General features: G+C 71.5%; 219 protein-coding genes, 1 pseudogene and 1 riboswitch (2 of these 221 only partly in view). Of the genes and pseudogenes, 158 read left to right on the top strand and 62 right to left on the bottom strand.

Going from position 1 to position 227,803, the window contains the following annotated elements; genetic code table 11:
- From MJ604_RS03820 to MJ604_RS03835, 4 genes are all read left to right on the top strand, one after another.
- Window positions 1–143: the end of an ATP-dependent Clp protease proteolytic subunit gene (locus MJ604_RS03820; protein ID WP_243057379.1), read on the top strand. It extends 445 nt beyond the left edge of the window; 143 of the gene's 588 nt are visible here — the last part of the coding sequence; the start codon falls outside the window, past its left edge; its stop codon occupies window positions 141–143.
- A gap of 32 nt (window positions 144–175) precedes the next feature.
- The gene (locus MJ604_RS03825) at window positions 176–784 is read left to right on the top strand and encodes an ATP-dependent Clp protease proteolytic subunit (RefSeq protein WP_243057380.1); all 609 of its coding nucleotides are present in this window, start codon (window positions 176–178) and stop codon (window positions 782–784) included.
- A gap of 135 nt (window positions 785–919) precedes the next feature.
- Window positions 920–2,203, top strand: a complete 1,284-nt coding sequence (gene clpX, locus MJ604_RS03830) for an ATP-dependent Clp protease ATP-binding subunit ClpX (RefSeq protein WP_243056967.1) — start codon at window positions 920–922, stop codon at window positions 2,201–2,203.
- A gap of 145 nt (window positions 2,204–2,348) precedes the next feature.
- Entirely contained in the window at window positions 2,349–3,224 is an 876-nt protein-coding gene (locus MJ604_RS03835) for a hypothetical protein (RefSeq protein ID WP_243056968.1), read from the top strand.
- 57 nt (window positions 3,225–3,281) lie between these two features.
- Here the strand turns inward: MJ604_RS03835 and valS are convergent, their stop codons facing one another.
- Window positions 3,282–5,897, bottom strand: coding sequence for a valine--tRNA ligase (gene valS / locus MJ604_RS03840; RefSeq protein ID WP_243056969.1), 2,616 nt, complete (start codon window positions 5,895–5,897; stop codon window positions 3,282–3,284).
- 77 nt (window positions 5,898–5,974) lie between these two features.
- On the opposite strand from valS, the gene MJ604_RS03845 reads away from it, so the two are divergent.
- Window positions 5,975–6,847: a GNAT family N-acetyltransferase gene (locus tag MJ604_RS03845; protein WP_243056970.1), complete on the top strand. Its 873-nt coding sequence runs from the start codon at window positions 5,975–5,977 to the stop codon at window positions 6,845–6,847.
- Here the strand turns inward: MJ604_RS03845 and MJ604_RS03850 are convergent.
- From MJ604_RS03850 to MJ604_RS03860, 3 genes are read right to left on the bottom strand one after another with little or no spacing between them, the layout of a single operon-like run.
- Entirely contained in the window at window positions 6,837–7,832 is a 996-nt protein-coding gene (locus MJ604_RS03850; RefSeq protein WP_243056971.1) for a hypothetical protein, read from the bottom strand. The genes MJ604_RS03845 and MJ604_RS03850 overlap by 11 nt on opposite strands.
- Entirely contained in the window at window positions 7,829–8,356 is a 528-nt protein-coding gene (locus MJ604_RS03855) for a SigE family RNA polymerase sigma factor (RefSeq protein WP_243056972.1), read from the bottom strand. Before MJ604_RS03855 ends, MJ604_RS03850 begins: the two co-directional genes overlap by 4 nt.
- Before the next feature lie 48 nt (window positions 8,357–8,404).
- The gene (locus MJ604_RS03860) at window positions 8,405–9,508 is read right to left on the bottom strand and encodes an NAD(P)-dependent alcohol dehydrogenase (protein WP_243056973.1); all 1,104 of its coding nucleotides are present in this window, start codon (window positions 9,506–9,508) and stop codon (window positions 8,405–8,407) included.
- Window positions 9,509–9,573: 65 nt separating this feature from the next.
- On the opposite strand from MJ604_RS03860, the gene MJ604_RS03865 reads away from it, so the two are divergent.
- On the top strand, window positions 9,574–10,947 hold the full coding sequence (locus tag MJ604_RS03865) for a folylpolyglutamate synthase/dihydrofolate synthase family protein (protein WP_243056974.1): 1,374 nt from the start codon (window positions 9,574–9,576) through the stop codon (window positions 10,945–10,947).
- Entirely contained in the window at window positions 10,944–11,357 is a 414-nt protein-coding gene (locus MJ604_RS03870; protein WP_243056975.1) for a DUF4233 domain-containing protein, read from the top strand. The genes MJ604_RS03865 and MJ604_RS03870 overlap by 4 nt, the downstream gene beginning before the upstream one ends.
- Here MJ604_RS03870 and MJ604_RS03875 read toward each other — a convergent pair.
- Complete coding sequence (locus MJ604_RS03875; RefSeq protein WP_243056976.1) at window positions 11,346–12,671, bottom strand: PLP-dependent aminotransferase family protein; 1,326 nt, start codon at window positions 12,669–12,671, stop codon at window positions 11,346–11,348. The genes MJ604_RS03870 and MJ604_RS03875 overlap by 12 nt on opposite strands.
- A 69-nt stretch (window positions 12,672–12,740) precedes the next feature.
- Here MJ604_RS03875 and MJ604_RS03880 point away from each other — a divergent pair, with 69 nt between their 5' ends.
- From MJ604_RS03880 to rodA, 7 genes are all read left to right on the top strand, one after another.
- Complete coding sequence (locus MJ604_RS03880; RefSeq protein ID WP_243056977.1) at window positions 12,741–13,424, top strand: pyridoxamine 5'-phosphate oxidase family protein; 684 nt, start codon at window positions 12,741–12,743, stop codon at window positions 13,422–13,424.
- 9 nt (window positions 13,425–13,433) lie between these two features.
- A complete protein-coding gene (ndk, locus tag MJ604_RS03885) occupies window positions 13,434–13,853 on the top strand; it encodes a nucleoside-diphosphate kinase (RefSeq protein ID WP_243056978.1) in 420 nt (139 codons plus the stop codon).
- A gap of 150 nt (window positions 13,854–14,003) precedes the next feature.
- Window positions 14,004–15,035, top strand: coding sequence for a rod shape-determining protein (locus tag MJ604_RS03890; RefSeq protein WP_243056979.1), 1,032 nt, complete (start codon window positions 14,004–14,006; stop codon window positions 15,033–15,035).
- Window positions 15,032–15,934 (top strand): rod shape-determining protein MreC, encoded by a 903-nt coding sequence (mreC, locus tag MJ604_RS03895; RefSeq protein ID WP_243056980.1) that lies wholly within the window; start codon window positions 15,032–15,034, stop codon window positions 15,932–15,934. The genes MJ604_RS03890 and mreC overlap by 4 nt, the downstream gene beginning before the upstream one ends.
- Complete coding sequence (gene mreD / locus MJ604_RS03900; protein WP_243056981.1) at window positions 15,931–16,434, top strand: rod shape-determining protein MreD; 504 nt, start codon at window positions 15,931–15,933, stop codon at window positions 16,432–16,434. The genes mreC and mreD overlap by 4 nt, the downstream gene beginning before the upstream one ends.
- Window positions 16,434–18,533: a penicillin-binding protein 2 gene (mrdA, locus tag MJ604_RS03905; protein WP_243056982.1), complete on the top strand. Its 2,100-nt coding sequence runs from the start codon at window positions 16,434–16,436 to the stop codon at window positions 18,531–18,533. The genes mreD and mrdA overlap by 1 nt, the downstream gene beginning before the upstream one ends.
- A 1-nt stretch (window position 18,534) precedes the next feature.
- Entirely contained in the window at window positions 18,535–19,698 is a 1,164-nt protein-coding gene (gene rodA / locus MJ604_RS03910) for a rod shape-determining protein RodA (RefSeq protein ID WP_243056983.1), read from the top strand.
- A gap of 31 nt (window positions 19,699–19,729) precedes the next feature.
- Here the strand turns inward: rodA and MJ604_RS03915 are convergent, their stop codons facing one another.
- On the bottom strand, window positions 19,730–20,851 hold the full coding sequence (locus MJ604_RS03915) for a calcium:proton antiporter (protein ID WP_243056984.1): 1,122 nt from the start codon (window positions 20,849–20,851) through the stop codon (window positions 19,730–19,732).
- Between the two features lie 91 nt (window positions 20,852–20,942).
- On the opposite strand from MJ604_RS03915, the gene MJ604_RS03920 reads away from it, so the two are divergent.
- The 8 genes from MJ604_RS03920 (at window position 20,943) to MJ604_RS03955 (ending at window position 28,427) form a co-directional block, all read left to right on the top strand.
- Window positions 20,943–22,550, top strand: a complete 1,608-nt coding sequence (locus MJ604_RS03920; RefSeq protein ID WP_243056985.1) for an MDR family MFS transporter — start codon at window positions 20,943–20,945, stop codon at window positions 22,548–22,550.
- Between the two features lie 181 nt (window positions 22,551–22,731).
- Window positions 22,732–22,890 (top strand): hypothetical protein, encoded by a 159-nt coding sequence (locus tag MJ604_RS03925; protein ID WP_243056986.1) that lies wholly within the window; start codon window positions 22,732–22,734, stop codon window positions 22,888–22,890.
- An 86-nt stretch (window positions 22,891–22,976) separates the two neighbouring features.
- On the top strand, window positions 22,977–24,932 hold the full coding sequence (locus MJ604_RS03930; RefSeq protein ID WP_243056987.1) for a TIGR03960 family B12-binding radical SAM protein: 1,956 nt from the start codon (window positions 22,977–22,979) through the stop codon (window positions 24,930–24,932).
- A 149-nt stretch (window positions 24,933–25,081) separates the two neighbouring features.
- Entirely contained in the window at window positions 25,082–25,597 is a 516-nt protein-coding gene (locus MJ604_RS03935) for a hypothetical protein (protein WP_243056988.1), read from the top strand.
- 13 nt (window positions 25,598–25,610) lie between these two features.
- Window positions 25,611–26,171, top strand: coding sequence for a hypothetical protein (locus MJ604_RS03940; RefSeq protein ID WP_243056989.1), 561 nt, complete (start codon window positions 25,611–25,613; stop codon window positions 26,169–26,171).
- A 41-nt stretch (window positions 26,172–26,212) separates the two neighbouring features.
- Window positions 26,213–26,782: a signal peptidase I gene (locus MJ604_RS03945; protein ID WP_243056990.1), complete on the top strand. Its 570-nt coding sequence runs from the start codon at window positions 26,213–26,215 to the stop codon at window positions 26,780–26,782.
- Window positions 26,779–27,849: a cellulose binding domain-containing protein gene (locus tag MJ604_RS03950; RefSeq protein ID WP_243056991.1), complete on the top strand. Its 1,071-nt coding sequence runs from the start codon at window positions 26,779–26,781 to the stop codon at window positions 27,847–27,849. Before MJ604_RS03945 ends, MJ604_RS03950 begins: the two co-directional genes overlap by 4 nt.
- A complete protein-coding gene (locus MJ604_RS03955; RefSeq protein WP_243056992.1) occupies window positions 27,846–28,427 on the top strand; it encodes a hypothetical protein in 582 nt (193 codons plus the stop codon). The genes MJ604_RS03950 and MJ604_RS03955 overlap by 4 nt, the downstream gene beginning before the upstream one ends.
- Here the strand turns inward: MJ604_RS03955 and MJ604_RS03960 are convergent.
- Window positions 28,387–29,622: a CynX/NimT family MFS transporter gene (locus MJ604_RS03960; protein WP_374458331.1), complete on the bottom strand. Its 1,236-nt coding sequence runs from the start codon at window positions 29,620–29,622 to the stop codon at window positions 28,387–28,389. The two genes, MJ604_RS03955 and MJ604_RS03960, sit on opposite strands and share 41 nt — an antisense overlap.
- 43 nt (window positions 29,623–29,665) lie before the next feature.
- Here MJ604_RS03960 and MJ604_RS03965 point away from each other — a divergent pair, with 43 nt between their 5' ends.
- From MJ604_RS03965 to MJ604_RS04030, 14 genes are all read left to right on the top strand, one after another.
- Window positions 29,666–30,847, top strand: a complete 1,182-nt coding sequence (locus MJ604_RS03965; RefSeq protein ID WP_243056994.1) for a winged helix DNA-binding domain-containing protein — start codon at window positions 29,666–29,668, stop codon at window positions 30,845–30,847.
- Window positions 30,848–30,872: 25 nt separating this feature from the next.
- Window positions 30,873–31,592 carry a TIGR03936 family radical SAM-associated protein gene (locus MJ604_RS03970; RefSeq protein ID WP_243056995.1) on the top strand — a complete coding sequence of 240 codons (720 nt, stop codon included), beginning with the start codon at window positions 30,873–30,875 and terminating at the stop codon, window positions 31,590–31,592.
- A gap of 304 nt (window positions 31,593–31,896) precedes the next feature.
- Window positions 31,897–34,878: an Rne/Rng family ribonuclease gene (locus MJ604_RS03975; RefSeq protein ID WP_243056996.1), complete on the top strand. Its 2,982-nt coding sequence runs from the start codon at window positions 31,897–31,899 to the stop codon at window positions 34,876–34,878.
- A 186-nt stretch (window positions 34,879–35,064) separates the two neighbouring features.
- Window positions 35,065–35,373 carry a 50S ribosomal protein L21 gene (gene rplU / locus MJ604_RS03980; RefSeq protein ID WP_243056997.1) on the top strand — a complete coding sequence of 103 codons (309 nt, stop codon included), beginning with the start codon at window positions 35,065–35,067 and terminating at the stop codon, window positions 35,371–35,373.
- 41 nt (window positions 35,374–35,414) lie between these two features.
- The gene (gene rpmA, locus MJ604_RS03985) at window positions 35,415–35,669 is read left to right on the top strand and encodes a 50S ribosomal protein L27 (protein WP_243056998.1); all 255 of its coding nucleotides are present in this window, start codon (window positions 35,415–35,417) and stop codon (window positions 35,667–35,669) included.
- 81 nt (window positions 35,670–35,750) lie between these two features.
- Window positions 35,751–37,286: a GTPase ObgE gene (gene obgE, locus MJ604_RS03990; protein WP_243056999.1), complete on the top strand. Its 1,536-nt coding sequence runs from the start codon at window positions 35,751–35,753 to the stop codon at window positions 37,284–37,286.
- A 73-nt stretch (window positions 37,287–37,359) separates the two neighbouring features.
- Complete coding sequence (gene proB, locus MJ604_RS03995; RefSeq protein ID WP_243057000.1) at window positions 37,360–38,442, top strand: glutamate 5-kinase; 1,083 nt, start codon at window positions 37,360–37,362, stop codon at window positions 38,440–38,442.
- Between the two features lie 300 nt (window positions 38,443–38,742).
- Entirely contained in the window at window positions 38,743–39,780 is a 1,038-nt protein-coding gene (locus tag MJ604_RS04000; RefSeq protein ID WP_243057001.1) for an isopenicillin N synthase family oxygenase, read from the top strand.
- Between the two features lie 10 nt (window positions 39,781–39,790).
- Window positions 39,791–40,762, top strand: coding sequence for an endonuclease/exonuclease/phosphatase family protein (locus MJ604_RS04005; RefSeq protein WP_243057002.1), 972 nt, complete (start codon window positions 39,791–39,793; stop codon window positions 40,760–40,762).
- A 106-nt stretch (window positions 40,763–40,868) separates the two neighbouring features.
- Window positions 40,869–41,447, top strand: a complete 579-nt coding sequence (locus MJ604_RS04010; RefSeq protein ID WP_243057003.1) for a DUF6801 domain-containing protein — start codon at window positions 40,869–40,871, stop codon at window positions 41,445–41,447.
- 101 nt (window positions 41,448–41,548) lie between these two features.
- A complete protein-coding gene (locus MJ604_RS04015) occupies window positions 41,549–42,715 on the top strand; it encodes a cysteine desulfurase family protein (RefSeq protein WP_243057004.1) in 1,167 nt (388 codons plus the stop codon).
- Complete coding sequence (gene mnmA, locus MJ604_RS04020) at window positions 42,712–43,791, top strand: tRNA 2-thiouridine(34) synthase MnmA (RefSeq protein WP_243057005.1); 1,080 nt, start codon at window positions 42,712–42,714, stop codon at window positions 43,789–43,791. The genes MJ604_RS04015 and mnmA overlap by 4 nt, the downstream gene beginning before the upstream one ends.
- Entirely contained in the window at window positions 43,788–44,759 is a 972-nt protein-coding gene (locus tag MJ604_RS04025; RefSeq protein ID WP_243057006.1) for a methionine synthase, read from the top strand. Before mnmA ends, MJ604_RS04025 begins: the two co-directional genes overlap by 4 nt.
- 32 nt (window positions 44,760–44,791) lie before the next feature.
- Window positions 44,792–45,331, top strand: coding sequence for a type 1 glutamine amidotransferase domain-containing protein (locus MJ604_RS04030; RefSeq protein WP_243057007.1), 540 nt, complete (start codon window positions 44,792–44,794; stop codon window positions 45,329–45,331).
- 63 nt (window positions 45,332–45,394) lie between these two features.
- Here the strand turns inward: MJ604_RS04030 and MJ604_RS04035 are convergent, their stop codons facing one another.
- On the bottom strand, window positions 45,395–46,963 hold the full coding sequence (locus MJ604_RS04035; protein WP_243057008.1) for an MFS transporter: 1,569 nt from the start codon (window positions 46,961–46,963) through the stop codon (window positions 45,395–45,397).
- 20 nt (window positions 46,964–46,983) lie between these two features.
- Window positions 46,984–47,577, bottom strand: coding sequence for a TetR/AcrR family transcriptional regulator (locus tag MJ604_RS04040; protein ID WP_243057009.1), 594 nt, complete (start codon window positions 47,575–47,577; stop codon window positions 46,984–46,986).
- Window positions 47,578–47,775: 198 nt separating this feature from the next.
- On the opposite strand from MJ604_RS04040, the gene ligA reads away from it, so the two are divergent.
- Window positions 47,776–49,851: an NAD-dependent DNA ligase LigA gene (gene ligA / locus MJ604_RS04045; protein ID WP_243057010.1), complete on the top strand. Its 2,076-nt coding sequence runs from the start codon at window positions 47,776–47,778 to the stop codon at window positions 49,849–49,851.
- Here ligA and MJ604_RS04050 read toward each other — a convergent pair.
- The 5 genes from MJ604_RS04050 to MJ604_RS04070 are packed head-to-tail and all read right to left on the bottom strand — an operon-like array spanning window position 49,835 to window position 53,684.
- Entirely contained in the window at window positions 49,835–50,920 is a 1,086-nt protein-coding gene (locus MJ604_RS04050; RefSeq protein ID WP_243057011.1) for a hypothetical protein, read from the bottom strand. The two genes, ligA and MJ604_RS04050, sit on opposite strands and share 17 nt — an antisense overlap.
- Window positions 50,913–51,431 (bottom strand): SigE family RNA polymerase sigma factor, encoded by a 519-nt coding sequence (locus MJ604_RS04055; protein ID WP_243057012.1) that lies wholly within the window; start codon window positions 51,429–51,431, stop codon window positions 50,913–50,915. Before MJ604_RS04055 ends, MJ604_RS04050 begins: the two co-directional genes overlap by 8 nt.
- A gap of 55 nt (window positions 51,432–51,486) precedes the next feature.
- Window positions 51,487–52,596 (bottom strand): hypothetical protein, encoded by a 1,110-nt coding sequence (locus tag MJ604_RS04060; RefSeq protein WP_243057013.1) that lies wholly within the window; start codon window positions 52,594–52,596, stop codon window positions 51,487–51,489.
- Window positions 52,589–53,119, bottom strand: a complete 531-nt coding sequence (locus MJ604_RS04065) for a SigE family RNA polymerase sigma factor (protein ID WP_243057014.1) — start codon at window positions 53,117–53,119, stop codon at window positions 52,589–52,591. Before MJ604_RS04065 ends, MJ604_RS04060 begins: the two co-directional genes overlap by 8 nt.
- A 58-nt stretch (window positions 53,120–53,177) precedes the next feature.
- Window positions 53,178–53,684: a DinB family protein gene (locus MJ604_RS04070; protein WP_243057015.1), complete on the bottom strand. Its 507-nt coding sequence runs from the start codon at window positions 53,682–53,684 to the stop codon at window positions 53,178–53,180.
- Window positions 53,685–53,743: 59 nt separating this feature from the next.
- On the opposite strand from MJ604_RS04070, the gene gatC reads away from it, so the two are divergent.
- The 8 genes from gatC (at window position 53,744) to MJ604_RS04110 (ending at window position 63,229) form a co-directional block, all read left to right on the top strand.
- Complete coding sequence (gene gatC, locus MJ604_RS04075) at window positions 53,744–54,088, top strand: Asp-tRNA(Asn)/Glu-tRNA(Gln) amidotransferase subunit GatC (RefSeq protein WP_243057016.1); 345 nt, start codon at window positions 53,744–53,746, stop codon at window positions 54,086–54,088.
- A complete protein-coding gene (gene gatA, locus MJ604_RS04080; RefSeq protein ID WP_243057017.1) occupies window positions 54,088–55,596 on the top strand; it encodes an Asp-tRNA(Asn)/Glu-tRNA(Gln) amidotransferase subunit GatA in 1,509 nt (502 codons plus the stop codon). Before gatC ends, gatA begins: the two co-directional genes overlap by 1 nt.
- Window positions 55,593–57,086, top strand: a complete 1,494-nt coding sequence (gatB, locus tag MJ604_RS04085) for an Asp-tRNA(Asn)/Glu-tRNA(Gln) amidotransferase subunit GatB (protein ID WP_243057018.1) — start codon at window positions 55,593–55,595, stop codon at window positions 57,084–57,086. The genes gatA and gatB overlap by 4 nt, the downstream gene beginning before the upstream one ends.
- Before the next feature lie 33 nt (window positions 57,087–57,119).
- A riboswitch (cobalamin riboswitch) is annotated at window positions 57,120–57,254 on the top strand.
- Window positions 57,255–57,291: 37 nt separating this feature from the next.
- On the top strand, window positions 57,292–58,902 hold the full coding sequence (locus MJ604_RS04090) for a hypothetical protein (protein WP_243057019.1): 1,611 nt from the start codon (window positions 57,292–57,294) through the stop codon (window positions 58,900–58,902).
- 1 nt (window position 58,903) lies between these two features.
- Window positions 58,904–59,746 (top strand): hypothetical protein, encoded by an 843-nt coding sequence (locus tag MJ604_RS04095; protein ID WP_243057020.1) that lies wholly within the window; start codon window positions 58,904–58,906, stop codon window positions 59,744–59,746.
- Entirely contained in the window at window positions 59,743–60,825 is a 1,083-nt protein-coding gene (locus MJ604_RS04100; protein WP_243057021.1) for an energy-coupling factor transporter transmembrane component T, read from the top strand. Before MJ604_RS04095 ends, MJ604_RS04100 begins: the two co-directional genes overlap by 4 nt.
- Window positions 60,822–62,393, top strand: a complete 1,572-nt coding sequence (locus MJ604_RS04105) for an ABC transporter ATP-binding protein (RefSeq protein ID WP_243057022.1) — start codon at window positions 60,822–60,824, stop codon at window positions 62,391–62,393. The genes MJ604_RS04100 and MJ604_RS04105 overlap by 4 nt, the downstream gene beginning before the upstream one ends.
- 38 nt (window positions 62,394–62,431) lie before the next feature.
- Window positions 62,432–63,229 (top strand): ECF transporter S component, encoded by a 798-nt coding sequence (locus tag MJ604_RS04110; protein ID WP_243057023.1) that lies wholly within the window; start codon window positions 62,432–62,434, stop codon window positions 63,227–63,229.
- Here the strand turns inward: MJ604_RS04110 and MJ604_RS04115 are convergent.
- From MJ604_RS04115 to MJ604_RS04125, 3 genes are all read right to left on the bottom strand, one after another.
- Window positions 63,216–64,385 carry a sorbosone dehydrogenase family protein gene (locus MJ604_RS04115; RefSeq protein WP_243057024.1) on the bottom strand — a complete coding sequence of 390 codons (1,170 nt, stop codon included), beginning with the start codon at window positions 64,383–64,385 and terminating at the stop codon, window positions 63,216–63,218. The genes MJ604_RS04110 and MJ604_RS04115 overlap by 14 nt on opposite strands.
- A gap of 75 nt (window positions 64,386–64,460) precedes the next feature.
- The gene (locus MJ604_RS04120; protein ID WP_243057025.1) at window positions 64,461–64,691 is read right to left on the bottom strand and encodes a hypothetical protein; all 231 of its coding nucleotides are present in this window, start codon (window positions 64,689–64,691) and stop codon (window positions 64,461–64,463) included.
- A 105-nt stretch (window positions 64,692–64,796) separates the two neighbouring features.
- On the bottom strand, window positions 64,797–65,672 hold the full coding sequence (locus MJ604_RS04125; RefSeq protein WP_243057026.1) for a DMT family transporter: 876 nt from the start codon (window positions 65,670–65,672) through the stop codon (window positions 64,797–64,799).
- A 47-nt stretch (window positions 65,673–65,719) separates the two neighbouring features.
- Here MJ604_RS04125 and MJ604_RS04130 point away from each other — a divergent pair, with 47 nt between their 5' ends.
- Window positions 65,720–66,811: an exo-alpha-sialidase gene (locus tag MJ604_RS04130; protein WP_243057027.1), complete on the top strand. Its 1,092-nt coding sequence runs from the start codon at window positions 65,720–65,722 to the stop codon at window positions 66,809–66,811.
- Window positions 66,808–67,263 carry an SRPBCC family protein gene (locus tag MJ604_RS04135; RefSeq protein ID WP_243057028.1) on the top strand — a complete coding sequence of 152 codons (456 nt, stop codon included), beginning with the start codon at window positions 66,808–66,810 and terminating at the stop codon, window positions 67,261–67,263. Before MJ604_RS04130 ends, MJ604_RS04135 begins: the two co-directional genes overlap by 4 nt.
- Here the strand turns inward: MJ604_RS04135 and MJ604_RS04140 are convergent.
- The gene (locus tag MJ604_RS04140) at window positions 67,260–69,785 is read right to left on the bottom strand and encodes a glycoside hydrolase family 65 protein (RefSeq protein WP_243057381.1); all 2,526 of its coding nucleotides are present in this window, start codon (window positions 69,783–69,785) and stop codon (window positions 67,260–67,262) included. The genes MJ604_RS04135 and MJ604_RS04140 overlap by 4 nt on opposite strands.
- Window positions 69,786–69,811: 26 nt before the next feature.
- The gene (locus MJ604_RS04145; RefSeq protein WP_243057382.1) at window positions 69,812–70,525 is read right to left on the bottom strand and encodes an HAD family phosphatase; all 714 of its coding nucleotides are present in this window, start codon (window positions 70,523–70,525) and stop codon (window positions 69,812–69,814) included.
- Between the two features lie 512 nt (window positions 70,526–71,037).
- Between MJ604_RS04145 and MJ604_RS04150 the strand changes: the two genes are divergently transcribed.
- Window positions 71,038–72,210 carry an HNH endonuclease signature motif containing protein gene (locus tag MJ604_RS04150; RefSeq protein ID WP_243057029.1) on the top strand — a complete coding sequence of 391 codons (1,173 nt, stop codon included), beginning with the start codon at window positions 71,038–71,040 and terminating at the stop codon, window positions 72,208–72,210.
- Window positions 72,211–72,415: 205 nt separating this feature from the next.
- Here the strand turns inward: MJ604_RS04150 and MJ604_RS04155 are convergent, their stop codons facing one another.
- Window positions 72,416–73,087: a bifunctional 2-polyprenyl-6-hydroxyphenol methylase/3-demethylubiquinol 3-O-methyltransferase UbiG gene (locus MJ604_RS04155; protein WP_243057030.1), complete on the bottom strand. Its 672-nt coding sequence runs from the start codon at window positions 73,085–73,087 to the stop codon at window positions 72,416–72,418.
- Window positions 73,084–74,931 carry a dihydroxy-acid dehydratase gene (gene ilvD / locus MJ604_RS04160; protein ID WP_243057031.1) on the bottom strand — a complete coding sequence of 616 codons (1,848 nt, stop codon included), beginning with the start codon at window positions 74,929–74,931 and terminating at the stop codon, window positions 73,084–73,086. The genes MJ604_RS04155 and ilvD (MJ604_RS04160) overlap by 4 nt, the downstream gene beginning before the upstream one ends.
- Window positions 74,932–74,976: 45 nt before the next feature.
- Here ilvD (MJ604_RS04160) and ilvD (MJ604_RS04165) point away from each other — a divergent pair, with 45 nt between their 5' ends.
- On the top strand, window positions 74,977–76,653 hold the full coding sequence (ilvD, locus tag MJ604_RS04165) for a dihydroxy-acid dehydratase (protein ID WP_243057032.1): 1,677 nt from the start codon (window positions 74,977–74,979) through the stop codon (window positions 76,651–76,653).
- Window position 76,654: 1 nt separating this feature from the next.
- On the opposite strand, the gene MJ604_RS04170 is transcribed toward ilvD (MJ604_RS04165), so the two are convergent.
- A complete protein-coding gene (locus MJ604_RS04170) occupies window positions 76,655–77,545 on the bottom strand; it encodes an aldose 1-epimerase family protein (RefSeq protein WP_243057033.1) in 891 nt (296 codons plus the stop codon).
- Between the two features lie 25 nt (window positions 77,546–77,570).
- Here MJ604_RS04170 and xylB point away from each other — a divergent pair, with 25 nt between their 5' ends.
- The 7 genes from xylB to MJ604_RS04205 all read left to right on the top strand — a co-directional run bounded on the left by xylB (window position 77,571) and on the right by MJ604_RS04205 (window position 88,512).
- Window positions 77,571–78,983, top strand: a complete 1,413-nt coding sequence (gene xylB / locus MJ604_RS04175; protein ID WP_243057034.1) for a xylulokinase — start codon at window positions 77,571–77,573, stop codon at window positions 78,981–78,983.
- An 80-nt stretch (window positions 78,984–79,063) separates the two neighbouring features.
- The gene (locus tag MJ604_RS04180) at window positions 79,064–85,396 is read left to right on the top strand and encodes a cadherin domain-containing protein (protein WP_243057035.1); all 6,333 of its coding nucleotides are present in this window, start codon (window positions 79,064–79,066) and stop codon (window positions 85,394–85,396) included.
- Window positions 85,397–85,403: 7 nt separating this feature from the next.
- The gene (locus tag MJ604_RS04185) at window positions 85,404–85,904 is read left to right on the top strand and encodes a phage tail protein (RefSeq protein WP_243057036.1); all 501 of its coding nucleotides are present in this window, start codon (window positions 85,404–85,406) and stop codon (window positions 85,902–85,904) included.
- A 9-nt stretch (window positions 85,905–85,913) separates the two neighbouring features.
- Complete coding sequence (locus MJ604_RS04190) at window positions 85,914–86,423, top strand: phage tail protein (protein WP_243057037.1); 510 nt, start codon at window positions 85,914–85,916, stop codon at window positions 86,421–86,423.
- A gap of 10 nt (window positions 86,424–86,433) precedes the next feature.
- Entirely contained in the window at window positions 86,434–86,958 is a 525-nt protein-coding gene (locus MJ604_RS04195) for a phage tail protein (RefSeq protein ID WP_243057038.1), read from the top strand.
- Complete coding sequence (locus tag MJ604_RS04200; RefSeq protein WP_243057039.1) at window positions 86,955–87,425, top strand: GNAT family N-acetyltransferase; 471 nt, start codon at window positions 86,955–86,957, stop codon at window positions 87,423–87,425. Before MJ604_RS04195 ends, MJ604_RS04200 begins: the two co-directional genes overlap by 4 nt.
- Window positions 87,418–88,512 (top strand): ABC transporter substrate-binding protein, encoded by a 1,095-nt coding sequence (locus MJ604_RS04205; RefSeq protein WP_243057040.1) that lies wholly within the window; start codon window positions 87,418–87,420, stop codon window positions 88,510–88,512. The genes MJ604_RS04200 and MJ604_RS04205 overlap by 8 nt, the downstream gene beginning before the upstream one ends.
- 6 nt (window positions 88,513–88,518) lie before the next feature.
- Here MJ604_RS04205 and MJ604_RS04210 read toward each other — a convergent pair whose 3' ends face one another.
- Window positions 88,519–88,791, bottom strand: a complete 273-nt coding sequence (locus MJ604_RS04210; protein WP_243057041.1) for a hypothetical protein — start codon at window positions 88,789–88,791, stop codon at window positions 88,519–88,521.
- Between the two features lie 33 nt (window positions 88,792–88,824).
- Here MJ604_RS04210 and MJ604_RS04215 point away from each other — a divergent pair, with 33 nt between their 5' ends.
- Genes MJ604_RS04215 through MJ604_RS04225 form a run of 3 tightly spaced genes read left to right on the top strand, consistent with a single transcriptional unit; the run spans window position 88,825 to window position 91,733 of the window.
- Window positions 88,825–90,024 (top strand): kynureninase, encoded by a 1,200-nt coding sequence (locus MJ604_RS04215; RefSeq protein WP_243057042.1) that lies wholly within the window; start codon window positions 88,825–88,827, stop codon window positions 90,022–90,024.
- Window positions 90,017–90,715, top strand: coding sequence for a GNAT family N-acetyltransferase (locus MJ604_RS04220; protein ID WP_243057043.1), 699 nt, complete (start codon window positions 90,017–90,019; stop codon window positions 90,713–90,715). The genes MJ604_RS04215 and MJ604_RS04220 overlap by 8 nt, the downstream gene beginning before the upstream one ends.
- A gap of 4 nt (window positions 90,716–90,719) precedes the next feature.
- Window positions 90,720–91,733: a S66 peptidase family protein gene (locus tag MJ604_RS04225; protein WP_243057044.1), complete on the top strand. Its 1,014-nt coding sequence runs from the start codon at window positions 90,720–90,722 to the stop codon at window positions 91,731–91,733.
- On the opposite strand, the gene MJ604_RS04230 is transcribed toward MJ604_RS04225, so the two are convergent.
- Window positions 91,734–92,084, bottom strand: a complete 351-nt coding sequence (locus MJ604_RS04230) for a UBP-type zinc finger domain-containing protein (RefSeq protein WP_243057045.1) — start codon at window positions 92,082–92,084, stop codon at window positions 91,734–91,736. It abuts the gene before it with no gap.
- A 32-nt stretch (window positions 92,085–92,116) separates the two neighbouring features.
- Between MJ604_RS04230 and MJ604_RS04235 the strand changes: the two genes are divergently transcribed.
- Window positions 92,117–92,707, top strand: a complete 591-nt coding sequence (locus tag MJ604_RS04235; RefSeq protein WP_243057046.1) for a CPBP family intramembrane glutamic endopeptidase — start codon at window positions 92,117–92,119, stop codon at window positions 92,705–92,707.
- Here MJ604_RS04235 and MJ604_RS04240 read toward each other — a convergent pair.
- The 3 genes from MJ604_RS04240 to MJ604_RS04250 all read right to left on the bottom strand — a co-directional run bounded on the left by MJ604_RS04240 (window position 92,673) and on the right by MJ604_RS04250 (window position 96,055).
- Window positions 92,673–93,323 carry a response regulator transcription factor gene (locus MJ604_RS04240; protein WP_243057047.1) on the bottom strand — a complete coding sequence of 217 codons (651 nt, stop codon included), beginning with the start codon at window positions 93,321–93,323 and terminating at the stop codon, window positions 92,673–92,675. The genes MJ604_RS04235 and MJ604_RS04240 overlap by 35 nt on opposite strands.
- The gene (locus MJ604_RS04245) at window positions 93,316–95,277 is read right to left on the bottom strand and encodes a histidine kinase (protein ID WP_243057048.1); all 1,962 of its coding nucleotides are present in this window, start codon (window positions 95,275–95,277) and stop codon (window positions 93,316–93,318) included. Before MJ604_RS04245 ends, MJ604_RS04240 begins: the two co-directional genes overlap by 8 nt.
- A 67-nt stretch (window positions 95,278–95,344) precedes the next feature.
- On the bottom strand, window positions 95,345–96,055 hold the full coding sequence (locus tag MJ604_RS04250; RefSeq protein WP_243057049.1) for a hypothetical protein: 711 nt from the start codon (window positions 96,053–96,055) through the stop codon (window positions 95,345–95,347).
- A 119-nt stretch (window positions 96,056–96,174) separates the two neighbouring features.
- On the opposite strand from MJ604_RS04250, the gene MJ604_RS04255 reads away from it, so the two are divergent.
- The 9 genes from MJ604_RS04255 (at window position 96,175) to MJ604_RS04295 (ending at window position 104,592) form a co-directional block, all read left to right on the top strand.
- The gene (locus MJ604_RS04255; RefSeq protein ID WP_243057050.1) at window positions 96,175–96,591 is read left to right on the top strand and encodes a VOC family protein; all 417 of its coding nucleotides are present in this window, start codon (window positions 96,175–96,177) and stop codon (window positions 96,589–96,591) included.
- Window positions 96,588–97,262 carry a 4a-hydroxytetrahydrobiopterin dehydratase gene (locus MJ604_RS04260; protein ID WP_243057051.1) on the top strand — a complete coding sequence of 225 codons (675 nt, stop codon included), beginning with the start codon at window positions 96,588–96,590 and terminating at the stop codon, window positions 97,260–97,262. Before MJ604_RS04255 ends, MJ604_RS04260 begins: the two co-directional genes overlap by 4 nt.
- A 214-nt stretch (window positions 97,263–97,476) precedes the next feature.
- Complete coding sequence (locus tag MJ604_RS04265) at window positions 97,477–99,225, top strand: acetolactate synthase large subunit (RefSeq protein ID WP_243057052.1); 1,749 nt, start codon at window positions 97,477–97,479, stop codon at window positions 99,223–99,225.
- 4 nt (window positions 99,226–99,229) lie between these two features.
- Window positions 99,230–99,784 carry an acetolactate synthase small subunit gene (gene ilvN / locus MJ604_RS04270; protein ID WP_243057053.1) on the top strand — a complete coding sequence of 185 codons (555 nt, stop codon included), beginning with the start codon at window positions 99,230–99,232 and terminating at the stop codon, window positions 99,782–99,784.
- A 56-nt stretch (window positions 99,785–99,840) separates the two neighbouring features.
- A complete protein-coding gene (ilvC, locus tag MJ604_RS04275) occupies window positions 99,841–100,869 on the top strand; it encodes a ketol-acid reductoisomerase (RefSeq protein ID WP_308194106.1) in 1,029 nt (342 codons plus the stop codon).
- Between the two features lie 127 nt (window positions 100,870–100,996).
- Window positions 100,997–102,193, top strand: coding sequence for a CaiB/BaiF CoA-transferase family protein (locus tag MJ604_RS04280; protein WP_243057054.1), 1,197 nt, complete (start codon window positions 100,997–100,999; stop codon window positions 102,191–102,193).
- On the top strand, window positions 102,193–102,825 hold the full coding sequence (locus MJ604_RS04285; RefSeq protein WP_243057055.1) for an isochorismatase family protein: 633 nt from the start codon (window positions 102,193–102,195) through the stop codon (window positions 102,823–102,825). The genes MJ604_RS04280 and MJ604_RS04285 overlap by 1 nt, the downstream gene beginning before the upstream one ends.
- Window positions 102,822–103,397 (top strand): cupin domain-containing protein, encoded by a 576-nt coding sequence (locus MJ604_RS04290; RefSeq protein ID WP_243057056.1) that lies wholly within the window; start codon window positions 102,822–102,824, stop codon window positions 103,395–103,397. Before MJ604_RS04285 ends, MJ604_RS04290 begins: the two co-directional genes overlap by 4 nt.
- 145 nt (window positions 103,398–103,542) lie before the next feature.
- Entirely contained in the window at window positions 103,543–104,592 is a 1,050-nt protein-coding gene (locus tag MJ604_RS04295) for a hypothetical protein (RefSeq protein WP_243057057.1), read from the top strand.
- 12 nt (window positions 104,593–104,604) lie between these two features.
- Here the strand turns inward: MJ604_RS04295 and MJ604_RS23715 are convergent, their stop codons facing one another.
- Window positions 104,605–104,739 carry a hypothetical protein gene (locus tag MJ604_RS23715; RefSeq protein ID WP_279235380.1) on the bottom strand — a complete coding sequence of 45 codons (135 nt, stop codon included), beginning with the start codon at window positions 104,737–104,739 and terminating at the stop codon, window positions 104,605–104,607.
- A 71-nt stretch (window positions 104,740–104,810) separates the two neighbouring features.
- Entirely contained in the window at window positions 104,811–105,410 is a 600-nt protein-coding gene (locus MJ604_RS04300) for a TetR family transcriptional regulator (RefSeq protein WP_243057058.1), read from the bottom strand.
- Between the two features lie 74 nt (window positions 105,411–105,484).
- Here MJ604_RS04300 and MJ604_RS04305 point away from each other — a divergent pair, with 74 nt between their 5' ends.
- On the top strand, window positions 105,485–106,879 hold the full coding sequence (locus MJ604_RS04305) for a serine hydrolase (protein WP_243057059.1): 1,395 nt from the start codon (window positions 105,485–105,487) through the stop codon (window positions 106,877–106,879).
- Here MJ604_RS04305 and MJ604_RS04310 read toward each other — a convergent pair.
- A complete protein-coding gene (locus MJ604_RS04310) occupies window positions 106,876–108,273 on the bottom strand; it encodes an MFS transporter (RefSeq protein WP_243057060.1) in 1,398 nt (465 codons plus the stop codon). The genes MJ604_RS04305 and MJ604_RS04310 overlap by 4 nt on opposite strands.
- A gap of 76 nt (window positions 108,274–108,349) precedes the next feature.
- Here MJ604_RS04310 and MJ604_RS04315 point away from each other — a divergent pair, with 76 nt between their 5' ends.
- Together MJ604_RS04315 and MJ604_RS04320 are read left to right on the top strand one after the other, a co-directional pair.
- Window positions 108,350–109,975, top strand: a complete 1,626-nt coding sequence (locus MJ604_RS04315; protein WP_243057061.1) for a carbon-nitrogen hydrolase family protein — start codon at window positions 108,350–108,352, stop codon at window positions 109,973–109,975.
- 1 nt (window position 109,976) lies between these two features.
- On the top strand, window positions 109,977–110,348 hold the full coding sequence (locus MJ604_RS04320) for a nuclear transport factor 2 family protein (RefSeq protein ID WP_243057062.1): 372 nt from the start codon (window positions 109,977–109,979) through the stop codon (window positions 110,346–110,348).
- Between the two features lie 6 nt (window positions 110,349–110,354).
- On the opposite strand, the gene MJ604_RS04325 is transcribed toward MJ604_RS04320, so the two are convergent.
- Window positions 110,355–111,047 carry a GntR family transcriptional regulator gene (locus tag MJ604_RS04325; RefSeq protein ID WP_243057063.1) on the bottom strand — a complete coding sequence of 231 codons (693 nt, stop codon included), beginning with the start codon at window positions 111,045–111,047 and terminating at the stop codon, window positions 110,355–110,357.
- A gap of 158 nt (window positions 111,048–111,205) precedes the next feature.
- Between MJ604_RS04325 and MJ604_RS04330 the strand changes: the two genes are divergently transcribed.
- The 18 genes from MJ604_RS04330 (at window position 111,206) to MJ604_RS04415 (ending at window position 128,312) form a co-directional block, all read left to right on the top strand.
- A complete protein-coding gene (locus MJ604_RS04330) occupies window positions 111,206–112,486 on the top strand; it encodes a flavin reductase (protein WP_243057064.1) in 1,281 nt (426 codons plus the stop codon).
- On the top strand, window positions 112,483–113,769 hold the full coding sequence (locus MJ604_RS04335) for an acyl-CoA dehydrogenase family protein (protein WP_243057065.1): 1,287 nt from the start codon (window positions 112,483–112,485) through the stop codon (window positions 113,767–113,769). The genes MJ604_RS04330 and MJ604_RS04335 overlap by 4 nt, the downstream gene beginning before the upstream one ends.
- 8 nt (window positions 113,770–113,777) lie before the next feature.
- Complete coding sequence (locus tag MJ604_RS04340; protein ID WP_243057066.1) at window positions 113,778–115,262, top strand: aldehyde dehydrogenase; 1,485 nt, start codon at window positions 113,778–113,780, stop codon at window positions 115,260–115,262.
- Window positions 115,259–116,143 (top strand): oxaloacetate decarboxylase, encoded by an 885-nt coding sequence (locus MJ604_RS04345; protein ID WP_243057067.1) that lies wholly within the window; start codon window positions 115,259–115,261, stop codon window positions 116,141–116,143. Before MJ604_RS04340 ends, MJ604_RS04345 begins: the two co-directional genes overlap by 4 nt.
- Window positions 116,140–117,345: an NAD(P)/FAD-dependent oxidoreductase gene (locus MJ604_RS04350; RefSeq protein WP_243057068.1), complete on the top strand. Its 1,206-nt coding sequence runs from the start codon at window positions 116,140–116,142 to the stop codon at window positions 117,343–117,345. The genes MJ604_RS04345 and MJ604_RS04350 overlap by 4 nt, the downstream gene beginning before the upstream one ends.
- A complete protein-coding gene (locus MJ604_RS04355) occupies window positions 117,342–118,781 on the top strand; it encodes an aldehyde dehydrogenase family protein (protein ID WP_243057069.1) in 1,440 nt (479 codons plus the stop codon). Before MJ604_RS04350 ends, MJ604_RS04355 begins: the two co-directional genes overlap by 4 nt.
- 60 nt (window positions 118,782–118,841) lie before the next feature.
- On the top strand, window positions 118,842–119,657 hold the full coding sequence (locus MJ604_RS04360) for a hypothetical protein (protein WP_243057070.1): 816 nt from the start codon (window positions 118,842–118,844) through the stop codon (window positions 119,655–119,657).
- 1 nt (window position 119,658) lies between these two features.
- Complete coding sequence (locus MJ604_RS04365) at window positions 119,659–120,645, top strand: hypothetical protein (protein ID WP_243057071.1); 987 nt, start codon at window positions 119,659–119,661, stop codon at window positions 120,643–120,645.
- 10 nt (window positions 120,646–120,655) lie between these two features.
- Window positions 120,656–121,888 carry an aromatic ring-hydroxylating dioxygenase subunit alpha gene (locus MJ604_RS04370; RefSeq protein ID WP_243057072.1) on the top strand — a complete coding sequence of 411 codons (1,233 nt, stop codon included), beginning with the start codon at window positions 120,656–120,658 and terminating at the stop codon, window positions 121,886–121,888.
- Window positions 121,885–122,649: a hypothetical protein gene (locus MJ604_RS04375; RefSeq protein WP_243057073.1), complete on the top strand. Its 765-nt coding sequence runs from the start codon at window positions 121,885–121,887 to the stop codon at window positions 122,647–122,649. The genes MJ604_RS04370 and MJ604_RS04375 overlap by 4 nt, the downstream gene beginning before the upstream one ends.
- Entirely contained in the window at window positions 122,646–123,599 is a 954-nt protein-coding gene (locus MJ604_RS04380; protein ID WP_243057074.1) for a hypothetical protein, read from the top strand. Before MJ604_RS04375 ends, MJ604_RS04380 begins: the two co-directional genes overlap by 4 nt.
- A complete protein-coding gene (locus tag MJ604_RS04385; protein ID WP_243057075.1) occupies window positions 123,596–124,405 on the top strand; it encodes an SDR family oxidoreductase in 810 nt (269 codons plus the stop codon). The genes MJ604_RS04380 and MJ604_RS04385 overlap by 4 nt, the downstream gene beginning before the upstream one ends.
- Window positions 124,405–125,085, top strand: a complete 681-nt coding sequence (locus MJ604_RS04390; RefSeq protein WP_243057076.1) for a hypothetical protein — start codon at window positions 124,405–124,407, stop codon at window positions 125,083–125,085. The genes MJ604_RS04385 and MJ604_RS04390 overlap by 1 nt, the downstream gene beginning before the upstream one ends.
- Window positions 125,082–125,828, top strand: a complete 747-nt coding sequence (locus MJ604_RS04395; protein WP_243057077.1) for a hypothetical protein — start codon at window positions 125,082–125,084, stop codon at window positions 125,826–125,828. The genes MJ604_RS04390 and MJ604_RS04395 overlap by 4 nt, the downstream gene beginning before the upstream one ends.
- A gap of 16 nt (window positions 125,829–125,844) precedes the next feature.
- Window positions 125,845–126,003 (top strand): hypothetical protein, encoded by a 159-nt coding sequence (locus tag MJ604_RS04400; RefSeq protein ID WP_243057078.1) that lies wholly within the window; start codon window positions 125,845–125,847, stop codon window positions 126,001–126,003.
- A 29-nt stretch (window positions 126,004–126,032) separates the two neighbouring features.
- Entirely contained in the window at window positions 126,033–126,191 is a 159-nt protein-coding gene (locus MJ604_RS04405; protein WP_243057079.1) for a hypothetical protein, read from the top strand.
- A 10-nt stretch (window positions 126,192–126,201) separates the two neighbouring features.
- Window positions 126,202–126,564, top strand: coding sequence for a GatB/YqeY domain-containing protein (locus MJ604_RS04410; protein ID WP_243057080.1), 363 nt, complete (start codon window positions 126,202–126,204; stop codon window positions 126,562–126,564).
- 536 nt (window positions 126,565–127,100) lie between these two features.
- On the top strand, window positions 127,101–128,312 hold the full coding sequence (locus MJ604_RS04415; protein WP_243057081.1) for an HNH endonuclease signature motif containing protein: 1,212 nt from the start codon (window positions 127,101–127,103) through the stop codon (window positions 128,310–128,312).
- 227 nt (window positions 128,313–128,539) lie between these two features.
- Here MJ604_RS04415 and MJ604_RS04420 read toward each other — a convergent pair whose 3' ends face one another.
- From MJ604_RS04420 to MJ604_RS04435, 4 genes are all read right to left on the bottom strand, one after another.
- The gene (locus MJ604_RS04420; protein WP_243057082.1) at window positions 128,540–129,163 is read right to left on the bottom strand and encodes a maleylpyruvate isomerase family mycothiol-dependent enzyme; all 624 of its coding nucleotides are present in this window, start codon (window positions 129,161–129,163) and stop codon (window positions 128,540–128,542) included.
- A 39-nt stretch (window positions 129,164–129,202) separates the two neighbouring features.
- Entirely contained in the window at window positions 129,203–129,571 is a 369-nt protein-coding gene (locus MJ604_RS04425) for a hypothetical protein (protein WP_243057083.1), read from the bottom strand.
- Window positions 129,568–130,395: a pseudouridine synthase gene (locus MJ604_RS04430; RefSeq protein ID WP_243057384.1), complete on the bottom strand. Its 828-nt coding sequence runs from the start codon at window positions 130,393–130,395 to the stop codon at window positions 129,568–129,570. The genes MJ604_RS04425 and MJ604_RS04430 overlap by 4 nt, the downstream gene beginning before the upstream one ends.
- 102 nt (window positions 130,396–130,497) lie before the next feature.
- Window positions 130,498–131,178, bottom strand: a complete 681-nt coding sequence (locus MJ604_RS04435; RefSeq protein WP_243057084.1) for a class E sortase — start codon at window positions 131,176–131,178, stop codon at window positions 130,498–130,500.
- Window positions 131,179–131,257: 79 nt separating this feature from the next.
- On the opposite strand from MJ604_RS04435, the gene MJ604_RS04440 reads away from it, so the two are divergent.
- The 8 genes from MJ604_RS04440 (at window position 131,258) to MJ604_RS04475 (ending at window position 141,342) form a co-directional block, all read left to right on the top strand.
- The gene (locus MJ604_RS04440) at window positions 131,258–133,189 is read left to right on the top strand and encodes a hypothetical protein (protein WP_243057085.1); all 1,932 of its coding nucleotides are present in this window, start codon (window positions 131,258–131,260) and stop codon (window positions 133,187–133,189) included.
- Between the two features lie 63 nt (window positions 133,190–133,252).
- Window positions 133,253–134,623, top strand: coding sequence for an ABC transporter substrate-binding protein (locus MJ604_RS04445; protein WP_243057086.1), 1,371 nt, complete (start codon window positions 133,253–133,255; stop codon window positions 134,621–134,623).
- Entirely contained in the window at window positions 134,616–135,353 is a 738-nt protein-coding gene (locus MJ604_RS04450; RefSeq protein WP_243057087.1) for an ABC transporter ATP-binding protein, read from the top strand. Before MJ604_RS04445 ends, MJ604_RS04450 begins: the two co-directional genes overlap by 8 nt.
- A complete protein-coding gene (locus tag MJ604_RS04455; protein WP_243057088.1) occupies window positions 135,353–138,163 on the top strand; it encodes a branched-chain amino acid ABC transporter permease/ATP-binding protein in 2,811 nt (936 codons plus the stop codon). Before MJ604_RS04450 ends, MJ604_RS04455 begins: the two co-directional genes overlap by 1 nt.
- 17 nt (window positions 138,164–138,180) lie before the next feature.
- On the top strand, window positions 138,181–138,798 hold the full coding sequence (locus MJ604_RS04460; RefSeq protein WP_243057089.1) for a neocarzinostatin apoprotein domain-containing protein: 618 nt from the start codon (window positions 138,181–138,183) through the stop codon (window positions 138,796–138,798).
- Window positions 138,798–140,087, top strand: coding sequence for a hypothetical protein (locus MJ604_RS04465; protein WP_243057090.1), 1,290 nt, complete (start codon window positions 138,798–138,800; stop codon window positions 140,085–140,087). The genes MJ604_RS04460 and MJ604_RS04465 overlap by 1 nt, the downstream gene beginning before the upstream one ends.
- A 46-nt stretch (window positions 140,088–140,133) precedes the next feature.
- Window positions 140,134–140,673, top strand: a complete 540-nt coding sequence (locus tag MJ604_RS04470) for a hypothetical protein (RefSeq protein ID WP_243057091.1) — start codon at window positions 140,134–140,136, stop codon at window positions 140,671–140,673.
- A gap of 135 nt (window positions 140,674–140,808) precedes the next feature.
- A complete protein-coding gene (locus MJ604_RS04475; RefSeq protein WP_243057092.1) occupies window positions 140,809–141,342 on the top strand; it encodes a hypothetical protein in 534 nt (177 codons plus the stop codon).
- 79 nt (window positions 141,343–141,421) lie between these two features.
- Here the strand turns inward: MJ604_RS04475 and MJ604_RS04480 are convergent, their stop codons facing one another.
- Both MJ604_RS04480 and MJ604_RS04485 read right to left on the bottom strand, forming a co-directional pair.
- Window positions 141,422–142,303: an NAD(P)-dependent oxidoreductase gene (locus MJ604_RS04480; RefSeq protein WP_243057093.1), complete on the bottom strand. Its 882-nt coding sequence runs from the start codon at window positions 142,301–142,303 to the stop codon at window positions 141,422–141,424.
- Window positions 142,304–142,329: 26 nt separating this feature from the next.
- Entirely contained in the window at window positions 142,330–143,157 is an 828-nt protein-coding gene (locus tag MJ604_RS04485) for a hypothetical protein (RefSeq protein ID WP_243057094.1), read from the bottom strand.
- Between the two features lie 60 nt (window positions 143,158–143,217).
- Between MJ604_RS04485 and MJ604_RS04490 the strand changes: the two genes are divergently transcribed.
- The 17 genes from MJ604_RS04490 (at window position 143,218) to MJ604_RS04570 (ending at window position 157,402) form a co-directional block, all read left to right on the top strand.
- On the top strand, window positions 143,218–143,550 hold the full coding sequence (locus MJ604_RS04490; RefSeq protein WP_243057095.1) for an antibiotic biosynthesis monooxygenase: 333 nt from the start codon (window positions 143,218–143,220) through the stop codon (window positions 143,548–143,550).
- Window positions 143,547–144,212: an alpha/beta fold hydrolase gene (locus tag MJ604_RS04495; RefSeq protein WP_243057096.1), complete on the top strand. Its 666-nt coding sequence runs from the start codon at window positions 143,547–143,549 to the stop codon at window positions 144,210–144,212. Before MJ604_RS04490 ends, MJ604_RS04495 begins: the two co-directional genes overlap by 4 nt.
- A 13-nt stretch (window positions 144,213–144,225) precedes the next feature.
- Window positions 144,226–144,747, top strand: coding sequence for a MaoC family dehydratase (locus MJ604_RS04500; protein ID WP_243057097.1), 522 nt, complete (start codon window positions 144,226–144,228; stop codon window positions 144,745–144,747).
- The gene (locus MJ604_RS04505) at window positions 144,747–145,796 is read left to right on the top strand and encodes an LLM class flavin-dependent oxidoreductase (protein WP_243057098.1); all 1,050 of its coding nucleotides are present in this window, start codon (window positions 144,747–144,749) and stop codon (window positions 145,794–145,796) included. Before MJ604_RS04500 ends, MJ604_RS04505 begins: the two co-directional genes overlap by 1 nt.
- Window positions 145,793–146,986: a CaiB/BaiF CoA-transferase family protein gene (locus tag MJ604_RS04510; protein ID WP_243057099.1), complete on the top strand. Its 1,194-nt coding sequence runs from the start codon at window positions 145,793–145,795 to the stop codon at window positions 146,984–146,986. The genes MJ604_RS04505 and MJ604_RS04510 overlap by 4 nt, the downstream gene beginning before the upstream one ends.
- Window positions 146,983–148,308 carry an MmgE/PrpD family protein gene (locus tag MJ604_RS04515; RefSeq protein WP_243057100.1) on the top strand — a complete coding sequence of 442 codons (1,326 nt, stop codon included), beginning with the start codon at window positions 146,983–146,985 and terminating at the stop codon, window positions 148,306–148,308. The genes MJ604_RS04510 and MJ604_RS04515 overlap by 4 nt, the downstream gene beginning before the upstream one ends.
- Window positions 148,305–149,168 (top strand): RidA family protein, encoded by an 864-nt coding sequence (locus MJ604_RS04520; protein ID WP_243057101.1) that lies wholly within the window; start codon window positions 148,305–148,307, stop codon window positions 149,166–149,168. The genes MJ604_RS04515 and MJ604_RS04520 overlap by 4 nt, the downstream gene beginning before the upstream one ends.
- Window positions 149,165–149,662, top strand: a complete 498-nt coding sequence (locus tag MJ604_RS04525; protein WP_243057102.1) for a MaoC family dehydratase N-terminal domain-containing protein — start codon at window positions 149,165–149,167, stop codon at window positions 149,660–149,662. The genes MJ604_RS04520 and MJ604_RS04525 overlap by 4 nt, the downstream gene beginning before the upstream one ends.
- On the top strand, window positions 149,659–150,105 hold the full coding sequence (locus MJ604_RS04530; protein ID WP_243057103.1) for a MaoC/PaaZ C-terminal domain-containing protein: 447 nt from the start codon (window positions 149,659–149,661) through the stop codon (window positions 150,103–150,105). The genes MJ604_RS04525 and MJ604_RS04530 overlap by 4 nt, the downstream gene beginning before the upstream one ends.
- A gap of 130 nt (window positions 150,106–150,235) precedes the next feature.
- Entirely contained in the window at window positions 150,236–151,360 is a 1,125-nt protein-coding gene (locus tag MJ604_RS04535; protein ID WP_243057104.1) for an acetyl-CoA acetyltransferase, read from the top strand.
- Window positions 151,357–151,779: a Zn-ribbon domain-containing OB-fold protein gene (locus tag MJ604_RS04540; protein ID WP_243057105.1), complete on the top strand. Its 423-nt coding sequence runs from the start codon at window positions 151,357–151,359 to the stop codon at window positions 151,777–151,779. Before MJ604_RS04535 ends, MJ604_RS04540 begins: the two co-directional genes overlap by 4 nt.
- Window positions 151,779–152,939 carry an acyl-CoA dehydrogenase family protein gene (locus MJ604_RS04545; RefSeq protein WP_243057106.1) on the top strand — a complete coding sequence of 387 codons (1,161 nt, stop codon included), beginning with the start codon at window positions 151,779–151,781 and terminating at the stop codon, window positions 152,937–152,939. The genes MJ604_RS04540 and MJ604_RS04545 overlap by 1 nt, the downstream gene beginning before the upstream one ends.
- A gap of 1 nt (window position 152,940) precedes the next feature.
- Window positions 152,941–153,768 carry a CoA ester lyase gene (locus MJ604_RS04550; RefSeq protein ID WP_243057107.1) on the top strand — a complete coding sequence of 276 codons (828 nt, stop codon included), beginning with the start codon at window positions 152,941–152,943 and terminating at the stop codon, window positions 153,766–153,768.
- Window positions 153,769–153,782: 14 nt separating this feature from the next.
- Window positions 153,783–154,574, top strand: a complete 792-nt coding sequence (locus MJ604_RS04555; protein ID WP_243057108.1) for an SDR family oxidoreductase — start codon at window positions 153,783–153,785, stop codon at window positions 154,572–154,574.
- 61 nt (window positions 154,575–154,635) lie between these two features.
- Complete coding sequence (locus tag MJ604_RS04560) at window positions 154,636–155,958, top strand: glycosyltransferase family 2 protein (protein WP_243057109.1); 1,323 nt, start codon at window positions 154,636–154,638, stop codon at window positions 155,956–155,958.
- On the top strand, window positions 155,955–156,464 hold the full coding sequence (locus MJ604_RS04565) for a hypothetical protein (protein WP_243057110.1): 510 nt from the start codon (window positions 155,955–155,957) through the stop codon (window positions 156,462–156,464). Before MJ604_RS04560 ends, MJ604_RS04565 begins: the two co-directional genes overlap by 4 nt.
- On the top strand, window positions 156,464–157,402 hold the full coding sequence (locus MJ604_RS04570) for a hypothetical protein (protein WP_243057111.1): 939 nt from the start codon (window positions 156,464–156,466) through the stop codon (window positions 157,400–157,402). The genes MJ604_RS04565 and MJ604_RS04570 overlap by 1 nt, the downstream gene beginning before the upstream one ends.
- A gap of 3 nt (window positions 157,403–157,405) precedes the next feature.
- Here MJ604_RS04570 and MJ604_RS04575 read toward each other — a convergent pair whose 3' ends face one another.
- Window positions 157,406–158,563, bottom strand: coding sequence for a GDSL-type esterase/lipase family protein (locus MJ604_RS04575; RefSeq protein WP_243057112.1), 1,158 nt, complete (start codon window positions 158,561–158,563; stop codon window positions 157,406–157,408).
- 92 nt (window positions 158,564–158,655) lie between these two features.
- Here MJ604_RS04575 and MJ604_RS04580 point away from each other — a divergent pair, with 92 nt between their 5' ends.
- From MJ604_RS04580 to MJ604_RS04590, 3 genes are read left to right on the top strand one after another with little or no spacing between them, the layout of a single operon-like run.
- On the top strand, window positions 158,656–158,874 hold the full coding sequence (locus tag MJ604_RS04580; protein ID WP_243057113.1) for a hypothetical protein: 219 nt from the start codon (window positions 158,656–158,658) through the stop codon (window positions 158,872–158,874).
- Window positions 158,875–158,898: 24 nt separating this feature from the next.
- Entirely contained in the window at window positions 158,899–159,189 is a 291-nt protein-coding gene (locus MJ604_RS04585; protein WP_243057114.1) for a DUF1330 domain-containing protein, read from the top strand.
- 20 nt (window positions 159,190–159,209) lie between these two features.
- A complete protein-coding gene (locus tag MJ604_RS04590; RefSeq protein WP_243057115.1) occupies window positions 159,210–161,345 on the top strand; it encodes a CocE/NonD family hydrolase in 2,136 nt (711 codons plus the stop codon).
- Window positions 161,346–161,368: 23 nt separating this feature from the next.
- Here MJ604_RS04590 and MJ604_RS04595 read toward each other — a convergent pair whose 3' ends face one another.
- Genes MJ604_RS04595 through MJ604_RS04610 form a run of 4 tightly spaced genes read right to left on the bottom strand, consistent with a single transcriptional unit; the run spans window position 161,369 to window position 166,243 of the window.
- Complete coding sequence (locus tag MJ604_RS04595; protein WP_243057116.1) at window positions 161,369–162,838, bottom strand: dihydroorotase family protein; 1,470 nt, start codon at window positions 162,836–162,838, stop codon at window positions 161,369–161,371.
- Window positions 162,835–164,256, bottom strand: a complete 1,422-nt coding sequence (locus MJ604_RS04600) for an MmgE/PrpD family protein (protein WP_243057117.1) — start codon at window positions 164,254–164,256, stop codon at window positions 162,835–162,837. The genes MJ604_RS04595 and MJ604_RS04600 overlap by 4 nt, the downstream gene beginning before the upstream one ends.
- Window positions 164,253–165,047 carry a cyclase family protein gene (locus tag MJ604_RS04605; RefSeq protein WP_243057118.1) on the bottom strand — a complete coding sequence of 265 codons (795 nt, stop codon included), beginning with the start codon at window positions 165,045–165,047 and terminating at the stop codon, window positions 164,253–164,255. The genes MJ604_RS04600 and MJ604_RS04605 overlap by 4 nt, the downstream gene beginning before the upstream one ends.
- Window positions 165,044–166,243, bottom strand: a complete 1,200-nt coding sequence (locus MJ604_RS04610; RefSeq protein WP_243057119.1) for a CaiB/BaiF CoA-transferase family protein — start codon at window positions 166,241–166,243, stop codon at window positions 165,044–165,046. The genes MJ604_RS04605 and MJ604_RS04610 overlap by 4 nt, the downstream gene beginning before the upstream one ends.
- A 26-nt stretch (window positions 166,244–166,269) precedes the next feature.
- Here MJ604_RS04610 and MJ604_RS04615 point away from each other — a divergent pair, with 26 nt between their 5' ends.
- Window positions 166,270–167,718, top strand: a complete 1,449-nt coding sequence (locus MJ604_RS04615) for an FAD-dependent oxidoreductase (protein WP_308194107.1) — start codon at window positions 166,270–166,272, stop codon at window positions 167,716–167,718.
- Window positions 167,719–167,744: 26 nt separating this feature from the next.
- Window positions 167,745–169,574 carry a HAMP domain-containing sensor histidine kinase gene (locus MJ604_RS24150; RefSeq protein ID WP_243057120.1) on the top strand — a complete coding sequence of 610 codons (1,830 nt, stop codon included), beginning with the start codon at window positions 167,745–167,747 and terminating at the stop codon, window positions 169,572–169,574.
- On the opposite strand, the gene MJ604_RS04625 is transcribed toward MJ604_RS24150, so the two are convergent.
- The 3 genes from MJ604_RS04625 to MJ604_RS04635 are packed head-to-tail and all read right to left on the bottom strand — an operon-like array spanning window position 169,502 to window position 173,122.
- On the bottom strand, window positions 169,502–170,254 hold the full coding sequence (locus MJ604_RS04625; protein WP_243057121.1) for a hypothetical protein: 753 nt from the start codon (window positions 170,252–170,254) through the stop codon (window positions 169,502–169,504). The genes MJ604_RS24150 and MJ604_RS04625 overlap by 73 nt on opposite strands.
- Window positions 170,254–171,549, bottom strand: a complete 1,296-nt coding sequence (locus tag MJ604_RS04630; RefSeq protein ID WP_243057122.1) for a DUF4437 domain-containing protein — start codon at window positions 171,547–171,549, stop codon at window positions 170,254–170,256. The genes MJ604_RS04625 and MJ604_RS04630 overlap by 1 nt, the downstream gene beginning before the upstream one ends.
- Window positions 171,550–171,583: 34 nt before the next feature.
- Window positions 171,584–173,122 (bottom strand): class I adenylate-forming enzyme family protein, encoded by a 1,539-nt coding sequence (locus MJ604_RS04635; protein WP_243057123.1) that lies wholly within the window; start codon window positions 173,120–173,122, stop codon window positions 171,584–171,586.
- 164 nt (window positions 173,123–173,286) lie between these two features.
- On the opposite strand from MJ604_RS04635, the gene MJ604_RS04640 reads away from it, so the two are divergent.
- From MJ604_RS04640 to efeB, 4 genes are all read left to right on the top strand, one after another.
- Window positions 173,287–173,994 (top strand): DsbA family oxidoreductase, encoded by a 708-nt coding sequence (locus MJ604_RS04640; protein WP_243057124.1) that lies wholly within the window; start codon window positions 173,287–173,289, stop codon window positions 173,992–173,994.
- Between the two features lie 75 nt (window positions 173,995–174,069).
- The gene (gene efeU / locus MJ604_RS04645) at window positions 174,070–174,927 is read left to right on the top strand and encodes an iron uptake transporter permease EfeU (RefSeq protein ID WP_243057125.1); all 858 of its coding nucleotides are present in this window, start codon (window positions 174,070–174,072) and stop codon (window positions 174,925–174,927) included.
- Between the two features lie 9 nt (window positions 174,928–174,936).
- Window positions 174,937–176,100 (top strand): iron uptake system protein EfeO, encoded by a 1,164-nt coding sequence (gene efeO / locus MJ604_RS04650; protein WP_243057126.1) that lies wholly within the window; start codon window positions 174,937–174,939, stop codon window positions 176,098–176,100.
- 53 nt (window positions 176,101–176,153) lie between these two features.
- Window positions 176,154–177,359 (top strand): iron uptake transporter deferrochelatase/peroxidase subunit, encoded by a 1,206-nt coding sequence (gene efeB / locus MJ604_RS04655; RefSeq protein ID WP_243057386.1) that lies wholly within the window; start codon window positions 176,154–176,156, stop codon window positions 177,357–177,359.
- On the opposite strand, the gene MJ604_RS04660 is transcribed toward efeB, so the two are convergent.
- Window positions 177,341–177,874: a GNAT family N-acetyltransferase gene (locus MJ604_RS04660; RefSeq protein WP_243057127.1), complete on the bottom strand. Its 534-nt coding sequence runs from the start codon at window positions 177,872–177,874 to the stop codon at window positions 177,341–177,343. The genes efeB and MJ604_RS04660 overlap by 19 nt on opposite strands.
- Window positions 177,875–177,918: 44 nt before the next feature.
- On the opposite strand from MJ604_RS04660, the gene MJ604_RS04665 reads away from it, so the two are divergent.
- Entirely contained in the window at window positions 177,919–178,596 is a 678-nt protein-coding gene (locus MJ604_RS04665; RefSeq protein ID WP_243057128.1) for a hypothetical protein, read from the top strand.
- Here the strand turns inward: MJ604_RS04665 and MJ604_RS04670 are convergent.
- The gene (locus tag MJ604_RS04670; protein ID WP_243057129.1) at window positions 178,586–180,112 is read right to left on the bottom strand and encodes an ABC-F family ATP-binding cassette domain-containing protein; all 1,527 of its coding nucleotides are present in this window, start codon (window positions 180,110–180,112) and stop codon (window positions 178,586–178,588) included. The two genes, MJ604_RS04665 and MJ604_RS04670, sit on opposite strands and share 11 nt — an antisense overlap.
- A 245-nt stretch (window positions 180,113–180,357) precedes the next feature.
- Between MJ604_RS04670 and serA the strand changes: the two genes are divergently transcribed.
- Window positions 180,358–181,938: a phosphoglycerate dehydrogenase gene (gene serA / locus MJ604_RS04675; protein ID WP_243057130.1), complete on the top strand. Its 1,581-nt coding sequence runs from the start codon at window positions 180,358–180,360 to the stop codon at window positions 181,936–181,938.
- Window positions 181,939–181,945: 7 nt separating this feature from the next.
- Here the strand turns inward: serA and MJ604_RS04680 are convergent, their stop codons facing one another.
- On the bottom strand, window positions 181,946–182,434 hold the full coding sequence (locus MJ604_RS04680) for a GNAT family N-acetyltransferase (protein ID WP_243057131.1): 489 nt from the start codon (window positions 182,432–182,434) through the stop codon (window positions 181,946–181,948).
- Window positions 182,435–182,517: 83 nt separating this feature from the next.
- On the opposite strand from MJ604_RS04680, the gene MJ604_RS04685 reads away from it, so the two are divergent.
- Complete coding sequence (locus tag MJ604_RS04685; protein WP_243057132.1) at window positions 182,518–183,972, top strand: MFS transporter; 1,455 nt, start codon at window positions 182,518–182,520, stop codon at window positions 183,970–183,972.
- Here MJ604_RS04685 and MJ604_RS04690 read toward each other — a convergent pair.
- Both MJ604_RS04690 and MJ604_RS04695 read right to left on the bottom strand, forming a co-directional pair.
- Entirely contained in the window at window positions 183,969–184,286 is a 318-nt protein-coding gene (locus MJ604_RS04690; protein ID WP_243057133.1) for a hypothetical protein, read from the bottom strand. The two genes, MJ604_RS04685 and MJ604_RS04690, sit on opposite strands and share 4 nt — an antisense overlap.
- Before the next feature lie 48 nt (window positions 184,287–184,334).
- On the bottom strand, window positions 184,335–185,954 hold the full coding sequence (locus MJ604_RS04695) for an amidohydrolase family protein (protein WP_243057134.1): 1,620 nt from the start codon (window positions 185,952–185,954) through the stop codon (window positions 184,335–184,337).
- A gap of 181 nt (window positions 185,955–186,135) precedes the next feature.
- On the opposite strand from MJ604_RS04695, the gene MJ604_RS04700 reads away from it, so the two are divergent.
- The 6 genes and pseudogenes from MJ604_RS04700 to MJ604_RS04720 all read left to right on the top strand — a co-directional run bounded on the left by MJ604_RS04700 (window position 186,136) and on the right by MJ604_RS04720 (window position 190,079).
- Window positions 186,136–186,441, top strand: coding sequence for a hypothetical protein (locus MJ604_RS04700; RefSeq protein WP_243057135.1), 306 nt, complete (start codon window positions 186,136–186,138; stop codon window positions 186,439–186,441).
- 230 nt (window positions 186,442–186,671) lie between these two features.
- Window positions 186,672–186,827, top strand: a pseudogene (locus MJ604_RS24395) (HNH endonuclease); the annotation flags it as partial.
- Between the two features lie 12 nt (window positions 186,828–186,839).
- The gene (locus MJ604_RS04705) at window positions 186,840–186,986 is read left to right on the top strand and encodes a hypothetical protein (protein ID WP_243057136.1); all 147 of its coding nucleotides are present in this window, start codon (window positions 186,840–186,842) and stop codon (window positions 186,984–186,986) included.
- Between the two features lie 34 nt (window positions 186,987–187,020).
- Complete coding sequence (locus tag MJ604_RS04710) at window positions 187,021–187,455, top strand: GNAT family N-acetyltransferase (protein ID WP_243057137.1); 435 nt, start codon at window positions 187,021–187,023, stop codon at window positions 187,453–187,455.
- A gap of 159 nt (window positions 187,456–187,614) precedes the next feature.
- Entirely contained in the window at window positions 187,615–189,231 is a 1,617-nt protein-coding gene (locus MJ604_RS04715; protein WP_243057138.1) for a methyl-accepting chemotaxis protein, read from the top strand.
- A gap of 17 nt (window positions 189,232–189,248) precedes the next feature.
- Complete coding sequence (locus MJ604_RS04720; RefSeq protein WP_243057139.1) at window positions 189,249–190,079, top strand: arylamine N-acetyltransferase; 831 nt, start codon at window positions 189,249–189,251, stop codon at window positions 190,077–190,079.
- 42 nt (window positions 190,080–190,121) lie between these two features.
- On the opposite strand, the gene MJ604_RS04725 is transcribed toward MJ604_RS04720, so the two are convergent.
- The 3 genes from MJ604_RS04725 to MJ604_RS04735 form a co-directional block, all read right to left on the bottom strand.
- A complete protein-coding gene (locus MJ604_RS04725) occupies window positions 190,122–190,439 on the bottom strand; it encodes a Dabb family protein (RefSeq protein WP_243057140.1) in 318 nt (105 codons plus the stop codon).
- A complete protein-coding gene (locus tag MJ604_RS04730; protein WP_243057141.1) occupies window positions 190,439–191,182 on the bottom strand; it encodes a hypothetical protein in 744 nt (247 codons plus the stop codon). Before MJ604_RS04730 ends, MJ604_RS04725 begins: the two co-directional genes overlap by 1 nt.
- Window positions 191,183–191,264: 82 nt before the next feature.
- Window positions 191,265–192,128, bottom strand: coding sequence for a DUF427 domain-containing protein (locus MJ604_RS04735; protein WP_243057142.1), 864 nt, complete (start codon window positions 192,126–192,128; stop codon window positions 191,265–191,267).
- A 531-nt stretch (window positions 192,129–192,659) separates the two neighbouring features.
- Between MJ604_RS04735 and MJ604_RS04740 the strand changes: the two genes are divergently transcribed.
- Both MJ604_RS04740 and MJ604_RS04745 read left to right on the top strand, forming a co-directional pair.
- Window positions 192,660–194,510 (top strand): ELWxxDGT repeat protein, encoded by a 1,851-nt coding sequence (locus MJ604_RS04740; RefSeq protein ID WP_243057143.1) that lies wholly within the window; start codon window positions 192,660–192,662, stop codon window positions 194,508–194,510.
- A gap of 69 nt (window positions 194,511–194,579) precedes the next feature.
- Window positions 194,580–194,906 carry a hypothetical protein gene (locus tag MJ604_RS04745; RefSeq protein WP_243057144.1) on the top strand — a complete coding sequence of 109 codons (327 nt, stop codon included), beginning with the start codon at window positions 194,580–194,582 and terminating at the stop codon, window positions 194,904–194,906.
- Window positions 194,907–195,062: 156 nt separating this feature from the next.
- Here MJ604_RS04745 and MJ604_RS04750 read toward each other — a convergent pair whose 3' ends face one another.
- Window positions 195,063–196,682 (bottom strand): glycoside hydrolase family protein, encoded by a 1,620-nt coding sequence (locus MJ604_RS04750; RefSeq protein ID WP_243057145.1) that lies wholly within the window; start codon window positions 196,680–196,682, stop codon window positions 195,063–195,065.
- Between the two features lie 411 nt (window positions 196,683–197,093).
- Here MJ604_RS04750 and MJ604_RS04755 point away from each other — a divergent pair, with 411 nt between their 5' ends.
- From MJ604_RS04755 to MJ604_RS04765, 3 genes are all read left to right on the top strand, one after another.
- Complete coding sequence (locus MJ604_RS04755; RefSeq protein ID WP_243057146.1) at window positions 197,094–197,600, top strand: SigE family RNA polymerase sigma factor; 507 nt, start codon at window positions 197,094–197,096, stop codon at window positions 197,598–197,600.
- The gene (locus tag MJ604_RS04760; RefSeq protein ID WP_243057147.1) at window positions 197,597–198,538 is read left to right on the top strand and encodes a septum formation family protein; all 942 of its coding nucleotides are present in this window, start codon (window positions 197,597–197,599) and stop codon (window positions 198,536–198,538) included. The genes MJ604_RS04755 and MJ604_RS04760 overlap by 4 nt, the downstream gene beginning before the upstream one ends.
- A 434-nt stretch (window positions 198,539–198,972) precedes the next feature.
- On the top strand, window positions 198,973–199,911 hold the full coding sequence (locus MJ604_RS04765) for a methyltransferase domain-containing protein (protein WP_243057148.1): 939 nt from the start codon (window positions 198,973–198,975) through the stop codon (window positions 199,909–199,911).
- Window positions 199,912–199,952: 41 nt separating this feature from the next.
- Here the strand turns inward: MJ604_RS04765 and MJ604_RS04770 are convergent, their stop codons facing one another.
- A complete protein-coding gene (locus MJ604_RS04770) occupies window positions 199,953–200,942 on the bottom strand; it encodes a DUF389 domain-containing protein (RefSeq protein WP_243057149.1) in 990 nt (329 codons plus the stop codon).
- A gap of 24 nt (window positions 200,943–200,966) precedes the next feature.
- Window positions 200,967–202,400 carry a PLP-dependent aminotransferase family protein gene (locus tag MJ604_RS04775; RefSeq protein ID WP_243057150.1) on the bottom strand — a complete coding sequence of 478 codons (1,434 nt, stop codon included), beginning with the start codon at window positions 202,398–202,400 and terminating at the stop codon, window positions 200,967–200,969.
- Between the two features lie 62 nt (window positions 202,401–202,462).
- Between MJ604_RS04775 and MJ604_RS04780 the strand changes: the two genes are divergently transcribed.
- From MJ604_RS04780 to MJ604_RS04790, 3 genes are all read left to right on the top strand, one after another.
- Window positions 202,463–203,116 (top strand): YitT family protein, encoded by a 654-nt coding sequence (locus MJ604_RS04780; RefSeq protein ID WP_243057151.1) that lies wholly within the window; start codon window positions 202,463–202,465, stop codon window positions 203,114–203,116.
- A 19-nt stretch (window positions 203,117–203,135) separates the two neighbouring features.
- The gene (locus MJ604_RS04785; RefSeq protein ID WP_243057152.1) at window positions 203,136–204,233 is read left to right on the top strand and encodes an NAD(P)H-binding protein; all 1,098 of its coding nucleotides are present in this window, start codon (window positions 203,136–203,138) and stop codon (window positions 204,231–204,233) included.
- Window positions 204,234–204,405: 172 nt separating this feature from the next.
- Window positions 204,406–205,794 carry a vanadium-dependent haloperoxidase gene (locus MJ604_RS04790; RefSeq protein WP_243057153.1) on the top strand — a complete coding sequence of 463 codons (1,389 nt, stop codon included), beginning with the start codon at window positions 204,406–204,408 and terminating at the stop codon, window positions 205,792–205,794.
- Between the two features lie 97 nt (window positions 205,795–205,891).
- Here the strand turns inward: MJ604_RS04790 and MJ604_RS04795 are convergent, their stop codons facing one another.
- Window positions 205,892–206,410, bottom strand: a complete 519-nt coding sequence (locus MJ604_RS04795; protein WP_243057154.1) for a M15 family metallopeptidase — start codon at window positions 206,408–206,410, stop codon at window positions 205,892–205,894.
- Between the two features lie 90 nt (window positions 206,411–206,500).
- On the bottom strand, window positions 206,501–206,803 hold the full coding sequence (locus MJ604_RS04800; protein ID WP_243057155.1) for a hypothetical protein: 303 nt from the start codon (window positions 206,801–206,803) through the stop codon (window positions 206,501–206,503).
- A gap of 71 nt (window positions 206,804–206,874) precedes the next feature.
- On the opposite strand from MJ604_RS04800, the gene MJ604_RS04805 reads away from it, so the two are divergent.
- From MJ604_RS04805 to MJ604_RS04850, 10 genes are all read left to right on the top strand, one after another.
- The gene (locus MJ604_RS04805) at window positions 206,875–208,125 is read left to right on the top strand and encodes a toxic anion resistance protein (RefSeq protein ID WP_243057156.1); all 1,251 of its coding nucleotides are present in this window, start codon (window positions 206,875–206,877) and stop codon (window positions 208,123–208,125) included.
- Window position 208,126: 1 nt separating this feature from the next.
- Window positions 208,127–208,633: a hypothetical protein gene (locus MJ604_RS04810; protein ID WP_243057157.1), complete on the top strand. Its 507-nt coding sequence runs from the start codon at window positions 208,127–208,129 to the stop codon at window positions 208,631–208,633.
- Window positions 208,630–209,964: an AAA family ATPase gene (locus tag MJ604_RS04815; RefSeq protein WP_243057158.1), complete on the top strand. Its 1,335-nt coding sequence runs from the start codon at window positions 208,630–208,632 to the stop codon at window positions 209,962–209,964. Before MJ604_RS04810 ends, MJ604_RS04815 begins: the two co-directional genes overlap by 4 nt.
- Window positions 209,961–211,196: a hypothetical protein gene (locus tag MJ604_RS04820; protein ID WP_243057159.1), complete on the top strand. Its 1,236-nt coding sequence runs from the start codon at window positions 209,961–209,963 to the stop codon at window positions 211,194–211,196. The genes MJ604_RS04815 and MJ604_RS04820 overlap by 4 nt, the downstream gene beginning before the upstream one ends.
- A gap of 74 nt (window positions 211,197–211,270) precedes the next feature.
- On the top strand, window positions 211,271–212,200 hold the full coding sequence (locus tag MJ604_RS04825; protein WP_243057160.1) for a glutamate ABC transporter substrate-binding protein: 930 nt from the start codon (window positions 211,271–211,273) through the stop codon (window positions 212,198–212,200).
- A 7-nt stretch (window positions 212,201–212,207) separates the two neighbouring features.
- Window positions 212,208–213,314, top strand: a complete 1,107-nt coding sequence (locus tag MJ604_RS04830) for a hypothetical protein (protein ID WP_243057161.1) — start codon at window positions 212,208–212,210, stop codon at window positions 213,312–213,314.
- Window positions 213,311–215,635, top strand: coding sequence for a serine/threonine-protein kinase (locus MJ604_RS04835; RefSeq protein ID WP_243057162.1), 2,325 nt, complete (start codon window positions 213,311–213,313; stop codon window positions 215,633–215,635). The genes MJ604_RS04830 and MJ604_RS04835 overlap by 4 nt, the downstream gene beginning before the upstream one ends.
- Window positions 215,632–216,720, top strand: coding sequence for a PP2C family serine/threonine-protein phosphatase (locus tag MJ604_RS04840; RefSeq protein ID WP_243057163.1), 1,089 nt, complete (start codon window positions 215,632–215,634; stop codon window positions 216,718–216,720). Before MJ604_RS04835 ends, MJ604_RS04840 begins: the two co-directional genes overlap by 4 nt.
- A complete protein-coding gene (locus tag MJ604_RS04845; RefSeq protein ID WP_243057164.1) occupies window positions 216,720–217,997 on the top strand; it encodes a VWA domain-containing protein in 1,278 nt (425 codons plus the stop codon). Before MJ604_RS04840 ends, MJ604_RS04845 begins: the two co-directional genes overlap by 1 nt.
- Window positions 217,994–218,677 (top strand): FHA domain-containing protein, encoded by a 684-nt coding sequence (locus tag MJ604_RS04850; protein WP_243057165.1) that lies wholly within the window; start codon window positions 217,994–217,996, stop codon window positions 218,675–218,677. Before MJ604_RS04845 ends, MJ604_RS04850 begins: the two co-directional genes overlap by 4 nt.
- Window positions 218,678–218,829: 152 nt before the next feature.
- Here MJ604_RS04850 and MJ604_RS04855 read toward each other — a convergent pair whose 3' ends face one another.
- Window positions 218,830–219,255 carry a hypothetical protein gene (locus MJ604_RS04855; RefSeq protein WP_243057166.1) on the bottom strand — a complete coding sequence of 142 codons (426 nt, stop codon included), beginning with the start codon at window positions 219,253–219,255 and terminating at the stop codon, window positions 218,830–218,832.
- Window positions 219,252–219,845, bottom strand: coding sequence for a CDP-alcohol phosphatidyltransferase family protein (locus MJ604_RS04860; protein WP_243057167.1), 594 nt, complete (start codon window positions 219,843–219,845; stop codon window positions 219,252–219,254). Before MJ604_RS04860 ends, MJ604_RS04855 begins: the two co-directional genes overlap by 4 nt.
- Window positions 219,846–219,969: 124 nt before the next feature.
- Here MJ604_RS04860 and MJ604_RS04865 point away from each other — a divergent pair, with 124 nt between their 5' ends.
- Both MJ604_RS04865 and MJ604_RS04870 read left to right on the top strand, forming a co-directional pair.
- On the top strand, window positions 219,970–221,073 hold the full coding sequence (locus tag MJ604_RS04865) for a sensor histidine kinase (RefSeq protein WP_243057168.1): 1,104 nt from the start codon (window positions 219,970–219,972) through the stop codon (window positions 221,071–221,073).
- A complete protein-coding gene (locus tag MJ604_RS04870; RefSeq protein ID WP_243057169.1) occupies window positions 221,070–221,726 on the top strand; it encodes a response regulator transcription factor in 657 nt (218 codons plus the stop codon). Before MJ604_RS04865 ends, MJ604_RS04870 begins: the two co-directional genes overlap by 4 nt.
- Here the strand turns inward: MJ604_RS04870 and MJ604_RS04875 are convergent, their stop codons facing one another.
- Window positions 221,727–222,296 carry a class I SAM-dependent methyltransferase gene (locus MJ604_RS04875; RefSeq protein ID WP_243057170.1) on the bottom strand — a complete coding sequence of 190 codons (570 nt, stop codon included), beginning with the start codon at window positions 222,294–222,296 and terminating at the stop codon, window positions 221,727–221,729.
- 391 nt (window positions 222,297–222,687) lie between these two features.
- On the opposite strand from MJ604_RS04875, the gene MJ604_RS04880 reads away from it, so the two are divergent.
- The 3 genes from MJ604_RS04880 (at window position 222,688) to MJ604_RS04890 (ending at window position 225,103) form a co-directional block, all read left to right on the top strand.
- Complete coding sequence (locus tag MJ604_RS04880) at window positions 222,688–222,825, top strand: hypothetical protein (RefSeq protein WP_243057171.1); 138 nt, start codon at window positions 222,688–222,690, stop codon at window positions 222,823–222,825.
- A gap of 10 nt (window positions 222,826–222,835) precedes the next feature.
- Entirely contained in the window at window positions 222,836–223,936 is a 1,101-nt protein-coding gene (locus MJ604_RS04885; RefSeq protein WP_243057172.1) for a 3-isopropylmalate dehydrogenase, read from the top strand.
- A 90-nt stretch (window positions 223,937–224,026) separates the two neighbouring features.
- Entirely contained in the window at window positions 224,027–225,103 is a 1,077-nt protein-coding gene (locus MJ604_RS04890) for a branched-chain amino acid aminotransferase (protein WP_243057173.1), read from the top strand.
- Window positions 225,104–225,723: 620 nt separating this feature from the next.
- Here MJ604_RS04890 and MJ604_RS04895 read toward each other — a convergent pair.
- Complete coding sequence (locus MJ604_RS04895) at window positions 225,724–226,485, bottom strand: FkbM family methyltransferase (protein ID WP_243057174.1); 762 nt, start codon at window positions 226,483–226,485, stop codon at window positions 225,724–225,726.
- A gap of 130 nt (window positions 226,486–226,615) precedes the next feature.
- Between MJ604_RS04895 and MJ604_RS04900 the strand changes: the two genes are divergently transcribed.
- The gene (locus MJ604_RS04900) at window positions 226,616–227,638 is read left to right on the top strand and encodes an ABC transporter substrate-binding protein (RefSeq protein ID WP_243057175.1); all 1,023 of its coding nucleotides are present in this window, start codon (window positions 226,616–226,618) and stop codon (window positions 227,636–227,638) included.
- A 32-nt stretch (window positions 227,639–227,670) separates the two neighbouring features.
- Window positions 227,671–227,803, top strand: partial view of an ABC transporter substrate-binding protein gene (locus MJ604_RS04905; RefSeq protein ID WP_243057176.1) — the 5' portion only. Its footprint extends 923 nt past the window's final position; only the first 133 of its 1,056 coding nucleotides appear in the window; the start codon lies at window positions 227,671–227,673; its stop codon lies beyond the right edge, outside the window.

Below are 227,803 nucleotides of genomic sequence, written 5' to 3' on the forward strand. Positions count from 1 at the left end.
GCGTCGAGCAGGTCACCGCCGACGCCGACCGCGACCGCTGGTTCACCGCCCAGCAGGCCATGGAGTACGGCCTGGTCGACCAGGTCGTGAAGAGCGCCCGCGAGGCCGCCGACGACGGCCGCCCGGCCCACCAGAAGGACTGAACGACATGACGACCCCTGACCTGAGCCCGTCGATGAACTACTACATCCCCCAGTGGGAGGAGCGGACGTCGTACGGCTTCCGCCGCATCGACCCCTACGCCAAGCTGTTCGAGGACCGCATCATCTACCTCGGCACGCCGATCTCCGACGACGTCGCCAACGCGGTGATCGCCCAGCTGATGTGCCTCGAGTCGATGAACCCCGACCAGGACATCCAGATCTACATCAACAGCCCGGGCGGCTCGTTCACGGCGCTGACCGCCATCTACGACACGATGAACTTCATCAAGCCCGACGTGCAGACGGTGTGCATCGGCCAGGCCGCCTCGGCCGCCGCGATCCTCCTCGCCGCCGGCACCCGCGGCAAGCGGATGGCGCTGCCGAACAGCCGGATCCTGATCCACCAGCCCTACACCGAGGGCACCTTCGGCCAGACCTCGGACATCGAGATCCAGGCCAACGAGATCCTCCGGATGCGCGAGCTGCTCGAGAAGATGATCAGCGACCACAGCGGTCGCGACCCGGAGCAGGTGAGCCGCGACATCGAGCGCGACAAGATCCTGACCGCCGCCCAGGCCGTCGACTACGGCCTGATCGACGCCGTGATCGAGTCCCGCAAGGGCACCCCGGTCCTCGCCTGACCACGCCCGATGACCGGCCCCGGCGTACTTCGTGTCTGTGCCCCCCTCGGGGGTCGGCAGGAGGTACCGTCGGGGAGGTCTTCGGACCACTCGCTCGACCAGCACAGCCCGACCCAATTCGGAGGATGACCGCCCGTGGCACGCATCGGTGACGGAGGTGACCTGCTGAAGTGCTCCTTCTGCGGGAAGAGCCAGAAGCAGGTCAAGAAGCTGATCGCCGGCCCCGGCGTCTACATCTGCGACGAGTGCATCGACCTCTGCAACGAGATCATCGAGGAGGAGCTGAGCGAGGGCGCCGAGGTCAGCCTCGACGAGCTCCCCAAGCCCAAGGAGATCTTCGAGTTCCTCAACGCCTACGTCATCGGGCAGGAGCAGGCGAAGAAGTCCCTCGCGGTCGCGGTCTACAACCACTACAAGCGGGTGCAGGCCGGCCTCCAGCCCGTCTCGGGCAAGCACAGCAAGGAGGAGGTCGTCGAGGTCGCGAAGTCCAACATCCTCGTGATCGGACCCACCGGCTGCGGCAAGACCTACCTCGCCCAGACCCTCGCGCGGATGCTGAACGTCCCGTTCGCCATCGCCGACGCCACCGCGCTCACCGAGGCCGGCTACGTCGGTGAGGACGTCGAGAACATCCTGCTCAAGCTGATCCAGGCCGCCGACTACGACGTCAAGAAGGCCGAGACCGGCATCATCTACATCGACGAGATCGACAAGGTGGCCCGCAAGGCCGAGAACCCGTCGATCACGCGCGACGTCTCCGGTGAGGGCGTCCAGCAGGCGCTGCTGAAGATCATCGAGGGCACCACCGCCTCGGTGCCGCCGCAGGGCGGCCGCAAGCACCCGCACCAGGAGTTCATCCAGATCGACACCACGAACATCCTGTTCGTGGTGGGCGGCGCGTTCGCGGGCCTCGAGCACATCATCGAGCAGCGGGTCGGCAAGAAGACCCTCGGCTTCACCGCGGAGGTCCGCGGCCAGGCCGAGCGCGAGGCCGAGGACCTGCTCGCGAAGGTCCGTCCCGAGGACCTCACGAAGTTCGGCCTGATCCCCGAGTTCATCGGCCGGCTGCCGCTGATCGCCAGCGTGTCCAAGCTCGACCAGGAGGCCCTGGTCCAGATCCTCACCGAGCCGCGCAACGCGCTGGTGAAGCAGTACCAGAAGCTCTTCGAGCTCGACGGCGTCGACCTCGAGTTCACCGAGGAGGCGATCCAGGCGATCGCCGACCAGGCGATGGAGCGGGGCACCGGCGCCCGCGGTCTGCGCGCGATCATCGAGGAGGTCCTCCTCCACGTGATGTACGACGTGCCCTCGCGCGGCGACGTCGCGAAGGTGATCGTGACCCGCGAGGTCGTCACCGACGACGTCGCGCCGACCCTGGTGCCGCGCGAGTCCGAGGCCAAGAAGAAGAAGTCGGCGTAGTCCCTCTTGACGGGGCGGTCGGCCCGGGTGTGGACTTGATGGCCGGACCGGGCCATCTCTGACTAGTCCATTCGGGCTATTTCCGTCCTTGGGGGCCTTCTCGACTTGTTGCGTCCGTGACTAGTCGCGAACACTGGTGCTCGACATGACTCCTGTGCGCCGCCCTCGGCTCTTCCATGACCACAAGGCACCACTGGCCGCTTTCGTGCTGGTGGTGCTGACGAGCATGTTCATGATGGTCCACATCGCGCGCAGCGAAGCGGCGCCGGCCTGGCTGCGCAACGGTGCGTCCACCATCGCCGCGGGCCCGCTGCTCGTGCAGCGCGTGGTGAGCGGAGACCTCGTCGAGCGCACCCCCGAGCCTGTGGAGGCGCCGAAGGTCGTCACGGCCGCGGTGGAGCCCGTCGAGGACCCTGCCGCGACGTCTGAGGCCCGTACCCCCGGCACGGGCTCCCACGCCGGCTCGAACGCTGGCTCCCACGACTCCTCGCACGGCACCAAGCAGGGCCCGGGCCGCGAGCACGGCGGCCACGTCGGCCAGCCGATCGCCGCCGTCGACCCGGTCGAGACGCCCACCCCGACCGAGACCCCGACCCCGCAGTCGCCCGGCAAGGGCAGCCACGGCAACGGGTACGCCTGGGGTTGGGGCCACGACGACGACGATGAGGACCAGGGGTCCGGCCAGGGCGGTTCCGGGACCGGTGGCGGCGACTCCCAGGACGACTCCGACGACGACGGCTGGGGCCACGGCAGCGGCCACGGCTGGGGCCACGGCGGCGGCTGGGCCCACGGCAGCAACGACGACGACGACGATGACGACCACAGCTGGGGCCACGGCAACGGGCACGGCTGGGGCGGTGGCTCGGGCGGTGGCTCGAGCCACGGCGGCAGCAGCCAGGGTGGCGGCTGGGGCCACGGCGGCGGTCACGGCGGCGGTCACGGCGGCGGCTACGGCGGCGGCCACGGCAGCAGCCAGGGCGGCGGCTGGGGTCACGGCGGCGGCTGGGGCCACCACCGCTGACGCCTACCTGGCAGCCAGGACCCGCACGACTCGCCGTGCGGACCCGGCGTGTCGCACCTACTCCGCGACCGGAGCCAGCTCCGCGCTCACGGTCAGCTCGGTCGCCGATCCGTCGACGGTGAAGACCAGGTCACCGGTGATCCGGCCGGTCTTGCGCAGGTCGCCCTCGGCCTGCTCGGCGGCGCGGACCAGCGCCTCCGGGCCGGAGATCTCGACCCGGGACAGCTCGGCGCGCATCGAGACCTTGGCGTTGGACTTCGCGCCACGGATGCCGATCAGCGCCGCGGAGACCGCGTCGAGGGTCGTGGGGTCGGTGGCGGCGGCGGAGCCGAGCTCGGCGACCGTCGGCCAGGCCGCGGTGTGGATCGAGCCCTCCTGCCACCACGACCACACCTCTTCGGTGACGTAGGGCAGGAACGGCGCCAGCAGCCGGAGCTGGACGTCGAGCGCGATCGCGAGCGCGGCGCGCGCCGAGACGGTGGCCGCGCCACCGTCCTCGTCGTACGCGCGCTCCTTGACCAGCTCGAGGTAGTCGTCGCAGAACTCCCAGAAGAACTTCTCGGACGTCTCCAGGGCGGTCGTGTAGTCGTAGGCCTCGAACGCGTCGGTCGCCTTGGTGACGACGTCGGCGAGCTTGCCGAGCAGGGCGCAGTCGACCGGCTCGGAGACCTCGAACGGGTTCACGCTGGTCGCACCGACGCCGCCGAGGACGAACTTCGAGGCGTTGAGGACCTTCATCGCCAGCCGGCGGCCGACCTTCATCTGGGTCTCGTCGAACGGCGAGTCCAGGCCCGGGCGGGCCATCGCGGCGCGCCAGCGGACGGCGTCGGCGCCGTACTTGTCGAGGATGTCGGTCGGGACGACCACGTTGCCCTTCGACTTCGACATCTTCTTGCGGTCGGGGTCGAGGATGAAGCCCGACACCAGCGCGTGCGACCACGGGGCCGCGTTGTTCTCGAAGTCCGCGCGGACGACGCGCGAGAACAGCCAGGTGCGGATGATGTCGTGGGCCTGGGTGCACAGGTCCATCGGGAAGACCCGCTGCCACAGGTCGTCGTCGGACTCCCAGCCGCCCGCGATCTGCGGGGTGAGCGACGAGGTCGCCCAGGTGTCCATCACGTCGGGATCGCCGATGAAGCCGCCGGCCCGGCCGCGCTGGTCCTCGGCGTAGCCCTCCGGCGCGTCGGTCGACGGGTCGATCGGCAGCTGGTCCTCGCGGGGGAGGAGCGGGTGGTCGTAGTCGGGCTCCCCGTCGGCGTCGAGCGGGTACCAGACCGGGAACGGGATGCCGAAGAAGCGCTGGCGCGAGATCAGCCAGTCGCCGTTGAGGCCGCCGACCCAGTTGTCGTAGCGGTGCTTCATGTGGGTCGGGATCCACTGGATCTCGTTGCCGCGGTCGAGCATCTCCGAGCGGACGTCGGCGTCGCGGCCGCCGTTGCGGATGTACCACTGGCGGGTTGCGACGATCTCGAGCGGCTTGTCGCCCTTCTCGTAGAAGTTCGTCATCCGCTGGGTCGGCTTCGGGTCGCCGTCCAGGTCTCCGCTCTCGCGGAGCGCGGCGACGACCGCCTCGCGGGCCGAGAACGCCGTCTTGCCCTTCAGCTCCTCGTACGCCGCCGCGGCGGGCTCGTGCGCCAGCCACTCCGGGGTCTCGCGCGACATCCGGCCGTCGCGGCCGATCAGGGTGCGGACCGGCAGGTCCAGCTCGCGCCACCAGGTCACGTCGGTGAGGTCACCGAACGTGCAGCACATCGCGATGCCGGCGCCCTTGTCCATCTCGGCGGCGGCGTGGGCACGGACCGGGATCTCGACGCCGAAGACCGGCGAGGTCACGGTGGTGCCGAACAGCGACTGGTAGCGCTCGTCGTCCGGGTGCGCGACCAGCGCGACGACGCTCGGGATCAGCTCGGGTCGCGTGGTCTCGATGAAGAGGGGCTCGCCGTCCGGCTTGTGGAACGCGACCCGGTGGTAGGCGCCGGCGTACTCACGCGCCTCGAGCTCGGCCTGGGCGACCGCGGTCTGGAACGTGACGTCCCAGAGGGTCGGCGCCTCCTGGAGGTAGGCCTCGCCGCGGGCGAAGTTGCGCAGAAACGCACGCTGGCTGACGACCTGCGCCTTCGAGCCGATCGTCGTGTAGTGCTGCTTCCAGTCGACCGAGAGGCCGAGGGTGCGCCACAGCTCCTCGAAGACCTGCTCGTCCTGCTGGACGAGCTCCTCGCACAGTGCGATGAAGTTCGGCCGGCTGATCGGGATCTGCTTCTTCGGGTCCGGCTTCTCCGGCGGCGTGAAGTCGGCGTCGTACGGCAGCGACGGGTCGCAGCGCACGCCGTAGTAGTTCTGCACGCGGCGCTCGGTCGGGAGGCCGTTGTCGTCCCAGCCCATCGGGTAGAACACGGACTTGCCACGCATCCGCTGGAAGCGGGCGACCAGGTCGGTGTGCGTGTAGGAGAACACGTGGCCGACGTGCAGGCTGCCGCTCACGGTCGGCGGCGGGGTGTCGATTGAGTAGACGTTCTCGCGCGGCTGGGTGCGGTCGAAGGCGTAGGTGTCCTGCTCCTTCCACCGCGTGCTCCAGGTGGCCTCGAGGCCCTCGAGCGCAGGCTTGTCGGGTACGACGACGGCGCGGGGTGCTGCGCTCGTCGTGTCCGTGGCCTGGCTCTGAGTGTCGGTCATGGAGGAAATCCTAGGGTGAACGGCGTTCGCCGGAGAAACCGGTTGTGCGGGGCGGCCCGGGCTGGCTGACTTCCGTCATGTCTCTCGCGTTCGTCGACGATCCGTCCGTGTTCCTCCGAGAAGCCCACGAGTACCTCGTCGCGGACCCGGTGGTGACCACCGTGATCGCGACCGTGACCGCGCGCTACGTGACCGGAAGTGCGTCGGAATCGCCGTACTGCTGGTGGGTGATCGCCCGCGACGACGCCGGCCGGGTGACCGGGGTCGGGATGCGGACCGCGCCGTTCGCTCCGTACCCGCTCTACCTGCTGCCGATGCCCGACGGGGACGCCGTCGCGCTGGCGCGGGCACTGCACGAGCGCGGCGAGGAGGTCGGCGGTGTGAACGGTGCGCTGCCGGCCGCGCGGCTGTGCGCGGAGGAGGCGGCCCGGCTGGCGGGGACGGCCGCCGAGGTCGACGAGCACACGCGGCTGCACGAGCTCGGCGAGCTCGTGGTGCCGCCGTCGCCGCCGGGCCGGCTCCGACTCGCGAGTTGCGACGACGCGGAGCTCTGCCTCGCGTGGTTCCGCGCCTTCGCCGTCGACGCCGCGGAGCAGGCCGGGCGCGAGGGAGCGCACGCGATGGAGGAGTTCTCCCTCGAGATGATCCGGGCTCGCATCGACGACGGCGTGATCTGGCTCTGGGAGGACGAGTCCGGCACGCCGGTGCACCTGACCGGCGCGAACCCACCGGCGAACGGCGTCGTCCGGGTCGGCCCGGTCTACACGCCCAAGGAGCACCGCGGCCGTGGCTACGCCAGCCGCTCGGTGGCGGAGGTGTCCCGGGACCACCTCGACCGGGGCCTGCGCTGCTGCCTGTTCACCGACCAGGCCAACCCGACCTCGAACAAGGTCTACGAGGCGATCGGCTACCGCCCCGTCGTCGACATGGTGAACCTGGTCATCGGGTGAGCCCGCTCACGGTGCCCGCTCCCGGGACCCAGGTGCCGCGGGCGTTCGTGAAGCCGCCCTCGCAACCCAGGTCGAGGTAGGCCGCCTGGTCGCCGGCGTCGTCGGCCAGCACGAGCAGCCGCGGGGTCTCGATCGGCTGGTCGCAGGCACCGCCCAGCGCTTCGCGCAGGTTGGTGGCCATGTCGTCCTTCACGCTCGCGACCTCGCCAGCGGTGAGGGTGGCCTCCTCCGCCCAGGCCCCGTCGCGGTCCGAGACGCAGAGGACGCCGGCGGTCGCCGTCGCCGGGTCGAACGACGCGTTCCAGGTGGAGGGGGCGTCGGCCTCCGTCGCCGGGCAGGCGAGCTCGGGGATCCCGGACTCCTGGCGCTCGAGGTTGCCTGCGAAGGCGGCGAGCACCTGGTCGACGCCGACGTCCCGGCCGGCCACGGACACCGAGCCGCAGACCCGCACGGGACTGCCGATGCTCAGGAGGCCGTCACCCTCCTGGACCTGCAGCACCCACGGCTGGGGCATCACGTTGGCCACCATGCAGAACGACGGGAGCTCGAAGTCGGGCAGCGCCGTCAGGTCCTCGGCGAACGCCCGCGCGGCATCGCCCACCAGTGGCGCGTCGGGCAGTGGCTCCCCGGCGGCGTCGAGGGCAGGGCAGCTGCGGACGGCGTCGAACCCACCGGTGACCGTCGGCAGCGCGCCGTGCTGGGCGAGGTCCTCGGTGTCCTGGGCGACCGTCGGGCAGGGCTCGACCTGCACGGGTGACGGGGGAGCCGGAGTGGCCCGGTCCGGGCCGTCGCCGTCGCCCGCGGAGATGGGGACGGCGACGGCGACGGCCACCACCGAGACAGCGGCCACCGCGACCAGCGCCCGGTCACGGACCCGGGCGGTGCGGCCGCGGCGGACCACTGACGCTGTGCGCGACGTCGGGTCGACGTCGGGGCGATCGGGGGCGGCCTGCTCGAGCAGGTCGCGGAGCCGGGTCTCGTTCACGGCTGGTCTCCTTCGGTCTCGAAGAGCGGCGAGGTGCGCAGGGTGGCGAGGGCGCGGGAGGTCTGGCTCTTGACCGTGCCGACGCTGATGCCCAGGGCCGCGGCGGTCTGCGCCTCGGTCAGGTCGTCGAAGAAGCGCAGGACCACCACGGCGCGCTGGCCGCGGGGGAGCAGCGCGAGGGCGGCGAGGACGTCGCGGCGTACCTCCGGGGACGCCGGCGCTGCCGGGGTGTCGGGCAGGTCGTCGGTCGGGATCTCGCCGTTCCACTTCCGCCGCCACCAGTCGGTGTACGTCGACACCAGCGCGGCGCGCACGTAGGACTCGACGGCCTCGCGGCGCTCGATCCTGTCCCAGCGTCGCCAGGCCTTCACCAGGGCGGTCTGGAGCAGGTCCTCCGCCCGGTGCGGGTCACCGGTGAGCAGGTAGGCGCTGCGCCACAGCGCCGTGGAGCGCGCGGCGACGAACGCCTCGAAGTCCGCCGGTGCGGACGTCGGCTGCTCGGTCACCGTCTGAGCCTCGTTCATGGATCACCCCTTCGTCGGCAATGACGAGGTGGCGACCCACGATGGTTGTCACCAGACGAGGACCGGCTTCACGACCTTCCCCGACAGCACGTCGGCGACCGCCGCGTCGATCTCGGTGAACGGGTACGTCGTCACCAGGTCGGTGACCGGGAACCTGCCCTCGGCGTGCAGCCGCAGCATCCGCGGCACCATCTCGAGCGGGTCGGAGTCGCCCTCGATCGAGCCGCGCACGATCTTGCCGTTCTGGAGGATGTCGATGGCGTCGATCCCGAACTCCGGCTGGTTCATGTCCAGCCCGAGCACGACCAGCGTGCCCTGCACCCGCAGCGACTGGGCCGCCTGCTTGATCACGGCCGGCACCGCGGTCGTCTCGACGCCGTACGCTGCGCCGCCGCCGGTGAGCTCCTTGACCTTGTCGACGACGCTGACGTCGCCGAGCTCGCCCGGGTTCACGCCGATCGCGCCGAGCTTCTCGGCCGCATCGAGGCGACCGGCCTGCAGGTCGACGGCGATGACCGTCTCGACGTCGATGGCCTTCGCCGCGGCGATCGCGGCGAGCCCGACCGCGCCGACGCCGTACACGACGACGCTGTCGCCGGGGCCGGGCTGGGCGACGTTGAGGATCGCGCCGGCGCCGGTCTGGAAGCCGCACCCGAACGGCGCGACCTTGGTGAGGTCGAGGTCCTTGTCGACGACGATCACGCTGCTGTGGTGCACCACGGAGTGGCGCGCGAGCGAGGACTGGCCGAGGAAGTGGCCGTAGACCGGGCCGGTGGCCCGGGCGTACGACGTGGAGCCGTCCATCCGGAAGCCCATGTAGTTGAGCACCATCGCCTGGTCGCAGTAGCCGACCCGGCCCGACGTGCACTTCTCGCAGGTGCGGCACGACGCGATGCTCAGCACGACGTGGTCGCCCACCTCGACGCCGGTGACGTCCGCACCGACCGCCTCGACGACGCCGGCGCCCTCGTGCCCGAACACCCGCGGGAACATCTCGGCCGGCAGCTGCTCGCGCAGCGACAGGTCGGTGTGGCAGATCCCGCTGGCGATGATCCGGACCACGACCTCGTCGGCGCGGGGCCCGTCGACCTCCACCTCCTCGAAGAGAAAGTCCTGCCCGGGTCCATTCACGACGGCGACGGTGGTCCTCATGCGGAGAACCTAGAACTTGTTCCATTTTCTGTCACTGGTTTGTCCATCCCTAGACTCAGGGCACGATGAGCGACGCTCCCGAAGCACCCCGCCTGGCCCAGACCTTCGAGGAGGTCGAGGACGCCCTGCTGTCCCGGTGGCCGGAGACCCGGCTCGAGCCGTCGCTCGACCGGATCCAGGCGTTCACCGAGCTGCTCGGTGACCCGCAGCGCAGCTACCCGGTCATCCACCTGACCGGCACCAACGGCAAGACCTCCACGTCGCGGATGATCGACACGCTGCTGCGCGCGCTCGACCTGCGCACCGGCCGGTTCACCAGCCCGCACGTCGAGCGGATGACCGAGCGGATCTCCGTCGACGGCGAGCCGCTGAGCGACGAGGACTTCGTGCGCGCGTTCAACGACGTGGCGCCGTACACGCACCTGGTGGACGCCGAGCAGGACCACCCGCTGTCGTTCTTCGAGACCGTGGTCGGGATGGCGTACGCCGCGTTCGCGGACGCGCCCGTGGACGTGGCGGTCGTCGAGGTCGGCATGGGCGGGTCGTGGGACGCCACCAACGTGGCCGACGCCGCGGTCGCCGTGGTGCTGCCGGTGTCGGTCGACCACGCGGCGTACCTCGGGGACACGCCGGTCGACATCGCGGTCGAGAAGGCCGGGATCATCAAGCCCGGCTCGGTCGCGGTCCTCGCCCAGCAGGACCCCGCGGTCGCGGCGCTCCTGCTCGAGCGGGCCGCCGAGGTGGGCGCGACCGTCGCCCGCGAGGGCATGGAGTTCGGCGTGGTCTCGCGGGTCCCGGCGGTCGGCGGGCAGGTGGTCTCGCTGCAGGGCCTGCACGCCCGCTACGACGAGGTCTTCCTGCCGCTCTACGGCGCGCACCAGGCGCAGAACGCCGCGGTCGCGCTGGCCGCGGTCGAGGCGTTCGCCGGCGAGCAGCACGCGTTGGACGAGGAGGTCGTCCGCGCCGCGTTCGCGGAGGTGACCTCGCCCGGCCGGCTGGAGATCGTGCGGCGCAGCCCCACGATCGTGCTCGACGCGGCCCACAACCCGCACGGCGCCGAGGCGCTGGGCGCCGCGATCGAGGACTCGTTCACGTTCTCGCCGCTGATCGGCGTGCTCGGCGTGATGGGGGACAAGGACCACGAGGGCCTGCTCACCGCGCTCGAGCCGCACCTCGCGCACCTCGTCTGCACGCAGAACTCCACCGATCGCGCGCTGCCGGCCGAGCAGCTGGCCGAGGTGGCGCGCGAGATCTTCGGCGAGGACCGCGTCTCGGTCACGCCGCGGCTCTCGGACGCGATCGAGGCGGCCGCGACCCTGGCGGAGGCCGGCGAGGCGTTCGGCGACCCGCTCGGGTCCGGCGCGGTGCTCGTCACCGGCTCCGTCGTCACCGTCGGCGAGGCGCGCTCGCTGCTCGTCCGGAGGGAGCGCGAGCGATGAGCGAGCCGACCCGTTCTCCGCGTCGCGGCATGTGCGCCGCGGTGCTCAGTCTCGAGGCGATCACCCTCGGCCTCACCACGCCCGTGATGATCAGCGTCGCCGGCGTCGACACGACGACCGCGCTGTGGGTCGGCCTCGGCCTGACCGTCGCCTGCCTGCTGCTCGCCGGCATGCTCCGCAAGGAGTGGGCCTACAGCCTCGGCTGGGTGATCCAGGGCGCCGCGATCGGCCTCGGCTTCGTGATCCCGCTGATGTTCGTGCTCGGTGGCATCTTCGCGCTGCTGTGGGGCTCCGCCTACTTCCTCGGCATCAAGATCGAGCGCGAGCGGGCGGAGGCGTACGCCGCGTTCGACGCCGCTCAGGAGTCGGGCCAGGAGTCGGGCCAGGAGTCGGGCCAGTCACAGGACTGACGTCACGGCCGCCAGCGCGCGGTCGAGCTCGTCGTCGGTGACCCCGCCGAAGCCGACGACCAGTCCCGTGAGGGTGGCCTCCCGGCAGTAGTCCGACAGCAGGTTGACCTCGAACCCCGCCCGGCGCCCGGCCTCGCGGGCCCGTAGCGCGTCGGCCTGCGGCAGCAGCCAGGTCGAGTACATCCCGGCGAGCGGCCCGGCCAGCTCGGCGTACGGCGAGAGCGCGGCCGCGACCCGGGGCGCCCGGTCGGCGTACACCCGTCGCGCGGTGCGGACGACCTTGTCGACGTACCCGTCGCGCAGCAGGGCGAGGTAGGCGCGCTGCACCGGCCACGGCGCTCCCTCGTGGGTGATCGCGCGGCGGGCGTTGACGCGGTCGAGCAGGTCGGGCGGTGCGACCAGCCAGCCGAGCCGCAGGGACGGGGCGACGGACTTCGCGGCGGTGCCGAGGTAGGCGACCCGCGAGCGGTCGAGGCTGGCCAGCGCGGGCACCGGCGCGACGTCGTAGCGGAACTCGGAGTCGTAGTCGTCCTCGACCACGACCGTCCCGGCGGCCTCGGCCGCGGCGAGCAGCGACACCCGGTCCGAGCCGGGCATCACCCGGCCGAGCGGGTGCTGGTGCGCGGGCGTGACGTACGCCGCGGCGACCCCGGAGAGGTCGGTCACCGGGGCGAGCGCAGGGAGGCTGCGGACCTCGCGGCCCACCCCGCGCACGGTCTCGACGGCGGCGCGGTAGCCCGGGTCCTCGAGCGCGACCGGGCCGGGCCGCAGCACGGTGGCCAGGTGGCGCAGCCCGTCGGTGGTGCCGTTGGTGAGCACCACCTCGTCGGGGTCGACGGCCAGCCCGCGGGTCCGGCCGAGGCGCTCGGCGAGCGCGGCGCGGAGCTCGGGCAGCCCGCGCGGGTCGTCGTACCCCCGCGGCGGGCGGGCGGTCGACACCTCGCGCCAGGCGCGCCGCCAGCCGGCCGCGTGCCGCGGGTCGATCCACGGCGTGCCGGCGTCGAGGCGGACCAGGTCCGGGGGAGCGGGAGCGGCGGCGCGGCGCGGGGCGGCCGGGTGGGCGCCCCCGGTCGCGGCGACGTACGTCCCGGCGCCGCGCCGGGTCTCGAGCCAGCCCTCGGCGAGCAGCTGCTCGTAGGCCTGCTCGGCGACCGATCGGCTCACGCCGAGGTCCGTGGCCAGCGCGCGGCTGCTCGGGAGCCGGTCGCCGCGGGCGAGGGTGCCGGCGACGACGAGCTCGCGGATCCGGCCGGAGAGCTGGGCGGGCAGCGAGCCGGGGGCGGTGCGGTCGAGCACGACCGGGAGCGTCGTCATGGAGTGTCCTGTCGAATCAACGTCGGATTGGCCCGTGCGTACAGGCCACTTCTGCTCGACGATGGTCGCATGACGATCGATCACCGGCTGGCACCCCTGTCTCCGACCGACCGGACCACGATCGGCCGCGGCCGCAACCGGATGGTCGAGGACCGCGCCGAGCTGCACGCGCTCCTCGACGACGCGCTCATCGCGCACCTCGGGGTGAGCCTCGACCGGCACCCGCTGGTGCTGCCGACGGCGTACGCGGTCGACCTCGACGGCCCGGACGAGGACGGCACGCTCTACGTCCACGGCTCGGTCGCGGCCGGCTGGCTGCGGGCGTCGACGGACCGCACGGTGTGCGTGACCGTGACCGAGCTCGACGGCCTGGTCGCCGCGCGGTCGGCGTTCCACCACTCGATGAACTACCGGTCGGCGGTCGTGATCGGCGAGGCCCGGCTGGTCGACGACCCCGACGAGCGGGCGCGCGCCCTGGACCTGATCGTCGACCACATGATCCCCGGCCGCGCGGCCACGTTGCGGGCCAACACCCGCAAGGAGATGGCCGCGACCGCGGTGCTCGCCGTACCGCTGCGCGAGGCGTCGATGAAGGCCCGCGCGTGCGGCCCGGTCGACGACCAGGAGGACATCGACGCGGGCGTCTGGGCCGGGGTCATCCCGGTGCGGCGGGTCTTCGGCGAGGTGGAGCCGGACGTCGACGCACGGGGAGCGGTCCCGGCCGACGTCCTCGCCCGGGCGGGCGCTCGATAGTCTCCGGGCATGACCCAGCGCACGCTCGTCCTGCTCAAGCCCGACGCCGTCCGCCGCGGCCTGGTCGGTGAGGTCGTCCGCCGCATCGAGGCCAAGGGCTACGGCCTGGTGGCGCTCGACCTGCGCGACGCCACGCCCGAGCTGCTCGCCGAGCACTACGCCGAGCACGAGGGCAAGCCGTTCTACCAGCCGCTGGTCGACTTCATGCTGTCCGGCCCGGTCGTGGCGATCGTGCTCGAGGGCGAGCGCTGCATCGAGGGCTTCCGCTCGCTGGCCGGCGCGACCGACCCGACCGTCGCCGCGCCCGGCACCATCCGCGGCGACCTCGGCCGCGACTGGGGCCTGGCCGTCCAGCAGAACCTCGTGCACGGCTCGGACTCCGAGGAGTCGGCCGCCCGCGAGATCGGGATCTGGTTCCCGAACCTCTGAGTCGCCGCTGCCGGGGCCCGCAGTGGCCCCGAGTCGCCGATCTGCGGTGTGACGTGAATTCGCAGGTCGGGCCGCGTGTCCTCCCCGGGGGCCGCGTCCTGTCTTCGTAGCCTGTTGTCACTTCTTCCCCACCTGCAACAAGGCGACGTGATGGCGAACAGCTTCATCGGCCGTGACATGGCCGTCGACCTCGGCACCGCCAACACGCTGGTCTACGTCCGCGGCAAGGGCGTGCTCGTCGACGAGCCCAGCGTGGTGGCGCTCAACGACACCACCGGCGAGATCCTCGCCGTCGGCCACGAGGCCAAGCGGATGATCGGCCGCACGCCCGACCACATCACCGCCATCCGCCCGCTCCAGGACGGCGTGATCGCCGACTTCGAGGCGACCGAGCAGATGCTGCGGTACTTCATCCAGCAGGTGCACCGCCGCCGCTACTTCGCCAAGCCGCGGATGGTGATCTGCGTGCCGAGCGGCATCACCGCGGTCGAGCAGCGCGCGGTCAAGGAGGCCGGCTACCAGGCCGGCGCGCGCCGCGTCTACATCGTCGAGGAGCCGATGGCCGCCGCGATCGGCGCCGGGCTGCCCGTGCACCAGCCGACCGGCAACATGGTCGTCGACGTGGGCGGCGGCACGACCGAGGTCGCGGTCATCTCGCTGGGCGGCATCGTCACCAGCCTGTCCGTGCGGACCGCCGGCGACGACCTCGACCAGGCGATCGTGGCGTGGATGAAGAAGGAGCACTCGCTGATGCTCGGCGAGCGCACCGCCGAGGAGGTCAAGATGACCCTCGGCTCCGCGTTCCCGATGATCGACGAGGTCGAGGCCGAGATCCGCGGCCGCGACATGGTCACCGGCCTGCCCCGCACGGTCACCGTCTCCAGCAGCGACGTACGCCAGGCGCTCGAGGAGCCGCTGCACATGATCGTGGACGCGGTCCGCGCGACCCTCGACCAGACCCCGCCCGAGCTGGCCGGCGACATCATGGACCGCGGCATCGTGCTCACCGGCGGCGGCGCGCTGCTGCGCGGCCTCGACGAGCGGCTGCGCCACGAGACCGGCATGCCCGTGCACGTCGCCCAGGACCCGCTCACCTCCGTCGCCCTCGGCGCCGGCAAGTGCGTCGAGGAGTTCGAGGCGCTCCAGCAGGTGCTGGTCACCGACCTGAGGCGCGGCGCATGACCAAGGAGAAGCGCTGGAGAGGCCCCGGTGGGCCGAAGCAGTCGCCCGGCCTGCTGGTCGCCCTGGTGCTCGCCTGCCTGAGCCTGATGGCCCTCGACTCCACCGCTGACGGCCCCGTCGACGGCGCCCGGCGCGCGGTCGGCGAGGTGTTCGGTCCGGTCGAGGTGGCGACCGCGACCGCGGTCCGCCCGTTCACCGCGGTCCCGGACTGGTTCCGCTCCAAGGACTCGATGCAGGACGACCTCCTCCAGCTGCAGGCCGAGAACTCCCAGCTGCGCTCCGAGGTCGCCACGCAGGACTACGACCGCAACCGGCTCGCGGAGTACGACGGCCTCACCGCCGCGGCCGCCGACCTCGGGTACTCCCTGGTCCCGGCGCGCGTCGTCGGGCTCGGCCCGTCGCAGTCGTTCTCCCACACGGTCACGATCGACGCCGGCTCCGACGCCGGGCTGCGACCCGACCTCACCGTGATCAACAACGACGGCCTGGTCGGCCGCGTCCTGCGGGTCACCCGCAGCACCGCGACCGTGCTGCTGATCATCGACACCGACTCGGTCGTCGGCGGTCGCGTCGGCGAGAGCATGGAGGTCGGTCTCCTGCACGGCCGCGGCGACCTCGGCAACGACGGCCGCCTGGACCTCGAGCTCTTCGACGACACCGCCGTACCGTCCAAGCACGACACCGTGGTCACGTGGGGGAGCGAGGCGGCCGGACCGTACGTCTCCGGCGTCCCGGTCGGCCGCGTCACCAGTGTCTACAGCAGCCTGCGCGAGACCTCGCAGCGCGCGGTGATCGAGCCGTTCGTCGACTTCGGCTCGCTCGACCTGGTCGGCGTGGTCGTGGCGTCCGGCACCGACAGCGACCGGTCCGTCATCGACGCCGACGGGACGCTGCGATGAGGGCCCTCGCCGCGGCCGCCGCGATCGTGGTCGCGCTGGCGCTCCAGGTCTCGGTGTTCTCGCACTTCTCCTGGGCCGGGGTCGTCCCGAACCTGTGCCTGCTCGTCGTGGTCGCCGCGGCGCTGACCCGCGGCTCGCACTTCGCGGCCGTCCTCGGCTTCGTCGCCGGCGTCTCGCTCGACCTCGCCCCGCCGGCCGACCACGTCGCCGGCCGCTGGGCGCTCGCGCTGGTGATCGTCGGGTACGTCGCCGGCCGCGTCCGCCGCGACGCGCCCCCGACCGCCAGCACCGTGGTCGCGACCGTCGCCGCCGCCTCCTTCGTCGGTACGTCGGTGTTCGCGCTGACCGGCATGGTGCTCGACGACGCCGCCCTCGGCGTCCCCGACCTGCTGCAGGTCATCGGCGTCTCGGTCGTCCTCGACGTGCTGCTCACGCCGTTCGTGCTCCCGCCGGTGATGGGGATGTTCCGGCGGCTCGAACCCGACCGCGCGCTCGCCTGATGGCTCCCCAGAGATTTGCAGGGCGCACCGGTCGGCTGCGCCTGGTGGTCATCCAGGCGCTGGTGTTCTCGCTGTTCGCGACCCTGTTCGCCCGGCTCTACTTCCTGCAGGTCGTCGACGGCGCCGAGTACCACGCCCAGGCCACGTCGCAGTCGGTGCGCGAGGTCGTGGTGCAGCCCCAGCGCGGGCTGATCGTCGACGACCAGGGCCGGCCGCTGGTCGCCAACCGGCTGTCCTGGGTGGTCGCGGTCGACCGCACGATGCTCGGCAAGATGACCGAGCGCCAGCAGGAGATCCTGCTCGAGCGGGTCGGCGGCGTCGTCGACGTGAAGGTCGCGCGCATCCACCACCAGCTGAACAACTGGAACGGCTCGCCGTACCAGCCGGTCCCGATCGCCTCCGACGTCCCGCAGCGGGTCGCGCTGCGGCTCCTCGAGCAGCCCGAGGACTACCCGGGCATCGTCGTCGACCAGCAGAGCGTGCGCGCCTACCCGGAGCCGTACGGCGTGAACCTCGCGCACGTGCTCGGCTACCTCAGCCCGATCACCGAGGGCGAGCTCGACCAGGCGAAGGATCGCGAGGACCAGTCGGTCAACGGCGCCTCGGCGGTCGGCCGCGCCGGCGTCGAGAAGCAGTACGACAAGTGGCTGCGCGGCATGCCGGGCTACAAGAACGTCGCGGTCGACTCGATGGGCCGCGTGCTCGGGGACGACTCCGAGGTCGCGGGCGAGCCCGGCGACACGCTCGTCACCAGCATCGACGCCAAGGTGCAGTCGGTCGTCGAGCAGCAGCTGCTGGAGCGGATGCGCTACCAGCGCACCCAGCGGGACCCGGTCACCGGTCGCAACTACGTCGCCGACTCGGGCGCCGCGATCGTGATGGAGGCCGACACCGGCCGGATCGTCGCGATGGCCAGCCAGCCGACGTACGACCCCGGCGTCTGGGTCGGCGGGATCAGCAGCAAGCAGCTCGAGCGGCTGTACTCCGACAAGGCCGGTACGCCGCTGCTGGGTCGCGCGACCCAGGGCCAGTTCGCGCCCGGCTCGACGTGGAAGCCGTTCATGACCGCCGGTGCCCTCACCCACGGCTACTCGACCGACACGCAGCTCAACTGCTCCTCGGCGCTGCGGGTCGGCAACCGCGACTTCAAGAACTACGAGTCGGGCGCCTACGGCTACATCGGCTTCGCGCAGGCGCTCGAGGTCTCCTGCAACACCTTCTTCTACCGGATCGGCCTGGACTACTGGCAGCGCTACGGCTCGGACGTCGCCGACGTGCACGCCAAGGACCCGCTGGTCTCCGAGGCCAAGGAGTTCGGCTTCGGCCAGGAGACCGGCATCGACCTGCCGGGCGAGGCGTCCGGACGGATCGCGGACCGGCAGTGGAAGCGCGACTACTACGAGTCGATGAAGGGCTACTACTGCAAGATCGCGAACAAGCCGCAGGACGCCGACACCAGCGACTTCGTCTACCTCTTCTCCCGTGAGTTCTGCGCGGAGGGCTACGCCTACCGCGCCGGTGACGCGGTGAACTTCGCGATCGGCCAGGGCGACACGCTGGTCACGCCGCTCCAGCTGGCCCGCGCGTACGCCGCGATCGCCAACGGCGGCACGCTCTACGCGCCGCGCATCGCCAAGGCGATCGTCAGCCCGGAGGGCGACGTCGTGCGCCGGATCGCTCCGAAGCCGGTGGGCACCGTCGACGTCCCCGAGCAGACGCTGGGCTACATCGACTCCGCGCTGAAGGGCGTCGCGGCGAACCCGCACGGCACGATGAACTGGAAGCTGCAGGAGTTCCCGCTGGACCAGGTCGTCATCCGCGCGAAGACCGGCTCGGCCGAGGTGCACGGCAAGCAGACCACCGGCTGGGTCGCCTCCTACACCGACGACTACGTCGTCGTGATGATGATCAGCCAGGGCGGGACCGGGTCCGGCTCGGTCGGCGAGGGGATCCGGAAGGTCTGGGAGACCTTGTACGGCATCGACGGCATGGACGTGAACCCGAGCCGTGCGGCGATCCCCGGCGTCACCCCGCCCGAGCGGCTCCCGACGTTCATGCAGGACGGCACCATTCTCCCTCCGGCCCGAGAAGAGGACTGACGTGCTCACGAAGCCCCGCCTCGACTGGGTCCTGATGCTGGCCGTGCTCGGCCTGGTCACCCTCGGCAGCGTGCTGGTGTGGTCGGCGACCACGCAGCGCGCCGACCTCACCGGCGGTGACCCCACGGCGTACCTCAAGAAGCAGCTGGTCAACGTCGCGATCGGCCTGGTGTTGATGGTGCTGGTGCTCGCCACCGACCACCGGTGGGTGCGGATCATGGCGCCGCTCGTCTACATCGCCTCGGTCGCCGGGCTCGTGCTCGTGCTGACGATGGGCACGGTCGTCAACGGCTCACGGTCGTGGCTGATGATCGGCGGGATGTCGATCCAGCCGTCGGAGTTCGCGAAGCTGGCCGTGGTGATCGGGATGGCGCTGTGGGTCGCCGAGCGCCACGACGTCCGCCGCGGGCGCCCCGGTGGCGCCCTGGGCGACGTCGCCGGCATGCTCGCGATCGCCGGCCTGCCGGCAGGGCTGATCCTGCTGCAGCCGGACCTCGGCACCATGCTCGTGCTCTCGGCCACGGTCTTCGGCGTGATCGCGGTCTCCGGCGCCCCGCGGCGCTGGCTCGCGCTGCTCGCCGGGGGAGCGGTCACCGCCGCCGTGGCCGCGATCGCCGCGGGCGTGCTGAAGCAGTACCAGGTCGACCGGTTCCTGGCGTTCACGAACCCCGACCTCGACCCGCGCGGCGCCGGCTACAACGTCGAGCAGGCCCGGATCGCGGTCGGCAACGGCGGGCTGTTCGGGCAGGGCCTGTTCGACGGCTCCCAGACCCGCGCCGGCTTCGTTCCCGAGCAGCACACGGACTTCGTGTTCACGGTCGCGGGCGAGGAGCTCGGCCTGGTCGGCGCGGGTGTCCTCATCGCCCTGCTCGGCCTGGTGATCTGGCGGGCGCTGCGGATCGCCGCGCGCACCGACGACGTGTTCGGCCGGCTGGCCGCGGCCGGCATCGCCTGCTGGTTCGGCTTCCAGGCGTTCCAGAACGTCGGGATGTGCCTCGGGATCATGCCGGTGACCGGCGTACCGCTGCCGTTCGTGTCGTACGGCGGCAGCTCGATGTTCGCGGGCATGCTCGCGATCGGGCTGCTGCAGAACATCCACCTGCGCTCGAACGCCACGGTCCCGACGCGCTACACGATGCCGAACCGGGTCCTCGTCAGGGCCTGATCGTCAGGGCCTGATCGCCAGGGCCTGATCTCTAGGGTTTGATCGCCAGGAACACGAAGGACGCCATCAGCACGAGGTGCACCGATCCCTGGAGCGTCTTGGACCGGCCGGGCACCACGGTCAGCACGGCCACGATCACCGAGACCATCAGCAGCACCATCTGGGTCGGTTCGAGGCCGAGCACGAGCGGGCCCTCCAGCCAGATCGAGGCGACCGCGATCGCCGGGATCGTGAGGCCGATGCTCGCCATCGCCGAGCCGTAGGCGAGGTTGAGGCTGATCTGCACGCGGTTGCGCGCCGCCGCCCGGGCGGCCGCGATCGACTCGGGCAGCAGCACCAGGAGCGCGATCACGACACCGACGAACGAGTGCGGGAACCCGATCGCGTCCACGGCGTCCTCGATCGGGTACGACTCCACCTTGGCCAGGCCCACCACCGCGACGAGGCCGAGCAGGAGCAGGAACAGGCTGGACAGCGCGGCCCGGTTGCTCGGCGGGTCGGCGTGGCCGTCGCCGTCCTCGTCCACCGGCCAGTCGACCTGTCCGTCCTGAGCAGCGTCGCCGGCCTCGACCGGCAGGAAGAAGTCCCGGTGCTTGACGGTCTGGGTGAAGACGAAGATCCCGTAGAGCGCCAGCGACGCGATCGCGGCGTACGTGAGCTGCGCGCCGGAGAACTCCGGCCCCGGGGTGCTCGTGGTGAACCGCGGCAGCACCAGCGTCAGCGCCGCGAGCGCGACGACGGTCATCAGGGCGGCGCCGGTGCCCTCGGGGTTGAAGACCGCCATCCGGTACTTCACGGCGCCGATGACCAGCGAGAGCCCCACGATGCCGTTGATCGTGATCATCACGGCCGCGAACACCGTGTCGCGCGCGAGCGCCGACGTGTCGCTGCCGCTCAGCATCAGCGTCACGATCAGGGCGACCTCGATGACCGTCACGGCGACGGCGAGCAGCAGCGAGCCGAACGGCTCGCCGACCCGGTGCGCGACGACCTCGGCGTGGTGCACCGCGGAGAGCACGGCGCCAATGAGGAAGATGCCGATCCCGACGGCCGCGACCGTGCCGGGGTGACTGCCCCAGACGAAGACGAGCACGAGGATCGCCGAGGGCGGCGCGATGGTCGTCCAGTCCAGGCGGCGTCCCAGGATGCTCATGACGGGAACCCTACGGACTCGGCCAGGGAGTGGCCGCCATCACAACGAACTCGTTGTCTGGGACAACCTTCCCGGCCCTAGGCTGACCGCGATGAGCGAGAACAGCCACTCGGGCGAGTACACCCACCGGCAGATCCTGACGATCCTCTCCGGGCTGATGATGGGCATGTTCCTCGGCGCCCTCGACCAGACGATCGTGAGCACGTCGATCCGCACGATCGCCGACGACCTGGGTGGGCTCTCGGTGCAGGCGTGGGTGACCACGGCGTACCTGATCACCTCGACGATCACGACGCCGATCTACGGCAAGCTCGGCGACAACTACGGTCGCAAGAAGCTGTTCATGTTCGCGATCACGGTGTTCATCATCGGCTCCGCGCTGTGCTCGTTCGCGACCTCGATGTACCAGCTCGCGGCGTTCCGCGCGTTCCAGGGACTCGGCGCGGGCGGCCTCTTCACGCTGGTGCTCGCGATCATCGGCGACATCGTGTCGCCGCGCGAGCGGGCCCGCTACACCGGCTACTTCATGGCCATGTTCGGTACGTCGAGCGTGCTGGGGCCGCTGATCGGCGGGTTCTTCGCCGGCCAGGCGGTGATCCTCGGAATCGACGGCTGGCGCTGGGTCTTCCTCGTGAACGTCCCGATCGGCATCGCCGCGCTCGCGGTCGTCTACCGCACCCTGCACATCCACCACACGCCGCGGCACATCCGCATCGACTGGTGGGGCGCGATCTCCCTCGTCGTCTGCCTGGTGCCGCTGCTGACCGTCGCCGAGCAGGGCCGGCAGTGGGGCTGGGACTCGCCGCGCTCCCTGGCCTGCTACGTCATCGGGGCGATCGGCCTCGTCGCCTTCCTGCTCGCCGAGCGGGCGATGGGCGCCGCGGCGCTGATCCCGCTGCGGATCTTCCGGCTCCGGCCGGCCGCGGTCACGATCGCGGCGAGCGTGCTCGTCGGGGTCGCGATGTTCGGCGGCATCATGCTGATCCCTCAGTACATGCAGATCGTGCACGGCGCCTCGCCCACCGAGGCCGGCCTGCTGATGCTGCCGATGGTCGTCGGCATGATGGTCGGCTCGATCGGCTCCGGCCAGGTCATCTCCCGCACGGGCCACATCCGCTGGTTCCCGATCGTGGGCTCGGCGGTCATGGTCGTCGGCCTGCTGCTGCTCTCGCGCTGCGGCGCCGACACGCCGATGATCTGGGTCAGCCTGTCGATGCTGGTGCTCGGCCTCGGCCTGGGCAACTGCCTGCAGCCGATCCTGCTGATCGTGCAGAGCTCGGTGCCGCCGACCGAGATCGGCGTGGCCACCAGCTCGGCCACGTTCTTCCGGCAGATCGGCGGCACCCTCGGTGTCGCGGTCTTCCTGTCCGTGCTGTTCAGCACCCTCGGCGGCAACGTCCAGGACGAGCTCGTGACCGCGTCCCAGACGCCGGAGTGGCAGCAGGCCGTCGCCGAGGGACATGTGTTCGACCCCTCGACGATCGCGCAGGTCCAGGACGACTCCTCGTTCATCGAGGAGCTGCCGCCGGTGTTCGCACATCCGTTCCAGGTCGGCTTCGCCGAGTCGATGGACCTGGTCTTCCTGATCGCCGCGGGGGTGGGCGTGATCGCGTTCCTGATCCTGCTGCTGCTCCCACCCGTGGAGCTCAGGGCGACCTCGGCGAGCGTCGCGGCGCGCGCCGAGGCCGACGCCTCCTAGTGCCCTGAATCGCAGGTCCGTGTGCGCTTCGCGCACACATGGCACGCACCTCGCTGCGTTGCCGTCGCTCGGTGATGAGCCAACAGCGCCGTCACTCCGGCGCCTTGCGATGCCCACACCCTGAGCACGCACAACGCGCATGGACCTCCGACCCAGGACACAGATCTGTTTGGATGGACCCATGACCGACCGCGAGATCGAGCCGGACATCGCCGACGCCGTCCACGGGGTGGCCAACCGCTACGGCGCCGCCGGCCTGGAGGACCTCATCGTCCTCGCCCAGGAGGAGCTGGTGATCGCCCGCCAGGCGCTCGAGGAGCTCGCGCCCGACGCCGACTGACGGTTCGCTCCGTCGCGGCGGTGGGTCGTACCCTTGGTGGTTGTTCCTTCCCCGAGAACGACCAAGCCCCTTTGCGAGGTAGTTGCATGTCCGCGCCTGCGAGCGTCTTCCCGCTCCTGGAGCCCCGGCTCCAGTCGGTCTCCAAGCCGATCCAGTACGTCGGCGGGGAGCTGAACTCGACCGTCAAGGACTGGGACTGCGCCCCCGAGGGGGAGACCGTCCGCTGGGCGCTGATGTACCCGGACGCGTACGAGGTCGGCCTGCCCAACCAGGGCGTGCAGATCCTCTACGAGGTGCTCAACGAGCGCGACTGGATCGTCGCCGAGCGCACCTATGCCGTGTGGCCCGACATGGAGCAGCTGCTGCGCGACGAGTCGATCCCGCAGTTCACCGTCGACTCCCACCGCCCGGTGCGCGCGTTCGACGTCTTCGGCCTGAGCTTCTCGACCGAGCTCGGCTACACCAACATGCTCAACGCCCTCGACCTCGCCGGCATCCCGATCCACGCCGCCGACCGCACCGACGAGGACCCGATCGTGCTCGCGGGCGGCCACGCCGCGTTCAACCCCGAGCCGATCGCCGACTTCCTCGACGCCGCGGTGCTCGGTGACGGCGAGGAGGTCGTGCTCGCGATCTCCGAGGTCGTCCGCGACTGGAAGGCCGAGGGCCGCCCCGGCGGTCGCGACGAGGTGCTGCGCCGGCTCGCGGTCAGCGGCAACATCTACGTCCCACGCTTCTACGACGTCACGTACGCCGCCGACGGCGCCATCGAGGCCGTCGTGCCGAACCGTCCGGGCATCCCGTTCCGGGTCCGCAAGCACACGCTGATGGACCTCGACGCGTGGCCGTACCCCGCCAAGCCGCTGGTCCCGCTCGCCGAGACCGTGCACGAGCGCTTCTCCGTCGAGATCTTCCGCGGCTGCACCCGCGGCTGCCGGTTCTGCCAGGCCGGGATGATCACCCGCCCGGTGCGCGAGCGGTCCATCGAGACCATCGGCGACATGGTCGAGAACGGCATCCGCAAGTCCGGCTTCGAGGAGGTCGGCCTGCTGTCGCTGTCGAGCGCCGACCACACCGAGATCGGCGAGGTGGCCAAGGGCCTGGCCGACCGCTACGACGGTTCGAACGTCTCCCTGAGCCTGCCGTCGACCCGCGTCGACGCCTTCAACATCACCCTCGCCAACGAGTTCTCCCGCAACGGCCGGCGCTCCGGCCTGACGTTCGCCCCCGAGGGCGGCTCCGAGCGGATGCGGAAGGTGATCAACAAGATGGTCACCGAGGAGGACCTGATCCGCACCGTGGCGACGGCGTACTCCCACGGCTGGCGCCAGGTGAAGCTCTACTTCATGGTCGGGCTGCCGACCGAGACCGACGAGGACGTCCTCCAGGTCGCCGACCTCGCGAGGAAGGTCATCGCCAAGGGCCGCGAGGTCTCCGGGCGCAACGACATCCGCTGCACCGTCTCGATCGGCGGGTTCGTCCCCAAGCCGCACACCCCGTTCCAGTGGGCCGCGCAGCTCGACCACGAGACCACCGACGACCGGCTCAAGAAGCTGCGCGACACCGTGCGCGACGACAAGAAGTACGGCCGCGCGATCGGCTTCCGCTACCACGACGGCAAGCCCGGCATCATCGAGGGACTGCTCTCGCGCGGTGACCGCCGCGTCGGCCGGGTCATCGAGCAGGTGTGGCGCGACGGCGGCCGGTTCGACGGCTGGAGCGAGCACTTCTCCTACGACCGTTGGGTCACGGCGAGCGAGACCGCGCTGGACGGCACCGGCGTCGACCTCGGCTGGTACACCACCCGCGAGCGGGAGTACGACGAGGTGCTGCCGTGGGACCACCTCGACTCCGGGCTCGACAAGGACTGGCTGTGGGCCGACTGGGAGGACGCCCTCGCGGTCGGTGACGGCACCTCCGACGTCGAGGTCGAGGACTGCCGCTGGACGCCCTGCTACGACTGCGGTGTGTGCCCGGAGATGGGCACCGAGATCCAGATCGGCCCGACCGGCCGGCAGCTGCTCCCACTCAGCGTCGTCTGATCACCCGATCCGGGGGAGACGTGCCGGGGGGCACCCGATCTACGGTCGGCAGGGAGTCGACGATCGAGGGAGAGCCCGCCATGTCCACCACGCCCACCCCACAGGGACCGGCTACTCAGGAACCGACCACCCAGGAGCGACTCGCCTGGATGGGCCGGAACTCGAAGAAGCTCATCCTCGCGTTGGTGGCGATCGTGATCGCGGCGATCGTCGTGACGTTCTCCTTCAGCCTCTTCACCAGCTCGTCGGCCAACCCCGGCAACATGGTGGGCACCGGCAGCATGGAGATCGACAACTCCCAGGAGGGCATGGCGATCCTGACGGTCGACAACCTGCTCCCGGGGGAGACGACCACCGGGACCGTGGAGGTCACCAACGTCGGCGACGCCGAGGGCGACTTCGAGCTGACCTCGTCGAACCTCGTCGACACGCCCGCCACGCCGGCGCTCTCGAGCGTGCTCGGCCTGGTCGTCACCGACGGTACGACCGAGGTCTACAACGGCCCTCTCGCGTCGGCCGGGACGATCGACCTGGGCACCTGGCAGCCGGACGAGTCGCACACCTTCACGTTCACGGTGACCTTCGACGAGGCGGCCGGCAACGAGTACCAGGACTCGCAGACGACCGTCGACTTCACCTGGGACGCCACGCAGAGCACCTCCTGAGGGCCGGGTGTCCGTGGCGGATCGGGACCCGGTCTCGGGTGGTCACAGCGGTCTCCTGCTGCGCGACCGCAAGCTGATCGCGATCCTGATCGCCGGCGGGGTGATGGCGTTCGTCGTCACCGCCGTGATCGGGTTCTCCGGCGCGGTCTTCAGCTCGACGTCGAGCTCGCCGGGGAACGAGTACGCCGCGGCCGGCATGGGGCTCACGCTGGCCCGGACCGGGCAGCTCGTCGACGGATCCGGCATGGCGCCCGGTGACAGCAGGAGCGGGACCCAGACCGTCACGAACGAGGGTCACCGCGGCCGGCTGACCCTCGACGCGCGTGGCGTCGACGGGCAGTCGCCCCTGGCGAAGGTGCTCGCCGTCGTGGTCCAGCAGACCGACCCCGCCCAGGCGCAGCCGGCGTACGACGGCCCCCTCACCGGCCTCTCCAGCGTGCTGCTGGGCACGCTCGCCCCGGGGGAGAGCCGCAGCTATCGGGTCACACTGACCTGGCCCGCCGGGACCGGCGCGGGTGCGGCCGGGACCACCACCAGCCTCACCTTCGACTGGCAGATCGAGTCGGTGTCGTGAAGGGGCGGGCCACCACCATGCGACGCCGGATCATCTCGGGCGTGACGACGGCAGCCATGATCCTGGCGTTCGCGCTCGCGACGGTCATGGTGCTCCCGACCCTGCTCGGCTACGAGCGCTACGTCATCGTCAGCGGCTCGATGGAGCCGACCCTGCCGGTCGGCTCGGTGGTGTACGACGAGGTCGTGCCGGTCGACGAGCTCGAGGTCGGCGACATCATCACGTTCGTCCCACCGCCGGAGTACGGGATCACCGACCCGGTGACGCACCGGATCATGCGGATCGTCCTCGCCGAGGAGGGCACCGACGCTCCCGGGGAGCGGATCTTCCGTACCCAGGGCGACAACAACGCCGACATGGACCCCTGGCTGATGGTGCTCGACGGCCCGGACCAGGGCCGGGTCGTCCACCACATCCCCTACGTCGGCTACGTCTACATGGCGCTCCAGGTGGGCTGGGTCCAGTTCCTGGTGATCGGCGTCCCCGCCGTCGCCCTCATCGTCTACATCGTCGTCGCCCTGTGGCGGCTCTCCGGCGACGCCGTCCGCGAGGAGCAGCAGCGCGAGACCGCCGAGGCCGAGCAGGAGACCGAGCAGGAGGCCGCGCCGTGAGGCGGCTGCTGGTCGTCGCGATCGTGCTCGCGGCGGTGCTCGCCGGCTTCGGGACCGGGGTGGCGATCGCCGCGTTCACGGCGCGCGAGTCGAATCCCCAGACGATCACCGCCGCAGACCCGGCGCCCCCCGCCACGCTCGTCGCCCAGTCCCGGTCCAACGACGCGGGTGCGACCAGCAGCCAGATCCAGCTCGGCCTGCGGCTCGTGAACCGCGGCGCGACGCCCGCGAGCCTCGGCACGGTGACGATGCGCTACTGGTTCACCGCGGACGGCGCCGACCGGTTGGTGGGCGCCTGCTACTACTCCGTCTACGGCTGCGGGCAGGTCGGACTCTCCATCACCGACCTGCGCGCGGCCCGCGAGGGAGCCGATCACTACCTCCAGGTGTCGTTCTCCGCCGCGACGCTCGCGCCGGGGCAGTCGGCGAGCCTGGACCAGCTCGCCGTCCGTGACGACGGCGGGACCCAGATGACCCAGGCCGATGACTGGAGCTTCGCCGACCGATCGGCGTTCGCCGACAACGCGCGGGTCACGGTCTACGTCGGCGGCCAGCTGGTGTGGGGGACCGAGCCGGGGGCCGTGCCCGTGGACGAGAGCTTCGAGGTCCGATACCTGAATCGCGCCGCCAGCCCCCTCGACAACGCGATCCTGCCCTCGATCAAGCTCGCAGGCTCCAGTGGCGGCGGAGCCGAGGAGACCGGGAACGTCGAGATCGACCTGCGCCGGGTCACGGTCCGGTACTGGTTCACCAAGGACTCCACCACGCAGTCGCTGATCGGGTTCTGCGACTACGCCCAGGTCGGCTGCGACAAGGTCGCGCTCGGCTTCGTGCCGGTCTCGCCGGCGAAGCCGAAGGCCGACACCTACCTCGAGATCACGTTCACCGGGGGGGTCATTCCCGCTGAGGGCACGACCGGGCCGTTCGAGCTCCGGGTCCACAAGGCGGACTACTCCAACTTCGACGAGACCAACGACTACAGCTGGGGGACCAACACCACGTTCGAGCCCAACCCGAGGATCACCGCCTACCTCGACGGGAAGCTGGTCTGGGGGACGCCGCCATGACCGAGGTGCGTGACCGGCCGTCCGTGACCGAGCGGCTGCACTGGCTGCGGCGGCACATGACGGTCTGGCTGCTGGCCCTCGTGCTGCTGGTGGTGGCCGTTGCGGTGGGCGTGAGCTACACCCTCGGCGTGTTCAGCGCGAGCTCGGCGAACCTTCGGAACGTGGTGGCGACCGGGAGCATGACCCAGGTCAACAGCGCGGACAACGCCGCGTTCATGAGCGGGCACGACCTGGTGCCCGGCGACCACGTCGACGGCGCGGTGACCGTCCGCAACGAGGGAGATGCCAGGGGCAGCTTCCGGCTGGTGGCCGGGGACGTCGAGGACGAGCCAGGCCCCGGGGGCGGGCAGCTGTCGACGCGGTTGACGCTCCGGGTCGTGGAGGCGGGCAGCGGCACGGAGGTGTACACCGGTCGTATCGGGGACCTCGACGCCGACCTGGGCACCTGGGCGCCCGGGGAGGAGCGTGGCTACGAGTTCGAGGTGACCTTCCCGCCGGGAACGGCGGCTGCCGACAACGCCTACCAGCTCTCGTCGTTCACGGTGACGTACGTGTGGGATGCGGTCCAGGCTCGGTGACCGGCGCGAGCTGGTCCTCGACGTACCGCGGCCTCGCGACGTACGCCGCCAGCCAGAACAGCGGCAGCGCGAGCGCGAGCAGCAGCCACAGCGGCGCCGTCCAGCCGTCGGTCCACCCGTGCAGCAGGCCGACCGCGAACGGGCCGCCCGCCGCGATCAGGTAGCCGGTCGACTGGGTGAAGGCTGACAGCGCGGCGGTGCCCTCGGCGGTGTGCGCGCGCAGGCCGACCAGCGTGAGGATCAGCGGGAACGTCACGGTGCCGACGCCGACGATCAGCGCCCACAGCGGCGCGAGGGAGTACGGCGCCACCATCAGCCCGATGTAGCCGACCGGGTACGCCGCGATCACGGGGAACAGCACGCGGCGGGAGTCGGGCGTGCGGGCCAGCACGTTCGGCAGCCACAGCGACAGCGGGATGCTGGTGCCGGCCACCAGCCCGGCCAGCACCCCGGCGGTCGTCGCCGAGTAGCCGCTGTCGCGCCACAGCTGGGCGAACCAGCCGAAGATCGCGTAGGCCTGCAGCGACTGGAGGCCGAAGAACAGCGCCATCACCTGGCCGAGCCGCGTGCGCGCCACGTCGCGGTACGTCACGGTGGACGGGGTGCGCTCGAGGTTCCGGTCGTGCCGGGCCAGCCCGATCCACGGCAGCGCGGCGACGGCGGCCATCACCGCCCAGGCGCCGAGTCCCCAGCGCCAGCCGCCGAGCGCGTCGGCGATCGGCACGGTGAGCACCAGCGCCGCGGTCAGGCCGGTGGAGAGCGCGGTCGTGTAGATCGCGGTGACCAGGCCGATGCGGTCCGGGAAGTGCAGCTTCACCAGCGAGGGGAGCAGCACGTTGGCCATCGCCATCCCGGCCAGCGCGACCAGCGACAGCAGGAGGAACAGCGTCTCGCTGCCGGTCACCGACCGGCCGAACAGCCCGACGGTGGCCGCGAACAGCGCGACCAGCGTGACCCGGTGGATGCCGAAGCGCGCGGCCGCCGCGGGCGCGGCGGCACCGAACGCTGCGAACCCGAGGACGGGCAGCGAGGTCAGCAGGCCCGCCGTCGCCGGCGCCATGTGGAACGCCGTGCGCACCTCGGCGAGCACCGGGCCGATGCTGACGGCCGCCGGGCGCAGGTTGAGCGACAGCACCACGAGGCCGAACAGGACGAGGGCGGTCGCGCGGCGTGCTGAGGTGCTCACTCGGCCCATCGTCTCAGCCGTCGTGTCGGCGGTCTCCGGCAGGATGGTCCACATGCATCGGGTCACAGATGTCGAGAGACGACAGCGTCTGGCGCGACGGCACGCACTCGCTCCCGGGCACCGCGCCGCCGACCCGGTGGCGGCCACCCGCGCGATGACGGTGCTGCACGCGACCGAGGCGCCGAGCGTCTATCTCTCGCTGTGGGCCCGGGTCGACGGGCTCACGGTCGACGACGTCGACCGGGCGCTGTACGACGACCGCAGCCTGGTCAAGCAGCTCGCGATGCGCCGCACCCTGTTCGTGTTCCCGCGCGACCTGCTCCCGGCGGCCTGGGGAAGTGCCTCGGCCCGGGTCGCGACCGCGCTCCGCACCCGCTTCGCCAAGGAGATCGAGCAGGCCGGTCTCACCTCCGACGGCGCCGCCTGGCTGGTGGCGGCCGAGGAGGCCGCGCTCGCCCGGCTCGCGGACGGCTCGGAGCTGTCCGCGCAGCGGCTGCGCGAGGAGGTCCCCGAGCTCGGCGGCCGCCTCGACGTCGGCAAGGGCAAGTACGCCACCACGGTCTCCGTCGCGCCGCGGGTGCTGACCCAGCTCGGCGTGGAGGCGCGGATCGTGCGCGCCAGCAACGCCGGCCACTGGCGCACCGCGCGCCCCCAGTGGACGGCCATGGGCACCTGGCTCGGCGGCGACGTGCCCGAGCCCGCGAAGGAGCGCGAGGGGTACGCCGAGCTCGTCCGCCGCTGGCTGCGGACCTTCGGCCCGGGGACCGAGGCCGACGTGGTCTGGTGGCTGGGCTCGACCAAGACCGCCGTACGCGCCGCCCTCGCCGACGTCGGCGCGGTCGAGGTGGGGCTGGACGGGGGAGCGACGGGCTTCGTGCTCCCCGACGACCTCGAGCCGGAGCCCGACGTCGAGCCCTGGTCGGCGCTGCTGCCGGTGCTCGACCCGACCGTGATGGGCTGGAAGGAGCGCGGCTTCTACCTCGGCGAGCACGGCCCGATGCTGTTCGACACCAACGGCAACTCCGGCACCACCGCCTGGTGGGACGGCCGGATCGTCGGCTGCTGGGTGCAGGACCCGGACGGCGTGGTCGTGCTCCACCTGCTCGAGGACGTCGGCTCGGAGGCGCGCGCCGCGCTGGAGGACGACGCGACCCGGCTCACCACCTGGCTGGACGGCCACCGGGTGAGCACGGTCTATCCCTCGATTGCGATGAAGCAGGCGGTCTCTACCTGAGTTCCTTGGCCGGTAGCCTTGACCGGTGCGTGAGCAGCCCGAGCAGCAAGCCCCTCCCGTCCAGCGGCTGCGGATCCGCTACGCCAAGCGTGGCCGGCTCCGCTTCACCAGCCACCGGGACTTCAGCCGGGCGTTCGAGCGGGCCGTGTTCCGCGCCCGGGTGCCGATGGCGTACTCCTCCGGCTTCCACCCCCACCCGCGCATCTCGTACGCCGGCGCCGCGCCGACCGGGTCGGCCAGCGAGGCGGAGTACCTCGAGATCGCCCTCGCCGAGGTGCAGGACCCCGAGGCCATCCACGCGCTCCTCGACGACGCGCTGCCCGAGGGGCTGGACGTGCTGGAGGTCGTCGAGTCGCCGGGCGGGTCGCTCTCCGACCTGCTCGAGGCGAGCCACTGGCTGGCCGACGTCGAGGCGGACCCCGAGGCGACCCAGGCGGCGGTCACCGCGTTCCTGGGGACCGAGACGGTCCTGGTCGAGCGGATGACCAAGAAGGGGCTGCGGGAGTTCGACTGCCGCGCCGCGGTCGTCTCGCTGAGCGCCGCGCCCCGCGAGGGCGGTGGCGCCCGGCTCGACCTGGTGCTGCGACACGCCGTACCCGCCGTCCGGTTCGACGACGTGCTGACCGGGTTGGCCACGGTGGCGGGGCTGGAGATCTCCGGCGCGCCACTGCTGACCCGGCTCGCGCAGGGCCCGCTCGACGGGGCGGGCGCCACGGTCGGCGACCCGCTGCGTCCGCGCGGTTGACGCCGACCGGCCAGTCGTGTGCGATACTCGCCGTGGTCGACCCGGACACCCGGTCCGGAACGACCCGACGACGTTCTCGCCGGTCCCCCTGTGGCCCGGCACGCTGAAGGCACGAACGTCCGCCAGACCGCGACGCGGCCCACCAGGCCTAGCGACCGCGGCAGGCGGGTGGGGTTGACGCCAGTGACGCACCGCGGAGGGTGTCGCCGCCACACGAAGGCTTTGCGTCACCGGCTCTGAGTTCACGGGCCGAGGGCGTCGGACCACCCGAGCGCTACGCGCTTCGGGTCAAGGAGCGCAGCACATGCCCGACGAGATCCAGGTCGGCGAGACCGCCGCGGCCCCCGAAGAGGGGACGAAGCCCGCGAAGAAGGTCGCCGCCAAGAAGACCGCCAAGAAGGCACCGGCCAAGAAGGCCGCTGCGAAGAAGACCGCGGCCAAGAAGGTCGCGGAGCCCGACCAGCCGACGCTGGAGGGCACCGAGCCGCCGGCGAAGAAGGCCCCGGCCAAGAAGGCCGCGGCGAAGAAGACCACCGCCAAGAGGGCGGCCGCGAAGAAGACCGCCGAGCCCGCTGTCGAGCCGGCCGTCGAGCCCGCCGTCGAGCCCGTGGCCGAGACGACCGACGAGGCGCCGTCCGCCACCGCGGTGCTGTTCCAGGCGCCGCCGGCCCCGACCGTCACCCGCCGGACCCGCAAGTCCGCAGCGGCCGAGCCCGCGGCCGAGGAGGCCCCGGAGGAGGAGACTCCTGCCGAGGAGCCGGCGAAGAAGCCCGCCAAGAAGGCGGCCGCCAAGAAGTCCACCGCGAAGAAGACCGCGGCCAAGAAGGCCGCCGCGCCCGTCGAGGAGCCGGCGGAGGAGCCGACCGAGGAAGAGATCGCGGCCGACCTGGCCGAGGACGCCGAGGACGCTGAGGGCACCGAGGACACCGAGGGCACCGAGCAGGGCGAGGGCACCGGCGAGGGCCCGGCCCGCCGCCGCCGTCGCCGCGGCGGCCGCCGCCGGCGCAAGCCCGGCGACAGCTCCGAGGGCGACAGCTCCGAGGGCGACTCCGACGACTCCACCGACCAGGCCGACGAGCCCGCGACGGGTGGCGAGGACAGCGCGGAGGAGGGCGGCGAGACCTCGTCGCGCCGCCGCCGGCGCCGCCGGCGTAGCGGCGAGGACGGCGGCGAGGGCTCCGACGACCCGCAGAACACCGTCACCCGCGTCCGCAGCCGCCGCTCGGCCGAGGACGAGATCACCGCGGTCTCCGGCTCCACCCGCCTCGAGGCCAAGAAGCAGCGCCGCCGCGAGGGGCGCGAGGCCGGCCGCCGCCGCGCCCCGATCGTGAGCGAGGCCGAGTTCCTGGCCCGCCGCGAGGCGGTGGACCGCGTGATGGTGATCCGCCAGCGTGAGGACCTCACCCAGATCGGCGTGCTCGAGGACAAGGTCCTCGTCGAGCACTACGTCGCCCGCGAGTCGCAGACCTCGCTGATCGGCAACGTCTACCTCGGCCGGGTGCAGAACGTGCTGCCCTCGATGGAGGCGGCGTTCATCGACATCGGCAAGGGCCGCAACGCGGTCCTGTACGCCGGCGAGGTCAACTGGTCGCAGCTCGGTCACAAGGACGGCCAGCCCCGCAAGATCGAGTCGGTGCTGTCCTCAGGGCAGTCGGTGCTCGTGCAGGTCACCAAGGACCCGATCGGGCACAAGGGCGCCCGTCTCACCAGCCAGGTCAGCCTGGCCGGCCGGTTCCTCGTCTACGTCCCCGACGGCACCACCAGCGGCATCTCCCGCAAGCTGCCCGACACCGAGCGCAGCCGCCTGAAGGCGCTGCTCAAGGAGATCGTCCCGGACACCGCGGGTGTGATCGTGCGGACCGCGGCCGAGGGCGCCAGCGAGGATGAGCTGACCCGCGACGTCGAGCGGCTCAAGGCCCGCTGGGAGGACATCGAGGGCAAGGCCAAGGGCAACGCACCGCAGCTGCTGTACGGCGAGCCGGACCTGACCCTCAAGGTCGTCCGCGACCTGTTCACCGAAGACTTCTCCAAGCTCGTCATCCAGGGTGACGACGCCTGGGAGACCGTCCAGAGCTACGTCCAGCACGTCGCCCCGGACCTCGCCGACCGCCTCGAGCGGTACGAGCCCGGCGCGAACGGCCAGGGCGGCAAGGCCGACGTGTTCGCGGAGTACCGGATCGAGGAGCAGATCGCCAAGGGCCTGGACCGCAAGGTCTGGCTGCCCTCGGGTGGCTCGCTGATCATCGACCGCACCGAGGCGATGACGGTCGTCGACGTGAACACCGGCAAGTTCACCGGCTCCGGGGGCAACCTCGAGGAGACCGTCACCAAGAACAACCTCGAGGCGGCCGAGGAGATGGTGCGCCAGCTCCGGCTGCGCGACATCGGCGGCATCATCGTCATCGACTTCATCGACATGGTGCTGGAGTCGAACCGCGACCTCGTCCTGCGCCGGCTGGTCGAGTGCCTCGGTCGCGACCGCACCCGCCACCAGGTCGCCGAGGTCACCTCGCTCGGCCTGGTCCAGATGACCCGCAAGCGGATCGGCACCGGCCTGGTCGAGTCGTTCAGCGAGAACTGCGAGCACTGCCAGGGTCGCGGCGTCGTGATCCAGGACACCCCGGTCGAGCCGAAGAAGGCCGACGACGACCGCGGTCGCGGTGGTCGCCGCAGCCGGGGCCGTGGTCGTGGCGACCAGCAGGAGAGCCAGAAGGACTCCGGCGGCAAGGACTCGGGCAAGGACTCCGGCAGCAAGGACTCCGGCAAGGCCCCGTCGCCGAAGGACGTCGCCGCGATGCCGCGCCACGAGGTGGAGCCCGGGGCCGAGCCCGTCGTGGAGGCGCCGGTCGAGGCCGCTGAGCCCGTCGAGGCTGAGCCCGTCGTGGGGGAGCCCGTCGTGGGGGAGCCCGTCGTGGGTGAGCCCGTCGCGTCCGTGGAGGAGCAGGCTCCGGTTGCGCCGAAGGTCGTGACCCGCAGCCGCAGCCGCCGCAGCGCGAACCGCCCCGCGGCCGCGCCCGAGACGGCCGCCGAGCCCGAGCCGGTCGTCGTACCGGAGCCGGAGCAGGCCGCCGAGCCCGAGCAGGCCGCCGAGCCGGCTGCCCCCGAGCCGCCCAAGGTCGTCACCCGTACGCGTGGTCGCAGCGCCACCCGTCCGGCCGGCCCGCCGGCCGAGGCGCCCGCCGAGGGCGCCGAGGGCGCCGAGAGCGCCGAGAGCGCCGCGGAGGAGTCCGACGCGCACCCGGTCGAGCACGTCCCGATCAAGAAGAAGGGCTCCCGCAAGCGCTGAGGTGCTGCGGGTGGCCTCTGTGCTGCGCGAGCAAGCTCGCGCAGGGCGGGCGGTGATTTTGCCGTGGGGACACAAGGTCCGTAGTATTGACCCTCGGTGCGTTCCGGCGTGCCACTTCTGCGCGGCGCCCGAATCGGCTGCGCCCCAGACCAAGACACAACATCAGTACCGACGAAGGAGACCGCGGTGTACGCGATCGTGCGCGCTGGCGCGAAGCAGCAGAAGGTTGCCGTGGGCGACGTCATCGAGATCGACAAGATCGGCACGGCTGCTGGCGACTCGGTGCAGCTCCCGGTGGTTCTCGTCGTCGACGGTGAGAAGGTCACGTCCGACGCCAAGACGCTCGACAAGGCGTCCGTGACCGTCGAGATCCTCGGTGCCACCAAGGGCCCGAAGATCATCATCCAGAAGTACAAGAACAAGACCGGCTACAAGAAGCGCCAGGGTCACCGCCAGAAGTACACCCAGGTCAAGGTCACCGCGATCAACGCGTGATCGACTGATCACGACAACGACTCCCTCGAAGGACTGAAGAGATGGCTCACAAGAAGGGCGCGGCGTCCACCAAGAACGGCCGCGACTCCAACTCCCAGCGCCTCGGCGTCAAGCGCTACGGCGGCCAGGTCGTCAACGCCGGCGAGATCATCGTCCGTCAGCGCGGCACCCACTTCCACCCGGGCGCCGGTGTCGGCCGCGGCGGTGACGACACCCTGTTCGCGCTCGTCGGCGGTGCCGTCGAGTTCGGCACCCGTCGTGGTCGTCGGGTCGTCAACATCGTCCCGGGCGAGTGACCTGACGCTCGCACCCACGCTTCACCTCGAAGAGCGTCCCGATTCCGGGGCGCTCTTCGGCATTTCGAGAGAGTAGGCACCATGGCTGTTCCCACCTTCGTCGACCGGGTGTCGCTGCATGTCAGCGCCGGCCGCGGCGGGCACGGCGTGGCCTCGGTCCACCGTGAGAAGTTCAAGCCGCTCGGCGGCCCCGACGGCGGCAACGGCGGTCCGGGCGGCTCGGTGATCCTCCGGGTCGACCCGGACGTCACCACGCTGCTGGCGTACCACCACAGCCCCAAGCGCAGCGCCGAGAACGGCGGCCACGGCGCGGGCGACCACAAGAACGGCGGCCACGGCTCCGACCTGGTGCTTCCCGTCCCCGACGGCACCCTGGTGACCGACCCGAAGGGCAACGTCCTCGCCGACCTGGTCGGCCCCGGAACCGAGCTGGTTGTCGCCCAGGGCGGGCGCGGCGGCCTCGGCAACGCCGCGCTGGCCTCGGCCAAGCGCAAGGCCCCCGGCTTCGCGCTGCTCGGCGAGCCCGGCGACGAGCTCGAGATCGTGCTCGAGATGAAGGTCGTGGCCGACATCGGCCTGGTCGGCTTCCCGAGCGCGGGCAAGTCCAGCCTGATCGCCGCGATCTCGCGGGCCCGGCCCAAGATCGCCGACTACCCGTTCACGACCCTGGTCCCGAACCTCGGCGTCGTGACCGCGGGCGACACGACGTTCACCGTCGCCGACGTGCCCGGCCTGATCGAGGGCGCCAGCGACGGCCGCGGCCTCGGCCACGACTTCCTGCGCCACATCGAGCGCTGCGCCGCCCTGGTGCACGTCATCGACAGCGCCAGCATCGAGCCGGGCCGCAACCCGGTCGACGACCTCGACGTGATCGAGAACGAGCTCTCCCGGTACGGCGGCCTCGAGGATCGTCCCCGCTTGGTGGCGCTCAACAAGGTCGACGTACCGGACGGGCGCGACATCGCCGGGTTCGTCGTCGACGAGCTGCGCGAGCGCGGCCTGGACGTCTTCGAGATCTCCGCGGCCTCCGGCGAGGGCACCCGCGAGCTGACGTTCGCGATGGCGAAGATCGTCGATGCGGCGCGGGCCGCCAAGCCGGTCGTCGAGGCCACCCGGATCGTGCTGCGCCCGCCGTCGGCCGACGGCAAGGACGAGTTCTCCGTCACCCAGACCCAGGACGGCTGGGTGGTGCGCGGGGAGAAGCCCGAGCGCTGGATCCGGCAGACCGACTTCAGCAACGACGAGGCCGTCGGCTTCCTCGCCGACCGGCTCAACCGGCTCGGCGTCGAGGACCGGCTGGTCAAGCTCGGTGCCGAGGAGGGCGACGCCGTCCTCATCGGCCACCCCGACAACGCCGTGGTGTTCGACTTCAAGCCCAGCATCGACGCGGGTGCCGAGATCCTCAGCCGTCGCGGCGAGGACCAGCGCTTCGACGACTCCCGCCCGGCCGCCCGCCGCCGCCGGGCGATCGACGAGGCGATGCCGGAGCGCGAGGAGAACGAGACCCGCGCCGACGTCGCCCGCAGGCTGGACAAGCCGGAGACCTACGGTCCGATGTCGTACAAGATCGGCACGGCCGAAGACCCCGACTGGGAAGAACAAGACCCCGACGCATGATCACCCCACGAAATCGCGGTCTTCCCCCGCTGCGCTCCTCCAGCCCGCGGTTCCGCGGGGACCCCGAAAACGCATGAACGCACGCACCGAGGTGACCGCCGCGAAGCGGGTCGTCGTCAAGGTCGGGTCCTCGTCCCTGACCACCGCCGCGGGCGGCATCGACCCGGCTCGGGTGCGTGACCTGGTCGACGTGCTGGCCAAGCTCCGCGCCGACGGCACGGAGGTCGTGCTGGTCTCCTCGGGTGCGATCGCCGCGGGGCTCGCCCCGCTCGGGCTGAAGAGGCGGCCGAAGGCGCTGGCGGCCCAGCAGGCGGCCGCCTCGGTCGGTCAGGGTCTGCTGGTGCACCGCTACACCGAGGAGCTGGCCCGTCACGGCGTCATCGCCGGGCAGGTGCTGCTCACGGTCGACGACGTCACCCGGCGCTCGACCTACCGCAACGCCTACCAGACGTTCGCGAAGCTGCTCGAGCTCGGCGTGCTCCCGATCGTCAACGAGAACGACACGGTCGCGACCAGCGAGATCCGGTTCGGCGACAACGACCGGCTCGCCGCGCTCGTCGCGCACCTCGTGCACGCGGACCTGCTGGTGCTGCTGTCCGACGTCGACGGGCTGTACGACGCCAACCCGGCCGATCCGGCGAGCACGATGCTCAGCGACGTGGAGTCGGTGGACGACCTCGCCGATGTCCGGATCGGCAAGGCCGGTGCGGCTGGTGTCGGCACCGGCGGCATGCAGACCAAGGTCGACGCCGCGCGGATCGCGACCGGCGCCGGCATCCCGGTCGTGCTCACCTCGGCCGAGCTGGCCCCCTCGGCGCTGGCGGGGGAGCGGGTCGGCACGCTCTTCCACGCGACCGGCCGGCGCCGCCCCACGCGGTTGCTCTGGCTGGCGCACGCGACCGAGCCCAAGGGGGCGGTGGTGCTCGACGCCGGCGCCGTGCGGGCGGTGGTGGAGCGACGCGCGTCGCTGCTCGCGGCCGGCGTCACCGGCGTCACCGGCACGTTCGTGGCCGGCGACCCGGTCGACCTGGTCGCGCCCGACGGCACCCCGGTCGCGCGCGGCCTGGTGACGTTCGACGCCGACGAGCTGCCGGAGCTGCTCGGCCGCTCCAACGAGCGCGAGGTCGTCCACCGCGACGACATGGTCCTGCTCTAACCCAGCGTCTGCGCCAGGAACGTCTCCGATCGCGGTGCGCACCTGGTCCTGGTCGGGACCGTCGAGCAGGTCGATGCCGTGGGTGCCGCCGGGCAGCATGACGATGGTCTCCGGGCCGGGGTGCAGCGCCCGCAGCCTCCTCGCGTCCGCGCTGTCGAAGAAGTGGTCCTCCTCGCTGCTGATCTCGAGCAGCGGGCCCTCCCACCGGGCGATGCCGGGCCGGAAGTCGTGGCCGGGCAGGCGCAGGCCGCGAGCCAGATCGAACGGGTCACGGGCGACACGGTAGCTACCCTGAGTCGCATGTTCCGGGTCCCGGGGATCGACATCACGGCGTACGTCGACGACGGCAGCGCCGAGCAGCGGGCCGCGGTCGCGCGCGACGTCGACGCGGCCTGCCGCGAGATCGGGTTCATGCAGGTCCTCGGCCACGGCGTACCGGCCGAGGTGATCGAGGGGCTCGGCGACGCGATGGACGGGTTCTTCGCGCTCGGGGCCGACACCAAGCGCGGCTACGTGCGGCCGGCGTGCGAGAACCGCGGCTACACGCCGCCCCGGACCGAGTCGCTGAGCCTCAGTCTCGGGGTCGAGCCGGCGAACCGGATGAACGACTTCTTCGAGGCCTACAACGTCGGCCGGGCCGCGAGCGAGTACCCCGGCCAGGAGCTGCCGCCGCAGCACTTCGCCGAGAACACCTGGCCGGACGTGCCCGGGTTCGAGCGGCAGGTGACGTCGTACTTCGCCGAGGCCGGCCGGGTGGCGCGCACGATGACCCGGATCCTCGGGGACGCGCTGGGGCTGCCGGAGAGCTTCTTCCCGGGGCTGACCGCGCCGTCGATCGAGGTGCTCCGGATGAACAACTACGCCCTCGAGCCGGGCACCGGCGTCGACCTCGACGGGGAGCTCGTGGGGATGAGCGAGCACACCGACTTCGGGATCGTGACGATCCTGTGGGCCGACCCGGTCCGCGGCCTGCAGGTCCTCGACCGCGACGGCGCCTGGCACGACGTCAGCCCCGACCCGGGCGCACTCCTGGTGAACCTCGGCGACCTCACCGCGCGGCTCACCAACGAGCGCTGGCAGTCCACGCTGCACCGGGTGAAGCCGCCGATCGTCGACGGGACCATCGAGCGCCGGCGCTCCGCGGCGTACTTCCACGACGGCAACCCGGGCGCGGTCGTCGCGCCGCTCGACGGCTGCGTGGACGCAGCGCACCCGCCGCTCTACGACCCGGTCACGGTCGACGAGCACATCAGCGGCAAGCTGGCCGGCTCGCGGGCCGGGCGCCGCAACGACGCGGCGGTGCGGGAGAGCGCCCGCCTGCTGCAGTCCCACCGGTAGGTTCTGCCGGGTGCGAGCGCGGCAGCTGGTCTTCTGGGGGATCGTCGCGCTCCTGCTGCTCCCCGCCGCTGCGCTCACGTTCTCCCGGGTCGTGGAGCCCGACAGCGGGTTCTGGGTCCAGCTCGAGGCGTTCACGCCCTTCGGTCTCGTCCTGTACGCCGCCGCCGCGCTCCTGCTCGGGTGCCGGCTGCTCGTCGGACGGCGGGTCCGTTCGGTGGTCACCGTCGTCGCGGTGGCAGCGGTGCTGGGGCTCGCGCTGCACGCGTGGTGGTTCGCGCCGCGGGTGACCGGGGCGAACCCGCCGGCCGCGGCCGGCGCCGAGCCGCTCGTGGTGATGACCGCGAACATCTCGTCGGGGGAGGCCGACGGCATCGACCTGGTGCAACGGGCCACCGAGGAGGAGGTCGACCTGCTGGCGGTGCAGGAGATCACCGCCGCCGACCTCGCGGACATGGACCGCGCCGGACTGGCCGAGCTGCTGCCGTACCGCGTCGGCGGGCCGGGGACCCACGGCGACGGCACCATGGTGTTCGCGAGGACCGAGCTCGCCGGCGCCGAGCCGCTCGCCACCACCAACGACGGGTGGGTGGTCACGATGGGCGACCTGACCGTGATGGCGGTGCACCCGTGGGCGCCGACCGAGCCCGAGCTGTGGACAGCGGAGCACGCGATCCTCGAGGAGGCGGTGGCCGAGCACGACCCGGACCTGCTCGTCGGCGACTTCAACGCGACCCTCGACCACGCGCCGATGCGCGCGCTGAGCGACGCCGGCTACCGCGACGTGGGGGAGCTGGCGAACCAGGGGTGGCTGCCGACCTGGCCCGCGAGCGGCACGGTCGACGTGCTCGGCGTGGGGCTGCCGGCGCTGGTGCAGATCGACCACGTGCTGGTCGGCCCGGGGCTCGCCGCGCTCGGGATGCACACGGTGGAGCTGCCCGGCAGCGACCACCGGGCGGTCGTGGCGGAGGTCGCCCGCAAGTAGCGGGACACGAACGCGCCGGACCGGTTTACCGACGGCGGCGGCTGGTTATGTTCAGTGAACAGCCGTAGCCCGGGAGGGGCCGCGGCATCTCGGGAGGAGTACACACATGCCAGCACGCACCATCGCCGCCATCGCGGCGACCGCCGCCATGGCCACGAGCACCGTTCTCGTCGCCGGAGCGCCGGCCCAGGCGAAGCCGGTCTCGGTGAAGACCAGCTACGCCTGCGCCACCGTCCTCGGTGACCAGGCCATGGACGTCACGATCAAGCTGGACCTGCCCACCAAGGTGAAGAAGGGCACCAAGGTCAAGGACCGGCCGGTCAACATGGTCGTCGTGGTCCCGGAGGGGCTGGTCGGCTCGATGCGCGACCTTCTCGGCATCTCGGCCCTCTCCGGCTCGGCGAGTGACATCAAGTACACCGTCGGCAAGACCAAGGTCCCGCTCGCGAACGTGAAGATCCCGCGGACCGACGTGCCGGAGAGCGGCGCGATGACGCTCAAGGCTAAGGGGACCGCCAAGGGCTTCACGCTGAAGAAGCCGGGCAAGTACGTCGTGAAGGCCCCGCAGGCGTTCACGTTCAACGCCAACGACCAGAACGGCAACCCGGTGCCCAGCTCCCCGTTCGGGTGCGCCCTCGCTGACGGCGCCCCGTCGACGCTCGGGACCATCACGGCCACCAAGTAGTCACCAGGTAGTCACCAGGTAGTCACCACGTGCGGCCCGGTGCTCCGGCACCGGGCCGTTCGCATGCCCGCCCGGCGGTACGCCGTACGCTGGTGGGTGCGATGAACAGCCCGACCGTCTATCTCGACCATGCCGCGACCACCCCGATGGTCCCCGCGGCGGTGGAGGCGATGACGGCGCACCTGCTCGACGTCGGCAACCCGAGCTCGCTGCACGCCTCCGGTCGGCACGCGCGCCGGGTGGTCGAGGAGTCGCGCGAGCAGATCGCCCAGGCGCTGAACTGCCGCCCCGGCGAGGTCGTGTTCACCTCCGGCGGCACCGAGTCGGACAACCTCGCGGTCAAGGGCATCCACTGGGCCCGCGCGGCCGAGCTCGGTCCGGGCGCCCGGCTGATCACCTCCTCCGTCGAGCACCACGCGGTGCTCGACCCCGTGCACTGGCTCCAGGACGGCGACGAGGCCGAGGTCCGCCTGCTCGCCGTCGACGCGGCCTGCCGCGTCGACCTCGACCAGCTGCGGACGCTCGTGACCGAGCGCCCGGTGTCGCTGATCTCGGTGATGTGGGCCAACAACGAGGTCGGCACCGTGCAGCCGATCGACGAGATCGTCGCGATCGCCGCCGAGCACGGCATCCCGGTCCACACCGATGCCGTCCAGGCCGTCGGCCACGTGCCGGTCGACTTCGCGGCCTCCGGCGTCGACGCACTGACCCTGACCGGCCACAAGCTCGGTGGGCCGTACGGCGTGGGTGCGCTCGTCGTGCGCCGCGAGGTGGCCGTGAGTCCGCTGGTCCACGGAGGTGGCCAGGAGCGCGACATCCGCAGCGGCACCCTGGACACCCCCGCGATCGCCGGCTTCGCCGCCGCGGTCGAGCTCGCCGTGAAGCACCAGGCCGAGCACGCGTCGCGCATCAGCGCGCTGCGCGACGACCTCGTGCGCCGGGTGATCGAGGTGGTGCCCGAGGCACACCTGCACGGCGACCCGGTGAACCGCCTCCCGGGCAACGCGCACCTCGGCTTCCCGGGCTGCGAGGGCGACTCGCTGCTGATGCTGCTCGACGCCCGCGGCATCGAGTGCTCGACCGGATCGGCGTGCTCGGCCGGCGTACCCCAGCCCTCGCACGTGCTGCTCGCGATGGGCTGCACCGAGGAGGCCGCACGCCACTCGCTGCGCTTCTCGCTCGGCCACACCTCGGCCCAGGCCGACGTGGACGCCGTCGTCGAGGCGATCGGACCCGTCGTCGACCGGGCCAGGGCAGCCAAGCGATGAGGATCGTCGCTGCCATGTCCGGCGGCGTCGACTCCGCCGTCGCCGCGGCCCGCGCCGCCGAGGCCGGTCACGAGGTGACCGGGGTCCACCTGGCGCTGTCGCGCAACCCCGCGTCGTACCGCTCCGGCGCCCGCGGCTGCTGCACGATCGAGGACAGCAACGACGCGCGCCGCGCCGCCGACGTGATCGGCATCCCCTTCTACGTCTGGGACCTGAGCGAGCGGTTCCACGAGGACGTGGTCGAGGACTTCATGGACGAGTACGCCGCCGGGCGCACGCCGAACCCGTGCCTGCGGTGCAACGAGAAGATCAAGTTCGCCGCCGTCCTCGACCGCGCGCTGGCGCTCGGGTTCGACGCGGTGGCGACCGGGCACTACGCGCAGCTGCGCACGGGCGCCGACGGCCTGATCGAGATGCACCGAGCGGTCGACCACGGCAAGGACCAGTCCTACGTGCTCGGCGTCCTGGACCAGGAGCAGCTGCGGCACTCGCTGTTCCCGCTCGGCGACTCGACCAAGGCCGAGGTGCGCCGTGAGGCGGCCGCGCGCGGGCTGCTGGTCGCGGACAAGCCGGACAGCCACGACATCTGCTTCGTCGCCGACGGCGACAACGCCGGCTGGCTGCGCGAGAAGCTCGGCGATCGCGCGCCCAACCACAGCGGCGACATCGTCGACGAGACCGGCGCGGTCGTCGGCTCGCACGAGGGCTCCTACGCGTTCACGATCGGCCAGCGCCGCGGGCTGCGGCTCGGCGTCCCGGCCGCGGACGGCAAGCCCCGCTTCGTGCTCGACATCGAGCCGGTCTCCGGCACCGTCACGGTCGGCCCGCGCGAGCGGTTGGCCGTGCACCGGCTCAGCGGGATCAAGCCGCGCTGGTGCGGCACGGTCCCGCGCGAGCTCAGCGGCACCGTCCAGCTGCGCGCCCACGGCGAGGAGCTGCCGGCCCGGGTGCGGGTCGGCGAGACCGTCGACATCGAGCTGCTCGAGCCGGCGTACGGCATCGCGCCGGGGCAGGCCGCGGTGATGTACGACGGCAGCCGCGTCGTCGGCTCGGCCACGATCGCGACGACCGCATGACGGTCGCCACCGGCGTCGGGTCGTACCCGGGCGAGGACTTCGACGAGGCCGTGAGGATCGTGCTCGGCGAACTCACCGAGCTCCCGCACCTGCCCGAGGTGCCCGGGCGCGGCGTCACCGCCGGCATGGTCGGGCGCGGGCTCGCCGTGATGGCCGAGCTCGGCGCCGACCTCCAGCCGGCGGGGTGGCGGCTCACCGACGCGCCCGGGGTCGATCACCGGCGTGCGCGGAGCCTGCTCGCCCAGGACCTCGACGCGCTCGAGGAGCAGGGTCAGGGCCTCACCGGGACGTTCAAGATCCAGGTCTGCGGCCCGTGGACGCTGGCCGCGACCGTCGAGAAGCCGCGGGGCGACAAGCTGCTCTCCGACCACGGCGCCCGGCGCGAGCTCGCCCAGGCCGTGGCCCACGGACTGGCCGACCACGTCCGCGACGTACGCCGTCGGCTGCCCGGCATCGAGCGACTCGTCGTGCAGGTCGACGAGCCCGCGCTCGCCGCCGTCCTCAACGCCCAGGTGCCGACCGCGTCCGGCTTCGGCAAGCACCGCAGCGTCGACCTGCCCGAGGCGTCCGAGGCGCTGGGGTGGGTGCTGGAGTCCGCGGGTCCCGACGCGTGGGTGCACAGCTGCGCGCCCGGCACGCCGCTCGGCCTGCTGCGCGGCGCCGGCGCACGCGGGCTCTCGGTCGACCTGTCGCTCCTGTCGGCGGCCGACCACGACGCGCTCGCGGAGGCGCTCGAGGCCGGCGACACGGTCGCGCTCGGCGTCGTGCCCGGCACCGATCCGGCCACCGACCCGACCGACGCGCGGGTCACGGAGTCGGTGCTGCGGTGGCTCGACATGCTCGGCCTGGATCCCGGCGAGGTGACCGAGCGACTGGTGCTGACGCCGTCCTGCGGGCTCGCCGGCGCGTCGCCCACGTGGGTGCGGACCGCGCTGGCCGTGCTGCGGAAGGCCGCCGGGAACCTGTAATCACGCGACGCCGTGTGGGTACCGCTCCTGGCATGAGTGACCTCTCCGGGAAGACCGTGGCCATCATCGTCAGCGACTTCGTCGAGGAGCCCGAGCTCGTCGAACCGCGCGATCAGCTGCGGGCCGCGGGTGCGACCGTGACCATCTACTCGGTCAGCGGCGACCCGGTGCAGCTCGTCCAGGGCGACACCGAGCCCACGCAGAAGATCGACGTGGACGGCTCGCTCGACGACCTCGACCCGGGCTCCATCAGCGCGCTCGTGGTGCCGGGCGGCACCGTCAACGCCGACCGGCTGCGCGTCGAGAGCCGGGCGCAGGACATCGCGCGCGACGTCATGGAGCGGCGGGTGCCGCTGGCCGTGATCTGCCACGGGCCGTGGCTGCTGGTCTCCGCCGGCCTGGCGCGCGGGCGTCAGCTGACGAGCTTCCACACGCTGGCCGACGACGTACGCAACGCCGGTGGCACCTGGACCGACGACGAGGTCGTCGTCGACCGCAACCTCATCACCAGCCGCAGCCCGGAGGACCTGCCGGCGTTCATCAAGGCGATCGAGGACGCGCTCACGGCCTGACCCTCCTCGAAATGACGACGACCCGCCCGAGCGCTCGGGCGGGTCGTCGTGCGGGGGAGAGGATCAGCCGATGTGGACGCCGCCCTCGGGGCCGTCGGTGGCGAGCTCCTCGTGCTTCACGTTGAGGAAGATCCACGTCACCAGCGAGGCGAGCAGCATCAGGCCGGCGCCGAACAGGAACGCGTCGCTCGCACCTGCGGCGAAGATCTGCTGCCCCGCCGTCGCCAGCTGCTCGGGCGTTGCCTGAGCGCCGTCGGGGACGGCCGCCGCGATGGTCGCCTTCAGGTCGTCCATCGTCTGGCTGGCGATGGTCGCGAGCAGCGAGAGACCGAGCGCGCCACCGACCTGCTGCATGGTGTTCAGCACGCCGGAGCCGATGCCCGAGTCCTCGGCGCGCAGGTGGTGCACCGCGGTCAGGGTCAGCGGGACGAACGTCGCGCCCATGCCCAGCGCCATCACGAGGATGTACGGGAACAGGTCGGTCCAGTAGCTCGCCGCGGCGTCCTGGATCGGCAGCGAGGTGTCGTGCGGGATCCGCGAGAAGCCGAACAGCGCGACCGCCGCCATCAGGGTGCCGACGCCGGCCAGGATGCGCGGGTCGACCCGGTTGATGAGGTTCGACGAGATGCCGGCCGCGATGACCAGGCCGATGCAGAACGGGAGGAACGCGACGCCGGCCTCGATCGAGCTGTAGCCCATGACCGACTGGATGTACTGGCTGAGGTAGAAGAACATCGCGAACATCGCGGCGGGGGCGAAGAACATCGCCAGGTAGCTCGCCGCGCGGGTGCGGTTGGCGAACACCCGCGTCGGCAGCAGCGGGTGCTCGACGCGGCTCTCGATGAAGAGGAATGTCGCGAGCAGCAGCAGGCCGGCGCCGAGGCTGGCGAGGGTCCACGGGTCGGTCCAGCCGTCGGTGCCGGCCCGGCTGATGCCGTAGACGAGGCCGAGGAGGCCGAGGGTGCCGGTGACGGCGCCGGGCAGGTCGAGCTCACCCGGGTGGGACTCCGACTCGCTGAGGAAGCGCGGCGCGAGCAGCGCGGTCACGATGCCGATCGGGGTGTTGATCAGCAGGGTCAGCCGCCAGCCCTCGACGGTCGTGCCGAAGATCTCGGGGCTCAGGCCGGTCAGCCAGCCGCCGAGCAGCAGGCCGACCGCGGCGCCGACGCCGGACATCGCGGCGTACACCGCGAAGGCCCGGTTGCGGGCGGGGCCGGCGGGGAACGTCGTCGCGATCAGGGCGAGCGCGGCGGGGGAGGCGAGCGCGGCGCCGAGGCCCTGGAGGGCCCGGGCGGCGAGCAGCGTGGCCTCGCTGTTCGCGAGACCACCGAGCAGGGAGGCCACGCCGAAGATGACGAGGCCGATCATGAAGATCTTGCGCCGGCCGTACAGGTCACCGAGGCGGCCGCCGAGCAGCAGCAGGCTGCCGAAGGCGAGGGCGTACCCGGTCACGACCCAGGTCAGGTTCTCCGGGGTGATGTCCAGGTCGGTCTGGATGAACGGCAGCGCGATGTTCACGATGGTGCCGTCGAGCACCACCATGAGCTGCGCCACCGAGATGAGCACGAGCGCCCATCCGAGGTGCTGCTTCTTTCCGGCGCCGGTGCTCGTGGCGCTGGCTACGTCGGTCATGAGGGATCCTTCGTGAGGGTTCAGTGGGACGGGGCCGGGGCGCGGGTGGCGGCCGGCAGGATGATCTGGTCGATCACGCGGGTGATCAGGTCGGGCGTCGGCATCTCGCCCAGCAGGAAGACGCGGTGCAGCACGATCCCGGCCAGGGCCGGCTCGAGCAGGGACAGGTCGACGTCCTCGCGGAGCTCGCCGCGTGCCTTGGCCCGCCGCCAGATCTCCTGGGAGAACGCGAGCTTGGGGCCGATCACGTCGCGCCGGAACGCCTCGGCGAACTCGGCGTCGCGGGTGATCGCGGTCAGGACGCTGGAGAAACTCGCCACCGACTCGGCATCGGCGAGGCCGCCGACCCCGCAGAACGCCGCCCGCAGGTCCTCGCGCAGCGATCCGGTGTCGGGGACGTCGTGCGGCGCCTTGCTGTGCTGGAGCGCCTCGATGACCAGGCTGACCTTGTTGGTCCACCGTCGGTAGAGCGTGGCCTTGGAGGCCTTCGCCCGGGTCGCGACCGCGTCCATCGTCAGCCGGTCGTAACCGACGTCGGCGAGCACCTCGAGGGTCGCGACCAGGATCTCCTGCTCGCGATCGCCCACGACGCGGGGCCGCTCGATGGGGGTCATGGTTCCTTCGTTCGGTCGTCGTTCACCTGGATGAAACGAAACGGTTTCGTTTCATCGGGAACAGCGTAGATCCCGACCCCATTCCTGACCAACCGGGATTTCTCAGGTTTCTTCCCGTCCCGCCCTGAAGTGGTCTAGACCGGAGCGTGGGTTCTCCCTCTCCCGGGGGCTGTCGGCGACGACCGGCAGAATGGGCCCGTGAGCGACCTGACCGACCCACGCGCGGAGCACCAACGGCTGGCCGAGGAGATCGAGGAGGCGCGCTGGCGCTACTTCGTGCTCGACAGCCCGACCATCGACGACGCCGTCTACGACAAGACGATGCGCCGGCTCCAGGTCCTCGAGGAGGAGTTCCCCGAGCTCCGGACGCCCGACTCGCCCACGCAGAAGGTCGGGGGCGCGGTCTCGACCGAGTTCACCGCCGTCGCCCACCTGCGCCGGATGGAGAGCCTCGACAACGCGTTCTCGTTCGAGGAGCTCGAGTCGTGGTTCGCCCGGCTGGCGCGCGACGGCGTCGAGAAGCCCGAGCTGCTCTGCGAGCTCAAGGTCGACGGGCTCGCCATCAACCTGCTCTACGAGGACGGCCGGCTCGTCCGGGCGCTGACCCGCGGCGACGGCACGACCGGCGAGGACGTCACCCCGAACGTCAAGACGATCGCCTCGATCCCGCACCGCCTCACCGGCACCGACGAGTTCCCGGTGCCCGAGCTGGTCGAGGTCCGCGGCGAGGTCTTCCTCCCGGTCGAGGCCTTCGAACGGCTCAACGCCTCCCTGCTGGACGCCGGCAAGGCGCCGTTCGCCAACCCCCGCAACTCCGCTGCCGGCTCGCTGCGCCAGAAGGACCCACGGGTCACCGCGTCGCGCGCGCTCGACATGGTCTGCCACGGCATCGGTGAGCGCCGCGGCTTCGAGCCGAAGGCCCAGTCGCACGCGTACGACGCGCTGCGGGCCTGGGGCCTGCCGATCAGCGAGAAGGTGAAGGTCGTCCCGACGCTCAAGGACGTCGAGGCCTACATCGAGAACGCCGGGGAGCACCGGCACACGATCGTCCCCTACGAGATCGACGGCGTGGTCGTGAAGGTCGACGACGTCGCGCTGCAGCGCCGGCTCGGCTCGACCAGCCGGGCGCCGCGCTGGGCGATCGCGTTCAAGTACCCACCTGAGGAGGTCAACGCCAAGCTCCTCGAGATCCGGGTGAACGTCGGCCGCACCGGCCGGGTCACGCCGTACGGCGTCATGGAGCCGACGCTGGTCGCCGGCTCGACCGTCGAGAACGCCACCCTGCACAACTACTACGAGGTGCAGCGCAAGGACGTCCGCCCCGGCGACACCGTGATCCTGCGCAAGGCCGGCGACGTGATCCCGGAGATCCTCGGCCCGGTGCTCGCGCTGCGCCCCGAGGGGCTGCCCGAGTGGGTCGGGCCCGACGACTGCCCCGCGTGCGGCACGACGTTGGTGGAGCAGAAGGAGGGCGACAAGGACCGCCGCTGCCCCAACCACCAGTTCTGCCCCGCGCAGGTGCGGGAGCGGGTGTTCCACGTCGCGGGTCGTGGCGCGTTCGACATCGAGGGCCTCGGCTACGAGGCCGCGGTCGCCCTGCTCGACGCCGGCGCGATCGGCAACGAGGGCGACGTCTTCGACCTGTCGGTCGAGAAGGTGCTGGCGGCGCCCCTCTTCACCCGTGCCGCCAAGAAGGGCGAGGAGGGTCCGCAGCTCAGCGCGAACGGCCAGCGGCTGCTCGACAACCTGGCCAAGGCCAAGCAGGTGCCGCTGTGGCGGGTGCTGGTCGCGCTGTCGATCCGGCACGTCGGCCCGACCGCCGCCCGTGCCCTGGCCACCGAGTTCGGCTCGATGGAGGCGATCCGGGCCGCCACCGAGGAGCAGCTGGCCGCGGCCGAGGGCGTCGGCCCGACGATCGCCGAGGCGGTGATCGAGTGGTTCAAGGAGCCCTGGCACGTCGAGATCGTGGACAAGTGGGCCGCCGCCGAGGTCTCGATGGCCGACGAGCGCGACGAGTCCGTCGAGCGCACGCTCGAGGGCCTCACCGTCGTCGTCACCGGCTCCCTGGTCGACTTCAGCCGCGACTCCGCCAAGGAGGCGATCCTGGCCCGCGGCGGCAAGGCGGCCGGCTCGGTCTCCAAGAAGACCGACTACGTCGTGATCGGGGAGAGCGCCGGCTCCAAGGCCGACAAGGCCGAGCAGCTGGGCGTCCCGATCCTCGACGAGGACGGCTTCAAGGAGCTCCTGGAGAACGGCCCTACGACCACGAGTTGAACGACCCGCCTGCCATGCTGAGGTTCTGTCCCGCCGACTGGCCGGTGTCGGAGCAGTCGCCCGTGCTCGGCTCGCACACCTCGACCGTGCCCTGGTCGCCGACGGTCAGCACGTGGCCGTCGGGGGACCAGCCGGTCTGTCGCTCGGCCGAGAGCGTCAGCTCCAGGGGCAGACGCTCGCCGCTGACGACGTCGTAGACGTACGCCGACGTCTCGCCCGTGGTGAGCAGGTAGCGCCCGTCGGGGGAGACCGTGGCGAACTGCCCGCCGGCGTCCGGGTACGACCCGACCAGGTCGCCGTCGGGCATCGACCGCACATGCCACTGGGTGATGCGGATGGGCACCTTCTCGGCATCGGGTGACGTGATGTAGCCGGCCGGGCCGAAGCCCCAGTCCACCGAGAACCCGATCTCCTCTTGTGGCATCCGCGTCACGTCGCCGGTGTCCAGGTCCATCGCGACCATCAGCTCGCCCTGGTTGAGGATCACGTACCGGTCGCTGCGACCGAGCATCGGCAGCTCCTGCGACTCGTACGGTGCACCGAGGGCACGGGTCTCGCGGGTCGCCAGGTCGAGTACCTGGAGCTGGACGTAGTCCTGGTCCTCGACCTTCTCCGCGTAGACGACCTCCGGAGACCCGGCATCCACGGCGATCGCGCCGAGGTGGCCCAGCTCGCGCGTCTCGCCGTCGGGCTCGACGAGGGTGAGCTGTGTCGGGTCGTCGAGAGTGGCGACGATCGCGCCCTCCGAGGTGTAGACGACCTGAGCGGCGTTCGGCACCTCGACGGTGCGGTCGCCGATGTGGACGACCTCGTCCGCGATCCAGGCTCCCTGCTGCTGGTAGGCCACCTCGTCGGCCGGCTGGATCGAGTCGTCGCTGTCGCGCCAGCGATCCACGGCGACGGTGGCACCCGCGACCACGAGCACCGCGGCGACCGCGCCCACCAGCGCCGTACGCGTGCGCCGGCGGCGCTCCTCGCGACGCCCGGACGCGACGAGGTCACCCGGCATCGGCGGGACGTCGATCGCGTCGGCGCCGTCGTGCAGGAGGGCGGACAGTCGGTCAGTCATGGTGGGCTCCCTCGGTCGCAGGGACGACGTCATCGCCCAGGACGGCTCGCAGCTTGGCGAGCGCGTCGGAGGTCTGGCTCTTCACGGTGCCCTCGGAGACGCCGAGAGCGTGGGCGACCTCACGGACGCTGAGGTCGTCGTAGTAGCGCAGCACGATCACGGCGCGCTGGCGGGGAGGGAGCGTGGCGAGTGCGGCGACGACCGCCGGGCCGGTGCTCAGGTCCCGGTCGAGGCCGCCCTCGGGCAGGATCTCGGTCGGCAGCTCGTTGCGCCAGGACCGGCGCCGGAACCACGTGGTCGCGGTGTTCGCGAGCACGACCCGGGCGTACGCCGGCGCCGCGGCCGGATCCTTGATCTTGCGCCGGGCGGCGTACGTCTTGGTCAGTGCGGTCTGGGTCAGGTCCTCGGCGAGCTGGTGGTCGCCGAGCAACAGGTACGCCGTGCGGTAGAGCCCCGGCCACGCGGCATGCGCGAGCTCGGTGAACTCCTCGTCCGTCATCGGTGTCGCCATCGATCCTCCTCGAGCGGGTCACCCGAGAAGACGCGTCGACCAGCCGTTCGGTTGGTCAGAGCGCGGCGCCGGTCCCGGGCGCGCGCACGAGCAGGATCTCACTGGTGACCTCCTGGCCGAGCCCGGTGCACGTCCCGGTGGCGGGGTCGCACACCTCGACCTCCGACGCGGCGTTCGGATATCGCTTCCCGAGGAGGTGGCCGTCCGGCGTCCAGCCGTAGTCCTCGACGTCGCGGTCCCCGGGGAGGTCGACGAAGTCGCCGGTCGCGACCTCGTAGACGCGCATCCCGTCCGTGGTCGAGACGCTCAGCCACGCCCCGTCGGGGGAGATGGAGGACTGGTCGTAGCGACCGCCCAGTCCGTACGGAACCGACAACAGCACGGCTCCGTCGTCCCGGGACCGAACCTGCCACCCGGCTTCGTCGGACGTCACGAAGCTGCCGTCAGCCAGGCCCGACTGTCCGAAGAGCCCCTGGTCCGGCAGCGGCACGAGGTCGCCGCTGCGCACGTCCATGCTCGTGACCTCGTGGTTCTTGTAGAACGTCACCAGGTCCCCGGTGAGTGCCACGATGTCGGCGGAGTCGAACTTGCCGAGGTGCATCGGGTCGCTCGTGTAGACGAGCCCACCGCTTGCGAGGTCGACGATGGAGAGTCGCCACGTGTCCGCGTCGACCACGTCGGCGTACGCGACGTACGACGACTCCGGACTGGCGGCCGCGTCGACCGCGATGCCGGGGTAGGGAAGCTCGTGGGTCGTACCGTCCGGGCTGACCAGCGTCGCCCCGCTGAACGCCGCTGCGTCATCGGTGGAGGAGATGACGAGCGCGCCCAGCGAGGTGTACTGCAGCGACCTGATGCCGGGCACGACCGCGACGTGGTTGCCCACGTGCACCTCGTCGCCACGCGCCCAGGCGCCGAGCTGCTGGTAGGCCGCCTCCTGGGGGAGGTCCGCGGGCTCGAGCTGGCTGTCGCCGCGCAGGGTCGCGGCAACCGTCAGCGTCGTACCGACCAGCACGACGGCGGCGACCGCACCGACTACCGCGGTCACGGTACGGCGCTTGCGGCGCAGGCCCTGGCCGCGGGAGAGCACCGCGTCGGCGGGCGGCACCGGGACGTCGATCGTCGACGCCTCCTCGTGGAACAGCATCGTCAGGCGCTCAGTCATGGCGGGCTCCCTCCGTCATCGGCAGGGTCGTCGGGACGACCTCGTCGCCGAGCTGCAGCCGCAGCCGGGCGAGCGCGTCGGAGGTCTGGCTCTTCACGGTGCCCTCGGAGATGCCGAGGGCCTGGGCGACCTCGCGGACGCTGAGGTCGTCGTAGTAGCGGAGCACGACCACGGCCCGCTGTCGCGGCGCGAGGTCCTGCAGAGCCGCGGCGAGCGCGGTGTGGTCGGTCGGGTCGTGCTCGACGCCGGCATCGGGGAGCGTCTCGGTCGGGCGCTCGTTGCGCCAGCCGCGCTTGCGGAACCACGCGGCGGCGGTGTTCGCGAGCACCACCCGGGCGTACGCCGGCGCGGCCTCGCGGTCGCGGACCTTGCGCCACGACACGTAGGTCTTGGCGAGCGCGGTCTGCACCAGGTCCTCGGCGAGGCCGTGGTCGCCCAGCATCAGGTACGCCGTGCGGTACAGGCCCGGCCAGGTGGCATGGACGAACTCGGTGAACTCCTCGTCCGTCACGGCTCTCGCCATCGTTCTCCTCCTCGAGCGGGTCACAGCAGGAGATGCCGCGTCCGCCCGATCGGTTGGGTCAGCTGCCGAAGTTGTCTCCGTGGAAGATCTGCTCGCGCAGGATGTCGCCGTGCCCGGCGTGCCGGGCGAGCTCCTCGATCATGTGAGCGTAGATCCATCGCAGCGTCAGCGGACCCCGCCGGTTGTGCAGCGCCAGGTCGTCGAGGGAGTACGCCGCGGCGATCTCGTCGGCCTCCGCCCAGGCCCGGCGGTACTCCGCGAGCACGGACTCGACGGTGTCCTCGGGCGTGAGGTACCAGCTCTCCTCGGCCGCCTCCGGGATCCCGAGCTCGGCGCGGGTCCGCCCTGCGAGCGAGGCGTGGAACCACACCTTCTCCACGAACACCGCGTGCTTCACGATGGACAGCGGCGAGGTCAGCGACGGCACCAGTCGGCGCCGCGCCTGCTCCTCGGTGAGCCCCTCCAGCACTCCGACGACCTCCTGGCGGTTGTCGTGCAGGAACGCCTCGAGCTGCTCGCGCTCGCTGCCGGTCAGGGTCGCCTCGGTGCGGTAGTCGTCGCTCACGACCGCGCAGCCTACGACCGAATGAGGGTCCCGCCGTGATCTCTCCTAGGATTGCGCCCATGCCCGAAATCCTTGGATCGAGTAGTCCGCGAGGGACGAACGGACGTATCGAGATCACCCGAGACGAGGTCGCGCACCTGGCGAGCCTCGCCCGGATCGACCTCGACGACGCCGAGCTCGACCACCTCGCACCGCAGCTGTCCGTGATCCTCGAGTCGGTCGCCTCGCTCAGCGAGGTCGCCGCCGGCGACATCCCGCCGACCTCGCACGCGCTGCCGCTCACCAACGTCTTCCGCGAGGACGTCGTGGTCCCGGGCCTGACGCCCGAGCAGGCGCTGTCCGGCGCACCGGAGGTCGAGGAGCAGCGCTTCTCGGTCCCGCGGATCCTGGGGGAGGAGGCGTGATGGCCGAGAACACCGACTGGACCCGCAAGACCGCGGCCGAGCTGGCCGACGCGCTCGCTGCCGGTGAGACCACCTCGGTCGAGATCACCCAGGCGCACCTCGACCGCATCGCCGCCGTCGACGGCGCCGTGCACGCGTTCCTGCACGTCGACGCCGAGGGGGCGCTGGCCCAGGCCGCCGAGTCCGACGCGCGCCGCGCCGCCGGCACCCTGCTGTCCGGTCTCGACGGCGTGCCGATCGCGGTCAAGGACGTGCTCGCGACCGACGGGCTGCCGACCACCTGCGGCTCGAAGATCCTCGAGGGCTGGATCCCGCCGTACGACGCCACCGTGGTCCGCCGCCTCAAGGAGGCCGGCCTGCCGATCCTCGGCAAGACCAACATGGACGAGTTCGCGATGGGCAGCTCGACCGAGCACTCGGCGTACGGCGCCACCCACAACCCGTGGGACCTCGACCGGATCCCCGGCGGCTCCGGCGGCGGCTCGGCCGCCGCGGTGGCCGCGTTCGAGGCGCCGCTCGCGCTCGGCACCGACACCGGCGGCTCGATCCGCCAGCCCGGCGCCGTCACCGGCACGGTCGGCCACAAGCCGACGTACGGCGGTGTCTCGCGCTACGGCCTGGTCGCCCTGGCGAACTCGCTCGACCAGGTCGGCCCGGTCACCCGGACCGTCCTCGACTCGGCGCTGCTGCACGAGATCATCGGCGGGCACGACCCGAAGGACTCCACCAGCATCGACCAGCCGCTGCCCGCGCTCGTCGAGGCCGCCCGCCAGGGTGCGACCGGCGACCTCACCGGGCTCAAGGTCGGCGTGATCACCGAGCTCTCGGGCGACGGCTGGCAGCCGGGCGTGATGGCCCGCTTCCAGGAGTCGGTCGACCTGCTGGTCAAGGCGGGCGCCGAGGTCGTCGAGGTCTCGTGCCCGACGTTCGTCCACGCGCTCGCGACGTACTACCTGATCCTGCCGGCCGAGGCGTCCAGCAACCTCGCGAAGTTCGATGCGATGCGCTACGGCCTCCGCGTCTGGCCCCACGAGGGCGCCAGCGCGGAGGAGGTCATGCGGGCTTCGCGCGACGCCGGGTTCGGCGACGAGGTGAAGCGCCGGATCATCCTCGGCACCTACGCCCTGTCGAGCGGCTACTACGACGCCTACTACGGCCAGGCCCAGAAGGTGCGCACGCTGATCTCGCGCGACTTCGAGGCGGCGTTCGAGAAGGTCGACGTGCTCGTCTCGCCGACCGCACCGACCACCGCGTTCAAGCTCGGCGAGAAGCTCGACGACCCGATCGCGATGTACCTCAACGACCTCGCGACCATCCCGGCCAACCTCGCCGGCGTGCCGGGCATCTCGGTGCCCAGCGGCCTCGCCGACGAGGACGGCCTGCCCGCCGGCTTCCAGGTCCTGGCGCCGGCCCTGGCCGACGACCGCTGCTACCGGGTCGCTGCGGCCCTGGAGTCCGCGCTGCACGCACAGTGGGGCGGCCCGCTCGTCCCGAAGGAGATCGCATGACCGACACACTGGTTGCCTTCGACGACGTGCTGGCGTCGTACGACCCGGCGCTGGGCCTGGAGGTCCACGTCGAGCTCAACACCAACACCAAGATGTTCTGCGGCTGCCCGGCGGTGTTCGGCGGCGAGCCGAACACCCAGGTCTGCCCGACCTGTCTCGGCCTGCCCGGCGCGATGCCGGTCGTCAACGCCAAGGCGATCGAGTCGGCGATCCGGATCGGCCTCGCGCTGAACTGCGAGATCGCGGAGTGGTGCCGGTTCGCCCGGAAGAACTACTTCTACCCGGACATGCCGAAGAACTTCCAGACCTCGCAGTACGACGAGCCGATCGCGTTCGACGGCTGGATGGACGTCGAGGTCGACGGCGAGACGTTCCGCGTCGAGATCGAGCGGGCGCACATGGAGGAGGACACCGGGAAGTCGCTGCACGTCGGCGGCTCGACCGGTCGCATCCACGGCGCCGACCACTCGCTGGTCGACTACAACCGCGCCGGCATCCCGCTGATCGAGATCGTCACCAAGCCGATCCAGGGCGCGGGGGAGAAGGCGCCGGCCGTGGCCCGCGCCTACGTGTCGCAGCTGCGCGACCTGATCGTCGCGCTCGGCGTCTCCGAGGCGCGGATGGACCAGGGCAACCTGCGCGCCGACGTGAACCTCTCGCTCGCCCCGAAGGGCTCCGGTGTCCTCGGCACCCGGACCGAGACCAAGAACGTCAACTCGTTCCGGTCGGTCGAGCGGGCCGTGCGCTACGAGATGCAGCGGCACGCCGGGATCCTCGACGAGGGTGGCTCGATCCTCCAGGAGACGCGGCACTGGCACGAGGACACCGGGATCACCACGAGTGGTCGCGAGAAGTCCGACGCCGAGGACTACCGCTACTTCCCGGAGCCCGACCTGGTGCCCGTCGCGCCCAGCCGCGAGTGGGTCGAGCAGCTGCGCGGCACGCTGCCCGAGAACCCGACCCAGAAGCGCGCCCGGCTGCAGGCCGACTGGGGCTACACCGACCTGGAGATGCGCGACGTCATCGCCTCCGGCTCGATCGGCCTGATCGAGGAGACCGTCGCCGCCGGGGCCACCCCGCAGGCGGCGCGGAAGTGGTGGCTCTCGGAGCTCGGCCGCCGCGCGAACGACGCCGGCGTCGACATCACCGACCTCGGCGTCACGCCCGCGCAGGTCGCGGCGGTCCAGGCGCTCGTCGACGGCGGCACGCTCAACGACAAGCTCGCGCGCCAGGTCTTCGACGGCCTGCTCGCCGGCGAGGGGACCCCGGAGGAGATCGTGGCGGCCCGTGGGCTGGCCATCGTCTCCGACGACGGCGCGCTCTCGGCAGCGGTCGACAACGCGATCGCCGCCAACCCCGACGTCGCGGACAAGATCCGCGATGGCAAGGTGGCCGCGGCCGGGGCGCTGATCGGTGAGGTCATGAAGGAGATGCGCGGCCAGGCCGACGCCGGCCGGGTCCGCGAGCTGATCCTCGAGAAGCTCACCTGAGGCACGAGTTCATCGGGTGTCGGGGGCCGGTTATGCTCCCGACACCACCTCATTCACGCCCGCAACGGGGAAAGCCGGTCTGAATCCGGCGCTGACCCGCAACCGTAGGCCTCCCGACCACCGGGTCGGAGGCGAGCCGGAGCACCCGATGCGTCGCGTCCCGAATTCGCGCTGTCGTGGAAAGCAGCTGCGGGAAGGAACACCAATGCGTCCCATCGTCCGAGGGGCCGCGGCCGTCCTGGCCGTGCCTGCCCTCACGCTCTCGGCGCTCGTCGCCACGTCGGCGCCCGCCGCGGCGGCCGTCGATCCGGCTCCTGCGACGGCGGCCGCCGCCTGGCTGGCCGGGCAGGTGCCGGAGTCCGGCCTCTTCGCCGGTGACTTCGGCGCCGACTACGGCCTGTCCATCGACGTCGCCCTCGCGCTCGACACGGTGGAGGACGACAGCGCGGTCGTCAGCCGGATCCGAGATGCCGTCGCGGCGGAGGTGAACTCCTACATCGCCTACTCCTACGAGGACGGCGGCGTCACCCACACCGGTCAGACCGGGGGCGCGACCGCGAAGGCCCTGGTCCTCGACCGGAGTACCGGCGGGACCGGTGCCGACTTCGGCGGCGTCGACCTGGTGGAACGGCTCGAGTCGCTCGTCGACGAGAACGGCCGGGTGATCTCGACCTTCGACGGTGCGCCCGACGCGAGCTACGACAACACCTACATCCAGACGCTGGCGGTCGCCGGCCTCGACGGCACGGGGTCCGACGCGCGCGGTCGTGCGCTCGGCTACCTGCTGGACCAGCAGTGTGCGACGGGGGGCTACTTCCGAGGCGACATCCCGGAGGCCGCGAGCGACCCGTGCGCGGACGAACCAGACGCGGATGCCACCGCGCGTGCGGTGCTCGCGCTCCAGGACGAGAGCACGGCTGACGAGGCGAGCGCCGACGCTGTCGAGTGGCTGCTCGCCGCGCAGCGGAAGAGCGGCGCGTTCGGTGGGGGCGTCGGCACCGAGGCTCCGAACGCGAACAGCACGGGCCTCGCGGCGGCCGCCCTCGTCGCAGCCGGTGAGGACGCGGCGGCGGCGAAGGCCGCGGCCTGGCTGCGTGCCCACCAGGCGACGAACGTCGCCAACTGCGTCTACTACGACAGCGCCGACCTCGGCGCGGTGTTCTACGACGATGCCGCTCGCTCGAGCGCCCAGGGCGGGGCGATGGACGCCGCGCTGACGAGCCAGACGGTTCGCGCGACCTCCCAGGTGATCACCGGGCTGCAGGCGGCGTCTGCGGGCCCGGGGCAGCCGAACGTCCTGTCGGCGCCCGACTACGTGAAGGCCGGTGGCACGACGCAGGTCGGCGTCAACGACGCGGCTCCGGGCGAGGCGCTCTGCGCGATGCTCGGTGAGCAGTCGGTCCTGGGCTGGGCCAACCCGCAGGGAGACGCCGGGCTCGAGCTCCGGCTGCCCAAGAAGGCAGGCACCAGCACGGTCGAGGTCGCCAACGCCGGCGGAACCCTCGACACGGTCGAGGTGACGTCGCTCGGTGCGGCCAAGCTGCCGGTCTCGGTGAAGAGCAAGCGGATCGCCGTCGGTCAGAAGCAGGTCGTCACCGTCAAGGACCTCGCGCCGGGCGAGTCGGTCCACGTGGAGATCGAGTGGCCGAGCAACCGCCGTGGTGGCTCGGTCGCGATCACCGCTGGCCAGGCGAACCGCAAGGGCGTCTTCAAGGTCACGGCCAAGGTCCCGAACCGGCCGGGCACCGCGCAGGTCAGCACGCAGGGCCAGTTCAAGAACCGCAAGGGCGCCACGTCCTTCACCGTCATCCGCTGACGTGCTCCGCACCGCTGCGCGTGTCGCCGCCGCGGCCCTCCTGGCCGCGGCGGCGTACGCCGCCGTCCCTGCCCCGCCCGCGTCGGCGGCCGGTTGCACGACCGCCGACGGGGTCACCGTCGTCGTCGACTTCCACGAGCTCGGCGGCGGTGTGCAGTCCGGGTGCATCGCCGACGGCGCCGGCGCGACGGCGGCCGAGCTGTTCGGGGCCGCAGGATTCTCGCTGAGCTACGTCCAGCGCCAGCCCGGCTTCGTCTGCCGCGTCGACGGGGTGCCCGCCGACTCCCCGTGCGTCACCACGCCGCCGGCGGACGCCTACTGGGCGTTGTACTGGTCCGACGGCAGGTCGGGCAGCTGGACGTACGCGACCAGTGGGGCCGGCGGGCTGCGCGTGCCCGACGGCGGGTACGTCGGCTTCTCCTGGAACGGCAGCAGCACGCGGGCCACCCCCGGGTACTCGCCCGCGCCGCACCCGAGCGCGACGCCGACCCCCAGCCCGACGCGCACCCCGTCGCCGTCCGCCCACCCGTCGCAGCACCACTCAGCGACACCGACGCCGACCACCTCCGCGTCCGCGGGCCCGTCGGAGACCCCGTCGGCCGCGCCGACGAAGAAGCCGCGCGACAAGAAGTCGCGCACGCCGAAGCCGACCGCGGCCGAGACCTCGACGCCTCAGCCGACCGAGGAGTCGACGAGCGACGCCGTACCGACCTCGGCGGAGCCGACCGACCCGGACGGCGGCGGCCTGCCGGCGTGGGTGGCGCCGGCCGTGATCGCGGTGCTGTTCGGCGGCGCCGCCGCGGCTGCCGTCGTACGCCGCCGCCGCGGGGTGCCCGGCGCGTGAGCGCCCGCACGTCCCGCGACCTGCACCCGCTGGCCTGGTGGCTGTGGGCGCTGGGGCTGGCCGGCGCCGCCTCCTTCACGACGAACCCGCTGATCCTGCTGATGCTGATCGGCGTGGCCTGGCTGGTGGTGGTGCTGCGCCGCTCCGACCAGCCGTGGGGCCAGTCGTTCCGCATCTACGTGTGGCTCGGCGCGTGCATCGTCGCCGTCCGTGTGGTCTTCGCGCTGTTCCTCGGCGGCAACTGGCTGGGCGGCCCGGTGCTGCTCGACCTGCCCGCGGTCCCGCTGCCGGACTGGGTCGCCGGCATCACGCTGTTCGGTCCGATCCACGCGCAGGCGCTGCTCTTCGCGCTGTACGACGGCCTGCGGCTGGCGACGATCGTGGTCCTGGTCGGCGCGGCGAACTCGCTGGCCAACCCGAAGCGGGTGCTCCGCTCGGTCCCGCCTGCGCTCTACGAGATCGGCACCGCGCTCGTGGTCGCCGTGACCGTGCTGCCGCAGTTCGCCGAGAGCGCGCGCCGGGTCCGCGCGGCGCAGAGCCTGCGGGCCGGAGACACCCGCCGGATCGGCCGGCTGCGCCGGTTCCTGGTGCCGGTGCTGGAGGACGCGCTCGAGCACTCGATGGCGCTCGCCGCGGGCATGGACACCCGCGGGTACGGCCGCGCGGGTGACCTCAGCCGGGCGCAGCGTCGTACTACCGGCGCCCTGATGCTGGCCGGGCTCTGCGGCATCTGCGTCGGCACCTACGCGTTCCTCGACACGACCGTGCCGCGGCTGCTGGCGCTGCCGATGCTGGCGCTCGGCATCGCCGCCGCGGCGGCCGGACTCTTCACGGCGGGACGCCGCGTCGAGCGGACCCGCTACCGCCCCGACCCGTGGCGCTGGCCCGAGCTCGTCGTCGTCGCGTCCGGCCTGGTCGCGGGCACCGTCGGCTGGTGGATGAGCCGCCACCAGGTCGAGGTCGCCTACCCGCCGCTCGACACGGTCCCGGCCGTCAGCGCCGCCGCGCTGCTGATGGTCGTGGTCGCGCTGGCCGGCGCGCTCGTGACGCCGACCCCGCGACTGGTGGTGGCGACGTGATCGAGCTGCGCGCGATCCGCTTCGGGTACGACGACGGCCCGGCCGTCCTCGACGGTGTGGACCTCACGGTCGACGAGGGCGAGCTGGTGCTGGTCTCCGGGCCCACCGGGGTCGGCAAGTCCACGCTGCTCGGGGTCGTCACCGGGCTGGTCCCGCGGTTCAGCGGCGGGACGCTCGACGGCGACGTGCTGCTCGACGGCGCCAGCATCGTGCGCACGCCGCCGCGCGACCGGGCCCACGCGATCGGGTACGTCGGCCAGAACCCCGCCACGGGCTTCGTCACCGACACGGTCGAGGAGGAGCTCGCGTACGGCATGGAGCAGCTCGGCCTCCCCGCCGACACGATGCGGCGCCGGGTCGAGGAGACCCTCGACCTGCTGGGCATCGCCGAGCTGCGCAACCGCGACCTGCGCACCCTGTCGGGCGGGCAGCAGCAGCGGGTCGCGATCGGCTCGGTGCTCACCATGCACCCGCGGCTGCTGGTGCTCGACGAGCCCACCTCCGCGCTCGACCCGACCGCGGCTGAGGAGGTGCTCGCGACCCTCACCCGGCTGGTGCACGACCTCGGCGTCTCCGTGCTGCTGGCCGAGCACCGGTTGGAGCGGGTCGTCCCGTTCGCGGACCGGATGTGCCTGCTCGAGGGCGGTGGCCGGGTGCGCGTCGGCTCCCCGGCCGAGCTGCTGGCCGCGTCGCCCGTCGTACCTCCCATCGTCGACCTGGGCAGGGTCGCGGGCTGGAGCCCCCTCCCGCTCAGCGTCCGGGACGCCCGGCGCCAGGCGCGCGGCCTGGTCGACCGGCTCGGCGCGCCGCCGGTGGTCGCCGACGACGTCGCGCGCACCGTCGTCGACGTACGCCGGCTCGCGGTGGTGCACGGCAGCACCGTCGCGGTGCGCGACGTCGACCTGGCGCTCGGCGCCGGCCGGGTCACCGCGCTGATGGGCCGCAACGGGTCCGGCAAGTCCTCGCTGATCTGGGCGCTCCAGGGCGGCGGGCGCCGCAGCGGAGGCGCGGTCTCCGTCGACGGCACCGACCCCGCCGCGCTGACGCCGGCAGGCCGGCGCGAGCTGGTCGGGCTGGTGCCGCAGAACGCCGCCGACCTGCTCTACCTCGAGACCGTCGCGGAGGAGTGCCTCGCCGCGGACGGTGGCACCGGTCGGGCCCGCGAGCTCCTGGACCGGCTGGTGCCCGGCATCCCCGCCGGCCACCACCCACGCGACCTGTCGGAGGGGCAGCGGCTGGCGCTCGTGCTGGCCCTGGTGCTCGTCGGCCGGCCGCGGGTGCTGCTGCTCGACGAGCCGACCCGCGGGCTCGACTACGCCGCCAAGCGCGTGCTCGCCGGCATCCTGCGCGACCTCGCCGACGAGGAGCACGCGGTGCTCGTGGCCACCCACGACGTGGAGTTCGTCGCGCTCGTCGCCGACGACGTCGTGGTGCTCGCCGAGGGCGAGGTCGTCTCGTCCGGGCCGGTACGCCGGGTGGTCGCCGAGTCGCCGTCGTTCGCGCCCCAGGTCACCAAGATCCTCGGCCCGCCGTGGCTGCGGGTCGACGAGGTCGTGGCGGCCCTGTGACCGGCCCAGTGACCGGCCCAGTGACCGGCCCTGTGACTGTGTCGAGCGTCCGCATCTCGCCGCGGTCGGTGCTCGTCATCGGCGTCGCCTCGATCGCCGGCCTGATGATGTTGTGCTGGCCGCTGCTGCTCCGCGTGCCCGAGGGCGAGACCGTGAACCCGCCGTTCCTGTTCGTGCTGCTGCTCCCGGTGGTGATCGCGGTGGTGCTCGCCGAGCTCAGCGAGGGCGGCCTCGACAGCCGGGTGCTGGCGATCCTCGGCGTGCTGTCCGCCGTGAACGCGATCCTGCGCGGCGTCTCACCTGGCATCGCCGGGGTGGAGCTCACGTTCTTCCTGCTGGTGCTCGCGGGGCGGGTGTTCGGGCCGGGCTTCGGGTTCGTGCTCGGCTGCACGTCGTTGTTCGCGTCCGCACTGCTGACTGCGGGCGTCGGCCCGTGGATGCCGTACCAGATGCTGTGCGCCGCCTGGGTCGGCCTGGGCGCGGGCCTGCTGCCGCGCCGACCCACCGGGAAGGCCGAGATCGCGATGCTGGCGGCGTACGCCGTGGTCGCGTCGTACGCCTTCGGGCTGCTGATGAACCTGTCGAACTGGCCGTTCCTGCTCGGCGTCCAGGTCGCCGGCCACGAGGGCTCGCTGTCGTACGTCGCGGGCGCGCCGGTGCTGGAGAACCTGCACCGGTTCCTCGTCTACACGCTGCTGACGTCCACCGGCGGGTGGGACACGATCCGCGCGATCACGACCGCGGTCGCGGTGGTGGTGCTCGGTCCGGCGATCCTCGCGACCCTGCGTCGGGCGTCGCGGCGCGCGACCGTGACCGGTGTCGTCACGGGGCGATGAGCAGGATCTTGTCGTCGCCGTCGTTCGGGAAGCCGCGGCCGTCGGTGTTGCTGGTCGTCACCCAGAGCCGGCCGTCGGGCGCGACCGCGACGGTGCGCATCCGGCCGTAGCGGCCCACGAAGAAGTCGGCCGGGTCGCTGGCCCGCTTGCCGCTGACGTCGACGCGCCAGAGCCGCTGACCGCGCAGCGACGCCATCCAGACCTCGCCGTCCAGCCATGCCAGCCCGGACGGTGAGGCGACGTCGGTCGGCCAGACGACCTGCGGGTTGGTGAGGTCCGCGGCGTCGCCGCGGCCCTCGACCAGGGGCCACCCGTAGTTGTCGCCCTTCTCGATCAGGTTGAGCTCGTCCCACGTCTGGTTGCCGAACTCCGACGCCCACAGCCGGCCCTGGTCGTCGAACGCCAGTCCCTGGACGTTGCGGTGGCCCCACGTCCACACCAGCGAGCCGAACGGGTTGCCGGGCGCCGGCTCCCCGTCGGTGGTCATCCGCAGGATCTTGCCGCCGAGGCTGTCCTTGTCCTGGGCGAGCTCGGGGTTGCCGGCCTCACCGGTCGAGGCGTACAGGTAGCCGTCCGGTCCGAACGCCAGGCGGCCGCCGTCGTGGATCGGGCCCTGCGGGATCCCGTCGACGAGCACCTGCGGCGTGCCGAGCCGGTCGCCGTCGAGCTTCGCCCTGACGATCCGGTTGTCCGACCCGGTGCTGAAGTAGAAGTAGAGCATCCGGTCGCTCGCGAAGTCCGGTGACACCGCGACCCCGAGCAGGCCCGCCTCGCCGCCGACGTCCCCGAGCCCCACGGCCGCCTCGATCGTCCCGACCTGCGTGACGTCGTACGACGGCTTGCGGAGCAGCAGCACCCGGCTCGTGTCGCGCTCGGTGACGACCGCGTCGCCGTTCGGGAGGAACGCCAGGCCCCAGGGGCTGGTGAGATCGGTCGCGATCGTCCTGACCACGCGCGGCGGGCCGGGCTTGTCGACGGGGGCGCTCGAGCTCGGCTCCGTCGGCTCCGAGCCCTCGGTGGTCTCGTCGGGGGAGGCGGTCGGGGTGGCCGTGATCGTGTCGTCGTCCGGCAGCTGCCCCTCGTCGGAGCCGCCGCACGAGGTCAGCAGGGCCACGGCGATGAACGCGGCAGCGGTGCTGCGCAGGGCGGTCGGCATGCGGTCGATTGTGCCCGAGGGGGTGGTGCTGAGCTCACCGGGCGGCCAAGGGAGAGGTGACCTCGCCCGGTGAGCTCAGCCGTTCGCGGCCGAAGCCACGACCTCCGACATCGCAGTTCCGAGCCGCGCTGCAAGGAACTCCTCGACGTCCTGGAGCTCGGCACGCCGTTGGGCCAGAGCGGTGGAGGCGACCATCGCGTTGCGACGAGCCCCGAGCTGGGACTCGACCGGCCAACGCCGTACCGCGACCCACGGACGGACGAGGGTGCGGTCGAACAGGTGGGTGAACATGCCGTGCGCGATCATGCAGGCTCCCCATGAGCTCCCGAGGATGGATTGCGCTCCAACCTAGGCAGCGGCCGAGACACCTGCGTCAACGTCGTGTGACGGTTGCGTGAATTCGGGCCGGGCTCAGTCGGGCGCCGGCACCACGGTCCGCTGCGACCGGGTCGCGCCGACGGAGGCGATGATGATGAAGACCATCGCGAGCCACTGCTCGCCGGTGAGGAACTCGTCGAGCACGAGGATGCCGGCGAGTGCGGCAGCGGCGGGCTCGAGGCTCATCAGGATCGAGAAGACCGACGGCTTCATGGTGCGCAGCGCGACCATCTCGCAGCTGTACGGGATCACCGAGGAGAGCAGGCCGACGAGCGCGCCGATCATCAGGATGCGGGGGTCGAGGAGGTCGGAGCCGCCGACGCCGATCGCGGCGGGGGTCAGCAGCACCGCCGCGACGACGGAGGCCACCGCGAGGCCGTCGAGCCCGGGCCAGCGTCGTCCGACCTGCGCGCTCAGCAGGATGTACGCCGCCCAGCACGCGCCGGCGACCAGGGCGAACACGACGCCGAGCACGTTGAGCGAGCCGCTGCCGCCGCTGAGGCCGAGCACGGCGACGCCGATGGCGGCGAGCCCGACCCACACGAGGTCGCGCGCCCGCCGGGAGCCGACCACGGCGAGCGTGAGCGGGCCGAGGAACTCCAGCGTCACCGCGATGCCGAGCGGGATGCGCTGGAACGACTGGTAGAACGCCCAGTTCATGATGCCGAGCGTGAGGCCCAGGGCGAGGGCGACCAGCCAGTCGGAGCGCGACTTGCCGCGCAGCGACGGGCGGATGACGAGCGCCAGGATGATCGCGCTGGTCGCCAGACGCAGGAACACGATGGTCGTCGGGGCGACCTCGTCGAAGATCGACTTCGCGATGCTGGCGCCGAACTGCACCGAGAGGATGCCGAACAGGACCAGCCAGACGGGGGAGATCACCAGGTGCGATGAGTTCCTGGTGGTCACCGGGTCAATCTAGACGGCACAGTGGACTCAACAGATCGGAGGGTGCAATGGCAGACCGGACGCTTCTGATGGTCGGGACCCGCAAGGGTCTCTGGATCGGGACCTCGGACGAGGCGCGCGCGGACTGGCAGTTCAGCGGTCCGCACTTCGACATGGAGGAGGTCTACTCCTGCCTGATCGACACCCGCGGGGACTCCCCGCGGCTGCTCGTCGGGTCGTCGTCCTCGTGGCTCGGGCCTCAGGTCTGGCGCTCCGACGACCTCGGCGCGAGCTGGCAGGAGACGCCCAACGGCGCGATCCGCTTCCCCGAGGACACTGATGCCAAGGTCGAGCGGGTCTGGCAGCTGGTGCCGGGCACCGAGGACGGCGTCGTGTACGCCGGGACCGAGCCGGGCGCCGTGTGGCGGTCGACCGACCGCGGCGAGACGTTCACGCTCGAGCGCGCGCTCTGGGACCACCCGCACCGCCAGGAGTGGGGCGCGGGCTTCGGCGGCCAGGCGTTCCACACCGTGCTCCCGCACCCCACCGACCCGCAGTCGGTGACGGCCGCGATCTCGTCGGGCGGCGTCTACCAGACCAACGACGGCGGCAGCAGCTGGGAGGCGCACAACCACGGGGTGAAGGCGGAGTTCCTGCCCGAGGGTGCGCAGTACCCCGAGTTCGGCCAGTGCGTGCACAAGATCGCCCGCCACCCGAGCCGGCCCGAGCGGATGTTCATGCAGAACCACGGCGGCGTCTACCGCTCCGACGACCACGGGAGCACCTGGACCTCCATCGCCGACGGTCTTCCCGCGGACTTCGGCTTCCCGATGGTCGTGCACCCGCACCAGCCGGACACGATCTACGTCTTCCCGCTCAACGGCGCGGGCGGCCGCTACCCGCCCGAGGGCGAGGCGGGGGTCTGGCGCTCGCGCGACGGCGGTGACAGCTGGGAGAAGCTCGACGAGGGTCTGCCGGAGAACTTCTACGTCGCGGTGATGCGCGACGCGATGTGTGCCGACGACCACCAGGAGGCCGGGCTCTACTTCGGCGGGCGCAACGGCGCGGTCTGGGGCTCGGCCGACGAGGGCGAGACCTGGTCCCAGGTGATCGCGGACCTGCCGGACGTGATGGTGGTGCGGGCGGCGTCGATCCCGTGAGCACCTACGAGGTGACGCGGTCGACGTACGTCGCCGCCGACCCGGCGGTCGTGCACGCGCTGGTCAACGACTTCCACGAGTGGCGGAAGTGGTCGCCGTGGGAGGACCTCGACCCGAACCTGCAGCGCACCTACACCGGCCCTGACTCCGGTGTCGGCGCCCACTACGGGTGGAGCGGCAACCGCAAGGCGGGCGAGGGCAGCATGGTGATCACCAGCGTCACGCCGCTCGAGATCGACGTGAAGCTCGACTTCCTCAAGCCGTTCTCCGCGTCCAACCAGGTCCAGTTCATCCTCACGCCGCACGACGGCGGCACCAAGGTCGAGTGGCGCATGGAGGGCGAGCAGAAGGGCCTCTGGGGCTTCGTCGGCCGCTTCATGAACATGGACAAGGTGGTGGGCACGGACTTCGAGCAGGGCCTGGCCCGGCTCAAGACCGCCGCCGAGAGCTAGGTGGCGGCTCCCGCGCCCGACTGGTCCGGGAGGTACGTCGGCAGCTCGCCGAGGTCGGCGTCCTCGAGCGGCTGGATCGGGTCGGGGACGCCGGCGGTGATCGTGCTGCCGTCCGCGCGGACGCCGCCGATCACCGGGTGGTCGCCGAGCAGCCCGTCGATGCGGGGGCCCTGGTCGGCGAGGGGCACGACGACCGACTCGCCGGGCGACACGACGTACTGGCGGCCGCGGACCAGCAACGGCACGTCCCGCTCGCCGCTCACGACCGAGAACGTCACCTGCTCCTCGTCGAGCTCGACCAGCACCCGCGAGCCCTGCCAGCACAGCCGGTAGCGCAGGCCCTCCCACGCCTCGGGCAGGCGCGGGTCGAAGGACAGCGCACCGCCGTGGTCACGCATCCCGCCGAAGCCCTGGACGAGCGCGCCCCACACGCCGCCGGTGGAGGCGACGTGCAGGCCGTCGACGGTGTTGCCGTGCAGGTTCATCAGGTCGACGTAGAGCGCCTGGTAGAAGTAGTCGAGCGCGGCCTCGTGGTAGCCCACCTCGGCCGCGACCACCGACTGCACGACCGCGGACAGCGTGGAGTCGCCGGTGGTGATCGGGTCGTAGTACTCGAAGTCGGCGCGCTTCTCCTCGGGGGTGAAGCGGTCGCCCTGGAGGAACAGCGCGAGCACGACGTCGGCCTGCTTGAGCACCTGGAACCGGTAGATCACCAGCGGGTGGTAGTGCAGCAGCAGCGGCCGCAGCCCCTCGGGCGTCTGCGAGAGGTCCCAGACCTCACGGTCGAGGAAGAAGTCGTCCTGCGGGTGGATGCCGAGGCCCGCGTCGTACGGGATCGTCATGCCCTCGGCGCAGCGTCGCCACTCCGTCACCTCGGCCGGGTCGAGGCCGAGGCGCGTGGACATCCGGATGAACTCCTCCGGACGCTCGTCGCGCATCCACTCGACGGCGTCGGCGGCGACCTCGAGGTTGTAGCGCGCCATCACGTTCGTGAAGAGGTTGTTGTTGACGACCGTCGTGTACTCGTCCGGCCCGGTGACGCCGTGGATGTGGAACGTCTCCTCGCCGTTGCTGCGCCAGAAGCCGAGGTCGGCCCACATCCGCGCGGTCTCGACGAGGATGTCGATGCCCTCGCGCACCAGGAAGCCGCGGTCGCCGGTGGCGAGCACGTACTTCATCAGCGCGTACGCGATGTCGGCGTCGATGTGGACCTGGGCCGAGCCGGCGGCGTAGTACGCCGACGCCTCTTCGCCGTTGATCGTGCGCCACGGGAACATCGCGCCGCTCTGCGCCATCTCGCGGGCCCGCTCACGAGCCGCCGGCAGCAGCACCGACCGGAAGTGCAGGACGTTCCTCGCGACCTCGGGCTGGGTGTAGGTGAGGAACGGGATCACGTAGATCTCGGTGTCCCAGAAGAAGTGGCCCTCGTAGCCGGAGCCGGTGACGCCCTTGGCCGGTACGCCGAGGCCGTCGGTGCGGGCGCTGGCCTGGGCGAGGCTGAACAGGTTGTAGCGCACGGCCTGCTGGAGCGCCGGCTGGCCGGGGATCTCGACGTCGCCGGAGGCCCAGAAGTCGGCGTACCAGCTGCGCTGGTCCTCCATGTAGTGCTCGACGCCGTGCCGCGCCGCCCGGTCGAGGGTGCGGTCGCAGCGGTCCGCGAGCTCGCGGACCGGGACGCCGCGCGAGGTGTGGTAGCTGACGACCTTGGTCAGCCGCACGACGTTGCCCTCGGTGGCGTCGACCCGGAACACGGTCTTGGCCTGGTCGTCGTCGGCGCGCTCCACGACCTCGTGCTCGTCGATGGTCTGCAGGTCGTGGTCGGCGGCGACCGCGATCGTCATGCCCGAGTGGGCGCACTGGTAGCCGAGCAGCATCCGCTCCGCGGTTGCGTTGCTCATCCGGGGGAGGAGCACCCGGTTGTCGAAGACGGCGGCCTTGCGGGGGTCGACCGGCTCGCCGGACGGCGTCGTCGGCATCCGGTACTCGTCGATGCCGTCCTGCCGGTTGAGGATCTGCGACGAGATCACGACCGGGGCGTCGCCGCTGAGCAGCTCCACCTCGAGGGTGTAGATCGCCAGGTGCCGTTGGGTCATCGACACCATGCGGGTGGTGTCGATGCGCACCCGCTTGCCCGACGGCGTGCGCCAGATCAGGTGCCGGCGCAGCACGCCGTCGCGGAAGTCGAGCCGGCGCTCGTAGTGCTCGAGGTCGGCGGTGCCGAACGTCAGCGGCTCGTCGTCGATGTAGAGCTTGAGTGTCGTGGTGTCGGGGGCGTTGACGATCGTCTGCCCGGTGCGCGCGAACCCGAACGCCGCCTCCGCGTGCCGGATCGGCCAGGTCTCGTGGAAGCCGTTGACGAACGTCCCGTGGGCGTACGCCGGCCGTCCCTCCTCGGGCGTGCCGCGCATGCCGAGGTAGCCGTTGCCGACCGCGAACAGCGTCTCGGTCACGCCGGCGTCGTGCGCGCGGTAGCCGGTCTCGACGAGCGCCCAGGGATCGACCGGGAACCGGCCGCGGTCCATCGGGTCGGGGCCGATGTGCTGGTTGTTCACGCGTTGCCCTCCTGGGCCGGGACGAGGTCGGCGAGGTCGGAGACGACGAGGGTGGCACCCGCCGCGGTGAGGGCCTCCGGGCCCGCGCCGCGGTCGACGCCGACGACGGCGCCGAAGTGGCCGGCCGCGCCGGCGCGGACGCCGGAGACGGCGTCCTCGAGCACGACGGACTCCGCGGCGCCGGCGTTCAGGACCTCGGCTGCGTGCAGGAACGTGTCCGGCGCCGGCTTGCCCGGCAGGTTCAGCTCCGTGGCGACCGCACCGCTGACCACGGTGACGAACCGGTCGCTCAGTCCGGCGGCCTCCAGCACGGCCGGGGCGTTCACCGACGAGGACACGACGGCGAGCGGCAGCCCGAGGTCGCGGAGGTGGTCGAGGAGCAGCACGGAGCCCGGGTAGGCCTCCACCCCGTCGCGCTCGAGCACCGCGTTGAACGCGTCGTTCTTGCGATCCCCGAGCTCGACCACGCGGTCCTGCGGCGCCGGGATCCCGCGCGACGTCAGGAAGTCGCGCACCCCGTCGTACCGGGGCTTCCCGTCGACGTGCGCGTAGTAGTCGGCGTCGGTGTAGGGCGCGGTGTCGCCCTCCCCGTCCCAGGACTCGAGGAAGGCGTTGAACATCTCGTTCCACGCGCGCATGTGCACGATGGCCGTCGGTGTCACGACGCCGTCCAGGTCGAACAGCACGGCTCGGTAGTCGGACCAGTTCAGTGAGGTCACTGAGCCAGGCTAGAGGGCACCGTGGTCGGGGTGCGAACGGTGGTTGGGGTGCGAGCGGAGCCAACCTCGAAACCGCCGTCCACTGATGCTGGGCTGCGGGTTGCTCGTGGTTGCTCGCCGACAGGGCTTTTACGCGGGTACGGCGGGTTCGGGCTGGCGCTGCTTCCCGGCTTGCGGTGGTGGGAGTCGGTGGTTGGGGTGCGAGGGCTAGCGAGCCTCGTATCCAGCTGGCTCTCGGTCGCCTGCGGGTTGCTGGTGGTTGCGACCGACAGGGCTTTTACGCGGGTAGGGCGGGTTCGGGCTGGCGCTGCTTCCCGGCTTTCCGGCGGTGGGCCTCGAAACGACAACTGTTCGTGGGTATCGGTGGTTGAGGAAGGCGCGCTCGCGCCTGTCTCGAAACCACCACCGAAATCCTCAAAACTATTTCTCGAAAGTGTCCACATCCCGGTCAACCACGGGCTTTTCGAGGCCCCGTTGTCGGTGGTCCCTGCTTGGGTTGAGATATGGCAGCCACCACGACCACCCGCACCGAACTGGTGCTGGCGGCTGCCCGCGCGACGCGTTCGGCGATCGCCGACCTCGAGGCCGAGCAGCTCGTACAGGCACTCGAGTGGGCGGCACTGAACCCCGGCGACGTCGTGGACCAGACCCGGTCCTGGGAGGAGCGCGACCTCGAGGTCGCCGGCGACGGCGCCCCGACGGTCGCGGAGTTCTCCATCGCCGAGTTCGCCCTCGCGGTCGGGATGAACACCGACGCCGGCCGGGTGTTCATCGGCGATGCCGTCGAGCTGGCGCACCGGCTCCCGCGCACCTGGGCACGGGTCCTCGACGCAGAGGTTCCGTCGTGGAAGGCCCGCAAGGTCGCCCAGCAGACCAAGGCGCTGCCGGTCGATGCGGCGGCGTTCGTGGACCGCGCGCTCGCGCCGGTGCTGCACACGTGCACGTTCGCCCAGATCGAGCGGACCGTCGAAGCAGCGCGTGCCGAGTTCGACCCGGCCGCTGCCGAACAACGCCGCTTGGCCGACGCCGAGCACCGGCACCTCACGTTCTACTGGCGCCAGGTCACCTCGACCGGGCAGGTCGCCGTCGCCGGGATCATGGACCTCGCCGATGCCGTGGCACTCGACGAGAACCTGAAGGCGAAGGCCGCCACCCTCGACCCCGCCCTCCCGATCGACGTCCGCCGCTCCATCGCCGCCGGGATGCTCGGCAGCGCGGGTGAGCGTGAGGTCGTGATCTACACCCACGCCCAGCCCGACACCCGGATGGTCGAGGTCGAGAACACCCGCACCGTCGTCACCCCCGAACAGATCCAGCAGTGGTGCCAGACCGCCGGCACCACCATCACCGTCCGCCCGGTGCTCGACCTCAACGAGAACCTCACCACCGACGCCTACACCCCCACCGACCGGCAGCAGGAGCAGGTCGTCCTGACCTTCCCGCGGTGTGTGTTCCCCGGCTGCAGTCGCCGGTCACGCTCGGCGGACAACGACCACATCGTCGAGTTCCCGATCGGTCGCACCGACACCCGGAACCTCGCGCCGCTGTGTCGCCACCACCACCGGGTGAAGACCTTCACCGCCTGGACCTACCACCGCACCGGCCCCAGGGCCTTCACCTGGACCAGCCCGACCGGCTGCAGCTACCACGTACGAGCGGACCGACATATCCGCTGACCCCCACCCCGCCGACCACGGCCGGCGGGGCATTCGTCGTGTTCTTCCAACGGTGACCACAACGGTCGACCCGAGCGGACCCGCAAGCCGGCCCACCGCCGTCACCACCTTCCGGTGACCACAGACCGCGGTGACCCCGTAATCCGAAAATCAAGGAACCGGTACCGCCCACGCACCCGCAGGCCGTCGGGCGCCGTCAGCAGGACTAGCGCTGTGCGATCACGATGATCTCGGGAGACGTGCCGGTCAGCGGGGATCGGTCCCAGTCGCCGTAGACCGCGGTGACCTCGAAGCCGGCCTCCACCAGTGATGCGCGGATCGACGACTCGTCGCGGAAGGCCAGCACGTCTCGGTCCGCCTCCTGGCCGGCGAACGTGTCGTAGGTGACCAGCGGCAGGGAGACGTCGACGGTCTCGTGCCAGAACTCGACGTCGCCGACGGTGCGCAGGGTGTCGGCGCGGGTCCAACGTTCCCAGGCACGCGCGGCGGGGTTGCGGGTCTCGAAGGCGAGGGTGCCGCCGGGGACGAGCGCGCGGTGCAGGTCGGCGAGTACGGCGGCCCAGGCGTCGTCGGAGGTGAACACCTGGGCGACGTGGCCCGACATCACCGCCAGGTCCACCGACGACGAGGTGGCGGCCGAGCTGTAGCCGAGCCGCCAGTCGACGTCGGACGCACCCTTCGTGCGGGCCACCCGCAGCATCTCCGGGTCCGGGTCGATCGCGACGACGCTGCGGCCGGAGGCCGCCATCAGCAGCGCGAGGGTGCCCGTGCCGCAGCCGAGGTCGAGCACCCGCGAGCCGGGGAGCGCGGCGTAGAAGCGGTAGTCGTGGTCGGCCGGGTTCAGCTCGTCGTACGACGCCTGGAAGTCGAAGGTCACTCCGGGACGAGCCGGTACGCGCCGTCGGAGGCAGCGGTCGCCATCAGGGCGTAGGCGCGCAGCGCCGCCGACACGGGCCGCTGGCGGTCGACCGGGGTGAACGGGCGGTCGCGCTTCTCCTGAGCCGCGCGGCGCTGGTCGAGGACCAGCGGGTCGACGTCCAGGGAGATCGTGCGGTTCGGGATGTCGATGGAGATGGTGTCGCCGTCCTCGACGAGCGCGATCGTGCCGCCGCCGGCGGCCTCGGGGGAGACGTGGCCGATCGAAAGGCCGGACGTGCCGCCGGAGAAGCGGCCGTCGGTGAGGAGGGCGCACTGCTGGCCGAGGCCGAGGCCCTTGAGGTACGACGTGGGGTAGAGCATCTCCTGCATGCCGGGGCCGCCCTTGGGACCCTCGTAGCGGATGACGACCACGTGCCCGGCCTGGACCTTCTTGGAGAGGATGCCCGCGACGGCGTCGTCCTGGCTCTCGAAGACGATCGCGGTCCCGGTGAACTGCCAGATCTCCTCGGGCACGCCGGCGGTCTTCACGACGCAGCCGTCCTCGGCGAGGTTGCCCTTGAGGATCGCGAGGCCGCCGTCCTTCGTGTAGGCGTGCTCGACGTCGCGGATGCAGCCGTCGGCGGCGTCGGTGTCGAGCGAGCCCCAGCGGTTGTCGGTCGAGAACGCCTCGGTGGTGCGCACGCCGCCTGGCGCGGCGTGGAAGAGGTCGAGCGCGGCCTCGCTGGCCTTGCCGCTGCGGATGTCCCACTCGTCGAGCCACTCCTGCAGCGAGGGGCTGTGCACCGAGTGGACGTCGGTGTTGAGCATCCCGCCGCGGTGGAGCTCGCCGAGCAGGGCTGGGATGCCGCCGGCGCGGTGGACGTCCTCCATGTGGTACTTCGGGGTGTTCGGGGCGACCTTCGACAGGCACGGCACCCGTCGTGAGACCGCGTCGATGTCGTCGACCGAGAACGTCATGCCGGCCTCGCGGGCCGCGGCGAGCAGGTGCAGCACGGTGTTGGTCGAGCCACCCATCGCGACGTCGAGGGCGAAGGCGTTCTCGAACGCCGCGTGGGTCGCGATGTTGCGGGGGAGGACCGACTCGTCGTCGTCCTCGTAGTAGCGCTTCGCGATCTCGACGACCAGACGGCCGGCCTCCTCGAAGAGCCTGCGGCGCGAGCTGTGGGTCGCCAGCGTCGAGCCGTTGCCCGGCAGGGACAGGCCGATCGCCTCGGTCAGGCAGTTCATCGAGTTCGCGGTGAACATGCCGGAGCAGGAGCCGCAGGTGGGGCAGGCCGACCGCTCGACGATGTCGAGCTGCTCGTCGGTGACCTGGTCGTTCACGGCCAGCACCATCGCGTCGACCAGGTCGAGCTTGGAGTGGACGATGCCCTCGATCGCCTCGGTCTTGCCGGCCTCCATCGGCCCACCGGAGACGAACACGACGGGGATGTCGAGCCGGAGCGCCGCCATCAGCATGCCGGGCGTGATCTTGTCGCAGTTGGAGATGCAGACGAGCGCGTCGGCGCAGTGCGCGTTGACCATGTACTCGACGGCGTCGGCGATCAGCTCGCGGCTGGGCAGCGAGTAGAGCATGCCGGCGTGGCCCATCGCGATGCCGTCGTCGACGGCGATCGTGTTGAACTCCTTGGCGACGCCACCCGCGGCGGCGACCTGCTCGGCGACGATCTTCCCCAGGTCGCGCAGGTGCACGTGGCCGGGGACGAACTCCGTGAACGAGTTGGCGATCGCGACGATCGGCTTCCCGAAGTCGGAGTCGGTCATCCCGGTCGCGCGCCAGAGGGCGCGCGCACCGGCCATGTTGCGGCCCGAGGTCGACGTTGCGGAGCGGAGGATCGGCATGCTGCACAGGGTATGCGGAGACCGATGAGCCTCTAGCCTGAGTCCATGACGGACGCTCCTGACATCAAGCCCCGCTCCCGCGACGTCACCGACGGCCTCGAGCGAGCCGCCGCGCGCGGCATGCTCCGCGCGGTCGGCATGGGGGACGAGGACTTCGCGAAGCCGCAGATCGGGGTGGCCTCGAGCTGGAACGAGATCACCCCCTGCAACCTCTCGCTCGACCGGCTCGCCAAGGCCGTGAAGAACGGTGTGCACGCGGCCGGTGGGTACCCGCTCGAGTTCGGCACCATCTCGGTGTCCGACGGCATCGCGATGGGCCACGAGGGCATGCACTTCTCGCTGGTCTCGCGCGAGGTCATCGCCGACTCGGTCGAGACCGTGATGATGGCCGAGCGCCTCGACGGCTCGGTGCTGCTCGCCGGCTGCGACAAGTCGCTGCCCGGCATGATGATGGCCGCCGCCCGCCTCGACCTCGCCAGCGTCTTCCTGTACGCCGGCTCGATCATGCCCGGCCAGGTGGACGGCAACGACGTCACGATCATCGACGCCTTCGAGGCGGTCGGTGCCTGCCTGGCCGGCAAGATCACCCGCGAGGAGGTCGACCGCATCGAGCGGGCGATCTGCCCGGGCGAGGGTGCGTGCGGCGGCATGTACACCGCGAACACGATGGCCGCGGTCGCCGAGGCGATCGGCATGTCGCTGCCCGGCTCGGCCGCCCCGCCGGCCGTGGACCGTCGCCGCGACGGGTTCGCCCACCGCTCCGGCGAGGCCGTGGTCAACCTGCTCCGGCACGGCATCACCGCGCGCCAGATCATGACCAAGGAGGCGTTCGAGAACGCGATCACCGTGGTGATGGCGCTCGGCGGCTCGACCAACGCCGTGCTGCACCTGCTCGCGATGGCCCGCGAGGCCGACGTCGACCTGACCATCGACGACTTCAACCGCGTGGGCGACAAGGTCCCGCACCTCGCCGACCTCAAGCCGTTCGGCCGCTACGTGATGAACGACGTCGACAAGATCGGCGGCATCCCGGTGGTCATGAAGGCGCTGCTCGACGCGGGCCTGATGCACGGCGACTGCCTCACCGTCACCGGCAGGACGATGGCCGAGAACCTCGAGCAGCTGGCCCCGCCCGGACTCGACGACGACGTGATCCGCAAGCTCGACCGCCCGATCCACGCGACCGGCGGTCTCACGATCCTCAAGGGCTCCCTGGCGCCCGAGGGTGCGGTCGTGAAGACCGCCGGCTTCGACGACTCCGTGTTCACCGGCACCGCCCGCGTCTTCGACGGCGAGCGCGCCGCGATGGACGCGCTCGAGCGCGGCGAGATCGAGCCGAGGGACGTCGTGGTGATCCGCTACGAGGGCCCCAAGGGCGGCCCGGGCATGCGCGAGATGCTCGCGATCACCGGTGCCATCAAGGGCGCCGGCCTCGGCAAGGACGTCCTGCTGATCACCGACGGACGCTTCTCCGGCGGTACGACCGGCCTGTGCGTCGGCCACATCGCGCCCGAGGCGGTGGACGGCGGCCCGATCGCGTTCCTGCGCGACGGCGACCGGATCACCTTGGACGTCGCGAACCGCAGCCTCGAGTTCGAGGCCGACGACTGGGAGTCCCGCAAGGACGGCTGGGAGCCGTTGCCGCCGAAGTACACCCGCGGCGTCCTCGGCAAGTACGCCAAGATCGTGCAGTCAGCGGCTCACGGCGCCATCACGAGCTGACCTAGCAGCCGAGCCGGAACCACGCCCGGTGCGTCTCGCCGGGCTGCAGCACGACCAGGTCGATGCCGGTGTTGAACGACTCCGGCGGGCAGGTCATCGGCTCCAGCCCGAGCGTGGCGCGGTGCTGCGCGCCCTCGTGCGGGTCCGAGCTGAACAGGTGCACCCAGCCGAAGCCGTCGCCGAGCTCCATCCGGACCTGCCGGCCGCTGGCCGGGTCGGCGAGCGTCACGACGTCGGACCCCAGGTCGGTGAACGGGTGGTCGAGCACCACGTCGCCGATCGGCCGGCCGCCGCGGAAGTCGAACTCCGTGCCGTCCACCGGCCGCGGCGCCTCGGGCAGGCACCGCTCGTCCATCGGGCAGTACGTCGCCGCCTCCATCGTCAGCACGAGGTCGTCGAGCCGCCGGTCGAGCGTCACGTACGGGTGGTGCCCCGTCCCGTACGGCGCCGCCGTCGTGCCGGCGTTGGTCGCGCTGAGCGTGCACCGCAGGCCCTCGTCGGTCAGCTCGTAGTCGGCGGTGAGGTCGAGGGTGAACGGGTAGCCGGTCTGCGGCGGCAGCTCGTAGCGCAGCGACGCGCGGGTGTCGTCGTGGTCAACGATCTCCCACTCGGCCCAGCCGGTGAGGCCGTGGAGCGCGTGCCCACGCGCCGGCTCGGTCAGCGCCAGCTGGTGCGACGTACCGTCGAACGACCACCGGCCGTCGGCGATCCGGTTGGGGAACGGCATCATGATCCAGCCGCGGTACTGCGGGTTGATCTCGCCCACCGGCCAGCCGGCGACGATGTCCTGGTCGCCGTGGGTCAGGGACCGCAGGGTGGCGCCGACGGTGACCACCTCGGCCCGGTACGACGAGTTGCTGAGGACCAGGTTCCGGCCGGACGGATCGCGCATGGAGGAAGACTGTCAGAATCCGGGCATGCCGTACGTCGCCGGGATCGACTCGTCCACCCAGTCCTGCAAGGTCGTCGTCTGCGACGCCGAGACCGGTGAGCTGGTCCGTAGCGGCAGCGCCCCGCACCCCGAGGGCACCGAGGTGCACCCCGACGCGTGGTGGGACGCCCTGCAGCAGGCGATCGAGGCGGCCGGGGGACTCGACGACGTCGCGGCGATCGCGGTCGGCGGCCAGCAGCACGGCATGGTCTGCCTCGACGAGGACGGCGGCGTCGTACGCCCGGCGCTGCTCTGGAACGACACCCGCTCCGCGCAGGCCGCGCTCGACCTGATCGACGAGCTCGGTGGGCCGCAGCCGTGGGTGGACGCGGTCGGGCTGGTGCCGGTCGCGTCGTTCACGGTCACCAAGCTGCGCTGGCTGCGCGACCACGAGCCGGAGAACGCCGCGCGCGTCGCGGCCGTCTGCCTGCCGCACGACTGGCTGACCTGGAAGCTGTCCGGCGCCGAGAGCCTCGACACGCTCGTCACCGACCGCGGTGATGCGAGCGGCACCGGCTACTGGTCGCCGGCCGCTGGCCAGGGAGATCTAGGGGAGTACCGCCGCGACCTGCTCGAGCTCGCCCTCGGCCACGACGCCGTGCTGCCGCGCGTGGTCGGGCCGGCCGAGGTGGCGGCCCACACGCCGCAGGGTCAGCCGCTCGGCCCCGGCACCGGCGACAACGCCGCGGCCGCCCTCGGTCTCGGCGCGGTCAGCGGCGACGTCGTCCTCTCGATCGGCACGTCGGGCGTTGCCTGCGCGGTCGCCGAGGAGCCGGTCGGCGACGTGACCGGCGCGGTCGCCGGGTTCGCCGACGCGACCGGCCGGTTCCTCCCGCTGGTCGCCACCCTCAACGCCGCGCGGGTCCTCGACGCGGCCGCCCGGACGCTCGCGGTCTCGCACGCCGAGCTCTCGGTCCTCGCGCTGTCCGCGCCGGCCGGCGCCGGCGGCATGGTGCTGGTGCCGTACCTCGAGGGCGAGCGCACCCCCAACAAGCCCGACGCCACCGGAGCGATCCACGGGCTCCGGCTCGAGACCGCGACCCCGGCGTACCTCGCCCGCGCGTTCGTCGAGGGCATGATCTGCGGGCTCGCCGACGGCCTGGACGCCGTCCGCGCGCTCGGGACGCCGGTCGAGCGGGTCGTGATGGTCGGCGGTGCCGCCCGCTCGCAGGCGGTGCAGGAGATCGCCTCCGCGGTCCTCGGCCTGCCGGTCACCGTCCCCCAGCCGGGCGAGTACGTCGCCCGTGGTGCGGCGCGGCAGGCCGCGTGGATCCTCGCGGGTGGCGCCGAGCCGCCGCACTGGCCGCTGGCCGACGTCGTCGAGACCGAGGTGGAGCCGACGCCGTTCGTGCGGGAGCGCTATGCGAGCGTGCGTGACCTCACAGCGAACCGGATCTGACGAATTCCCGCATTCGGACCCTCTACGACCGTAGAGGGTGGCAGGCTGGGCGCTTCCGTCTGTCGATCACGGGGGATTCGTTGCGGAAGCTGGTCTCGGGACTCGTCCCGATCGTCGTCGTCGCTTGCCTGCTGACCGTCGTCGGGGTGTCCCCGGCAGCGGCCCACGCTCCGAAGAAGAAGGCGCGCGGCGTCCTCGAGGTCGTCTGCGTCGACCGCGGTGACCAGTCGCTCCGGGTGCCGGCCGCGGGCTGTGCGCGTGGCGAGGACCGGGTCCGGGTCTCCGTGGCCGAGCGGCTGCGGGTGCGCCGCGGGCTGCTGGTGCCCAACAACGAGGGCGCGTGGTTCTGCGCCGCGCCCCGCGGCGGCGCGCTCCGCGAGATCGACCGCCCCGGCCAGTGCAGGAAGGGCCGCGCCCTCGAGTCGCGCAACCACCGCCCCGGCCCGCCGGAGCTCTCCGACACCGAGGTCCCCGAGAACGTGCCGGTCGGCACCGCGGTCGGCGCGCTGACCGCCGCCGACAAGGACGCCGCGGACCGGATGACCTACCGCCTCGTCGGCGGCGACACCGACGTGTTCCAGATCGCCGGCGGCGCCCTCGTGACCGCCGCGCCGCTCGACTTCGAGACTCGCACGGGCTACCGGGTGCGGGTCCAGGTCACCGACCTGCTCGGCCTGTCGCGCGCCGCGACGTACGACGTCGCCGTGGTGGACGCCCAGGAGAACCGCCCGCCGACCGACGTCTCCCTCGACGGCTCCGCGATCGACGAGAACCTGCCGGCAGGCAGCCTGGTCGGGCACCTGGGCGCCACCGACCCGGACACCGCGGACGAGCACACCTACACGCTGGTGACCGCGGCGGGCGTCGGCAACGACAACCCGCTCTTCAGCGTCGCCGGCGACGAGCTGCGCACGGTGGCGCCGTTCGACTTCGAGGAGCGCGCCCAGCTGACGATCCGGGTCCGCGCCGACGACGGCGCGGGCGGCAGCTTCGAGAAGGACCTGGCGGTCGCGGTCACCGACGCGCCGGACGCGCCCACCGCCGTCGGACTGGCGCCCGGCACGATCCGCGAGAACACCACCGGCGAGGTCGGCGCGCTGAGCGCCACCGACCAGGACGAGAACGAGCAGCACACGTTCAGCCTGGTCGCCGGCGAGGGCGACCGGGACAACGGGAGGTTCGCGATCAGCGGGGACCGGCTCAGCCTGGTCTCCCCGGCCGACTTCGAGTCGCGATCCGCGCTCACCGCGCGCGTCCGCGTGACCGACAAGGACGGGCGGACCTACGACCAGGCGGTCTCGGTCTCGGTGACCAACGCGGCCGAGGCGCCCACCGGGCTCTCGCTCTCGCCGGCGTCGGTGCCGGAGAACGAGCCGGCCGGCACCCGGGTCGGCACGCTGGCGATCTCCGACCCGGACGGCTCGGACGCCGGGCGCTTCGAGCTCGTCAGCGGCACCGGCGGTGACGACAACGCCGCGTTCCGCATCGAGGGCAACGCCCTCGTGACCGACGAGACCTTCGACTACGAGGCCGACGCGAGCCGGACCGTGCGCGTGCGTGGCTCCGACGTGTCGGGCATGTCCGTCGAGTCCGCGCTGACGGTCTCGGTCGTGAACAGGAACGAGGCGGCGACGCGCCTCGACCTCTCGAACAGCACCGTCGACGAGGACGCCGAGATCGGCGCCGTCGTCGGCACGCTGTCGACTGACGACCCGGACCTCGACGACCCGATCACCTACACGCTGACCGAGGACGTCGACGGCGTGTTCGCGGTGGAGGGCGACGAGCTGGTCACGGCCGGCGATCTCGACCGTGAGGTCGCGACGTCGCACACCGTCGAGGTCCGCGCCGAGGACGCCGGCGGCGAGACCGTCGACGCGACGTTCGTGATCTCCGTGGTGAACATCAACGAGGCGCCCTCGGCGCCGAGCATCAACGACGACACCGTCGACGAGAACCTCGCGCCGGGCGCCGAGGTCGGCCAGCTCACCGCGACCGACCCCGACGGTGGCGACACCCTGGCGTACGCGCTCGTCGCGGGAGAGGGTGACGACGACAACGCGGCCTTCGAGCTCACCGGCACCACGCTCACCACCGCCGCGCGCTTCGACTTCGAGGCGAAGGCGACGTACTCGATCCGGGTCCGCGTGACCGACTCCGGGACCCCGTCGCTGTCGACCGACGCCGTCCTCACGATCCACGTGGCCGACGTCAACGAGGCGCCGGCAGCGCCGTCGCTCGACCCGTCCAGCATCGCCGAGAACAAGGCGCCCGGCGCCCTGGTCGGCTCGCTCTCGGCGATCGACCCGGACACCGGGGACACGCTGTCGTACACGCTCCTCGACGACCTGGACAGCGACCACTTCCAGGTGACGGGCGCCGGCGTCTACGCACTGGACGCCTTCGACTTCGAGGACCAGGACAGCTACGAGATCCGTGTCGAGGTCTCGGACGGTCACGGCGAGAGCGCGGACGCGACGCTGACGATCACCGTCACCGATGCGAACGACGCCCCGAGCGATCTCTCCCTCTCGAACGACGAGCTCGACGAGAACACCCCGTCCGATGCGATCGGCACCCTGTCCACCACCGACGAGGACGCCGGCGACAGCCACACCTACACGCTGCCCGAGGACGAGGCTGACAACGACGAGTTCCTGGTCGTCGGCGACGAGCTGCGCGCCGCCGGGCCGTTCGACCACGAGACCCAGCCGACGCTCGACGTGCTGGTCCGCTCGACGGACGAGGCCGGCGCGTCGTACGAGCGCACGTTCACGATCACGGTCGACGACGTCAACGAGGCGCCGACCGCGATCTCGCTGTCGGACGACGAGGTCGACGAGAACGTCGCGACCCAGGACGTCGGCACGCTCTCGGCGGCCGATCCCGAGGGCGGGAGCATGACCTATGCCCTCGTCAACGGTGCCGGCGACCACGACAACGGGTCGTTCGAGATCAACGGCACCACGCTGCGCGCGACCGCCGCGTTCGACTTCGAGACCGAACCGACCCTCACCGTGCGGGTCCGCGTCACCGACGCCGGCGGCCTCAGCCACGTGCAGGCGCTCACGGTGGACGTCGTCGACGTCGACGACCTGCCCACCGGGCTGATCTTCCGGTCCGGCGGATCCGTCGCCGAGAACCTGGCCGCCGGCACCGAGGTCGGCTGGCTCGACATCGTCGACGTGGACGGTCAGGACACCGTGGAGTACTCGATCGTCGACGGCGCCGGGAAGTTCGCGGTGAGCGCGGCGGGAGAGATGACCACCACCGGTGCGCTCGACTTCGAGACGACCCCGGACGTGACGGTCCGCGTCGCGGTCTCCGACGGAGCCGTGACCACCTACACCGGTGACGTCGTCGTCACCGTCACCAACCGCAACGAGAGCCCGTCCCGGGTGGACCTGTCGTCGACGTCGGTGGACGAGAACGAGCCTGCGGGCACCGTCGTCGGCACGCTCTCGGCGGTCGACCCGGACGTCGAGTCGGAGGACCCGACGTTCGAGCTCGTGCAGGGCGGCGCCCAGTTCGAGATCGACGGCGACGAGCTGGTCACGAAGGCGGCGTTCGACCACGAGGCGACCGCGTCGTACACCATCCGCGTCCGCGCGACCGACGCCGGCGACGAGAGCGTCGAGACCCCGATCACGGTCACGGTCGGTCAGGTCAACGAGGCGCCGTCGGTCACGGCACCGACGGGCCTCTCGGTCGACGAGAACCGGCCGGCAGGCACGGCCGTCGGCACGATCACGGCCACGGACCCGGAGTCCGACGCGCTGACGTGGAGCCTCGCGAGCGGTGCCGGATCCGCGGACAACGCCAAGTTCGCGATCTCGTCCGCCGGCGAGCTGACGACCGCCGCAGGCCTCGACTTCGAGGCCCAGGACACGATGCACGTCCGGGTCCGAGTCTCCGACGGCACGCTCACCGACGAGCGCGAGCTCACGGTGACCGTCCTCGACGTGAACGACCCTCCGACCGTGGTCGCGGACTCCTACACGGGCGTCGTGGGCAACACCTTCGCGCAGCTCGGCAGCGTCTCGAACGAGGGTCCGACGGTGGTCCTGGCCGGCACCGTGCCGCTCGCCAACGACCACGACCAGGACGGTGACCCGATCTCCGTCGTCGCCGCGAGCTCTCGGCCGACCGCCCTGAACGGACATGTCACGATCTACGCCGACGGATCGTTCGTCTACCTGCCGCCGGTTGGGGTCAAGGACCGGACCGACACGTTCGAGTACACCGTGACCGACGGCGAGAGCCAGAGCACCGGCACCCTCTCCCTGGTCATCGCGGATCGCTTGGTCTGGTACCTCGGTGACAACGGCAGCGGGGTGCAGAACGGAACGGCACTGTGGCCGCTCGTCACCCTCTCGTCGTTGAACCGGGCCAACGACCTCGATGGCCCCGGAGACGAGCTGTACCTCTTCGGCGGCGGATACGCCGACAGGATCAACCTGGGCACCTTCACGTTGGAGAAGGACCAGAAGCTGATCGGCGCCGGTGTCGCGCTGCCGGGCATCCTGCCCGCCGGAAGCACGCCGACCACGTCGGCGAGGCTCACGCTGGCCGACGGGACGTCGATCGACGGAGTCGTCCTCACCGCCAGCTCGAGCGACGACACGAGCACGGTCACCGCCAACGGCGTCGACAGCTTCACGATCGGGTCTTCGACCACGGTCCGCAACATCGGCGTCGCGGCTCCGGTCTCGATCGTCGGCGGTGCCGGTGACATCTCCGTCGGCGCTGCCATCGAAGCCACGGGCGGCGGTCCGGTACGGGTGAACAACCGCACGGCCGGCACGGTGACGTTCACCGGCCCGATCAGCACGGTCAGCACGGCGGCCCGGGCGATCTCGGTGACCGGCAACACCGGCGCCACCGTCCGGTTCAGCGGGGGGCTGACCTTGAGCACCGGGAGCAATCCGGCGTTCTCGGTGTCCGGCGGCGGGACCGTCGAGGTCACCGGGGCCGGCAACACCATCACGACGACGTCCGGCACCCCGCTCAGAGTGTCCGACACGGTGATCGGAGCGGCCGGGCTGACCTTCCGGTCCATCTCGTCGTCGGGTGCCGCCAACGGGATCGTGCTCCAGAACACCGGTACGTCCGGCTCGCTCACGGTCACCGGGAACTCGTCGGGAGCGTGCGGCGGAACCCTGACCACCCAGGGCGCTCCCAACGCGAACCCGACCACGTCCGACTGCACGGGCGGCACGATCTCGGCCTCGACCGGCGCGGGCATCTCACTCGAGAACACCAAGGCGCCGTCGTTCACGCGGATCCACGTCACCGGCTCCGCCGACGACGGTGTGTCCGCGCGGAGCGTCAGCGGTCTGACGATCGTGAACAGCTACATCAGCTCGAACGGCGACGCGATCGGTGAGAACGGTGTCGACCTCGGCGGCTCCGAGGCAACGTCGTACGCCGGTGTCACCGGCACCGTGTCGATCACCGACACGACGATCGGCGGCTCCGGCGACACGAACCTGTTCTCCGGCACGTCGAGCGGCACCACGACGTTGTCACTGCTGCGGAACCGGGTCTTCGGGCGTACGCCCGGCACCGGTCTCGGTGCCAAGGACGGCATCCGGGTCGAGGCGGCGTCCGGTGGCACGGTCGACCTGACCGTGACCGGCAGCTTCCTCACCGCGAACGAGGGCGACCAGCTGCAGGTGGTCGCGAGGGGCTCCGGCAAGATCCAGAACGCAGCGATCACGCGGAACTCGACGTGGGCCGGCAACCGCGGCGTCCAGGTCGCGGCCGGCGGGACACCGTTCACCGGCGCGCTCGCGTTCGACATCGCCAACAACGCGATCCGGGGCATCACCGGTCCCGCGATCGCGGTGATCGGCACCAACGTGAACGGCACCGGGTACGTCGGGCACGTCCGGAGCAACCTGGTCGGGTCCAGCTCCGCCGCGGCCTCCTGCGCCACCGCCGGTGACGGCATCCTCGTCTCCACCGAGGACGGCACCGGCTCGCTCACCGTGGACGTGTCGGACAACCTCGTGAACCAGTGCGTCGGTCGGGGCATCGTGGTCGAGGCGACCGGCGGCGCCGCTGCGGTCAACGCCGCGGTCCTGAACAACCGGGTCTACCTCGACAGCTCGTCCGTGTCGGAGGCTCTCCGTCTCGACCTCAACCCGCAGCCGACCGACACCGGTACGTCGTGCGTCCAGATCGCGACGAACACCCTCTCGCCCGGTACCTCACCGGCGAACGGCGTCTCGTTCCGACTCGACCACGGGTACGGCACGCTCCAGGCGGTCACAACGGCGATCGGCAATCTCGGGGACACCTACGAGGCCCGGCTCGCCCACACCAACACCATCACCGGTGGCGTGCTGGCCTACCGCCCGGCCGGCAGCACCCACACCGGCGTCGCGTCCTGCCCCACGGCACCGAACTGAGGACCCCATGAGTCAACCCTTCCTCGCCGAGATCCGGATGTTCTCGTTCCCGTTCCCCCCGTCCGGGTGGGCCCTGTGCAACGGAGGGCTGCTTCCGATCAACCAGAACCAGGGGCTGTTCTCCCTGCTCGGCACCACGTTCGGCGGCGACGGCCGCGTGAACTTCGCCCTCCCGGACCTGCGCGGCCGGATCCCGATCCACGTGGGCGCGTGGCACACCCTGGGCGAGCAGGGGGGAACCCAGTCCCACACGCTCACGGTCAGTCAGCTGCCCACGCACACGCACGCGCTCCGGGTGACGTCCGCTGCCGCGGTGGCGCAGGCCGGTGACGGCGCGACGCTCGCCACCGGCAGCCAGGACCTCTACGCCAACCCGGGCGACCTGGTCGCGCTGCACCCCTCGTCGATCCCGGCGGTCGGTGGCTCACAGCCGCACCTGAACATGCAGCCCTTCCTGTCCGTGAACTACTGCATCGCGACCGCGGGCGTGTTCCCGTCGCCGACCTGAGGAGGACCCGTGGCCAACCCCTACATCGGTGAGATCCGCATCTTCTCCGGCACCTTCGCCCCCGTCGGCTGGTTGCTCTGCGACGGGCAGGACCTGCCGATCTCCCAGTACGAGACGCTCTTCCAGCTCATCGGCACGACGTACGGCGGAGACGGCCAGGAGACGTTCCGGCTCCCCGACCTGCGCGGGCGCGTCGCGCTCGGCCAGGGCAACGGGTTCGTCCTCGCGGAGTTCGGCGGGGCCGAGGAGGTCACGTTGACGACCCAGCAGATGCCGTCCCACCAGCACGCGCTGCTCGCCAGCAGCGCGCCGGCGACGACCGGCTCCCCCGAGGGGAAGGTGCTCGCCGCCTCGCCGTACACCAAGCACTACGTCGAGGGGCCCGCGAACACGAACGCCGCCCTGGTGTCCACGCAGCCGGTCGGCGGCAGCGAGCCGCACGAGAACCGGCAACCGCTGCTGTGCGTCAACCACATCATCAGCTACGAGGGAATCTTCCCGCATTCGGCAACGATCTGAGGACCAGACCATGAGCGAGCCATTCCTCGGCGAGATCCGCGCGTTCTCGTTCAACTTCGCCCCGAAGGGGTGGGCGTGGTGCGACGGACAGCTGCTGCCGATCGCCCAGAACACCGGGCTCTTCGCGCTCCTCGGCATCAACTACGGCGGCGACGGCAAGTCGACGTTCGCGCTGCCCGACCTGCAGGGCCGGGTGCCGATGCACCCCGGCTGGGGCCCGGGCCTGTCGGAGTACGCCGTCGGCGAGTCCCTCGGCGCGGAGACCGTGACGCTGACCCAGGCGCAGATGCCGGCGCACGCCCACCTCGTCGCGTCGTCGAACGCCACCGCGACGACCCGGGTCCCGTCCGCCGGCCGGGTGCTGGCCCAGCCGCCCGCGCCTGCCGCGGTCCACGCACCGCCGGGCACCGTGGTGTGGCCCTCGTCGGACACGATCCACCCGACCGGCGGCGATCAGCCGCACAACAACATGCAGCCCTACCTGACGTTCTACTACGCCATCGCCCTCCAGGGCGTGTTCCCTCAGCGGCCATGATGATGCGACCAGCCACCCCCGAGGACGCCGACTTCCTCCGAGGGCTGTTCTCCGACGTGCGAGGTGCCGACCTCGTCTCGGTCGAGCCCGTCCAGCGGCGCACCCTGCTCGCCATCCAGTGGCGGGGACGGGAGACGCAGTACGCCGCGGCGTACCCGCGCGCCGTCGACCACATCATCGAGGCCGAGGGCCGCCCGGCCGGCCGGATCCTGGTCGACGAGACCGCCGACGACGTCCACGTCGTCGACATCGCGGTAGCCGCGGACGCGCGTGGTCGCGGCCTGGGTGGTGCTGCGCTGCGCGCCTGGTGCGACCGCGCCGACGAGTCGGGCCGCACACTCTCGCTCACGGTCGCGCCCGGCAACCCGGCGCGCCGGCTCTACGAACGGCTCGGCCTGGAGGCCGTCGCCGAGGACCAGACCGCCGTCCGGATGCGACGGCAGCCCAAGGAGGACATCCGTGCTTGATCTGACGCGCCGTGCCGTCGTGGCCGGTGGCGGGACCGCAGTGGCACTCGCAGGTGTCCCGGCACTCGCCGCCACGACGACGCCCCTGTCCATCGGCGTCCTCACCCCGGCCAACACCAGCCGGCCCGGCAGCGGGCAGGCGCTCCTCGACGGGTTGACGGCCGGCTTCGCCGCCGCCGGCCGGAAGGTCGCGCTGACCGAGCGTCCGATCGCGTTCGGCTTCGCCGGAGCCGCCGACGCGGCGACCGAGCTCGCCGCGGGAGGCGCCCAGGTCGTGGTCGCAAGCGTCTCGACGCTCTCGGCCCGCGAGGTAGCCGCTGCGTGCGCCGAGGCCGGAGTCGGGCTGGTGGTCGCCAACGTCGGCGCCCAGGTCGTCGACGAGCCGCTCGCCGGCGCCGTCCAGGCGTCGCTCCAGCACTGGCAGTCGTCGCTGCGGATGGGGGAGTGGGCGGCCGGCCACCTCGGCCACCGCCTGTTCGCGATCGTCGCAGCACCGGACGCGGGTTACGACACGGTGTACGCCGTGCGCCGCGGCTTCACGTCCGCCGGCGGCCGCTTCGAGGGCCTCGCGCTCACCCACGGCGCCGACAGCGGCACCGTCGAGCAGGCTGCCCGCGCTGCCAAGCGCAGCGGCGCGGACGTGGTCGCGATCAGCGCCACCGGGCGCCGCGCCGAGCAGATCCTGCGCGCCTGCCGCGCCGCCGGGCTGCGCGCCGAGATCGTCCTCGACTCGCTCGCGGTCGACGCGCTCGGCCGTGCGGCGCGGGGCACGTACTCGGTCGCGTCCTGGGCCGGACGGACCGACGCGTTCGAGATGCTGGGCCGCGACGCGGCGCTGCTCGTCGCCGAGGGCGAGAAGCGGCTCGCCGGCCGCGGGTGGGACCGCCTCGGCGACGCCCTGGCCGGCCGCACGGTCAACGGCCTGGTCGTGGACAAGCGACTGCGCACGGTCAGCAAGCCGCTCGTCGTACGGCGTGCGACGTCGTCGGTCGCCACGCGACCGGCCGTCCGCGGTGTGCCCGCGTCGATGCGGACGATCGACCCCGACCGGGTCGCCGGCTACGTCAACGAGTACCTCGCGACGTAGCCCGGGCTAGCCGAAGACCGCCTCGTAGGTCCGCTGCGTGCCGTCGTCCCCGACCGGCACGATGAACAGCACGCCCTCGCCGTGCTCGGCGTGCCGGATGGGGTAGGTGCCCTGGCCGAACGCCGGGTCCGACGGCCCGACGAGCACGACCGTGCCTCCGGTGCCCCCCTCGTTCGGGGTGGCGCGGGCGATCCGCAGCGTCCCGGTGACGTCTTCGGCAGCGGTGATCTCGAGGTCCTCGCCGACCAGGTCGGTGAGCAGGTCGAAGGAGACGTCCACGGGCCGAAAGTACCGTGCGCCAGACTGTGCGCCATGACCGACCTGGACCTCGCCGACCCGCTCGCGTCGTACCGCGACCGCTTCGTCGGAGCCGACGAGCCGCTCGTCTACTTCGACGGCAACTCGCTGGGGCGGCCGTTGCGGGTGACCGGCCCGCGGCTCGCCCGGTTCGTCGAGGAGGAGTGGGGCGGGCGGCTGATCCGCGGGTGGGACGAGCGCTGGTTCGACCTGCCGCGCACGATCGGCGACGACCTCGGCCGCGTCGTGCTCGGCGCCGCTCCGGGACAGGCCGCGGTCGGCGACTCGACGACCGTGCTGCTCTACAAGCTGATGCGCGCCGCGGTCGCCGCGCGACCCGGCCGCACCGAGATCGTCATCGACCGGGACAACTTCCCCACGGACCGGTACGTCGCCGCCGGGATCGCCGAGGAGTGCGGGCTGACCCTGCGCTGGATCGACGTCGACACGACCGCCGGCGTGACCGCCGAGCTGCTGTCGGCCGCGGTCTCCGAGAGGACCGCGCTGGTCGTGGTCTCCCACGTCGCCTACCGCTCGGCCTGGCTCGCGGACCTCCCCGAGCTGACCCGGATCGCCCACGACGCCGGGGCCCTGGTGCTCTGGGACCTCTGCCACTCGGTCGGCTCGGTGCCGCTGGAGCTCGACGCGTGGGGCGTCGACCTCGCGGTCGGCTGCACGTACAAGTACCTCAACGGCGGACCCGGCGCCCCGGCGTTCTGCTACGTCGCGGAGCGCCACCTCGAGGAGCTCACCCAGCCGATCCAGGGCTGGATGGGCGCTGTCGACCCGTTCCTGATGGGGCCGAGCTACGCGCCGGCGCAGGGCATCCGGCGGTTCCTGTCCGGCACGCCGGCCATCGTCGGGATGCTCGCGCTGCAGGACATGCTGGCGCTGATCGAGTCGGCCGGGATGGACGCGGTGCGCGCCAAGTCGGTCGCGCTGACGTCGTACGCGATCGACGTCGCCGACCGCCTGCTCGCGGATGCCGGCGTCGTCGTCTCGTCGCCGCGCGACCCGCAGTGGCGTGGCGGTCACGTGACCCTCAACCATCCGCTGATGCGCGAGGCCACCGCGGCGCTGTGGGAGCGCGACGTGATCCCGGACTACCGCGACCCGCACGGACTGCGGCTCGGGCTCTCGCCGCTCTCGACGTCGTTCGACGAGGTCGACCGCGGCCTCGTCCAGGTGCACGAGGTGCTGAGCGGCCTTGCCTGAGACGAACGACCACGGCCAGCAGGTGGGCGACCTGGTGACCGGCTGGACGACGCGGCCACGCGCCGAGGCGGTGCTGCTCACCGGGCGCTACGTGCGGCTCGAGCCGCTCAGCACCGCGCACGCCCCGGCGCTGCACGCCGCCCTCTGCAACCCGGGCGACGACGAGCTCTGGACCTACCGGCCGACCGACCCGCCGGCCGACGTACCCGCGATGGAGGCGCTGGTCGAGGCGACGCTGGCCGCACCCGACATGGAGACGTTCGCGCTGGTCCCGGCCGGTGAGCCCGCGCAGGGCATCGCGTCGTACATGCGCATCGAGCCGACGACCGGCCAGGTCGAGATCGCCGGCGTGCTCTACGCGAAGTCGCTGCAGCGCACGCGTGCGGCGACCGAGGCGATCCACCTGAGCATGCGGCACGCGTTCGACGGCCTCGGCTACCGCCGCTTCGAGTGGAAGTGCGACAGCCTCAACGAGCCGTCCCGGCGCGCCGCGCGCCGGTTGGGCTTCACCTACGAGGGCCGCTTCCGCAACCACATGGTCACGAAGGGCCGCAACCGCGACACGGACTGGTTCTCGGTCACCGACGCCGAGTGGCCGGCCGTCAAGGCGGCACACGAGCGCTGGCTGGACCCCGCCAACTTCGACGCGGCCGGAACTCAGTTGACCTCGTTGAGCGACCTGACAGGCTGAGCGCATGATCTTCCCGCGACCGCTCCAGCCCGGCGACACGATCGGCGTCACGGCCCCGTCGAGCGGAGTGCCGGACGCGTTGAAGCCGCGCTTCGACGTCGCGGTGCGTGCCCTGGAGGAGCGCGGGTACGACGTCGTGGTCGGTGAGTGCCTCGGCGCCCCGTCCGTGGTGTCGGCGCCCAAGGGTCAGCGCGCCGCGGAGCTGACCGCGATGCTGACCGACCCGTCCATCCGCGCCGTCGTACCCCCGTGGGGAGGCGAGCTCGCGATCGATCTGCTCGATCTGCTCGACTGGGACGCGATCGCCGCCGCCGAGCCGACCTGGCTGGTCGGCTTCAGCGATGTGACCACGGTGATGATCCCGCTGACCCTCCGGACCGGGTGGGCCACCCTGCACGGCAGCAACCTGATGGACACGCCGTTCCTGCCGCCTGACGGCATCCTGCACTGGGCCGACGTCGCCGCCGGTTCCGGGCCGTTCGTGCAGCGCAGCCCGGGTCGCTACCGGGACACCGGGTGGGTCGACTACGCCGAGCACCCCGCGGTCTCGCGGTTCACGCTCGACGGCGAAGGGACCTGGCAGGTGCTCGGCGGTGGCTCCGTCGACGTCTCGGGCCGGCTGATCGGCGGCTGCATCGAGACCGTCGGTCCGCTCGCCGCCACGCCGTACGGCGACGTCGCGGCGTTCGGTCGCCAGCACGCCGACGACGGGCTCGTCGTCTACCTCGAGGCGTGCGAGGACAACGCCTACACGATCGCGCGCACCCTGCACTCGCTTCGCTACGCGGGCTGGTTCGAGCACGCCAACGGCGTGCTCATCGGCCGCACGAAGGCCGCGGACACCCCGGACATGACCCAGCACGGCGCGGTGGTCGACGCCCTCGGCGACCTCGGCATCCCGATCGTGCTCGACGTCGAGTGCGGCCACGTCGCGCCGTACCTCTCGCTTGTCAACGGCGCGCTCGCGCGGGTGGTCGTCGACGGGGACCGGCGGGAGATCACCCAGACGCTGGCGTGATCACTCGTGGATGTGCGACTGCCAGTCGTCGGGGACCCGGCCGGCCGGGCCGGGGACCGTCTGCGCGTCCGGCCGTGACAGCGGCGGCGTGAGCTGCGGGCCCAGGAAGCCGCTCTCGGTCGTGTAGTCCCAGAACCAGTCCTCGCCCGGCTCGAAGCTGGTGATCACCGTGTGCCCGGTCTCGCGCCAGTGCGCGGTCGCGTGCTGCGACGGCGAGGTGTCGCAGCAGCCGATGTGGCCGCACTGCGTGCAGCGGCGCAGGTGCACCCACCAGCCGCGCTCCTCCTCGCACTCGACGCAGCCGGTGCCGCTGGGGGAGACGGACGGGTCGATGTCAGCGCGCTCGGCCATGCTCCGACGGTACCGGCCCTACGGTGTGCGTCGTGACCAGACGTCGTCAGCTCCTGCTGGGAGTGGCCATCGGTGCGGCGGGCATCGCGGTCACCGCGGCGCTGATGGCGATCACGGGCGACGTGCACTCGGCCGGCTTCGAGCTCGACCTCGGCGTGCTGGTCGTGGCCCTGGTGATCCTGGGTGCGGCCGCGGTCGTCGAGGAGCTCGTGTTCCGCGCGCTGGTCCTCGGCGGTCTGCTGCGGCTGACCGGGTCGGCCGTGCTCGCGCTGGTCGTGTCGTCGGCGGCCTTCGGCCTGCTGCACCTCGTCACCACCGCGGACGCGACCACGCTCTCGGTCCTGAGCACCACGGCGGGCGGTGTGATGTACGGCCTGGCGTACCTGCGCACCGGCCGCATCTGGCTCGGCGTGGGCATCCACTTCGCGTGGAACTTCGTGCAGGCGACCGTCCTCGGCTTCACGATGAGCGGCACCGACGACTACAGCGGCGCCCTGTGGCACCTCGACGGCGGCGGTGACTACGGACCCGAGGGCACCGTGTGGTCACTGGTCGGCCGGGCGGTCGTCATCGCTCTCGTCCTGGTGGTCACTCGCCCCCGAGACCCTCGTCCCGCGCCTTGATGATCGCGGCGGCCCGGTCGGGCACCCGAAGCTTGGTGAGCACGTTGGAGACGTGGTTGCGCACGGTCTTGGGGGAGAGCACCATCCGCCGCGCGATCGTCGCGTTGTCGTAGCCGCGCGCGAGCATGTCGAGCACCTCGCGCTCGCGGTCGGACAGCTCCGGGAACGGCAGCCGTACGGCGGTCCGCCCGGACGTCAGCGTCGCCATCGCGCGCATCGCGACCTGCGGGCCGAGGATCGCCTCGCCGTTGGCGACCGCGCGGATGCCCCGCTCGACCTCCTCGGGCGACGCGCTCTTGAGCAGGTAGCCGCGCGCGCCGGAGCGCACCGCCGCGACGACCGACTCGTCGTCCTCGTCCATCGTGATCACGAGCACCGCGAGGTCGGGGAGCCGGGCGATCAGCGCGCGGGTCGTCTCGATGCCGGAGTCCTCGCCGAGGTGCAGGTCCATCAGCACCACGTCGACGGTCTCGTCGACGACCGCCATCGCCTGCTCGGCGTCCTCGGCCTGCCCGGCCACCTCGATCCCGTCGAGGGAGGCGAGCAGCCCGACCATCCCGAGCCGGAAGACGGGGTGGTCGTCGACCACCGCCACGCGCAGCGTCCGTTCAGCCATGGGTCATCACCAGCGGAAGCGTCGCACGGACCTCGGTGCCGCCGCCCTGGCGGGGCCGGACGTCGAGCGAGCCGCCCTGCTCCTCGGCGCGCTCGCGCATCGAGCTGGTCCCGACGCCGGGCCTGACGACGGTGTCGACCCCGCGGCCGTCGTCGGCGATCACCAGCAGCAGGAACCCGTCGACGTGCCGGACGGCCGAGATCCAGCAGTGCGTCGCGTCGGCGTGCCGGGCGACGTTGGTCGTGGCCTCGCTCGCGATGCCGTACGCCGCCGCCGCGAGCTGCGGGTCGAGCCCCTCGAACCGGTCGCACTCGACGTCGACCTGCAGCCCGGTCCCGTCGTACCGCCCGGACAGCTCGGTGAGCGCCGCGCCGAGCCCGAGCTCGTCGAGCACCGGGGGCAGCAGGTGGTGGGACAGGCTGCGGACGTTGTCGGTCGCGGCGTCGAGCTCGGCCTGGAGCCGGGCGAGCAGCGCCTGCCCGGCCTCGGGGTCGGTCTTGAGGAGGTTGCGCGCGCCCTGGAGGCCGAGCCGGATGCCGGCCAGCGACGGGCCGAGGCCGTCGTGGATCTCGCGGCGGAGCACCCGACGCTCCTCCAGGCGCGCCGCGGCCAGCCGGACCCGCAGCTCGGTGAGGTCGGCGCCCGCGCGGGCGACCGCGACGGCAGCGGCGACGACGGAGGAGAGGTCGCGGAGCGTAGTGAGGTCGCGTGCCGACAGCGCCTCGCCCGGCAGCGGGGACACCTCGAGCACGCCCACGCGCTCGCCGCGGTGCCGCAGGTCGATGCTCGTCGGCGCCTCGGTCGGGCGGCCCCAGCGCACGGGGTCGATGCCGTCCGCGTCGACGGTCACCGACTCCAGTCGCATGGAGCGGCCGATGTCCTCGGTGACGCCGCCGAGCAGCTCCTCCACGGACGTGCTGCCGACGAGCTGCGAGCCGAGGCGGCGTACGACGCGCGCGGGATCGGAGGAGTCGCCGTACACGAGCGCGTGCACCCGCCGCGCCGCGGCCAGGCGCGCGGGCTGCACGGCGACCGCGACCGCGCCGGCCGCCAGCAGCTGGGCGAGGCCGTCGCTCGACGGCAGCAGCCGGGTGAGCACCAGCGTCACGAGGACGTAGAGGACGAGGAGCCCGGTCGCCAGGAGACCGGCGAGCACCGCACGGCTGACGACCAGGCGCAGGCCCCACATCCGGTTGCGCAGCACCGCGACCAGCACGGCCGCGGGGAAGACGGTCTGGGAGACGAGGTGGAGGACCGGCGTCATCCAGAACGGCAGCCACGTCCACGGCGAGAGCACGGGGACGAACGACACCGCGAGGATCGCCGTACCGATCGCCAGCCAGCCGAGGCCGTTGCGCTCCTCGGCGGGTCCGAAGCGGCGCCGGAGCTCGACGGCGGCCGCGGTGACGAGACCGAGACCGATCGAGAGCCAGTAGAGGTCGCTCAGCCGCACCCACTCCAGGATCGCGCCGACGGTGATCGTGGCCGTGAGCGCGCTGCCCGCGAGCACGCCGAGCCACTCCCAGCGGAGCGGGTGGTCGCGCACCAGCCAGGGCACGACGAGGAAGAGCGCGAGGGTGCCCGGCACCCAGGCGGTGTTCTGGAGCATCCCGATCGTCTCGTTCGGGTCCAGTCCGCCGGGCCGGAACGAGTAGACGTCGTACGCGTAGCCGAAGGCAGCCAGGCCGCCGCCGATCGCGGCCAGGCCGAGCAGCCACGGCACCGGGTGGGCGCGGCGGCTCAGCGTGACCGCGGCGACGGTGCCGTAGACGCAGGCGACCGACGCGTCCACGACGAAGAACCAGAGCAGCTCGTCGATGGCCGGACGGCCGACGACCATCAGGACGACCGCCACGACGGCCAGCGCCCAGGAGACCACGGCGATCGCCGCGGCCGCCCGGGCGCGCCCCGCGCCGGGGTGCTGCCGGGAACCGCCCTCGGTGAGCAGAATCACCGGTCGGGGATGGGCGGAGGAGGGGGTCGTGTCCACGCTCATGACAGCGGGCACTCTAGTTTCCCGATCAGCGCCCCGTGCGGAATCGGCGGTCTCCGAAGCCGAAGCCGAGACCGAGCAGGAGGACGAGCACCGGACCGGTGAACCCGGCCATGTACTGCAGCGGCGAGAGGCCGAAGAGCAGCGTGATGCCACCGAGGACGGCGGCGACCCAGCCGATCCAGCGCGGCGCCGCTTGGTGCCGGAGGCTGGCGACCGCGACCGCGACGCCGGTGACGCCGGCACCGATCCACAGCCAGGGCACCGTGCCGATCCAGTGGCCGACGACCGCGGCGAACTCCGGGTCGATCGGGACCTCGGTCTCCTCCAGCCCGAAGACGATCTCCGTCGTGAACGCGCCGCCCATCAGCGCGGCCACGGAGGTGAGCAGCAGGCCGCCGGCCGCGACCGCGGGGAGCAGGCTGCCGTGCGGCGCCTGCGCCTCGAGCCGGCGGCGGAGCCCGGCCGCGAAGACCAGCAGCAGGACGGCGGCGGTCATCGTCGCGACGTGCAGCACCAGGATGTGCGGGACGAAGTCGCCGAGCCGGTCGGCGATGGTCTCCGCGTCGCCGGCGTACTTCTCGTTGTAGACGGCGTCGACGGACAGGGACGCCTGCATCGCGACCACGCCGGCGAGGCCGGCCGCGGCGCCGACGAAGGCCCAGGTGCGGGCGACGGCCGGGGCGACCCGGCGCGGGCGACCGTCGAGCTCGTCGCGGTGGGCGGTGCTGGTGGACACGGGCATCTCCTCGGGTCGGGGCTGATGCCGGAAGGCTCCGCCGCCCGGCGTCCCGGTCGGCAGGGCAGGGTGTCCCGACTTGCCGGGAGGCTGTCGGCCGGGTGTGCCAAGGTGGTGGAGTGGACCAGCGGATCAGCTTCGTGACCCTGGCGGTGCGCGACCTGGACCGGACCCGTGCGTTCTACGTCGACGGGCTCGGCTGGGAGGCAGCGCTCGACGTGGCCGGCGACGTGCTGATGATCCAGGTCGGCCAGCACGTCGTGCTCTCCCTGTGGGTCGACGATCACTTCGAGGCCGAGGTGGGGCCGATCGTGCGCGGCGAGGGGGTCTTCCCGATCACGCTCGCGCACAACGTGCCGACCCGCGAGGACGTCGACGCGGTGCTCGCGACCGCCCGCGCCGCCGGCGCCGACCCCGTCCACGACGCGGTGGAGCGCGACTGGGGCGGGTACACCGGCTACTTCGGCGACCCCGACGGCTACCGCTGGGAGATCGCGTACAACCCCGGACCGATCGGACAGGTGGTTCTTCCATGAGCGATGCAAAGCAGGTGCTGCGTTACCCGGCCGTGGTGGCCGAGGGCCTCGACGACTGGCGCTTCTTCCTGATGAGGCTGCACGCCCGCTTCGAGACCGGCAGCTTCGTGAAGGGCCTCGAGCTCGTCACCCGCATCACGGAGGCGGCCGAGGACGCCAACCACCACCCGGACGTCGTGCTGACCTACCCGCACGTCGACGTCGACCTGCACAGCCACGACGTGCACGGTGTGACCAGCCGCGACATCGCCCTGGCCCGCCGGATCACCGCGATCGCCGCGGAGCTCGGCATCGCGTCGGCCCCGCGCGACGTCTCCACGCTGGAGCTGGCGCTGGACGTGCCGGACGCCGAGGAGGTCAAGCCGTTCTGGCGGACCGTGCTCGGGTACGCCGACCAGCAGGACTGGCCCGAGGTCATGGACCCCGCCGGCCGCAACAACACGCTGTGGTTCCAGGAGGCGCCGGAGGCGTCGGGGGAGGTGCAGCAGCGCTTCCACCTCGACATCGTGGTGCCGCGGGAGGTGGCGGAGGAGCGGGTGGCCGCGGCCGTCGCCGCGGGCGGCACGCTGGTGACCGAGGAGTTCGTCCCGGCGTTCTGGGTGCTCGCGGACAAGCACGGCAACAAGGTCTGCGTGTGCACCGCCGACGGTCGGGAGCCCGCCGAGGGATGAGACTGGCGTCCCAGATGTTGGGACGCCTGTCACACTCGGGTGCGAGCGGCTGGGTCGTGCGGCTACGGTGGTGCCATGCGCAAGGACATTCTTGTAGCCACGCGGCGTGTGAGCTGAGTCAGCACCGACTCCGCACGCACGTCACCCCTCGCCGCCCACTGCGGGCCGAGGGGTTTTTTGTTGGCCAGGCAAGACAACCAAGACAGGAAGCACGATGAGCGAGCAGATGACAGGCGCCCAGAGCCTGATCAGGTCGCTGGAGGCCGCGGGGACGACCGAGATCTTCGGCATCCCGGGCGGCGCCATCCTCCCGGCGTACGACCCCCTGATGGACTCCTCGATCCGGCACATCCTGGTACGCCACGAGCAGGGCGCGGGCCACGCCGCGCAGGGGTATGCCGCCGCCACCGGCCGGGTCGGCGTCTGCATGGCCACCTCGGGCCCCGGCGCGACGAACCTGGTCACGCCGCTCGCCGACGCGCACATGGACTCGGTCCCGATCGTCGCGGTCACCGGCCAGGTCGGCGCCAAGTCGATCGGCACCGACGCCTTCCAGGAGGCCGACATCCGCGGCATCACGATGCCGATCACCAAGCACAACTTCCTGGTCACCGACCCCGCGGACATCCCGCGCACGGTCGCCGAGGCTTTCCACATCGCCTCGACCGGTCGCCCCGGCCCGGTGCTCGTCGACGTCGCGAAGTCGGCACTCCAGGCGATGACGACGTATGCCTGGCCGACCGAGCTGCTGCTGCCCGGCTACCGCCCGGTGACCAAGCCGCACTCGAAGCAGATCCGCGAGGCGGCGAAGCTGATCCTCGAGTCGCGCCGTCCGGTCCTGTACGTCGGCGGCGGCACGATCCGCGCCGGCGCGGCCAAGGAGCTGCGCGTCCTCGCCGAGCTCACCGGCATGCCGGTGGTCACCACGCTGATGGCGCGCGGCGCGTTCCCGGACAGCCACCCGCAGCACCTCGGCATGCCGGGCATGCACGGCACCGTCGCCGCGGTCGCCGGCCTGCAGCGCAGCGACCTGATCATCAGCCTCGGCGCCCGCTTCGACGACCGCGTGACCGGCAACCTGGACTCCTTCGCCCCGGGCGCCCGCGTCATCCACGCCGACATCGACCCGGCCGAGATCGGCAAGAACCGCGCGGTCGACGTCCCGATCGTGGGCGACTGCCGCGAGGTGATCAGCGACCTCATCGTGGCGCTGAAGGCCGAGGCCGACCTCGGCCACACCGGCGACTTCGAGGCCTGGGTGGAGTTCCTGGCCGGCGTGAAGAAGAAGTACCCGCTGGGGTACGACGTCCCGAAGGGCGAGCTCGCGCCGCAGTACGTCATCGAGCGCCTCGGCGCGATCGCCGGCCCCGAGGCGATCTACGCCGCCGGCGTCGGCCAGCACCAGATGTGGGCCGCGCAGTTCGTGGGCTACGAGAATCCGAACACGTGGATCAACTCCGGCGGCCTCGGCACCATGGGGTACGCCGTTCCCGCCGCCATGGGTGCCAAGGTCGGCATGCCCGGCAGCACGGTGTGGGCGATCGACGGCGACGGCTGCTTCCAGATGACCAACCAGGAGCTGGCCACCTGCGCGATCAACGACATCCCGATCAAGGTCGCGGTGATCAACAACGAGTCGCTCGGCATGGTCCGGCAGTGGCAGTCGCTCTTCTACAACGAGCGCTACTCCAACACCGACCTGCACTCGAAGCGGATCCCGGACTTCGTGAAGCTCGCCGACGCCTACGGCTGCGTGGGCCTGGCCTGCGAGAGCCCGGACGACGTGGACGCCACCATCGACAAGGCGATGGAGATCAACGACGTCCCGGTGGTCGTGGACTTCCGCGTCCACCGCGACGCGATGGTCTGGCCGATGGTCGCGGCCGGCACCAGCAACGACGACATCAAGTACGCGCGCGACATGGCACCGCGCTTCGACGACGACGCCGAGACGGAGCTCTGAGGACATGAGCGCGCCCATCAACACCCGGCACACGCTGTCGGTGCTGGTCGAGAACAAGCCCGGCGTCCTGGCCCGGATCGCGGGCCTGTTCAGCCGCCGCGGCTACAACATCGACTCGCTCGCGGTCGGCCCGACCGAGCACCCCGAGATCTCGCGGATGACGATCGTGGTCAACGTGGAGGACTCGCCGCTCGAGCAGGTCACCAAGCAGCTCAACAAGCTCGTCGAGGTGATCAAGATCGTCGAGCTCGACGGCGCGAGCTCGATCAACCGCGAGCTGATGCTCGTCAAGGTGAAGGCCGACCTCGAGACCCGCGGCCAGGTGCTCGACACCGTGCAGCTGTTCCGGGCCAAGGTCGTCGACATCGCGCCCGATACCGTGACCATCCAGGCGATCGGCAACTCCGACAAGCTCGACGACCTGCTGCTGCTCCTGCAGCCGTTCGGCATCCGCGAGCTCGTCCAGTCCGGCCAGGTCGCCATCGGCCGTGGCTCCCGTTCCATCTCCGAGCGCAACCTGCGCCCGGTGTCAGTGCCGGCTCCGCCGGCGGTCGGCTGAGTCCGCACCGCCCGAGTGGGCTGAAGTACCTAACCCAACCAGAAGGAGAAGCCCCCGTGGCTGAGATGTTCTACGACGACGACGCCGACCTGTCCCTGATCCAGGGCAAGAACGTGGCGGTCATCGGCTACGGCAGCCAGGGCCACGCCCACGCGCTGTCGCTGCGCGACTCGGGCGTCGACGTCCGCGTCGGGCTGCAGCCGGGCTCGAAGAGCCGGGCCAAGGCCGAGGCCGAGGGCCTGCGCGTCGTGACCCCGGCCGAGGCCGCGGAGGAGGCCGACGTCATCGTCATCCTCGCGCCCGACCAGCACCAGCGGAAGCTGTACGCCGAGGAGATCGCGCCGCAGCTCGCCGCCGGCGACACCCTGGTGTTCGGCCACGGCTTCAACATCCGCTTCGGCTACATCACCCCGCCGGAGGGCGTCGACGTCTTCATGGTCGCCCCGAAGGGCCCGGGCCACCTGGTCCGCCGCGAGTACGTCGACGGCCGGGGCGTCCCGGTCCTCGTCGCCGTGGAGAAGGACGAGTCGGGCAACGCCTGGCCGCTGGCCCTGTCGTACGCCAAGGCGATCGGCGGCCTGCGCGCCGGCGGCATCAAGACCACGTTCACCGAGGAGACCGAGACCGACCTGTTCGGCGAGCAGGCCGTCCTCTGCGGTGGCGCCTCGCAGCTGGTCATGTACGGCTTCGAGGTCCTCACCGAGGCCGGCTACCAGCCGGAGGTCGCGTACTTCGAGTGCCTGCACGAGCTCAAGCTGATCGTCGACCTCATGTACGAGGGCGGCATCGCCAAGCAGCGCTGGTCGGTCTCCGACACCGCCGAGTTCGGTGACTACGTCTCCGGCCCGCGGGTCATCACCCCGGACGTGAAGAAGAACATGGAGGACGTGCTCGCCGACATCAAGAACGGCGCGTTCGCCGAGCGCTTCATCACCGACATGGACAACGGCTCGCCGGAGTTCAACGAGTTCCGCAAGAAGGGTGAGTCGCACCCGATCGAGCAGACCGGTCGCGAGCTGCGCAAGCTGATGGCGTGGGTCAAGAGCCACGATTCGGACTACACCGAGGGCACCGCCACCCGCTGATCGCCTGCTGACGCATCGAGTCGTCCGCCTCTCGACGGTGAATTCACCCGTGAGAGGCGGACGACTCGGCATTTCGGGGGCCGGGACTCGCCTCACCGAAATGCGTATCTGATATACGATCTGGCGCATGACGACTGCAGGGCCGCTCGCCGGCGTACGCGTGCTCGAGGCCGGCCAGCTGCTGGCAGGGCCGTTCGCGGCGACGCTGATGGCTGACCAGGGTGCCGACGTGATCAAGGTGGAGGCGCCCGGTGTCGGCGACCCGATGCGGCAGTGGGGCCGCACCGACGGCACGTCCCTGTGGTGGCCGGTCGTCGGCCGCAACAAGCGCACCGTGACGCTGAACCTGCGCGAGGAGGCGGGCCAGGAGCTCTTCCTGCAGCTCGTCGCGAAGTCCGACATCATCGTCGAGAACTTCCGGGCCGGCACCTTCGAGAAGTGGAACCTCTCCTACGAGCGGCTGCGCGAGGTCAACCCGGGCATCATCCTGGTCCGCGTGACCGGCTACGGCCAGACCGGTCCGTACTCCTCGCGGGCGGGCTACGGCTCGATCGGCGAGGCGATGGGCGGCCTGCGCTACATCCTGGGTGACCCCGACCGGCAGCCGTCGCGTGCCGGCATCTCCATCGGCGACTCGCTGGCCGCGATGCACGCCACCGTGGGCGCGCTCTCGGCGCTCCAGCACCGCAACGCCACCGGCGAGGGCCAGGTCGTCGACGCCTCGATCTACGAGTCGGTCCTCGCGATGATGGAGTCGCTGGTCACCGAGTGGGACCAGGCCGGCTACCAGCGCGAGCGCACCGGTGCGATCCTGCCGAACGTGGCGCCCTCGAACGTCTACCCGACCAAGGACGACCAGCTCATCCTGATCGCGGCCAACCAGGACTCGGTCTCCTCCCGCCTGTTCACGATGATGGGTCACCCGGAGTGGTCCGAGCCGGGCCACCCGTACTCCACCCACGTCGGGCGCGGCAAGGACCAGACCCACCTCGACGAGCTGATCTCGGAGTGGACCGCCACCGTCGACGCCGAGGAGCTCCTCGAGATGATGGACTCCGGCGGCGTACCGGCCGGACGCATCTACAAGGCCGCCGACATGCTCGCCGACCCGCACTTCAAGGCGCGCGACTCCATCGTCCAGGTCCCCGACCAGACCTTCGGCACGCTGAAGATGCAGAACGTCGTCCCGAAGCTCTCGGCGACGCCCGGCTCGATCCGGTGGACCGGCGCCGACCTCGGCCAGTTCAACGACCAGGTGTACGGCGACCTCCTCGGCATCGACGAGGCGACGCGCGCCGAGCTCGCCGCGAACGGGATCATCTGATGGACCGCGACGCCGACTACGAGGCGGTGGGCTTCCGCGGCCGGATCGGCTTCGGCGAGCGACCGGCCGTCGTGGTCGTCGACGTGGTCCGGGCCTATCTCGACGGCCCGCTGACCGACGCGGACGGCCGCTTCGAGAGCGCCCGCGCCAGCGCTGCCCGGATCGTCGACGCGGCCCGCGCGGCCGGCCACCCGGTCATCTTCACGGCCGTGAAGATCGCTCCCGGAGGCGCCGACGCCGGCTGGTTCGCGGTCAAGGTGCCCGGGCTCTCGGTGTTCGAGGAGGGCTCGCCGTACGCCGCCTTCCCCGAGGCGCCCGCGCCGCAGCCCGGCGAGGTCGTGGTGACGAAGCAGTACGCCTCGTCGTTCTTCGGCACCAGCCTGGCCGCGACCCTCAACGCGCAGCGCGTGGACACCGTGATCGTGCTGGGCTTCTCGACCAGCGGCTGCGTGCGGGCCACCGCGCTCGACGCGCTGCAGCACGGCTTCCGTCCGATCGTGGCCGCCGACGCGTGCGGCGACCGCGACCAGGCGACGCAGGACCAGAACCTCTTCGACCTCGACAGCAAGTACGCCGACGTGCTCCCCGAGCAGGACGTCGTGGCCTACCTGACCTCTGGAGCTACCGCATGACCACGACGGACCTCAACGGCGACCTGACCTGGATCGAGCACACCGTCTCGGGCTCGGACAAGCCGACCCGGATGGTGATGCTGCACGCCAGCGCCGAGCGCAACACGCGCACGGTGCTCGTCGAGTTCCCGCCGAGCTGGACCCGCGACGCCGTCGGCCACCAGCCGTCGGGGGAGGAGATGGTGATCCTCGCGGGCTCGCTGTCGATCAGTGGCCACACCGCGCCCGCGGGCTCCTACCTGCTCGTCGAGCCGCGCGCGACCCGCTCGGCCACCTCGGTCGAGGACGGCACCCGCGCGCTGGTGTGGTTCTCCGGCCCCGGTGGCGGCTGGACCGACGGCTCCGCCGAGGACGCCGGCGCGATCACCACCGGCCCGGTCGAGGTCGGCCTGAGCCGCGCGCCGAGCGACCGGATGCCCGGCTCGGTCTCGGTGCACATCGACCTCGCCGAGCAGACGTTCCCGACCGATGTCGACGTGCTCTGGACCGATCACGGCCGCTGGGCGCACGTCGCCTCCGGCGACGTGGTCCCGGGCCTGACCGGCACCGCCGTCGTACGCCACTGGGGCTAGCCCGGGGCGCTCCCTCAGCATCGGTCCGGAGCGGCCGATGGGACCTCCAGTGACGAGTCACACGTCGTCGCCGTTGTGACCGGGCCGCTGCCGGCCTGGAACCATGGGCATGCGAATTCGATGAGCTGTCTCGGGAGGAACATCAGTGCCACGCTCTGCGATCCGCGCGCTCCTGCCTGCCCTCGCGGCGCTGCTGGTGACCGGCGTCGCCGGTCTGCTGACGGCCGCTCCGGCTGGGGCCGCCGAGGCTGCCCCGACCAGGCTGAAGCCGCTCCTGACCGGTGTGATCGACCGCAACGGACCCCCGCCGGCCGACCTGAGCGACGTCGTCGACGCCTACGTCGTGCAGGTGACCTGGGCGCAGCTCCAGCCGAAGCGCCGCGCGTTCCGCCCCGGTGTCCTCGACCGCGCCTTCGAGGAGGCGAGCCGCTCGGGCTCGCGGGTCAAGCTCCGCGTGCTCGCCGGCATCCACGCCCCGGCCTGGGCCAAGCGGCTCGGGGGTGCTCCGGTGGCGCTCCACGACCCGCACGACCACCAGCGCGGCACCGTGCCGCGGTTCTGGACCGGCGCCTTCGGCTCGGCGTACGCCGACCTGCAGCAGCGCCTGGCGAAGCGCTACGACGCCGACCCGACGCTGGCCGAGGTCGTCGTCTCCCGGTGCACCACCTTCTACGCCGAGCCGTTCGTGCGCCAGACGTCGGACACCGGCTCCCGCCGCGCCCTGCTCCGCGCCGGCTACACCGCGGCCAAGGACAAGCAGTGCCACCGCCAGCAGGTCGTCGCGCACCGGGCGTGGAAGCAGACCCGCTCGGGCCTGACCCTGAACCCCGCCCAGCTGGTCACCCGTGACGGCGGCCGGACCGTCGACAGCGACTTCACGATCGCGATGATGCGCTACTGCACCCGGACCCTGGCGGAGCGGTGCGTCCTGGAGAACAACTCCATCCGCTCGCCGATCACGTCACTGGACGCCGGCTCGAAGGTCAAGCACTACCAGCGGATGTACGCCGCCATGGCGACGTACGCGCCCTCGATCGCCTTCCAGACCGCTACCGCGGAGCGGATGGGCAGCTGCTCGGCCACCCTCGACTGGGCCGCCGACCGCGGCGCGTCGTACGTCGAGCTCCCGTGGAACGCCGCTGAGGCCGGTTGCACCGAGCAGGTGCTCTCCCAGTTCTCCCGGCGCGTCGGCTGAGCCCGCAGGGCGTCACTTCTTCTTCGACGGATGGATCTTGTCGGAGAAGGTCTCCTCGGTCCCCTTGTCGCGCTTCGCTGCGCGCTTCTCCTTGATGGACTTGCCGGACTTCTTCGACATGCTCTGGCGCGGCGACTTGTCGCTCATGGGGATCTCTCTGAGAGGAAGCCTGAACGGCTCCGTGTTCAGACAGTACGCCCCAGCCGGTCGCGTCCCCGTCAGCCCAGCTGCGCGCGCAGTCCGGCGATCAGCGTCTCGACCCCGAAGGTCCAGACGTACTCGTAGTCGGCGACGTCCTTCTCGATGGCCCGCACGAGCGGGAAGGACTCCTCGGGCAGGTCGTCGAGATGCGTCTCGAGGATCTCGCCGCGGGCGACCATGCTGCGCTCCATGCCGATCATCAGCGCGAGGTACGACGCCGACTTGATCGCGGCGAAGCCGTCGTTCGTGCTGAAGCCGGCGTCGGCGAAGGCGGCCATCGCGACCTCGAACGATGCCGCGGCGCGGGCGCCCTGGACCGGGCGCTGCTGCAGGGCGTGGAAGGCGCCGGGGTGGGTGGCGGCGATCCCGGTGACGCCGTCGACGTACTGACGCACCCAGTCGTCCCAGGCGACCTGGCCGGTGGGCAGCTTCGCCTCGTCGAGCAGCATCTCGACGATCCCGTCGGTGACCGCGTCGCGGGTCGGGACGTGGTTGTAGAGCGAGGTGACGTGGACCCCGAGCTCGCCGGCGATCTTGCGCAGCGTGACCGCGTCCGGACCGTCCTGGTCGGCCAGCCTCACCGCCGTCCGCAGGATCGCGTCGCGGGTCAGTGCCATGCGTCCTCCTCTTGACAGCAAACCTACGCTGTAGGTTACCTTACCTACACTGTAGGTCTCACCGAGGAGGAACCGTGTCGCTCACCCAGGCAGATCTCGAGAAGAAGCTCACCGAGCTCATCGACGTCCATCACGTCCCCGGCGCCCAGCTCGCGGTGCTGGACGGCGACACCATCACCGAGGTCGGGGCGGGTGTGCTCAGCATCCGCACCGGCTGCCCGGTGTCCACCGACGCGTTGTTCCTGCCGGGCTCGATCGGCAAGCTCTACACCGCGACGCTCGTGCTGATGCTCGCCGACGAGGGGAAGGTCGACCTCGACCTGCCGGTGAAGACCTACCTGCCGGACTTCCAGGTGCGCGACGTCCACGCCCGCGACACCGTCACGGTGCGCGACCTGCTGCGCCACACGAGCGGCTTCGACGGCGACGTCTTCATCGACACCGGCCGCGGCGACGACGCGCTGCCGCGCTACATGGACGAGATCCGCGACCTGCCGCAGATCGCCGAGCCGGGCCAGATCTGGAGCTACAGCAACAGCGGGTTCTCCATCCTCGGCCGGCTGGTCGAGGTCGTCGGCGGCACCGTCTTCGAGACCGCGCTGCGCGAGCGCCTGTTCGAGCCGCTCGGCCTGCAGAGCACGGTGGCGTTCGCCGAGGAGGTCATCGGGCACCCGAACTCGGTCGGTCACGTGCCGGACCCGGAGGACCCGGACTCGCTCATGGTCAGCCCGCAGTGGGGGCTCTACCGCTCGTGCGGCCCGATGGGGGCGTCGGTGGTCGCCAGCGCGGGCGACGTGCTCCGGTTCGTGAAGCTGCACCTCGACGGCGGCGTCGCGGCCGACGGTGCCCGCCTGCTGTCGGCCGAGCTGGTCGCAGCCGCCCAGGAGCCGCAGATCGACCTCGTCGACGACACCGTGCTGGGGGAGTCCTGGGGCCTCGGCTGGATCCTCGACCACTTCGGCGACGTCAAGGTCATCGGCCACGACGGCAACTCGCTCGGCCAGAACGCGTTCATGCGCGTCGCGCCCGAGCAGCGCTTCGGCTTCTGCCTGCAGACGAACGTCGAGAGCGCGATGCTGATGTACCGCGAGCTCGCCGACTGGCTCTTCGAGCAGCGTCTCGACGTCACGCTCCGCCAGGATCCCGAGCCGACCGCGACGCAGGTCGTCGAGGACCCGAGCCGGTACGTCGGCACCTACGCCCGCGAGGGCATGGCGTTCGAGATCGCGGCGGCCGACGACGGCTCGCTGCTCGCGAGCCTCAACGCCACCCACGCGGCCGCCGAGATGCAGGGGCTGCCGCCGATGGACGACCTGCCGCTGGTGCGCGTCGAGCGGGACGACTCGTTCCTGCTCGAGCTGCCGATCGCCGACGCCGCGCTGCTGGCGGTGTTCTTCAACCCCGCCGACGCGTCAGCGGCGCCGACGTACCTGCACTTCGGTGGTCGCGCCCACAAGCGGGTGAGCTAGCCGGCGAGCGCCGCCTGGGCATCGGCGTCGTAGGTCTTGCGGATCCGGGCCGCGACGCCGATGCAGATGAAGACGGGCGGGAGCAGGGTCAGCATCGCGTACTGCAGCGACTGGGCCTTGTTCAGGTCGAAGAGGTCGCCGAGCAGGGTGGAGACCACGCCGATGAGCAGCGGCCCGGCGGACCCGCCGAGGGTGACGAGGAAGGTGAGGACCGCGAAGCCCATGCCGCGACCGTTGGCCGGCACCACGTCGGCGTTGGCGGCCGTCATGTTCGGGATGGCGGCGGCGAAGCCGACGCAGGCCAGCGCGATCATCGTGCTGCGGACGGCGACGCCGGGCAGGACGACGGCGCCGAGGAGGCCGAGCGCACCGACGAGCAGGAACATCGCGGAGACCTGGATCCGCCAGCCCGGGCGCAGCCCGTGGTACTTGTCGCCGAACTTCGAGCCGAGCACGATGCCGAGCACGATGCCGGTACCGCCGACGGCGCCGGCGAGGGAGGAGGCGGTGGCCTCGCTCACGCCCTCGACGCGGACGAGGAAGGTCGGCATCCAGTAGAAGAGCCCGGCGACGCCGAGCGACAGCATCGCCAGGGCGATGGTCACGCCGCGCAGGGTCGGGATCCGCAGCAGGTCGGCGGTCTGGGCCCGGATGGAGCGGGTGTCGACCGCGGTCGGCGTCTCGGCGACCTGCCCGTCGCCCAGGCGGGCCATCTCGATCCGGTCACCGACGCCGCGGATCGGGTCCTTGATGGTCAGGACGAGCAGGGCGACGAGGATGCCGGGGATGGCGGCGACGAAGAAGACGGTGCGCCAGTCGTAGGCGTCGGCGATGGCACCGCCGAGGATGACACCCGCGGGCAGGCCCATGTAGTAGCCCGCGCGCTCGAAGCCGTACGCCTTGGAGCGGCTCCGACCCGGGTAGTAGTCGGCCAGCAGCGACGAGGCCGGCGGGTTGTACAGCTGTCCGGCGCCGCCGATGAGGACGCGGACCGCGAAGAACATCAAGAAGCTGGTCGCCAGGCCGCTCGCGACCGAGCAGAGCGCCCAGATCAGGACGACGGCGGAGATCGTCAGGACACGCGGTCCGCGGTCGGCCAGGCGGCCGGCGGGAAGCACGAGGAGGGCGCCGGCCAACGATGCGGCGGTCGGGATCGCGCCCGCCCAGGTGTCGCTGAACCCGAAGTGGTCCTGGATCTTGGGCAGCGCGCCGGCGATCAGGTTCACCTCCACCCGGTCGACGAACGCCACGAGTGCGATGACGACGGCGGCCCACCAGCCGAACGGCGCGGCACGGTCGAGACTGACGGGGACGGGGGCGCGATTCCGGAACGCCGCCACCTCCACGACGCTCTCCGCCGGGGTCAGGGACTGATCGCGAGTCGCTTCCGACATCCGGCCTGCTCCTACTGTTCGAGGGGTTCATGTGCAACGCTTGGGGTGAAGCGTAGATCATATATAGGAGTAGTGAATGTCGATCTTGCGTGTGGCCGCCGTCCAGTTCGCCGTGACCGAGGATGTCGACGAGAACCTCGCGACCTGCCTGCGGATGACCGACCGGGCGGCCGCCGAGGGCGCTCAGGTCGTGGTGCTGCCGGAGTTCTGCAACCACGTCTCCTGGTACGACGGCCGTGAGCACGCGCGCAGCAAGGCGCTCACCCTCGACGGCCCGTTCGTGGCCGCGCTGGCCGCCAAGGCCGCCGAGCACGGCATCCACCTGATGGCCAACGTGACGCTGGCCCGCGAGGACGGCCGCACCACCGGCAGCAACGTGCTGTTCGCCCCGGACGGCGCGATCCTCGGCGTCACCGACAAGCAGGTGCTGATGGGCAGCGAGCGCGACCACCTCGATCCCGCGATCGCCGCGTCGCCGATCATCGAGACGTCGTTCGGCCGGGTCGGCCTCTACTCCTGCATGGACGGCGTCATCAACGAGACCCCGCGGATGCTCGCCGTCGGCGGCGCGCAGGTGCTGCTCAACAGCCTGAACTCGTTCGCGCTCGACGAGGCCTCGCTGCACATCCCGGTCCGCGCGGTCGAGAACCGCGTCTGGGTCGTGGCCGCCAACAAGGTCGGCCCGCTGGTCCCGGAGCGCAGCATCCACATGGTCGCCGAGCGGGTCGGCGTACCCGCCGAGCGTCTGCACGGTGCGGGGGAGAGCCAGATCGTGGCGCCCGACGGCACCGTGGTCGCGATGGCGCCGCGCTCCGGTGAGGCGGTGATCGTCGCCGACATCGACGTCGACCTCGCCGACGACAAGCGCCGCCCCGACGGCACCGACGTGATGAGCTCGCGTCGCCCCGACATCTACGGCCCGATCCTCGACGCGCCCCGCGGCCGCCAGCGCCCGGCCGGCGCCGACGAGCTGGTCACCGCCGTCATCAGCCCGTCCGACGGCGACGACGTGCTCACCCTGCTGAAGGAGGCCGTGGCCACCGGCGCCGGCCTGGTCGTCCTTCCCGAGCTCGCCGACGTGGACCGCGACGCGATCACCGCCGCGCTCTCCGGCACCGACACCCTGGTCGCGACCAGCGTCGCCGAGGGCGACGCGCACATCGGCCTGGTGCTCGGCGCCGACCGCGTGGTGCTGCGCCAGCCGACCCTGCACCCGTGCGCGCGCACGCCGTGGGCGACCGCGCTCGGCGACGGCATCGCGGTCGCGGACCTGCCGTGGGGCCGGCTCGCGCTGGTCGTCGGCGACGACGCGCTCTACCCCGAGACGTTCCGCCTCGCGGCGCTCCAGGACGTCGATGTCGTCGCGGTCCCGTTCACCACCCAGGCCGGCGCGGACCTCGACCCGCTGCTGCTCGAGCGGGCGGCGGAGAACCGGCTGAACGTCGCGGTCGGCAGCAGGCGCGGCGAGCAGGGCGGGGGAGCGATCTTCCCGCTGTCGTCCGACTTCACGCTGTGGGCGCCGGACCGCGCCCCGTTCTCCGGCATCATCAGCCGGCCGGACCCGGTGCTCGCCGCCGGCCCGGTCGAGGTCGCCACGCTGCGCCCGGCGCAGGCCGTGAACCGGTTCGTCAGCAAGGGCACCGACCTCGTCGACGGCCGGCCGTGGGACCTCGCGCAGGTGCTCGTCTCCTCCTCGAAGTGACGTGAGCATCGAGGAGACGCGGGCCCTCGCGGAGCGCTGGCTTCCGGCGTTCCTCGAGGGGCGCCGCGCCGACGACGACGTGTACGCCGACGGCGTCACGACCTGGCACAACATCGGCGAGCGCGAGGCGGAGATCCAGCGCACGCCGTCCCGCACCCGTCAGGTGCAGGCGGGCGCGGACCTCCGCGTCGAGGACGTCCGGCTCCGTGTGTTCGAGGACGGCTGGGTCCTGCAGGCGACCACGGTCGGCTCCACCGCGACCGGCGCGCCGGTGCGGGTGCCCACCTGCCTGGTGGTCACGCTGCGCGACGGCAGGATCGCGCGCTTCGAGGAGTACGCCGACTCGCGGGCGGCGGAGGCTCTGTTCGCCTAGTCCCGGCTAGTCCCGGCTGCCGAGCGCGGCGGCGAGGGCGTTCTCGCTGCCCTCGAGGTGCGCGATCCAGGCGGCGTGCAGCTCCTCGGTCTTGCCGGCGATCGCGAGGTCCAGCAGGTGCCGGTGCTCGTCGATGCGCCCCTCGGTGGTCTCCGCGCCCCGGTCGAGGCCGGTGATCAGCAGGTGCAGGTAGCGGTCGGCCGCGTGCCAGAGCAGCTCGAGCACGCGCCGGTCGGCAGCGCCGGCGGCGTCGTCGATCAGCGCGGCGTGGAACGCGTGGTGGGCGGCGGCCAGCGCGGCCGGCTCCCGCTCGATCTCGGCGTACTCGTCGAGGGCGTCCTGGGCCAACGCGAGCCGCTCGTCGGTCATCGTGGCCATCGCACGGAGGACGAGGTCGCCCTCGATCAGCTTGCGCAGCCGGTAGATGTCGGCGAGGTCCTCGGGGCTGAGCGAGGCGACCAGTGCGGAGCGCCCGGGGCGGAGGCTGACCAGCCCCTCGCTCTCCAGGCGGCGCAGCGCCTCGCGCACCGGGATGTGGGAGACGTCGAACTGCTCGCAGAGCTCCACGATCGACACGGCCGATCCCGGCTGGATGTCGCCGTTGAGGATCGCGCGGTGCAGCTCGTCCGTGACCCGGTCGACCAGCGACTGGTGCGCGATCGGCCGCACCGGCGTTGCCGTTCCTGGGCGTCGAGCCATCGTGTTCTCTCCCTGATTCGTTCTCGTCCTGCTCCCACCGGCGGACAGCTGACCCACCGGTAGCCCAATCGTTGCATGCAGCAAACCTCGCCGACGGCACCGTTCCGCTTCCGCACCTATCGGATATCGTATATTCTCTAACGCCTAGGGAGGTGTTCATGGTCGACCCGTCGACGTTCCGCAACGTGCTGAGCCAGTGGCCCAGCGGTGTCACTGTCGTGACGACGCTGGTCGACGGCGTGCGCCACGGCATGACGGCCAGCTCGTTCTCGAGCGTCAGCGCCGAGCCGCCGCTGGTCTCCGTGTGCCTCTCGCGCCACCTCTACTCGCACGAGCTGATCGCGAGCAGCGGGGTCTTCGGCATCAACATGCTCGCCAAGGACCAGGCCGAGGTCGCCCGCCGCTTCGCCGGCATGGTGCCCGACGTCGAGGACCGCTTCGCGGGCGAGAGCTGGACGACCGCCGAGACCGGCGTGCCGCTGCTCGACTCCGCGCTGGGCTGGCTCGACTGCAAGGTCGTGCACGAGTACCCCGGTGGCGACCACACGATCTTCGTCGGCGAGGTCCTCGCCGGCCACGCCGCTCCGCGTACGGCGCCGCTGCTGTTCCACTCGCGCAGCTGGGGTCAGTTCGCCGACGTGCTCCCGACCGCGGCCACCGTCGCCGACGGTGGCGTCGTGGCGTCGCTGCGCGCCCGGTCGCACCCGATCAGCAAGATCTTCGGGACCGTCCGCGAGCTGGCGGCCGCCGGCGTCCGCGTCCGGCTCCTCGACCTCACGCGCGACGAGCCGCCGGTCGCCGTACCGGAGGAGCTGAAGGACCGCGGCACCGCGCTGGTGGACACCATCGAGCAGCGCGACCGCGCCCTCGAGCTCGGTCTGTCGACCGTCGAGGTCACCGTCGACCCCGCGAACCTCGCCGACCTGGACCGCGTCCTGGCGATCGCGGACGGCGCGCCCGGCAGTGTCGTCGTGATCCTCGACGACGCGTTCGACCCCGCGCGCAACGACGTCGTGCTCGGCTCGATCGTCGCGCTGTCCTCGGCCGGTGTCGCCGAGATCGGCCTGTCCGAGAAGGGCGACACCGCGAACCCGCTGCGCGTGCGCTCGCTGCTGCAGGACGCCGTCGGCCTGGCCCGGCCGGTGCCGCTGCGCATGCACCTGCGCAACCACGACCGGCTCGGGCTGGTCAAGGCGATCGTCGCGCTCAAGAGCGGCGTGCACCACTTCGACACCACCCTGTCCGGCCTGGACGGAACCGTCGCCACCGAGGACCTCGTCCGCCTGTTCGGCGGCGTCGAGGTGGACTCCCCGGCCGACCCCGACCTCGTCGACAACGCCGCCGCCGCGCTGCGCCTCGCGCTCGCGCCCACCGGCGTCACCCCCACTGACCTCGCGACCGAGCCGGTCGCGACCAACCCCGTAGGAGCCGCAGGATGACGGGCAAGCTGACCGCCGAGTACCTCCTTCCGGACCTGACCGACGCGGAGCGCGAGCGCGCCGCCCGGGTCGAGTCCGTGCTGCCGGCGATCGCCGCCGCCGCCCAGTCCGCGGACGAGGCCGCAGCGCTGCCCGAGGGGCACATCAAGCTCCTCGCCGACGCGGGCCTGCTCGGCCTCGTCGTCCCGGAGGAGTTCGGTGGCCTGGGTGGCGGGCTCCGCGACCTCGCGGCCACGACGTACACCCTCGGCACCGTCTGCGGCTCGACCGCGCTGGCGTTCTTCTTCCACTGCTCCTCGTCCTCGCGCGGCATGCTGCCGCTGGCCGCGCTCGACGCGGGCCTCTACAACGAGGAGGAGGCGCCGGTCGTGCGCGCCTTCGCCGAGAAGGTGCTGCACCTGATGGGCACCGACCAGAAGGCGATCGGCAACTTCGCCAGCGAGGCCGTGAAGGCGTCGAACGCGAACGTGCTGATCCGCACGACCGCGACCCGCACCGAGGGCGGCTGGCTGCTCAACGGCGAGAAGTCGTTCGGGTGCCTGTCGGGCACCGCCGACTACTACCTGGTCACCGCCCGTCGTGAGGACGTCGAGGGCCTCGACGCCCTGACGCTGTTCCTCGTGCCGCGCGAGACCGAGGGCTCGCGCCCGCGGTCGGCGTGGCTCGGCCTCGGCATGCGCGCCTCGGACAACAACGGCCTGATCATGGAGAACTGCTTCGTCCCCGACGAGCTCTCGCTGGCCGTGCCCGGTGCGTTCACCCGCGCCACCTCGATGTCGCGCGGCTCCTGGGTCGGCAACCAGATCGCCATCGCCGCGATCTACGCCGGCATCGCGCAGGGCGTGTGGGACTACGCGCTCGGCCGCACGATGGGCGCGAAGTTCGCCGACACCGGCAAGCCGATCGCGTCGAGCCCGATGCACCAGGTCCTCATCGGTGACGGCGAGCAGCACCTGGCCGAGGCGCACCTGTGGCTGCGCCGCCAGATCGAGCTCGAGGCCAGCGACCCGCCGATCCTGCCGAAGAACGAGGTCGTCAAGAGCTGGAAGCTCGCCAAGGGCGCCATCTGCGAGCACGCCCACCAGGTCTCCCTGGCGGCGCTCAAGATGTGCGGTACGTCGGGTGCGCTGATGGGCAACGAGATCGGCCGAGCCGTCCGCGACACCGCCATGGGCCTGGTCCAGGCCTTCCCGGCCGAGCGCGGCAAGCTGGACCTGGCGAAGATGATTGTGGACGACGAGGGCTACGCGGGCCTCACGACCACCGACAGCTTCAAGAAGTAGGAGCAGCGTTGAGCACGAACCGCCTGGAACTGCCCGAGCCCGGCCAGCTGGTCGCGGGCACCTGGTCGGTGCCGACCGGCGCCCTCGACCTGAAGCTCGAGGACTCCTTCACCGGTACGACGGTCGGCGTGGCCGCCGAGTCCGACGCGGACTCGGTCGAGCGGGCCGCGGCCGCCGCGTGGGCGGCGTACGAGAACGGCAGCTGGCTGGAGCTCGGTCCCGAGGGGCGCGCGACGATCCTCGAGGCCGTCGCCGACGCGCTGGAGCCCGAGCTCGAGCGGCTGTGCGCGCTGGAGTCCTTCGCGACCGGCGTGCCGGTCCGGCAGACCTCGATCGTCGGCATCATCGTGCCCGGCGCGTTCCGGCTCGCCGCCGGCATGCTCCGCGCCGGCGTGCTGTCCGACCAGCTCACCTCCGACGCGGGCTACACCGTCGAGGTGCACCGCCTCCCGCTCGGCCCGGCCCTGTGCCTGGTGCCGTGGAACGCGCCGGCCCCGATGGCGGCCCACAAGGTCGCCAGCGCGCTGGCCGCCGGCGCCCCGGTGATCCTCAAGCCGAGCGAGTACGCGCCGTACGGCACCTCGGAGCTGGCCCGCGTGATCGGTCGCGTGCTCGCCGAGCACGACGTCGACCCGGGCGTCTTCCAGCTCGTGCAGGGCGGCTCGTCCGTCGGTGGCCGGCTGGTGCGCGACGCGCGGATCCGCGCGGTCTCGTTCACCGGTGGTGCGATGGGCGGCAAGGCCGTCGCTGCGGCCTGCGCCGAGGACTTCACCGCGCTGCAGCTCGAGCTCGGCGGCAACAACCCGCTCGTGATCATGCCCGACGCCGACCCGGCCGCCGCCGCACGCGCTGCTGCCGATCTGCTCACGACGCTCAACGGCCAGTGGTGCCGCGCGCTCGGGCGTCTGGTGCTGCCTGCCGCCATCGCCGACGAGGTCGTCGAGCTGACGCTGGAGCGGCTGGCCGCGCTGAACGTCGGCGACCCGCTCGACCCCGAGACCGACCTCGGCCCGATCGTGCACTCCGGCCACCTGGCCCGGCTGCGCGAGGAGATCGGCACCCGCGAGGGCGCCGGCGGCGTCGCGCACTCCAGCACCGTGCTGCCCGACGGCCCGGGCGCGTTCCTCGCGCCGACGCTGCTCACCGGCGTCCCGTCGGACGCCGCGACCGAGGAGATGTTCGGCCCGGTCGCGACCGTGCACACCTACGAGACCGAGGACGAGGCGCTCGCGCTGGCCAACGGCACGCCGTTCGGCCTCGAGGGGTACGTCGTCGGCGCCGACACCGACCGCGCCCTGGCGCTGGCCCGCAAGGTCCGCGCCGGCGAGGTCAAGGTCAACGGCTCGACGATCATGAGCCTGCACCTGATGTCGCCGCGTCCGGCCTGGGGCTTCTCCGGCCTGGGCGAGGAGGGCACGGTCGAGACGATCCGCATCTTCACCGGCGCGCGCGTCGTCGGCGTCGAGGGCATGACGGCTCTGCACGGCCGATGAGCAGCCAGCGCTTCCGGGAGATCCTGGCCGGGCCCGACCTGGTCCACTTCCCGGGCGTGTACGACGCGGTCAGCGCGCGCCTCGCGGCGCGCGCCGGTGTCGTCGGCGCGCACCTGTCCGGGGCGGTCGCCTCGGCGGTGCAGCTCGGGCTGCCCGACCTCGGCTACGTGCACGCGACCGACATCGTCCGGGTCGCGCAGACCGTCGTACCGGCGCTCGACGGCCTGCCGCTGCTGGCCGACGCCGACACCGGCTACGGCAATGCGCTCCAGGCCCGCGCCACCGCGCGCGCCTATGCCGCCGCCGGCATCGGCGGGCTGCACCTCGAGGACCAGGTCGCGCCGAAGCGCTGCGGCCACCTCGCCGGCAAGCAGGTCATCGACGTGGACGAGGCCGTGGCCCGCGTACGCGCGATGGTCGAGGCCCGCCCAGGGGACGGCGACAGCGGCATCGTGGTCGTCGCCCGCACCGACGCGCTCAGCGTCGAGGGCATCGGCTCGGCCATCGAGCGCTGCGCCGGGTTCGCCGAGGCCGGCGCCGACGCGGTCTTCGTCGAGGGCGCCGACGTCGAGGACATCGCCCGCGTCGTCGAGGCCGTCGAGAACTGCCCGCCGATGGTGTTCAACCGGTCCGAGGCCGCCGGCAACGGCGCCGCCCCCGACTGGACCGCGCTGCAGGACCTCGGCGTCCGCGTCGTGATCCACCCCGTGTCCGCGCTGCTCGCCGCCGCGCAGGCGCAGGCCGCCGTGTACGCCGCCGTCGCGGCCCACGGGGACGCCGGGCAGACCGCCCGGATGGGCTGGGGCGAGCTCACCGAGCTGCTCGGCCTTCCCGACCTCCTCACCCTCGAGCAGCGGTACGCCGCAGGAGATCCCTCATGACTCACGTCCTTGTTGCAGGTGCCGGCCCCGTCGGCATGACCGCGGCGCTGCTGATGGCGCGCGGTGGCGTGCAGGTCACCGTGCTCGAGGCCGGCGAGTCGCTGGCCGGTGAGTCGCGGGCGTCGACGTTCCACCCGCCGAGCCTGGAGATGCTCGACGACCTCGGCGTGCTCGAGCCCGTCATGGAGCGAGGCCTGGTGTCGACCGGGTTCCAGTACCGCGACCGTCGTACCGGCCCGATCGCCGACCTCGACCTCGGCGTGCTGTCCGAGGACACCCGCTTCCCGTTCCGCGTCCAGCTCGAGCAGTCGAAGCTGACGCCGATCGTGCTCGAGATCCTCCAGGGCATGGACAACGTGACGGTCCACTTCGGCCAGCGCGTCGTGCAGGCCGAGACCGACGGCACGACCGCGACCGTGACCACCGAGGCCGGCGACACGTTCACCGCCGACTGGGTGCTCGGTGCCGACGGTGCGAACTCGCAGGTGCGCCAGACCGCCGGCTTCACGTTCGAGGGGATGACCTACCCCGAGCGGTTCCTGGTCGCCTCGACCACCGAGGACCTCGAGTCGATCCTGCCGGGCATCTCGGCGGTCAACTACGTCTTCGACCCGACCGAGTGGCTGGTGCTGCTGCGCACGCCGGAGCACTGGCGGGTGCTGTTCCCGACCGACCCGGAGACCCCGGACGAGGTCGAGAGCGACCCGGCCCGGGTCCAGGAGCGGATGCGCGGCGTGGCCGACCTCGGTCGCGACTGGGACGTCCTGCACACCACGCTCTACCGCGTGCACCAGCGCGTCGCCGACACGTTCCGCAAGGGCCGGCTGCTGCTCATGGGCGACGCCGCGCACATCAACAACCCGCTGGGCGGGATGGGCATGAACAGCGGTCTCCACGACGCGTACGTCGAGACCAAGGCCCTGCTCGCGCTGATCCAGGGCGAGGGCACGCTCGAGGAGCTGGACGAGGCGTGCGAGGCGCGCCGCCAGGTCGCGCTGTCGTACGTCAAGACGATCACCCACGACAACTGGGAGAAGCTGCGCCAGGACGACCCCGAGGCGATCAAGGCGTACCACGACGAGCTGCGTGAGCTGGCCGCCGACCGCGAACGGATGCGCAAGCACCTGCTCAACACCTCGATGATCAACTCGCTGCGCGGTGTCGGCGTCGTCGACATGGTCGGCGTCAAGGCGCAGGGATGACCATCCAGCGGGAGAACCCGGCGCGCACCGACGAGCTCGTCGGCAGCATCGTCGCGGCCACCCCGTCGGAGGTCGACCTCGTCGTCGCCAACGCCCGCAAGGCGCAGCCCGAGTGGGCGGCGCTCGACGTGGACTCGCGGGCGACCGCGGTCCGCACCGGCGCCGAGCGGATCGTCGCCGAGGTCGACCAGCTCGCGGAGCTGATGGCCCGCGAGACCGGCAAGGTGCTGGGGGACTGCCGCGGCGAGCTGCTGTTCTCCGCGTCCGTGCTGCGCTGGGCCGCGGACCGCGCGCCCGCGCTGCTCGCCGACCACGTGATCGACGACGACGCCGGCCGGCTGCTGATGCGCCGCCGTCCGTACGGCGTGGTCGCGGCGGTGACGCCGTGGAACGCGCCGGTCATCCTGGCGGTCCTCAAGCTCGGCCCGGCCCTGGTCGCCGGCAACGCCGTCATCGTGAAGCCGTCGCCGTTCGCGCCGTTCGCGATCGCCCGCGTGGTCGAGCTGCTCGGCGGATGGATGCCCGACGGCACGGTCCAGGTCGTGCAGGGCGAGGCCGAGACCGCGACCGCGCTGGTCGGCCACGCGGGTGTCGACCGGGTCGCGTTCACCGGCGGCGAGAACGCCGGCCGCGCGCTGGCCGCGATCGCCGGCCAGGCGCTGACGCCGGCGCTGATGGAGCTCGGCGGCAACGACCCGGCGATCCTCCTCGACGACGCCGAGCTCGGCCCCGACGCGATGGACCGCCTGGTGATGGCGAGCTTCGCCACCTCCGGCCAGGTGTGCATGGCGGTCAAGCGCCTGTTCGTCCCGCGCCGCCGCTACGACGAGGTCGTCGACGCCTACCGCGCGGCGGCCGACCGCGTGCTGCGCATCGGCGACCCGCTGTTCGACGGCGTCACCCTCGGCCCGGTCGTGACCGCGGCGTCGGCGACGCGGGTGCGGGGGATGGTCGAGGATGCCGTCGCGTCCGGAGCCGAGGCGATGCTGCTCGGCGAGAGCGACGCGCACACCGACCTCGGTCGCGGGCACTTCCTGCGGCCGACGCTGGTGCTGGGCGCGTCCGACTCCGACCGGCTGGTCAACGAGGAGCAGTTCGGCCCGACCGTCCCGCTGCTGGCCTACGACACGCTCGACGAGGCCGTCGCCCGGGCCAACGCCGGCGACCTCGGCCTCGGCGCCTCGGTGTGGTCGGCCGACGAGGACCGCGCGTTCGCCGTCGCGACGCGGCTCGAGGCGGGCTTCACCTTCGTCAACACCCACAACCGCACGGGCATGGCGCTGCGAGCGCCGTTCGGTGGGATCAAGCGCTCCGGCTGGGGCCGGGAGTACGGCGACGAGGGACTCGTCGAGCACACTCAGACGTGTGTCGTGCATGCCCCCGGCGCGTTCCGTCCGGGCGGGTCCGGGCTCGGGGCAGCTGCTTACCCCGTCTGACCTTCCGTTGCGACGTACATCATATATACTTCGGTCCACCCGACCCGAGCGAGGAGCACGATGAGCCAGACCCTGAAGTCCGTGCGGGAGTTCTACGACGAGGCGCCGCCGACCGACATCACGGAGATCTTCGGCACCTGGATGGAGCTCGTCGACGGCCTCAAGGCGAAGGTCGCGGACCGCTTCGACCTCACGCGGGACCCCTCCAGCGACGTCCTCGAGAGCTTCGGCGGCGAGAACGGCGGCCCGACCGGCCGGATCCGTGCGTACGCCGGCCCGGAGATCGACTGGATGGTGCACTCCTACATGGAGAACGCCAAGGTCGGCTTCGCGAACATCCACCTGACGATCTGGCTCGGCCCGCAGGTGAAGGTGCCGCACTTCGGTCTCGCGCTCGGCGCGTTCCCGCAGGCCTGGATCTTCGTCGACTCCGTGCCGCGGACCAACCTGCTCACCGACACCGACTCGTTCGACCGGTACTACGGCCCGCTCAACTCCGAGTGGGAGCAGGTCCAGCAGGAGAACGACTTCCTCTCCCCGTTCGTCAGCCGCAGCGGCTTCGTCCGCGCGAGCCTGTCGCCGATGGCGCACGCCTACACCGCGCCGACCGACGGCCGCACCACCGACGTGGTCACCAAGCTCGCGACCGACCACCTCGACCGCTGGCTGCGCTGGGTCGACGAGGCCGAGCGGGTGCCGGTCGAGGAGCAGGCCGCGCTGGCCGCCGACGACCTCGCGACCCGTCGCAACATCGCCGACCGCGACCCGGCCAACGAGATGGGCGACCGGTTCTTCGGCAAGGACCTCACCAACACCCTGGTCCGTGCCCTCTGGGGTGGCGACCGCCAGCTCCCGCGCGCCCACGAGCAGGGCTGACATGGCCCTGGTCCGAAGCCTGCGCGCCGCCGTGCGCATCCCGGGTGCGGAGGCGCCGTACGACACGGCGCACCTGACCGTGCGCTACCCGGCCCGGCCCCCGCAGGACTCCGTCGAGGAGATGAGCGGGATGCTGCAGGCCGACCCGGAGGGCGCGCCCTTCCCGGTCGTGGTGCTCGTGTCCGGCGTCAACGTCGCGGCCGACTCCTACCGCTGGCTGGCCTTCGAGCTGGTCGAGGCGGGCTTCGTCGTCGTCGGCTACGACTGGGTCGGGGAGCTGTTCCCGGGCCAGTACGGCCTGACGCCGGGCGTCGACATCGTCGCCGCCGGCCCGGACCACTACGGCGAGCGGCCGACGAGCCCGGCGCTGGCGCCGGTGCTCGAGGCGGTCGCCGCGCTCAACGAGTCCGGCCAGCTGGCCGGTCTGCTCGACCTCGAGAACGTCGCGCTCTTCGGCCACTCCGCCGGCGGCACCGTGGTGCTGCAGTCGTCGCGACCGAGCTGGTTCCCGAACGTGCGGGCCGTCGTCACCTACGGCGCCCACACCATGGCCTCGCAGATGCTCGGCTACCCGCCGGGCATGCTGCTGCCGGTCCCCGTCGGCGCGCCGACCATGCTGATCGCCGGCACGAACGACGGCGTCGTCGCCGCCAGCGCGATCCGCTACGGCGAGGACCCGTCCTCGCCCGACCACAACCCGATCGAGCGCACCTGGCGCGAGGCGCTGCCCGAGACCACCGAGTCCTGGCTGGTGAAGCTCGCCGACGCCGGGCACCTGCTGGCCGCCTACCCGGAGGACCCGTCCACCGCGCGTGGCTTCCTCGAGACGCCCACCGACGCCGACCCGGAGCGGTTGCGCGCGGTGCTCTCGGACGTCGTCATCACCTTCCTCAAGGCTCACCTCGCCGGCGACCCGGCTGCCAAGGACCGGCTGGCGAGCCTTGCCGAGAACCACCCGACCGACATCGCCGACGTACGTCGTCGCTAGGAGGAGACCCATGTTCAAGAACTTCTGGTACGCCGTCGAGTTCAGTGACGACGTCAAGCCGGGCAAGCCGATGAAGGTCAAGGTCCTCGGTCAGCAGCTGGTGCTCTACCGCAAGACCAGCGACAACTCCGTGGTCGCGATGTCGGACCTCTGCGTGCACCGCGGTGCCGCGCTGTCCGGCGGCACGATCAAGGACGACTGCATCGTCTGTCCGTACCACGGCTGGGAGTACAAGCCGAACGGCGAGGTGCAGAAGATCCCCGCGCACCCCGACAAGGGCATCCCGCGCAAGGCGCGCATCGACTCCTACCCGGTGGTCGAGAAGTACATGTTCGTGTGGGTCTACATGGGCGACCTCCCCGAGGAGGAGCGGCCGCCGATCCCGGACTGGTCCGACATCGACGACACCGAGACCTACCGCGCCGTCACCGGCTCCTTCCTCTGGAAGTCCAACTACGAGCGCATCCTCGAGAACGGCGTCGACGTCGCGCACACGCCGTTCGTGCACGGCGGCGTCTTCGGCAACCGCGAGAAGCCCGAGGTGCCGGAGTTCGAGATCGACAGCTCGCCGTGGCACTGCAAGGTCTCGGTCGTGCTCAACCCGCCGAACTCCAAGGGCATCTGGGGCATGCTCAACCCCAACAAGACCAAGAACCTCAAGGAGCGCCCGCCGGTCCCGGTCTCGACGACCTGGTACCTGCCGAACCTCCTGCTGCTCGACGTCGGCACGCCGATGGGCCAGCTCAAGATCTTCGACGTGAACATCCCGATCGACGAGGAGACCACGCTGGTCAAGTTCGTCGCGCTGCGCACGTTCTTCAAGGGCAAGTGGGCCGACGGCGACGCCCGCCGCCGCGTGTTCAAGGTCCTCTACGAGGACCAGGCCGTGGTCGACGAGGTTCGCCCGGAGCTGCTGCCGTTCGACCTCTCGGACGAGCTCCACGTGAAGAGCGACATCAACGCGGTGCTCTACCGCCGTCGCCGCCAGGAGCTCATCGACGCCGGCTGGAGCGTCGAGGGCAACACGATCGTGGGCGAGGGCCCGGCGCGGGTCGAGGCGCGGGTCATCCCGTCGCCGATCCGCAAGGAGGTCCCCGAGCTCGCCAGCGCGTGGAACTTCAAGGAGGTCCGCAGCCGGCAGATCAAGTCCGGCATCGACGAGCGCGAGGCGCGCGGCGACGTACCCCGCACCGACAGCACGTCTTCTTCCAACGGCTCGACCATCGAGGAGATCAAGGCATGACCAGCCTGTCCGGAACCCTGTGCCACGGCACGCTCGACACGATCGTCGAGCGGGGCAACCTCACCGAGGTGACGTCCGCCGACGGCGGCCCGCTCATCGAGCTGGTGTCGGAGGCCTTCGGCCCGGTCGGTGAGGCCCGCGTCTTCTCCGGCGAGCGGGTCGCCAAGGCCGTGTACGTCGGCCTCGCGGTCCCGGCGATCGGCCTCGACAGCCACATGGTCTTCGCGTTCAGCCCGGCCGGCGTCCCGGTCCCGCACTTCACGCTGGACTCGGTGTTCGGCCAGGGCACCTACGCCTTCCACCTCGACCTGATCCCGCGGGTCGACATCGGCACGCACCTGTCGTACCTCGACTGGGCGCACACCCCGCTGGACGCGACGTTCGACGAGGTCACCAGCCGACCCGGCCTGACCAAGACCGCGATCGGTCCGCGCCAGTTCTCGCTGATGTCGCCGTGGATGCTGGTGCAGCGCGCCGACGAGGAGGCCTTCCGCGGTATGGACGGCGCCGTGAAGTCGTACCTCGACCACTGGTTCAGCCTGGTCGAGGGTGAGGTTCCGGACGCCGTCCTCGCGGACGTGTCGGACACCGACCTCCCGACCCGCGACGAGCGCAACCGCGCGCTGGTCTTCAGCCCCGACGTCGACAAGGTCTGGGCCCAGGTGGAGCAGCTCATCGGCGCCGAGCAGACCGAGGCCGTGCGCACCCTCCTCCTCGACAACACGCTGCCCCAGGTCCCGGGCAAGGCGGTGACCGCATGAGCAACGCCGAGACCAGCGAGTGGCAGAAGCGCATCGAGGGGGAGTGGCACGGTCGTCCGGGCCTCTTCGACGCCGAGGGCAACCACGTCGGCTTCGAGCGCGTCGACCGCGCGAGCGTCGTCGAGGACGGCGTCTCCCGCTACTGGATGCACACCTCGCTCGAGGGTGCGGGTCCGCTGCGCAACCGCTTCGAGCTGGGCGCGCACTTCGACTTCGGCATCGTCGACTCCGACCAGAACCGTGTCTACTGCGGCCCTGACTTCTACGGCACCGGCCAGCCCTACGGCCTGTTCGTCGAGGCCAACTACTACTCGCCCGGCTGGCAGGCGGACCTCCGCACCTGGAACCAGGTGCTGCCCGACGGCGAGACCCAGGTCTACTCCTCGGTGCTGCACGACGGCTGGGCCGTGTGCGCGGTGTTCAACGGCATCTACAAGCGCACGTTCGACCACAAGACCAACCCGGAGACGCAGAAGTTCGTCGACGAGTGGATCGCGCTCGAGACCGAGCGCGGCTCGCGCCCGCAGGTGCTGCCGACCAAGGAGAAGGGCGCCTGGAAGGGCGAGCTCTTCCTCAACCCGGTCGACCAGAGCGACGCCGGCAAGGTCGACGTCGTCATCGAGCACGACCCGCTGTCGCTGCGTCGCGCCCGCCAGCAGATCACCTGGAGCGGCGACCTCGAGCGCAGCTACGGCTTCGAGCGGCTCCGCGACGGCGCCCGCACGCAGTACGAAGGCCCGGACGTCTGGGGCAACGCGATCTCCTACGGCCGCGCGCTCTTCACGACGCAGCACATCATGAACGCCGACTCGCGTGGCGTGGAGAAGATCCGCGGCCGTGAGGTGCTCATCGACGCCGACACCCGCGAGCTCGCGGTCGTCTGGCAGCTGATGAGCGGCGAGACCACCACGCACTTCGTGCACGGTCTGCTGACCTGGGAGAGCGCGTGAGCGCCGGCCAAGGCCGCGTCGTCGTCATCACCGGCGGCACTCGCGGCATCGGCCTCGGCCTGGCGCGCGAGCTCCTGGCGCGCGACTGCCGGGTCGTGATCTGCGGCCGCTCGGAGGCCGCTGTCACCAAGGCGCTCGGCGAGCTGGACGCCGGCATCAAGGCGACCGGCATCCCCGCGGACGTCACGTCCCGGGAGTCGGTGCAGGCACTCTGGGACCACGCGGTGGCGACGTACGGCCACGTGGACATCTGGATCAACAACGCCGGCATCTCCGCGCCGCGCCGCCCGCTGACCGAGGTGTCGCAGGACACCGTCGCGTCCGTGGTCGCGACGAACCTGTTCGGCGCCACCAACGGCAGCGTGGTCGCGATGGCCGGACTGCAGCAGCAGGCGGCCGGCGGCTGGATCTGGAACATGGAGGGCTTCGGCTCGACCGGCCAGGTGCAGCCCGGGATGGCGGCGTACGGCGCCTCGAAGCGGGCCGTGACCTACCTGACCGAGACGCTGGTCAAGGAGGCCAAGGACACCAACGTGAAGGTCGGCTTCCTGTCGCCCGGCATCGTGGCGACCGACCTGCTGATGGACGACTACGACGGTCAGCCCGAGGCGATGGAGAAGGCGAAGAAGATCTTCAACATCCTCGGTGACCGCGTCGAGACCGTGACGCCGTACCTCGCCGACGGCGTGCTCGCCGCGACGAAGTCCGGCAGCCGCGTCGCCTGGCTGACCAAGGCCAAGGCGATGGGACGGTTCGCGACCGCGGGCTTCAAGAAGCGTGACATCTTCGCTGAGGGTGCTGCCTGATGGCGGTCGATCCCTGCACGGAGTACGGCCTGGCGCTCGCCATCGAGGACTTCGTCCCGGTGCTGCTCGCCGGCTCCGGGTCCGTGGTGCTCGCGCAGGCCGCCGGCCGGGTGCTGCCCGCCGTCCGCATCCCCGCGCTGCTCGCCGGCATGCTGGTCACCCTGGGTGGCTTCTGCAAGGCGCTCTGGAAGACCCTCGTCGCGGCCGAGCCGTGCCGTGACTACCCGTTCCTCGAGGGCATGCTGTTCCCGTGCCTGGCCTTCGGCTTCGCGGGCATCGCCTGCGCGCTGGTCGGCGTGTGGCGCGGCCAGCAGGTGCCGTGGTGGCCGTTCCTGGTCGTCCCCGGCGTCGGCGCCGTCGTGGCGCTGTCGGTGGGGGACACCTGGCCGCTGCTGGTCGTCGCCGCCATCGGTGCGGTGTTCGTCGGCATCCTCGGGATCCGGCTCTCACGCCGCTACGGCTTCACCGCCGGCATCGCCTTCTACGTGGTCTACATCGTCGGCACGCTCGTGCTGCCGCCGCTGGCCGCCCGGCCGCACCAGTCGGAGGAGGTGCAGTGGGCGGAGCAGCTGACGAACTCCGTCGTCCAGCTGTGCTTCCTGCTCGGCGCGATCGGCATCCGGAGGCGCGTGACGCAGACCGACGCCCCCACTCCCGTCGACGCAGGAGCTCGTACGTGACCGACCGCCTCGGCTACCGCCGCAAGTTCGGCGTGATCGCCCCGAGCACGAACACCATCGTGCAGCCCGAGTTCGACATGATGCGGGTCCCCGGCGTCACCTCGCACTACGGCCGGATCCTGATCCGGGACGGCCGGATCGGCGACGACGAGGGCATGGAGGCGCTGCTCGAGCAGATCCGCGCGTCCATGGCCGACTGCGTCGAGGGCATCATGACCATGCAGCCCGACTACATGGTCATGGGCATGAGCGCCGAGACGTTCTGGGACGGCGTCGAGGGCAACCGGCAGTTCGTCGCACAGATCAAGGAGCTGTCCGGCGGTCTCGACGTCGCGACCGGCGCCGAGGCCTGCGAGCGGGCGCTGAAGCTCTTCGGTGCCAAGAAGATCGGCGTGGTCACGCCGTACACGCCCATCGGCGACGCGAACGTCCGCAAGTTCTTCACTGAGCTCGGCTTCGAGGTCGGCAAGATCAAGGGGCTGGCCTGCGAGAGCGCGGTCGCGATCGCGCACGTGTCGGAGCAGACCCTGCGCGAGGCGATCATCGAGGTCAACGAGCCCGACGTCGACGCGATCGTGCAGTGCGGCACCAACCTCTGCATGACCGAGCTCGCCGACGAGGCCGAGCGCTGGCTGGGCAAGCCGGTGATCGCGATCAACGCCGCCACCTGGTGGATGGCGCTGCGCGACAACGGCATCGAGGAGAAGCTGTACGGGTACGGCTCGCTCCTGCGCGACCACTGAGTTCTAGGCTCGTCACGTGTACGCCGCGCTCTGGCGCCTGCTCCCTGGCCCTGTGTGGCTGAAGGTGGTCGAGGCGCTCGTCCTGGTCGGTCTCGTCCTGTGGGTGCTGCTCGCCCTGGTCTTCCCGGCCGTCGAGCCGCTGCTGCCGTTCGACCGCATCGCGGTGGGGGACTAGGTCTGCTGCTCGTGGGGTAGGACGGACCCATGACGTACTGGATCATCGCCGCCGTCATCGTCGCCGCGCTCCTCCTCGCGCTCGCGTGGTGGAGCAGCGGGCGGTCTCGTGGTCGTGCTGCCCGTCCTGACGCGGCCTCCGAGAACGACCGCAGCCGGGGCAACCTGTACGACCGCGGCACCATGTAGCGTCCCTCCCGTGCCGGATCTCCAAGCCCGCCTGCGCGAGGACCTCACCACCGCGCTGCGCGCCCGCGACCGGGTGACCGCAGGGGTGCTGCGCACCGCGCTCTCCGCCATCGCGAACGCCGAGGCCCAGCCCGCGCCTGCCGACACTCCCGTGAGCCTGCGAACCGAGGGCGTCATCGCCGGCGCTGCCACCGGCCTCGGCGCCGCCGATGTCGCTCGCCGCGAGCTCACCGCCGCCGACGTGCGCACGATCGTCGCCGGGGAGCGCGACGAGCGGCTCGCCTCCGCTGCCGACCTCGACGCGCGCGGTGCCGCCGAGGCGGCTGCGGCGCTGCGTACCGAGGCGGCGTTGCTCGACCAGTACCTGGACTGACCGGCCGCCGGGCACGGTGGTTGAGGAAGGCGCGCTGGCGCCTGTCCCGAAACCACCTGCCTGTGCTCGATCTTCGGCGTCCTTCCGGCGCTCGATTGTCTGTCCCGGCCGGTGGCCGTCAAGGGTTCCCTTCGGCGGCTTCGCCGCCCTTGACCGCCACCGCCCGGAACAGAAGAACGCACCTATCGGAATGACGCCGACCCGTGGTCGGCAGGCGTCGGTGGTAGAGGCGAGCGCGCTGCCGCCTGTCTCGAAATCACCAGATCGTCGTGGTCTCTTTCAGCGGTGACCACAGCGGTCGAACACGGCGGACCCGCAAGCCGGCGACGCGCCGCCACTACCTACGGGTGACCACAGACCGCGGTGACCACGTATTCCGTCAACCGCTACCGCAACCCACCGGGAACCCGAAGGTAAAATCTCAAGAGAGTTCTCCACATCCCTGCCATACAAGGGGATTCTCGGGTCTGACTGTCGGTGGTCGGTGCTTGGGTTGAACCATGACAGCGATCGCCACTCCGAGACACCGAGTGTCGGTGGCGACCGCGCACGTCCAGTCGGAGCTCGACGCCGTTGCCGACGCATCGGTGTGGTCGATGGACGCCGCGGAGACCGCTGACACCCTGGTCGCGCTGACCCGCGTCGAGGCCAAGCTGGCCGAGCTGAAGGCACGCGTGGCTGCGCATGCCGATGACCTGCGCGTCGGGCAGGAGGTCGGCGCTTCATCTGCGGCGAGCTGGCTGGCGCACACCACGAGGACCACCCGGCCGGCGGCGGCCGGCACCGTGAGACTCGGCCATGCGCTCGAGGAGCACCCGCAGACCCGGGACGCGCTGGCCCACGGCGAGGTGCTGCTGGAGCAGGCACGGGTGATCGTGCACGCCGTCGACCAGCTCCCCGACGACATCGACCGCGCCCTCGTCGCCAAAGCCGAAGCCCAGCTGGTCGCCGAAGCAGCCCACCACGACGCGAAAGCCCTCCGCATCCTGGGCAAGCACCTGTTCGAGGTCATCGCCCCTGACGAGGCCGACGCCCGTGAAGCCGCGATCCTCGAGGCCGAGGAGAAGACCGCCGCCAAGGCGTGTCACCTGTCGATGTACGACGACGGGCACGGCAAGACCCACGGCCGGTTCACCCTCCCCACCGCGGTCGAGGGCGCGCTGCTGCGCAAGATCCTGATGGCGATCGCCGCACCCAAGCACCAGCACGCTGTCGAGGGCGCTGGTGTCGAGCGGCCGGCCACGCCTGAGGCGATGGGGCGGGCCCTGTGTGAGTTCATCACCCGATTCCCCAGAAACAAGCTGCCCAGGGCCGGCGGACTTCCCGCGACCCTGCTGGTCCTCATCGACGAGGACAGCCTGTTCGGCCGGGTCGAGAAGGCCGGGGTCCTCGACACCGGGGAGAAGGTCAGCCCCGGCATGGCCCGTCGCCTGCTGTGCGAGGCCGAGGTCATCCCCGTCGTCCTCGGCGGGGACTCCCAGCCCCTGGACGTCGGCCGGGCGCGGCGGCTGCACACCAAGGCCCAGCGGTACGCGATGCTCGTGCGCGACCGAGGCTGTCGCGCCGAGGGCTGCGACCGCACCCACACCCTGCAAGCCCACCATCAGACCCGATGGGTCGACGGCGGCGACACCAACGTCAAGGACGGCGTCACCCTGTGCCACTGGCACCACCAGCGTGCCCACGACGCCAGCTACGAGACGACCTACCGGCCCAATGGGGCAGTCACCTTCCATCGACGCCAATAGGTCTTGCAGCAGTGACCACAACGGTCGACCACGACGAACCCGCAAGCCGAGCAGCAACCGCAACCATCCCCCCGTAACCACAGACTGCGGTGACCCCGTATTCGAGAACCGAAGAACTGGTACCGCCCACGAGCCCGTAGGCCGCCCGGCCGCCGAAGTCTGCGCAGGCCGTCAGGCGCCGCGTCGCTCAGCTGCGCGGTGGTTTCGAGGCTCGCTCCGCTCGCACCTCAACCACCCTGAGCCAGCGCCGCGACGCCGGGACCATCCAGCTCGGGGAGCACCCCACTCCGCCCGGACACCGCGAGCAGCAACGACAGTGCCGGGCCGCGCACCTCGGGGCCGTCGCCGATGACCAGGTGCTCGTCCGTGGCGACGAGCTGGATGCCGGCGACCCGCTCCTTCGCGCCGCCGAAGGAGGCGGGCGTCCGAGTCTGCAGCTGCAGTGCGCGGAGCACCGCTTCGGACGAGTACTCGCGGACGATGCCCAAGGGACGTCGGACGTCCTCGCCGTGCACGACCTCCTCGACGAAGCGGGTGTCGAGCGAACCGGGAGGAGCAGATGTCCGCGACGCGACGGAGCGCAGCCGCTCGAGCGTGTCCGCGGGGGAGGGGCCTCGCTCACGCACGACCCCGCGCGCGTTCTGCCGGTCGAAGTCGAAGCCGGCGCGCGCGAGCCCCAGGAAGAAGCCGACCCTGGTGGTCCGCGCCGAGTCGACGAGGTGGGCCGCGACGTCGTGCACCGTCCAGCCGTCGCAGAGCGAGGGCTGATCCCACTGCTCGTCCGTGAGGCGGGAGAGATCCTCGATGAGGGCCGCACGCTCGGCGTGCACCAGGGGCCAGACGTAAGTCACGGGTGGGCAGACCGCGCGGACGCCGGCAACTCATCGACGTCAGTTCAGGTGGAGCGCCGAGCCGGTCATCAGCAGCACCGTGTAGAGGATGCCGACCGATGCCAGCACCACCGCGCTGCGGGCGAGGACCAGCTCCCAGGCGGCCGCGCCGTCAGTGATGATTGCTCGGCGGGCGAGCATGATGCTGGCCACGGCGGGCACGAGTGCGCCCAGCGTCCATCCGGTGATGAACGAGGCCAACCCGGTGTCCGGGACGTAGAAGGAGTTGAAGAGCGCCAACGCGCCGTTGGCCATCTGGTTGCTGGCCATCAGCACCAGCACTGCCAGGACGAAGGCGACCACCGCGCTCGATCCGGGGCGGAGCAGCTCCTCGGGGTGCCACCAGGACTTCCTGGTCAGATCGCTCATGTCCGGAGGGTACGCAGCGGGAGCGTCCGCCGGCTGACGAAGCGCCGCGGCACGCCGTCGACCGGATCCACGAACTCGATCTCGCTCGCGAGCAGCTGGAGCGGCCGGCTGAAGTCGTCGATCGAGACGTCGAGCTCGGTGGGGTAGAGCGGGTCGTCGACGATCGGGATGCCGAGATCGTTGAGGTGCACGCGGAGCTGGTGAGTGCGACCGGTGCGCGGCGACAGCCGGTAGACGGCCAGCGCGCCGTCGACCGACTCGAGCTCGACGAGCGTCTCGGCGTTGACCGGGGCGCCGGGCACCACCTCGGCGCGCATGACGCCGCGCTCCTTGCGGATGTGGTTGCGGACGGTGCGTGGCAGCGACAGGTCGTCGCGGAAGGGCGCGAGCGCGCGGTAGGTCTTCGTCACCGTGCCGTGCTCGAACATCGACTGGTACGGCCCGCGCCACCGGCGCGCGGTCGTCAGGACGAGCACGCCGGACGTGATCCGGTCCAGCCGGTGCACCGGCGAGAGCTCGGGGAGGTCGAGCTCGTCGCGCAGCCGGACGACGACGCTCTCGCGCACGTGCATGCCGCGCGGGATCGTCGAGAGGAACGGCGGCTTGTCCACGACCACGAGCCGCTCGTCGCGGTGCAGCACCGGGAGCGAGCCCGGCACCGGAGGTTCCTCACGCAGGTCCCGGTGGAACCACACGAACGTCTGGGGGACGTAGGGATCGTCCTCGCGGACCGGTCGCAGGTCGTCGTACACGAACCGCTCGGCCTCGAGCATCCCGCCGATGTCGACGCCGGCCTTCAGCCGGTCACGCAACCAGGCGCCCATCGTGGGCCACGGGGCCGGCTGGTGGTGGTCCAGCGTGCGGACCCAGGCGGCGTTCAGCCCGTGGCGCTGGGGCAACGGGGAGCGGGGCGGCACCCGCCGATGCTAGGTCAGGACGTCGGGCGGACCGGCGGTCGGGCCGCGGCGCTCGACGAGCTGGGTGCCGATCACCAGCCGCTCGCTGGAGCCCCAGCGCGGGTGGCAGGTCACCAGCGTCATGGTGCGCTGCTCGGCCTCTTCGCCGGGGTGACCGGCGACGGGGTCGAGGACCTCGGTCGCGCTCGGGGCGAGGATCCGCTCCCACGTCACCTGGTAGGTCAGCCAGCCGTCGACGGTCTCGACGACGACGGTGTCGCCGACCTCGAGCCGGTCGAGGTTCGCGAACGGCTCGCCGTGCGTCGAGCGATGACCGGCGACCGCGAAGTTGCCGACCTGGCCCGGCATGGCCGTGCCGGGGAAGTGGCCGGGACCCTTCGCGAGGTCGTCGTCGGTGACGCCCTCGACGATGACCCACTCCCAGTCCTGGCCGAGCGCGGGGATGTGCAACACGCCGAGGCCGTCGCCGGACTCCGGCTTCTCAGCCGCGTCCTTGCCGCCGTTCTTCTTGACGTGCTCCTTCTCGGCGTGGAAGTCGTCGAGGAGGCTGTCCTGCGCCTGAGCGGTCTGGTGGTTCGTCCAGACCAACAGGTAGAAGACGAACGCCGCGAGGATCACTCCGGCGGTGATCGCGAGCTCCGCGCCGAGACGGATCGTGAACCGAAGTGCGGATCCGACCCCCGAAGTCATGGCAAGGAATATATCATCGCGTCATTGCGGTGCCCCGGTTCCGCTCCCACGCCTGCCGAACCCCATGGAGGATGCCCGCATGAGGACTGCTCGCACCGCCGCTGCGCTGCTGCTGGTCGGCGTGACCGCGGGCGCCGGAGTGGTTATCGCCGCGCAGCCGGGTGCGGCCGCCGCCGCGCCGACGGGCGGCTGCTGGACCTACGTCCCCGAGCCGTACGCCGACGTCTCCACCGGGCTCGAGCCGTGGACCGTCGAGGACGGCCAGATCCTCATGGGCACCACCGGCGCGACCACGACCGGCGGTACCCGCGAGGTCGTCATCGGCCTGTCCAGCGGCCCGGTCGTCTCCGACCTGCCTGCGGTGGGCACCGCGTCCTTCCTCATCGAGGTCGACGGCGCACCGGTCGAGACCCCGCTCACGACGGAGTACGCCGCCGAGGCCGGCGAGCCGGTCCGCGACGTCGTCGTGCGGGGCGAGATCCCGGTGGGCGCCGCGGGCGACCACGTGGTCCGGCTCGCGTCGGTCACGTTCGACGTACCGGCCGAGGGCGTCGCGGTCACCTGCAACGGCCAGACCGAGGGCGTGCCCGGGGGCGCGAACCCGGCGACCGAGCCGCTCCCGACCGACGTCACCGCCCCGTTCACCGTGGTCGGCGGATCCGCCGCCGAGGTCACGCGCGTGGTCGGACAGAAGGTCACGACCGCCGCGCGGGCCGGCAACGAGGTCGTCGTCGACGTCACGGGCTTCCCGAGCTCGGCGCCGTCCGTCGCGCGCCTGTGCGACGAGGACGCCTGCGGCCGCGACGTCCGCGTCTGGATCGGCCAGGACGGCACCGGCCGCGCCGAGCTGTCCGTCCCGGACGACCTCGCCGCCGGCGACGGCAGGGTCGAGGTCACCGACGGCGCGACGAGCGCGAGCGCGGAGATCACGCTGCTCGGCGAGCCCGCGCTGGCCGCCGCCGAGGAGCCCGGCACCGACACCACCTCGGTCGACGTCACCGGCACGAGCTTCGACCCGGAGAAGAAGGTCACCGTCCGCGGCTACGACGCCGACGGAGAGCCGACGTCCGACCAGGCGGTCACCGCGACGCCTGACGGCGCCGGCGGCTTCACCGCGACGTTCGTCGTCAGCGACCCGGCCACCGAGACCATCACCGCGACCCAGGCCGGCGGCGTGCTGAGCGCCAGCTACGCGTTCTCCGGTCAGATCGGCACGACGCCCGTCGACCCGGTCGACCCACCGGTCGTCGTGCCGCCGGTCGTCCCGCCGGTCGAGGAGCCGATCGAGCCGCCGGTCGACATCCCGCCGCCGACCGACATCCCCATCGACGAGGTCCCGGGCGAGGAGCCCCCGGTGGTCGCGCCGGTCGACGAGGAGCAGCTGACGGTCACCGAGGCCCGCCTCGCCGGCAACGCCACGCTGGCCGAGCTGTTCGGCGGTGCGGTCCGCCGTGACCTCCTGTTCCTGGTCACCAACGTCGGCGAGTCCACGGTCGAGAACCCGGTCGTCCGGGTCTCGGTCGGCCGCTCCACCGACCTCGAGCCCGAGATCGTCGCCGCCGAGGTCGGCGTGCTCGACCCCGGCGACGAGGCCGTCGTGACGGTGCCGCTCGAGCTGCCGATGGCGGCGTTCGGCACGTACCACGTGGTCGGCCAGGTCGGGGACAGCGAGACCGGGTCCTTCGACCTCGAGTGGACCACCTACCCGTGGGGCCTGTTCGCGCTCAACGCGCTCGGCGCGATCCTCATCGTCTGGGGTGTACGCCGCCGCCTGGAGGCCAAGCGCCCGGCGCCGTACAGCCCGGCGATCGCCGCCACCGGGGACGACTCGGTCGTCGACCTGGCGGCCGCCGCGAACTGGTGGGCGTACCGCGACGGCACCCTCCCGATCACCGGCGTGCCGATCGCGCCGCCGATGGAGCAGGTCCCGCTCGACGCCGTCGTGGACCTGGACGCAGCAGAGAAGTGGTGGGCGCGACGCGCTCCGGACAAGCCTTCCCAGGCTTCGTAGATATCGTATATTGTCTAGGAGTTGTGGTGTGGGGCACGTTGAGGACACAGGGGTGAGTCGCTCGTGACGGGCAAGCAGAACTGGTTCCGGGACCGGTCGGCGCTGGTGCGCCTCGGAGCGGTCGTGGGCGGTCTCGCCCTGGCGGTCGCGGGATGCGGCACGATGATGCCGGGCGGCAATACGTCGGGGCAGGACCTCGCGACCCAGGCCACCGCCGGCCCCGGCCCGGGCGTCAGCGACGACTCGGTCAAGGTCGTGTTCGTCGCCGTCGACCTCGACGCGATCAAGGAGTACACCGGCTTCAACACCGCCTCGGTCGGTGACCAGGAGGCGCAGGTCCAGGCCCTCGAGGACTGGGTGAACGACAACGGCGGCATCGACGGTCGCCAGTTGGACGCCGTCTTCCGGCTGTACGACGCCCAGGCGGACTCGCCGGCTGCCGAGGAGCAGCTGTGCAACCAGATCACCCAGGACGACCAGGCGTTCGCGGTCGTGATGACCGGGCAGTACCAGACCAACGCCCGGCCCTGCTACGCCGACCGGCAGACGCTCGTCCTCGACGCCTCGCTGTACGCGATGAGCACCGACTACCTCGAGAAGTACTCGCCGTACCTCTGGACCGCGAGCTTCCCGGAGTACGACTCGTTCGTCCGCTCGTACGTGACGGTGCTCGACGACCAGGGCTTCTTCGAGGGCGAGGAGGGCATCGGCGTCGTCGCCGCTGACTCCCCGGTCAACCGCGACACGATCGAGAACCTCGCCGTACCGCTGCTCAAGGAGCACGGCATCGAGCCCGAGATCGCGTGGGTCGACACCACCGACACCGGCACGCTCTTCCAGGGCCTCGAGCAGGGCGCGATCACGTTCCGCAGCAAGGGCATCGAGCGCGTGATGTTCCTCGGCGGCTCGCGGATGGCGTCGGTGTTCGCGACCGTCGCGGGCTCGCAGGACGGCTTCAAGCCGCGCTACGCGATCTCCAGCTTCGACAACCCGTCGTTCTTCGTGAACAACGACGAGACGATCCCGCCCGACACGATGAACGGGATGGTCGGCATCGGGTTCCACCCGCCGCAGGACGTCCCGGTCTCGCAGTTCCCGTTCCCGACCGGCGACGCCGAGACCGAGTGCCTCGACATCTACGGCGCCGCCGGCATCGAGTTCGAGTCGCGCGAGTCCGCCCGTGTGGCGCTGCCGTACTGCGACGCCGTCCGGCTGCTCAAGCTCGGCGGCGACGCCCTCGACGGCGAGCTCAACGCCGCCGCCTGGGCGCAGGCCGTGGACCGCGTCGGCGCCACCTTCCAGAGCGCGTCGGGCCCGGGCAACGCCCTCGGCGACGGCGGTCGCGCCGCGATCGGCAGCTACCGCGTGCTCAAGTTCGACGAGGCGCTGGGCAACTTCGTGTACGAGGGTGACGAGGTCCCGTTCGATGAGTGACGCCCCCGCGCTGAGCTGTACCGGCATCCGGGCCTCCTACGGCCCGGTGCAGGTGCTGTTCGACGCCGGTCTCACCGTCGGTGCGGGGGAGATGGTCGCGCTCCTCGGCCCGAACGGCGTCGGCAAGAGCACGCTGCTCAAGGTGATCGCGGGGCTGCTGAAGCCCGACGCCGGCACGGTGACGCTCGGCGGCATCGACGTCACCGGCTACAACACCCGCAAGCGGGTCGGCCTCGGGCTGTGCCAGGTCGTCGGGCAGGCGACGTTCCCGTCGCTCACCGTGACCGAGAACCTCACGATGCACGGCTACGCCACGTCCGACAAGCGCTGGACGAAGGACGCCGTCGAGGCCGCGCTGTCGGTGTTCCCCCGGCTGCACGCGCGCCGCAACCAGCCCGCCTCGAACCTCTCCGGCGGCGAGCGGCAGATGCTCGCGCTGGCCAAGTCGATCGTCGTCGAGCCGAAGGTGCTCGTCATCGACGAGTTCTCGCTCGGGCTCGCGCCCGTCGTCGTCGGTGGCCTGATGGACCTGGTCCGCCGGCTCAACGAGCGCGGCAGCGCCGTGCTCGTCGTCGAGCAGTCGGTCAACGTCGCGCTCTCGCTCGTCGACCGCGTCTACATGATGGAGAAGGGCGAGATCATCGCTGAGGAGACCGCGGCGGACCTGGCGAAGGACCCCGAGCGGGTCCGCGCGCTGATGCTCGGCGGGCACGTGGCGGTGGAGCACTGATGGGCAACTTCGACTTCGGGATCGACCGTCTGGTCATCGGCCTGTTCACCGGCCTGACCTACGGCATGCTCGCCGTCGGCCTGGTGCTCGTCTACCGCTCCAGCCGGTTCGTGAACTTCGCGCACGGCTCGGTCGGCGCGTTCGGCGCCTCCGTTCTCGCGCTCTTCGTCGTCGACTGGGGCCTGCCGTACTGGATCGCCTTCGTCGTCGCGATGGGCGTCTCCGCGGCGCTCTCCGGCGCGATCGAGGTCGTCGTCGTCCGCCGTCTCGAAGGGCGTCCGAGCCTGGTCGGCATGATCGCGACGCTGGGCCTGTCCCAGCTGATCGTCGTGATGGCGCTGCTCATCAACAGCGACGGCGTCAGCGGGTTCACCTATCCCGAGCCGACGCTGCTGCCGACGTTCGAGGTCTCCGGCCTGCCGATCGGCACGCCGTACGTCGCGATGCTCGTGCTCGCGCCGGTGCTGCTCGTCGGCCTCGGCTGGTTCCTGCGGCACCACCGCATGGGCATGGCGATCCGCGCGGCTGCGGACGACCCGGACACCGCCCGGCTCGAGGGTATCCCCGCGCGCTGGATGGCCACCCTGGCCTGGGCGATCGCCGGTGGTATCGCGGCGTTCTCCGCGATCCTCGTGACGCCCACGACCGCCGGCGCCGGCATGGACGGCCTCGGCCCGGACCTGCTGCTCAAGGGTCTGGCCGGTGCGGTGATCGCGCGGATGACCTCGATCCCGATCGCCATCGCCGCGTCGCTGGGCATCGGCGTGATCGAGCAGATCCTGCTGTCGAACCCCGACACCCGCGGCCTGGTCACCGTCGTGATCGCGCTGATCATCGTCGTCGCCCTGCTCCGCCAGCCGGGGCTCGGCCGCGCCGGGCAGGACAAGGGCCGCTGGCGCCGCGTCGTGCTCCCGCCGCTGCCGGAGCAGTACCGCCAGGTCCGCTCGATCGTCTGGTTGCCGCGGGTCCTGGTCGCGATCGGCATCGGCGTCGCCGCCGGCCTCGCGTACGTCGTCAGCAACGACACCGCCTCGGTGCTCACGCTGGTCGCGGGCTACACGCTCGTCGGCCTCAGCGTGGGCCTGCTCACCGGAGTCTCGGGCCAGCTGTCGCTCGGCCAGTTCGCGTACGCCGGCATCGCGGCGGCAGCCTCGGTGCACGTCGCCGACTCGAGCGGCAACTTCCTGTTCGGCCTGCTGTGCGGCGTCATCACCGCGGCGGTCGCCTCGGCGCTGGTCGGCATCCCGGCGATGCGCCTCAAGGGCCTCGCGCTGGCGGTGTCCACCCTCGCGTTCGCCCTCGCCACGTCGACCTGGCTGCTGCGCCAGGACCTCTTCCTGGGTGACGGCCTCACGCCGCCCAAGCCGACCTGGTGGGACTACCCGCTGTCGTACGCCGTCGACTACTACCTGTTCGCGTTGCTGGTGCTCTGCATCGGCGTGTGGATCACCAACAACCTGCGGCACGGCGGCTTCGGCCTCCAGCTCCAGGCGCTGCGCGACAACGAGCACGCCGCGCGCGCGTTCACGGTGCCGAACCGGACGCGGATGCTGCAGCTCTACTCGATCTCCGGTGCGCTCGCCGGCCTCGGCGGCATCGTGATCGGCCACGGCCAGTCGCAGCTCACCGTGAACTCCTTCCCGGCGGACGCGAGCATCGAGGTCGTCGCGGTCACCGTGGTCGGCGGTCTCACCGTCACCCTCGGCCCGCTCATCGGCGCCCTGCTCCTCGTCGGTATCCCGGCGATGTACGGCCTCGGCATGGTCGGCGAGGCCGCGCTGGCGGTCGGCTGGCTGCTGGTCGTGATCTTCCTGCCCGACGGTCTGGGCGGCATCCTCGTGCAGGGCCGCGAGCGCCTGTACGACGCGCTCGCCCGGCGCAAGGGCATCGACCCCATGCTCGCCCGGCACGGCGTGGTCGAGGACGGCGACGCGAAGTCGCCGCTGCACCAGGCGCCGCGCCTCGAGGGACTGTTCGACCGCGCTCCGGCGCCGGAGTCCGGCGGCAACCGGCCGATCCTCACCGTGTCCGCGCTGTCGCGCCGCTTCGGGGGCGTGGTCGCGGTCGACCACGTGGACTTCCAGGTCCTGCCGGGGGAGATCCTCGGCGTGATCGGCCCGAACGGCGCCGGCAAGACCACCTGCTTCGAGATGGTCGCGGGCTTCACGAAGCCCGACACCGGCAAGGTCGTCTTCGACGGCACCGACGTCACCCGGGCGACGCCCGAGCAGCGTGCCCAGCAGGGCCTGGTGCGGTCGTTCCAGGACGCCGCGCTGTTCCCGACGCTGACCGTGCGCGAGACGCTGATGGTCGCCCAGGAGCGTGCCCTCCCGACCCGGCTCTGGGAGTCCGCCCTCGGCGTGCCCACCAGTGAGCGGGCGAAGGCGGCGGCCGCCGACGAGATCCTCGAGCGGATGCGACTGACCCGCCACGCCACCCACGCCGTCGGCGAGCTGTCGACCGGCACGCGGCGCGTGGTGGAGCTCGGCTGCCTGCTGACGCTGGAGCCGCGGGTGCTGCTGCTCGACGAGCCCAGCGCCGGCATCGCGCAGAGCGAGAGCGAGGCGCTGGGTGACCTGCTGCTCGCGATCCGGCGCGAGCTCGGCACGACGATGGTGGTGATCGAGCACGATCTGCCACTTCTCTCGCGACTTTCGGACAAGATGCTGGCCATGAACCTCGGCCGCGTCATCGCGACCGGCACGCCCGACGAGGTCCGCAACGACCCCGCTGTCGTCCGGTCCTACCTCGGCGCCGACCAGGCCGCCATCCAACGCTCGGGCCTGCACCTGGCCGCCACCAACGGCTGAACCACCAAGGAGATGTTGTGAAGAACCCACTGAGGCCGCTGACTCGAGGACTGGCCGTCGTCGGAGCGCTGCTGCTCGTGACGCTGGTCGCTGCGCCGGCATTCGCCGCGCCCTCGCTGAACGTCAGCCAGCTCACCGGGCTGACCGACGGTCAGAAGATCACCATCTCGGGCTCCGGGTTCGAGCCGAACCTCTCCAGCATCGCCATCGGCCAGTGCGTCGAGGGGTACGTCGGCCCGGCGGACTGCAACACCGCCACCGGCGCGACGTTCAAGAACGCGGACGCCAGCGGCAACGTGGCCCCGTTCGAGATCACGGTGAAGGAGGTCTTCGGCTCGACCGACTGCACCAAGGTGCAGTGCATGATCGCCGCGGCCCCGCTGCCGAACGCGACCGACGCCGCGACCGTGGCGGCCAACACCGTCGAGCTGAACATCAGCTTCGGCGCTCCGGAGCCGGCGCCGTCCGAGACCCCGACCACCGCGCCGACCACCGGTGACGACGAGGAGACGCTGCCGCAGACCGGCGCCGGCGACTCGATCCCGGCCCTCCTGCTCGCGGCCACTGCCATGCTCGCCATCGGCGCGGGCCTGGTGCTGCTGGTCCCGGGCCGTCAGAAGGGAAACCACGCCTGATGCGGCTCCGCTCGCTGACCCACTCCGTCGCGGCCATCTGTGCCGCGGGCGGTCTCGCCCTCGGCTGGGTCGCCATGGCCGGCACGGCCGACGCCGCCCCCGACCGCCGCGCCGGCGACGTGCTCGGCAAGGTCACCGGCAGCACGACGTTCAACTGCACGGCGGGCCAGTTCCCGTCGTTCGAGTACGTCGCCGACGTGACCGTGACTGCCTTCCGCGAGACCGACGGTGACACCGCCGTCGCGCTCGTCGGCGAGCTGTCCGACATGCCCGGCGTCATCCCGGTGTCGCTGGGCAAGGCCGCCATCACCGACGAGCTCGCGCTCGACCTGGGTGGCACGGCCGCGACCCTCACGGGCGACGGCAACACCACGCTCACCGCCGGCACGCCGTTCTCGGTGCCGAAGACGTTCGGCGAGCTCACGACCGCCGCCACCAGCGTCTCCGCGGCCGTCACGACGTTCAAGTACGCGCTGCCGTCGTTCAACATGGGCGGCACGTGCACGCCGACCTCCGGGGCCGCGCTCGGCACGCTGACCATCGAGACCGGCCCGGCGCCCACGCCGACCGCGACCGCCACCGTGAGCCCGACGGCGACCGCCACGACGAGCCCGTCGGCGACCGCCACGGCGACCGAGTCCGAGACCTCCGGTCCGGAGGCGTCGCCGGCCAAGGGCGACGTCGACTTCGACTGCGTGCTCGAGCCGCTCGGCTCGGAGTTCGAGTACCCCGCCACCATCAGCGTCAGCGGCTACCGCGAGGAGGAGGGCGGCGACGTCAACCTCCAGGCGAAGATGACCGACATCCCGGGCATCTCGCCGGTCGCGATCGACGGTGACATGACCGTCGAGCTCGTGGGCACCGTCGGCGGCGAGGACGTCACGATGAAGGGCTCGTCGAAGGTCGTGGAGGACCCGAAGGCGACGGTTCCCGTGCCGACGCTCAAGGGCACGGTCGCCACCGACGAGGACGAGCTCGAGGTCACCATCACGAGCTTCTACTTCAAGATCGTCACGACCGGACTCACGGTCGAGGCGCCGTGCGAGGCCGACGAGACCTCGCTCGGCAAGATGGTCGTCGGCACCGAGGCCCCCGAGGAGGAGGAGTCCGAGGACCCGACGTCGTCCAGCAGCCCGACGACGCCGCCGTCCACGGGTGGCTCGCTGCCGCAGACCGGTGGCGGCGACGCGATGCCGGTCATCGTGCTCTGGGCGGGTGCCTTCACCCTGCTCGGCGTCGCGGGCCTGCTCGCCGTACCCCAGGTCGTCAGCCGCGGCAAGCACGGCTGACCCCACACGCATCGCTCTCAACTGCACGACCTACCAGGAGGAACAGATGAAGCACCAGTCCATCGCCCGGCGCTGTGCCGCCGTCACCGCCGCCGCGGCGCTCGCCCTCGGTGGCAGCGCGCTGCTCGCTCCTGGCGCGGAGGCGAAGCCCAAGCCGAAGCCGCTCAAGGGCAACGTCACCGGCACCGTGTCGCTCGCCTGCGCGTTCGGCGACTCGCCGTTCACCTACGACGCGAAGATCAAGGTCGCCGGCGTGCGTGCCAGCAAGTCCGCCAAGCCGGTCAAGCTGACCGCGACCATGTCCGACCTGCCCGCCGTGGCGCCGGTGCCGCTGGACTACGACGCCGAGGGCGAGATGGACCTGACCGTGGGCTCGGTCTCCACCGTGCTGAAGGGCAAGGGTCACCTGAAGGCCGACGCGTCCGCGCCGGCGCCGATGTTCCCGCTGAAGGGCGCGGCCAGCACCAAGAGCAACTCGCTGCCGATCACGGTCAACGAGGTGTCGCTCACGGTGCTCGGCATGACGATCGCGTGCACCCCGGTCGAGGGCCAGGGTGCCCTGGGCACGCTCAAGCTGAAGAAGTAGCACCCAGCTGCACGAAGCCCCGCAACCGGTTCGGTTGCGGGGCTTCGTATATTTTCACAAGATATACGTTTGGTTCGCTCGCAGGGGTGGGCATCCTCGCGCTCGGGGACGTCGACCACCACGAGGAGGAACCAGATGCTGCAGGACCAGTCCATCGCCCGGCGCTGTGTCGCCGTCGTCGCCACGGCGGCGCTCGCCCTGGGGGCGAGCACGCTCTCGCCCGGCGTCGCCCAGGCCGCGAAGCCGCTGAAGGGCGGCGTGTCCAAGACCGTGCCGCTCACCTGCACGATCTTCGACGACGAGTTCGAGTACGACGCCACCATCAAGCTCAAGGGCGTGCGCGCGAAGAAGAGCGACCCCAAGGTCACCCTGCGCGCCACGATGTCCGACCTGCCGGGGGTGTCGCCGGTCCCGATCGACAACGACGTCGAGGCGACGTTGAAGCTGAAGGTCGGCTCGACCAAGGCCACCCTCAAGGGCAAGGGGCACGCCACCGCGGGCGCCACCGAGCCGGTCGGTGTCCCGCCGGTCAAGGGCTCGGTCAAGAACCGCAAGAACTCCCTGCCGGTCTCGGTGACCTCGATGTCGGTGCACATCCCGGACTACGCCCTCACGATCACCTGCGTCCCGACCGGGTCGGGCGCGATGGGCACGCTCAAGCTGAAGTAGTCGGCGCCAGGCGCACGAAGGCCCCGCGACCGACACGGTCGCGGGGCCTTCGCCGTCCCCCCGGACGATCCAGCTCGGGTCAGCTGATGCCGGCCTCCAGCGTGGCGGCGTCGTACGACCGGCTCGCGGTGAAGCCGGTGGCGCTCAGCTTGGCCACGGAGATCGGGCTCTTCGGGGAGGCGATCTCGTCGCGGTAGACCAGCGCCGGCAGGCCCTGGGCCGCGGAGATCGCGTCGAACAGCGCCGCGTTGGTCGGCGGGACCTCGGCGTGCGTGAGGTTGTGCAGCCCGGTGATCCGGGTCTCGAGCGCGTGCACGATCGCGTCGGCCGCATCCTCGACCGCGAGGCGGTAGAACAGCGCGTCGCCGCTGAACGGCACGGAGCCGCCGAGGTACTGGTGCGCCATGCCCACCTTGGCCTCGATCGGCGGGTCGCCCGCGCCGAAGATGTCGCCGCAGCGGAACACGACGGCCCGGTCGCCCGCGCCCCCGGACTCAGGCGGGGCGAGGTAGGTGCGCTCCATCGCCAGGAACATCGTCGGGCTCGCGTCGGTCGAGTCGGTCACGGGACCGTCCTCGACGACCTCGGCGAGGTGGTCCGCGGCGTCGCCGTACACCGACAGCGACGACAGGGCGACGAGGTACGGCGCGCCGTCGGCCGCGACGACCGACTCGGCGGTGTCGACCAGGATCTCCTTGTACGAAACGGCGCGGTCCTCGGGCGTCATCGCCTTCTGGGCGTTCGGCCCGGCGGCGACGACGACCGCGTCGTGGCCGGCGACGGCGGCCGCGACCGCCTCCTTGTCGCTGCCGCGCAGCACGTAGACCTCGTCGAAGTGCTCGCGCAGGCCGTCGACCTTTCCCGGCGTCGTGGTGGTGCCCGCGACCTCGTGGCCGAGCGCCTTCAGCCGGGCGCCGACCTCGGTGCCGACCAGGCCGGCACCGATCACCAAGACCCTCATCTGGGAGACCTTCATCTGGGAGACCGTCACGAGCCGGCCTTGAGCGTCGCGATCTGGTCCAGGCCGGCGCGGGTCGCGACCAGCTCGTTCACGCGCTGCTCGCCGAGGAACTTCTTCGACAGCTCGTTCATCGGGTCGAGGGTGTAGCCGTACTCGCGGACCTTGTGGTCGCGCTCGCGCAGCGCGGCGCGCTCCTCGACCGGGACCGGCTGGGCCTCGCGGACCCACTTCAGCCAGGTGTCGACGCGGTCACGGACGGCCTCGCCGAAGCGCTCGACGGCCTCGGCGTCCGAGCAGGTGGCCATGTAGGAGTTCGCGATCGGGGAGTTGAAGGCGCGCATGTAGGTGCCGTGGCTGACCGACCAGATGAACCGGTCGTCGCCGCGCAGGTCGAGCCACTTGCCGTTCTCGGGCTCGAAGTACTTGTTGAGGTAGTCCACGTCGACCATCGGGTCGCGGCGCGGGACCACGTCGGAGAAGTGGAAGACGTTCGGCACGGTGCCGAAGACCAGGACGAGGTGCGGCACGTCGATGTGCGGGCCGAGCCAGACCTGCAGGTTCATGTCCAGGATCGAGTTCTTGCGGTTGCCGATCCAGGAGTGCACCAGCCACTCGACGCCGTTGTCGGCGTCGCCGACGTACGGGTTCAGCGAGCCTTCGTAGCCGCCGTCCTCCGAGGTCCAGTACTCGAGGCCCTGGCCCGACGGGTACGGCTGGACGTCCAGCTCGGCCGTGATCTTGTCCTTGGCGTCGCTCAGGATGCCCCAGAGTGCGGTCCAGAGCTCCATGCGGTCGACGTTCGGGGCGTCGGCCAGGAACTCGTGGATGGTCTTGGTCTGTGTGCTGCTGCTCATACGGAGAGCATATGGATATATGATCTACGAAGTCACGCATTCCGCCGGAGGAGACGCAAAATGATCGTGGTGGTCAGCCAGGCCTGGACCAAGGACGGTGAGAACGCCGAGGAGCACGCGCAGGCGTACATCTCCCTCTCCGGCGAGTTCGGCCGCTTCTTCCGCGACCACCCGGGCTACCGCGGCCGGCGCCTGGTGCGCGGCGTCGAGGACCCGACGCACTTCACGCACCTGCGCTACTTCGAGACGGTCGCGGACTACGAGGAGTGCACCCAGCACCCGGAGTACCAGGGCCACCTGGTCGCGATGTACGAGCACCTCAAGCCCTACGAGTCCTACCCGCGGGAGTACCTCGAGGTCGTCCTCGACGAGGAAGGCAACGCCCCGGCATGACGACGTTCGTCCTCGTGCACGGCGCGTTCCGCGGCGGCTGGTCCTGGGACCGGGTCCGGCCGCTGCTGGAGGCTGCCGGTCACGAGGTCCGCACGCCGACCCTGAGCGGTACGGCGACCGGGCTGGAGGTCTGGGTGGACGAGGTCACCGACCTGATCGTCGACGCCGACCTCACCGACGTGGTGCTGGCCGGCCACAGCCAGGGCGGCGTCATGGTGCGCGAGGTCGCGCTGAGGATCCCCGAGCGGCTCCGACACCTGGTCTACCTGGACGCCGCCGTGCCCGACCCGGGGGAGCGTCCCGTCGACGTGGCGCCGGCGCCGCCGGACCCGGCCACGCTGCCCCCGCGTGACGCCCTGGTCCCACCGTGGCCGATGGTCCCCGGGGGCGACCTCGACGAGGAGACCGCGGCCTGGGCCAACGAGCTGATGACGCCGACGCCGTTCGCGCCCTCGCTCGACCGGGTCTCGCTCGAGTCGCCGACCGTCCCGGCCACCTACGCCTTCTGCACGGACACCCCCGCGGTGGTCCCGTGCACCACCACCCGCGCCCGGCTCGACGACCGCGGCACCCCCTATGTCTTGATCGAGGCGGGGCACAACGCGCCGCTCACCCGGCCCGAGGCGGTCGCCGAGCTCCTGCTCGGTGCCGCTACCCGATGAGGAGAGAGAAAACATGAGCGTGCAGCCCGGCTGGCAGGGACGGTTCTTCGAGGACTTCAACGTCGGCGACATCTACCAGCACCCGCTGGGGCGGACCGTCACCGAGGCCGACAACATCCAGTTCTCGCTGCTGACGATGAACACCAACCAGATGCACTTCAACAGCGAGTACGCCGCGAAGTCGGAGTTCAAGAAGCCGCTGGTCGTCTCGACCCTGACCGTCGCGATCGCGGTCGGCCAGAGCGTCACCGACCTGACCCAGAACGCGTTCGCGAACCTGGGCTGGGACGACATCAAGATGACCCACCCGGTCTTCGCCGGCGACACGCTCTTCAGCGAGTCGATCGTGAAGGAGAAGCGCGAGTCGTCGTCGCGACCGCACGCCGGCATCGTCACGGTCCGCACCCGGACGCTCAACCAGGACGGCAAGGAGGTGTGCTCCTTCCTGCGCACCTTCTACGTCTACAAGCAGGGCGCCGAGCAGCTCCAGGGGATCTTCCCCGAGGGCGAGACCCCGCTGACGCTGGAGGACTGATGCTGCGCATCACGTACGGCCCCTGGGGCGAGTCGCTCGCCGAGCTCGCCGAGGCCGCGCGTGCCGCCGAGGAGGCCGGCGCCGACGCCGTCTGGGTGCCTGAGCTGCACCGCAGCGCGCCGGTCAGCGCGGCCGCGGTCGCGCAGGCGACCTCCACGGCCCGGGTCGGTACGGCGATCGCGCTGGCGTTCCCGCGCAGCCCGATGATCACCGCGCTCGAGGCCCTCGACCTCGACGAGATCTCGGGCGGACGGTTCGTCCTCGGCCTCGGCAGCGGCGTGCAGAAGCTCAACGTCGACTGGCACCACGTCGACTGGGACAAGCCGGTCACGCACCTGCGCGAGACGGTCCGCAACATCCGCGCGTTCTGGGCCGACTGCACCACCGGTGCCCCGATCGACCTCCCGGGCGAGCGCGAGCCGATGAAGATCCGCGGCTATCGCCGGCCGTACCCCGTGCAGCGCACCGAGATCCCGATCCACCTCGCCGCGATGGGTCCGGCGCTGACCCGGCTCGCCGGCGAGATCGCCGACGGCTGGATCTCCCACGAGCTCACCTCGCCGCGGTTCCTGCAGGAGCGGATCCTGCCCGAGATCGAGGCCGGCATCGCCAAGGGCGGCCGCACCCGGAACGCCGTCGAGGTCGTGACCTCGTCGTGCTGCTCGGTCGACGCCGACCCCGCGGTCGCACGCCGCCGCAGCGCCGGCATGGTCGGCTTCTACGCGACGGTCCGCACCTATGCCGACTTCTTCGACTTCCACGGCCTCGCCGACGACCAGCAGAAGGTCATCGACGCGTTCTCGGGCGCCACCACGGCCGGCGAGCTCGCCGGTCATGTCTCGGACGCGATGGTCGACGCGCTGACGCTCTCCGGCACCCGCGACCAGGTCGCGGAGTCGATCGCGGCGTACGACGGCATCGCCGACACCATCAAGCTCACCCCGCCCACGCACGGGCTGTCGCCGGACGAGATCCGCGCAGCCCAGCGCGAGGTCATCGCGCTCATTCGCCATCTCAACCAGCAGGGAATCACCGGAGGAACCGCATGAAGCCGTTGGAGGACGTCCGAGTCGTCGCCGTCGAGCAGTACGGCGCCGGCCCGTTCGGCAGCGTGCACCTCGCCGACCTCGGTGCCGAGATCATCAAGATCGAGGACCCGCGCGTCGGCGGCGACGTCGGCCGCTACGTCCCGCCGTACGCCGACGGCGAGGACTCGCTGTTCTTCGAGGCGTTCAACCGCAACAAGTCCAGCCTGTCGCTGGACCTCGCGACGACCGCGGGTCGCGGCGTGTTCGAGGACCTGGTGAAGGTCAGCGACGCGGTCTACAGCAACCTGCGCGGCGACGTGCCGGCGAAGATCAAGATCACCTACGACGACCTCAAGCACCTCAACCCGGCGATCGTCTGCTGCTCGCTGACCGGCTTCGGCATGACCGGACCGCGCAGCAAGGAGCCGGGCTACGACTACGTGCTCCAGGCGCTCGCGGGCTGGATGGACCTCACCGGTGACCCGGACGGCCCGCCGACCAAGTCCGGCCTGTCGATGGTCGACTACAGCGGTGGCTTCGTCGCCGCGATCTCGCTGCTCGCCGGCATCCACGCCGCGCGCCGCGACGGCGTCGGCATGGACTGCGACGTCAGCCTGTACGACACGGCGATGGGGCTGCTCACCTACCCGGCCGCGTGGCACCTCAACGCCGGCTTCACGCCGGTGCGCACCCGGCACTCCGCGCACCCGTCGCTGGTGCCGTTCCAGGCGTTCGAGGCCAAGGACGGCTGGTTCGTCGTGGGCTGCGCCAAGGAGAAGTTCTGGCAGCGGCTCACCGTCGTCATCGACCGCCCGGAGTGGGCCGAGGACGAGCGGTTCGCGACGTTCGCCGACCGCGACCGCAACCGCGACGTCCTCATCCCGCTGCTCGAGGAGATCTTCGTGCAGCGCACCGTCGCCGAGTGGGTCGAGCCGCTCCAGGCCGCCGCCGTGCCGACCGCACGGATCAACGACGTCGCCGCCGCGATGACCGAGCCCCACACGATCGCCCGCAACCTGCTGGTGGAGACCGAGCACCCGCGCTACGGCACGGTGCGCCAGGTCGCCTCCCCGGTCCGGGTCGGGTCCGAGCTGCCGACGTACCGCCGCGCGCCGCTGCGCAACGAGGACGCGCCCCGCATCCTGGGCGAGATGCTCGGCTACGACTCCGCTGCCGTCTCCGATCTCGCCGACCGGGGCGCGTTCGGATGACCGTCTCCTCCGACCTCGCGGCGTGGGCCCTCGGCCTGCGCCGTGAGGACCTGCCTGACGAGGTCGTGGTCGCCGCTCGGCGCCACCTCCTCGACGGGCTCGGCACGGCCGTCGCCGCGGCCCGCCGAGGCGCCGCCGAGCCCGCGATGTCCGTGGCTGCCGGGCTCGGCGGCCCACCCGAGGCGACGCTGCTCGGGCGCGGCGTGAAGATCTCCGCGCCGGCCGCCGCCCTCGCGACCGGCACGCTGGTGCATGCGCTCGACTTCGACGACACCCACGCCGGCGGCCTCGTGCACGCCACCGCGGTGGTGCTCCCTGCCGTGCTCGCGGTGGGGGAGCAGGTCGGCGCCGACGCGGACGAGGCGCTGGTCGCCGCCGTGATCGGCTTCGAGACGGTGTGCCGGATCGCCGGCGCCGCCCCGCACGCGTTCCACGGCCGGGGGCTGCACGCGACGATGGCGTGCGGCGTCTTCTCGTCCGCGCTCGTCGCCGCGCGGCTGATGGGCCTCGACCAGACGACGACCGTCGACGCGCTCGGCGTCGCCGGCAGCTCGGCCGGCGGGCTGCTGGAGTTCCTCGCCACCGGCTCGTCCACGAAGCAGCTGCACCCGGGCCTGGCCTCGCACGCCGGCATCCTCGCCGCGCGTCTGGCCGCCGCCGGTGCCAACGGACCCGACAGCGTGATCGAGGGCGACCGCGGCCTGTACGCCGCTCTCGCGGACGGTCACGCCGACGCGGCGCTGGTGACCGCCGACCTCGGCGTCCGCTGGGAGACCACGCGGATCACCCTCAAGCCCTACCCGGCCTGCCAGCTGATGCACGCCGCGCTCGACGCCGGCCGCCAGGTGCTGCCGCTCGACGTGAGCGACGTCCAGGACGTCGCGGTCGAGGTCCACCCGGACAGCGCCGCGATCGTCTGCACGCCTGACAAGGTGGACCCGCGCACGGCGTACGACGCGAAGTTCTCGCTCCCGTGGAGCCTGGCCGCGCTGCTGACCGACGGTGAGGTCACGGTCGGGACGTACGAGCCGGACTCGCTCGGGCGGCCCGAGGTCCGCTCGCTCGCGACCCGCGTGCAGGTGACCGAGGTGCCCGACGCTCGCGTCGCCGCCGACGCGCCGAGCCGGGTCACGGTCACGCTCGCGGACGGCCGGACGCTGACCGGCCACGTCGACCACAGCGCCGGCGCCGCGCTGGACGCCAAGCTGGCTGCGAACGTCGGTGGTGCCGAAGCGGCCGCGGACCTGGCCGCCGCCGTGGAAGCCTTCGACCTGCCCGCCCTGATCACGGTCGCCGACCGTCTGGCCAAGGAGAACCGTTGAGTACTTCCCAGAAATCGACGGAGTACATCGCCGTCGCCGCCCTCGACCGCTACGAGGAGCTGCGCGCGGGCAACGAGGCGACCACCACGATCGTGGTCGAGTGGCTGCCGGGCGGCGCGGACTACCGCATCGAGGACGACGCCCCGCCGGTCGGCGAGGGGTCGGTCGTGCTGCCGACGATCATCCCCGTCGACGCCAGCGGCGAGCTCGTCCACGAGGGCGACTTCGTGGGGCAGTACGCCTGGTGCCTCGACGAGGCGGACCGGCAGCTGCGCGAGGTCGGGCTGTCGCTCGACGCCGCGGTCACGACGTTCGACTACTCCACGCCCGAGACGCGCGACGTCTACCGGCGTACGCACCGGGAGCGGAAGAACCGCCTCGGCGGCGCGGGCACCTTCCCGGGCGCCGGCGGCATCCTGATGTCGCGACTGCACCGACCCGGCCAGCTGGTCGCGCTCGACGTCACCGCGTCGCGGCTGCCGCTGAAGAACATCAACCCGGGCTGGACCCGCTACGAGACGCTCACCTACATGCCGGGCGTCCTCGCCGGCGACACGCTCTACATGAGCGGGTTCGGCGCACTGGACATGGAGACCCAGGAGGCGCTCTACCCCGACGACTCCGTCGCGCAGGCGGAGTACACCTACGCCGCCGTGCAGGAGGTCGTCGAGGCCGCCGGGTTCTCGGCCGACCAGGTCGCGCACGCGCTCGAGCTGATCTGCCCGGGCGGCGACGCGGCCGCGATCGCCGCGGTCCGCGAGCGGCTGTTCCCGAACGCGAAGGGGTCGGTCGCCGGCTGCGCGGTCCTGCTGCGGCCGGAGTTCCTCTTCGAGGTGTTCCCGCTGGCGGTGCGTCCGTGACGTTGCTGACCGACGAGGTGCGCGCGCTCGAGGGGCAGACCAAGGTCTACACCGCCCCCGAGCCGTTCGGTGCCGCCGCCGGTCGGTACTTCGGGCTCGCGATCGGCGACGACAACCCGCTGTACTCCGACCCGGCGTACGCCCGGGCTCAGGGTCTCGCCGGCGTCACCGCACCGCTGACACTGATCTGCGAGACCAACCAGTACGCCGCGCTGCCGATGGACCCCGAGGGCTACGCCGGCCACACGTGGGGGCTCGACATCCCGGGCACCCGGCAGGTGCGCGGCGGCAACAGGTACACCTTCCACCGCCGGATCCGGCCGGAGGACGTCGTGACCGCGACGTGGCGGATCACCTCGGTGACCGAGAAGGTCACCGGGTCGGGCAACGAGATGCTCATCATCGCCTCGACCGCGACGTACACGAACCAGGACGACGAGCTGCTGGCGGAGAACGCCGAGACGATCATCTTCGTCGGGTTGGAGAAGGAGTGACCGCCATCGACCACGCCACGATCTCGGTCGGCGACGCGATCGCGCCGCTGGAGCGCACCATCGGCCTGACCGACATGGTCGCGTACGCCGGCGCCACCTGGGACTGGCACAAGCTGCACTACGACCAGGCCTACGTCGCCGAGAAGAAGCTGCCCGGCCCGATCGTCGACGGTCAGGTGTACGGCGCTCTCCTCGTGGAGATGCTCCAGGACTGGCTCGGCCCGCAGTCGTTCGTGCGCGAGCTGGAGTTCAGCTTCCGCAACCTGGTGTTCGCGGGGGAGACGCTGCGGTGCTCCGGGACGGTCACCGCGGTGTCGGCCGACCGGCTCGAGGCCGAGATGACGGTGGTCGTGGTCGCCGAGGACGGCACCGACGGCCGCGCCGCCGCCGCGCCGTGCCGGGCCGTCGTACTGCTGGGTCGCGCTGACGGGCCGGGCGCGTGATGGCCCTGTCGCGGACGTCCCACGCGCCCTACTGTTCGGGCAGTGCTGGCACTTCCTGGGTGTTGCAACGCCCGATAAGTGACGGAATCACCGGTGCACCGGTGATTCCGCACCCCGCGAGGAGCGCCTCATGACCGTCGCGATCGTCGGCGCCGCGGAGTGCGACCTCGGCTCGACCGGGCTGTCGATCCTGGGCCTGCAGACCCAGGCGATCACCCGGGCGCTGGCCGACGCCGGGCTCTCGCTGGCCGACGTCGACGGCATCGCGACCACCAGCGTCGCGCGGTTCTCGGCGACCTCGCTCGCCGAGCACCTCGGCATCCAGCCGGCCTGGACGGACTCGACGTTCGCGGGCGGCAGCGCCTACGAGATGTTCGTGGCCCGCGCCGCGCAGGCGATCGAGGCAGGACAGTGCCACACCGTGGTGATCTCCTACGCCTCCAACCAGCGCTCGGCGAAGTCGCGCTCGCTCGGCGGCGTCTACGAGGCGCACACGCCCGAGGCGCAGTTCGAGCAGCCGTACGGCCCGCTCTACCCGGCGTCGTACTACGCGATGGCGGCCGGGCAGTACCTCCACAAGTACGGCGCCTCCCGCGAGGACCTCGCCGAGGTCGCGGTCGCCGCGCGCGAGCAGGCTCTTCTGAACCCCCGTGCGTTCCGGTACGACGCCGGCCCGCTGACCGTCGACGACGTGCTCGGCGCGAAGCCGCTGTCGACCCCGCTCACCGTCGCCGACTGCTGCCTGGTCACCGACGGCGGGGGAGCGATCGTGCTCACCTCGCTCGAGCGCGCCCGCGACCTGCCGAAGCCGCCGGTACTCGTGCTCGGGTACGGCGAGAGCACCACCAACGCCTCGATGACCGCGGTCGACGACCTCACGGTCACCGGCGCCGTCGCGTCCGGCGCCGCCGCGTTCGCGCGCGCCGGGCTGACCCCCGCCGACGTCGACGTCGCCCAGCTCTACGACTCCTTCACGATCACCGTCCTGCTCAGCCTCGAGGCGCTCGGCTTCTGCGCGCCGGGTGAGGCCGGCGACCTCGTGCGCAGCCGCGGGCTCCCGCTCAACACCTCGGGCGGCGGGCTGTCGTACTGCCATCCCGGCCAGTTCGGCGTGCTGCTGCTCGTCGAGGCGGTCCGCCAGCTGCGCGGCGAGTGCGGCGACCGCCAGGTTGCCGACGCCGAGGTCGCGCTGGCGCACGGCACCGGCGGCATCCTCTCGACGCACGCGACCGTCCTGCTGGGGGTGGACCGATGAACGATGCTCCCAAGAACGTGGCGGAGCCCGACGAGGCGACCCGCACCTGGTGGGAGGCGACCCGCGAGCACCGGCTCGTCGTCCAGGTCTGCGGTGACTGCGGTCACGCCCAGCACCCGCCGCGCACGCTCTGCACCGGCTGCGGCCGCACCGACACGCTCGGCCACCACGACAGTGACGGCACCGGCGTCGTCGACGCCTGCACCGTCGTGATGCGCGCGCCGGACGCCGACCACGAGGCGCCGTACGTCGTCGCCCGGGTCCGCCTCCCCGAGGGCGTGATCCTCCTCAGCAACATCGTCACCGACGACCCGCACGCCGTCCGGATCGGCGACCCGGTGACCGTGTCATGGCAACCGCTCGACGACGGCCGGGCGCTGCCAGTCTTCCGGCCCGTCTTCACACCACAGGAGAATTGATGGACTTCCAGCTCGACGAGGACCAGCGCGAGTTCAAGGCACTGCTGCGCACGTTCGTGGACAAGGAGATCGTCCCGGTCGCGCGCGAGTGGGAGCAGGCCGGGCGCTACCCGACCGAGATCGTCGACGGCATGAAGGAGATGGGCCTCTTCGGCATCACCGTCCCCGAGGAGTACGGCGGCCTCGACCTCGACCCGGTCGCGTTCGCGCTGGTCTTCGAGGAGATCGCCCGCGGCTGGATGGGTGTCGCGGGCATCCTCGGCAGCCACTCGCTGGCCTGCCGGCTGATCGCGATGCACGGCACCGAGGACCAGAAGCAGCGCTACCTCCCGGAGCTCGCCACCGGCGAGCGGCGCAGCGGCATCGGCCTCACCGAGCCGGACGCCGGCACCGACCTCCAGGGCATCCGCACCACCGCCCGGCTCGAGGGCGACCACTACGTCGTCAACGGCGCGAAGATGTGGATCACCAACGCCCGCTACGCCTCGCCCCTCCCGGTGCTGGTGAAGACCGACCCGTCCGCGTCTCCCGCGCACAAGGGGATGAGCGTGCTGCTCATCGAGTCCGACACCCCGGGCTACGAGGTCACCAAGGACATCCCGAAGCTCGGCTACAAGGGCACCGAGTCCTGCGAGATCGCGCTCACCGACGTCCGCGTCCCGGTGGAGAACCTCGTCGGCGGCGTCGAGGGCAGGGGCATGCAGCAGGTGCTGTCCGCGCTCGAGTGGGGCCGGGTCAACATCGCGGCCCGCTCGGTCGGCATCGCGCAGCGCGCGCACGACGAAGCGCTGGCCTACGCCCAGCAGCGCAAGGCGTTCGGCCAGCCGATCTCCGACTTCCAGGCGATCCAGCTCAAGCTCGGCGAGCTCGGCACCCAGGTGCAGGCCGCCCGGCTGATGGCCTACTGGGCGGCCGACGCCGTACGCCGCGGTCGCGCGGACGGCGAGACCGGCATGGCGAAGATCTTCTGCTCCGAGGTCGCGCTGCAGGCCGCGATCGACTCGATGAAGGTGCACGGCGGCTACGGCTACTCCACCGAGTTCGAGGTCGAGCGGCTCTACCGCGACTCGATCCTGATGAGCATCGGCGAGGGCACCAACGACATCCTGCGCACCGTCGTCGCGAAGTCGCTGATCAAGGGGGAGACGAAGGTTGGCTGACATGCTCGCGCGCTCCGCGCTCTACGTGCCCGGAGACGCCTCCGACAAGCTGGCCAAGGCGCTGGACCGTGGCGCCGACGAGATCATCGTCGACCTCGAGGACGCCGTCGCACCGGGTGCCAAGGACGCCGCGCGCGACCTGGTCCGGGTCTGGCTGCACGACCTGCCGATCCTCGCGAACGTCGGCGTCTGGGTGCGCCTCAACACCGGCGACCTGCGGGCGACCGACGTCCGCGCGATCGCCGACGCCCCGGCCCTGACCGGCGTCATGGTCGCGAAGGCCGAGACCGCGCAGGAGCTGGTCGAGCTCGACCGGCTGCTGACGTCGCTGGGCAGCACCGCCGCCGTCGTACCCCTCCTGGAGAGCGCGTCCGCCGTGCTCAACGCCGTCGAGATCGCCCGGGCGCCGCGCGTGCAGCGCCTGCAGATCGGCGAGGCCGACCTGCGTGCCGACATCGGTGTCACGCCGGGAGACGACGAGCGCGAGCTGCTCCATGTCCGCTCGCACGTCGTGCTCGCGTCGACGGCGGCCGGCATCGCGCCGCCGATCGCTCCGGTGTCGACGAACTTCCGCGACCTCGACGCGTTCCGCGCGTCGACGGAGGCGCTGGCCCGGCTCGGGTTCGTCGGCCGCGCCTGCATCCACCCGGCCCAGGTCGCGATCGCCAACGAGGTCTTCACGCCCTCGGAGGAGCAGGTCAACCGCAGCCGGGCGCTGGTCGAGAAGTGGGAGCGGGACGGCGCCGGCGTGGCCGTCGACGACCGCGGCCAGTTCGTCGACGAAGCCGTCATCCGCCAGGCCCGACTCGTGCTCGCCCGAGCCCGCTAACCAGGAGAAGAAGCATGGTCAACGCAGTCATCACCGGCAGTACGAAGGGCATCGGCTACGCGCTGGCGCAGGAGCTGGTACGCCGCGGTCACGCCGTCGTCGTCACCGGCCGCACCCAGGCCGCGGTCGACGAGGCCGTCGAGAAGCTCGGCCTCGAGGCGCGCAGCGGTGGCCGCGCGGCCGGCCAGGTCGTCGACGTGAGCGACGCCAAGTCGGTCCAGGCGCTCTGGGACGCCGCGGTCTCCGCGCTCGGCTCGGTCGACCTGTGGGTCAACAACGCGGGCGTCGCCTACACGATGCGCACGATCGCGGAGACCACGCCGGACGAGGTCTCGACGATGGTCAGCACCAACATGCTCGGCACGATCTACGGCTCCCAGGTCGCGCTGCGCGGCATGGCGACCGGCGGTGGCCAGGTGTTCAACATCCTGGGCGGCGGCAGCGACGGCTCGGTCCGTCCGGGCATGGGCGTCTACTCGACGACCAAGCGCGGCCTCGACATGTTCACCAAGGCGCTGGTGAAGGAGGTCGAGGGCACCAACGTGCGCGTCGGCCAGGTCCGCCCGGGCATCCTCATCACCGACGGCTGGCTGCGCGAGGCCGCGACCAGCCCCGAGTCGGTCCAGAGCCAGCGCAAGATGGTCAACATCCTCAGCGACCACGTCGACGACGTCGCGCCGTACCTCGTCGAGAGCATGCTCGCCTCGACCAAGAACGGCGACGAGATCGCCTGGCTCACCAAGGGCCGGATGATGAAGAAGTTCTTCGGCAAGAAGGACGACAAGCTCGCCCGCTACGGGCTGTAGTCCTCGGGGCCGACGCGTTACCGTGCTGGTGGTGAGAGAGGCGCGCTGACGGGAGGCCGTGATGCCCGACTCGGGCGGCGAGTGGTTCGTGCAGCTGCTCGTGTTCGTCCTGATCGCCTACCCGATCGTCGGCGGGCTGGCCTTCTTGGTGTCGAGCTTCTACTACCACGTGTTCTCGGAGCGGGACGACCTTCCACGCTTCCTCGAGCACGGTGAGCCGTTCGTCACGATCCTGGTCCCCGCCCACAACGAGGAAGCCTCGATCGAGAGCACGGTCCGCTACCTCCACGGCCAGCTGAACTACCCGGCGGACAAGTACGAGATCCTCGTCGTCGACGACGCCTCGACCGACCGGACCGCCGAGATCATGGCCGCGCTCCAGGACGAGCTCGACGACCTCCGCGTCATCACGATCGTCCAGAACCGCGGCAAGGCCCATGGACTCAACGTCGCGATCGGCTACGCCCGGGGCGACTTCCTGCTGTCCAACGACGCCGACACCAAGCCCAACCCGGACGCGCTCTGGCAGTACCTCAGCTACTTCGAGCGCGACGGCGGGCAGAACGTCGGCGCCGTCACCGGGAACATGCTCGCGGCCAACCGGACGACCATGACCGCGGAGGCGCAGCAGAACGAGCTGAACTCCATCATCGGCCTGATCAAGCGCTCGCAGATGTCCTACGGTGCCCTGTTCGCGTTCTCCGGCGCCAACACGATGTACCGCAAGCAGGCCGTGCTCGACGTCGGCGGCTGGCACGCCGAGCAGCCGACCGAGGACATCTCGATCGCCTGGGACATGCAGGTGGCTGGCTGGCGCGCCCTGTTCGCCCCGCACATCCGATTCTTCCTCGACGTCCCGGAGCAGCTGCGCGCGCTGATCAAGCAGCGCCACCGCTGGTCTTCGGGCGGCATCTACGTCCTGGCCAGCAAGGGGCCGACGCTGCTGCGGCACCCGATCCGGAACTTCCGGATGCTGCCGGTGGTGCTGGACTACGGCATCAGCATCGTCTGGAGCGTCGTCTACTGGATCAGCATGATCCTGTTCGTCCTGCTGCAGATCTACTTCGCGGGGACGCAGAACTGGGAGCGCTTCTGGCACAACTGGTACATGGTCGGCATCTTCGTCGCCATCGAGATGGGCGTCGGCCTGCTCCAGCTGACCGTGGCGTCGTACTACAACGACCGGGGGAGGACGCTGAAGTACATCGCGTTCGCGCCCTGGTACATGTTGGTCTACTGGATGGTGAACACCTGGACGGTCGTCACCGAGCTGATCCCGACGCTCGTCAAGGTCTGGTCACGCCGAGACGGCGGCACCTGGAAGTCGCCCGAGCGCTCCGGCAGCCTGCAGGATATCCGCGACGGGCAGGCGGGACGAGCATGACGAGCCAGAAGCCGCCGTACGTCGTGCACACGGTCGAGGAGAAGGACGTCACCGTCGACTGGTTCTTCCGCCGCCGGTTCGGCCCCACGTTCTGGGTGCAGCTGGTGCTGATCCTGGTCGGCTGGTTCTTCGTCGTGCTGCCGGTCGTGATCACCACCTCGGCGCTCCTGCACCGCGACGACGACACCGGCTGGTGGGGCTACCACGAGGGGTTCGTCATGTGGGAGATCACGATGGTCTTCCTCGCGATCCTGCTGGTCGTCTTCGTCCTCGGGTTCCTGGCGCTGCACCTTCTCGACCGGGCATCGAGCCGGCGCCGGGCACACCTGACGACGTACGACGACGAGCGGCTGGCCAAGCGCCTGGAGATCTCGGCCGACTGGTACGCCGAGAAGTTCGGCCCGGAGGCGCTCCGCCTCGAGCAGCGTGAGGTGCGGATCCAGCCCCACGCCGACATCGAGACCTACGAGCTGCGTGGGCGCTTCCGCACCTATGGAGTCGACTGATGGCCCTGACGGTCGAGGACCAGGCACTCGTCGCCGACATGCGGCAGCGCGAGCTGCACCTGAAGCGTCGGCTGCGCGCCACCGACGCGATCCACCACGAGCTGCGGCGGTTCCGGCTCGTGTTCGTGTCCGTCGTCGCGGCCCTGTTCGGCCTGGCGCAGGTCGTCTTCTACGTGACACTGACCGGGCTGCACGCCCGACCGGACTGGTGGCTGCCGGGCGTCGTGAACTTCGCCCTCGCGGTGCTGCTGGGCGCGCTGGTCGCTCACAGCCTGCTGCGCCGGCGCTGGGGGAAGCGGCTGCTGGCTCGTCAGGAGAGCCGGTTGCGGCGCAAGTACAGCGGGGACCTGCACTCCGGGCGCCGGTGGCTGCAGTTCTACTTCGACGACCAGGACATCTCGGCGTACGTGCCCCAGATCCTGTACTTCCTGGACGAGGGGCGAGTCGAGTCGGTGCGAGACGGGCTCGCGCTGGCTCAGGAGAGCCGGCGCGAGAAGGGTTCGCTGTTCGCGGAGCACGCGCTGGCGTGCTTCAACGAGGTGGCGGCCGATGTCAACAAGCTGGTCGTCTCGAGCGCCGCAGGCGACGCCAGGCCGTCGAGCCGGGCGATGCGCTTCGTGAAGTCGGACCGACCGGGTGTCTGGTACATCACGACCGCTCCCGAAGGTCCCAAGGTCCACGAGCTCGACCGCGGAGTGGCCGCGATCGTGACCGCGCCGACTGAGTCGGGCTCGATCATCACCAGCAATCGGATCCGGATCGCCCGCGCGGGGCTGTCGTTCGCGGACGTCGCCGGCCTGTACGACGAGCAGGTGCCCAGGTACTCCGACGGCATGACCGAGGAGGAGGCGAAGCGTGAGCTGGTCTATGAGCTGACACTGCTGTCGGCCAAGGTCGAGACCTGGACCGAGCACGAGGTCGTCGAGCTCAACGACTGAGCGCTACGGGCTGTAGATGCTGAACGGCCCGGCCGCGCCGAACGCCCGCGCCGCGAACCGGCGGCCGATGAGCCGCTGGGTCTCGGGGCCAGGGTGGAGCTCGTCGGGCAGCGGCGTCTCGGCGTAGTCGTCAGGGCCGTACAGCTCGAGACCGTCGAGGTAGTAGAGGTTCGGGTCGTCCTTGGCCCGGGTCTCGATGATCCGGGCCAGCTCGGCGCGGATCACCGACAGCGACAGCTTGCCGGCGCGGACCTCTGCGGGGTCGCCGCCGGCCGCGAACCGGATGCCGTTCTCGTCGAAGCTCGGCACGCTCGGGCCGGGCGCGTCCTCGTGGATCGGGCAGCAGATGGGGGAGACCACGAGCAGCGGGGTCTCCGGGTGGCCCTCACGGATGGTGTCGAGGAAGCCGTGCACGGCCGGGCCGAAGACCCGCAGCCGCATCGCGTCGTGGTTCACGACGTTGATCCCGAGCTTCACGCTGATCAGGTCGGCCGGGGTGTCGCGGATGACGCGCGCGGCGAAGGGGTCGACCAGCGCGCTCCCGCCGACGCCCAGGTTGACCAGCTTCACGCCGCCGCCGACCGCCGCCACGACCGGCCAGATGGCCGTCGGGCTGGACGCGTTCGAGCCGTGGCTGATCGAGCTGCCGTGGTGCAGCCAGACCCGGCGCCCGTTGTCCGGCAGCGGCTCGGCCGGCGCATCGGCGCGCAGCTCCACCAGCTCGGTCGCCTCGCTCCACGGCAGCCAGATCTCGACATCCTTGGTCGCCTCGGGCAGTCCCTCGAACCGGACCGTCCCGACCGAGCCGAGCCGGTAGTCCGAGTCGCCGGTGGCCATGTCGATCTCGAGCACGTGCCCGCCGGCCCCGGTCGCCTGCTGCACGAGCCTCCCGTCGACCACGAGGTCGTAGATCCCGTCGGGGCGCCCCGGGAGGCCGACGTACGTCACCGTCGTCCGGATCGTGTCGAGCTCGATGACCGTGGCCCGGGTGCGGAACACCAGGCGTACGCCGGACGGCTGCGCCTCCGCCATCGCGAGCTGCCCGTCGCCCTGCGCCCGCGCCCAGGCCGGGAACCGGTGGGGTCGCAGCCCGTGCTCGGTGGGCTCCAGCTCCAGGGCGCCGCGGACCAGGTCGGAGGTGATCGGGGTCGTGGTCAGCACGTCTCCATCATGGAGGGCCCATCGGGGTCCGACAAAAAAGATTTACCGTGAAACAGCGTCCGGTGAACTCGGGGACAACGCATACTCGAGGTGTGTCCAGCTCCCAGCCGCCGCAGCGGCACCTTGCAACCAGCCCGTTCGCGGCGAAGCCCGAGATCTCGATCGAGAGCTACGAGTGCGACGACCTGGTGCAGCACGACTCCTACGGCATGGGCCGCGTCGTGCACACCGACTCCGCCGCTGTGATCGTCGACTTCCGCACCCAGAAGGTCCGGGTGCCGAGCCCGTTCGCGAAGATGACCAAGCTGTAGGTGCCGTCCGGCAGGATTGCCCGCATGACTGCCTACTGGATCAGCATCTACCAGGAGATCACCGACGAGGCGAAGCTCCAGGCGTACGCCGCGCTCGCCGGCCCGGCCCTGACCGGGGCCGGTGGCACGTTCCTGGTGCGCGGGCTGCCGGAGGCGACCTTCGAGGCCGGTGAGGAGACCCGCACCGTGCTCATCGAGTTCGACTCGGTCGACGCTGCCGTGGCGGCGCACGACAGCGCTGCGTACCAGGAGGCCCTGGCGGCGCTCGACGGCGGCGCCGTGCGCGACATCCGGATCGTGCCCGCGGCCGACTGACCCGTGGCACCATCTGCGGCATGCGCTTCGTGGCCATCGCCGCTCTTCTCGCCGGTCTGCTGACCGCAACCGTCCCCGCGACCGCGGCCGATCCGGCGGACTTCACGCTCCGCCCGGGCGCGAACCAGCTCTACGTGCTGGACGCGACGCCCGGGACGACCCTGGACCTGGTCCAGGGCGGGGCCGTCGTCCAGAGCGGCACCGTGGACGAGGCCGGCAGCCTGGCCTGGCGCGAGCTCGACGCGGGCGAGTACACCGTGGCCGGCGTCGGCGTCACGGTGCCCGACATCGACGACCCGGCGCCGCCGCAGTCGTTCTACGACGCGCAGACGCTGGGCGACGGCTTCGGGTACATCACCGCCCGCGACGGCACCACGCTGTCGGCGAACGTCTCGCTGCCTGACGGCGACGGACCGTTCCCGACGGTCGTCGAGTACTCCGGCTACGACCCGAGCAACCCGGCGAACACGAGGTTCGCCACCCTCTTCAACGCGCTCGGCTACGCCTACGTCGGCGTCAACATCCGTGGCACCGGCTGCTCGGGTGGCTCGTTCCTGAGCTTCGAGCCGGTGCAGAGCCTCGACGGGTACGACGTCATCGAGGCGATCGCCGCCCAGTCCTGGGTGGAGTTCGGCAAGGTCGGCATGGTCGGCATCTCCTACCCCGGCATCTCGCAGCTGTACGCCGCGCGCTACCAGCCGCCGCACCTCGCCGCGATCGCGCCGCTGTCGGTCATCGACGACACCTACCGCAGCACGCTGTACCCGGGCGGCATCCTCAACACCGGCTTCGCAGTGCCGTGGGCGGCGGAGCGGACCGAGCAGGCGGCGCCGTACGGCCAGGGCTGGGAGGAGGGGCGCGTCGAGTCCGGCGACACGACCTGCGAGGAGAACCAGGCCGTTCGGCTGCAGAACCCGGACCCCCTCCAGCTCCTCGAGGACAATCCCTTCTACGGCTACCGCTACTACGACCGGATCAACCCGACGAACTTCGCCGGTGACATCAACGTCCCGGTGTTCCTCGCCGCTGCCTGGCAGGACGAGCAGACCGGCGGGCACTCGGCGGAGATGCTCGACGACTTCACGGGATCGCCGCACGTCTACGCGTCGCTGGCCAACGGCTCACACACCGAGGCGCTGAGCCTCGGCATCTTCGGGCGGTACGCCGACTTCCTCGACCTGTACGTCGCCCGCCGGGTGCCGACCACCATGAAGCAGTTCGTCGCCCCGATCCTCGCCGAGTCGATCACCGGCGTCGGGGGCCTCCAGCTGCCGCCCGGTCCGACGTACGCCGGCATGACCTACCGGCAGGCGTTGAAGTCCTTCGAGGCGCAGAAGCCGGTCCAGGTGCTGTTCGAGGAGGGCGCTGCCGCCGGCCAGCCGGCGGGCTCGCCGCTGCCGCGGTTCGTGCGCTCCTTCGACGCCTGGCCCGTCCCGCAGGCGAAGCCGACGTCCTGGTACCTCGGTGCCGCCGGCCAGCTGCGGCCCACGCCGGTGCTGCGCGACGCCGACGCCCGCGGGTACGTCGCCGACCCGTCGGCGCTGCCGAAGACCAACTTCACCGGGGGAGGGATCTGGGGCCCGAACCCGACGTACGACTGGCGCCAGATCCCCGACGCCACCGGTCTGGGCTGGATCAGCAAGCCCCTGAAGAAGAACGTCGTCGCCGCCGGCACCGGCTCGGTCGACCTGTGGGTGCGCAGCGACGCGCCGGACACCGACCTCGAGGTGACGCTCACCGAGGTGCGACCGAACGGCACCGAGGTCTACGTCCAGTCCGGCTGGCTGCGCGCCAGCCACCGCAAGCTCGACGCGGCGGCGTCCACGCCGATCAAGCCGGTGCACACCGACCTCGAGGAGGACGCCAGCCCGCTGCCCGCCGGGACGTTCACGAAGGTGCGGGTTGAGCTGTTCCCGTTCGCCCAGCCGTTCCGCAAGGGCTCGCGGATCCGCATCACCGTCGACGCGCCCGGCAACGCGCGCCCGCAGTGGGCCTTCGACACCACGGTCGCCGACGGCGAGCACGTGTGGATCGCCGCCGACGGGAAGCACCGCTCCCGGCTGGTGCTCCCCGTCGTGCCCGGCGTCAAGGTCCCCCAGCAGCGGCCGCCCTGCGCATCGCTGCGCAGCCAGCCCTGCCGGACCTTCCCGGGCTGACGACCCGCGAAGACAGCGGTGCGTCAGGCCTGGGTCGGGCGCGACAGGTAGCGGCCGACGGGCTCGGTCGAGACCACGCCGTCGGTCATCACCTGGTGGCCGCGGACGAACGTGTCGGTCACCTTGGCGGTCAGCTCGGCACCCTCGAAGGGCGTGTACTCCTGCGTGGACTCGGAGTCCTCGGCGCGCACGGTCCAGGTGACCGAGGTGTCGACGAGCGCGATGTCCGCGTCCTTGCCGAGCTCGAGCGAGCCCTTGGTGCCACCGAGGCCGTAGCGGGTGGCGGGGTTCGTGGACGTCAGCTCGGCGATCCGGCCGAACGGCAGGCCGCGCTTCGAGCCCTCCGAGACCATGCCGGCGAGCAGGTACTCGGCGCCGCCGAAGCCGGACTTCGCCAGGAACACGTCGTCCTTCGGCTCGCCGAACTTCAGCTCCTCCTTGCAGCACGCGTGGTCGGAGACGACCCAGTCGATCTTGCCGTCGAGGAGGTACTGCCACAGCGCCTCGACGTCCTCGCGCGGCCGCAGCGGCGGGTTCACCTTGCCGCCGACGCCGTGCGCGGTGTCGCAGTCGGCGAGCAGGTGGCCGACGGTGACCTCGCGACGGAAGTCGATGTGCGGGAACGTCGCCGCCATCATCAGCGCCGCCTCGACGGCCTTGCGGGAGGTGAGGTGCAGCAGGTTGATCGTCGGCAGCTCGGTCTCGTGCGCGAGGTACGACGCGATCGTGACCGCGAGGCCCTCGGAGTGCGGCGGGCGCGAGGCGCTGTACGCCGGCAGCCCGGTGAGCGTGCCCTCGTCCTCGACCAGCTTCGTGTACGCCGTCATGATCTCCGCGGTCTCGCAGTGCAGCGACAGCGAGATCTGGTCGGCGATCTCCGGGTGCTCCTCGCGGGCCTTCTGGATGCCGCGCATCACGAACTCGAAGTGGGCGTAGTCGTACCGCTCGCCCTCGGGCGTCATGAGGAACGAGCTCTGGTCGGCGCTGCGGCCGTGCAGGCCGTGGCCGCCGTAGAACATGAAGATCTTGAACGACGTCACGCCGTGGTCGCCCACGAGCGACGGGATCTCCTCGATGTGGCCCTTGCTCATCGGCGCGAGGTGGAAGGCGTAGTCGATCAGCGCCTTGCCCTCGGTCAGCGACAGCACCTCCGGGAAGAACTCGGAGTACGGGCCGCCCTTGTTCAGGTAGTACTGGCCGGTGCGCATGTAGGTGATCGCGGTGGTGACACCGCCCTGCGCCGACGCGCGGCTCTCGCTGACCGCGTCCTCCGGCAGCGGGTTGTAGATGCCCCAGTGCTGGTGGGCGTCCACGACACCCGGGAACGCCGTCTTGCCGCCACCGTCGACCACCCGGTCGGCGAGGTCGGTGTCGAGACCCGCCTCGAGCCGCGCGATCCTGCCGTCGCGGACACCGATGTCGAGCGACTGCGGCTCGTCCTGGCCCGGCACGACGACCGAGACGTTGGTGATGATCAGGTCGAGCTCGCTCATGCGTGGAACTCCTTCAGAGGGGACATCAGGTCGGAGACGTCGGTGGCGTTCGTGAGGTCGAGGGCGGCACGCCGTACGGCGTCCGAGGCGGCGGCGTCGAGGCGTCCCGCGACGTTGTCGCGGAACTTGGTGCCCAGCTCGTCGTCGGAGAGCGGCCGGGCCGGTCCGCCGCGGTTCGTCAGCACCTTCTCGACGAGCGTCTCGCCCGCGGTGGTGGTGAGCGTGACGACGGCCGGGAACTGGAACGGGTAGATCGCGTTGCACTCGTCGTCGGCCACGACGTCGACCTTCGCCATCAGCGCGCGCCGCTCCGGGTCCTGGGCGAGGGCGTCGCTGTAGTCGTCCAGGCCGGTGCCGAGGCCCCCACCGCCGAGCAGCCCGGCAGCGAAGGCGAAGGGACCGGAGAACTGGGCCTGGTAGCCGGTCTCGGGCGCGCGCTTCACCTCGATCGGCTCACCGATGGTGCGCACGGTCGAACCGGCCACGCCGATCACGACCGAGGCCACCTGGTCGGGCGAGATGCCCCGCTCGCGGAAGGCGCGTCCCGCGTCGACGGTCGTGTGCGTGAAGTGGTTGGCCGGGTAGGGCTTGAAGAAGATGCCGGGCACCGACCACTCGGTGCCGAGGCCGTCGCTGACGGCGTCGGGGAAGAACTGCCCGTGCAGCCAGGCCTGGAAGAACCCGAACCGGCCCTCGAGCACGGTCGGCGGGCCGGTGAAGCCGCGGCGCACGAGCTGCGCGGCGTTGACGCCGGCCTGCGCGGCGAGGCCGCAGTGCAGCCGCTTCACGGTGCCGCCGGTGCGGTTCGCCTCGATGACGCCGGACGCCATCGACGCGGTCAGGCCGAGCGCGTCGACGGCGTCGGTGCCGTAGAGCAGCGACGCCGCGACTGCGGAGCCCATCGCGCCGGTGATCGACGTGGCGTGCTGGCCGTGCTCGAAGAAGACCGAGTTGCCGAGCTCCTCGTCGTACCCCGCCATGCCCAGGCGTACGGCGACCTCGAGGCCGACCGCGATCGCGCGGACGGTCTGGGCGCCGGTCGCGCCGGCGTGCTCGGCCGCGGCGAGCGCCGCCGGCACCACGCTGGCGCTGGGGTGCAGCACCGACGGGAGGTGGGTGTCGTCGTAGTCGAGCGAGTGCGCGAGCACGCCGTTCGCGAACGCCGCCTGGGCCGCGGTGACCGAGGTGCGCACACCGACGGCGGTGGCCTGCGGGTGCCCGCCCTGGTCGCGGACGTGGCCGAGCGCGGCGGCGCTGGTCGGCAGCCGGTGCGCGGCGACGCACAGGCCGAGCACGTCGAGGACGCGCTGCTGGACCGACGCGGCGACGTCGTCGGGCACACCGTCGGCGTACGCCTTCTCGGCGAACGCCCCGAGCTGCTGGGCGAGGGTCGCCCCGGAATCCGACTGAGCGCTCATGCGCCGACCACCGCGAGCGGGCGGACGGGGGAGCCGGTGGCGCCGAAGAGCGGCAGCGGCGAGAGCACGAACACGAACTCGTGGATCGCGTCCTTCGCGAGCTCCTCCAGCGCCATCGTCTCGACGATGTAGATGCCGTTCTCGACGAGCAGCACGCGGTGCGCGGGGAGCAGGCCGTGGCCGGCGCCCGGCGAGAGCATCTCGAACGCGATCGTGTCCGCGCCGACCGCGTGCACGCCGTGGTCAGCGAGCCAGGTGGCTCCCGCGGTGGAGACACCCGGCACGCCGGTCTGGAGGCCACGGAACGTGTCGCCGTCGCCGTTGTCGAAGTGCTGGCCCCAGCCGGACCGGATCAGCACGACGTCGCCGGCGTTGATCGCGACCCCCTGCTTCCCCAGCGTCGCCTCGAGGTCGGCGACGGTGATCTCCTGGCCGGCCTCGAGCCGGTCGACGCCGAGCGTCGCGGGCACGTCGAGCAGCACGCCGCGGCGGACGATCGGCTCGATCGTGTGCACGCCGAGCTCGATCATGCCGAGGCCGTCGTGCATCCGCCCGTCCTGCGAGACGTGCGAGAGCGCGTCGATGTGGGTGCCGACGTGGGTGCCCATCGAGATCATGTCGTTCGCGGCCGAGCCGCCGTCGGCGCGCACCATGTCACCGTGGCGGCGCGGGTGGGCGTGCCAGTACGCCGGGTGGTTGGGCGACTGCGGCATGCCGACGGTCAGCCGGCGGCCGAGGTCGACGACGCGCACGCCGCCGGCGACGGCGTCGAGGAGGGCCTGGGTGGTCATCGGATCACTTCCTGGTCACGGAGGGCGGAGATCTCGTCGGCGGACAGGCCGAGCTCGGTGAGGACGTCGTCGGTGTCGGCGCCGAGCGGGCGACCCGGGAAGCGGATCGCGCCGGGGGTCTCGGACATCCGCCACATCACGTTGTGCTGCAGGACCTCGCCGAGCGCCGGGTCGTCGACCGGCGTCAGCATCTCGGTCGCGCGGACGTGCTCGTCCTCGACCAGGTCCTTCGCGGAGAACACGGGCGCGACCGCGGCACCGGCCTCGGTGAACGCGGCGACGACCTCGTCGCGGGTGCGCTCGCCGATCCAGCCGCCGACGTACCCGTCGAGCAGGTCCGCGTGCTGCGCGCGCGTGTGCCCGGAGGCGAACCACGGCTCGTCGAGCACCTCGGGGTGTCCGACCAGCGTGAGCACGCGCTCGGCGATCGCCTGGGCGCTGGTCGAGATCGCGACCCAGTGGCCGTCGCTGGTCTCGTAGGCGTTGCGCGGGCTGTTGTTCGTGGAGCGGTTGCCGTGCCGCTGGCCGACCTGGCCGGTGAGGCCGTAGACCGACGGGCCGGGGCCGACCGCGGTCATGATCGGCTCGAGCAGGCTGAGGTCGATGACCTGGCCCGTGCCGGACCTCTCCCGCTCGTAGAGCGCCATCGAGATCGCGGACGACGCGGCGATGCCGGCGATCGAGTCGGCCAGGCCGAACGCCGGCAGCGTCGGCGGTCCGTCGGGCTGCCCGGTCAGGTGCGCGAAGCCGCTCATCGCCTCGGCGAGCGTGCCGAAGCCCGCGCGGGCGGCGTACGGCCCGGTCTGGCCGAAGCCGGTGATCCGCGCGACCACCAGGCGGGGGTTGAGCTCCTGCAGGGTCTCGGGGGAGAGGCCCCAGCGCTCGAGGGTGCCGGGGCGGAAGTTCTCGACGAGCACGTCCGCGGTCGCGACCAGCCGCTTGAGCACGTCGGCGCCGGCCTCGGAGGACAGGCTGAGTGCGACCGTCCGCTTGTTGCGGGAGATCTCCGACCACCAGATCGGCGTGCCGTCGACCGAGGGGCCGTGGCCGCGCATGCCGTCGCCGGCCTTCGGGTGCTCGATCTTGATCACCTCGGCGCCGAAGTCACCCAGGATCTGGCAGGCCAGCGGCCCGGCGAGGATCGTCGACGCGTCGACGACACGAATGCCGCTCAGAGGTCCGGTCACGGTAGTCATCGTCGCGAATCATATATGATCTAGGAGTGGCTCGTGCGGGGTACGACGCGGTCGTGGTCGGAGCAGGTCCGGCCGGTCTGACCTGCGCCGTCAGGGCCGCCCGCGGAGGCGCGCGCGTGCTGCTGGTCGAGAAGGACCGGCGCACCGGCGGCGCCCTGCACCTCAGCGGCGGCCACCTCTCCGCGGGCGGCACCAGCCTGCAGCGCGCGGCCGGCATCGAGGACAGCCCCGAGCTGCACCTCGCCGACATCCAGCGGATCAGCAACGGCACCGAGCGCACCGACCTGGTCCGGCTGGTGGTCGACGAGGCGCCTGGCGTCGTCGAGTGGCTGGTCGGCAGCGGCATGGCCTTCGACCCCGAGACGCCGCGGATCGTCTACGGCCACGAGCCGTACGAGATCCCTCGGACCGTGTACGGCGTCGAGGGCGGCCTGTCGGTCCTCCAGGTGCTCGAGGCCGAGCTGGAGGAGGCGCGGGCCGCGCACGACCTCACCCTCTGGACGAACGCGCCGGTGACCGGGCTGCGCACCGACGACGCCGGCCGGGTGGTGGGCGTCGAGGTCTACCGCGATGGCGACGAGGTCGAGATCGACGCGGCCGTCGTCGTCATCGCCACGGGCGGGTACGGCGCGGACGCCGAGCTGTTCACCGAGCGGCACGGCGTCGAGCTGGTCACCGTGGCGTCGCGCACGTCGACCGGCGACGGCATCCACCTCGGCCGCAGCGTCGGCGCCGCGATCCAGGGGGAGGGCACGTACCTCCCGACGTTCGGCGGGCTGCCCGACCCGCAGGCCCCGCACCGCGCGAACTGGGCCGAGCGGCTGCTGCTGACCGTCGAGCGCCCGCCCCGCGAGATCTACGTCGACAGCACCGGCAGCCGCTGGATCGCCGAGGACGAGCCGTCGATCGACGTGAAGGAGCGGGCGCTGACCGCGCTCCCGGACCAGGTCTTCTGGACGGTCTTCGACGACGACGCGGTCGCCGACTCCGGCGGCGGCCGGCCGCCGATCGTGCTGGGCTGGGAGGCCGACGACCTGCGCCGGCACGCCAACGTGCGTCCGGGCATCCACGCGGCGGACACGCTCGAGGAGGTCGCCGCCCTCGCCGGCATCGACCCCGACGGGCTGGTGGCCGCGGTGGCGGCGTACAACCGCGCGGTGGAGGCCGGTGTCGACGAGGACTTCGGCCGCACCCACCTGCCCGCACCGATCGCGGTGCCGCCGTACTACGCGCTGCACAACCAGGGCATCGCGGTCGTGACGTTCGACGGGCTCGACATCGACGACACGTTCGCCGTGCTCGACGAGGCGGGGGCGCGCATCGAGGGTCTGTTCGCGATCGGTGAGGTGATCGGCGCCGGTGCGACGTGCGGCAACAGCTTCTGCTCCGGGATGCTGCTCACGCCTGCCCTCGTGTTCGGGCGCCTGCTCGGCGAACGACTCGCCGCGCGTCAACGGCCAGATGCCGTCCGTTGACAGGGTTTCTCGGCATACTCGGCGCCGTGCCGACCTCTGACCCCAGCCACGCGGACCCGACCGGGTGGTCCGACTCGTCGGCGCGCTCGGTGCTGCAGCTGATGGCGGAGTCCGTCGCGGAGATGGTCGGCTTCGAGGTCACCGCGCTGTCGGTGGTCATCGACGACGAGCTCGTCACGGTCGCCTACGTCGGCCCTGAGGAGTACCGCGAGTACGTCGAGCGGCCCGACTCCGCCGACGTCCTGGACCCGGTGCTGGCCGTCGCCGAGCGGTGGGGTCCGCGCGTCCGGTTCCTCGCCGCCGCGGACCACGGCGAGCTCGCGGGTCACTGGGTGGAGTTCGAGCAGCAGCGGGTCGACCACCCCGACGCGTGGGACCCCCAGGACGTGCTCGTCGCCGTGCTGAGCGACGACGACGGCGTGATGGTCGGCGCGGTCTCGGTGGACCGGCCGCTGTCCGGACGCCGGCCCGACGCGGTCCAGCGCGACCTCCTGGAGCGGTACGCCGCCCAGGCGGAGCGAGCCGTCCTCAACGCGTTCGAGCGCGAGGAGCTGGTGCAGCAGGTCGCCCACGCGGAGTCCGCGCGCCGGATGATCCGGGCCGCGTCGATGCCCGCGCTGCCCTCCCTGGAGGCGGTGCTGCGCAGCACCCACGGACCGCTCGTCGAGGGCTTCGCCGCGAGCGGCTCCTGGATCCACGTGCTCGACACCGACTGCCCGGGCGGCAACTACGCGCGCCAGCACGACGGCGAGATGGTGACGCTGCCCGCCGAGGTGATCGAGGAGTCGCGCCGCGTCGCGCCCCGGCTGTGGCGCGACCAGACCGTGCTCGTCGTCGTCGCCGGCGAGACGCCCGGCCTGCCCGACGTCATCCACCGCCAGCTCCACGAGCTCGGCCTGTCGACGGTGCTCGCCGTACCACTCGGCGCGGGGGAGGAGTGCCTCGGCTTCATGGCGCTCACCCGGCGCGAGCAGGACCCGCCGTGGTCGCCGGTCGAGATCGACTCGGCCCGCCAGATCGGCCACGACCTGGGCGCGTCGCTGATGACCGCGCGGGCGCTGGAGAGCGAGCGCGCGCTGGTGCGCGAGCTGAAGCAGCTCGACGACTACCGCAGCCAGCTGATCGCGACGATGTCCCACGAGCTGCGCACCCCGCTCGCGGTGATCGCCGGCAACCTGGAGATGCTCGGGACCCTCGAGCTCGAGACCGTCGCGATGATGCACCACGCCGCGATGACCCGCGGCTCGGACCGGATGAAGAAGGTCGTCGACGACCTCCTGATGCTGGCCCGGGTCAGCAACCCGCGCTACCCGCTCTCGCCGGTGCCGGTCGACCTGCGCGACATCACGCTCGAGGTCGCCGACCTGGTCGACACCGCCGCGCGCGCCAAGGACATCACGATCGAGCTCGTCATGGAGCCGACCGACCTGGTGGTGCCCGGCGACCCCTCGGAGCTGGATCGCCTGATCGGCAACCTGGTCAGCAACGCGGTGAAGTACACGCCCGACGGCGGCACGGTGACGGTGAGCATCGCGCTCGGTCCGGACGAGATCGTCGTCCGCGTCGCCGACAACGGGATCGGCATCTCCGCGGAGGACCAGACCGGGCTGTTCGGCGCGTTCTTCCGTACGACGAACCCGGAGGCGCTCGCGCAGTCCGGGACCGGTCTGGGGCTGGCGATCGTGGCGACGATCGTCGAGCGCCACGAGGGCTCGGTCACCGTGGAGAGCGAACTAGGGGCAGGAACCACCTTCACGGTGGCCCTGCCCCTGGTTCACAGCGGTCAGAACGCGGTCGAGCCCGGCTTCATCACGCCGAGGAGCGCGGCGACCAGGACCAGCGTCCAGATCGCGTAGACCCACGGCTCGCAGCGCTTGATCGAGCCGAGGATCGCCTTCTCCACCTCGGGGGTGGAGCCCGACGTCACGAGCTTGCCGAACGCCGGCCCGAACGGCTTGAGCTGCCGGCGGATCATCACGCCGCTGAAGATGCACAGCGCGTACGCGACGACCTTGGCGCCCAGCCACTTCGGGTTCGTGTCCACGCCGAACGGCTCGGCCACGACCATCGTGTAGACGCCGACCGCCACCAGCCCGACGCTCAGCCCGTAGCGGACCGTGAGGTCCGCCTTCTGCGAGAGCCGGGCCAGGGGAGTGTCGCCGCCCCGGTAGTCGATCAGCGACACGGCCAGCCAGGCCAGGCCGGCCACCCACGTGAGCGCGAGCAGCCAGCCGTGCACGAAGAAGTCGTCGCCGAGCGGACCCCACGCCATCAGCGTGACGCCGCTGGGCAGGATCAGCACCAGCGAGACCCGCGGCGCGATGTCGGTCGCGTGCATGATCTTCGTGGCGACCCCGCGGGCCTCCGGTCCGACCTCGCTCTTGATGATGTACCGGCTCGCGTAGAAGACCCCGACGTCGCCACCCAGCCAGTAGGCGAACAGCACGACGTGCAGGAAGATCGCGACGGTCTGCCCGTTGAAGCCGTGTGCGGCTTCCGCGGCCTCCGCGACCATGGGTGCCAGGAGAGGAACCATCACATTCCGTCGCCGTCCCAGCGGCCGCGCGAGCGGCTGCGGACGGGCAGCGAGGAGATGATCGGCGCGGGGATCGGGTCCCCGTCCTTCCAGTCGACGCGGGTGCCCCAGTTGTGGGCGTGCTCGCCGGTGCGCTCGTCACGGTGCTCGACGTCCTTGCCCGACCAGCCCCAGTCCAGCTCGGGCGCGTGCTCGTGCGAGTGCCCGTGATCGTGCGAGTGGTCGTGGTCGTGGTCGTGCGAGTGGTCGTGGTCGTGGTCGTGCGAGTGACCGTCGCCGTGGCCGCCCTGCAGGTTGGCCGCGTCCATCGCCTTCATGATCGCGATGATCGACGGGTCCGCGCCCTGGCCCTGGTGCTTGACCGGCGCGTTGTTCTGGCCCTGGTCGATCTGGAACTGCCAGGCGGCGTTCATCTGCCGCATGTCCTCCTCCGACCGCCACGGGGTGGCGAGGTCGTGGGTGGACGACGACCAGCGCTGCGGCTCGTGCGGCTCCTCGTTGAGGCCCTCGGCGGTGTAGTTGACGCCGTCGCCGCCCCAGCGGACCCACTCGCGCTGCGTGTACCAGTTCTTCAGCTCACCGTCCGAGCGCAGCAGCCAGGTGGCGCCACCCTCCATGGTGGTGAAGTGGCCGTGCTTCACGCGGGCCGGGCGGAAGAAGTACGTGCCGAGGTCCAGGGTGCCGAAGTTGTACTCCATGTGGCCCTGGGTCGTGTAGGCCTCCTCGTAGCACGGGTGGTGCGCGAGGCGGTGGTCCGACCAGCCCTGCTCGGCGTGCACCAGGCGGGTGTAGAAGCCGGTGACCGGGTCGACGTGGAGGTACTTGATGTACAGGCCGGGCATCGGGCCCGGGTTCGGGACGGCGTCCCACTTCATCGCGTCGGAGTCGATGACGATGACCTCTTCGCGGGCGTCCGACCAGCGCTTGGCGGCCGCGACCGACTCGACAGCGTCGTACCCGGCGTCGCCGTACTCCCGGTAGTGGAGCATCTTGGTGCCCTCGGCGACCTTCAGGTAGTCGGCCGGCACGCCCTTGGGCGCGTAGACGTAGCCGCCCTTGCCGATCTTGCGGCCGCCGTAGTCGATCTCGCCCTCGAGCACGTAGTACTCGGTGTTGGCGTGGTGGATGCCCGGGCCGCGGCCCCAGTCGGTGTGGAAGTCGACGCGCAGCGAGGACGAGCCGTCCTCCTCGTCGACGGAGAGCCGGCGCTCGCTGGCGCGGCCCTCGCCGCCCGGCAGCTCGGCGCCGTGCCAGACGTAGTCGTCTTCCTGGATCAGTTCGACGTGAGGTCGCAAGGGACTTCCTTCGGGTAGGGGATGGGTCTGTCGGCTAGTTCGTGGCTTGGTCGCGCAGCTCGCGCTTGAGGATCTTTCCGGCGGCGTTGCGGGGGAGCGCGTCGGTCACCGTCCAGCGACGGGGGACCTTGAAACCGGCGAGCCCGGTGCGGCAGTGCGCCTCGAGCTCGCCGGTGGTCACGGTGGCGCCGCGGCGCAGGACGACGTACGCCGCCACTTCCTCGCCCCACGTCTCGTGGGGGATGCCGACGACCGCGGACTCCGCGACGGCGGCGTGGGTGGCGAGGACGTCCTCGACCTCGCGCGGGTAGACGTTCACGCCGCCCGAGATGATGAGGTCCTTCTTGCGGTCGACGATGTGGACGTAGCCGTCGTCGTCGCGCACGACCACGTCGCCGCAGGTGAGGAAGCCGTCGTCGGTCGTGCAGGCGGCGGTGGCCTCGGGGTCGTTGTGGTAGCCGTTCATGAGGAACGGCGAGCGGCTGAACAGCTCACCGGGCTCACCGTTCGGCACCGGGTTGCCCTCGTCGTCGACGACGCGCAGCTCGGTCAGGAACCAGGCGTGGCCCACCGATCCGGGCTTCGTGTGCTGGTCGGCCGGGCGCAGGTTCGTGATGATGCCGCCCTCGGTCGAGCCGTAGAGCTCATGGATCCCGCACTGCGGGAACTCCTGCATCACCCACTGCTTGAGCGGCCAGGGGAGCGCGGCGGCGTTGAAGTACAGGGTGTCGAGCGAGGACAGGTCGTGCTGGGCGACCGCGCCCTCACCGAGGCCGCGCAGCATCTGCGCGTGCGTCGGCACGAGGAACGTCGACTGCACCTTGTCGCGGGCGCAGAGCGCGAGGAACTCCTCGGGGTCCCACGAGCGCAGCATGGTGACCGTGCCGCCGGCGAACACGGGCGCGTAGCCGAAGGCGAAGCCGGCCCCGTGGTACATCGGCGCGACCGCGGCCGACGTACGTCCCGGGCCGAGGCCCCACTCGAGGGCAGAGAGGTAGAACGTGAGCGCCCGGCTGCGGTGCGAGACCACGACGCCCTTGGGGCGGCCGGTGGTGCCGGACGTGTAGGCGATGCAGAACGGGTCGAGCTCGTTGACCGGGGCGTACGGGTCGCGCGCGTCGGTCGCCTCGAGCGCGGCTTCGTACTCGGGCCCGAGCTGGGAGCCGCCGATGCTGACCACGGTCAGCTGGAGCTCCTCGGCCGCGTCGCCGGCCAGGGCCGCGAGCTTGTCGTCGAGGACCAGCGCGCGGGCGCCGGAGTGCTCGATGATGTAGCGGCTCTCCGCCGGCGTGAGCCGCGGGTTGAGCGGGACCATGACGAGCCCGGCCTTGGCGATGCCCGCCGCGACCTCGGGGTACTCCAGCCGGTTACCGAGCAGCACCGCCACCCGCTCGCCGGGCTGCAGGCCCTTGCCGAGCAGCCACGCGCCGAGTCGGCTGGCCCGCTCGTCGAGCGCGCCGAAGCTGAGCGTGCGGTCTCCATCGATGACCGCCGTCGCCCGCGGCGTGGCCCGGGCGAACTCCCGGATCCCGCCCGCGATGGTCATCGGCGCCCCGCCGGCAGCGATCGCCATCCAGTCCTCCTGAGCCTCGTGTTCGCCGGAACTATATACGATATAAGTTGTATCGGAAACGGTTCGACGCGCTGGGTCAGGTGCGAGCGGTCCGGCACCGCCGGCGACTCCCAGGTGACCGGCATCTCGGAACAACCCCACGGCGCGACGACGTTCACCCTCACGTGAAGATCGAGATCTGGAGCGACGTCGTGTGTCCGTGGTGCTACGTCGGCAAGCGCCGCCTGGAGACGGCGTTGGCCGGCTTCGAGCACGCCGAGGACGTGGAGATCGTGTACCGCTCCTTCGAGCTGGACCCTTCCGCGCCGCAGCACGGCCACGAGCTGTCGACCGGCGTGATCGCGCGCAAGTACGGCCGCAGCGAGGCAGAGATGCGCCAGATGCAGCAGCAGCTGACGGACATGGCCGCGGCGGAGGGGCTGGCGTTCCGGCTGTTCGACACCGTGCACACCAACACCGTCGACGCGCACCGGCTGCTCCACCTCGCGCTCGCGTCCGGCGGCCCCGCGCTGCAGCGCGACCTCAAGGAGGCGCTGCTCTCGGCGTACTTCGAGGGCGCCGAGAACATCGGTGACCACGACGTGCTGACGAAGGTCGCCCTCGCCGCCGGTCTCGACGAGGCCCGCGTCCGCGAGGTCCTGGCCGGCGACGACTACGCCGACGCCGTCGAGGCCGACGTCGCGCAGGCACGGGCGTACGGCGCCACTGGGGTGCCGTTCTACGTCGTCGACCAGAAGTACGGCGTCTCCGGTGCCCAGCCGGCCGAGACCTTCAGCCAGGTGCTGAACCAGGCCTGGGCCGAGTCGCACCCGGTGCTCCAGTCGGTCGGTGGCGACGCCGAGGCGTGCGGCCCGGACGGCTGCCCGATCTGACCCCGAGGAGCACCCGGGTGGCGTGCCTCACCTTTGGTTAGGCATACCTAAGCGGCAGGCGTATCGTGTCGCGACGTGCTCGCGAACTACCTGATCGGCCTGCGCGAGGGTCTCGAGGCGGCCCTCGTGGTCAGCATCCTCGTCGCGTACCTGGTCAAGACCGAGCGCCAGGACCTGCTCCCGCGGATCTGGGTCGGCGTCGGCATCGCGGTCGCGGTGTCGCTGGGCTTCGGCTTCGCGCTGTTCTACGGCCCGCGCGGCCTGACGTTCGAGGCGCAGGAGGCGATCGGCGGCATCCTGTCGATCGTCGCCGTCGGCCTGGTCACCTGGATGATCTTCTGGATGGCGCGCGCGGCCCGCTCGCTGAGCGGTGAGCTGCGCGGCCGGATCGACGACGCGGCCGAGGGCCCGTGGTTCGCGCTGGTCCTCGTGGCGATCCTCGCGGTCGGCCGCGAGGGTCTCGAGACCGCGCTGTTCCTCTGGTCGGCGACCGAGGCGGTCCGCGACGACACCGGCACCTGGCAGCCGCTGGTCGGCGCCGCGGCCGGCATCGCCACCGCGATCGTGCTCGGCTACCTCATCTACCGCGGCGCGATCAGCATCAACCTCTCCAAGTTCTTCACCTGGACCGGCGCGTTCCTCATCCTCGTCGCCGGCGGTGTCCTGTCGTACGGCGTCCACGACCTCCAGGAGGCCGGCATCCTGCCCGGGCTGAACAACCTCGCCTGGGACGTGTCCGACACGATCGACCCGACCACCTGGTACGCCACCCTGCTCAAGGGCATCTTCAACTTCTCCCCGCAGACCACCGTGCTCGAGGCCACGGTCTGGTTCCTGTACGTCGTCCCCGTGATGACCCTCTTCCTCCTCTCGGCCCGCCGCCGCTCCAAGCCGGCGCCGGCGCCGACCTCCGACCCCACCCCTGTGAGCTGAAGGAACCTGATGCGCAAGACCGTCGTCGCCGCCCTCGTGGTGGTTGTCCCCCTCCTCGCCGCGTGCACCGAGAACACCCGCGGCGACGACGCCGAGTCGGGCGACGGCCGCACCGTCGCGGTCTCGTCGACCGACGACGGGTGTGAGCTCTCGGCGGTCGAGGCGCCGTCGGGCACCCTCACGTTCGACGTCACGAACGACGGCTCGCAGATCACCGAGTTCTACCTGCTCGACGAGGACGGCCTGCGCATCGTCGGCGAGGTCGAGAACATCGGCCCCGACCTGTCCCGCAAGCTCGTCGTCGACGCGGCGGCCGGCACCTACCTCACCGCCTGCAAGCCGGGCATGAAGGGCGACGGCATCCGCGCCGACTTCACCGTCACCGACTCCGGCGACGAGCCCGACATCTCCGCCGACGAGCAGGAGCTGGTCGACGCGGCGCTCGCGAACTACCAGGCCTACGTGCAGGACCAGTCCGACCAGCTCCTCACCAAGACCGAGGAGTTCGTCGAGCTCTACAAGAACGGCGACGACGACGCCGCCCGCGCGCTCTACCCGGAGGCGCGCACCCACTGGGAGCGGATCGAGACCGTGGCCGAGTCGTTCGGCGACCTGGACCCGAAGATGGACGCCCGCGAGGCGGACCTCGAGGAGGGCCAGAAGTGGACCGGCTGGCACCTGATCGAGAAGGACCTGTGGCCCCAGGACGCCGAGGACTACACCCCGCTCACTCCCGCCGAGCGAGTGACGTACGCCGACGACCTCCTGAAGAACACCGAGATCCTCGACGGCCGCGTCCAGGAGCTCACCTACACCGTGGACCAGATCGCGAACGGCTCCCGTGGCCTGCTCGAGGAGGTCGCCCTCGGCAAGGTCACCGGCGAGGAGGAGATCTGGTCGCACACCGACCTGTGGGACTTCCAGGCGAACGTCGACGGCGCCCGCGTGGGCTACGAGGGCGTGAAGCCGATCGTCGAGCAGTCCGACCCGGAGCTCGCCACGGCCCTGGACGCGCGGTTCACCGAGCTGCAGGACCTGCTCGACGCGCAGCGCACCGACGACGGCTTCGTCTACTACGACGAGCTCACCCCGGACCAGGTCCAGGAGCTCTCCAACGCGGTCAACGCGCTCTCCGAGCCGCTGTCCAAGCTCACCGCGGCGGTGCTGTCCTGACCGAGGGGATCTCGCGACGAGGGCTGGTCGGCGGCGGGGTCGCCGCGGCCGGTCTGGCGGCCGGTGCGTTCGCGGCCGGCCGGGCGACCGCTGCCGAGCCGGACCCCGAGCCGACCGGGCGCGACGCGTTCGCATTCCGGGGCGCGCACCAGGCGGGGATCACCACGCCCGCGCAGGACCGTCTCCACTTCGCGGCGTTCGACGTCACCACGGGCTCCCGCTCGCAGCTGATCGCCCTGCTGCAGGCGTGGACGGTCGCTGCGGACCGGATGACCCGCGGCCTGTCGGCCGGCGAGATCGGCCCGACCGAGGGCGCCAGCAACCTGCCGCCCGACGACACCGGCGAGGCGATCGGGCTGCCGGCCAGCGGCCTCACGATCACGTTCGGCTTCGGGCCCGGCCTGTTCCGCGACGCCGAGGGCCGCGACCGGTTCGGGCTCGCCGGGAAGCAGCCCCGAGCGCTGCGCACCCTCCCGCACTTCCCGGCCGACGCGCTCGACCCCGAGCGTTCCTACGGCGACCTCTGCGTCCAGGCCTGCGCCGACGACCCGCAGGTCGCGGTGCACGCGATCCGCAACCTGGCGCGGATCGGCTTCGGCACCGTCGCGGTGCGCTGGTCCCAGCTGGGCTTCGGGCGTACGTCGACGACGTCGACCTCGCAGTCGACACCACGCAACCTCTTCGGCTTCAAGGACGGTACGGCCAACGTGAAGGCCGAGGAGACCAAGGACGTCGACGAGCACATCTGGGTCGGCGCCGGCGACGACCCGCGCGCGGACTGGCTGGCCGGCGGCTCCTACCTGGTCACCCGCCGGATCAACATGACCATCGAGGTCTGGGACCGGCAGCCGCTCGGTGACCAGGAGGGCTTCATCGGCCGCACCAAGGACTCCGGCGCCCCACTGTCCGGCGGCACCGAGTTCAGCGAGCCGGACTTCTCGATGCCCGGTAGTGACGGCCCGGTGATCCCGCACGACTCGCACGTCCGCGTCGTGCACCCGGACTTCAACGACGGTGCCCGGATGCTGCGCCGTGGCTACAACTTCGTCGACGGGTCCAACCCGCTCGGCGGCCTGGACGCGGGCCTGTTCTTCATCGCGTTCGTGCGCGACCCCGACACGCACTTCATCCCGATCCAGAACAAGATGGCGACGTCCGACGCGCTGATGGAGTACCTCAAGGTCACCGGGTCCGCGCTGTTCGCCGTACCTCCCGGCATCGGCGAGGGCGAGTACGTCGGTCAGGCGCTCTTCGAGTAGTCGCTCGCGGTGATCACGAAGCACCGCGACGGCTCGTCGTACCACTTCTCGACGACCCCGTGGTCGGTCATGCCGAGCTTGCGCATGACGTTGATCGACGGGTCGTTGCCGAGGTGCGCGACGGCGATGATCTCGGGCAGCCCGGCCGCGAACCCGTGCGCCAGCACGGCTCGCGCTGCCTCGGTCGCGTAACCCCTGCCCCACGAGTCGGGGTGCAGGTGCCAGCCGATCTCGACCTCGCCGTGCTCGTCGTTGGGCAGCGTCAGCAGCAGCACGGTGCCGAGCGCGAGCCCGTCCTCCTTGCGCTCGACGGCCCAGATGCCGAGCGGCGGGTCGTTGCGCTCGTTGTTGTACCGGTCGATGCGCGCATGCGCCTCGCCGACGGTCTTCAGCAGCACGGGCGGACCGTCGCCCAGCCACTTCATGACCTCCTCGCGGCTGAGGATGTCGAGCAGCCGCGGCCCCTCGTCGTGACGCCACGGGCGGATGACCAGACGTTCTGTCTCCAGATGCACGCGCCTACCTTGCCAGCGAGCGGATCGCTGCCACTATGTCGCGCGTGAATGACTGGGCGCCGCTCGTACTCAAGGCCGTCGTACCGTTCGCGGCCGCGGGGCTCGCCGCCCTGCTGACCCCCGCGTTCCTGCCCACCCGCAGCCTGCGCCGTGAGCTCGCCGTCGACGCCGGCATGCTCGAGAAGGTGCCGGACGGCCCTGTCCGCGCCGAGCTGAGCGCGAGTGTCGAGGGCCGCGCGGTGAAGCTGCTCGCCTGGACCCGCTACCGCTCGCTGACGCGCTCGGAGCTGTTCACGTTCGTGCTGAGCGGACTGCTCGCCGCCGTCGCGTTCTGGGAGGTCGCCGACGACCTCTTCGGCGGCGAGGGCAGCGAGCTGTCCTCCGGCCTGGCCTTCACCGTGACCCTCGCGGCCGGCGCGATGTGGCTGCTGGCGACCTGGTCGTGGCACTCGCGCTCGATCGACCGCCTGCACTACCTCCAGGACCGCGGCGCGACCGAGGCGATCGCCGACGCCCGCCGCGGCCTGAAGGTCGGGGTCTACCCGCTGCTCTCCGTCCTGGCCCTGATGCTCGTCGTGCAGTGCGGCGCGATCGCGGGCTTCGTGCTGGCCCGCTGGGACCTGCCGCTGCTGGCCGTGGCGCTCGCCTCGGTGTGGGCGGTCGTCACCGTGGTCCCGTTCCTGAACACCGCGATGGACACCGAGGACGCCGTCACGGCGTAGGGCTCAGGTCCACCACCCGGTCGACCCCGATGTCCTCGAGGAACGCCGGGTCGTGGCTGGCGACCACGAGCGCGCCCCGGTAGGACGCGAGCGCCGACACCAGGGCGTCGTACGACGCGAAGTCGAGGTTGTTGGTCGGCTCGTCGAGCAGCAGCAGCTGCGGGGCCGGGTCGGCCAGCAGCAGCGCTGCGAGCGTCGCGCGGAACCGTTCCCCACCGGACAGGTCGCCGACCTTCCTGTCCGCGGCCGAGCCCCGGAACAGGAAGCGGGCCAGCCGCGCCCGGACCTCGTTCGGCTCCGCTCCCGGCGCGCGCCGCGCGACGTTGCCGAACACCGTGTCGTCGCGGTCCAGCACGTCGAGCCGCTGGGGGAGCAGCCCCACCGGCACGCGCGCCTGCTCGACGAGCGAGGTCAGCAGGGTGGTCTTGCCCGACCCGTTCGGGCCGACCAGCGCGACCCGGTCCGGTCCGTTGATCGGCAGCTCCCCTTCGAGGACGAGCCGTCCGCGCGGCACCTCGGTGCCCGGCAGGTCGATCCGGATCTCGCGGTCGTCGCGCAGGCGGGCCTCGGCGGCGCCGAGCCGGTCCCGTGCCTGGTCGGACCGGTCGTCGTGCACCCGGCGCAGCCGCGCGGACGACTCCTCCGCCTGCTGCTTCTTCGCGTTGATCGCCGCCTTGCCGAGCCCGGTGGTGGCCTCGGCCTTCTTGGCGAGCCGGGTGCGCGAGGCGATCTTGCGCTCGGCCTCGATCCGCTCGTTGCGCTGCTTGCGCAGGTCGGCCTTCGCGGTCGACACCGCCTGCCGGGCGGCGTCCTGCTCGGTCGCGACCTGCTCGGCGTACGACGAGTACCCGCCGCCGTACCACCGCACCCGGCCGTCGCGCAGGTCGCCGATCCGGTCCATCCGCTCCAGCAGCTCGCGGTCGTGACTGACCACGAGGAGCGACCGGCTCCACCCGTCGACCACGTCGTACAGCCGCTCCTTGGCGGCGGTGTCGAGGTTGTTGGTCGGCTCGTCGAGGAGGAGTACGTCGGGTCTGCGCAGCAGCAGCCGCGCGAGCCCGAGCTCGGTGACCTCGCCGCCGGAGAGCTGGCCGAGGCGGCGGTCGAGGACGTCGGTGGGGAGACCGAGCCGGGCCAGCTCGGCCTCGGCGCGGTCCTCGACGTCCCAGGCGTCGCCGATCGTGTCGAAGTGGACAGGGTCGGCGTCGCCTCCCTCGACCGCGCGGATCGCGCGGCGTACCGCCCCGATGCCGAGGAAGTCCTCGACCGGCTGGTCGACGTCGAGGGTCAGGTCCTGGGGGAGGTAGCCGACCTCGCCGGCCACGGTGACGTGGCCCGACGTCGGCTGCAGCTCGCCGGCGACGAGGCGCAGGAGGGTGGACTTCCCGGCGCCGTTGGTGCCGACCAGGCCCGACCGGCCGGGGCCGACCAGGAGATCGAGGTTGCTGAGAGCGGGGGTGCCGTCGGGCCAGGCGAAGGTGAGGCCGGACGCGGCGATGACGGAGGACGAAGACATGGAGGCTCCAGAGGTGTCGGTGGTCGAGGACGGCGCTCTGACGCCTGTCTCGAGACCACGGGGACGCGGGTCACCTCAACGGAGCAACTCGACCTGCCTTCGACGGGAATGGGACCGGACGAGGGTACGTCGCGACGGCCTGTGGACTCCAGCGATTAACGGGAGGGGGTCGGGTACAGTCGAAGGAGCACAGCGTCGTGCGTCCGTCTGCTCATCTGTACCCCGTCAGGACCCGCGCTGTGACCATGCCCGTCGTACTCATCGCCGAAGAGCTCAGCCCCGCCACCGTCGAGGCGCTCGGGCCGGACTTCGAGATCCGGTACTGCAACGGCGCGGACCGTGACGAGCTCCTCGCGGCGATCCCGGACGCGGACGCGATCCTGGTCCGGTCGGCGACCAAGGTGGACGCCGAGGCGCTCGCCGCCGGGCGTCGGCTCAAGGTGATCGCCCGGGCCGGCGTCGGCCTGGACAACGTCGACGTGCGCGCCGCCACGATGGCCGGCGTGATGGTCGTGAACGCCCCGACCTCCAACATCGTCTCCGCCGCCGAGCTCGCCGTCGCGCTGATGCTCGCGGCCGCGCGGCACGTGTCGCCGGCGCACGCGGCGCTGAAGAACGGCGAGTGGAAGCGCTCGCGCTACACCGGCATCGAGCTGTACGAGAAGACCGTCGGCATCGTCGGCCTCGGCCGCATCGGCGTGCTCGTCGCGCAGCGGCTCAGCGCGTTCGGCATGAAGGTCGTCGCGTACGACCCGTACGTGCAGGCCGGCCGCGCCGCCCAGATGGGCGTCCGCCTCGTCGACCTGGACACGCTGCTCGTCGAGGCCGACTTCATGTCGGTGCACCTGCCGAAGACCGCGGAGACCGCGGGCCTGATCGGCGCCGAGCAGCTGGCCAAGGTGAAGTCGTCGCTGGTGCTCGTGAACGCCGCGCGCGGCGGGATCGTCGACGAGTCCGCGCTGTACGCCGCGCTCAAGGAGGGCCGTGTGGCTGCGGCCGGCCTCGACGTGTTCGCCGAGGAGCCGTGCACCGACAGCCCGCTGTTCGAGCTCGAGAACGTCGTCGCCACCCCGCACCTCGGCGCGTCCACCGACGAGGCGCAGGAGAAGGCCGGCATCGCGGTCGCGAGGTCCGTGCGCCTGGCGCTCTCCGGCGAGCTCGTCCCCGACGCGGTCAACGTGCAGGGCGGCGTGATCGCCGAGGACGTGCGCCCCGGCATCCCGCTCACCGAGAAGCTCGGTCGCGTGTTCACCGGCCTCGCGGGCGAGGTCGCCCAGCAGGTCGACGTCGAGGTCCGCGGCGAGATCACCGACTACGACGTCAAGGTGCTCGAGCTCGCCGCCCTCAAGGGGATCTTCGCCGACATCGTCGAGGACCAGGTGTCGTACGTGAACGCGCCGCTGCTGGCCGCCGAGCGCGGCACCGCCGTACGTCTCGTCGCCGACCCGGAGAGCCCGGACCACCGCAACCTGATCACGATCCGCGGCACCCTCGCCGACGGCTCGCAGGTCTCGGTCAGCGGCACGCTGATCGGCATCGGCCAGCGTGAGCGGCTGGTGGAGGTCAACGGCTTCGACGTCGACCTCGAGCCCACCGAGCACCTCGCGTTCCTGACGTACGGCGACCGCCCGGGCATGGTCGGAACGGTCGGCGTGATCCTCGGCGACGCCGGCATCAACATCGCCGGCATGCAGGTCTCGCGGCAGGCGCCGGGCGGCCAGGCGCTGGTCGCGCTGTCGGTCGACACCGCGATCCCCGCCGACACCCTCGCCGACATCCAGCACGCGATCGACGCCGAGTCGGTGCGGGCCGTCAACCTCGTCTGAGGTCCGGTCAGGCGAGCCGCTTGCGGTACCAGTGGTCGGAGTACGGGCCGCCCGAGTGGGGCGGGGTCTCGCGGTAGCCCAGGGACGCGTAGAGCCGCTGGGACTCCACGAGGTCGCGGCGGGTGTCGAGACGGAGCTCGACCATGCCCATCGCGCGGCAGCGGTGCTCCACCTCGGTCATCAGCCGGCGCCCTAGCCCGAGCCTCCGGTGCTCGCGGCCGACGTACAGCCGGCGCACCTCGCCGACCTGGTCCTCCACTCGGACGAGACCGACGCATCCGCAGACCTCGTCGTCGAGCATCGCCAGGAGGAAGACGCCATGAGGGGCGACGAGATCGTCGGTGGGGTGCTCCGCCAGCGCCGCCTCGAGCTCGGCGTCGGTCGCCGGTCGGCCGTAGTAGCGGCTGGCGACGTCGTCGAGGTAGGCGTGCAGCGCCTGCTCGGCCGGCGGTGAGGTGGGGGCGACCTCGACGATCCTGATCGCTCCGGCATCCACGGCGGACATCCTGGCACCGCAGGGTCCAGGGCGTGAAACCGGTGTGAAACCGGGCTGAAGGCGGCCGAACCTACGGTCGGCGCATGACCACCACCACTGCGCTCCCGGCTCCGTCGCGCACCTATCCCTCCCTGCGCGCCGCGTGGATCCCGATGGCCGCGCTGTGCCTCGCGTTCTTCGTGGAGATGGTCGACAACACGCTGCTGTCGATCGCCCTGCCGACCATCGGCCGTGACCTCGGCAGCGGCACGGCGGCGCTGCAGTGGGTGACCGGCGCGTATGCGCTCACCTTCGGCGGCCTGCTGCTCACCGCCGGCTCGATGGCCGACCGGCTCGGTCGCCGCCGGGTGCTGCTGGTCGGGCTCGCGGTGTTCGGGCTGGTCAGTCTCTGCGTCGTGGCCGTCAGCACCGCCGGTGAGCTGATCGCGCTGCGGGCGGTGCTCGGCATTGCGGCCGCGGCGATGGCGCCGATCACGAACTCCCTGGTGTTCCGGCTCTTCGACGACAAGGCGCTCCGGATGCGCGCGATCACCGTGATGATGGTCGTCGGCATGTCCGGGTTCGTCCTCGGCCCGTTGCTCGGCGGCACCGCGCTGGCGCACGTGAGCTGGGAGTGGCTGCTGGTCGTCAACGCGCCGATCGCGCTGATCGCGGCGATCGGCGTGCGGCTCGGCGTCCCCGCCGACCGGCCCGAGGACCTGACGAACGACCGGCTCGACCTCCCCGGCGCGGTGCTCAGCATCACGACCATCGGGCTCGCCTGCTGGTCGCTGACGAGCGGCGTCCTCTACGGCTGGCTCTCCGCGGTCACCGTCGCGTCGGTGGTCGGCGCGATCGTCGCCGGGATCGGGTTCGTCCTGCACGAGCGGCGTACCGCCGAGCCGATGCTGGACCTGAAGCTGTTCTCGAACGGCACCGTCCGCGGTGCCTCCATCGCCCAGATCGGCACGGCGATCGCGATGGCCGGCGTGATGTTCGGGCTGATCCTGCACTTCCAGTTCGCCTACGGCTGGAGCCCGGTGAAGGCCGGCCTGGCGAACCTGCCGATCATCGTCACGATGATCGCTGCGACCCCGTTCTCGGAGTGGCTCGCGAAGCGGTACGGCCACCGGATCGCCTGCCTGGTCGGCGCCGCGTTCCTCGGCGGGTCACTCGCCGGCATGTCCTGGGCGGTCTTCCACGGGTACGCCGCCATCGCCGCCTGCATGGTGCTGATGACGATCGGCCTGCGCACCGTGATGACGATCTGCGCGGTCGCGCTCGTCGACGCGATGCCGGCCAACCGCACGTCCATCGGCACCGCGCTCAACGACACCGCCCAGGAGGTCGGCACCAGCGTCGGCACCGCCGTGATCGGCACGATGATCGCCGCGCTGGTCACCACCCAGCTCCCCGACGGAGTCTGGAGCAGCGACCTCGTGCAGTCGTTCTTCCACGGCGAGCGGGTCACCTACGCGCTGCTCGCGGTCGTCGTCGGCCTCGTCGCCGGCTACGGCGCCTCGACCCTCACCGACTCGCGCAGCACCGAGGAGCCCTAGGCCGGTTCCTGGACAGGGATCGCGCCGACACCCCGGATCGCGACCTCGGTGACCTCCTGGGAGACGTCGAAGGTCGCGTCGATCTCGACGTCGGTGATCTGGTACCCACCGTTGGCCGGAGCCTTCTCGACGAGACCGAGGTGCAGCCGGTGGGGCTCCGGCACGATGCCGGGGTTGACGGCCTCGAGCGTCACCGAGAACCCGGTCTGCGGACAGCTGCCGCGGCCCTGGACCCGGACCAGGCGGTTCTCGCCCGTGTAGATCGCGACGGCCGAGAAGTCGCTCGCGGGCCACGCGCAGAGGAGTTCGCTCATCCTCGCAAGCTAGCGGTCGCGGAGAGACCCGGTCATGACCACTTTGGGCTACGCACCGCGACGCAGCCGGATGCCCGGGCGCGCTTCCAGGACGGCGCCGGCCTCGACGACGGGCTCGCCGTTGACCACGACGTGGTGGACGCCGGTGGAGTAGCGGTGCGGGTCGTCGTACGTCGCGTGGTCGATGACGGTGCTCGGATCGAGGACCACGACGTCGGCGTAGGCGCCCGGCGCGAGACGGCCGCGGTCGCGGAGGCCGAGGCCGTCGCACGGCAGCGAGGTCAGGCGGCGTACGGCGTCGGCGAAGTCGGTGACGCCGCGCTCGCGCACGTAGTGGCCGAGGAACCGCGCGAACGTGCCATAGGTGCGCGGGTGCGTCGGCTCGTCGGTGTGGGGCGCGACGGCCGCGTAGGCCTCGGCGTCCGAGCCGAGCGAGACCCAGGGCTGGGCCAGGCCGAGCTCGACGTTCGCCTCGTCCATGAGGAAGTACGCGACACCGGTCTCGGCGTCGCGCGCGACGATCTCGAGCAGGGTGTCGGCGGGGGAGAGGCCGAGTTCGCCGGCGAGGTCCGACAGGTGCCGGCCGCGGGCGGGCGTCCCGTCGGAGAGGTCGGAGAAGAACAGGATGCCCTCGCCCTCGCTGGCGGCGAGGAAGAGGTTCTCGAAGCCGCCGCCGCTCTCGGTGCTCATGGCGGCCGCGATCTCCCGGCGTACGACGGGGTCGGCGAGCCGGCGGGCGAGCGCGTCCGGGCCGCCGTCGTGGAACCGCGGCGGGATGCAGGCGGCGAGCGCCGTACCGCCGGCGGTGTAGGGGTACATGTTCGCGCCGACCTCGCGGCCGGCGTCGCGGGCGGCCTGGATCCTCTCGATCGCGAGCGCCATCTTCGGCCAGTTCCGCCGGCCGGCCGCCTTCAGGTGGTAGACCTCCGCGCGACACCCCGCGCGCTCGCCGATCAGCAGCAGCTCGTCGAGGCACTCGAGGAACTCGTCGCCCTCGCTGCGCATGTGGGAGATGTAGGTGCCGCCGTACTCGCCGACCGGGCCGCAGACCGCGATCAGCTCGTCGGTGCTCGCGTAGTTGCCGGGCGGGTAGATCAGCGCGGTCCCGATCCCGAGCGCGCCGTCCTGCATCTCCTCGCGCATCAGCCCGACCAGGCGATCGAGCTCGTGCGCGGAGAGCGGGCGGTCGTCGAACCTCGCGCCGAGCACGCGCAGGTTGTGGCCACCGACGAAGCTCGCGACGTTCTGCGCAACGCCTCTCCGCTCGAGGTGGTCGAGGCCGTCGGCGAGGTGGTCGAACACCAGGCGTACGCCGCCCTCCTCGTGTCCACCGGCCAGCGCGCCGACCATCTCGCGCACGTCGTCGTTGCCCGGCCCCAGCGAGAACGCCTCGCCGAACACCTGCGTCGTCACGCCCTGCAGCAGGTCCGACGTACCGGCGCCGTCCTGCTGGAGCGACCCCCACGCGTGGCTGAGCACGTTGACGAACCCGGGCGCCACCGCCAGTCCCGTCGCGTCGATCCGCCTGGCTCCCGGCGTGTCCGGCAGCTGCCCCGGTGGCGCCACCTGGACGACACGGTCGCCCTCGACCGCCACGTCGGCCCGCACGCCCTCGCTCCCACTGCCGTCGTAGACCGTGCCCCCGGTGATCACCAGCGTCGTCGCCATGGGGCCACCCTGCCCCGTGGTGGGTCGCCGCGGTTCGTGCGTCGCGACGAATTCGGGTGCGAGCGTCGGAGCCGGTCCCTAGGGTGTCGTCACCAGCCGGCAGGACCGCACCAGAGGAGGTGGCTCGTGAAGCCGACGAACCCAGCCTGACCGCCAGGGTCGGGCGACAGAGAGGTTTCACATGACCACCAAGCGCTTCTACCGGCGCCGGTTCCTCAACCGGCGCGGCTTCCACGCGGGCGCGTACGTCCTGGCGGACTGTCAGATCGACGTCTTCCGTCCCCTCAGTGGTGCCCCGCAGTACTCGATCGACGCCCAGCTCACCGTCGCCGACTGCGGCCGCATCGCGACCATCGACTTCGCCGCCAGCGACGAGGCCACCGCGCGCAACGCGCTCCACAAGGCGCGTCTGCTCCGCGATGTCGTCGTCGACTTCACCGCTGCCCTCGAGGCGACCGTCGACGACTGGCGTGATCGCCAGGGCTGAGTCCGACGGTCAGATCGGTCAACTCGGGACGCTGAACGACCGACAACCCCTGTGTGACGGACGCGGTCGCAACCTCGCTCATCGACGTTCTACGGCCATGGATGCCGTTGATCGTTGCGATCGGACTGCTGTGCCTGGCCATCGCGGCCCCGCTACCGGGCCGAGGTCCCCGGCCCTTCCAGCGGCGCGACCCGTGGAGGGGGTTCCGGTTCGCAGCTCGCGAGACGGTGATGAGCAGAGCCGGCGGGCGCTGTGAGGGGCAGGTCTTCCTCGCCTGGGGCCGGTGTCGGGAGACCGCCACCGAGGCTGACCATGTCTACCCGTGGTCACGCGGCGGCCCGACGGTCCTCAGCAACGGCCAGGCGTTGTGCAGCGGCCACAATCGGAGGAAGTCGAACATGCGGCCGCCCTGGTGGTACGTCAGCGCACTCGAGCGCCGTCGGGTCGGCTACTTCCCGGCCGGTGCCGACCTGCGGGTGCTGGCGCGGATGAACCACGACGAGCTTGCGGCGCGTGCGGCCTGGGCGGAGCGCCGTACGCGATAGGCCGCGGACGCAGCTGCGGTGGGAGGATGCCGAGATGCAGCTGACCGTCGTCCCCGTCACCGACGCGACCGCCGGTGCGTGGGCCGAGATCCACAACCGGATCATCCCGGCCGACCCGCTGTCGGAGGACGACGTGCGGGAGCGGATGACCCGCAACGAGCTGACGCTGGCGTACGACGGCGACGTACTCGTCGGCAACGCCACGCTGCGGCCGCCGGCCGGCGAGGAGCGGATCGCGACGGTGATCGTGCGGATCCTGCCGGAGCACCGCGGCCGGGGTCTCGGCACCGAGTACTACGACGCCGTCCTGGAGCGGGTCGCCGAGCTCGAGCCGGAGCGGATCGAGACGGTCGTGCTCGCGGCCAACGAGGGCGGGCTGAGGTTCGCCGAGAACCTGGGCTTCGAGGAGCACGACCGCTACATGCTCGACGGCACCTCACCCGAATGGGTCGACCTGCACCTCGCCTGAGTGACATCTCGCGCGCCGACGTGCGGCGCGCGCCAACTTCTGACAGAACCTCGCGCGCGCCTTCGTCAACCGCACGGCAAAGGACGCCGTCCGCCGTACCGATGAACGGTGCCGAGGGGTCCTCCGGGTGGCCTCCGCGACGAGACACAGGAGACGTGCATGCCATCGCAGCGCCGTAGTTTCAACGACCTCACCCTGCGGGTCCGGATCTTCGCGATCGTCGGGGTCCTGGTGCTCGGCACCGTGGTCGTCGGCGCGACCGCGCTGCGCGGCGGCGCCACGATCGACGAGCGCCAGCAGGAGTGGAGCGAGGCGGTGGCGACCCAGCAGCAGGTCGAGCGCGGTCGCTACCAGCTGCTCTGGCTGGCCAACTGGCAGAACATCACCGCGTGGAAGTCGCGCGTCGACGGCGGCGCCTCGGCGGCCGCGACCGACGGCGACAACCTCGCCAACTACGACGACGGCGTCGCCGGCTTCGAGAAGGAGATCCTCGGCCTCGACCCCGACAGCCTGAACGCCGCGGGCAAGGAGAACCTGGCCGAGATCGACGCGGCCTGGAAGGAGTTCCTCGGCTACAACGACCAGATCTTCGAGCTCTGGCGCGCCGACCGGCTCGACGAGGGCGACAAGGTGTCCGCCGGCCCCAAGTGGGACATCTTCTTCGCCATCTCGACCGCGCTGGACGAGCTCCGCGAGGCCGTCGGCGCCAAGGTGACCGCGAGCACGTCCGCGATCGAGGACACCCGCGCGTCGACCGAGCGCACCACGATCATCGTCGCCGCGCTCAGCATCCTGGTCGGGCTCCTGCTCGCGTGGTTCGTCTCGGCGCGCGTCATGACCGGCCTGGACGCCGTACGCCGTGGCCTGCTCGCCGTCGCCCGCGGCGACCTCACCACGCGGGTGCCGGTGCGCTCGCGCGACGAGTCCGGCCAGATGGCCGAGGCGCTCAACGAGGCGGTCGAGAACATGTCCGGGGTCGTGAGCGGCATCTCCACCACCGCGCGGAGCCTCAACCACTCGGCCGGCGAGATGGCCGAGGCGTCCAGCCACATGGCCGCCGCTGCGGAGGAGACCAGCGCCCAGGCGCAGGTCGTCAGCGCGGCCGCCGACCAGGTCTCGGGCAACGTCCAGACGGTCGCCGCCGGCGCCGAGCAGATGGGCGCCTCGATCCGCGAGATCGCCCGCAGCACCAACGAGGCCGCCCGGGTCGCCTCGGAGGCGGTCCAGGTCGCCGAGCGCACCAACGGCACGGTCGTGAAGCTGGGCGACTCCTCGGCCGAGATCGGCAACGTCATCAAGACGATCACCTCGATCGCCGAGCAGACCAACCTGCTCGCGCTGAACGCGACCATCGAGGCCGCGCGTGCCGGCGAGGCCGGCAAGGGCTTCGCGGTCGTGGCCAACGAGGTCAAGGAGCTCGCCCAGGAGACCGCCCGCGCCACCGAGGACATCGCCCGCCGCGTCGAGACCATCCAGGGCGACACCACCGAGGCGGTCGAGGCGATCGGTCAGATCTCGGACGTCATCGCCCAGATCAACGACTTCCAGGCCACCATCGCCTCGGCCGTGGAGGAGCAGACCGCCACCACCAACGAGATGAACCGCAACGTCACCGACGCCGCGACCGGCTCCGGCCAGATCGCCATGAACATCTCGGGTGTCGCCGAGGCCGCGGGCTCCACCTCCGAGGGTGTCGCCCAGGCGCAGCAGACCGTGACCGAGCTGGCCCGGCTGTCCGACGACCTCGCGGAGATGGTCGGTCGCTTCTCGGTCTGATGCGCTTGACTGGGTGGGTGAGCGACGACTGGCGGATCGACGACCTCGACCTCGACGGCTACCTCGAGCGCCTCGGCGTACCGGCTCGCGAGCCGAGCGCCGAGGCGCTCGCCGAGCTGCACGAGGCGCACGTCCGAGCGTTCACGTTCGACAACATCGACGTGCTGCTCCGCCAGCACCCGGGCGTCTCGCTCGACGACGTGCAGGAGAAGTTCGTCGGGCGGGGTCGCGGCGGCTACTGCTTCGAGCACTCGACGATCTTCGCGGCGGTGCTGGAGCGGCTCGGGTACGACGTACGACGCCACCTCGCTCGGGTGGGCGACCCGGCGAACGGCACGCAGCAGGCGCGCACGCACATGATGGTCGAGGTGGTGCTCGGCGGGCAGCGGCTGCTGTGCGACCCCGGGTTCGGGATGAGCACGCTGCGCCCGCTCCCGATGACCGACGGCGCGGAGGACGAGTACCCGACCGGCTGGCGGTACCGGCTCACCAGGGCCGACGACGGCGGCTGGGTGATGAGCCGCCACCGCGACGGCGGTTGGGAGGTCATGCACACCACCGACGAGCTCGCGGTCATCCCGCTCGACGTCGTGCAGGGCCACCACTACACGAGCACGTACCCCGGCTCGCACTTCACGACCACGCTGATCATCACCAAGCACCTGCGCGGCCGGCACGTCACGGTCACCCACGACTCGCTGACGATCCGCACGCCCGGCGAGCCGACCGAGCACCGGCCGCTGCGCGACGGCGAGCTCGACGAGTGGCTCACGACGCTCGACGTGCCGCTGGCCGACGAGGAGCGCGCGCGGCTGCTCGAGCGGGTGGCTGAGGTCCCACGCACCTGACGTCTGCGTCGAGGTCGGCGGCGCAGTGCCAGGACAGGACTGTCAGGCGGTGGCGGAGCGCACGGCGGCGTCGTCGTACTGCACGAACGCCTTGCCGGCGAGCACCGGCTTGATGTGCTCGGTGACGACCGCGACGTGCGCCGGGTGGGAGCCGTAGGCGCGCCAGGCGTCCTCGGACTCGAAGCGCATGTGGAAGCGCAGCGTCGCGTTGCCCTCGGTCAGGCCGGCGTCGCGGACGGCCTGGCCCTCGACGAGTCCGGGGACCTGGCCGGGCAGCCCGAGCAGGCCGTCGAGGATCGCCTCGATCTGGGCGTCGGTGGCCTCGGGGGAGAGGGTCAGGTGGCCTACGTGGTTGAACATCAGTGCAGCTCCATCAGCGAGCCGTAGCCCGCGATCTTGTCGTCGATGCCGTTGGTGCGGAACGCGTGCCACATGGTGGCGAGGTTGATCGCGATGACCGGCTTGCCGAGCTCCTTCTCGAGCTCCGCGGCAACCGCGACGCACTCGAGGTTGGTGCCGCACTGGATCAGCGCGTCGACATCGGGGCCGTCGACCGCGAGGAACGCGTTGCGCAGCGTCTCGGGCGTCTCGTCGGCGATCGACGTGGCGGACTCCGAGCACAGGCCGTGGATCGCGGCGACGTCGTACCCGAGCTCGGTGAAGTACGCGACGACCTGCTCGTCGCCGACCGGCTGGTACGGCGTCACCACGCCGATGCGCTTGGCCCCGAACGCCTTCAGCGCCTCCCCGGCGGCGGTCGCCCCGGTGGTCACCTCGAGGCCGGTCATCTCGCGCACGCCCTGCTCGAACGCCGCGTTGCCCTGCACGCCGCCCCAGAAGGTCTCGGCGGACATGCCCATCACGATGTACTCGGGCTGGCAGGTCATCACGACCTCGAGCGCGCTCGGGAGCGCCTCGTTGAGGCACTCGCGGAACGCCTGGAACGCGTTGGCCGAGTCGAGCGCCGGTGCCTTGATCATGATCCGGCCGGTGTGCCAGGAGCAGTCCTGCGGCCGGAGGTGGTGGAACTCGCGCTCCACCGACGTGTTGGTCGAGGGCAGGACCAGGGCGAACTTCTTGCCCTTGGTGAGGACGGCACTCATCGACGGCTCCTAGATCGGCTTCAGCGGACCACTCGGAGCAAAGAATAGAGGATATATACGTTGCGTGCAGACGCCCGCCCGCTCAGCCGAACTCCAGCCGATCCGTGGCGGCCGACGCCTGCTCGGCCGGGGTCGACCACGGGGTCACCGGACGGCGCTGGAGCACCCCGTCCACCCGGATGTCGGTGCGCTCGTTCCAGAAGGCGACGTGGTCGCGGACGGGAACCGCGTCGTCGAGCGGATCCGGGTAGGTCCAGCCGACATCGCGTCCGTCCTCGCGACCGTCGATGGTCGAGAGGTACGACGCGTGGCCCTTGTAGGCGCAGGTGCTCCGGGTGTCGCTGGGTGTCAGCCGCGAGCGGTGCACGTCGGCAGGCGGGATGTAGTAGCGGATCGGCAGGAGCGTCTCGACGAGGAGGAGGGCCTGGTCGGTCTCGGCCAGCACCGTGCCGCCGAGGCTGACCTCGACGTGTCGGCGTGAGTGCAGGACGTCGATCCGCTTGAACGGGTCGTGCGGGTGCCCGACGAGCTCCTCGTCCTCGGCCAGCCAATGGTCGAAGGCGGCGAAGTCCAGGATCACCAGGCCGGCGAGGTCCGGGTCCGCGGGCCGGAAGCCGGCCCTGGGGACCCGGCGCCGACCGGCGACGAGATCGACCACCACCCCGGGTGTCGTGTGCGGCTCGAAGCTGTCGGGTCCGAGGAGTCGCGGCAGGCCGTCGAGCGAGGGCGGGTCGGGCTGTGGTTCGGTCGCCTGGACCTCGAGCTGCAGGTCGGCCTCCGGCGCCGCGTACACCGGCACGATCCGCCGCGGCTCCCACACCAACATCCCGCCGTGGGTGTCGACGACCGGGGCGCCGTCGAGGTAGGCGCGCAGCCGGAAGCGGACCGGCTCGATGGCGAGCTGACCCACCGCGTCGGCGAGATGAGCCCGCATGCTCAGGGCCATGCCCCCATTGAACACCCAGCCGACCCGACGCGACATCCTCCCGACGTGCCATGGCGCTGGCAGGTGCGCGGGGGCACCATCGACAGATGGTGCGATGGCGTTGGTGGCCGGCGATCCCTGAGTCGAGGACGTGCACCTGCGGCGAGCCCTTGGAGGTCCGCGTCGTCGGTGCCGCGCAGCGGTGGGGCGGGGAGCCGGTCAGCAAGGTGTGGTGCTGGCACTGCCACCGGTGTGGCGACGTCCGGAGCTAGCTGTCTGATCGCTGAGGTTGGTCAACCTGGCGATGGGTGCTGATCCACCGATCGCGGCGCGCACTGTCGGCGTTCGAGGTCACGGCAGATCGACGCGTACCCGGCCCGAGTGGCCACCGAACCGCTGCCCGAAATGGTCAACCTGGTCGATACCCGACCGGACGGCACGTTGCTACCGTCGAAAGGTCCCTGGTTGACATGCCGTCGGCCTCCGGTGGTGCTCCTCTGCATGGAGCGTGACGACCAGAGGACGAGGGCACTCCGGAGGGAGGCCAGGGCCATGAGTCGACGTGTGTGCGGCGCACGGAAGAAGGCGCGCCGCGACCAGGTGTCCCGAGCGAAGGTGCTTCGGCGCCGACGCCGCCTGCGGGCGGTGACCGCGGTCTCCGCGGTGGCGGTCAGCGGCGCCGGTCTCGGAGCGGCGGCGCCGGATGCCTCGGCCGCGGAGACAGAGCTGGCCTCCGTTGCCGGCCCAGCTGCGCCGTGCGGGCGTCACCACACCAGGGGTAGCCGACCCGCGTTCCTGACTGCCCTGGACGACGTCAGCGCGGGCGCCGTGCTGATCTTCACCGCGACCGACGACGCCCACGGACTTGAGCTGTGGCGCTCCGATGGGACGAAGGCCGGGACGGCGCTGGTCTCCGATATCCGCGAAGGACCGCGCGGGTCCAGGGTCGGCTCGCCGATCGCGGTGGGTAGCACGCTGCTCTTCGCGGCGCACGACGGCGTGCACGGCAGCGAGCTGTGGCGTTCAGACGGGACCGAGGTGGGGACGACCCTGGTGGCCGACAGCATCCCGGGCGTCCGCGGCATCAACCCCGGACGGCTCACGGCGGTGGGCGACACGCTGTTCTTCAGGGCGGAGGACCGCGTCCACGGTCGGGAGCTGTGGCGCTCCGACGGAACCGCAGCCGGCACCGTCCTGGTCGAGGACATCAACCCGGGCCGCGCCGACAGCTTCCCCAGCTACGCGGCCTCGGCAGGCGGGACGGTCTACTTCACCGCCGACGACGGCGTCCACGGCGGCGAGCTGTGGCGCTCGGACGGCTCCGAGGCCGGCACCTTCATGGTCAAGGACCTGCGTGCGGGACCCGAGGGTTCCTACCCGGACACCGGGACCGGTCTGGGCGACAGGCTGTTCTTCGTCGTCGATGATGACGTCCATGGCGACGAGCTGTGGCGGACCGACGGCACTGAGGCCGGCACCGTGCTGGTCAAGGACATCGTCCCGCAGGGGGCCAGAGGTGGTGCGCCGTACGACCTGACGGCCGTCGACCAGACGCTGTTCTTCACGGTCGACGACCGCGTCCACGGCGAAGAGCTGTGGCGGACGGGCGGAACCAGACGCAGCACCGTGCTGGTCGAGGACATCCGCAGAGGTCGCGGTAGCTCGTACCCCCACGACCTGACCGCCGTCCGCGACACGCTGTTCTTCACTGCCCGGGACCGGACCCACGGGTTCGAGCTCTGGCGGTCCGACGGAACCCGGCGCGGCACCGTGATGGTCGAGGAGACCGTCGCGGGCGCCAGGCATCGGGGACCCCGCGAGCTCACCGCAGTGGGCGAGGACCTGTTCTTCCAGGCTCCGGTCGGTGAGTACGGCGGAGAGCTGTGGCGCTCCGACGGTTCGACGTCGGGCACTGTGCGGATCAAGAACATCGACCCCCACGAGGAGTACTCCCACAGCCGCAGCAACCTCTACGCGATGACCGACGTCGGCGGCACGCTCTTCATGAGTGTCGACGACGGTGTCCACGGTCGGGAGCCGTGGCGATCCGACGGCACCCGTGCGGGCACGGTGCTGGCCGAGGACATCAACAAGACCGTGATGTTCCGCGTCGCCAGACGCGGAGTCAGGGATCTGGACGCGGGCACCATGGCCATCGAGGTGACGGCCGGCGCGGCGGGGCGGTTGGTCGTCACGCCAGTGGACGGGGCGGAGGTCCGGAGATCCAGCCAGCAGCTCGCCACAGCAGGGACGGCGACGATCATCCTCAGGCCGACAGAGGCGGGCCTACGGGTTCTCCGGCGCGAGGGCCGGCTCCGCGTCAGGGCGCAGTTCACCTACGCGCCGTGCAGCGGCCCGCCGACCTCCAGCGAGACCCGCGGGCTCACGCTCGCCCTGCCATGACCCGGCACGACCGAGGTTCGCCGATTGGGCCGCCGCCTGTACCTCGACGACGGAGCTGGAGGACGAAGCATGTGGGCGAAGACGATGGTCGCCGCGTCCGCCATGACCGCGGCGGCAACGACCGCGGCTGGTTGTCGAAGCGATGTCGATCTCAGCGGAGACCCCAATGGGCAGGAGGCCTGCGACCAGCTCGTGGTTGCCCTGGAGAGCTCTGACGACGTCGCCGCGAACTTCGAGGCGCTGACGCTCGCGGCGAAGGCGGCAGCAGACGCCGAGACCACTGCGATCAAGGCGGCCGTGAACGAGCCCATCGAGGGACTCGACGACGTCCCGACCGTCGACATCGAGAAGCTGAGCGCCGCCTGCGAAGACGCGGGGGTCGAGATTCCGGAGTGAAGACCCGTGTGCGCGCTGTCCCGTGCCCCCGCCGAGGGTCTCGGCCTGATCTGTCGAAACGAGGAGGCAGAGGGACGACCTGGCTGTCGCCCGGCCACATCGCAACGCCCAGTGCGAGCAGCAGGGAAGCCGATGCGGCCGGTCGCGGGGCAGTGCTCAGGCCGTGTAGACGCCGGTCGAGAACAGCTTGGCTTCGCGGTCGCGCCTGCGGGTCAGGCCGTTGGAGACCACTTTCTGGCCGTTGATCGTGACCTTGTTCCACCGCTTGAGCTGGGCGGGGACCGCCTCGGGGTGGCCGGAGTTGAGCTTCTGCAGCAGCGTGGAGGTCTCGAAGTTCCCGACGCCGACGTTGAACGTGAACGACACCAAGGCGTCGAACTGCTCCTGGGTCAACGGCACCGTGACATGGCTGGCGACGGAGTCGATCATCGAGCGGGCGTCCTGGCGCATCAGCTTGGCCGCCTTGGCGCGGGTGATGCCATTCTCGAGGCCTCCCTCGGTGGCGCGACAGTTGCCGGGGTGCACGAGGTGCCCGACACCGATGGTGCAATGCCCGGCCTGATCGTTGTAGAGCGTCGAGCTGAAGCCCTCGAACTCGATGATGAAGTCCTCACCGCGTGAGCTGAGGGTCAGTGTCGACGGCGGTGCCCCGGCGCGGGCGAACTGCCGGTGGGGGAACAGCACGGCGAACTGCCGCAGACCGAGGATGCCGTCCGCGTCGTTGACGTCGCCGATGGAGATCTGCCACGCCCGGACGGCGGCAACCGTCGCGTCGTCGTAGCGGCCCGTGATGGTCAGCCCGGCGTCAGCGACGCGGTTGAGCCGATGCTGCAGCCGCTGGACCGACTGGTTCGAGCGACCGGGCACCAGTTGCTTCAGATCGACCCGCGGCCGCTCCTGCGCGGGCTGGTCCGGGTCCGGGGAACCCGTCCCCGTCGTGTTGCCGCCGCTGTCGGGGCGTGCATGCCCGTCGGTCCCTTCATCGATCCGCTGGTCGGAGTCGGGGACGGCGCCGGTGCGCAGGTCGAACCGCTTGTCCGGGAAGAGCAGCCGCGCGGTCAGCTCGCCGCCGTCCTGGGTGCGGGGGTCGAACATCTCCCCGTCCGCGCCGGCGCCGGTGAACCGGGCGATCCGGGACTGGAACCTGCCGACCGCCTTCTTGGTGGCGTTGTCGTAGCTCCCGGTGGTGTCCAGGTCGATGTCGAGCACCTCGCGGAGCCGCTTCTGGAGGATCCGCACGCTCTCGGAGCCGGTGTTGCCCAGGAAGAGGGCTCGGTGGAAGACCCGCTGCCGGTCCCCGTTCTCGGGGAGTCCTTGTGGGTTGCCGACAGTGCCGAGTGGGAAGTGGGGCTCGAACCATCCGAGGTACTTCAAGTTGAGATCGTCCTCGATCTTCGCCAACGACAGCGGACGGACCCGCCCTCCGTCGAGGTCGTTGTTGGCCAGGACGATCACCCCCTGGGCGTCGGACTTCACCACCGTCGCGATGTGTCCGAAGCGGCCCGGATTCCCGAAGATGGCGAGTCCACCGACGGGTGGCTTGCGGTCGCCGGGGTGCTTGAAGTCGGGCTTCGCCGTGGCCCAGAAGTCCGCGACGTCGTGATCGCTGTCACCGTCGGCGTCCGCGACATTGCTGGCCGCGTACCCGTACGCGCGAGCAGCCAACCGCAGGCAGAACTGCTCCCACTCCTTCGTGTCCCGGTCCGCCTCACCGCGCAGAAACGTGATCGCGTCGTCGACGCTCCACGGGGTGTCGTGTGTCGGGGCCTTGTCCATGACTCGTTCCTCCACTCCCATCGCTGTACCGGCACCTGCCCTGACGGGCTGGCCGGGCGAGCGTCTGAGGGTGAGCGGAAGGACGACCGCTCACCTTTGACGCCTCGTTGCACAGGAGCAAGACGGACGCGACTCGATACATGAAGGCGGCGGAGTGATGCTGCCGCTGTCGCGGCGGAGTGGGCGTCTCCGACGCGTGCTCGGCGGCTGGGTCGCGCCGCCGGCGCGGCGGCGTTACTTGCTGCCCGGTTGGCGCCGTGCCTACGTGGATCCGCAGTTGGTGGGTGGTCGACCGCCTCGTGTCGGAGGAGGCTGTGATCGGGCAACCTTTTCGTGTCTTCGACGCGTCTTGGTAGGGATGTCAGCACCCCGGTCGGCATCCGAGCCCAGCTAGCCGAGGGTCGTGGTCGTATGGCGGAGGAATCGGAATTCAACGAGTTCGTCGCCGCGCGGTCTCAGGCCCTGGTGCGGTCGGCGTACCTGCTGACTCAGGACGAAGGCAGGGCTGAGGACTTAGTGCAGACCGCACTCACCAAGGCCTGGTTCGCGTGGAGTCGCATCGACGACCCAGAGGCGTACGTTCGCCGGATCATGGTCACCACGTCCGCATCGTGGTGGCGTCGCCGCTGGATACGGGAGAGTCCGACCGACGAGCCACCTGCGCAGCTACGTGATTCGGGAGGTTCTGAGGCCACCGCTGACGAGGGGCAGGACCTGTGGACCGCGATCGGACGATTGCCTCGCCGGCAGCGCGCGGTCGTGGTCCTGCGCTACCTGGAGGACCGCACCGAGACCGACACTGCACAGTTGCTCGGCTGCTCTGTAGGGACGGTCAAGAGCCAATGCGCGAAGGCGCTGGCCAAGCTCAGGTTGGACACCGCACTGGCGCCTGCCTCGGATGAAGGGAGCGTGTCATGAACGGCGAAGACCTCAAGTTCCTGGCCGAGCGCTCCTGGACCCTCGAGGACCGGACCCCCGAGCGCCTCGTTGACGTACACCACCGCATCGCGGCCCACCGGCGGCGGAGAGCCGCCACGGCGCTGGCGACGGTAGCCGTGGTCCTGGTGGTGCTGGCCCTCGGTATCGCCCTGGCCACCACGGGGACCACTGGGGACATCCCTGACCCGGCCCCGACGCCCACACCGGCACCGAACTCGGCGCCGATCAAGCCAGCTGAGGGGACGTGCTGGGCCGTGCCCGCCAAGCTGGTTGTCGACCCGGACCACTGGGTGGACGACTCGGACCAGGTGTCCTGCGACCAGAAGCACACGACACAGACCGCGGCCGTGCTGGTGTTGGACGAGCCGACGATCGAGGATGCACAGAGGCGGATCGACCCGTGCGAGGGGTACGTACTCCGGTACGTCGGTGTCAGCCAGGACTCCTGGATCCCGTGGAGCTGGGTTGCGTTCCTGCCCTCCCAGGAGGAGATCGATGACGGCGCGTCCTGGGTCCGCTGCGACCTGGTGTTCCCCACTACGTGGGAGTACGCCGGCGCCCACGCGACCACCGGGAGCGGCGCTGGCATCGCCGACAACCCGCCGACCGACCGCTGGGGCTGCTTCAACACGCTGCCCACCGACAAGACCGACCAGCCCTACGTGCCGTGCGACAATCCACACGTCTACGAGGCGACGGGGACGCCCACCTTCATCGACGGGCTCACCGCCTATCCATCCGTAAGCGACCTCGAGACTGCGACCGACGAGCAGTGCCTCCCAACCGTTCCCGATAAGTTCCAGGGCATGGCCATCACCGCCGCCTGGAGCCCTCGCTCGACCTTCACCCCGGGCGGCAGCGTCCTTGGAGCGTGCTTCGCCTACAACTCCGACAGGTCACCACTTCCCGCCAGGTGAGGACGTGCAGAGGAACATGGCCAGGAACCCGGCTCGAGAAATCTGGCAATCGGCGTTCACGCAACACAGGTGCGTGGAGCGCGGGAGTCCTCCCGCCGTCAGGTCGGCGGCCAACCGGCGTACCACCACCGCATCCAGCGACGAAATGCACAAGAGCGGCTACTGGACGATTCCGGTAGGACCGGTGTCCGGCCAGACTCGGTCCAGGTGGTCGGCGGGGCGCAGGCTCGGCTCGATGCTCAGAATGGCGCTCTTGCGGAGGGATGGTCACGCAGGTGTGATGCCGCGACGTGCACTGTCTCGGGTTCTCTCGCCCTTGGCAGTTGTGGCCAGGGTCCTTGTGTCCGTGTGGGCACCCCCGCCCAACCCTTGTGGTCGGGACTGCGCGTGGGTTTGATTGTGCGGACAGTATCTGGGAGCCAGCAGGGGGAAAAGTGTTCGCCGACGACTACCCGCGGTTCATCGAACTCAGCGAGTCCACTCCGGAATGGCAGGACCACCGGCCAAACCGACGCAGCGCCAGCGAGCAACGGAGCCGCATGAATGAGCGCTACGAGGCGCTGTTCGCCAGCAACCGAGACATCCTCGAGGGGGCGCGGGTGCTCGATCTCGCCAGCCACGATGGGCGATACTCGTTCGCCGCGCTGAAGACCGGGGCTGCGCACGTAACTGGGGTTGAGGTCAGGCAGAGTCTCATCGACAGGGCTCAGGAGGCATTCGCCTTCTACGGCCAGGATCCGGCGACCTACCGCTTCGTGTGCGGCGACATGTTCGAGGTACTGGCCCGGGAGAAGTTCGACGTCGACGTGGTGCTGTGCTTCGGGTTCCTCTATCACACCTACCGGCACACGGAATTGATGTACCGCCTCCACAACCTGGCACCACGGCACCTGATCGTCGACACGATGGTCACCCGTGAGACGCGGCGGACCCTCAAAGTGATTCGCGAACGTGACGTCGAGGACATCCGCAGTGCGGCCCAGGATGCCTGGGCAGTGCGTCAGGTGCTGGTGCTGCGGCCCTCGGTGCCTGCGCTGCGGATGCTGCTGCGCTCCTATGGCTTCGAGATCGAATCCATGTACGACTGGAAGGGCAGGCTGAACGGCCGGCCGCCCGTGCCTGGTGTCGACGGCTACGCGAAGGGCACGCGAGTGAGCCTGAGGTGCCGCTCCCGCGAACCGGCGATCACGCCCGGATGGGAGCGGGTGGCTACTCTTCCGACCGCGGTCGGCCCCCGGCCCCACAAGGGCGGGCGCAAACCGAGCCCGACACCACCCCCCGCGCAGTCGGCCGGTGAGTGGCGCGAACGGGTCAACAAGATGCTGGCCAAAGCCACTGGTTACGAATTGCGGCGCGCTTCCACCAAGCGTTGACGGTGGCCGGGCTTCTTTCTGGCCGAACTGACGCGGCGCGCTCAGTCGTCGCCCACGTCCCCGATCGTCGTGTCCGACCCGACGGAGGCGTCGACGTGCACGGTGACGCCGTCGGGGACGACGCCGTGCAGCGCGTCCAGCAGGCTGTCGTACGACGGCAGGTCGCCGGTGTGGCGGACGCTGATGTGGACGTCGGTGAGCGAGGTGAAGTCGACGCCGGTGACCGAGGCGTCGGGGGTGGGGGCGAGCCACTGCTCGGTCGTCGACCGGACCTCGGAGGTGTAGTGGTCGAGGGCGTAGACGGCGGCGGTGTTGCCGATCAGCGGGATGGCGATCACGACGGCGAGGGTCGTGATGACCAGGCCCTGGCGGCGGTGTGAGGTCGCGCCGGCCGGGTTGAGGGTCGCGAAGATCAGGACGCCGGCGGCGACCATCGCGAGCAGGTTGGAGAGGAAGAGGACGAGGGCGCCAAGGGCAAGGTCGGGGGCGCCCTGGCCGAGGCAGACGCCGACGACGGCGAGGGGCGGGACCAGGGAGATCGCGATCGCGACGCCGGGGAGGACAGCGGCGACGTCGCGTCGGGACAGGGCGATCGAGCCGGCGAAGCCGGTGGCGATGGCGGCCGCGAGGTCCGCGAGCCCGGGTGACGTACGGCTGGAGATCTGGCTGTTGCCGAGCAGCGAGATGTCCTGGGGCACGGCCAGCGAGAACGCCACGCCGATCGCGACCACGACGACGGCGCCGAGGGTCACGTAGACGAGAGAGCCGTTGCGATGGCCGAGGACGATGCCGAGCGCGATGCCCATGATCGGCGTCGACAGCGGGGCGATGATCATGGCGCCGATGACCGTGGCGGTCGAGTCACCGAGGACGCCGGCGCTGGCGATGATCGACGAGAGCACGAGCATCGCCCAGAACGCCGACTGCTTCGCCCGGGCGTCACCGGAGCGGAGGTTCAGGTCGTCGTCGAGCTCCTCGGGAGTACGGCGCTGGCTGTCGGGGAGCAGGCGTTCACGCAGGGTCTCGACCATGCCTGCATAGTGCGGCTGCCAGCGTCAGGCGACCATCACCCGATTCGTGCGACTCGGGCCCGACGGGCGGGACCGTACGACGGCCCAGGCCTCGGCGACCCGTCGCGCGGCCTCGGTGAGCTCGTCGGCCGGGCGGGTCCAGGGGATGCGGACGAACGAGTCGAGTCCGCCTTCCGCGGCGAACACCGGGCCGGGGGCGATGATCACGCCGCGGCGCTCGGCCTCGGCCGCGACGGCCGTGGCGTGCGTGCCGGGCAGCCGGCACCACAGGGCGAGGCCGCCGGTGGGCAGGTGGAACCGCCAGTCGGGCAGCAGCTCGGTGATGGCGGAGGAGAGCGCGTCGCGCTGCTCGCGCAGCCGCTGCCGGTTCTCGTCGAGGATCGCGGTGGCGTCCGCGAGCAGCCGGACCATCACGAGCTGCTCGTAGACCGGGGCGCCGAGGTCCAACGACACCCGCGCCTGGGTGAGCCGGTCCATCTGCTCGCGCGGCGCGCGGATCCAGCCGAGCCGCAGCCCGCCCCAGAACGACTTGCTGGCGCTGCCGATCGTGATCGTCTCGGGCAGGAACGACGCGAACGGTCGCGGCATCGGCTGCCCCTCGAGCGCCAGCTCCTGGTGCGCCTCGTCGACGATCGGGACCGTGTGGGCACGGCGCAGGTGCGCGGCGAGCTGCTCGCGCTGCGCGTCGGTCATCAGGTGGCCGGTCGGGTTCTGGAAGTCCGGGATCAGGTACGCCAGCTTCGGCGACGTCTGGCGCAGCGTGGCCGCGACCGCGTCGAGGTCCCAGCCGTCCGGGTCGACCGCCGACGGCACCAGCCGGGCGCCGGCGTGCCGCAGCGCGTCGGTGGCGTTGGGATAGGTGGGCGACTCGACGAGCACGCGATCGCCGGGCGACGTGAACGCCTGGGCGATGACGGCGCCCGCGGTCAGCGCGCCCGGCGTCACCATGATCTGCGCGGGATCGGTCGGCAGCCCGCGTGCGTCGTACGTCGCCGCGATCGCGCGCTGGAGCTCGGGCAGGCCGGCGGGGAAGTACCCGTGACCGCCGAGGTACGGCGGGAGGTCGGCCGCGGCGGCGGCGTACGCAGCCGCGAGCTGGGGCGGGGCGGACGGTGCGGCGCAGTTCAGGTCGATCGCGTCGGAGTCGCCGGGCCGGGGGAGCAGCGCCCGGTCGTGCGCCCGCGCCCGCCCGCCGGGCACCCGGGTGAACGTGCCCGCGCCCTGCCGCGCCTCGGCGTACCCGCCCTCGCGCAGCGCGACGTACGCGCGCGTCACCGTGGTCCGCGAGACCCCGAGCGCGTCGGTGAGCTCGCGCTCGCTGGGCAGCCGGGTGCCGAGGCCGATCCGGCCGTCGCCGATGAGCAGCGTGAGCGCGTCGGCGAGGCCGGCGTACGCGGGGGAGCGGTCGAAGCCCTCGACCAGGGTGGCCACCCGAGAGGCGGAGATGGTGCGCGACATGCAGACCACTCTTGCACGATTGGCTATTTCAGAGAAGGCCAATCTGTCGCCAGACTGGTCCCGTGACCACGATCGCCACCGCACCCCGGACGCTCGCCGACCTCGGCCCGATCGCGCAGCTGCGCGCCGGCCGGCTCGGTCGCCGGCTCCCGCAGCTGTACGCCGGCCTCGTGGCGTACGGCGTCTCGCTCGGGATGATGATGCGCGGCGACCTGGGCCTCGCGCCGTGGGACGTGCTCCACTCCGGGCTCACCGAGCACTTCCCGATCACGATCGGGCAGGCGGTCGTGATCATGTCGTTCGTCGTGCTGCTGCTCTGGATCCCGCTGCGCGAGAAGCCCGGCCTGGGCACCATCTCCAACGCGCTGATCGTCGGCTTCTCCGCCGACGCCACGCTCGCGCTGCTCGACCGACCCGACAACATCGCCGCGCGGGTCGCGCTGATGGTCGGCGGCATCGTGCTCTGCGGCCTCGCGACCGCGATGTACATCGGCGCCCAGCTCGGGCGCGGCCCCCGCGACGGCCTGATGACCGGGCTCGCGCGGCGTACCGGCCTCTCGCTCCGCCTGGTCCGCACCGGCCTCGAGATCACCGTCGTGATCATCGGCCTGCTGCTCGGCGGGACGCTGGGCCTGGGCACGGTTCTGTACGCGCTGGCGATCGGTCCGCTGACCCAGATGATGCTTCCGGCCTGGATCGTTCCCCTGGAAAAGTGAATGTGTATATGATCTACACATGGCTTACAGCACCATCACGGACCTCGACGCCGCCGCCGCGCAGAAGTACAGCCACGAGCTGCTCGACCGCGTCCTGAGCACCGAGTCGACCACCTACGTCACCGGCCCGACGGGCAACGGCAACGGCGAGCGCGTGCTCGTCCTGGGCGGCACCGGCTACATCGGCCGCGCCCTCGTCCCCGAGCTGGCCCGCCGCGGCTACAAGCCGGCCGTGCTGTCGCGCAGCGCCGAGGTGAAGAACGAGGCGGAGTACGCCGACGCCGAGGTCATCGTCGGTGACGCCACCAAGGCCGCCGACGTCGCCGCCGCGGTCGCCGCCGCGCCGACCGCGGTCGTGATCTCGCTGCTGTCGGGCCGCAAGCCCAACGACGCCGAGGACTGCCGCCAGGTCGACCACGAGGCCGTCGTCCACGGCATCAAGGCCGCGGTCGCGAACGACGTGAAGCAGTTCATCCACATCAGCGACTACGGCGTCTACCGCCCCGAGCTGATCCCCCAGGTCTACAAGATCCAGGTCGAGGGCGAGCTCATCGGCGAGCACCACGGCAACATCCCGTGGACGATCATCCGCCCGACGGCGTACTTCCCGTACCTCTCGGTCGCGTTCGGCGACGTCAAGAACGACCTGGCGTACCGCATCTACGACCACGGCGAGTGGAACGTCGTCAACCCGATCGCGCGCGAGGACCTGGCGGAGTTCATCGTCAACCAGGTGCTGAACGACGACGCGATCGGCCGCATCCTCCCGGTCGGCGGTCCCTGGAACGCCGACAACACCGTGACCCTCAAGGGCGCCGGCGAGTTCATGTTCGAGCTCAACGGCAAGGAGCCCAAGTGGGAGGTCATCACCATGGCCAGCTGGGACAAGAAGATCGCCCGGCTCTCGAAGCTGAGCAAGCTGAGCAAGCAGCTCAAGCCCGTCGTGTTCTACCTCGAGGCCGCGAAGTACTGGTCGGTCGTCCACCACGTCGCGCCGGCGTACGGCAACCGCACGCTGAAGGGCTTCATGGAGAAGCTCGTCGACCGCGAGTTCCCGACCGGGAGCTACCGCGAGCGCATGCGTTCCGGCACGAACGTGATGCCCACTGACATCTGAGGGTGAGATGGAGCAACAGCCCCGGGGCGATCCCCTGGGGCTGTTGTGATTTCTGGGCACTCGATCTCAGCAACCTGCGGGATGCGACCGCACGTCGCGCACTGGTAGACCTGGGAACGGCGATATCGCGAAGGACCTCCGGGGACGGGCCCTCTTGCTCGAGGAGGAAGCGATGAGGTCACACCTGAAGTTGGTCGGCGCAGGCGTCGTCCTGGCGCTCGCGGTCGGCGGCGCGTCCGCACCGGCGAGCCAGGCGAGCGGACCTGGCCACGGACACGGGCCGGACGTGAGCGGCGACGCCGTCCGGGCCTGGAACCAGATCGCGGTCGACACCCTGATCGGGCTGCCCGGCCCGGCCGGGGGTGCGCCGCCCGCGGCGGCGGTCCACGTCGGCATGGTCCAGGGGGCGGTGTTCGACGCCGTCAACGCGATCGCGCACCGGGAGTTCCGGCCGTACCTGCTCCACAAGCGGTTCCCACGCTGGGCCTCGCAGGACGCCGCGACCGCTGCCGCGGCGTACGGCGTGCTCCACGACATCGTGTCGACCGTCCCGGTCGGTCTGACCGACGAGCAGCGAGCCACGCGGCTCGCCACCCTCGACACCCAGTACGCCGACGCGCTCGCCGCCGTACCCGACGGCTGGGCGGAGACCAAGGGTGTCGCCGCCGGCGAGGCCGCGGCCGCCGCGATGATCGCCGACCGCCAGGGCGACGGCCGGTTCGGCCCCTCGCAGTGGGTGCCGAACTCGGCTCCCGGTCACTGGTCCCCGTCACTGGATCCGGTCACGAACCAGCCGATCCTCGACCCCACGCCGTGGGTCGGTGGCGTGCGGCCGTTCACGATGACGTCGTCGTCGCAGTTCCGCACGGCCGGGCCGCTGGCGCTCACCAGCACCCAGTGGGCCACGGACTTCAACGAGGTCAAGGCGATCGGCTCGGCGACCAGCGCCGTCCGGACGGCCGAGCAGGGCTACATCGCCCGGTGGTGGCAGAGCACGCCGGTGCGGAGCTGGAACGAGGTCGCCCGCGACCTCGCCGACCGCAACGACCTGAACGCGCTCGACACCGCCCGGATGCTCGCGCTGGCGAACCTCAGCGGGGCCGACGCGGCCATCAACTGCTGGAACGACAAGTACTACTGGGACTTCTGGCGTCCGCTGAACGCGATCCGCCGCGCCGCGGAGGACGGCAACGCGGGGACCGAGCCCGATGCCGCGTGGACACCGCTGATCTCGGCGCCGTACCCGGACCACCCGTCCGGTCACCTGTGCCTGGACGGCGCGTACACGACGATCCTGAGGGCGTACTTCGGCAACACGATCCAGGGCGGCTACTCGATCACGAGCGTCTCGTCGCTGCTGCTGGCGGGGGAGGCCACCGTCCGGACCTTCGGATCCTTCTCCCAGGTGCTGGACGAGATCGTCGAGGCCAGGATCTGGGCCGGCCTGCACTTCCGCACGGCTGACCGGCAGGGCAAGTGGCTGGGGATCAGGGTCGCCTGGCACGCAGGCACGCACTACCTGCGGCCGTTGCGGCACCACCACCACGGACATCACGGCTGACACCCTCCGGACCACGCCGGTCCTAGCGGCTACACCTCCCGGGCGGGCTCGATGGCCCGGTGCACCGCCGCTGGACCGGTGTGGTCGACGCGCGCGCTCAGCCCCGGTAGCTGCTGTCGGGCAGCATCTCCGGGCAGGTGCCCCCGGGCGACGTGGCCAGCTCGAAGTGCCAGGCCTCGTTCGCGAAGACCTGGCACAGGCCGTACGCCGCGCCGTGCTCGCCCAGCCACGCCGCGCCCTCGGGCGGACCGATGTCGAGGGCGTCGCCGGTGACGTGCGCGGATCCGTCCGGGGTGGCGACGTACCGGCGCGCCTCGTCCTCGCTGCCGTACCGCTGCACGGCCTCGTCGAACAGCCGCTGCTGGTGCGCCCGGCTGCGCCAGCCGCTGTTGACGACCAGCGTCACGCCGTCGGTGCGCGCGTCCTCCTTCGCGCCGATGAAGGCCAGGCGGAGCTCGGGATCGACCCTGCTGGTCGTCGCGGAGCCCTGCGGGAGGTGCACGGCCGGGCGGAAGAGGGGCTGCGCGCCAGGCCCGAGGGAGTCGTCGCTCCCGCAGCCCAGGGCCACGAGGGCGACGGCGAGGAGGGCAGCCGGGAGGCGGAGGTTCGTGAGCACGTCTCGACGGTAGGAAGCGCGGACCCCCTCGCACCTCGGCCGCAGGTGCCGGACAGCGGGACCTGAGGACCACGTTCGTCCTCCCGGAGGTCAGCGCCGCTGCATCTCCCAGGCGAGCTCGATCGCGGCGCGTACGCCTGCCGGGTCCGCGTCGTCGAGGTACGCCTCGACCTTGTGGTGCGCCTCCATCCGCGGAGGTACGCCGAAGCTGCCCGGGTAGCTGTCCAGCAGCGACTCCCGCCTGGCCAGCGGCACGCGGATCACGGCCGTCCGCGGGTCGTCGAGACGGACCACCAGGCGGTCGCGGACGTACCACGCGGGACGCGCCTCGGTGCCCTTGCGCTTCACCCCCGGCAGCGACTCGGCGTACCGGCCGACCTCCTCGGGGGTCATGTGCGCAGCGTAGTTGCGGGAGGTCTGCAAGACTCTGGCTCGCAGGGGCCGAACGTCGCTCGGAGGATGCCATGACCACACCAGCTGGAGAGTCTGACGCGGGTGCGGCTGCCGTCGCGCCGCTGACCCCGCCCGACGCGTCGCTGACGCTCGTCGCCCCGGAGGCGCCGGCCCCGGTGGCGGCCACGCAGGCGCCGAAGATGGCGCCGCAGGTGCCGGCCGCCGTGCTTCCGGAGCTCGACGCCAAGGTCGAGGGCTTCATGAGCGCGCTGAGCAGCACGGCCGTTGGCAGCCCGGAGTTCGCGAAGCAGGCCGAGAGCGTGCGCACCATGGGTGACGACGACATCCGTCGCGCCGCCGAGACGTCGAACCGGATGCTCCAGCAGCCGGTCAAGGCGCTCAAGGACGGCGGCATCTCCGAGGGCTCGGCCGTCGGCAAGACGCTGCTCGAGCTGCGGCGGGCCGTCGAGGACCTCGACCCCAGTCAGGCCACCGGCGCCAAGCGCTGGCTGGACATGCTGCCGTTCGGCGACAAGGTCACCGACTACTTCCGGAAGTACCAGTCCGCGCAGAGCCAGCTCAACGGCATCCTGCACAGCCTGCGCAACGGCCAGGACGAGCTCACCAAGGACAACGTCGCGCTCAACCTCGAGAAGACGAACCTCTGGGCGTCGATGGGCCGGCTCAACCAGTACGTCTACGTCGCCGAGCAGCTCGACACGAAGCTGTCGGCGAAGATCGCCGAGCTCGAGCTCACCGACCCGGATGCTGCGAAGACGCTGCGGCAGGACGTGCTGTTCTACGTCCGCCAGAAGCACCAGGACCTGCTGACCCAGCTGGCCGTCTCGATCCAGTCGTACCTCGCGATCGACATCATCATCAAGAACAACATCGAGCTCATCAAGGGCGTCGACCGGGCGTCGACGACGACGGTCTCCGCGCTGCGTACGGCGGTCATCGTGGCGCAGGCGCTGGGGAACCAGAAGCTCGTGCTCGACCAGATCTCGGCGCTCAACACGACCACCTCCGGGATGATCGAGCGCACCTCGGAGATGCTCAAGGACAACTCCGCGCAGATCCAGGAGCAGGCGGCCTCGTCGAGCATCGGGATCGAGCAGCTGCAGGCGGCGTTCGCGAACATCTACGCGACCATGGACTCGATCGACGAGTTCAAGCTCCAGGCGCTCGACAACATGTCGCAGACGATCGGGGTGCTCGAGACCGAGGTCGACAAGTCGAAGGCCTACCTCGACCGGGTCCAGGCGCACGACGCGCGCAACGCGGCCGGCACCCTCGACCTGTCGACGCTGCCGAACAGCTGACGTGGGCCTGAAGTCGTGGCTGGGGCGCCGACGCGGTGAGGAGCAGGCGGCGGCCGTCCCGTCCGCACCCACCGAGCAGGACATCCTGGCTGCGCTCAACCGCGTCAACGCCATGCTCACCGAGGGCAACGCGCCGCCGGTCATCACCTCGCGGGTGCAGCGGATCGCGCGCACCATCCGCGACACGCTCCCGCAGCTGCGGCACCTCGGTGTCGGCACGATCGAGAGCTACTCGGTGATGGCGACGGCGACCGACTACCTCCCGGAGGCGGTCGGCGGCTACCTGCGGCTGCCGCGCGAGTGGGCCGACACCCGCCCGATCGACGGCTACAAGACCTCGCTGATGGTGCTCATCGACCAGCTCGAGCTGCTCGCCGCCACCATGGACAAGATCCTGGACGCGGCCAACCGCGCCGACGCGCAGGCGCTGATCGCGCACGGCATGTTCCTGCAGGCCAAGTTCGGCCCGCCCTCCGGGCCCGACCTGACGTTGGGACCGACGGCATGAACCTCACCGAGGCGCTGGAGGCGCTCGAGGCGGCTGCGACCGCGGCCGGCGTCGACCCCGCGGAGGCGCGCGCCGAGGGGGAGCGGCTGGCCGCGACCGTCGCCGAGCCCGCCAAGGGTGCGTATGTCGACTGGGCCGAGCAGACCGCGGGCGGGGCCGGCAACGGGCGCACCGCCGAGGACTTCATGGCCGCCGCGTCCAAGGGCCGCCGCTACCGCTCCGCGCCGACGCCGACGATGAGCGCCCTCGCGCTGTCCGGGTCGGCGCACGCCGCGGCGTACGCCAAGGCGCTGGCGGACGTCGCCGTCGCCGGAAGTGGCCTGGGGGAGCCCAACGCCCGCACGGTCGGCAACGCGGCCACCGCCGCCTCGGCCCAGCTCGGTCAGGCGCCGGCCCCCGCGCCGAACCTGCCGAACCTGCCGAACCTGCCGAACCTGCCGAACCTGCCCGTGCAGGCGGCCCCTCCCGCTGAGACACCGCCCGAGCCCGCGAAGGAGCCCGAGCCGGAGCCGAAGACCGTGGAGGAGCTGCTCGCCGAGCTCGACGCCCTGGTGGGTCTCGAGGCGGTGAAGGCGGAGATCCACCGCCAGGCCGCCGTACTGCGTGTCGAGGGGCTGCGGGCCGAGGCCGGTCTGAAGGCGCCGACGATCACGCGGCACATGATCTTCAACGGCAACCCCGGCACCGGGAAGACCACGGTCGCGCGGCTGGTCGCCGGGATCTACCGCGCGCTCGGTCTGCTCTCGAAGGGACAGCTGATCGAGGTCGACCGCTCCGAGCTGGTCGCGGGCTACCTCGGCCAGACCGCGATGAAGACCGCCGAGGTCGTGAAGTCCGCCGAGGGCGGGGTGCTGTTCATCGACGAGGCGTACTCGCTCTCCGGCGACCAGTACGGCACCGAGGCGATCGACACCCTGGTCAAGGAGATGGAGGACAAGCGCGACGACCTGGTGGTGATCGTGGCCGGGTACCCGCTGCCGATGGCGGTGTTCATCGCGCAGAACCCCGGCCTCGAGAGCCGCTTCCGCACCACCATCGACTTCGCCGACTACACCGACGACGAGCTCGCCGACATCTTCGAGGTGATGGCGTCCGCGGCGGAGTACGACGTGGCCGAGCCCGTCGTCGCCCGGCTGCGCGAGATCCTCGGGACCGTGACGCGCGGGCCGACCTTCGGCAATGCTCGGTACGTGCGGAACCTGCTCGAGGCGGCGATCGGCGCCCACGCCTGGCGGCTGCGCGACATCGAGTCGCCGACCGTCGAGCAGCTGCGCACGATCCGTGCCGAGGACCTCGCGCCGGTCGACGTGGAGGAGGAAGAGGCCTCATGACCCAGACGCAGGTGGACTCGTCGCACGAGGCCCAGCTGACCAAGCAGCTCGTCCAGGAGGACGTGCCGAGGCTGCTCAGCCGCTGGCAGCTGGTCGCCGTCCTGGCGTGCCTGCTGTTCGCGATCCTGACCGCGACCATCCAGGTGCTGTCGTGGAACGCGAACCGCCAGGCCGCCAACAACACCGAGCAGCTGGTGCGGGTGCAGAACATCCAGTCGACGCTGTTCCGCGCCGACGCGCTCGCCACCACCGCGTTCCTCACCGGCGGCCTCGAACCGCCCGAGCAGCGCGCGGCGTACGACGAGGCGATCGAGACGATCACCCGCCAGATCGCCGAGGCGGCCGAGGCCCAGCCCGCCGACCGCGACGCGCTGGCGGCCCTGAACACCGCGGTCACCGAGTACAACGCGACGATCGCGCAGGCGCGCGCCAACAACCGGCAGGGCTTCCCGGTGGGTGCGGAGTACCTCCGGACCGCGTCGGCCGGACTGCGCGACACCGCCGTCGAGGGGTCGGCGATCCCGATCGTGCAGGCGCTCGTCGCCGCGAACGCCGAGCGCGCCGAGGACGAGCTCAACGCCCAGCACCCGTTCCTGATCCTCCTGCCGGGCCTGGCCGCGCTGGGCGTCCTCTACTGGGTCAACCGCCAGCTGGCACGGAGGTTCCACCGCCGGATCAACATCGGTGTCGCTGCGGCGTTCGCGACCGTCGTCGTCCTGACGGTGGTGGGGTTCTTCGTCGCCGCGATCCAGGCGAGCAGCAACAACGACCTCGAGGCCGGCAGCTACGACACGTCGTACCGCGAGTCCACGGCACGCACCGCCGCCAACGACGCCAAGGCCAACGAGAGCCTGCGGCTGATCTCGCGCGGGTCCGGCCAGGTGTACGAGGACCGCTGGGTGGTCGCGTCGGAGACCGTCGAGGACAACGCCTCGACGGAGACGCTGCCGTACTGGGCCGACTACGTCGCGGTCCACCAGGACGTCGTCCGGCTCGACACCGAGGGTCAGTACGACCAGGCGGTGGAGCTGTCGACGACCGACACGACGCTCGACGCGTTCGACGCCCGGTCGCAGGAGGTCATCGCGGACGCCGGCTTCCAGACGACCGACGCGCTGCGTGGTGGCAACACGGGGATCCTGGTCCTCGGGTTCTTCACCCTGGCGATCGGCATCGCCGCCGCGGGGTTGGTGACGTGGGGAATCGGCCTGCGGCGGAGGGAGTACGCATGACCCACCCCACGAAAGCGCGCCCTTCCCCCGCTTCGCTCCTCCAGGACCCGCTTCCGCGGGGACCCCGGAGAAGCATGAGGAAGCTGACGCTCGCTGTCGCGACGTTCGCCCTGCTCGCCGGGTGCGGCTACTCCGACACGCAGGTCCCGGCCGCCGTCACGCCGGAGGCCGCGCCTCCCGCCGCGACCGTGCCGTGCGAGGACGACACCGGCGACCCGACCCGTTCGTACGCCACCGCAGACGTCGGGAACAGCAAGGCCATCCAGGACATCCGTGACCAGGGGTTCCTCCGCGCCGGTGTCTCGGCCGACAGCTACCTGCTCGGCTCCCGCAACCCGTTCACCGGTGTCATCGAGGGCTTCGACATCGACATGGTCAACCAGATCGCGGCCGCGATCTTCGGCACCGCCCAGGGGCACGTGCAGCTGCGGGTGATCTCCGCGGCCGACCGGATCCCGCTGCTGCAGAGCGGCGAGCTCGACATCGTCGCGCGCAACATGACGATCAACTGCTCGCGGTGGGAGCAGATCGCGTTCTCCGCGGAGTACTTCCAGTCCGGCCAGAAGGTGCTGGTGGCCAAGGGCTCCGGCATCCGCAGCGTCGCGGACCTGTCCGGCAAGCGCGTGTGTGCTCCCGCCGGCACCACGAGCCTCGACAACATCCAGGAGATCGCGCCCGACGCGATCCCGGTGACCGCGGGCAACCACACCGGCTGCCTGCTGAAGTTCCAGAACGGTGAGACCGACGCGATCACCGGCGACGACACGGTGCTGGCCGGCCTGGCCGCGCAGGACCCGTACGCCGAGGTGCTCACCGGTGAGGCGCTCACCGACGAGCCGTACGGCATCGGCGTCAACGAGGAGAACGTCGACCTCGTGCGGTTCATCAACGGCGTGCTCGAGCAGATGGACGCCGACGGGTCGTGGCAGGCGTCCTACAAGAAGTGGCTGCAGCCCTCGCTGAAGGCGCCCGCCACCCAGCCGGACCCGGTCTACGGCCGATGAGCCGCCGATGAGCACAGCCCCCGCACCTCCCGGCGCGCTCGGCACCGCGCCGGAGCCGATCGTGCTCCAGGCCTACCTGAGCGACCTGGACGCGTGGGTGCGCGCCCGCAGGCTCGAGCTCGACGAGCTGGACGCCGCCGCGCTCGCGGCCGGCCGGGGCGACGAGGTCGCGTCCGACATGGCGCTGGCGCTCGCGCTCTGGAAGGCCGTCTCCGACCGTTGGCAGCTGATGTGGGCGACGTGGGACGGCGGCCGGGTGGGCGAGACCGAGCGGACCCGGATCACCACGCTGGTCTGGGGTCGCCTGGACGGTACGACGGGGTCGGTGTCGCTCCCCGAGGCGTGCCGGCTGTCCGACGCGCTCGCCGCCCAGCTGCGCGCGGCGCTGTCGCTGATGCCCGGCGCGGACGCCGCGGCCCCGCGGATCAAGGAGCTGCGTGCCCAGCTCGAGCGGGTGCGCGACCAGGTCGCCCTCGAGCCGGCGATCGCCCGCGACGAGCCCGTCGAGCGGCTGGCGGCGTTGCTGCAGCGGCTGGCCGAGATCGCCGAGCGCGCCCAGCGCGGCGCGGACGTCGGCGGCCTGCTCGGACCGCTCGAGGCCGACGCCTCGACGTTCGAGCGCGACCTGATCGTCGGCAACGCCCGCCGTCGTGAGGCGCGCGACCAGCTCGAGGACGCGCGCGAGCTGCGCCGCGACCTGGCCGCACGAGCCGCTGCCCTGCACGTGCTCGCCGAGACCTGCGTGCGCACCGTCGAGCCGTCGCCGCGGTACGCCGTCCCCGACGTCGAGGCGCTCGGCCCGATCCCGAACACCGCCGACGCGCTGGCGGCGTACGTCCAGAGGCTGGGGCGGGTCGCGGCCGCGCTGACCCTCGCCGAGCAGGAGTACGCCGGTGCGCTCGCCGAGCGCACGCAGCTCGTCGACCTCCTCGACGCCTATGTCTCCAAGGCCCGCTCGCTCGGTGTCGCCGACCGGCCCGACCTCGCCGACAGCGAGCGCCGGGCGCGTGAGGTGCTCGACCGCGAGCCGGCGCCGATGGTCGTGTGCCGCCAGCTGGTGAGCACGTACCAGACGTGGCTCAGCCAGCTCGACCACTCGAAGGAGTCCGCATGAAGTGCACCCAGCCCGGCTGCGGCGGAACCATCGCGGACGGCTACTGCGACGTGTGCGGCATGGCGGCGTCGCCGGGTGCGGCTGCGCCCGCGCCGGCCGCTGCCGTCTCGGACGGTGCGACGTGTGCGCAGCCCGGCTGCACCGGCTCGATCCTCGACGGCTACTGCGACGTCTGCGGCTCGCCCGCGGCGGCGGCCCCATCGGTCGCGCACGAGGCGCAGCCGTTGTCGGGTGGCGTGTCGGTGGCGACCGCTGCCGCCAGCAAGATGCAGTCCGCGGCGATCGGGTCGAGGCTCGCGAGCTCGACCGGCTCGACGTCGACGCACCGCACCCGCACCGGCTCCCAACGGGTACGCGCTGCGCGTCTGGGTGCCGGCCTCACCGTCGTACCTCCCGCGCCGCCGGTCGACGCGAGCAAGGCGATCAACCCCGACCCGCGCGTCCCGGAGGACAAGCGCACCTGCTCCAAGTGCGGCAACGCCATCGGCCGCAGCATCGACGGCAAGCCGGGACGCACCGAGGGCTTCTGCCCCCAGTGCGGGCAGGAGTTCTCGTTCACGCCGAAGCTGCAGCCCGGCGACGTGGTCGGCAACCAGTACGAGGTCGCGGGCGCGATCGCGCACGGCGGTCTCGGCTGGATCTACCTCGCCAAGGACCGCAACGTGTCCGACCGCTGGGTCGTGCTCAAGGGCCTGCTGAACTCCGGCGACCCGGACGCGCTCGCCGCGGCGATCGCCGAGCAGCGGTTCCTCGCGCAGGTCGAGCACCCGCTGATCGTCGAGATCTACAACTTCGTGACCCACGAGGGCGCCGGCTACATCGTCATGGAGTACGTCGGCGGCAAGTCGCTCAAGCAGATCCTCAAGGCCCGGATGGCCGACAACAACGGGGAGTACGACCCGCTGCCGGTCGACCAGGCGCTGGCGTTCATCCTCGAGGTGCTGCCGGCGTTCCAGTACCTCCACGACCTCGGCCTGGTCTACTGCGACTTCAAGCCCGACAACCTGATCCAGGTCGGCGACGCCATCAAGGTGATCGACCTCGGCGGCGTACGCCGGATCGACGACCAGGACTCCGCGATCTACGGCACCGTCGGCTACCAGGCGCCCGAGGTGGCGCACGTCGGGCCGAGCGTGGCCAGCGACATCTACACGATCGGGCGCACGCTCGTCGTGCTGTGCATGGAGTTTCGCGGCTACCAGGGCACCTACCTGCACACGCTGCCGCCGCCGGAGTCGACGTCGCTGTTCGCGAAGCACGACTCGCTCTACCAGCTGATCGCCAAGTGCTGCGCGCCCGACCCGGCCGACCGGTTCGCCTCCGCTGACGAGCTGCGCGGCCAGCTGCTCGGCGTGCTGCGCGAGGTGGTCGCCGCTCGTACGACCGGTACGGCGCTGACGTCCGCCGCGTCGGTGCTCTTCGAGTCGCCGTCCGCGTCGGCGTCCGTGCTCAGCTGGGACGACCTGCCGTCGCTGCGTGCCGACACCACCGACGCCCAGCACGCCTGGCTCTCGAGCATCGGCAGCGACGACCCGGCCCAGCGGCTCAAGGACCTCGAGGCCGCGCCGGAGGCGTCGGCCGAGGTGCTGCTCGCCCGCGCCTACACGGCGCTCGAGCTCGCCGACCCCCAGCGCGCGCACGCGTTCGCCGACGAGCTGCTCGCCGCCGACCCGTGGGACTGGCGGGCGCTCTGGATGGACGGGCTCGCGGCGATGCAGGAGGAGGACTGGGCGTCGGCGCAGTCGGCGTTCAACGCGGTCTACCAGCAGGTGCCCGGCGAGCTCGCGCCCAAGCTGGCGCTGGCGATCGCGTGCGAGAAGGGCGGGTTGCCGGACGTCGCCGAGGGGCTCTACAGCACCTGCGCCGCCACGGATGCGACGTACGTCGCTCCCGCGGCGTTCGGGCTCTCGCGGGTGCGTGCCCAGCGCACCGACACCCAGGGCGCGGTCACCGCGCTCGACATGGTGCCGTCGACCAGCCGCGGCTACCCGGAGAGCCGCCAGCTGCGCGCCGAGGTGCTGCTCGCCGGGGGCGGCAGCGATCTCGCCGTGCTCGACCAGGCGATGCGCTCGATCGAGTCGGTGTCGATGGACGGTACCGCCCGCCAGCACTACACGGTGCGGATCCTGTCCCAGGCGCTCGAGGCCGTGACGACCGGCAAGCCGGGCGGGACGATCGGCAGCTACACCGCCACCGAGGACGGGATCCGGGACGGGCTGGAGAAGGCCTACCGCACACTCGCGCGCGACGCCCCGCTGCGCGAGGACCGGGTCAGCCTGGTCAACCAGGCGAACGCCGTCAGGAGCTGGACGCTGACATGACCGACACGACCTGCCCGTCCTGCGGTGCTGTTGCTGCCGCGGGCGCGAAGTTCTGCGAAAGCTGCGGGAAGCCGCTCGGGGGCGACGCGCCCGCGACCCCGGTCGTCCCGGCCGCTGTCGACGAGCTGAGCCCGATCAGCGCGCCGACGCACCGCAAGATCGCCGACTCCGACGTGCCGTCCGGTCCGCGCCCGTGCCTGTCGTGCGGGGGAGCGGTCGGCCCGGACGGCTACTGCGAGACCTGCGGTGCCAAGGCGCCGACCGAGCGCGACCACTTCCGCGAGACCCCGGCGGCGTGGGTGGCCGGCGTCTGCGACCGCGGCATCGTGCACAGCCGCAACGAGGACGCGATGGCGCTGCTCGCGTCCGAGGGCCGGGCCGTGCTGGTCGTGCTCGACGGGGTCTCGAACTCCATCGACTCCGACGTCGCCTCGCTCGCCGGCGCCAAGGCCGCGCGCGACGTGCTGACGACGCCGTTCCCGCACGGCATGGGGACGCCGGCCAGCCGCACCGGCGCGATCACCAAGGTGCTCACCGATGCGGCGAACGCCGCCAACGACGCGGTGGTCGCGGCCACCGACCCGGCCTCGACCAACCCCGCGTCGGCGACGTTCGCGGTCGCGGTGCTGGAGGGCAACCTGCTCGCGCACGCGAACATCGGTGACTCGCGGGTCTACTGGCTGCCCGACGGAGGCACGCCGGTGCAGCTCACCGTCGACGACTCCGCGGCGCAGCAGCAGATCGAGGCCGGCGTGCCGCGCGCGGTCGCCGAGACCTCGAAGGAGGCGCACGCGATCACGAAGTGGCTCGGCCGCGACGCCCCGGACATCGAGCCGCGCACCGGGCAGGTCGAGCTGACCGGCCCCGGCTGGGTGGTCGCGTGCTCGGACGGGCTGTGGAACTACGCGTCCGAGCCCGGGGCCATCGCCGCGCAGGTCGCGGCGGCCGGCACCGCCGTACCTCTCGACCTGGCGCTGGCGCTGGTCGCCTTCGCCAACGCGCAGGGTGGGCGCGACAACATCACCGCCGCCGTTGCCCGCGTAGAGCAGAATGCCAGCGAACCCGCGACCGCAGGAGGAGCCTGATGGCTGAGTTCAGCGCCACCGTCTACCAGAACGAGTTCCTCCCGGACGGGGGCACGGACGTCAACGCGATCGTCACCGTGACCTGCTCCGGCGCCGGCACCGCCGGGCAGACCGGCGCAGGCTCGGCCGGCGAGATCATCATCGTCGACACGTCCGGCTCGATGGGCCCGGACACGATGGCGGCCGCGAAGCAGGCGGCGCAGGCCGCGCTCGCCGAGATCGTCGACGGCACGTACTTCGCGGTGATCTCCGGCTCGAACCGCGCCCAGCTGGTCTTCCCGCAGGTGCGCTCCGGCCCGGCGATGGTGCCGATGGACGCCCAGGCGCGCAGCTACGCGAGCGAGGCGATCGGACGGTTCCACGGGTCCGGCGGTACGGCGATGAGCACGTGGCTCGACCTCGCGGGCTCGGTGTTCGCGTCGGTGCCCGAGGTGACCCAGCGGCACGCGATCCTGCTGACCGACGGCGAGAACCGCGAGAACGAGGGCGCCCTCAGCGAGGCGATCGGCCGGGCGACCGGCTACTTCCAGTGCGACTGCCGCGGTGCCGGCACCGACTGGCAGGTCGAGGAGCTGCGCCGGATCTCCCAGGCCCTGCTGGGAACCGTCGACATCATCCCGGAGCCCGCGCAGATGCAGGCGCAGTTCCAGGAGATGATGCGCAACTCGATGGCGCGTGGTGTCGCCGACGCGCAGCTGCGGGTCTGGACCCCGCAGGGCTCGCAGATCCTCTTCGTGCGGCAGGTGTCGCCGGCCGTCGACGACCTCACCGACCGGCGGGTGGAGGTCAACGCCCTGACCGGCGGCTATCCCACCGGCGCCTGGGCCGACGAGTCCCGCGACTACCACGTCGGCGTCCGGGTCGCGGCGAAGGCGATCGGCCAGGAGCAGCTCGCCGCGCGCGTGCAGCTCGCGATCGGCGAGAACGTCATGGCGCAGGGGCTGGTCAAGGCGACCTGGTCGAACAACTCCGAGCAGACCGCGAAGATCGACCCGCAGGTCGCGCACTACACCGGGCAGACCGAGCTCGCCGCGATGATCCAGGAGGGCCTCGCCGCCAAGGCGTCCGGCGACACCGCGACCGCGACGACCAAGCTCGGCCGCGCCGTCCAGCTGGCCGCCGAGACCGGCAACGAGGAGGCGACGTCCAAGCTGCGCAAGGTCGTCGAGATCGACGACGAGAAGGAAGGCACCGTCCGGCTCAAGGCCGCCGTCAACAAGGCGGACGAGATGGCCCTCGACACCGCCTCCACCAAGACCACGCGGATCAAGAAGTGAGCACCTGCCCCGCCGGCCACGAGTCGACCGCCACCGACTACTGCGACGTCTGCGGGCTCGCGATGGGGGCTCCCGCTGCAGCCGCTGCTCCTGCTGCTCCCGCTGACGCTCCGGTGGACACCACCAGCTGCCCGAACTGCTCGGCGGCCAACCCGCCGAACGCGCTGTTCTGCGAGGCGTGCGGCTACGACTTCACCACCGGCTCGATGCCGCGCCCGCTGACGCCACCCGGCGGCGTCCCGGCGTCGTCCGCCGCCGAGAACCCGTCGCCGCCGCTCACCGAGCGCTGGGTCGCCGAGGTCTGGATCGACCCGGACTGGTACGCCGACCAGGAGTCGACCGACCCGCTCCCGTCGCCCGGCCTGCCCCGCGTCGTACCGCTCAAGAACACCTCGATCCTGATCGGCCGCGCCTCCCGCAGCCGCAACATCACCCCCGACATCGACCTCTCGTCGGACAACGGCATCAGCCGCCGCCACGCCCAGCTCACCACCGACGGCACCCGCTGGTGGGTCGAGGACCTCGGCTCGTCGAACGGCACGTACGTCGGCGACGCCGTCGGCGCCCTGCCCTCCACGCCGGTGCCCCAGGGCCAGAAGCAGGAGGTCTCCGCCGACGACCGCATCTACGTCGGCGCCTGGACCCGCATCGTCGTCCGCAAGGCGGCCGAGGGGGAGTAGCGCTGCGTTGGTGACCGCGCTGCCGGTTCACCATGTTAAGTAGGTGAACCGTCACTTCTCATGGCGTGCACACCATGAGAAGTGCAGCTTCGCCTGCATAACATGGTGAACCTGCGTCGCCCGGTCCCTGCCGGCCCACCAGCCCGCATCGATCACGCGGTCGCCCACACCACCGGCAGGACCAGGACCGCGAACCGTGCCGTCCGGCCGACCAGGCAGAGGACCGCGAAGAGCCAGCGCCGCTGGTGTGCGGCACCGGCCGCGAGGCTGACGATGGCGAGGGGCGGCAGGCCGACCGCGGCCGAGGCGAGCACGACGGGAGGCCCGGTCACGCGACCGGCCCACCGGCTCTCGCTGAGCTTCGCCGCCCAGCGGCCGCCACCGCGGCGCGCGGACTCGAAGAGCACCAGCTTGCCCGCGGTCTGCCCGGCCGCGAGGGCGAGCACGACGAGCACGGCGACGACGGTGTGGGTGCGGGTGGCGGCCAGCAGGCCGTAGGCCTCCGCGTTGACGAGCGGCAGCAGTGCCGAGGCGAGACCGGTCCCGAGCGCCGAGAGCACGGCGAGCACCTCGGTCACGACAGCATCCGCAGCACGCGGTGGGCCGACCAGGCCTTGACGGCGCCAACGCCCAGGACGACGAGGAGCCCGACGGCGTACCACCCGAGCGCGATCGCGACGACGACGCCGGCGGTGTTGGCGGCCTTGGCGAGCGGCGACCAGTTCAGCCGCCAGACGGTGTGGTCGACGAGGTGGAAGTCGTTGGGGCCGAGGATCGGCCAGCAGAGGAACGCCAGCGAGAGCATCGTGTCGAGCACCGCGAACGACAGCAGGAACGCGACCGCCAGCACCCAGGCGCCAGGCAGGTGGGCCAGCAGGCCGGCGCACAGCAGGGTCGTGCACGCGCGGTCGCTGATGATGTCGAGCACCGCGCCGAGGCGGGTCTCCTGGTCGAGACGCCGGGCCAGCCAGCCGTCGAGGATGTCGCCGATCCAGTAGACGGCGTACGCCGCTGCGCTCAGCCGGAGGTCGTGGGTGGCGATCGCGTACCCGCCGATCACGACGGCCGCGACGGTGCGCAGCAGGGTGACCAGGTTGGGCCAGGTGGTGAGGGACCCGACCGGAAGCGGGAGCGTGGGTGCGGGTCGGTCGAGCAGCGAGGTCGTCATGCCAGCAGCGTCGTCCGGCAGCGGCCGTCGCAGAACGGCCTGCGGTGCCGTGCTGACCGGTACCCGGGTACCGACTTGCGCCTTCCTCCGGGACATCCGGGCCGTTGTCGCCGAGACTGGCCGCGTGAGGAACAGCGTCGAGCGATGGCTGGCAGGCTCGTGGATGCTGCATCGCCTGCTGTACGGCGTTGCCGGCGTCGTCGTGGTCGTGTCGCTGCTGGTCTCCACCACCTACGAGAGCGAGACGCTCTCCGGCCTCGCCCTGGTGGTCGTGCCCGTGATCGTGCTGGCGTCGCTGCCGAACCGCCGCCGGCGTGCCTCCGTGCTCGCGGGCGCCGCCGGGTTCGTGGCGCTCTGGACGCCGGATGCGGTGTTCCTGTGGCCGGCCGTGTCCGCGCTGGTCTTCGTCTCGATCGCCGAGGACCAGCGCGAGGTGCCGGTCTCGGGTTGGATCGGCGGCTTCACCGGCTCCGTCGGCGCGCTGGTCGTCTACGCCGACCAGGCCACGGTGGCGCCGTTCTTCGCGACCGCCCTGGGCGGCGTGCTCGGTCTCTGGCTCCGGTCACGCACGCACGCCACGGAGCTCGCGGAGGAGACCGAGTCGTTGCGCGGCCACGCCGCGTGGCTCGAGCAGCGCACCAGCCTGGCCCGTGAGCTGCACGACGTCGTCGGCCACCACGTGACGGCGATGGTCGTGCAGGCCGAGGCCGGACTGGTCGGTGACCCGGAATGCGCGCTGCACGAGATCGGGGCCCAGGGCCGCGCCGCCCTCACCGAGCTGGACGCCCTCGTCGTCCACCTGCGTGACCCCGACGCGCCGCTGCAGGTCACCGCCCCGCCCCGGCTCTCCGACATCGACGAGCTGCTCGCCCTGCCGCTGCGCCACCAGGGCGTGACGGTCGCCGTCGAGGTGGACCCCGACCTCGTCACCGACGAGGTGACGACCCTGACGGCGTACCGGATCGTCCAGGAGGCGCTGACCAACGTCGCCCGGCACGCGCGGGCCCGCCAGGTGTGGGTCGAGGTCGCCGCAGCCGGTACCGACGTGCGGCTGCGGGTCAGCGACGACGGCGTCGGTCCGCCGGCCGAGGTGACGCGTGGCGCCGGGCTGGTGGGGATCGAGGAGCGGGTCGTCGCGCTGGCCGGCGTCTGGAGCCTGACCCCGCGTCCCGGCGGCGGCACGGTCGTCGACGTCCGCCTCCCGGCGTCGCGCGAGGCGCGGCGATGATCCGCGTCGCCGTCGTCGACGACCAGCAGCTGGTCCGGGAAGGCTTCGCGCTGATCCTCGGAGCCCAGGACGACATGGAGGTCGCGGTGCAGGCCGAGGACGGGCGGCAGTTCCTCGACGCGGTCAAGATCGACCCGCGGATCGACGTCGCCCTGGTCGACATCCGGATGCCGGTCCTCGACGGACTCGCCGCCACCCGCGCGCTCGCCGCGGTGCCGCACGCACCGGCCGTCATCGTCGTCACGACGTTCGACGACGACGCCTACGTGCTCGACGCGATCGCCTCGGGCGCGCGCGGGTTCGTGCTCAAGCGTTGCAGCGGCCGCGAGCTCGTCGACGCCGTACGCCGGGTCGCGGTCGGCGACTCGATCCTCTCGCCGGAGGTCACCGGCGCAGTGCTGGCCCGGGTGCGGTCGACCGGACCGACGAGCACGGCCGACCTGACGTCGTACGCCCTGACGGCGCGCGAGACCGACGTGCTCGCGCTGGTCGGAGCCGGCCTCAACAACACCGAGATCGCCGCCCGCCTCCACCTGTCGTTGAGCACGGTGAAGACGCACGTCAGCAACGTCCTCGACAAGACCGACAGCCGCGACCGCGTCGGCGCCGCGTTGCTCGCGATCCGCGCGGGACTGGCGCCGCCGGTCTCGTGACTAGCGCTTGGTGGCGATGAGGGCGCTGGCGTCGGGGGCGACCATGACCTCGACGGCGGTGAAGCGGTCGTCGGTGAGCCACTGCTCGCGCAGGGTGTCGACGCGGCCGTAGGCGATCGGCGGCCAGATCTCGCAGGGGGTGAAGTCGTCGAGGACGACGATGCCGCCGGGCTCGACCAGGTCGGCGACGGAGTCGACGCCGACCTCGCTGGGCTCGCCCGAGTCGAGGAACAGCAGGGAGAACGGACCCTTGTCGAGCAGCGTCGACCAGTCGGCCGAGAGCACCTCGACCTGGGCGTCGTCCTCGAAGATCTCGGCGGCCGCGTCGGCGAGCTTCGCGTTCAGCTCGGCGGTCACGATCTTCGTGTCCGAGCCGCGGACGCCGGAACGCAGCCACGCCGTACCCACGCCGCAGCCGGTGCCGAACTCCGCCATCGTGCCCGTGCGGGTCGCGGCCAGCGCGGCCAGCAGCCGGCCGGTCTCGTTGCGGCAGAACGACACGTAGCCCGCCTTGCGGGAGACGGCGAACGCGCGCGACACGATGTCGGGCAGATCGGGAGGAGCACTCACGCCGGGAAGTCTCTCATCACGGACAAGTCGTCTCGCATGTCGAACACTCCGCGGAATGTCCGGACCTGGAGCCGATCCCTACCGTACGGTAATCGCACCATGCGGAGCGTGTTCGTACTTATTGAGCGCCGCGGCGGGGCCTGAGAGAGGCCACCTCGCCGCGGAGTTCGGCGTTGCATGGGCTTCTCGATACATCTGCATCGAAGACGCCCCGGCGAGTCGCCATCACACCGCGCGATCCGCTGTCTGCATGGTTCTAGCTCCCCCTCGTGCAACCCATGAGCCCCGGACTGACCTTTCCGTGGTGTCTTCGTTTCAGGTGTATCGGGCCGATCAGTACCGATGACCCGCACCACACGAAACCGACACCGAGACAGGAAAGAGCAGACCGATGTACGACATGTATCCCGACTGGGGTCCCGCCCAGCACCACCCGGACAACCCCCGCAGCCACGAGAACGTGAGCGCGGCCCTGCAGGCGTCTCTCGACCTGCGGGACAACGGCGGCCAGCGTCCCGACGACAACTAGCGTTCGGCACATGACCACCGACTCGAACGCATCCACCGGCACGATCAGGCTCGCCGTCATCCCCGGCGACGGCATCGGGCAGGAGGTGACCTCCGAGGCCCTCAAGGTGCTCGAGGTCGCGTCCCCGGCCGGCGTGAAGTTCGAGCAGACCCGCTACGACCTCGGGGCCGAGCGGTACCTCGCGACCGGCGAGGTGCTTCCCGATTCCGTGCTCGACGAGATCCGTCAGCACGACGCCATTCTTCTCGGTGCCGTGGGCGGCAAGCCCAACGACCCGAACCTGCCCCCGGGCATCCTCGAGCGTGGGCTGCTGCTCAAGATGCGCTTCGCGCTCGACCACTACGTGAACCTCCGCCCGTCGCGGATCTTCCCGGGCGTGCCCGGACCGCTGCGCCCAGAAATTTCGCAGCCCGGCGAGGTCGACTTCGTCGTCGTCCGCGAGGGCACCGAGGGTCCGTACACCGGCAACGGCGGCGCCCTGCGCGTCGGTACGCCGCACGAGATCGCGACCGAGGTCTCGGTGAACACCGCATTCGGCGTCGAGCGGGTCGTGCGCGACGCGTTCGCCCGCGCCCAGCGCCGCCCGCGCAAGAAGCTCACGCTGGTCCACAAGACCAACGTGCTCGTGCACGCGGGCTCGGTCTGGTGGCGCCTCTTCCAGGAGGTGGCCGCGGAGTACCCCGACGTGACCACCGACTACCTGCACATCGACGCGGCCACGATCTTCATGACCACCGACCCGGGCCGCTTCGACGTGATCGTCACCGACAACCTCTTCGGCGACATCATCACCGACCTCGCCGCCGCCATCACCGGCGGCATCGGTCTGGCCGCGTCCGGCAACGTCAACCCCGACCGGACCGCGCCCTCCATGTTCGAGCCGGTCCACGGCTCCGCGCCCGACATCGCGGGCCAGCAGAAGGCCGACCCCACCGCCGCGATCCTCTCGGCGGCCCTGCTCCTCGACCACCTCGGCTTCGCCGACGCCGCCGCGACCATCGAGTCCGCCGCCGTCGCCGACATCGCCGAGCGCCCGGCGGGCAGTGGTCCGACCGGCGGCCGCCGTACCTCCGAGGTCGGCGACGCGATCGCCGCCCGAGTATCCGGCTGACGCCCTTCGTCGAATCCTCCAGACGGCCGGGCCCACGTTGGTGGTCCCGGCCGTCTGCATTTACCTGGAAGGCCTACTAAGTTGTCACCCATGGAGATCAGCACCACTGCGTCGACCGCCACCGTCGACGACGCCCGCCTCGCGGAGATCCTCGAGAACCCTGGCTTCGGGCAGCACTTCACCGACCACATGTTCACGGTCGAGTGGACCCCGGACGCCGGCTGGCACGCCGCCCGCATCGAGCCCTACGGCCCGCTGACCCTCGACCCGGCCACCTCGGTCCTGCACTACGCGCAGGAGATCTTCGAGGGCATGAAGGCCTACCGGCACGAGGACGGCTCCATCTGGTCGTTCCGTCCGGAGGAGAACGCCGGCCGGATGGTGCGCTCCAGCCACCGCCTCGCGCTGCCGGTGCTCGAGGTCCCCGACTTCATCCAGGCCGTCGACGAGCTCGTGAAGGTCGACCAGCGCTGGGTCCCGGACGCGGCGGGGGAGAAGAGCCTCTACCTGCGGCCGTTCATGTTCGGCTCCGAGGCGTTCCTCGGCGTCCGGCCGTCGCAGCACGTCACGTTCATGGTGATCGCCAGCCCCGCGGGCGCCTACTTCAAGGGCGGCATCAAGCCGGTGTCCCTGTGGCTGACCGAGGAGTACACCCGGGCCGGGCGCGGCGGCATGGGCGCGGCGAAGACCGGCGGCAACTACGCGTCGTCGCTCGTCGCGCAGCAGGAGGCCAGCGCCCACGGCTGCGACCAGGTCGTGTTCCTCGACGGCCAGGAGGGCAAGTACGTCGAGGAGCTCGGCGGCATGAACATGTACTTCGTGTACGACGACGGGCACATCGTCACGCCCGAGGTCGGCACGATCCTCGAGGGCATCACGCGCTCGTCGATCATCGAGCTCGCCGGCAAGCTGGGCCACCAGGTCGAGGAGCGGAAGTTCTCGATCGACGAGTGGCGCGACGGCGTCACCAGCGGCCGGATCACCGAGATCTTCGCCTGCGGCACCGCCGCCGTCGTCACCCCGGTCGGCTCGCTGAAGTGGGCCGGCGGCGAGGTGCCCTGCGCGTCCGAGGGCGGCGAGGTCACCACGCAGGTGCGTCAGGCGCTGGTCGACATCCAGTACGGCCGCGCCGAGGACACCTTCGGCTGGATGCACCGCATCGTCTGAGATCGGCTCGTTGGTCGAGCTTGTCGAGACCCCTGGTGCGTTGCTACGTGGGTTGTGGGGGTCTCGACGACGCTCGCTGGCGCTCGCTGCTCGACCACCGGGTCGGTGACCGCATCGGCTGAGATCGGCTCGTTGGTCGAGCTTGTCGAGACCCCTGCTCGACCAGCGGGCCGGTGACCGCATCGTCTGAGATCGGCTCGTTGGTCGAGCTTGTCGAGACCCCTGGTGCGTCGTTGCTACGTGGGTTGCGGGGGTCTCGACGACGCTCGCTGGCGCTCGCTGCTCGACCACCGGGTCGGTGACCGCATCGTCTGAGATCGGCTCGTTGGTCGAGCTTGTCGAGACCCCTGGTGCGTCGTTGCTACGTGGGTTGCGGGGTCTCGACGACGCTCGCTGGCGCTCGCTGCTCGACCAGCGGGCCGGCGGCCGCATCGTCTGAGACCCGCTCGTTGGTCGAGCTTGTCGAGACCCTGCTCGACCACCGGGTCGGTGACCGCATCGTCTGAGATCGGCTCGTTGGTCGAGCTTGTCGAGACCCCTGCTCGACCGCCGGGGCGGGGACCGCATCGTCTGATCAGCGCGTCGCTAGCGCTCCACGCACCTCGTCCATCGTCTGACGCTCAGGCCTTCTTCCGGCGGTAGACGCCGTCGACCAGGCGGGCGACCTCGGGGTCGGCCGCCAGATCGCCGGACGCGAAGATCACGTTGTACTGGTGCGGGCGCTGGGCGTCGCGCGCGATCGGCACGAAGCCGAGCCCGGCCAGGTGGCGGGCGACGTCCACGTCGAGCCACTGGTCGTGCCACTTCGCCTCGCGCTCGACCTCGATGTAGACCAGCGACGTACGCCGCAGCACCTCGGGGCCGCTGCCGAGCACGACCTCGGTCGCGCCCTCGACGTCGACCCAGGCGACCAGGCGGTCGTCGGGCTCCAGGGTCAGGAAGTCGTCGAGTCGCACGGACTCGACGTCGACGGTCTGGGCGCTGTCGGACTCCGTGTGCAGGCTGAGGCTGGCCATCCGGTTGGTGAGCTGGCGCTCCTTGTGACGCACGCTGGTCGGGATCACCAGCTGGGCGGGGCCGTTGGTGGGCCCGACCGCCAGGTGGCGGTACTCCACGCCGGTCGCGAGCACCCGGTCGCGGTGCTTGTCGGCGACGTACGGGTTCGCCTCGAACGCCAGGCACCGCGTCGTCGGCGACGCCTCCTTCAGCCAGGAGCTGAACGTCGCCTCGTGGGCGCCGATCTCGAGCCCGATCGTGGGCTGGACCCGCAGGCAGAGCTCACGGAACAGGTTCTGGACCCGTCTTCCGAGCGGGTCGCGACGGAACCGCGCGGCGTGCTCGCCGAGGAGGTTGCGCCAGTACAGGTATCCCGCGTCATCCACCAGCAGGCCCTCCGAGACGGTCGTGGTCGGACAGGTCGACCGTAGTCATACCCGACAAATGGACCCCGGTAACCCGACTCTGTCGGCGTGCCCTAAGGTAAGGCTCACCTAAGAAAGGGTGACCTCAATCATGCGTCTTGCCGGAGTTCTCGCCGCAGCACTCGCGCTGCCACTGCTCCTCACCTCGTGCGGTTCCGACGACGAGCCGACCGCTGCCGCGCCCGAGTCGAGCGCCAGTGCCGACTCGGTCTTCCCGGTGACCGTCACGCACAAGTACGGCGAGACCGTCGTGCCGGAGGAGCCGACCCGCGTGGTCAGCGTCGGCGTGACCGAGCAGGACGTGCTGCTGCAGCTCGGCGTCGTCCCCGTCGGCGTGACCGAGTGGTACGGCGAGCAGCCCGACGCCACCTGGCCGTGGGCGCACGACCTCCTCGCCGGCGCGCACCCGGAGGTGCTGCACACCTCCGACGGCCTCGAGTTCGAGAAGATCGCCGCCCTCGAGCCCGACCTGATCGTCGGCACCAACGCGGGCCTCAGCGAGAAGGACTACCAGCTCCTGTCGGGCATCGCCCCGACGGTCACCTCGGTGGAGGGCTCGACGGAGTACTTCTCGCCGTGGCCCGAGCAGACCCTCCAGATCGCCCGCGCGCTCGGCCGCGAGGCCGACGGCCAGGCGATCGTCGACGAGGTCGCGGCGGAGTACGCCGCCGTCGCCGAGGCGCACCCCGAGTGGGCGGACCTGACCGCGACGTTCTCGCAGGGGGGTCCGTACGACGGCCTCCTCTACGTATACCCGCCGGGCCTGAGCACCGACTTCCTCACCGACCTCGGCTTCACGATCACGACCGGCTTCGAGGAGTACGCGCCGAAGGGCTCGCAGGCCGAGATCTCCGCGGAGAACGTCGGCCTCATCGACGCCGACGTGATCGTGTTCGCGACCGAGAGCGCCGAGATGCTCCAGGAGCTGCAGGACTTCGGCACCGTCTCCTCGCTCTCCGCCGTCGCCGAGAACCGTGCGGTCTACACCGACGACATCCTCGCCGGCGCCATCTACTTCGACACCCCGCTGGCCCACCAGTACACGCTCGAGCGGCTGGTGCCGATGCTCGAGCAGGCCGTGGCGGGCGAAGCACCTCGGGAGTACCCCTCATGAACCGTCAGAACCCTGATCAGCCAAGGAGCACGATGAACACCTCTCGCCGCCGATTCCTCGCCGGCCTCTCCGTCCTGGCCGTCGCCCCGGTCCTCGCCGCGTGCGGCTCGGACTCCGCCGGCTCCTCGGCCAAGGGCAGCCCGTCCGGCTCGGCGGCGCCGGAGG

Source organism: Nocardioides sp. SR21 (assembly GCF_022761125.1).
In the GTDB taxonomy this organism is placed as follows: domain Bacteria; phylum Actinomycetota; class Actinomycetes; order Propionibacteriales; family Nocardioidaceae; genus Nocardioides.

Coding starts and splice junctions, on each gene's coding strand:
- xylB (WP_243057034.1), top strand. CDS start 77,571: ATGCCGTACGTCGCCGGGATCGACTCGTCCACCCAGTCCTGCAAGGTC.
- MJ604_RS04380 (WP_243057074.1), top strand. CDS start 122,646: ATGAGCAACGCCGAGACCAGCGAGTGGCAGAAGCGCATCGAGGGGGAG.
- MJ604_RS04590 (WP_243057115.1), top strand. CDS start 159,210: ATGCGCTTCGTGGCCATCGCCGCTCTTCTCGCCGGTCTGCTGACCGCA.
- MJ604_RS04770 (WP_243057149.1), bottom strand. CDS start 200,942: ATGGTCGAGACCCTGCGTGAACGCCTGCTCCCCGACAGCCAGCGCCGT.
- MJ604_RS04695 (WP_243057134.1), bottom strand. CDS start 185,954: ATGGCGACGACGCTGGTGATCACCGGGGGCACGGTCTACGACGGCAGT.
- MJ604_RS04625 (WP_243057121.1), bottom strand. CDS start 170,254: ATGGTTCCTCTCCTGGCACCCATGGTCGCGGAGGCCGCGGAAGCCGCA.
- MJ604_RS03960 (WP_374458331.1), bottom strand. CDS start 29,622: ATGGGCCGAGTGAGCACCTCAGCACGCCGCGCGACCGCCCTCGTCCTG.
- MJ604_RS04670 (WP_243057129.1), bottom strand. CDS start 180,112: ATGTCTTCGTCCTCCGTCATCGCCGCGTCCGGCCTCACCTTCGCCTGG.
- MJ604_RS04820 (WP_243057159.1), top strand. CDS start 209,961: ATGACCCAGACGCAGGTGGACTCGTCGCACGAGGCCCAGCTGACCAAG.
- MJ604_RS04500 (WP_243057097.1), top strand. CDS start 144,226: ATGAGCGTGCAGCCCGGCTGGCAGGGACGGTTCTTCGAGGACTTCAAC.
- MJ604_RS04440 (WP_243057085.1), top strand. CDS start 131,258: ATGAGGACTGCTCGCACCGCCGCTGCGCTGCTGCTGGTCGGCGTGACC.
- MJ604_RS04015 (WP_243057004.1), top strand. CDS start 41,549: ATGAACAGCCCGACCGTCTATCTCGACCATGCCGCGACCACCCCGATG.
- MJ604_RS04330 (WP_243057064.1), top strand. CDS start 111,206: ATGGTCGACCCGTCGACGTTCCGCAACGTGCTGAGCCAGTGGCCCAGC.
- MJ604_RS03955 (WP_243056992.1), top strand. CDS start 27,846: ATGACCGAGGTGCGTGACCGGCCGTCCGTGACCGAGCGGCTGCACTGG.
- MJ604_RS04370 (WP_243057072.1), top strand. CDS start 120,656: ATGTTCAAGAACTTCTGGTACGCCGTCGAGTTCAGTGACGACGTCAAG.
- MJ604_RS04350 (WP_243057068.1), top strand. CDS start 116,140: ATGACTCACGTCCTTGTTGCAGGTGCCGGCCCCGTCGGCATGACCGCG.
- MJ604_RS04010 (WP_243057003.1), top strand. CDS start 40,869: ATGCCAGCACGCACCATCGCCGCCATCGCGGCGACCGCCGCCATGGCC.
- ilvN (WP_243057053.1), top strand. CDS start 99,230: ATGAGCGCGCCCATCAACACCCGGCACACGCTGTCGGTGCTGGTCGAG.
- MJ604_RS04090 (WP_243057019.1), top strand. CDS start 57,292: ATGCGTCCCATCGTCCGAGGGGCCGCGGCCGTCCTGGCCGTGCCTGCC.
- MJ604_RS04050 (WP_243057011.1), bottom strand. CDS start 50,920: ATGACTGACCGACTGTCCGCCCTCCTGCACGACGGCGCCGACGCGATC.
- MJ604_RS04290 (WP_243057056.1), top strand. CDS start 102,822: ATGACCACGACGGACCTCAACGGCGACCTGACCTGGATCGAGCACACC.
- MJ604_RS04710 (WP_243057137.1), top strand. CDS start 187,021: ATGCAGCTGACCGTCGTCCCCGTCACCGACGCGACCGCCGGTGCGTGG.
- MJ604_RS04185 (WP_243057036.1), top strand. CDS start 85,404: ATGAGTCAACCCTTCCTCGCCGAGATCCGGATGTTCTCGTTCCCGTTC.
- MJ604_RS04470 (WP_243057091.1), top strand. CDS start 140,134: ATGAAGCACCAGTCCATCGCCCGGCGCTGTGCCGCCGTCACCGCCGCC.
- MJ604_RS04335 (WP_243057065.1), top strand. CDS start 112,483: ATGACGGGCAAGCTGACCGCCGAGTACCTCCTTCCGGACCTGACCGAC.
- MJ604_RS04740 (WP_243057143.1), top strand. CDS start 192,660: ATGAGTCGACGTGTGTGCGGCGCACGGAAGAAGGCGCGCCGCGACCAG.
- serA (WP_243057130.1), top strand. CDS start 180,358: ATGCCCGTCGTACTCATCGCCGAAGAGCTCAGCCCCGCCACCGTCGAG.
- MJ604_RS04715 (WP_243057138.1), top strand. CDS start 187,615: ATGCCATCGCAGCGCCGTAGTTTCAACGACCTCACCCTGCGGGTCCGG.
- MJ604_RS04885 (WP_243057172.1), top strand. CDS start 222,836: ATGACCACCGACTCGAACGCATCCACCGGCACGATCAGGCTCGCCGTC.
- MJ604_RS04560 (WP_243057109.1), top strand. CDS start 154,636: ATGCCCGACTCGGGCGGCGAGTGGTTCGTGCAGCTGCTCGTGTTCGTC.
- MJ604_RS03925 (WP_243056986.1), top strand. CDS start 22,732: ATGACCGACCGCGAGATCGAGCCGGACATCGCCGACGCCGTCCACGGG.
- MJ604_RS04140 (WP_243057381.1), bottom strand. CDS start 69,785: ATGGACCGCGGCCGGTTCCCGGTCGATCCCTGGGCGCTCGTCGAGACC.
- MJ604_RS04880 (WP_243057171.1), top strand. CDS start 222,688: ATGTACGACATGTATCCCGACTGGGGTCCCGCCCAGCACCACCCGGAC.
- MJ604_RS04480 (WP_243057093.1), bottom strand. CDS start 142,303: ATGAGGGTCTTGGTGATCGGTGCCGGCCTGGTCGGCACCGAGGTCGGC.
- MJ604_RS04535 (WP_243057104.1), top strand. CDS start 150,236: ATGACCGTCGCGATCGTCGGCGCCGCGGAGTGCGACCTCGGCTCGACC.
- MJ604_RS04605 (WP_243057118.1), bottom strand. CDS start 165,047: ATGACCACCCAGGCCCTCCTCGACGCCGTCGCCGGCGGCGTGCGCGTC.
- MJ604_RS04280 (WP_243057054.1), top strand. CDS start 100,997: ATGACGACTGCAGGGCCGCTCGCCGGCGTACGCGTGCTCGAGGCCGGC.
- MJ604_RS04610 (WP_243057119.1), bottom strand. CDS start 166,243: ATGACTACCGTGACCGGACCTCTGAGCGGCATTCGTGTCGTCGACGCG.
- MJ604_RS04225 (WP_243057044.1), top strand. CDS start 90,720: ATGATCTTCCCGCGACCGCTCCAGCCCGGCGACACGATCGGCGTCACG.
- MJ604_RS04360 (WP_243057070.1), top strand. CDS start 118,842: ATGAGCCAGACCCTGAAGTCCGTGCGGGAGTTCTACGACGAGGCGCCG.
- MJ604_RS04000 (WP_243057001.1), top strand. CDS start 38,743: ATGTTCCGGGTCCCGGGGATCGACATCACGGCGTACGTCGACGACGGC.
- MJ604_RS04730 (WP_243057141.1), bottom strand. CDS start 191,182: ATGAGTGCCGTCCTCACCAAGGGCAAGAAGTTCGCCCTGGTCCTGCCC.
- MJ604_RS04430 (WP_243057384.1), bottom strand. CDS start 130,395: ATGGGCGCCTGGTTGCGTGACCGGCTGAAGGCCGGCGTCGACATCGGC.
- MJ604_RS03860 (WP_243056973.1), bottom strand. CDS start 9,508: ATGAGGACCACCGTCGCCGTCGTGAATGGACCCGGGCAGGACTTTCTC.
- MJ604_RS04870 (WP_243057169.1), top strand. CDS start 221,070: ATGATCCGCGTCGCCGTCGTCGACGACCAGCAGCTGGTCCGGGAAGGC.
- MJ604_RS04035 (WP_243057008.1), bottom strand. CDS start 46,963: ATGACCGACGTAGCCAGCGCCACGAGCACCGGCGCCGGAAAGAAGCAG.
- MJ604_RS04435 (WP_243057084.1), bottom strand. CDS start 131,178: ATGACTTCGGGGGTCGGATCCGCACTTCGGTTCACGATCCGTCTCGGC.
- MJ604_RS04215 (WP_243057042.1), top strand. CDS start 88,825: ATGACCGACCTGGACCTCGCCGACCCGCTCGCGTCGTACCGCGACCGC.
- MJ604_RS04495 (WP_243057096.1), top strand. CDS start 143,547: ATGACGACGTTCGTCCTCGTGCACGGCGCGTTCCGCGGCGGCTGGTCC.
- MJ604_RS04315 (WP_243057061.1), top strand. CDS start 108,350: ATGTCGATCTTGCGTGTGGCCGCCGTCCAGTTCGCCGTGACCGAGGAT.
- ndk (WP_243056978.1), top strand. CDS start 13,434: ATGACCCAGCGCACGCTCGTCCTGCTCAAGCCCGACGCCGTCCGCCGC.
- MJ604_RS04510 (WP_243057099.1), top strand. CDS start 145,793: ATGAAGCCGTTGGAGGACGTCCGAGTCGTCGCCGTCGAGCAGTACGGC.
- MJ604_RS03890 (WP_243056979.1), top strand. CDS start 14,004: ATGGCGAACAGCTTCATCGGCCGTGACATGGCCGTCGACCTCGGCACC.
- MJ604_RS03975 (WP_243056996.1), top strand. CDS start 31,897: ATGCCCGACGAGATCCAGGTCGGCGAGACCGCCGCGGCCCCCGAAGAG.
- MJ604_RS04800 (WP_243057155.1), bottom strand. CDS start 206,803: ATGACCCCCGAGGAGGTCGGCCGGTACGCCGAGTCGCTGCCGGGGGTG.
- MJ604_RS04790 (WP_243057153.1), top strand. CDS start 204,406: ATGAGGTCACACCTGAAGTTGGTCGGCGCAGGCGTCGTCCTGGCGCTC.
- MJ604_RS04755 (WP_243057146.1), top strand. CDS start 197,094: ATGGCGGAGGAATCGGAATTCAACGAGTTCGTCGCCGCGCGGTCTCAG.
- MJ604_RS04040 (WP_243057009.1), bottom strand. CDS start 47,577: ATGACCCCCATCGAGCGGCCCCGCGTCGTGGGCGATCGCGAGCAGGAG.
- MJ604_RS04705 (WP_243057136.1), top strand. CDS start 186,840: ATGCGGCCGCCCTGGTGGTACGTCAGCGCACTCGAGCGCCGTCGGGTC.
- MJ604_RS04025 (WP_243057006.1), top strand. CDS start 43,788: ATGACGGTCGCCACCGGCGTCGGGTCGTACCCGGGCGAGGACTTCGAC.
- MJ604_RS04345 (WP_243057067.1), top strand. CDS start 115,259: ATGAGCAGCCAGCGCTTCCGGGAGATCCTGGCCGGGCCCGACCTGGTC.
- MJ604_RS04195 (WP_243057038.1), top strand. CDS start 86,434: ATGAGCGAGCCATTCCTCGGCGAGATCCGCGCGTTCTCGTTCAACTTC.
- MJ604_RS04300 (WP_243057058.1), bottom strand. CDS start 105,410: ATGGCACTGACCCGCGACGCGATCCTGCGGACGGCGGTGAGGCTGGCC.
- MJ604_RS03935 (WP_243056988.1), top strand. CDS start 25,082: ATGGGCCGGAACTCGAAGAAGCTCATCCTCGCGTTGGTGGCGATCGTG.
- MJ604_RS04505 (WP_243057098.1), top strand. CDS start 144,747: ATGCTGCGCATCACGTACGGCCCCTGGGGCGAGTCGCTCGCCGAGCTC.
- MJ604_RS04120 (WP_243057025.1), bottom strand. CDS start 64,691: ATGATCGCGCACGGCATGTTCACCCACCTGTTCGACCGCACCCTCGTC.
- MJ604_RS04365 (WP_243057071.1), top strand. CDS start 119,659: ATGGCCCTGGTCCGAAGCCTGCGCGCCGCCGTGCGCATCCCGGGTGCG.
- mrdA (WP_243056982.1), top strand. CDS start 16,434: ATGGCTCCCCAGAGATTTGCAGGGCGCACCGGTCGGCTGCGCCTGGTG.
- MJ604_RS04725 (WP_243057140.1), bottom strand. CDS start 190,439: ATGTTCAACCACGTAGGCCACCTGACCCTCTCCCCCGAGGCCACCGAC.
- MJ604_RS04595 (WP_243057116.1), bottom strand. CDS start 162,838: ATGAGCGAGCTCGACCTGATCATCACCAACGTCTCGGTCGTCGTGCCG.
- MJ604_RS04425 (WP_243057083.1), bottom strand. CDS start 129,571: ATGAGCGATCTGACCAGGAAGTCCTGGTGGCACCCCGAGGAGCTGCTC.
- MJ604_RS04375 (WP_243057073.1), top strand. CDS start 121,885: ATGACCAGCCTGTCCGGAACCCTGTGCCACGGCACGCTCGACACGATC.
- MJ604_RS04840 (WP_243057163.1), top strand. CDS start 215,632: ATGACCGACACGACCTGCCCGTCCTGCGGTGCTGTTGCTGCCGCGGGC.
- MJ604_RS04550 (WP_243057107.1), top strand. CDS start 152,941: ATGCTCGCGCGCTCCGCGCTCTACGTGCCCGGAGACGCCTCCGACAAG.
- MJ604_RS04750 (WP_243057145.1), bottom strand. CDS start 196,682: ATGGACAAGGCCCCGACACACGACACCCCGTGGAGCGTCGACGACGCG.
- MJ604_RS03875 (WP_243056976.1), bottom strand. CDS start 12,671: ATGACGACGCTCCCGGTCGTGCTCGACCGCACCGCCCCCGGCTCGCTG.
- MJ604_RS04600 (WP_243057117.1), bottom strand. CDS start 164,256: ATGAGCGCTCAGTCGGATTCCGGGGCGACCCTCGCCCAGCAGCTCGGG.
- efeO (WP_243057126.1), top strand. CDS start 174,937: ATGCGCAAGACCGTCGTCGCCGCCCTCGTGGTGGTTGTCCCCCTCCTC.
- MJ604_RS04230 (WP_243057045.1), bottom strand. CDS start 92,084: ATGGCCGAGCGCGCTGACATCGACCCGTCCGTCTCCCCCAGCGGCACC.
- MJ604_RS04170 (WP_243057033.1), bottom strand. CDS start 77,545: ATGCGCGATCCGTCCGGCCGGAACCTGGTCCTCAGCAACTCGTCGTAC.
- MJ604_RS04060 (WP_243057013.1), bottom strand. CDS start 52,596: ATGACTGAGCGCCTGACGATGCTGTTCCACGAGGAGGCGTCGACGATC.
- MJ604_RS04130 (WP_243057027.1), top strand. CDS start 65,720: ATGGCAGACCGGACGCTTCTGATGGTCGGGACCCGCAAGGGTCTCTGG.
- MJ604_RS03845 (WP_243056970.1), top strand. CDS start 5,975: ATGTCTCTCGCGTTCGTCGACGATCCGTCCGTGTTCCTCCGAGAAGCC.
- MJ604_RS04785 (WP_243057152.1), top strand. CDS start 203,136: ATGGCTTACAGCACCATCACGGACCTCGACGCCGCCGCCGCGCAGAAG.
- MJ604_RS04490 (WP_243057095.1), top strand. CDS start 143,218: ATGATCGTGGTGGTCAGCCAGGCCTGGACCAAGGACGGTGAGAACGCC.
- MJ604_RS03835 (WP_243056968.1), top strand. CDS start 2,349: ATGACTCCTGTGCGCCGCCCTCGGCTCTTCCATGACCACAAGGCACCA.
- MJ604_RS04065 (WP_243057014.1), bottom strand. CDS start 53,119: ATGGCGAGAGCCGTGACGGACGAGGAGTTCACCGAGTTCGTCCATGCC.
- MJ604_RS04565 (WP_243057110.1), top strand. CDS start 155,955: ATGACGAGCCAGAAGCCGCCGTACGTCGTGCACACGGTCGAGGAGAAG.
- MJ604_RS04735 (WP_243057142.1), bottom strand. CDS start 192,128: ATGGCCCTGAGCATGCGGGCTCATCTCGCCGACGCGGTGGGTCAGCTC.
- MJ604_RS04265 (WP_243057052.1), top strand. CDS start 97,477: ATGAGCGAGCAGATGACAGGCGCCCAGAGCCTGATCAGGTCGCTGGAG.
- MJ604_RS04485 (WP_243057094.1), bottom strand. CDS start 143,157: ATGAGCAGCAGCACACAGACCAAGACCATCCACGAGTTCCTGGCCGAC.
- MJ604_RS04545 (WP_243057106.1), top strand. CDS start 151,779: ATGGACTTCCAGCTCGACGAGGACCAGCGCGAGTTCAAGGCACTGCTG.
- MJ604_RS04845 (WP_243057164.1), top strand. CDS start 216,720: ATGGCTGAGTTCAGCGCCACCGTCTACCAGAACGAGTTCCTCCCGGAC.
- MJ604_RS04450 (WP_243057087.1), top strand. CDS start 134,616: ATGAGTGACGCCCCCGCGCTGAGCTGTACCGGCATCCGGGCCTCCTAC.
- MJ604_RS04540 (WP_243057105.1), top strand. CDS start 151,357: ATGAACGATGCTCCCAAGAACGTGGCGGAGCCCGACGAGGCGACCCGC.
- MJ604_RS04150 (WP_243057029.1), top strand. CDS start 71,038: ATGGCAGCCACCACGACCACCCGCACCGAACTGGTGCTGGCGGCTGCC.
- MJ604_RS04355 (WP_243057069.1), top strand. CDS start 117,342: ATGACCATCCAGCGGGAGAACCCGGCGCGCACCGACGAGCTCGTCGGC.
- MJ604_RS04455 (WP_243057088.1), top strand. CDS start 135,353: ATGGGCAACTTCGACTTCGGGATCGACCGTCTGGTCATCGGCCTGTTC.
- MJ604_RS04690 (WP_243057133.1), bottom strand. CDS start 184,286: ATGAGCGAACTCCTCTGCGCGTGGCCCGCGAGCGACTTCTCGGCCGTC.
- MJ604_RS03880 (WP_243056977.1), top strand. CDS start 12,741: ATGACGATCGATCACCGGCTGGCACCCCTGTCTCCGACCGACCGGACC.
- MJ604_RS04635 (WP_243057123.1), bottom strand. CDS start 173,122: ATGGCGATCGCTGCCGGCGGGGCGCCGATGACCATCGCGGGCGGGATC.
- MJ604_RS04860 (WP_243057167.1), bottom strand. CDS start 219,845: ATGACGACCTCGCTGCTCGACCGACCCGCACCCACGCTCCCGCTTCCG.
- MJ604_RS04825 (WP_243057160.1), top strand. CDS start 211,271: ATGAGGAAGCTGACGCTCGCTGTCGCGACGTTCGCCCTGCTCGCCGGG.
- MJ604_RS04285 (WP_243057055.1), top strand. CDS start 102,193: ATGGACCGCGACGCCGACTACGAGGCGGTGGGCTTCCGCGGCCGGATC.
- MJ604_RS04585 (WP_243057114.1), top strand. CDS start 158,899: ATGACTGCCTACTGGATCAGCATCTACCAGGAGATCACCGACGAGGCG.
- MJ604_RS04030 (WP_243057007.1), top strand. CDS start 44,792: ATGAGTGACCTCTCCGGGAAGACCGTGGCCATCATCGTCAGCGACTTC.
- MJ604_RS04835 (WP_243057162.1), top strand. CDS start 213,311: ATGAAGTGCACCCAGCCCGGCTGCGGCGGAACCATCGCGGACGGCTAC.
- gatA (WP_243057017.1), top strand. CDS start 54,088: ATGGCCGAGAACACCGACTGGACCCGCAAGACCGCGGCCGAGCTGGCC.
- valS (WP_243056969.1), bottom strand. CDS start 5,897: ATGACCGACACTCAGAGCCAGGCCACGGACACGACGAGCGCAGCACCC.
- MJ604_RS04775 (WP_243057150.1), bottom strand. CDS start 202,400: ATGTCGCGCACCATCTCCGCCTCTCGGGTGGCCACCCTGGTCGAGGGC.
- mreD (WP_243056981.1), top strand. CDS start 15,931: ATGAGGGCCCTCGCCGCGGCCGCCGCGATCGTGGTCGCGCTGGCGCTC.
- MJ604_RS04830 (WP_243057161.1), top strand. CDS start 212,208: ATGAGCACAGCCCCCGCACCTCCCGGCGCGCTCGGCACCGCGCCGGAG.
- MJ604_RS04890 (WP_243057173.1), top strand. CDS start 224,027: ATGGAGATCAGCACCACTGCGTCGACCGCCACCGTCGACGACGCCCGC.
- MJ604_RS04815 (WP_243057158.1), top strand. CDS start 208,630: ATGAACCTCACCGAGGCGCTGGAGGCGCTCGAGGCGGCTGCGACCGCG.
- MJ604_RS04405 (WP_243057079.1), top strand. CDS start 126,033: ATGACGTACTGGATCATCGCCGCCGTCATCGTCGCCGCGCTCCTCCTC.
- proB (WP_243057000.1), top strand. CDS start 37,360: ATGAACGCACGCACCGAGGTGACCGCCGCGAAGCGGGTCGTCGTCAAG.
- MJ604_RS04555 (WP_243057108.1), top strand. CDS start 153,783: ATGGTCAACGCAGTCATCACCGGCAGTACGAAGGGCATCGGCTACGCG.
- MJ604_RS04900 (WP_243057175.1), top strand. CDS start 226,616: ATGCGTCTTGCCGGAGTTCTCGCCGCAGCACTCGCGCTGCCACTGCTC.
- MJ604_RS04570 (WP_243057111.1), top strand. CDS start 156,464: ATGGCCCTGACGGTCGAGGACCAGGCACTCGTCGCCGACATGCGGCAG.
- MJ604_RS04760 (WP_243057147.1), top strand. CDS start 197,597: ATGAACGGCGAAGACCTCAAGTTCCTGGCCGAGCGCTCCTGGACCCTC.
- obgE (WP_243056999.1), top strand. CDS start 35,751: ATGGCTGTTCCCACCTTCGTCGACCGGGTGTCGCTGCATGTCAGCGCC.
- MJ604_RS04465 (WP_243057090.1), top strand. CDS start 138,798: ATGCGGCTCCGCTCGCTGACCCACTCCGTCGCGGCCATCTGTGCCGCG.
- MJ604_RS04325 (WP_243057063.1), bottom strand. CDS start 111,047: ATGGCTCGACGCCCAGGAACGGCAACGCCGGTGCGGCCGATCGCGCAC.
- mnmA (WP_243057005.1), top strand. CDS start 42,712: ATGAGGATCGTCGCTGCCATGTCCGGCGGCGTCGACTCCGCCGTCGCC.
- MJ604_RS03965 (WP_243056994.1), top strand. CDS start 29,666: ATGCATCGGGTCACAGATGTCGAGAGACGACAGCGTCTGGCGCGACGG.
- ilvD (WP_243057032.1), top strand. CDS start 74,977: ATGACGGACGCTCCTGACATCAAGCCCCGCTCCCGCGACGTCACCGAC.
- MJ604_RS03915 (WP_243056984.1), bottom strand. CDS start 20,851: ATGAGCATCCTGGGACGCCGCCTGGACTGGACGACCATCGCGCCGCCC.
- MJ604_RS04055 (WP_243057012.1), bottom strand. CDS start 51,431: ATGGCGACACCGATGACGGACGAGGAGTTCACCGAGCTCGCGCATGCC.
- MJ604_RS04200 (WP_243057039.1), top strand. CDS start 86,955: ATGATGATGCGACCAGCCACCCCCGAGGACGCCGACTTCCTCCGAGGG.
- MJ604_RS23715 (WP_279235380.1), bottom strand. CDS start 104,739: ATGAGCGACAAGTCGCCGCGCCAGAGCATGTCGAAGAAGTCCGGCAAG.
- mreC (WP_243056980.1), top strand. CDS start 15,032: ATGACCAAGGAGAAGCGCTGGAGAGGCCCCGGTGGGCCGAAGCAGTCG.
- MJ604_RS03920 (WP_243056985.1), top strand. CDS start 20,943: ATGAGCGAGAACAGCCACTCGGGCGAGTACACCCACCGGCAGATCCTG.
- MJ604_RS04685 (WP_243057132.1), top strand. CDS start 182,518: ATGACCACCACCACTGCGCTCCCGGCTCCGTCGCGCACCTATCCCTCC.
- MJ604_RS04805 (WP_243057156.1), top strand. CDS start 206,875: ATGACCACACCAGCTGGAGAGTCTGACGCGGGTGCGGCTGCCGTCGCG.
- MJ604_RS04745 (WP_243057144.1), top strand. CDS start 194,580: ATGTGGGCGAAGACGATGGTCGCCGCGTCCGCCATGACCGCGGCGGCA.
- MJ604_RS04310 (WP_243057060.1), bottom strand. CDS start 108,273: ATGTCGGAAGCGACTCGCGATCAGTCCCTGACCCCGGCGGAGAGCGTC.
- MJ604_RS04475 (WP_243057092.1), top strand. CDS start 140,809: ATGCTGCAGGACCAGTCCATCGCCCGGCGCTGTGTCGCCGTCGTCGCC.
- MJ604_RS04240 (WP_243057047.1), bottom strand. CDS start 93,323: ATGGCTGAACGGACGCTGCGCGTGGCGGTGGTCGACGACCACCCCGTC.
- MJ604_RS03865 (WP_243056974.1), top strand. CDS start 9,574: ATGAGCGACGCTCCCGAAGCACCCCGCCTGGCCCAGACCTTCGAGGAG.
- ilvD (WP_243057031.1), bottom strand. CDS start 74,931: ATGCCGATCCTCCGCTCCGCAACGTCGACCTCGGGCCGCAACATGGCC.
- MJ604_RS03930 (WP_243056987.1), top strand. CDS start 22,977: ATGTCCGCGCCTGCGAGCGTCTTCCCGCTCCTGGAGCCCCGGCTCCAG.
- gatB (WP_243057018.1), top strand. CDS start 55,593: ATGACCGACACACTGGTTGCCTTCGACGACGTGCTGGCGTCGTACGAC.
- MJ604_RS04700 (WP_243057135.1), top strand. CDS start 186,136: ATGACCACCAAGCGCTTCTACCGGCGCCGGTTCCTCAACCGGCGCGGC.
- MJ604_RS04115 (WP_243057024.1), bottom strand. CDS start 64,385: ATGCCGACCGCCCTGCGCAGCACCGCTGCCGCGTTCATCGCCGTGGCC.
- MJ604_RS04260 (WP_243057051.1), top strand. CDS start 96,588: ATGAGCGATGCAAAGCAGGTGCTGCGTTACCCGGCCGTGGTGGCCGAG.
- MJ604_RS03825 (WP_243057380.1), top strand. CDS start 176: ATGAACTACTACATCCCCCAGTGGGAGGAGCGGACGTCGTACGGCTTC.
- rpmA (WP_243056998.1), top strand. CDS start 35,415: ATGGCTCACAAGAAGGGCGCGGCGTCCACCAAGAACGGCCGCGACTCC.
- MJ604_RS03870 (WP_243056975.1), top strand. CDS start 10,944: ATGAGCGAGCCGACCCGTTCTCCGCGTCGCGGCATGTGCGCCGCGGTG.
- MJ604_RS04515 (WP_243057100.1), top strand. CDS start 146,983: ATGACCGTCTCCTCCGACCTCGCGGCGTGGGCCCTCGGCCTGCGCCGT.
- MJ604_RS04390 (WP_243057076.1), top strand. CDS start 124,405: ATGGCGGTCGATCCCTGCACGGAGTACGGCCTGGCGCTCGCCATCGAG.
- MJ604_RS03855 (WP_243056972.1), bottom strand. CDS start 8,356: ATGAACGAGGCTCAGACGGTGACCGAGCAGCCGACGTCCGCACCGGCG.
- gatC (WP_243057016.1), top strand. CDS start 53,744: ATGCCCGAAATCCTTGGATCGAGTAGTCCGCGAGGGACGAACGGACGT.